The sequence below is a fragment of the Kitasatospora sp. NPDC023118 genome, from assembly GCF_055560875.1.
Map to the genome: position 1 here is coordinate 1 of NZ_JBVHHW010000010.1, position 228,205 is coordinate 228,205.

The following is a 228,205-nucleotide window of genomic DNA, read 5'->3' on the forward strand; positions in this document are numbered from 1 at the left end:
CGCTGTTGAGTTCTCAAGGAACGGACGCTTCCTTCGGACCGCCTTCCAGCGGGCCCTCCGGGCGCTTCGTTCTTTCGTGTTTCCAGCTTATCAGACGTTTTCCGCTCCGTTTTCCGGAGTTTCATTCATCGGATTCGCTTTCCGCTTTGTCGCCCCGGTCTCCCGCGGCGACTCCGGAACTGTACGGGGACAGACCCGCCACATGCAAATCGTCCCGCCCTGCTGTCGCAGGACGGGACGATCCGCAGATGGAACACCGTCAGGCGCGGCCCATCTCCTCGGCGATGGCCGCCGCGAAGGCGTCGATGTCGGCCTCCGTGGTGTCGAAAGCACACATCCAGCGGACCTCGCCGGTGTGCTCGTTCCAGAAGTAGAAGCGGTAACGCTTCTGCAGCCGCTCGCTCACCTCGCGCGGGAGGATCGCGAACACCGCGTTCGCCTGCACCGGGCGAACGATCTCGACGCCGTCGATCTTCCGGACCGCCGCCTCCAGTCGGCTGGCCATCGCGTTGGCGTGACCGGCATTGCGCAGGTAGAGGTCGCCGGAGAGCAGCGCCTCGAACTGGACGGAGAGGAAGCGCATCTTCGAGGCGAGCTGCATCGAGGTCTTGCGCAGGTACTTGATGTTGCGCACCCGCTCCGGGTTGAGCACCACCACGACCTCGCCGAGCAGCAGGCCGTTCTTCGTCCCGCCGAAGGAGACCACGTCCACGCCCACGTCCGTGGTGAAGGCGCGCATCGGCAGGCCGAGCGAGGCGGCCGCGTTGGCCAGGCGGGAGCCGTCGACGTGGACGAGCATGCCCAGCTGGTGGGCGTGCTCGGTGATCGCGCGGATCTCGTCGGCGGTGTAGAGGGTGCCGAGCTCGGTGCTCTGGGTGATGGAGACCGCGAGCGGCTGGGCGCGGTGCTCGTCACCGAAGCCCCAGGCCTGCTGGTCGAGCAGCTCGGGGGTGAGCTTGCCGTCCGGGGTGGAGACGAGGTGCAGCTTGATGCCGCCCATCTTCTCCGGGGCGCCGCCCTCGTCCACGTGGATGTGGGCGGTCTCGGCGCAGACCACGGCGCCCCAGCGCGGCAGCAGCGCCTGGAGGGCGACCACGTTGGCACCGGTGCCGTTGAAGACGGGGTACGCCTCGGCCTTCTCGCCGAAGTGGCGGCGGAACACGTCCTGCAGGTGAGCCGTGTAGTCGTCCTCGCCGTAGGCGACCTGGTGGCCGCCGTTGGCGAGGGCGATCGCGGCGAGGATCTCGGGGTGCACGCCGGCGTAGTTGTCGCTGGCGAAGCCGCGGACGGCGGGGTCGTGTCGCCGTACCGCGTCCGTACTGGTGAGCTCGGTCATCGGGCTGTCAGCCACAGGTGCTGTCCGTTCAGTTCTGCTGCGGGGCGGTCCCAGAGGTCCGCCAGGTGTCCGGCGAGGTCGGCGGTGTCGGTGAAGCCGGCGAACTTCGCCTCCGGCTTCTCGGCCCGCATCTCAGGACTGACCAACGCCTTGATCACCAGGATGGCAGCCGCTGCGGTGGGCTCGCCGTCCGGGGAGGTGGTCTCCTTCTTGAAGGAGTCGGCCATGGCGAGGGTCCAGGCCTCGGTGGCGGCCTTGGCGGCCGCGTAGGCGGCGCCGCCCGCGGTGGGCTTGTGCGCGGCCGCGGCGGAGATCATCGCGTAGCGGCCGGCCGGGCTGCGGACCAGCGCGGGCTGGAAGGCCAGCGAGGTGTGCTGGAGGGTGCGCACGACGGTGTCGTGCAGGAAGTCCCAGTCGTCCAGGCGGGTGTCGAAGAAGGTCTTGCTGCCGCGCCAGCCGCCGACCAGGTGGAACAGACCGTCCACGTGGCCGTGCTCGGCCTCCAGGTGGTCGGCCCAGTCGTGGACCTCCTGCGGGTCGAGCAGGTCGATCACCTGGCCGCTGACCTTGGCTCCGCGCACCGCGATGCGGGTGGCGTCGAGCGCGGACTCCAGGCGCTGGGCGTCGATGTCCGCACCGATCACGGTGGCGCCGTCGGCGGCGAGGCGGCGCAGCACCGCCTGGCCGGCCGGGCCGCTGGCCCCGGCGACGGCGATGACCTTGCCGGCCAGCTTGGTGTCGGGGGTGGTGGTCACGCGGCAACTCCCTGGATACCTGCGCCGGTGATGCCGGCGGTGGCGGCGATGACGCCGCCGAGCTTCTTGGACAGGGCCTCGTAGAACATGCTCAGCGGGAACTCGTCCGGGAGCACGGCGTCGCACAGCGCCTTGTTGAGGGCCTTGCCGTCGATGATGTCGAGCGGCAGCGCCTCCGGGCCCTTGGCCCAGGTGGAGGCCGGGTGCGGGGTGAGGTAGCGGGAGACCAGCTGGTAGGCGGCGATCCAGTGGGCCGGCTTGGGCCGGTCGATGCCGTCGCGGTACAGGGTCTCGATCTCGCCGCAGAGCGCGTTGGTGACCTGCTGGGCGCGGTCCCAGTCGATGCTGAGGCGGTTGTCGCGCCAGCGCAGCGCGTCGTGCTTGTGCAGGTACGCGAAGAGCAGCTGGCCGCCGAGGCCGTCGTAGTTGCGCACGCGGTCGCCGCTGACCGGGAAGCGGAACAGGCGGTCGAACAGGATCGCGTACTGGACGTCGCGGGCGTGCGGGTTGCCCTCGGTCTCCAGCTTCACCGCCTCCTTGAAGGTGGTGAGGTCACAGCGGAGCTCCTCCAGGCCGTACATCCAGAACGGGCTGCGCTGCTTGATCATGAAGGGGTCGAACGGCAGGTCGCCGTGGCTGTGGGTGCGGTCGTGGACGAGGTCCCACAGGACGAAGGTCTCCTGCGCGCGATGCTGGTCCTCGAGCAGGCCCTCGGCGTCGGCGGGGATCTCCAGGCCGAGCTGCTGGACGGCACTGGTGGAGACGGCGCGGAAGCGGGCGGCCTCGCGGTCGCAGAAGATGCCGCCCCAGGTGAAACGTTCCGGCGCCTTGCGGACGGCGACCGTCTCGGGGAAGAGGACGGCGGAGTTGGTGTCGTAACCGGCCGTGAAGTCCGTGAAGGTGATCGGCACGAACATCGGGTTGTCGAAGCGGGTGCGCTCCAGCTCGGCCAGCCAGTCGGGCCACACGACCTGCAGCAGGACGGCTTCCAGGTTGCGGTTCGGGTTGCCGTTCTGGGTGTACATCGGGAAGACGACCAGGTGTTCCAGGCCGTCCTCGCGCTGGTCGGCGGGCTGGAAGGCGAGCAGCGAGTCCAGGAAGTCGGGCTCCCGGTAGCCGGTGTCGGCCCACTTGGCGAGGTCGGCGTCGACGGCGGCCAGGTAGGCGGCGTCGTGCGGGAACTTCGGGGCGAGCTCCTCGACGGCGGCCCGGACGGTGGCCACCAGGGGGTCGACGGTGTGCCGCTGGACGGAGGACAGGTCGATCGAGCCGTCCTTCGACTGCAGCGGGCGCAGCGTCTCGACGGCCTCCTTCAGGCGCAGCCACGCCGGGTGGGCGGCGAGGGTCGAGACCGGGGCGTCGGCCGCCGCAGCGAGCCTTGGCGAAAGATTCTGCATCGTGGACTCACTTCGACAGGAGTTATTTCAACGGGGACACCATAAGTACGAAAGGTTCTTCCGTTCAAGGGGGTCAAGACGGGCAAAGCTCCGGCGCGCCCCCGCTGTGGCCCGAAAACCTGCGCCGGGACGCGGCTTGTCCGGCATGTGGACGGTGATCTGGATGTCCTGGACAGATGCGCTGCTCTGATGCGAACCTCCCGGCATGTTCCCGGCGGTGATCACGGTGGCCGAACGCCACGACGGCCCGTTCCGGCTGCCCTCCTGTCGGCAGACCGGCTGTTGCTGCTGCCGCACGCACGGTCGCTGCGGTCGTGGTCGCTGCCGCTGTTGATCCACCTGTCGACCCGGCTGTCGCACCAGCTGTCGGCTCAGCCGCGTTGTTGACCCAGCCGCGTCGCTGATCCGCTCACCCTGTCGACCCGTCCGCGCTGTCGACCCGTCCGCGGAGACGGGCCCGTAGGCCGACCATGCCGCGGGTGTTCCGGCGCTGCCACCGGGGAAGTGACCCGCCGGGGCGCGGCACGCCCGGCCCGGGTCGCGCCGCCGTCCCCTCCGCCTACTCCCGTCCTGCCCGGTCCTGCCCCCTCCTTCCACTGGAGTGCTGCCATGAACCTCCGCAAGCCGTCCGCCGTACTGCCCCTCGCCGCTTTGGTGGTCGCCGCCGCGCTGACCGCGTGCGCGCCGCAGGACGCCAAGTCCGACGGGGCCGCCGCCTCGGGTGCGGCCGGCACCGCGGCGGGCTGCGCGCCGGGGGCGCTGGCGACGCGTACGGCCGGGAAGCTGACCGTCGGCACCGACAAGCCGGCCTACGACCCGTGGTTCTCCGAGGACAAGCCGGAGAACGGCAAGGGCTTCGAGTCAGCGGTGGCGTACGCCGTGGCGGACAAGCTGGGCTACCCGAAGGACAAGGTCAGCTGGGTGGTCGCGCCGTTCGGCAAGGCGACCGCGCCGAGCGCCAAGGACTTCGACTTCGACATCAACCAGGTGTCCATCAGCGACGAACGCAAGCAGGCGGTGGACTTCTCCTCCGGCTACTACGACGTGCGCCAGGCCGTCATCGCGCTGAAGAACTCCAAGGCGGCGAACGCGAAGAGCATCGCGGACCTGAAGGGCGCCAAGCTGGGCGCACAGGTCGGCACCACCAGCCTGGACACCATCACCAACACCATCAAGCCGAGCAGCCAGCCGGCCGTGTTCGACTCCAACGACCTGGCGAAGGCCGCGCTGAAGAACGGTCAGGTCGAGGCGCTGGTGGTGGACCTGCCGACGGCCTTCTACATCACCGGCGCCGAGGTGCCGGAGGCTCAGGTGGTCGGGCAGTTCGAGACGGCCTCGCAGGCTGAGCAGTTCGGCCTGGTGCTGGACAAGGGTTCCAGGCTGACCGCCTGCGTGTCCCAGGCGGTGGACGCGCTGCGGGCGGACGGGACGCTGGCGAAGCTGGAGAAGCAGTGGCTGTCGGACGCCGTCTCGGCACCGGTGCTCAAGTGAGTGGGAACGCCGGGCCGGCCGGACCGGTCAGCGTCACCGCGGCCCCGGCGGCGGACGACGCGTACCGGCCGTCACAGCGGCGGCTGGCGCACGAGGCGTACCGGCGCGGACGGGCCCGGCGCTCGGCGCTGATCGCCACCGCCTCGACCCTGCTGACGGCGGTCGCGCTGTACCTGCTGATCGTCAACTCCCCAGGCTGGGAGGTGACTCGGCGGACCTTCTTCAACCTGGACTACGCGCGGCAGGCGCTACCGGAGGTGCTGAAGGGGCTGCGGCTCAACCTGGAGCTGATGCTCGGCTGCGGGGTGCTGATCCTGGTGTTCGGCCTGCTGCTGGCGGTACTGCGGACGCTGCGCGGGCCGGTGTTCCTGCCGGTGCGGCTGCTGGCCACCGCGTACGTGGACTTCTTCCTCGGGCTGCCGATGATCATCTGCCTGCTGGTGATGATCACCGGGGTGCCGGCGCTGCGGCTCACCGGGGTGACCACCGATCCGCTGCTGCTCGGCGGGGCTGCGCTGGTGCTGACGTACTCGGCGTACGTCTCGGAGGTGTTCCGCTCGGGCATCGAGTCGGTGCACCCGAGCCAGCGGGCGGCGGCGCGGTCGCTGGGGCTGACCAACGCCCAGGCGATGCGGTACGTCGTGCTGCCGCAGGCGGTACGGCGGGTGGTGCCGCCGCTGCTCAACAACCTGGTCAGCCTGCAGAAGGACACCGGGCTGGTCTCGATCGGCGGCGCGATCGACGCGGTGTACGCGGCGAAGATCATCGCGGCGCACTCGTTCAACTTCACGCCGTACCTGGTGGCGGGGCTGGTGTTCATCGTGCTGACCATTCCGCTGACCCGGTTCGCCGACTGGCTGACCACCCGGATGAACCGTCGGCAGTTGCAGGGAGGTTCGGTATGAGTGGCGCTGAGGTGCTCCGGCTGGAGTCGGTGCGCAAGACCTTCGGCGGCCAGGTGGTGCTGCGCGATGTGGACCTGGCCGTGCCCGAACACTCGGTGACGGCGTTGATCGGGGCGTCCGGCTCCGGGAAGTCGACGCTGATGCGGTGCGTCAACCTGCTGGAGGGGATCGACGACGGGGCGGTCTTCCTGGACGGCGAGGAGATCACCGACCCGCGCGCGGACGAGGACGCCGTACGGCGCCGGATCGGAGTGGTGTTCCAGTCGTACAACCTGTTCCCGCACATGACGGTGCTGGAGAACATCACGCTCGCACCGCGCCGGGTGCACCGGGTCGGACGGGCGGAGGCCGAGGCGAGGGCGCTGGAGCTGCTGGACCGGCTCGGGCTGGCGGCGAAGGCGAAGGAGTACCCGGACCGGCTCTCCGGCGGACAGCAGCAACGGGTCGCCATCGTGCGGGCGCTGGCGGCCGGGCCCCGGCTGCTGCTGCTCGACGAGATCTCCGCGGCGCTCGACCCGGTGCTGGTCGGTGAGGTGCTGTCGGTGGTGCGGGACCTCAAGGAGCAGGGGATGACGATGGTCCTCTCCACCCATGAGATGGGCTTCGCACGGGAGGTCGCCGACCAGGTCTGCTTCCTGGACGGCGGGGTGGTGCTCGAACAGGGGCCGCCGGAGCAGGTGTTCGGCGATCCGCGGGAGGAGCGGACCCGGCAGTTCCTCAGCCGGGTGGTCGCCTCGGGGCGGCTTCAGGGCTGAGCTGCCCGGCGGCCCCGGTGGAACGGGACGGGACGGGTCGGGTGCGGCGCAGCGGGGTGCGTGGGGAGGGCCGCACCACGGTGGGCACCACAGTGCGCCCCCGAACGCGCCCTGGTCGCGCCGGGGGCGGAGCGGTGATCGTGGACGGGACGACCGTCGCTGCGGACGGGTGTCGGCGGGCGGATGACAGCGAACAGCTGACGGACAACGGATGACGACTAACAGATTTCGTTAGCTGTCATCTGTCAGCTGTCATCTGTTCGCCGTCCGCTGTTCGCCGCCCGCCGCCCCGGGAGGCTGCCGTTGCACGGACCCACCCTGGTCAACTGGCTCCTCGCCCTGCTCACCGCCACCGCCGGCGGCTACTGCCTGACCCGCCTTCGACACTCCCCCTGCGCCCCGGTCGGCGCCCCCGGCCCGGGCCCCGCCCGCCGGCTGCTCGCCCGGGAGTCCGACGCCGCCGAGGCACTGATGGGGCTCGGCATGGCGGCGATGGCCGTCACGGGCGCCACCGTCCCGGCCGGCGTCTGGGCCGGCCTGTTCGGCCTCCCCGCCGCCGTCTTCCTGCTCGCCGCCCTGTACGCCCCCACCGGCCGGGCACACCGGCTGCACCACGCGGTCGGCGCGCTCGCCATGACGTACATGGCCCTGGCGATGACCGCCTCCGCCGGCGGACACCACCACCACGCCGCCACTCTCGGCGCGCCACTGCTGACCGGCGCCCTGCTGCTCTACTTCGGCGGGTACTCCCTCTGGGCCGGCGCCCGGCTGCTGCGCACCCCCGCCGGCACCCTCACCCTCGGCACCGCCGGCCTGCCGCAGGCCTGCCGACTCACCATGGGCATCGGCATGTTCGCCATGCTCCTGACCATGTGACGCCCGCCCCGACACCCGCGAGACGCCCTTCCCGCCCGACCCGGACACCGCCCAAGCGCCGCACCCACGCGTGGCGTTGGTCACTGGCCGGCCGAAAGCCGTTCCACCGGGCGTCGCCAGCGCATAGGTTGGCGGGGAGCGCATTGTCGCGTTCCCTGCGCACTCGGGGAGCCCTTGGGATGACCACCCTGATCGGCCTGCTGCTGCTCGGACTGCTGCTCTCGACCGTCGCGCCCCGCCGGCTGGCCCGGGCCCGCTGGGTGGAGCGCGAACCCGTGCTGGCGCTGCTGGTGTGGCAGTGCCTGGTGGTGGCCGTGCTGCTGTGCTGCGCACTAGGTCTGGTCCTCGCCGCCTCCGCCGCCATGCCCGAGCTGCGCGCCCTGGTGTTCGCAGGCGCCCCGCACGGCGTGGAGGCCGCGTACGGCCTGCAGGACGCCGAGGGCTGGGGCCGGCTTTGCGCCGTGGTGCTGGCGGCCGGCGCCCTGCAGACGGTGCTGGCGCTCACCCGCGAAGCCCGTACGGCCAAGGCGCTGCGCGACCGTCGACACGCCCAACTGACGACCCGCGCACCGGAGTTGCCCGAGGCGATCGCAGCCGCCCGGAGCCGTCGGGAGCGACTGGTGGTGTTGGAGAACGTTCGCCCCGAAGCCTGGTCGCTGCCCGGACCGGACTCCCGCCTGGTGGTCACCACCGGCGCCCTCCAGCAGCTCACCGACCGGGAGCTGGCGGCCGTGCTGAGCCATGAGCGCGGCCACGTCCGGGCCCGGCACCACCTGCTCCAGCAGTTCGCCCAGGCGCTCGCCTCCGGCTTCCCCGGCGTCGGCGTGTTCAGCGCCTTCCGGGACCAGGTGGCGGAGCTGATCGAGCTGGCGGCCGACGACCGCGCCGCGCGACGTCACGGCCGGCACACCACCGCCCTCGCGCTGGCCGAACTCAACCTGGACCGCGGGGTGTTCGGCTCCTGCCCGCCCGGCCTGGCGCAGTCCCCGAAGCGGGTCGACCGGCTGCTCGCGGGCCGCCCGCGGCTGTCCGTCCCGCACCGGCTGCGGCTCACCCTGTTCGCCCTCGCCGCGCCCGCCGCGGCCGTCCTGCTGGCCGTCGCCCCCGGGCTCAACTCCCTGCTCCGATCGATGGGTTGACGCCGAGTCAGCTTGCCGAGGGTTCCACACCCAACGAGCCTCCCCCGGGGTCAGCCGCGGCAGGCTCCCCACAGACCGGCCCGAGCGGCCCGCCGAGGGTCAGTCCGAGCACCTCGCGGTGGAGCGGCCTGGCCTGCTCGTAGCGCTCCCGTCCGGCCTCGGTCAGGGTCAGCATGATGGCCCGCCGGTCGCTCTCGCACATGGCCCGGGTGACCAGTCCACTCTTCTCCAGCCGGGCGATCAGCCGGGACAACGCGCTCTGGCTCAGATGGACGGTGGGCGCCAGCTCGGCCACCCGCAGCGCGTGGCGACCCTCCGCCTCACACCCCTCCACCAGGCGTTCCAGCACCTCGAACTCACTCATGCCCAGCCCGTACTTGTCGCCCAGCTCGCGGTCGAGCAGGCAGGCGGTGGCGGCATGGCGGGCCAGCAGCTCGCGCCATTCCGCGACGAGGCCGGCCTCCGCCGGCGAATCGAGCACTCGGGGGTCGAGTTCAGCCACGCCGCCACCCTAGCACGCGCATCGGAAACTTATGCGTTCACATCTTATTCACTTGCATTGAATGCATGTGCATGTACTGTCCTCCTCATGACCACCGAGACCGTCACGTCACCCGACGCCCCGTCAACCAGCGGGCTGAACTGGACACCCCGCCTCTGGGGCACCCTGATCGTGCTCTGCGCCGCCATGTTCCTGGACGCCCTGGACGTCTCGATGGTGGGCGTCGCCCTCCCCTCCATCGGCTCCGAGCTCCACCTCTCGACCTCCACCCTGCAGTGGGTGGTCTCCGGCTACGTGCTCGGCTACGGCGGCCTGCTGCTGCTCGGCGGACGCGCCGCCGACCTGCTCGGCCGGCGCCGGGTCTTCCTGGTCGCCCTGTCCGCCTTCGCCGCCGCCTCGCTGGTCGGCGGCCTGGTCGACGACGGCGGCCTGCTGATCGCGGCCCGCTTCCTCAAGGGCGTCAGCGCCGCCTTCACCGCCCCGGCCGGCCTCTCGATCATCACCACGACCTTCGCCGAGGGCCCGGCCCGCAACCGGGCGCTGTCCATCTACACCACCTGCGGGGCCAGCGGCTTCTCCCTCGGCCTGGTGCTGAGCGGCCTGCTCACCTCGGTCGGCTGGCGCTGGACCTTCCTGATGCCCGTCCCGGTCGCGCTGCTCGCCCTGGCGTTCGCCGTCCGCCTGCTTCCCCGCCAGACCGAGGAGCCCGCCAAGGGCGGCTACGACGTGCTCGGCGCGATCACCGGCACCACGACCGTCCTGCTGCTGGTGTTCACCGTCACCGAGGCCCAGGGCGCCGGCTGGCTGAGCCTGCGCACCCTCGGCTCGATGGCTGTGGTGATCGCGCTGGCCGCCGTCTTCCTGCTGATCGAGAGCCGTACCGCCCACCCGCTGGTCCGGCTGGGCATCTTCCGCAACGGCTCCGTCGCCCGGGCCAACGTGGTCGCCTTCGCGATGACCGGCGCGTACGGCGGCTTCCAGTTCGTCGTGACCCTCTACCTGCAGCACCTGCTCGGCTGGTCGGCCCTGCAGATGGCCCTGGGACTGCTGCCGGCCGGCGCGTTCATCGCGCTCTCGGCGCCGTTCATGGGCCCGATCGTGGACCGCTTCGGCACCGGCCGGCTACTGCCGATCGGCCTGCTGGCTCTTGTCGCCGCCTTCGCCCTGTTCCTGCGCCTGGACGAGCACAGCTCCTACCCGGTCCTGGTGCTGCCCTCGATGCTGCTGCTCGGCGTGGGTTTCGCGCTCGCCTTCCCCTCGGTGAACATCGCCGCCACCAACGGCGTGGCCGACGAGGAGCAGGGCCTGGCCTCGGGCCTGGTGAACACCGCGATCCAGGTCGGCACCGCCGTGGTGCTGGCCGGGGCGACCGCGATGATCACGGCAGGCAGCGCGGGCGGCGACAGCCCGCAGGCCCAGCTGGACGGCTACCGGCCGGCGCTCGTCTTCGTCACCGCGGTCGCGCTGGTCGGCCTGCTGGTCGCCGCGGTGGGCGCCCTGGTGGACCGGCGCCGGACAACTCCCGTGTCGGTTCCGGATTATGATTATCCGCCTGTCGGGCCGACCACGGCCCGGACCGGAGTCCTGACCGAGCACTGACCCGCACTGGCCCTCGCCCACGACCGACCCCTGGTCGTCGGCTGCTGGCGCCGGCTCCACCAAACCCCCGTGCTGGTGGAGCCGGCCGTCTTCGTACCCGGCCGCGCGGGCAGCACCCGTCGGGGCACGGGTTCCACGGCGCGGCTGCCGGCTCCGCAAGTATATTGACTGGGAGCCAACGAACGTTCGGAGCAGACACGATGGCACCTCGCGGGGATTCGGTCAATGAGGAGATGCGGCAACGCTCCCGCCGACGCATCATGCGGGCCACCGTCGAGCTGGTCGACCAGCGCGGTTACGCGGGCACCACGCTGACCGACATCGCCGAGCGGGCCGGGCTCGCCCGCGGCCTGCTCTCGTACTACTTCGACGGCAAACGGCTGCTGATGCAGTCCGCGACGCACCGGATGATGCACCAGGCGCTGTCCGGCGCACTGGCCGAACTGCCGCCGGACGCCTCGCCCGAGGCCCGGCTGGCCCGCGCCATCGACGCCGTCCTCGCGCTGGCACTGGACCACCCGCGGGTGATGCGCTCGCACCTGGCACTGATCCTCGACCCGGACACCGGCGCCTTCGTCCAGGACCCGGAGCAGCAGCAGCTCGGCGCCATCCTCCAGGGCCTGCTGCACGACTGGGGCGCGCCGGACCCGGCGGCCGAGCACGCGGTGCTGCGCAGCGCGCTGATGGGCGGCTGCATCGGCGTGCTGCTGCCGGGCGCGGAGATCCCGCTGGCACCGATCCGGGCCGACCTGTTCCGCCGCTACGACCTGCCCTGGGAGCTGGGCTGCCCGCCGCAGGCGCTGCCGCCGGAACGCGAACGGCCGCCGGCCCGCGGCTGACGGCGGGTGGGCGGCTGGGCGGTCACTCGGCTTGCGACCTGCTGCGGTGGGGCCTGAGCGGCCCCGCCGGGCAGGAACTCAGCGTTCCTTCAGGATCGAGGCCAGCAGGTCTATGGTGCGCTCGGGCGTGAGGCTGTCCACGCAGAGCCGTTCCATGACCTGGATGTAGGCGTCGACGTCGTCCCGCTTGTCCAGGTAGAGCGCGCTGGTGAGCTGCTCCAGGTAGACCACGTCCGCGAGGTCCTGCTCCGGGAAGCGCAGGATGGTGAACGCGCCGGACTCACCGGCGTGCGCGCCGAAGCGGAACGGCATGACCTGGATCACCACGTTGGCCTGCTCGGCGACGTCGATCAGGTACTGCACCTGACCGCGCATCACCTTGGGCCCGCCGACCGGCCGGCGCAGCGCCGCCTCGTCGATCACCGCCCACAGGCGCGGGTTGGCGCCCTCGGTCAGCAGCTTCTGGCGGCGCAGACGGAGGCTGACCCGCCGCTCGACCTCCTCCTCGCTGATGACCGGCCGACTCTGGCCGAAAACCGCCCGTGCGTACTCCTCGGACTGCAGCAGTCCGGGGATGAACTGCACCTCGTAGGTGCGGATCAGCTGGGCGGCCTCCTCCAGTCCCACGTAGGTCTGGAACCAGCCCGGCAGCACGTCGTTGAAGCTGTGCCACCAGCCGGACTTGTTGGCCTCGCGGACCAGCCCGAGCAGGGCCTCCCGCTCCAGGCCGTCATCCACGCCGTACAGGCTGAGCAGGTCGGCGACGTCGCGCTCCTTGAAGCTGACGCGGCCGAGCTCCATGCGGCTGATCTTGGACTCGGAGGCGCGGATCGCGTAGCCCGCGTCCTCACGGGTGATGCCGCGCGCCTCGCGCAAGCGGCGCAGTTGGGAGCCGAGGAGGATCCGGCGGACCATCGAGCCGCCGCCCGGCTGAACTGTGGTCATGCGGTCGAAACCTCCACCTAGAGCAAACAGCGCACAGTCTGCCATCAGTTGAGCGCTCACGGTGCCGATACTGACGGATGTTCCTATCAGTTCTGCACTCCGCACACCAGGATGCACGTGCATCCGGCGCTTGCATATGCCAATAGTGCGACTGCACGTGAATCGACTCTTGCATCTGCAGTGAGCGCACACCACCATGGTGCACGTGCACCTGCACATCCCTGGCAATCCCGCGGGCTCCGCGTCGACCCCACGCGCGACTCCGTGCACCGACCCGGCGGCGCCCCCCCGCGCCATCGGGCGTTCGAGTGCGCGCGCGCCTGGTCGAGGGGGCGGCCGAGCGGCCGAGCGAGTCGGAGGTGACCGGCATGACCCCGGCGGGTCCAGCCGTGTCCGCCCCGTTATGGGAGGAGCTCTTCATGAGCACCGGTACGGCTTTGGCGGTTGACCCCCATGTGGTCACCTGTACGCTCGCTCCTCGCTTCGAAGCCGTGAGAACCGCGCGCGACTTCGCCCGGACCGCTCTTCAGCGCTGGGGCCTGATGGAGCTGTTCGACGATGTCGCGCTGGTGGCCTCGGAACTCGTGACCAACGCGCTCCGGCATGCGATCGGCACACGGCCCGACCCGTCGGGCGGCTGCCCGGGCGAGTACGACTTTCCCATACAGCCGACCAAGGAGGGACGGCTGCCGATCCGAATAAGCCTGGTGCACCGCGCACCCCAGGTGGTCTGCGCGGTGAGCGATCCGAGCAGCATCGGACCGATCGCCCGGGAGGCGGACTTCGTCGCCGAATCCGGCCGGGGGCTGCACCTGGTGGAGTCGTTCAGCCGCTCCTGGGGCTGGCACCCGCTGGGCAGCGGCAAGGTGGTCTGGGCCATGTTCGAGGCGGAGCCGGCCCACGGCGGCGGACTCGACGGACGTGTCGAAATCGGTGGACGGCACCGGCGCTCGGCCTAGCGCCGTGCGGCGCGCGGCCGGCTTGGGGACGACCCGGGAGAGCCACACCCGGGACCCTTCCGCCAGCCCCTCAGACCCTTCGACGCCGGACCGCCTCCGGCACCGGCACCCCGCGCCGGGCACTCCGACCCGTGCGCTACGCGCCCGGCCCTGCGCGCCACAGGACCCGGCCCGCGCGCTGGAGACCCCGGCCCGCGCGTTACAGGCCCCGGCCAGGCACGACCCGGCCCGGCCCCACCCGCGGGAACGCCCGCGGAGAAAAGACAAAGGCCGTCGTGGTGTCAGCACCCACGACGGCCCCCCGATGGTGAAGCGGCGACCGGTCAGACCGCCAGGTGGTCGAACTCCCCGTCCTTGGCCCCCAGCAGCAGGGCGGCGATCTCGGCCCGGGTGTAGATGAGCGCCGGACCGTCCGGGAAGCGCGAGTTGCGCATCGCCACGTCGCCGCCGGGCAGGGCCGCGAACTCGACGCAGTTGCCCTGGGAGTTGCTGTGCCGGCTCTTCTGCCAGACCACCCCCTTGAGGTCGGCGGCGGCCATCCCGTTGTAGGTGTGGTTCGAGCCGTGCGTGTCCTGCGAGTCGTGCATAGAAGTCTCCCGAAGAGCTCCGGAGTTGTCGTCCAGCGCGGCGCCCCGGCACCGTCGAACGAACGGACCGGCCCCGTACCGGTCCGGCACAACGCCTCACTTGACGCGATGATAGCCGCAGTGCACGTGCATCAGCACGGGACATTGCAGGTGCACGAGGCCTTTTGCCGGCGGCCTCGAACTCTTCACGGACCCTTCTCCTGACGGTACGTAAACGGACATAGCCAACTGAATCGACGAGCTTTCGATAACCGGCCGTGAGCAGCCCCCCGCTGAATGTTGATCTTCGAATGCCGGGAGTCGCGCCGCCGTGACGCTCCGTCAGGCCACCCTCCGACTGTGAGACATCTCACGCGCCACAGGTGCAACGCGACGCCCCACGGGACACGTCGAGGCAACCACGGGCATCCACGCAGGGGTTGGGCGAGGAATGTCCGGATTGTAGGTAAACCGCCCGGACCGGGACGGCGGAGACACGACCTTCGCACCGTGACCACCCGAAACCCGTACGGCAGCCGACTGCAGGCCTGGCGGGCCGATGTCCTACGATCTCCGGCATGAGCACCGCAGCCATCCCGGGCGCGCCACTGCCCGTCCGCACTCCAGGCTCCCGTGCGCGGGGGCGCCACCGCCGTCCCGAGCGCCCCGAGATCCGCACCGGCTCGCCGGCCCTGGTGCTCGCCGTACCCGCGACCGCCGGGCCCGAGTCCCGCTCGGTCGTCGAGGAACTGCTCTCGATCGTCCGTAGCGAGCACGCCGGCGTCCAGGCCGCGGTCGGCTACCTCCCGACCGGCGGCGCCGAGGGCGAGGCCGGGGACGACCGCACCGTCGCCGAGCTGCTGGCCGAGGCCGCCGAGGCCGGCCTGGCGGCGCCGGTCGTGGTGCCGCTGGTGCCCGGGCCGCACGACTTCCTGACCGGGCTTCACGCCCTCGCCGCCGAGTACGGCGCGACCGTCACCGACACGTTGGGCCCGCACCCGCTGCTGGCCGAGGCCGTGCACGTGCGGCTGTCCGAGGCCGGGCTGGCCAGGGCCGACCGGGCCCGGCTGTTCGCCATCGCGACCGCCGCGGACGGCGTGGTCCTGACCACCGTCGGCGGCGAGGACGCGGCCGCCGCGGCCGGCATCACCGGCGTGCTGCTGGCCGCCCGACTGGCCGTCCCGGTCGTCGCCGCGGCGCTCGACGTCCCCGGCTCGGTGGCCGACGCCGTCAACCACCTCAAGGAGACCGGCTCCCAGCGCCCGGCGCTGGCCCCGCTGGTGATCGGGCCCGAGGCCGACTCGGAGCTGCTCGCCACGGCCGCCGAGGAGACCGGCTGCCCGTCGGCCGCGCCGCTCGGCGCCTACCCGACCGTCGGCCAGCTGATCGCCTCCACCTACCTGGCTGCGCTGCCGACGCCGACGCCGGAGGAGCTGGCCCGGGCCGAAGCGGAGGCCGCGGCCGCCGCCGGGGCCGAGGAGGGCTCCCGCGGCGCCCACGCGGCCGCCCAGGGGCCCGTGGAGGCCTAGCGGACGGCCTGCGACCGCCGTCCCGCATTCCCGCGTCCGAGGGCCCGGAACGACTGTGTTCCGGGCCCTTCGGCTTGCGCCGGCCCGCCCTGCGGCTCGCCCTTTCCGCCGCTCCTCCACCCACCCTCGTCCGCCTCCGGCTCGCCCTGCACCTTGTCCAGGTACGGGAATTACAGGAGTTACGGGAGTTTTGGGAGTTACAGGAGAGATGGAGCGCAATGTCCGTTCTGTCACTTTTTGAAGGGAAATGCCGGGCGTGCATTCCGGCGCTCGACTCGTGACCACTCCCCCGGCGCGACCGCCGCGCCGCTGCGCGCCTCTACACTCCGTCACCCCACTTCTGAAGCGGAGACAATTGCGGGAATCCACAGCCGCATTGCCGAAAAACGATCATTTACGATCATGATTCGTGTCCAATTCGGCAGTTTCCACTAAACCGTGATGCGCGTCACAGATATTTGCAGTTTGAACTTAAGTCTGCTTAACGTGCTCCCCGTTCGTGACCACACGGACCCAGTTCATCCGCAACGCCGAGTCCTGCCGTCGGATGTCCTGGCAGCGCGAAAACGCACCACGGCAGGAGCGGGGGAACCACAGGTAAGTCGCCCCGGGCCGCTCCTCGGAACGGTCCAGGGCTAGGGGTGAAGCCGCGTCCACAGCGCGGCCGGGCAACTCCAGCCCGAATCCGACAGCTCACCTCGCAGGCGTGGGAGAGGACCGCGTCTTCATGCTGCCCACCAACGGCACCCGCCTGTCCGGCCGTACCCGTCGCGTGATCGCCGCCATCGGCGTCGCGGGCGTCGGTCTCACCATCCCGTGCCTCACCACCGGCACCGCCAACGCCGCCCCCGTCGCCACCTGGGACAAGGTCGCCCAGTGCGAGAGCAGCGGCAACTGGAGCATCAACACCGGCAACGGCTTCTACGGCGGCCTGCAGTTCACCTCCAGCACCTGGGCCGCCTTCGGCGGTACCGCGTACGCCCCGCAGGCCAACCAGGCCACCAAGGACCAGCAGATCGCCATCGCCGAGAAGGTCCTCGCCTCGCAGGGCCCGGGCGCCTGGCCCGTTTGCTCGGTCCAGGCCGGCCTGACCAAGGGCGGCGCCCCGGCCGCCGTCGACACCTCCGCCGGCACGGCCGCCAAGCCCGCGCAGAACCAGGCCCCGGCCGCGGCGCCCGCCAAGCCGGCCGCGCCCGCCCAGGAGCAGGCGCAGTCCTCCACCAGCTCCGCTAAGAGTGACTGGGCGCAGAAGCGCCAGGCCCAGGCCGGGAGCGGCGACTACACCGTCGTCGAGGGCGACTGGCTCTCCTCGATCGCCGAGAAGAACAACGTCCAGGGCGGCTGGCAGCACCTGTACGACCTCAACCGCGCCACCCTGACCGAGGGCCCGGACACCATCTACCCGGGCCAGCACCTGACCTTCGGTGACGGCGACAAGGCCCAGGCCGACAAGTCCTCCTCGTCCACCTCCGGCTCCGACTTCGGCTGGTTCAACCGCTCCCAGAAGGCCGGCCAGGCCGCGAACGGCGGTGCCGTGAACGCCAAGCCGACCGCTCAGACCCAGGCCTCGAAGCCGGCTGCCAAGCCGGCTGCCCAGGCCGCCACCGGCAGCCTGGCCGCCGCGGTGTCCTTCGCCGAGTCCAAGGTCGGCCAGGCCTACGTCTACGGCGGCACCGGCAACGGCGGCTGGGACTGCTCCGGCCTGACCCAGGCCGCGCTGCGCGCCGCGGGCATCAACATCCCGCGCGTCGCCGCCGACCAGGCCGCCGCCAGCACCCACGTCTCGCTGGACAGCCTGCAGCCGGGCGACCTGCTGTTCTGGTCGAACAACGGCCAGAACTCCGGCGTGTACCACGTCGCGATCTACATCGGCGGCGGCAAGTACGTCGAGGCGGCCAACCCGAGCTCGGGCGTGCGCGAGCAGACCATCGCCAACTGGGCCCCGGACTTCGCCGGCCGGGTCTGAACAACGACCCACGGGCCCACACGCCCACAACCCACGGGCCCACAGCTGACGGACAACAGATAACAGCTGACAGGTAACAGATTTCAGATAACAGATTTCAACATCTGTCAGCCGTCATCCGAACGCTGACCACCCGCCACCCCCAGGGAGAGTCTGGTCGCTCCTCCCCGGGGGTTCCGGCGTATTCGCATGGTGAAACCCCGCCCCGACCGACATACTCCTGCTCTGCACCCGAGGAGGAGTCACCATGGCCCAGGTCACCATCACGCTCGACGCGAACCTCGCGATAGACGCGATGTTGCTCTCCGGCACCAAAAGCCCGCAGGACGCGGTCGAACTGATCCTGCGTGACTACCTGGCCCGCGGCCGCCGCACCGAGACCCGGACCGGCGACGCGGCCGACGGCCACCGGCTCACCGCCGACCGCCCCGCCGTCCAGGATGGCTGACCGAACAGCACGGTCGAGCAACCGCACGCCGACGGGCCCCGGAGAGCAACCGCCCTCCGGGGCCCGTCAGTTGAGTACCGCCATCCGGTACCGGGGGTCAGCGCGAGCAGGCCCCGGTGGACCCGCGCATCACCAGCTCCGGCTGGAACATGAACTCCCCGCGCTGGGCGGCGTTCCCGCCGACCTCCTCCAGCAGCGCGTCCACCGCCGCCGTGGCCATCGCCTCGACCGGCTGGCGGATCGTAGTCAACGGCGGCTCGGTGAAGGCGATCAGCGGCGAGTCGTCGAAGCCGACCACCGACACGTCCTGCGGCACCGACAGCCCGCGCTGCCGCACAGCCCGGATCGCCCCGAGCGCCATCATGTCGCTCCCGCAGACGATCGCCGTGCAGCCCTTGTCGAGCAGCGCACCGGCCGCCGCGTGCCCGCCCTCCACGCTGAACAGCGTGTGGTGGACGAGCTCCTCCGCCTCCTCCTGGCTGCGCCCGAGCACCTCGCGCATCGCGGCCGTGAAGCCCTCGATCTTGCGCAGCACCGGCACGTACCGCCGCTGCCCGACCGCCAGCCCGATCCGCTCGTGCCCGAGTTCGGCCAGGTGCTGGACGGCCATCCACATCGCGGCCCGGTCGTCCGGCGAGATGAACGGCGCGTCGATCCGCTCGCTGTAGCCGTTGATCAGCACGAACGGCACTCTACGCCCGGCCAGCCGGGCGTAGCGGTCGTGGTCGGCGGTGCTGTCGGCGTGCAGCCCGGAGACGAAGACGATGCCCGCCACGCCCCGGTCGACCAGCATCTCGACCAGTTCGTCCTCGGTGGACCCGCCCGGCGTCTGGGTGCACAGCACCGGGGTGTAGCCGTGCCGGCTGAGCACCTGCTCGATCACCTGCGCCAGCGCGGGGAAGATCGGATTGCTCAGCTCCGGCGTGATCAGCCCGATCAGCCCGGCGCTGCGCTGGCGCAGCCGGGTCGGCCGCTCGTAGCCGAGCACGTCGAGCGCCGCCAGCACGGTCTGCCGGGTCGCGGCGGAGACGTTCGCCTTGCCGTTGAGTACGCGGGAGACGGTGGCTTCGCTGACCCCCGCCTGCGCCGCGATGTCTGAGAGTCGCGCCGTAGTCACGGGCCCAGAGCCTATTGCACCCACGTCAGACCGCCCACCAACCGGTGCTGTCCGGAGCGAGCATCGTCTCGCCGCCGTCCACCACGAGTTCGGTCGAGCCGAGCAGCAGTCGACCGGGCGCCGCTATCCGCACCGGCTCGCCGGTGGTGTTCACGGTGCAGACGAAGGAGCCGCGGCGGAAGGCCAGGGTGCCCTCGGGGGCGTCCAGCCACTCGACCTCGGTACCGGCGCCCAGGTCGGGCTGCGCACGGCGGACGGCCAGCGCGCTGCGGTACAGCTCCAGGGTGGAGGTCGGGTCGCCGGTCTGCGCCTCGACGCTGAGCGCGGCCCACTCGGCCGGCTGCGGCAGCCAGGACGGCCCGCCCGCCACCGGTCCGAAGCCGTACGGGGCCTCGGTGCCGGACCACGGGATCGGGACGCGGCAGCCGTCGCGGTAGCCGTCCTGGCCGGCCTGACGGAAGAAGGACGGGTCCTGGCGGACCTCGTCCGGCAGGTCGGTGACGTCCGGCAGGCCGAGCTCCTCGCCCTGGTACACGTAGGCGGAGCCGGGCAGCGCGAGCATCAGCAGGGTGGCGGCGCGGGCCCTGCGCAGACCCAGCGAACGGTCGCCGGGGGTGCGGATCTGGGTGCCCAGGCCCGGCTCGTTGGCGAAGCGGGTGGCGTGCCGGGTGACGTCGTGGTTGGACAGCACCCAGGTGGTGGGGGCGTCGACCGGGCGCATCGAGTCGAGCGACAGGTCGATCACCTCGCGCAGCGCGGTGGCGTCCCAATCGGTGCCCAGGTACTGGAAGTTGAAGGCCTGGTGCAGCTCGTCGGGGCGGACGTAGTTGGCGGTGCGCTGGACGGTCGGGGTCCAGGCCTCGGCGACGCCGATCCGCTGGCCCGGGTACTCGTCGAGGATCTTGCGCCAGCTGCGGTAGATCTCGTGCACGCCGTCCTGGTCGAAGAACGGCATGACGTCGTTGCCGAGCAGCTTGAGCTGGTCGGCGCCGCCGAGGTCGGGCAGTCCGGGGGCCTTGACCAGGCCGTGGGCGACGTCGATGCGGAAGCCGTCCACGCCCATGTCGAGCCAGAACCGCAGGATCGAGCGGAACTCGTCGGCGACGGCCGGGTTCTCCCAGTTGAAGTCGGGCTGCTCGGGGGCGAACAGGTGCAGGTACCAGTCGCCGGGGGTGCCGTCCGGGTTCTCGGTGCGGGTCCAGGCCGGGCCGCCGAAGATGGACTCCCAGTCGTTGGGCGGCAGTTCGCCGTTCTCGCCCTTGCCGGGGCGGAAGTGGTAGCGGTCGCGCAGCGGGGACGCGGGGCCCTCACGCAGGGCGCGCTGGAACCACTCGTGCTGGTCCGAGGAGTGGTTGGGCACGAGGTCGACGATGATCCGCAGCCCCAGCCCGTGGGCGTCCCGGATCAGAGCGTCGGCGTCCAGCAGGGTGCCGAACATCGGGTCCACCGCACGGTAGTCGGCGACGTCGTAGCCCGCGTCCGCCTGCGGCGAGGCGTAGAACGGGGAGAGCCAGACGGCGTCCACGCCGAGGTCGCGCAGGTACGGCAGGCGGCTGCGGATGCCCGGCAGGTCGCCCATGCCGTCGCCGTTGGAGTCGGCGAAGCTGCGCGGGTACACCTGGTAGATGACCGCGTCCCGCCACCAGCCTCTGGACGCGCTGACGTTCGCCTCGTGAGCGGTGTCGGCGGCAGGCCGGGAGGTGTCGGCCAGGTTCTGGGTCATGGACGGTATCCCTTGGGGACTAGAGGAGCGGGGAGCGCTGTGTCTTCGAGGAACGCAAGGGCCTCGCGAAGTGCTGGGACTTCGTGGAGCGTTACGACTTGGAGGCGCCGGCGGTCAGGCCGGTGACCAGGTGACGCTGCACCAGGTAGAAGAAGGCCGCGGACGGGATCGCGATCAGCACGGCGGTCGCGGCCATCAGGTTCCACTGGGCGTCGTGCTCGCTGACGAAGCTCTGCAGGCCGACGGCCAGCGTGTACTTGTCGGAGCTGAGCATGAAGGTGGAGGCGAAGGGCACCTCGGCCCAGTAGGTGAGGAAGGAGTAGAAGGCGGCGACCGCCAGGCCCGGGCGGGCGAGCGGCAGCACCAGCCGCCAGAAGGTGCCGAACGGGCTGAGCCCGTCGACCCGGCCGGCCTCGTCGATCTCCACCGGGATGGTGTCGAAGTAGCCCTTCAGCAGCCAGGCGCAGTACGGCACGGTGGTGGTCGAGTAGACCAGGATCAGGCCGGTGTAGCTGTCCAGCAGGCCGAGTTCGGAGAGCATCGTGTACATCGGCACGATCAGCACCGCGATCGGGAACATCTGGGTGACCAGCAGCGACCACATCAGCGGCTTGTGCCCGGGGAACTTCATCCGGGACACGGCGTAGCCGGTGGTGGCGGCGAGCATGACGCCGAACACGGTGGTGACGCCGGAGACCAGCAGGGCGTTGCCGAACCAGGTGAAGAAGTCGGTGTCGCCCAGCACGTGCTGGTAGTTCGACAGCGTGAGCTTGCCGAAGATCTGGCCGGGGTGGAGGTAGTCGGTCTTGTCCGGTCCGAGCGAGACGAAGAGGATCCAGCCGACCGGGAACAGCGCGATCAGGCTGGCCAGGATCAGGACGCCGTGGGACAGCGCCTTGGACAGCGGGCTGCTCTCGCCGCGCGGCCGGAACTTCGCGGGCCGGGCGGCCGGGGCCGCGGTCGCCGCGGCGGCGGGGCGTTCGGTGGTGGTGCTCATCGGGGTTACCTGCCTTCGTGGGTCAACTGGGTCCGGGGCCTCAGCCGTTGGCCTGCTCGTTGCGGGCGAGCCAGCGCCGGTAGAAGGCGGTGAAGACGATCAGGATGGACAGCAGGATCACGCCGTAGGCGGCGGACTGCGCGTAGTCCCGGGGGATCTGGCCGAAGCCGAGTCGGTAGGCCCAGGTGACCAGCAGCTGGGCGTCGGGGGCGCCGGAGCCGAAGAGCAGGAAGATGACGTTGAACTGGTTGAAGGTCCAGATCACGCCGAGCAGCACGACGGTGGAGGAGACGGTGCGCAGCCCGGGCAGGGTGATGTGGCGGAACTGCTGCCAGCGGGTGGCACCGTCCATCTCGGAGGCCTCGTACAGCTCGGCCGGGATCGACTGCAGGCCGCCGAGCAGCGAGATCATCATGAACGGCACGCCGGCCCAGGTGTTGACCAGGATCGCGGCCGCCTTCTGCGCCCACGGGTCGGTGAGCCAGCCGGGCTCGGGCAGGTGCAGGGCGGAGAGCATGGTGTTGACGACGCCGCCGTCGGAGAGCATCAGGCGCCAGGAGAAGACGGTGACGAAGGTCGGCACGGCCCACGGGAGGATGAGCAGCATCCGGTAGGCGGCGCGCCCGCGCAGCTTCTTGTTGAGCAGGACGGCGAGGCCGAGGCCGAGGGTGTAGTGCAGGCAGACGCAGATGACCGTCCAGGCGATGGTCCACACGAAGTGGGACCAGAACCGGTCGTACGAGCCGGGACCCCAGAGGATGTCGGCGTAGTTGTGGAAGCCGATGTACTGGTAGCTGGCCGGGATCTCGTTGACGCCGATCTTGCGGGCGACATTGAGGCTGTTGGCGTCGGTGAGGGTCAGCCAGATGCCCTGGACGAGCGGGTAGAACACCAGGACGCCGAGCACCAGCACGACCGGGGCGATCATCGCGTAGGCGTACCAGTGCTTGGCGTAGGAGCGCTTGAGGCGTTCCAGCAGGCCCGGACGCTGATCGCGCTCCCGGCTGCCCTTGCCGGTGGCGCCCTGCACGGCGACTGACATCGTTCACACCTTCTCGGGGGGATTCTCGGGGGAGCCGACGGCCCGGCCTGCCGTACGGTCGGCAGGCCGGGCGCGGGGACTACTTGGCGAAGCCCGGCAGGAGCTTGGCGTAGTCGGTGGCGACGGTGTTCAGCGCGTCCTGGGTGCTGGTGCCCTGGAGGGACTTGCCCAGGTTCTCGCCGAGCGAGGCGAACAGCGAGCTGTACTCGGGCAGTTCGGGGCGCGGCTTGGCGCTGCTCAGGATGCCCTGGAAGCCGGCGATGCCCGGGTCGGCCTTGACGTCGGCGGTGAAGGCGTCGGAGCGGGTCGGCAGGGTGGAGTTCTTCTGCGCGATGAAGGCCTCGCTCTCGGCCGAGGTCATGAAGGCGGCGAACTTCTCGGCGGCGGCCTTGTGCGCCTTGTCGGCACCGGCGTAGACGGCGATGTTGTGGCCGCCGGTGGGGGCGCCGGCCTTGCCACTGGAGCCGGCCGGGACGGCGGCGATGCCGAGGTTGTTCTTGTCGGCGAAGGCGGAGCCCTTGTAGATGTTGGTGATCTCCCAGGGGCCCTGGATGATCGCCGCGACCTTGCCGCTGTTGAAGGCGTCCATCATGTGCGCGTAGGCGTCGGTGGTGACGTCGGCCTTGGCCATGCCCGGCGCGGTGAACATCGACTTGTAGGTCTCGACGGCCTTGACGGCCTCCGGCGAGGCGACGGTGACCTTCTTGCCGGCGGCGTCGACGGTGTCGGTGCCCTCGCCGAACAGGAACGGCATCGCGTAGTAGCCGTCCGCGGCCTTCAGCCAGAAGCCGTCCACGCCGGCCTTGTCCTTGACGGCGGCGGCGTCGGTCTTGAGCTCGTCCCAGGTCTTCGGCGCCTCGGTGATGCCGGCCTTGGCGAACAGCTCCTTGTTGTAGAGCAGGCCCAGGGTGTCGGTCACCAGCGGCACGCCGTACAGCTTGCCCTCGTACTTGGCCTGCTGGATCAGGCTGGGCTGGAAGGTGGAGGTGTCGGCGGCGGCCGGGGTGCCGTCCAGCGGCTCCAGGAAGCCGGCCTTGGCGAAGGCGGCGGTCCAGCCGACCTCGGAGCGGAACACGTCCGGCGCGCCCTTGGCCCCCATGGCGGTCTGCAGCTTGTTCTGCGCCTGGTCGAACGGCACGTTGACGAAGTTGACCTTGATGTTCGGGTTGGCGGCCTCGAACTTCTTGGCCAGCTCCTGGTAGTTCGGAGCCTCGTTGGTGGCGTTGGAGGTGTCCCAGTACGTGATGGTGACGGGGCCGTCGGCCTTGCCGTCCGAACCGGAGCCGCCACTGCTGCCACAGGCAGCCATCGAGACCGCGAGGGCCACAACGAGGGCAGAGGCCGCGATGCCACGCCGCATGAGAACTCCTTGGGAGGGTGGGGGTGCCCGAGATGTTCGGAGACAGGCGCATAATGGCTGCCTCGTGCCGACCGCACCTTTGCTGCCGTCGGGCTCGGGAAGGAAGTTAACAGCGGCGCAAGAGGGACGGAAAGTCCTTGCAGCAAGTTTCTGCAAGAAACGCCGATCGTTACATCCACGTGTCCTGGACGTGGCCGCACGGTAGTTGACAGCGCGGAGCAATGTCCGCCTTCGTCCGTTTCACCCCGCTACGGCCTGGCCGACGGGACCACCGTCCGTGGCCGAAGGGCGCTTGCAGCAGACTGGACGCATGCGCATCAGAGCCGTCACCGAGGACGAACTGCCACTGCTGAGCGAGCTGGAACGCGCCGCCGGAGCCCCCTTCGCCGCGATCGGGATGCCGGAGGTCGCCGAGGACGAGCCCCCGGCCCCGGAGGAGCTGGCGCACTACCTGGAACACGGCGTCGCCCTGGTCGCGCAGGCCCCCGACGGGACGATCGCCGGCTACCTGCTGGCCGAGCCGGTGGACGGCGCCCTGCACATCGAACAGGTGTCGGTCCACCCCGACCACGCCCGCCGGGGCATCGGCCGGGCCCTGATCGACCACCTCGCCGGGCACGAGGGCGCCGACACCCCCGCGCTCACCCTGACCACCTTCGCGGACGTCCCCTGGAACGCCCCCTACTACGCCCGCTGCGGCTTCCGCCCACTGGCCGACGCGGAGCTGACCCCGGGCCTGCGCGAGATCCGCCGCAAGGAGGCCGAGCACGGCCTGGACCGCTGGCCCCGGCTCAGCATGCGCCGGGACCTGAGCCGCGGCCGGAACGCCTAGTTGGTCCTCAGCCGCAGCACCGTGGTCGAGCGGAACTCCTCCCCCGGCCGCAGCACGGTGCTCGGGAAGGCCGGGTGGTGCGGGGAGTCCGGGAAGTGCTGGGTCTCCAGCGCGATCCCGGCGAACGGCCCGTACGGGACCCCGCTCGCGCCGGTGACCGCGCCCTGGAACTTGTTCGCCGTGTAGACCTGGATGCCCGGCTCGGTGGTCAGCACCTCCAAGGTGCGGCCGCTGACCGGGTCCTCCAGCAGCGCGGCCCGCGCCGGGCTGCCGTCCGCCGGCCGGGCCCGCAGCACCCAGTTGTGGTCGTAGCCGCCGGGCCCGGCCAGCTGCGGGTGCTCGTCGTGCACCGACTTGCCGATCGGCGTGGCCACGGTGAAGTCGAAGGGCGTGCCGGCCACCGGCTCGGTCCGCCCGTACGGGATCTGCCGCTCGTCGGCCGGGGTGTACTCGTCGGCGTCCAGGGTGAGCAGGTGGCCCAGGACGTCGCCGTTGCCCTCACCCGCGAGGTTGACGTAGGCGTGGTTGGTCAGGTTGACGACCGTCGGCTTGCTGGTCACCGCGTGGTACGCGATCACCAGCTCGCCGCCCCCCTCCGGGGTGCTGGACAGGGTGTAGGAGACGGTGACGTCCAGCGCGCCCGGGAAGCCCTGGTCGCCGTCTCGGCTGTGCAGCCGTAGCCGCACCCCGCCCTCGATCGGCTCGGCCGCCCACATCCGCTGGGCGAAGCCGTCCGGCCCGCCGTGGATGGTGAGCCCGCCGCCGGTCGGCGCGAGCGGGTGCTCCTCGCCGTCGATGGTGACCTCGGAGCGGTCGATCCGGTTGGCGTACCGGCCCACCACCGCGCCGTAGTGCCGGGCCGGGCCCAGGATCTGCGCCAACTGATCGGTGGACAGCAGCAGTTGGGCGCTGCGGCCGCTGCGGTCCGGCGCGCTCAGGGTGTGCAGGGTGGCGCCGAGGGTGAGCACGCTCGCCTCGTACGGGCCGGCGGAGAGCGTCCAGCGCTGGATCGCGGCGCCCGCACCCGAGGGGTCGAGGGGTTCATGCCGCACGCCGGTGGCCTCGCTCGCCATGCCTGCTCCTCACTGGCGACGGCGCCGCCGCCTCCGCCCGGTTCCGGGTCCGTCCATCCGTCAGGAGGCGCTGCCGCGGCCCCCGTGGTGTCCGTCAGCCTAGCGAGGACGGCGGCAGCAGAAGCGCTCCCACGCCTCCGCGCGCCGCCCGGGCGCCACCCGTCCGCCGCCCTCGCCCGGGCCTCCGTTACTCCCCCTGCTCCTCGCGCGGCTGGGCCTGCATCCCGAGCGCCGAGGCGAGACCGTCCGGCCCGCTGCCCGCCTTGCGGTAGACCGCGGCCAGCCGCCGGTTGACCAGGCTCAGCTGCACCCCCAGCTCGTCGGCGATCCGCTGCGGCGGCACGCCCCGCGCGGCGCGCTTGGCGACCTCCCACTCGGGCCCGCTGAGCGTCTCCCGGAAGTCGCGCTTCTCCAGCCGGTTGGGCCGCAGGCCGTAGTTGGCCAGCTCCCGCCGGGCCTGGTCGACCAGCTTCTCCGCCGAGCAGTGCTGGGCCAGCTCGATGCCCTGGTACAGGTACTCCTGGGCGTCCTCCAGCCGGCCGACCCGGCGCAGCGCGGCGCCCAGGTCGACCATCGCGACGGCGTGCTCGTACCCGGCCGGGGACTGCCCGAGGTACTCGACGGCCTGCTCCAGCAGCTCGACCGCCTGCTCTCCGTTCTCGACCTGTGCCTGCAGCCGCAGCGCGCCGCCGATCGCCGAGGCGGTGCCGAAGGCGCGCGCGTCCCGGACGGCCTTCTGGGCGTAGCCGCGGGCGCGCTCGGGCTCGTCGTCCGCGATCGCGATGGCCAGGTGCCCGGCCCAGGGCGCCCAGACGGTGTTGCGCCAGCCGCGGATCTCCAGCTGGGCGCCGGCCTCGGTGAGCGCGGCGGCCGCGCCCGCGTGGCGCTTCATGGCGATCAGCAGCTTGCCGTACAGCGAGGCCGCGTCCGGCAGCACCATGGCGGTGGCGTGGTACGGCGGGTGGAAGCCGAACTCGTTGGCCAGCGTCCAGGCCTCGTCGACCCGGCCGCGGGCGATCAGGGTGTCCACCAGCACGCCCACCGCGTCCCAGGCCAGCGGCAGCTTCTGACCGATCCGCTCGGAGATGCGGTACGCCCGGCGCAGGAAGTCCTCGGCCTCGGCGAGCAGGCCGCGGCGGAAGCGGGCCAGACCCATCAGGAAGTACGCGAAGCCCCGGTGGGCGCCGCTCCAACCGGCCACCTCGAACTGGATGATGGCGTCCGCGAACAGCCGCTCGGCCTGGGCGATGCGGTCGTTGTAGATGTAGGTGAGTCCGAGCATCGAGGGAAGCTCGAAGCCCCAGGTGGTGTCGGTCCAGCCGAGGCCCTTGGGCAGCCGACCGCCGTCGAGGACCTCGTCGGCGAGCGCGAGCGCGTCGGCGGAGGGCTCGCCGCGCAGGGTCAGGTCCCAGGCGCGCATGGCGAGCACCGCCCGGTCGGCGGCCTCGCGGCCGGGCAGGCTCCGGCACATCTCGCCCAACCGGGCGGAGCGACCGGGGCCGTCCTCCTCGGACTTGCGGAACGCGTGCCACATGAACGAGGCGGCCTGGAGCCGCTGCCGCCCGGCCGGCTCGACGGTCTGCTCGGCCTCCTCCTGGCAGACCAGCGCGGCCTGGCCCAGCTCGCCGCTGTGGGCGAGCACCTCGGAGAGCCGGAAGGTGGCGTCCACCCGCAGTTCGGAGCGCAGCGGCCCCTCGTCGGGGTCGAGGGCGAGCTTGAGCTGGTTGACGGTGGCGCCAGGGTCGGTGAGCAGTGCGGAGCAGCCGAGTTCGTACAGCACCTCGGCCTTGATGTCGTCGGCGGGCGGCTCGTTGAGCGCGCGGTGCAGGCAGCGCTGGGCGGCCTCGGGGGCACCGATCAGCTGGTGTTCGACGGCCGCGCGGCGCAGCTTCTTGACGATCCGGTCGTCGCCCTCGCCGGAGTGGGTCTCGACCAGGTGACGGGAGGCGGCGAGCAGGCCGAGTCCGGCGTTCTCGATCTCGGCGGCGGCGATCCCGTGCATGCCGAGGCGGGTGGCCTCCGGCATGGTGTTGTAGATGGAACTGCCGATCAGCGGGTGGACGAACTCCAGGTTCCCGTTGGGGGCCTGGGTGAGCACGCGCTGCTTGCGCAGCTGCTTGATGGAGTCGCGGGCGCCCTCGGTGCTCTGGGTGGAGATCCGGGTGGCGAGGTCGATCCGGATGTCGGTGCCCAGCATGGCGCAGGCCCAGGCAAAGCGCAGGGTGCTGGCGCCGAGCCGGTCCAGCCAGCTCTTGAGGGTCATCCCGGTGGCGTCGACGGCGAGTTCGCGCAGCTGCCGGGAGTTCTCCTCGACCGGTTCGAGTTCCTGCTCACGGACCTGGTCGAGCAGGCGACCGGCCTCGAAGGGGTTGCCGTTGACGACGTTCCAGAACTCGTAGCAGAAGGCGTCCTCGGCCCTGTCGCCGAGTTCGGCGCGGATCATGTCGGTGACGGAGCTCAGGGTGAGCCGGTTGAGCTCGTGCTTGCGGGCCTTGAGTCCGAGGATGTCCCGGCGCAGGTCCTGGGTCTCGTTGGGCCAGTCGTTCTCGTCCTCGCGGAAGGCGAAGACGAGCAGTACGGGCAGTTCGCCGGAACGGACGGCGAACTTGGCGAGCCAGGAGAGGGATTCGGCGTCGGACCAGTGCAGGTCGTCGACGATCATCACCATCGGCGCGCGGCGCGGTGCGAGCTGGGTCAGCACGTAGTCGAGGCCGTCGCGCACGCCCTGCGGGTCGAGGCGGCGGGCTCCCGCCTTGGGCTGCTTGAGGCCCATGGCCGGTCCGACGACCTCCTCCCAGGTGCCCATGACCTGGTGGAACTCGTCCGCGCTCAGATCGCTGAGCACGGGCTGGAGCAGCTGGCGCAGCACGTGGTACGGCTCCTTGAACTGCCGTTCGCCGCCTCGGGCGAACAGCACGCAGGCGCCCTCGCGGAGCTTGGCGATCCGTCGGACCTCGTGCAGCAGACTGGTCTTGCCGATGCCGGGGCGGCCGGAGAAGGTGAGCAGGTCACCGATCTCGGTGCCGCCCGCGGCGAACTCGCGGCAGAGTCGGTCGATGGCCGCCTCCACCGAGCGCACTTCGGCGTCACGGTCGCGCAGCCTGATCCGGGGTGCGGCGCTGTTGCCGTCCCCGCCGGAACCGGTTCCCGTCCGAAGTTCGTTGCCCTGCTCGGTCACCGTCGCGCCTCCGCCTCACCCGCCAACGGCGCGGCTCGGCCACTGTCCGTGGGAGCCGCTCCATCACTGTTCGTGGAGCCGAGGTTAGCGCCGCTCGCGGCTCGCTGTGCGGCATTCGCGCAGGCTGGGGCGGACGGTGAGGGTTCGGGCGGCTTGCCAAGGGCAATTGCCCTATATCTCTAACGTCCGATCATTATATCAGATACCCTACGGCCCGCGAGGCGCAGATGATCTTGCATAGCGCCCCTCACCGCTCGCGCTCCGCCGCGTCAACTCCCCCACGGTCAATGATCGAACCACAAGCGCCCGCCCTCCGCTGCACCGGGAGTCCGATGTCTGACGACACCTCACTTCAGATTCCGTTCCCGTACCGCCGCAGCCCGCACGGCCCGTACGCCACCAAGCTGCACCGCGACTGGCTGATCCGCCACCCACTGCTGCCCGACGCCGACCATCCCGGCTACGCGCACTGGGAGGTGGTCGACCTCGCCGCGCTCGGCTACCCGGACGCCGGGCCGGACGAACTCGCCCTGGCGGCGGACCTGATGGGCTTCTACTTCCTCTTCGACGACCAGTTCGACGGCCCGCTCGGCCGCCGCCCCACCGAGGTCGCCCCGATCTGCGAACGCCTGATCGCCGTCCTGCACGGCGCCCGCCCCGACCCGGACTCCGCGGTCGAGACCGCCTTCGCCGATCTGTGGAGCCGTAGCGCGCGCGGCATGCCCGCCCGCTGGCAGGCCCGCGCGGCTTACAACTGGGAGTACTACTTCGCCAGTCACCCGGCCGAGGCGGCGGGCCGGATCTCCGCCCGGCCGCCGGACCGGGACGGCTACCTCGAACTCAGACGCGGCACCGCGGCGATGGAGACCATCTTCGACATGGTCGAGCGGCTCGGCCAGTTCGAGGTCCCCGCCGCCGTCCTGCACCACCCGGTCCTGCGTCAACTCCGCCAGCTGGCGGCCGACATACCCTCGCTCAGCAACGACGTGCGCTCCTTCCCGCTGGAGGCGCCGCGCGGGGACGTCAACAACCTGGTCATGATCGTCCAGCGCGAGCGCCACTGCTCGGCCGAGGAGGCCTGCTCGGCGGTCATGGCGGAGGCGCAGCTGATGGTCGACCGCTGCGCCGAGCTGCACGAGCGACTGGCGGACGTCTACCGGGAGTTGGGCCTGTCCCGGATAGAGTGCGCGATCGCCCGGCAGTACGCGGACGGGCTGCTCACCTGGCTGGCCGGCTACCTGAGCTGGGAGGCCCGCACCGGCCGGTACCACGCGGTCTGAAGCTCGTCGGGGGCGTGCGCGCCGTCGAACGCGCCCTCCGCGCGCCCGGGCCGGGAACGTCCTGATCGCGCACCGTCCGTACGAGCCCTCGTACGGACGGTAGCCGCACCGCGTGCTCGGCGGCTATCGTGCTCGACGGCGGGCGCCCCCGGCTGGGCGCCGGCCCGACTGCGTGTCCGCACCCTCCCGCCGGACCGCCCGCTGACCGGGTGGTCCGGCGCGCCGCCTACGGCCCGATCGGCGCCGGGCGGCGCCCGACGTCGCGAGGAGACACAGAGCATGACGGTCTACCAGCCCCCCGGCGCGCCCGGCAGCATCGTCGCCTACCGCTCCCGGTACGAGCACTGGATCAACGGCGGATGGACGCCCCCGGCGCGCGGCGAGTACTTCGGCGACCCGACCCCGGTCACCGGCGAGGTGTTCACCGAGGTGGCCCGCGGCACCGCCGAGGACATCGAGGCCGCCCTCGACGCGGCCCACGCCGCCGCCCCGGACTGGGGCCGCACCTCCGCCGCCGAGCGGGCGCAGGTGCTGCTGCGGATCGCCGACCGGATGGAGGCCAACCTCGAGCAGCTGGCCGTCGCGGAGAGCTGGGAGAACGGCAAGCCGGTGCGCGAGACGCTGGCCGCCGACCTCCCGCTCGCCGTCGACCACCTGCGCTACTTCGCCGGTGCACTGCGGGCCCAGGAGGGCGGCCTCTCCCAGCTGGACGAGGACACCGTGGCGTACCACTTCCACGAGCCGCTGGGCGTGGTCGGCCAGATCATCCCGTGGAACTTCCCGATCCTGATGGCGATCTGGAAGCTGGCCCCGGCGCTGGCGGCCGGCAACGCGGTGGTGCTCAAGCCCGCCGAGCAGACCCCGGCCTCGGTGCTGCTGCTGGCCGAGCTGACCGCCGACCTGCTGCCGCCCGGCGTGGTCAACATCGTCACCGGCTTCGGCGAGGAGGCGGGCGCCCCGCTCGCCGCCAGCAAGCGGGTGCGCAAGCTCGCCTTCACCGGCGAGACCAGCACCGGCCGGCTGATCTCCCGCTCCGCCGCCGACAACCTGATCCCGGTCACCCTGGAGCTCGGCGGCAAGAGCCCCAACCTGTTCTTCGCGGACGTCGCCGCCGCCGACGACGCCTTCTACGACAAGGCCGTCGAGGGCTTCGCGATGTTCGCCCTCAACCAGGGCGAGGTCTGCACCTGCCCCAGCCGCGCGCTGATCGAAGCCTCGGTCTACGAGCGGCTGCTCGGCGACGGCCTGGCGCGGGTGCGCGCGATGCGCCAGGGCAACCCGCTGGACACCGACACCCAGATCGGCGCGCAGGCCAGCGCCGAACAGCTGAAGAAGATCCTCTCGTACTTCGAGATCGGCCAGGCCGAGGGCGCCAAGGTCCTGGTCGGCGGCGAGCGCGCCGACCTCGGCGGCTCGCTGGCCGGCGGGTACTACGTGACGCCGACGGTCTTCGAGGGCGTCAACAGCATGCGGGTCTTCCAGGAGGAGATCTTCGGCCCGGTCGTCTCGGTCACCCGCTTCGACGGCTTCGACGAGGCCGTGGCGCTCGCCAACGACACCCAGTACGGGCTCGGCGCGGGCGTGTGGACGCGCGACATCAACACCGCCCACCGGGCCGGACGCGCCATCCAGGCGGGCCGGGTGTGGACGAACTGCTACCACGCCTACCCCGCGCACGCGGCCTTCGGCGGCTACAAGAACTCCGGCATCGGCCGGGAGAACCACAAGGCGCTGCTGGAGCACTACCAGCAGACCAAGAACCTGCTGGTCAGCTACTCCCCCGACGCGGTCGGCTTCTTCTAGGCCGGGCCCGTCGGGCAAGAGTGGAGCGGGAGTCCCGGACCGGGCCTCCCGCTCCACCGCCACTCCCCGCGGCGGGCTTGTCGGGGCAAATCGCCTGTTTCAGGATTTAAGCACATGAATCCGCCGATTTTGCCGACGCGCCGCCGACATGCCCGGACACCCCGCGAGAACGCCGTAGACAGGACTCCCCAGTCCGCTCGTTCCCGTTGGGAGTCCCGGCAGATGACCATCGCCCCCGCCAAGCTCACCGACCCCGCCGTCCGCGCCTTCGTCACCGCGGTCAACGCGGGCGACCGCGACGCCTTCTTCGCCCTGCTCACCCCGGACGCGACCATGTCCGACGACGGCTCGGAGCGCAGTCTCGCGGACTGGGCCGACCGGGAGATCTTCGGCCCGAACGGCCGGATGGACGTCCAGAGCGAGTCCACCGGCGGCCACGCGCTGATCGCCGAGTTCACCAACGACACCTGGGGCGTGATGCGCACCGCCTGGCGCTTCACGGTCGAGGGCGGGAAGATCAGCCGCTTCGACACCGGCCAGGCGTAGCCGACCGCCTCAGGACAGGCCCAGGCACCCCCGCACCGCGCGGATCAGGTTGCGCGAACGGACGTCCCCGGTGACACCCGGCTGCATGCCGTTGGTGACGTACCCGAAGCCCAGCCCGAGGTCCGGGTCGGCGAAGCCCAGCGAGCCGCCCCGGCCCGGGTGGCCGAAGCTCGCCGGGGAGGCCATCGGCGCGGTCGGGCCGTGCCGCCAGAAGCCGAGGCCGAAGGTGGAGTTGACGATCAGCACCCGGTCCGGGCCGTTCACCACCGGCCCGACCGCGCGGGCCAGCACCTCCGGGCCGAGCAGCGGCGGCAGGAGCGCGCCTGAGCCGTCCGGACGGTCCGCCGCGCCGATCAGCGCCGCGTAGAACCGGGCCAGCGAACGGGCGGTGCCGATGCCGCCCGCGCCGGGGATCTCGGCGGCCTGCACCGCCGGGTCGTTCATGTTCACCCCGGGGAGCACCGAGGCGAAGGAGCGGGCGGTCAGCGAGGTCGGGTCCTGGTAGGCGTCCCGGACGGACTGCTTGGGCCGCAGCCGCAGCCCGCTCGGGCCGGTCCGGGCCGCTTCCGGGGCGGGCAGGTCGACCAGCTTGCCGACCCGGGGCGCGGCGCCGGCCGGCAGCCCGATCCACAGGTCCAGTCCGAGCGGCCGGGCGATCTCCTCGGCGAAGTACTGTCCGATCGTCCGACCGCTCACCCGCCGCACCACCTCCCCGACCAGCCAGCCGAAGGTGTACGGGTGGTAGCCGTGCGCGGTGCCCGGCTCCCAGGCCGGCGCCTGCGCCGCGACGGCGGCGACCGCGCGCTCCCAGGTCAGCACGTCCTCCAGGCGCAGCGGCACGTCCAGCGCGGGCACCCCGACCTGGTGCGACAGCAGCCAGCGCACCGGCGCCTCGCCCTTGCCGGCCGCCGCGAACTCCGGCCAGTACGAGGCCGTCGGCGCGTCCAGGTCGAGCAGGCCCCGCTCGGCCAGCAGCAGCGCGGTGGTCGCGGTCAGGCCCTTGGTGACCGAGCGCAGCACCTGGGCGGTGTCCGCCGTCCACGGCGCCGCGGGCGCGGGCCGCCCGCCGACCTCGGGCCGGGCGTCGCCGCCCCACAGGTCGACCACCTTGCGGCCGCGCAGGTACAGCGCGAAGGCCGCGCCGAGCTCGCCGTACTCGGCGAAGTTCCGCGCGAAGGCCGCCCGTACGGACTCGAACCCCTCGGCCGTCTCGCCCCAGATCTCCACCACCGCGCGCCGCCCTCAGTCTGTCCGGATTCAGCCCGTCCGGATCCGCCCGTTCGATCGATCCCGCGTTCGAAGCGGGCCCCGGAACCCTAACCTGTCGGACATGACCAACCCTGCCGAAGAGCTACTGGACGTCGTCGACGAGCACGACCGGATCATCGGGACCGCGCTGCGCGGGGAGGTGTACCGGCGGGGGCTCATCCACCGCTGCGTCTTCATCCTGGTCCGCGACCCGGCCGGCCGGATCTTCGTCCACCGCCGCACCGACACCAAGCTGTTCGCCCCCGGCGCGTACGACATGTTCGTCGGCGGCGTGGTCGGCTCCGGCGAGACCTACGCCGAGGCCGCCGTCCGCGAGGCCGAGGAGGAGCTCGGCGTCCACGGCATCACGCCGCGCCCGCTGTTCAAGTTCCTCTTCCGGGAGCCCGACGGCGGCAGGCTCTCCTGGTGGTGCGACATGTACGAGGCCGAGTGGGACGGCCCGGTCTCCCCGCAGGTGTCCGAGGTCGCCTGGCACGCCTGGCTCACTCCCGACGAGCTGGCCGAGCGCCTCACCCGCGACACCTTCGTCACCGACGGCCGCGAGGCCTACCGCCGCTACCTGGAGCTCCGTGCCGCCCAGGGCCTGCCCGGCGGATCTTTGCCGGACAGGCCCTGAGGGGCGTCTTGCGACCGCCGGATAGGGTGACGCGCATGGCCTCCCGTACGCCGTCACCGACGGCCGACCGCGCAGCACGGACCGCCGCCGCACCCGGCCGGGGGGCGGCGGGTGAGCGGCCACGCCGCCGGCTGAGCGTGGACGAGCGGCGCGAGCAGCTGATCGCGGTGGCACTGGAGCTGTTCAGCCGGCGCCCGCCGGAGGAGGTGTCGATCGACGACATCGCCGCCGCCGCGGGCGCCTCCCGGCCGCTGGTGTACCACTACTTCCCCGGCAAGCAGGCGCTGTACGAGGCCTCGCTGCGACGGGCCGGGCGGGAGCTGTCGGCGCGCTTCGAGGAGCCCATGGAGGGGCCACTGTCGGAGCGGCTGTACCGGGTGATGGGCCGCTACCTCGACTTCGTGCAGAGCCACGGGCCCGGCTTCGCCGCGCTGCTGCGGGGCGGCTCGGTGGCGGCCAGTGCGGGCACCTCCGCAGTGATCGACGAGGTCCGCCGGGCCGCGCACGACCAGATCCTGGCCCACCTGGCGATCCCCGCGCCGAGCCCCGGGCTGCGGTTGACCGTCCGGGCCTGGATCGCCAACGCCGAGATCACCTCGCTGGAGTGGTTGGCCGAGCGCTCGGTGCCGCTGGAGGAGCTGCAACTGCACCTGGTGCAGGAGTTCGTCGCCTCGCTGACCCTCACCGCGGCCCGGGAGCCGGCCCTCGCCTCCGAACTGGCCTCCTTCTTCGCCGACGAGCGCCCCGACGGGCCGAGCGGCCGCCTGGTCCAGGACCTCGCCGGGCTGTTCGCCGTCCCCGGCTTCCTCGACGCGGTCACCGCTCTGGCCACCGGAGCGCCGGCCACTGCGGCTCCGGCCTCCGCAGGTCAGACTCCCGCAGGCCCGGCCTCCGCGGCTCCGGTCTCCGCGCCGGTGGACGAACCGTCCGCGCAGGCCACGGCGGGCTCCGCCGGCGCCGCCGACGAATGATCCATCGGGTGATCCTGCGGTTCGGCGACGACGGTGGGCTCTGATAGGAATGAGCAGGGATCTGACGGCACGCCGCCCGAGCGGGCCCGATCCCACCCGAAACCACCGACGGCAGACGGAGCAGAGCGGGGGGCTCACCAGTTGACCCAGGACGTCCAGTTCAGCGCGGAGGCCAACCCCTTCGCGGCAGCCGAGCAGGTCTGCTCGACCCTCGGCATGCTCACCGACGCCCTCTTCGACGAGCACACCTCGCGCCACCCGGCGGCCTCGCTGAGCGCCCTGCGGTCGGCCGGGCACCCCGCCGCGGAGACGCTGTTCGGCCTGCCGCTGGCGCCCAACGGGCCGGTGCACGCGGCCCTCGACCGGCTCGGCACGGTGATCACCGCCGGGACGGCCCGCCCGGGCACCGGCGCCCCGGTCGCGGACCGGGTGACGACCGCGCTGCACAACCGCTACGGCGGCGGTGCGGTGCGCGGCGCCATCGCCGACCGGGGTACCACCTCGGCCGCGCTGTTCCAGCTGCCGGTCACCGGTGAGTTCGCCGATGCCAAACTGCGCCCGCCGTTCGCCCCGGCGCTGGCCGCGCTGGCGGCCGGGCAGCAGACCCGGCAGCCGGTCGAACTGGCCACGGGCGCGGGCGCCGAGGTCCGTCTGGTCGTCCCGCCGGGCTTCCATCCGCTGACCTCCCCCGGCGGGCCCGCCGGGGTCTCCGCCCGTACGGTGCCCGCGCTGTCGGACGGCGGCGACGGTACCGACCGAGCCACCGCGGCGGCGGCCGCCGAGCTGACCGGGCACCTGGCCGAGGTGGCCGAGGAACTGTTCAGCGCCACCGGACCGGAGCCGCGCCGCGACTTCGCGGTGATCTCCGCGACCCTGAGCGACCTGATCCAGAACGCGGGCGTCCGCTACGCGGGCCTGTGCGCGCTGGAACTGGACGGACGTGCCTCGGACGCGGCCCTGGTCGTCTCGCTGGCCCGGCACCCGCTGCCGATCACCGCGCTCGCCACCGAACTGGCCACCGTACGGCGGCACGCCGAGGTGTGGACGGTGCTCCTGCCGGCCGGACCGGCCGCCGTCCTGGTCGAGGGGCGAACCGTCCCGGTGCCCGGACCGCTGGCCGCCGACGGGCAGCGGCGCTGGGTGGTCACCTCGGTCGTCGAGGCCTTCGTCCCGCTGCCGGACGGCGGGACGGTGCTGTGCGCCCAGCTGTCCACGGCGCGGCCGGAGGACTGGGAGCTGTACACGGAGGCGTTCGCGGAACTGCTGAAGAGCATCCAGTTCGGCTGGGACGGCAAGCTGGTCGGGACGGCTGCCGCGCCCGCTCCGGTCGCCCCGGCCGTGCCGGCGTCCCCGCCCGCCGTTCCGGTGGCTCCGCCGACTGCCGCGCCCACGGCGGAGCAGTCGACGGAGGAGTCGGCGGAGAAGCCGGCGGAGAAGCCGGTGCACCTGCGCGGCACTCCGGTGCGCATTCCGCCCACGGACTTCAACCCCTTCGCCCCGGTGGCGGAGGAGCCGACGGCCGAGGTCGCGGCCACGGCCACGGCCGCTGCGGTGGACGACGAGCGGCCGAAGGGCACGCCGGTGATGATCCCGCCGCCGGACTTCGACCCCTTCGGCATGATGGGCTTCTCCAACGAACCCACGGCGGAGCCGGCCGCGCAGCCGGGTGGGGGTGCCGCGGCTCCCGACCCGTTCGGCACCACGATCGCCTCCGAGCAGAAGGCCGACCCGTTCGGCACCACCGTCGCCGCGCAGGGCCCGGCCGTCCCGCCGCCGCCCCCGGCCCCGCCGACCATCCCGGCCCAGGCCGAGCCGGCGGGGGACACCCCGGCGGCGGACGAGGCGTCGGGTCCGCGCAAGGGCACCCCGGTGATGATCCCGCCGCCGGACTTCGACCCCTTCGGCATGATGGGCTTCTCCAACGAACCCACGGCGGAGCCGGAGGCGGAAGCGGAGGCCGACGCGGCGCCGGAGCACCGGCCGTTCGGCTGACGGGCGGGCGGGCCGCGGGCAGCGGGCGGCGACGGACAACGGCCGACAGCTAACAGATGTCAGATTTCGTTCGCTGAAAGCTGTTAGCTGTCAGCTGTTAGTGGTCAGCCTTACTTGCTCCCGCTCCCGCCCCCGGTTTCGTTCCCGCCGCCGCTCCCGGCCCGCCGCGCCTCGATCAGCGCCGCCACCCCGTCCAGCATCCGCGCCAGCCCGAACGCGAACAGCGCGTCCAGGCTCATGTCGATCTCCGGCCCCCGGTTCAGCGCGTCGAACATCGGGAAGCGCTCCGGATCGGACATCAGCCGGTCGTGGTCCTCGCCGGCCAGCTGGTCCATCCACTCGTCCGCGGACATCCCGCTGTCCTGCTCGGCCTGCGCCTCCCGCTCGAAGTGGATGGCCAGCCCGCAGGTGAAGGCCGCCAGCGAGACGGAGGCCTGGGCCATCTCCTCCCAGCTCAACCCCAGCCCGGCCAGTGCGGCCATCGACCGCTCGGTGTGCAGCGCCGCGTCCGGCGCGAGCACCGGCCGGGTGAAGGACATCGTGGACGCCAGCCACGGGTGCCGCCGATAGATCCGCCACTGCAGCCGCGCGACCTCCTCCAGCCCCGCGCGCCAACCCGGTGCCGGTGAGTCGGGCAGCGGCTGCTCCCCGAAGACCGTGTCCATCATCAGCCGCAACAGCTCGTCCTTGCCGGGCACATGGCGGTAGAGCGACATGGTCGCGACGCCCAGCCCGTGGGCGACCCTGCGCATCGACAGCGCCGTGAGCCCCTCCTCGTCGGCCACCCGCACCGCCATCGCGACGACCCGCTCCCGGGTCAGGTCCCGCTCCCCACCCCGAGCCCGCCGAGCCCCCGACGCACCCGCACCGCCCGGCGCCACACCCGACGGCCCACCCGAAGCCCGCCCGGCCTCCCGAACCTCCGCAGGAGCCGCAGGTGCGGCAGGTGCGGCAGGTGCGGCAGGTGCGGCAGCCACAGGAGCCACCACCACCGTCCCCACCCCCGGAACGGCTCGGACCAGCCCCTCCTCCCGCAGCCGGTTGAGCACCTTGGTCGCGGTGGCCATGGCCACCCCCCACTCCCGGGTGATCCGCCGAGTGGACGGTACCCGGGCCCCGGGCTTCAACTCCCCCGCCGCGATCCTCCGCCGCAGCTCGGCCGCGATCCGCTCCGAGGGCGTCCCGCTCTCCACCACAACCACCACCGCCCGCTCGACCACCGCACCAGTGCACCGCGGTCGCACACGCTAGCAGCCGACCACCGGCACCCCACGGAGCCCAACCGACACGGGCCTCCTGCCAGTTGACGGTCACTGCGGACAACGGCCGCCCCCGGGTGCCCGGTTCGCCTCATCCGCCCCGCCGCGCCAGGTGCACCACATCCGGCGCACCCCGGCTGACCGGGATCTCATGCGTGGCGACGTCCGAGAAGCCCGCCGCCCGCAGCGCCTCCTCGAAGGCCACGGAGGGCTTCGCACTCCACACCGCCAGCACCCCGCCGGGCTGCAGCCGGCGCCACAGCGCCGCGAGCCCGTCCGCACCGTACAGCCCGTTGTTGGAGTCGGTGACGGTCCAGTCCGGGCCGTTGTCGATGTCCAGGCACAGCGCGTGGTAGCGCTCGCCGTCGGCCGCCGCGAGGTACTCCAGCAGGTCGGTGTGGAGCACCGCGACCCGCTCGTCCTCCAGCGCACCGCCGGAGAGGGCACCGAGCGGGCCGTTGCGGTGCCAGTCGATGATCGCGTCCTCCCGCTCGACGATCGTGATCCGCCCCCAGCGCGGCTCGGCCACCGCGTACGCGAGCGAGAACCCGACCCCGAGCCCGCCGATCAGCACCGTCGGCCCGGCGGGCCCGTCGCCGGCAAGGCCGCCCGCACGCTCCCCCGCCCCGCACGCACGGTCCAGCTCGTCCAGCGCCGCCTGGACCAGCAGCCGCTCGGAGCGCCCGTCGACGGTATCCATCAGGAAGCAGCCGTTGGCGATGATCTCGTAGTGCCGTCCGCGCTGCCGCAGCACCACCTCACCGAACGGCCCCTCCCGTCGGTCGAGCGTGACGACGGCCTCGTGGCCGTCCCGTTCGGGCGGTGCGGTGGTCATGCGTCCTCCTCGACGTACTCGTCAACAGGACCGTACCGGTGCGGACGATCACCCGCCCGACAATTGACCGAGCCCGTCCGACGAGCCCGTCCGACGAGCGGGCCCGGCGAACGAGTCCGCCGACCCCCGGCCCCACCGAGCGGTGAAGCCCGCGATGCCGACCCCGCGGAGCCGACCTTGCGAAGCCGACCCCGCGGAGCCGACCTTTCGAAGCCGCGTAAGTCGCGTCCGCGCAGCCGACCCCGCACAGCCGCACCCGTCAGGTCGTGAGCAGCACCCCCGCGTACGACACGCCCGCGACGACCACCCAGGACCCGAGCCCGAGCAGCGCGATCCGCCCGCCCGTGCGCGCCATGGTCGGCAGGTGCACCGCACTGCCGAGGCCGAACAGCGCGGCGGCCAGCAGCAGTTCCTGCGCGTCCCCGGCCAGGTCGAGCGTCCGCTCGGGCAGCACCCCGGTGGTGCGCAGCACGATCATCGCGAGGAACCCGGCCACGAACAGCGGCATGATCGGCGGCCGGCTGCCGCTCTTCTCCCCGCCCGTCGCGGCGGCCCCGCGCACGTTCCGCCGCACCACCACGGCCACGCCCGCGACCAGCGGCGCCAGCAGCACCACCCGCATCAGCTTGACCAGCACGGCCTCGCGCAGCGCCGCCGTCCCGCCGGTCTGCGCGGTGGCGACCACCTGCCCGACGTCGTGCACGCTCGCGCCGACCCAGCGGCCGAACTCCACCTCGCCGAGCCCCAGCGGGTGCTGGAGCAGCGGCAGCACGGCGATCGCCAGCGTCCCGCACAGGGTGACCAGCGCGACGGAGGAGGCGACGTCCTCCTCCTCGCTGCCGGCCGCCTGGCTGACCGCGCCGATCGCCGAGGCCCCGCAGATCGAGTACCCGGTGGCGACCAGCAGCGGTTGGTCCCCGGGCAGCCCGAGTTTGCGGCCGAGCCACATCGTGCCGGCGAAGGTGGCCGCGACCACCGTGAGCACCATGGCGACGGTGGCCCAGCCGAGGCCGAGCACGTCGTCCAGGCTGAGCTTGAGCCCGAGCAGCACGATCCCGAGCCGCATCAGCCGCTTCCCGGCCATGGACAGCCCCGGCCGGGCGACTCCGCGCACCACCGGGCGCAGCCCGGGCAGGTGGGCCGCCGCCATGCCGAGCACGACGGCGGCGGTGAGCTTGGGCACGGCCGGGACGACCGCGTGGACGCCCAGGGCGGCGGCCACGCCGGCGGCGGCGAGCAGCAGGCCGGGGGCGTCGCCGCCGAGCGGGGGGAGTGAACGGGTGCGGGTGGCCCGCTCCCGGAGGGTGAGTGCCACGCCGCCGCTCACCGCTCCTGGTCGGCGGGAAGCCGGTAGACCCGCCGGATGCTGGTGCCGAGCCGCGAGATGTCCGCGCCGTACACGTGGATGGAGATCGCCGTGCTGCTACAGGAGTTGCGCACCAGGTGGATGTCGCCGGGCGGGGCGAAGGCAGCGACGGTCCCGGCCGGGCCCGCCACGTGCTCGGTCTCGACCAGCCGGGCACTGCGCCCGTCGGAGACCAGCCGGTAACGGATCTCGCTCTCCTGGCCCTGGTGGACACCGGCCACGCACCACGAGACGTGGTCGTGGATCGGGGTCTGCTGTCCGGGCAGCCAGACCAGGGCGACGACGGAGAAGCCGCCGTCCTCCTCGGCGTGCACGACGTGCTGGCGGTAGCGCTGCGGGTCGCCCTCGCGCTGGGCGGGGGTGAGCAGCGCGTCCGGCCCGTCGGGGTCGGCGAGCAGATGCGGGGCGAGGCGCTCACCGACCAGGTAGGCGGTGAGTTCCGGGGGCAGTCCGCGGTCCACGACGGCGCGGATCTCACTGATCAGCGCGGTCATCCGCTCGGTGAGCCGGTCAGTGCCGACCGTGGATGGGGGTGTCATGTCAGCAGGTTCGGACCTACTGACCTATCACGTCCAACGAGGTCTTGTAAGCGATACCCCCACTAGTGCTTATGGGTCAGCATCCGACCCGGCTCGCCGCCGCCTGCCGGAGGTGGTCCAGCACCAGTCCGGTGGCCGGTATCCGCCGGTGCTCGCTCAGCACGTACGCGCTCACCTGCCGGCGCAGGTGGGGTTCGACGGCCCTCCCGGTGACCTTGCGGTGGCACATGAAGGAGAGCACCAGGGCGGGCATCAGCGCGATCCCGACCCCGGCGGCGACCAGGCTCTGCACCGCGAGGTTGTCGTCGGTGGAGAACACGATGTCGGGCGCGAAGCCCTCCTCGGCGCAGACGTGCAGCAGGTTGGCCCGACAGCGCGGACAGCCGGCGATCCAGCGCTCGCCGTCCAGGTCGGCGAGCCGTACGGCGTGCCGGCGGCCGAGCGGGTGCCCGACCGGCAGCAGCACGGTGAGCAGGTCCTCCATCAGCGGGATCTCGTCCAGGCCGTCCGGCACGTCGGTCGCCGCGCCCGGGTAGCGGAAGGCCAGCGCGATGTCGCACTCGCCGCGCAGCAGCCGCTGGACGGAGTCCGGCGGCTCGGCCTCCAGCAGCTCGACCCGCACGCCGGGGTGTTCGGCGAGCAGTCGGGCCATCGCCTCGGGTATCAGGGTGGCGTTGGCGCTGGGGAAGGCGCAGACCCGGACCCGTCCGGCGCGCAGCCGGGCGAGCGCGGCGAGCTGCTGCTGGGCGGCGGAGAGGCTACCGAGGATCAGTTCGGCGTGCCGGGAGAGCGCCTCGCCGGCCTCGGTGAGCCGCAGGCCGCGCCCGGCGCGGGTGAACAGCGGTACGCCGACGCTGCGTTCGAGGGCCTTCATCTGCTGGGTGATGGCGGGCTGGGTGTAGCCGAGTTCCCGGGCCGCGGCCGAGTAGGAACCGGCCCGGACCACCTCGTGGAACGTCCTGATGTGCCGCGAGTCGAACACCGGCTCCATGGCCCCTCCGCCCGGTCGTCTTCGCCCTTCCCCGCAATCATAAGAGGAATTTGGAGGCAGCGACCCTGCCCCCATCCACACCTATGGTTCAGTCCCGAACCAAGCTTCCCACTGCCCCAGCCCCACTGCCCCGAACTCACTGCACCGAACTCACTGCACCGAACTCACTGCACCGAGGGCGGCAACCCCATCGCGACCCCGGCCTTCGCCACCGGAGCCCCGCCGCGCACGCTCGGGCTGCGCCGGCTGCGCCGCTCGACGAAGCGGGCGAGCCAGGACAGCAGCAGGCACATGCCGATGTAGATCGGCGCGATCACGATCACCACCGGGATGAACGGCAGGTCGTAGTCCAGGTTGGTGGCGATCAGCTTGCCCGCGTGCAGGAACTCCTCGTAGGTGATCAGGAACCCCAGCGAGGTGTCCTTGAGCGCGACCACCAGCTGGCTGATGATGACCGGCAGCATCGCCCGGTTGGCCTGCGGTACCAGCACGTACACCATCACCTGGGTCTTGCGCATGCCCAGCGCGTACGCCGCCTCCCGCTGCCCCTTGGGCACCGCGAGCACGCCGGCCCGGAACACCTCGGCCAGCACCGAGCCGTTGTAGAGCACCAGCCCGGCCACCAGCGCCCACAGCGGCTGCACCTTGAGGGCGACGAAGACGAAGAAGATCATCACCAGCAGCGGCATGGCCCGGAAGAACTCCACCACCAGCGTGGCGAACCAGCGCACCACCCGGTGGTCGGACAGCCGCCCGGCCGCGAACAGCGCGCCGAAGGGCAGCGCGAACAGTGCCGTCCAGCCGAAGGCCCGCAGGGTGTTGCCCAGCCCGCGCAGCAGCAGGTCCTGCACGCCCCGGTACTCGAAGGGCTCCCACTTGGCGTAGGTGAACTGGTGGGTTTGGAACAGCATGTAAACGACCCAGCCGATCAGCGCCGCGATCAGCAGCAGCGCGATCCCGCCGTACAGCCGGTGCCGGGCCAGCGCCTTCGGGCCGGGGATGTCGTACAGCGCCGAGGATTCAACGGTCATCGGGACACCGCCACTCGTCGTTCCAACAGGTTGAAGACGGCGCTGACGGCGAGGGTGATGATCAGGTAGCCGACGGCGATCCAGACGAAGGTCCAGACGATGCTGTAGCCCAGCTCGTTGATGGTCCGGTAGGTGCCCAGCAGTTCGGTGACGCTGAAGGAGCCGGCGATCGCCGAGTTCTTGACCAGCGCGATCATCACACTGCCGATCGGCCCCACCACCGAGCGGTACGCCTGCGGCAGCACCACCAGGCCCATCGTCTGCCCGAAGCTCAGGCCCAGGCTGCGGGCCGCCTCGCCCTGCCCGGACGGCACGGTGTTGACGCCCGAGCGCATCGCCTCGCAGACGAAGGCCGAGGTGTAACAGCCGAGCGCCAGCACCGCGAAGGTGTAGAAGGGCAGGGCGATGTTGAACCGGGGCAGGCCCAGCACCACGATGAAGAACAGCAGGGTCAGCGGTGTGTTGCGCAGCAGGGTCACCCACACCGTCCCGAACACCCGCAGCGGCCGCACCGGCGAGACCCGGAAGCCCGCGATCAGCACGCCCAGCACCAGCGACAGCGCGGCGCTCACCGCGAACAGCGAGAGCGTGCCGAGGAAGCCGTCCCAGTAGGTCGACCAGTTGTCGGTCAGCGTTTTCACGGCGCGGCCCTCTCAGTACCGGTCGATCGGCGGCGGGGTGGGCGCGGGCTCCCCGGACAGGCCGAGGGTCGCGTCGAAGGCCTTCGTCCAGTCGCCGTTCTGCTCGTGGTACGCCAGCGCGTCGTTCAGCGCGCCGCGCAGCACGGTGTCGTTCTTCGGAGTCCCGATCCCGTACGGCTCGGTCGAGAACAGCGGACCGACCACCTTGAGCTCGTCCGGCGCCTTGGCCGCGTAGCCCAGCAGGATCGCGTTGTCGGTGGTGACGGCGTCGACCTGGCCGGTGATCAGGTTGTCGACGCAGGCCGAGTAGGTGTCGTAGCCGATCAGGTGTGCCTTGGGGTACTGCGACCGGATGCGCTGGTACGGAGTCGAGCCGGCCGCCGAGCAGACCTTCTTGCCGTCGAGGTCCTGCGGCCCGTGGATGCTGTCGTCGTTCTTGCGCACCAGCAGCGACTGCCCGGCGAGGAAGTACGGCCCGGCGAATCCGACCAGCTTCTTCCGGTTGTCGTTGATGGTGTACGTGCCGACGTAGTAGTCCACCTGGCCGTTCTGCAGCGCGGTCTCACGGTTGGCCGAGGCGATGGTCTTGAACTGGATCTTGTCCGGCCCGAAGCCCAGCGAGGCGCCGACCATCTTGGCGATCTCGATGTCGAAGCCGGAGTACACGCCGGTGGCCGGGTTCTTCTGGCCCAGGTAGGGCTGGTCCTCCTTAGCGCCGACCACCAGGTGGCCCCGGGCGCGGGCGGCGTCCAGGGTCGGCGAGCCGGTGATCGAGGAGGCGTCCTGCACCTGGTAGCTGGGCAGCGCGCTGGGCTGGGGGCCCTTGGGCGGCGGGGTGCCCGCCTCGCCGCAGCCGGCCGCCAGGGCGGTGAGCAGCAGGGCGGCGGCGAGCAGGCGGCGGCGCGCCCGCACGATGGGCGTCGTCTTACGGGTCACGGCGCCGCCTCAGTGCTTCAGGATCTTGGACAGGAAGTCCCGGGCGCGCTCGCTCTCGGGGGCGCTGAAGAACTCCTCCGGGGCGCGGTCCTCGACGATCCGTCCGTCGGCCATGAACACCACCCGGTTCGCCGAGGCCCGGGCGAAGCCCATCTCGTGGGTGACCACGACCATCGTCATGCCCTCGCTGGCGAGCTGGCGCATGACGTCCAGCACCTCGTTGATCATCTCGGGGTCGAGCGCCGAGGTCGGCTCGTCGAACAGCAGCGCCTTGGGGTCCATCGCCAGCGCCCGGGCGATTGCCACCCGCTGCTGCTGGCCGCCGGAGAGCTGGGCCGGGTACTTGTCGGCGTGCGCCACGAGGCCGACCCGCTCCAGCAGCGAGCGGGACTTGGCGTCCGCCTCGGCCTTGGGCCGGCCGCGGACCTTGATCTGGGCGAGCGAGACGTTCTGCAGCACGGTCTTGTGCGCGAACAGGTTGAAGGACTGGAACACCATGCCGACCTCGGCACGCAGCTTGGCCAGGCCCTTGCCCTCCTCGGGCAGCGGCTGGCCGTCGATCACGATGGTGCCGCGCTCGATCGACTCCAGCCGGTTGATCGCCCGGCAGAGCGTGGACTTGCCGGAGCCGGAGGGGCCGATCACCACGACGACCTCGCCGCGGCCGACCGTCAGCTCGATGTCCTGGAGCACGTGCAGGTCCCCGAAGTGCTTGTTGACCCCGCGCAGCTCGATCAGCGGGGTGAAGGCCGAGGAGCCGGTCGGGACCGGCCCGGGAGCGGTGGTCACCGGCCGCGCCGTCCCTTCATCAGCCAGCCCAGCACGGCGCCGGCGACCAGCGTGGCCAGCAGCGTGATCCAGAGCGGCGCGGTGACGGTGAACACCCAGAACTGGATCTTGACCTTGTCGAGGTTGGCGAACAGGAACCACACCGCCAGGATCACGATGACAACGATCCCGATGTACCGCGTGGGGATCCCGCCGATCTCGCTGCGCTGGGGGCGGGACGAGCCGTCTGAAATCTTGGTCACCGGAGCAGTCTGCTGGCCGGGGCGGCGACTTGCCCGGTTACGCGCCCTTACGGGCAAGGGAGTAACCCGCACGGGGCAATCCGACCCCGTGCGGGTTTACCGATCTACGTCTTCTGGAGCGCGTCGAACTCCCCCGGCCGCTACCGCTCGTCCCGCCAGGAGCGCCACAGCGCCGCGTACGGGCCGCCTGCCGCGACCAGGTCCGGGTGACTGCCGTACTCGCTGATCCGCCCGCCCTCGACCACGGCGATCACGTCCGCGTCGTGCGCGGTGTGCAGCCGGTGGGCGATGGCGATGACCGTCCGGCCCTCCAGCACCCGGGAGAGTGAGCGCTCCAGGTGCCGGGCGGCACGCGGGTCCAGCAGCGAGGTGGCCTCGTCCAGCACCAGGGTGTGCGGGTCGGCCAGCACCAGCCGGGCCAGGGCCAGTTGCTGGGCCTGCGGCGGGGTCAGCGAGGTGCCGCCGGAGCCGACCTCGGTGTCCAGCCCCTCCGGCAGGGCGTCCACCCAGGCCCCGGCGTCCACGGCGTCCAGCGCGGCCCGCAGTTCGGTGTCGTCCGCCTCGGGCGCGGCCAGCCGCAGGTTGTCCCGCAGGGTGCCGACGAACACGTGGTGCTCCTGGTTCACCAACGCGACCTCCGCGCGGACGCGCTCGGCCGGCATCTTGGACAGCGCGGCCCCGCCGAGGGTGACGCTGCCCCGGCCGGGCGCGTAGATGCCGGCCAGCAGCCGCCCGAGGGTGGACTTGCCCGCCCCGGACGGGCCGACCAGCGCGACCCGGGTGCCCGGGGCGACGTCCAGGCTGATCCCGTGCAGGACGTCGGCGCCCTCACGGTAGCCGAAGCGGACGTCCCGGGCCTCGACCCGGCGGCCGTCCGGACTCACCGACTCGTCGCCCTGGTGCTCCGGCACCTCGTGCACACCGACCAGCCGGGCCAGCGAAGCCTGCCCGATCTGCAGTTCGTCGTACCAGCGCAGGATCAGGTCCACCGGGCCGATGAGCATCTGCGCGTACAGCACGCCGGTGGTCAACTGGCCGACGGTCAGCCAGCCCTTGAGAGTGAACAGCCCGCCTACCATCAGGGTGGCCAGCACCGCCGAGGTGTAGACCGCGTCGATGGTCGGGAACCAGACCGAGCGCAGCCACAGGGTGTACCGCTCCCAGGCCAGCCACTGGCGCAGCTTGCGGTCGGTCAGCCGGACCCGCTGCTCGCCCAGCCGCAGCGCCTCCACCGTCCGCCCGGCGTCCACCGTTTCGGCCAGCACGTTGCTCACCGCGGCGTACCCGGCCGACTCGTTGCGGTAGGACTGCGGCGCGCGCCGGAAGTACCAGCGGGAGCTGACCAGCAGCAGCGGCAAGCCGACCAGCGAGGTCAGCGCGAGCAGCGGCGAGGTGACCAGCAGGGCGCCGAGCACCAGCAGCAACGACACGACGGCGACGGCGAGTTCGGGCACCGCCTCGCGCACCGACTTGTCCAGCCGGTCGATGTCGGTGGTGCCCCGGGAGACCAGGTCCCCGGTGCCGGCCCGCTCCAGCACACCGGTGGGCAGCGCGACCGAGCGGACCAGGAAGTCCTCCCGCAGGTCGGCCAGCACCCGTTCACCGAGGACGGCGCCACGCATCCGCGACCAGCCGGTGAACGCGGACTGCACCATCAGGGCCAGCAGGTACCAGCCGACCGCCACCGCGATGGTGGCCCCGGCCGTGCCGGTGGTCAGCGACTCGACCAGGCTGCCGAGCACCCAGGGCCCGACCAGCCCGGCCAGGGTGGCCACCGAGTGCAGCGCCACCACCCCGGCGAACCCGCCCCGGTGCCGCCCCGCGAGCAGCCGCAGGTATCCGCGCACGGCGGCCGGGGAGCCGACCGGCAGGGTGGTGGCCGGCCCCTGCTCCTGATGGACGGGGGGCTTCATGACGTACTCCTCGCGTGCGGTACCGGACAGTTGACGCGGGCGGTCTCACCGACTCCGTGACTCGCTTGCTCGTCTCCGGGCGCTTCCGGTCCGGTGCCGACGCTCTTCGCTCCGGCACTCCCTCCTCCGTCGGTCGCTGGTCGTTCCTCGCTCTCGGCACCGGCGCGCCCTTCGACTCGGGGCGGGACCGGGGCACTCTCCTCGTCCCGGGTGACCACGGCCCGGTACGCCGGCTCGGTGCGCATCAGCTCGCGGTGCCGCCCTGCCACGACCGCCCGGCCGCCCTGCAGCAGCACCACCCGATCGGCCTGGTCGAGCAGCAGCGGGCTGGTCGCGAACACCACGGTGGTGCGCCCCGCCCGGGTGTCCCGCAGCCCGGTGGCGATCCGGGACTCGGTGTGGGCGTCCACCGCGCTGGTGGGCTCGTCCAGCACCAGGACCGGCGGGTCCGCCAGCAGTGCGCGGGCCAGGGCCAGCCGCTGGCGCTGCCCGCCGGAGAGCGAGCGTCCCCGCTCGGTGACGAGGGCGCGCATCGGGTCGCCCCCGCAGTCCGGCGAGCCGTCCGCCAGTGCCTCCAGCACGTCCTCGCAGCGGGCCGCGACCAGCGCCTCGGCCACCGGGACCCGGCCCGAGGACGGGATGTCCAACAGCTCGGCGAGGGTGCCGGAGAGCAGCACCGGCTCCTTGTCGTGGACCAGCACCGCCGCCCGGGCCTCGGACAGCGGCACCGCGTCCAGCTCCGTGCCGCCGAGCCGGACGGAGGGCAGCGCCTCCTCGGCCTCGGCCGACGGCTCCTCCCCCTCGGCCGTCGGGACGTGCCCGCCGAGCCGCTCGGCGAGCGCCCCGGCGAAGTCCGGGTCCCCGCAGACCACCACGGTCAGCTCACCGGCCCGGGCGGTCAGCCCGGTCGCCGGGTCGTACAGGTCGGCCTTGCCGGGCCGGGTCAGCGCGGCCCCGGCCGCTGCACTGGTCCGGTTGAGCGAGAGCACCCGCACGGCCCGCCCGGCGGAGACCCGGGCGACGCTCCAGGCGTGCGCCGCCTCACCAAGGATCCGCAGCGGCTCGGCCAGGAAGGCGGTCGCGCCGTACACCGCGATCAGGGTGCCGACGGCGAGCTCGCCGGAGGCCGCCAGCCGGGCGCCGTACCATGTCACCCCGACCACGAACAGGCCCGGCAGCAGGATCTGTTGGGCCTGCATCAGCGACCAGACCCGGGCCGAGCGCACCGCGGCCGACCGGACCTTCTGGGAGGCCACCCGGTACCGCTCCAGGAACAGCTCCTCGCCGCCGATGCCGCGCAGCACCCGCAGCCCGGCCACCGTGTCGGCGGCCAGCTCGGCGGCCTTGCCGCCGAGCTCGCGCTGCTTCTCGTAGCGCCGCTCGAACGGCCCGATCAGCGGCCAGACCGAGGCGGCCAGCACCGGGACGCCGAGCAGCACCCCGATCCCGAGCACCGGTTCGACCACCAGCACCGCCGAGCTGACGGCCAGCCAGACGATCACCGCGGCCCGGACCCGGGCGACCAGCTCGACGTACCAGCCGATCCGCTCGACGTCCCCGCTGCCGACCGCGACCACCTCGCCGGTGGCGATCCGGCGGGACAGCCCGGCCCCCAGGCGGGAGGCCTGCCCGGCGACCAACTGCCGCACCTGGCAGGCGGCGTGGATCCAGTTCCAGACCGCCTGCCGGTGCAGCAGCACGGCGCCGAGCGCGGCGGCCGCGGACAGCAGCAGCCCGAGCGCGCCGGCCCGCCAGAGCCCGGCGGCGTCGCCGTCCACGGCGGCCTGCACGCCGCGCCCGAGCGCTATCGGCATCGCGGCCTGGGCGCTCATCCCCAGCAGCGCCCAGCAGGTGGCGAGCACCTGCCCGCGCCGCTGGGCGCGCTGCAGCCAGCGCAGGAAGGCCAGGGGTGAGGAGAGGTCGGGACTGCCGGGATCGGCCAGCGGCAGAGGGGTGAGCAGCATGACACTCCGATGCGGAAGGTGCGGAAGGCGCGGAGGTGCGGGGGCGCGAGGGTGCGGGCGCGTGCGGAGGGCCGCGAGGGCGCACAGGCACGGACCCGACGGAACGGGCGAAGGGCGCGCGGCGCAGCGGCGCGGCGACGTCCACACGTCCGGGGAGAGGCCGGACGGACAAGGGTTGGGCACGAAGGGCCCGGATCTCAGGAGGTCATGTCAGTGAGCCTGCCAAGCCCGATGTGATCCACGCAACAGGTTTTTCGTCGCGCCCGATCTCGGTGCCCCGCCCCCAGGCCCGTCGAGGACCCACTGGCGTCCCGCTGACAGCCCGCTGACAGCCCGGCACCGGCGCGGCCGCCGCCCGTCGCTGACGGCCCGGGCGCACGCCACGCCGTCGTAAAGCTTCGCCAAGGATTCGCCCGACCGGCGGGAACAATCGCCTCGGGGCGCCAGTTGCCCCCACTGGAACCAGCAACCACCAGGAGAGGGCACCCCTTCCCGTGAGCAACATCCCCAGCGTCACCCTGAACGACGGCGCTTCCATCCCCCAGCTCGGCTTCGGCGTGTGGCAGGTCCCGGACGACGAGGCCACCGCCGCCGTCCGCACCGCGATCGAGGCGGGCTACCGCTCCATCGACACCGCGGCGATCTACGAGAACGAGGCCGGCACCGGCGCGGCGATCGCCGAGGCCCTGGCGGGCGGCGTCGCCCGCGAGGACCTCTACATCACCACCAAGCTGTGGAACTCGGGCACCCGGGACTGGTCCGGCGAGCAGGGCCGGGACGCGGTGCTGCGCGAGTTCGACGCCTCGCTGGCCAAGCTCGGCCTCGACTACATCGACCTGTACCTGATCCACTGGCCGCGCCCGATGCACGGCAGCTACCTGAACGTCTGGAAGGCCCTGGAGCAGCTGAAGGCGGACGGGCGGGCCAAGTCGATCGGCGTCTCCAACTTCGGCGCCGAGCAGCTGACCCGGGTACTGGACGAGGCCTCGGTCGTCCCGGTGCTGAACCAGGTCGAGCTGCACCCGTACTTCCCGCAGGAGGAGCTGCGCGCCTTCCACGCCCAGCACGGCATCGCTACCGAGGCGTGGAGCCCGCTGGGCCAGGGCGGCGAGCTGCTGGCCGAGCCGGCGCTGGTGAAGATCGCCGAGAAGCACGGCCGTACGGTCGCACAGGTGGTGCTCCGCTGGCACCTGCAGAACGGCGTGATCGCCATCCCGAAGTCGGTCACCCCGTCCCGCATCCGCGAGAACCTGGACGTCACCGGCTTCGAGCTGGACGCCGAGGACCTCACGGCGATCGCCGCCGTCGCCACCGGCAAGCGGATCGGCCCGGACCCGCAGGGGTTCGACTGGAACTGACGCCCGACGCGGGGGCGCCGGCCGCCACGCGGTGCCGCGTCCCCGCCAGGGAGAACACTGGCCGACGGCCAGTCATATCGAAGTACCGCCCATCCCGATCAGAGAGGGGCGGTACTTCGGTGTGCCCGGATTCACCGGCGGCCGCAGATCTCAGATGCCTTGGCGAATCGTTTTGGCTGGGCTTACACAGGCTTTGCCTAGAGCCTGGCGGCCTTGGCGATGAGCGCGAGCGCGGCCTCGTGCTCCTCCTCCTCCAGCGGCGCAAGCAGCAGCCGCTGAACCTCGGCCACTCCGGCGGCCGAGCGGTGCAGCAGGTCCTGACCCGCCGGCGAGAGCGACAGCAGGTTGCGGCGGCCGTCCGAGGGGTCGCGCCGACGCTGCACCAGACCGCGGCGCACCAGCCGGCTGACCATCTCGGCCATCGTGGCCTTGTCCAGCGAGGCCAGCTCGCCGACCGTGCGCTGGTCCGCGCCCGGCTCCAGCTCCAGCGCGTCCAGCACGGCGTACTGCGGGGCCGTCAGCTCCGCGCCGACGTGCTCCGACCAGAGCTTGGTGTGCACCTGCTGGCCGACCCTGATCAGGTAGCCGATCGCCCGCTGGGCGTCCAGTATCGGCCGCGCGTCCGAGAACACGGCGACCGCGGCGGGCTCCAGCCTGGCTATCTTGGCCATCACCCGGACGACCTCGACCTGCTCGTCCGGGGTGAGCGGCTCGAACAGCACCCGCTGCACGCGGACCACACCACCGGTGGCCTCGCGCACCGCCTGGGCGCCGCTCTGCGAGAGCGCGAGCAGCTTGCGCCTGCCGTCGGCCGGGTCACGCCTTCGCAGCACGAGGCCGCGGCGGACCAGCCGCGCGACCATCTCCGCCATCGTGGCCTTGTCGAGCGAGGCACGCTCGCCGACCGTGCGCTGGTCCGCGCCCGGTTCGAGGGCGAGCACCAGCAGGACCGCGAACTGCGGAGCCGTGAGATCGGCTCCGACGTGCTCGGACCACAGCCGGGTGTGAACCTGCTGCGCAACGCGAATGAGGTGTCCGGGCGACTGCTGCAGTCGCGCCGACACGCGGGTTGTCGGGATCTCCCCCAGCACCATGTATCCGTCCCGATGTCACACCCGGTGTGTGTGGGACACCCGGGTGGGGCAGTAACGGCGAGTGGGCGTCCAGCTATGAGGGAGGGCGCTCCAGCCGTGCAGCCGGTGGCTGCTGGCGGACACTATACAAACGGCGGGCCCTTGCTGGCAGGCAGGGGCGGATAGTAGACGCAGGTTCGGCAACATTGGCATATTTACGCGCCGCCAAGCCCTTGCGGTAACCCGTTCTCAGCAGAAAGCCGACCGGTCGGTCCTTACCGACCGTCACCTGCGCCTCTCCACCCTGGCCGCGCCCCCTACCCGCCGGTAGGGTGTGGGCACCCTCTCCGGGGGCACTCCCCCGGAGGCACCCCGAGAGAGACGAGAGCGCGCATGACCGAGCAGAGCACCGCCACCCGGGTCGCCGTCGTCACCGGCGCCGCCCGCGGCCTGGGCGCCGCCACCGCCGTCCGGCTGGCCGTCGGCGCCGATGTCTCGGACGCCGAGCAGGTCCAGGCGGCCGTCGACCGCGTGGTCGCCGAGCTCGGCGCCCCGGTCGTGCTGGTCAACAACGCGGGCGTGCTCCGCGACAACCTCCTCTTCAAGATGTCCGAGTCCGACTGGGACACGGTCATGAACGTCCACCTGCGCGGCGCCTTCCTGATGACCCGCGCGGTGCAGAAGCACATGGTCGACGCCGGTTTCGGGCGCATCGTCAACCTGTCCTCCTCGTCGGCCCAGGGCAACCGCGGCCAGGCCAACTACTCCGCCGCCAAGGCCGGACTCCAAGGCTTCACCAAGACTTTGGCCATTGAGCTGGGCAAGTTCGGCATCACCGCCAACGCGGTCGCCCCCGGCTTTATCGCCACTGACATGACAGCAGCCACCGCGGCCCGGGTCGGCATGGACTTCGAAGACTTCAAGCGGGCCGCGGCCGCTCAGATCCCGGTCCAGCGGGTCGGCGAGCCCGAGGATGTCGCCCACACCATCTCGTTCCTCGCCAGCGAGGGCGCCGGCTTCGTCTCCGGACAGGTGATCTACGTGGCGGGCGGCCCCCTCGACTGAGCACGGAACCTACACAGGGTTACCACGGGGTGGGAGGCCGGGCGGACCGGCCTCCCGCCCCGTTTTCTTTACCGGGGCTTTTGGAGAATCATTCGAAGACCACACTGGTTTTCGATCCCGAAATACTGGAAATCACTCCCCGGGCCACCTCGCGGACGACCCAATTGTCGATTTCGCGGGAAGATGACAATTCCCTCCGAAATAGCCCCGGTCGGATGGGTAAGGTCACCCCGTGCAATCCAGAAGTATCGCCGCCCGCATTCCGCGACAGGAGTCGGAACGCCGCACCGCCGACCACCGGGAACTCCGGAGTCCCGACCGCGCCCCCGAGGGGGTGGCCCCCCGTCGCGACGAGCTCGGCTGGCCCCCGATAAGCCGCCGCCGGGCCGCCCTGCTCGCCGCCACCTGCGGCGTCTACCTGCTGGTGCTGGCCGGAGTCCTGCTCAACACCGACCTGGTCGACCTCGACTGGTCGGTCCGCCTGCTCCGCCCCTACGACCGGTGGCCCAGCCTGGAGCCGCTGCTCGCCACCTGGGTGGTCGCCGGGCAGCGCGGGCCCAGCGCCATCGCCGCCTTCGTCTGGCTCACCTGGCGCGCCCACCGCCTCGGGCGGCTGCGCCCGCTGCTGGTGATGGGCGTCGCTCTGCTGCTGCTCAACATCACGGTCGGCGCGGTCAAGATCGTCACCGGTCGGCTCGGGCCGCACTACGCCCAGTACGTCGGCTCGCCCGAGCTCTTCTCCGGTGGCACCATCTTCCCCTCCGGGCACACCGCCAACGCCGTGGTCACCTGGGGCGTGCTCGCCTACCTCGCGGTCCGCTGGCGGCGCATCGGCGCGCTGATCGCCGCCGCCACCGCCTGCTCGATCGGCCTGACCACGGTCTACCTGGGCACCCACTGGGTCAGCGACGTACTGGCCGGCTGGGCCGCCGGGCTGCTGGTGCTGCTCTCACTGCCGCTGCTGGAACCGCTGGTCGCCACCGCCGAACAACGCCTCCACCGCCGGTTCACCCGCTGACCCCGACGGCTGCCCCGGCCTGCACACACCCGAACCCCGCACGCCCGGCCCACCGGCGGCGCTACCCCTCCCAGCTGCGCTCGACCACACCGTCCCGCACCGCGAGGTTGAGCCGCCCCTCCCGGTACTCCATGGTGATCATCTGCCCGGGCTCCAGTACGCGGACCGAGGCCCAGCCGTGCCGCCGGGCCAACTCCCGGGCGCGCTCGATCCGCAGCCCCGCGTACCCCTCGGCGTCCTCCCCCATCGCGCCCGCCCCCGCGCTGTCCGACCCCGTCACCACGCCTCCCCCGGCTCGCCCGCTCGGACGTACGCTGGAATCGTAGCCCCCACCCGCGCGGCCCGGAGGTGACGGCCATGCGCACCACGACCCCACGACGGTGGCGCAGCGGAACCGAGCCGTCCACCGCCCGCAGCGACCTCAAGCTCCGCTACCTGCTCTCGCTCACCTTCACCCCGCTGTTCGCGTTGAGCACCGTGGGCTTCGCCGTCTGGGCGGCCGTCTCCCCCGTCAACGGCGCTCCCAGCCGGGGCACCCTCACCGGATTCGCCGTCGCCCTCGGCCTGCTCACCCTGTTCGCCGCCGTCGATCTCGTGGTGGTCATCCGGCGCCGCCGGACCGAGCTCTGACGCGGTGTCTCCCACGGAGTGGGCAGCCGGCCCGGCCGACTGCCCACTCCCGGCACGGGGACGGGCCGTCAGCGGTTGCCGACCGCCTGCTTCACCAGCGTCCGCCCGAAGTCCCACATCAGGCCGTTCCCCCGGTGCGCCTCGTCCATGATCTCGGTGAAGGCGTCCACGAACCGGTCCACGTCCCGGTCGGTGATGATCAGCGGCGGGATCAGCTTGATCACTTCCAGGTGGTCTCCGGACACCTGGGTCAGGATCCGGTGCCGCCGCAGCAGCGGGACGACCACCATCTGCGCGAACAGCCCCTTGCGCGCAGCCTGCAGGGCGGTCCACCCGGTGCGCAGCTTCAGCGACTTGGGCCGGCCGAACTCGATGCCGATCATCAGCCCGCGGCCGCGCACCTCGGCGAGCAGCTCGTACTTGTCGACCAGCGCGACCAGCCGCTCGCGGAACCGGTCGCCGACCTGCCGGGCGTTCTCCACCACCTTCTCGTCGCGCATCACCGCCAGGGTCGCCAGCCCCGCCGCCATCGCCTGGGCGTTGGACCCGAAGCTGGCCGAGTGCACCAGCACCCGGTCCATCGAGGAGTACACCTTCTCGAAGATCCAGCTCTTGCCGAGCGTCGCCCCGACCGGCACGTACCCGCCGGAGAGCGCCTTGGCGACGCACACCAGGTCGGGCAGCACGCCTTCCTCGCTCTGGTAGGCGAAGAACTCGCCGGTGCGGCCGATCCCGGTCTGCACCTCGTCGCAGATCAGCAGCGCCCTGTGCTCGTGCAGCAGCGCCTGGGCGGCGCGCAGCCAGCCGGGCGGCGGCGCCTGGACGCCCTTGCCCTGGATCGGCTCGACGATCAGCGCCGCGACGTCGCCGCGCTTCAACTCCTTGGCCAGCGCGCCGATGTCGCCGAGCGGGATGGCGGTGTCCGGCAGCAGCGGGTCGAAGCCCTTGCGGAAGCCGCTCTCGCCGTTGACCGAGAGCGAGCCGGTGGTCAGCCCGTGGAAGGCGTGGTCGGCGTAGAGGATCCGCTTGCGCCCGGTGGCGTACCGGGCGAACTTGAGCGCGGTCTCCACCGCCTCGGTGCCGCTGTTGCCGAAGAACACCCGGTCCAGCCCCGGCGCGTACGACAGCAGCCGCTCGGCCAGCAGTCCGGGCAGCGGCGAGCAGTCGAAGCGGACCAGGTCCGGCAGGTCCAGGTCCATCACCTGCTGGATCGCCGAGCGCACCACCGGGTGGTGGCGGCCGAGCGCGAAGATGCCGAAGCCGGCCAGCATGTCGAGGTACTCGTTGCCCTCGGCGTCGTAGAAGTACTGGCCTTCGGCGCGCTCGTAGTACTTGTCGAAGCCGATGGTGTGGAGCATCCGCGGCAGCTGCGGGTTGAGGTACCGGCTGTGCAACTCGTAGCGCTCACCGCCGCGTTCGGCGACGAGGGCGGCGAGGTCGAAGGCGGGGCGGTCTGGGTCAACCGGCATGGCGCGGATTCGCTCCTCGGGTCGGTAGCAGGTTCTTGGCGAAGACAGCGGTCTGGGCCGCGACCCCGGTGCCGGTCAGGCCGGTCTCCTCCAGGATCTCCCCGCGCGCCGCGTGGCCGAGGAACTCCTGCGGCAGGCCCAGCACCCGCACCGGGACGTCCACGTCGGCGTCGCGCAGCGCCTGGGAGACGACCGAACCGACGCCGCCGATCCGGCCGTTGTCCTCGACGGTGACCACCAGCCGGTGGACGGCGGCGAGTTCGGGCAGCGCAGGATCCACCGGCTTGACCCAGCGCGGGTCGACCACGGTCGCGGTGAAGCCCTCAGCGAGCAGCAGCCGGGCGGCGTCCAGGCAGGCCGAGGCGGTGGTGCCGACGGCGACCAGCAGGATCTCCGGCAGCGCGCCGGTGCGCAGCAGCACGTCCATCCCGCCGATCCGGTCGATCGCCGCGACGGCGGGCCCGACGTTCCCCTTGGGGAAGCGCACCACGGTGGGGGCGTCCTCGACCGCGACGGCCTCGCGCAGCTGAGCCCGCAGCTGGTCGGCGTCGCGCGGCGCGGCCAGCCGCAGTCCGGGGACGACCTGGAGGATCGACATGTCCCACATGCCGTTGTGCGAGGCACCGTCCGGCCCGGTCACCCCGGAGCGGTCGAGCACGAAGGTGACGCCCAGCCGGTGGAGGGCGACGTCCATCAGCACCTGGTCGAAGGCCCGGTTGAGGAAGGTCGAGTACACCGCGACCACCGGGTGCAGCCCGCCGGTGGCCAGGCCCGCCGCGCTGGTGACGGCGTGCTGCTCGGCGATCCCGACGTCGAAGGTCCGGTCCGGGTAGGCCTTGGCGAACGGTCCCAGCCCGACCGGCTGGAGCATCGCGGCGGTGATCGCCACCAGCTCGGGCCGCTCGGCGCCGAGCTCGACCAGTTCCGCGCCGAACACGGAGGTCCAGGAGACCCCGGCGCTGGGCGAGATCGGCAAGCAGGTGTACGGGTCGATCGGGTTGACGGCGTGAAAGCGGTCGGCCTCGTCCCGCTCGGCCGGCAGGTAGCCACGCCCCTTGACGGTCAGGCAGTGCACGATGACCGGGCCGCCGAAGTTGCGGGCCTGGCGCAGCGCCTGTTCGACCGCGCCCAGATCATGGCCGTCGATCGGCCCGAGGTACTTGAGCCCGAGGTCCTCGAACATGCCCTGCGGCGCGAAGGCGTCCTTGAACCCCTTCTTGGCGCCGTGCAGCGCGTCGAAGATCGGCTGGCCGACCAGCGGGGTGCGCTGCAGCGCCTCCTTGCCGAGGGCGAGGAAGCGCTCGTAGCCCTGGGCGGTGCGCAGGGTGGCCAGGTGGTTGGCCAGGCCGCCGATGGTCCTGGCGTAGGAGCGCTCGTTGTCGTTGACGACGATGACCAGCGGCCGGTCGCGCGCCTCGGCGATGTTGTTGAGCGCCTCCCAGGCGAGCCCGCCGGTGAGCGCGCCGTCGCCGATCACCGCGACGGTGTGCCGGTCGTGCTGGCCGAGCAGCTGGGCGGCCTTGGCCAGCCCGTCGGCGTAGGAGAGCGCGGTGGAGGCGTGCGAGTTCTCGACCAGGTCGTGTTCGGACTCGGCACGCGACGGGTAGCCGGACAGCCCGCCCTTCGTCCGCAGTTTCGAGAAGTCCTGGCGGCCGGTGAGCAGCTTGTGGACGTAGCTCTGGTGCCCGGTGTCGAAGACGATCCGGTCGTACGGCGAGTCGAAGACCCGATGCAGCGCGATGGTCAGCTCCACCACGCCGAGGTTGGGCCCGAGGTGGCCGCCGGTGCGGGTGACGGCGTCGATCAGGAAGTCGCGGATCTCGTCGGCGAGCAGCGGGAGTTCGGACGCGGGCAGCTTGCGCAGCTCGGCCGGGGATGTGACGCGGGAGAGCAGTGACACGGGTACACCTCACGACTCGATGCGGTGCGGTGGTGACTCCGCCCGCGGGGCGGGGCCGGCCCGGGCGCCGCGGCCCGGGCCGGACTGAGCACGACCGGGCTCAGTGCCCGCGGTTGGCGCTGACGGTCTCGGTGATGGCGCGCAGCGACTGCTGGAGGGAGCCCATGGTCGCGAGGACGGCGGTCGGCTCGTAGCCGCAGTGGGCCATGCAGTTCTCGCAGCGCGGGTCCTTGCCGCGGCCGTACTTGCTCCAGTCGGTCTTCTCGACCAGCTCGCGGTAGGTCGGCACGTAGCCGTCGGCCATCAGGTAGCAGGGCCGCTGCCAGCCGAACAGCGAGTAGTTGGGGATTCCCCAGGGGGTGCACTCGAAGTCGGCCTTGCCCTCCAGGAAGTCCAGGAAGAGCGGGCTGTGGTTGAGCCGCCAGCGCTGGCGGTTGCCGCCGGCGAAGGCCTTGCGGAACAGCTCGCGGGTCTGCTCGACGCCGAGGAAGTGCTCCTGGTCGGGGGCCTTCTCGTAGGCGTAGGCCGGGGAGATCATCATCTCGTCCACCTTCAACTCGTCGTTGAGGTAGTCGAGTACGTCGATGACCGTCTGCGCGGTGTCGGTGTTGAAGAAGGTGCTGTTGGTGGTGACCCGGAAACCGCGCCGCTTGGCCTCCTTGATCGCGGCCACCGCCTCGTCGAAGGTGCCCTCCTTGGCCACCGACTCGTCGTGCCGCTCGCGCAGGCCGTCGATGTGCACGGCGAAGGTGAAGTACGGCGAGGGCTTGAACTTGTCAATCTTCTTGCGCAACAGCAGCGCGTTGGTGCAGAGGAAGACATACTTGCGGTGCTCGACCAGTTGTCGGACGATCTCGTCGATCTGCGGGTGCATCAGCGGCTCGCCGCCGGCGATCGAGACCATCGGGGCACCCGACTCCAGGACCGCGCCGACCGCCTGCGCGACGGGCATCCGCTGCTTGAGGACGCCCGCCGGGTGCTGGATCTTGCCGCAGCCCTCGCAGGCCAGGTTGCACGCGAACAGCGGTTCCAGCTCGACGATCAGCGGGAACTTGTCCCGGCGCTTGAGCAGCTTCTGCTGCAGCAGGTAGGTGCCGACCCGCACGGTCTGGCGCAACGGCATGGCCATGGCTAGCTCGCCTCCTGGGGGAGCGTCGAGGATGTGGGGTGGTTCAGGTCTGCGGAGCCGGTCCCGGGCTCCTGTCGGTACCAGTCGACCAGGGCGGGTACCGTCGCCCGCAGGGTCCGCCAGGCGCGCACCCCGGCCGGCAGGGTGCCGGGCCGCAGCAGCTCGTGCTCGGGGGTGTCCACCACCACCCGCAGGACGGCGACGGGCAGCGCCGGGCGCACCTCCCGCAGCGCGGACAGGACGGCGGCGGCCTCCATGTCGACGGCGAGCGCGCCCTGCAAGTGCAGCGCTCGCCGCTCGATGCCGCGCACCACGTGGTCGGCAGTGTGGTGCACCCCGGTGTGCACGGTCAGCCCGTGCTCCTTGAGCGCCCGGGCCAGCTCCGGCCCGGAGTCGACCGGGTACAGGTGGCCCTCGGCATCGCGCACGCCGTCGGCGGCCACCACCTCGCCCGACGCCACGCCCGGGCCGACGGCGGCGCCGAATCCGGCGACCACGACGGCGCCGTAGCCGCCCGGGGCGGAGCTGAGCACCCGTCGGACGGCCAGCCCGGCGCGCCGCCGGCCGACCCCGGTGCGCACCAGCACCGGGGGGCCGCCGGCGGCGCCGCGCCAGTCACCGCCGCGCAGGGCCCAGACCTCGGGGCCCAGTGCGCAGAGCACCAGCAGGGGGGCGGTGGTCACCGCGCCGCCCCGATCGCCGGGGTACCGCTCGGCTTCGCCATGCCGGGAGCGCCGTTGAAGTAGCGGCCGAGCGCGGTGACCGGGAAGACCAGCCGGTACAGGTGGTAGTTGATGGAGAAGTCCCACGGAAACCCGGTGCCGGTGAACTGCGGTTCGTCCCAGGTGCCCTCGGGCAGCTGGGTGCGCACCAGCCAGTCCACGCCGCGCTCCACCGACGGGTTGGCCCGGCCGTCCGGGCCCTCACCGGCCGCGAGCAGCGCCATCAGCGCCCACGCGGTCTGCGAGGCGGTGGAGTCGCCCCGCCCGGCCCAGCGCTCCGGGTCGTCGTAGGAACGCATGTCCTCGCCCCAGCCGCCGTCGGCGTTCTGCCGGTCCTCCAGCCAGCGCACCGCCCGGCGGATCGCCGGGTGCTCGTCCGGGACGCCGGCCGCGACCAGGGCGGGCAGCACCGAGCCGGTGCCATAGATGTAGTTGGTGCCCCAGCGGCCGAACCAGGAGCCGTCCGCCTCCTGGTTGCGCAGCAGCCACTCGATGCCGCGCCGAGTCCGCGGGTCCCGGGCCCGGCCGGTCTCGGCGAGCATCTCCACCACGTGGGCGGTGACGTCGGCGGACGGCGGGTCGACCACCTCGCCGAAGTCGCAGAACGGCAGCTTGTTGGGCAGCAGGCTGGTGTTGTCGACGTCGAAGGCGCCCCAGGCGCCGTTCTTGGACTGCATGCCGAGGTTCCAGAGCACGCCCCGGTCCACCGCCGCGTCGACCTTGGCCTGGTCGGGGTGGGCGACCCGGCGCAGCGCGAGCACCACCTCGGCGGTGTCGTCGATGTCGGGGTAGGTGTCGTTCTCGAACTCGAAGGCCCAGCCGCCGGCCGGCAGCCCGGGCCGCTGGACGGACCAGTCGCCGCGCTTGCTGATCTCCTCGCCGAGCATCCAGTCGACGGCGGAGACCAGCGCCGGGTGATCGGCCGGCACCCCGGCGTCGACCAGCGCGATGGTGGCCAGGCAGGTGTCCCAGACCGGGGACTGGCAGGCCTCCATCCAGCGCATGCCGTCCTCGGTGTGCACGGTGAAGCGGTCGAAGGAGGAGAGCCCGGCCTTCATCACCGGGTGCTCCAGCTCGTAGCCCTCCAGGTGCAGGGCGATCAGCGAGTAGACGGCCGGGGGCTGGATGCCGCCCCAGCAGCCGTCCGCCTCCTGCCGCTCGACGATCCAGCGGCAGGCCTGGGAGACGGCGAGCCGGCGCAGCGGCCGGAAGGCCCGGCGGTGGTAGGCGTGCAGCGCCTTGTCGAGGCGCTCGAACAGACCGTCCCAGCTGGTGGCGGGGGCGAGCGGCCGCTCGGGGTAGGGGTGGTCCGGGTCGGTGTGCAGTTCGGTGAGCTGGAAGGGGGCCGGACGGACCGGGCGGTGGGCCGAGACGACGGTCAACGGGACGATGGTCTGGCGGGCCCAGCAGCCGAAGGCGTAGATGTTCAGCGGCAGCCACTTGGGCAGGAAGATGATCTCCGGCGGCATCTCCGGCAGCCGTTCCCAGGGCCACCAGCCGAAGAGCGCGAGCCAGATCCGGGTGAACACCCGGGCGGCCGCGATGCCCCCGGCGGAGCGGACGTAGCGCGCGGCGGCCAGCATGTGCGGGGCGTTCGGGTCGTCGCCGGCGAGCTTGAGGGCGACGTACGCCTCGACGGTGGTGGACAGCTCGGGCGGCCCGCCGTGGAAGGTGGCCCAGGTGCCGTCCTCCCGCTGCTGGGAGCGGATCCACTCGGCGGTGGCCCGGGTCTGCTCCTCGGTCCTGATGCCCAGGAACTGGCGGAGCAGTAAGTCCTCCGCGTCCATGGTGACGTTGGTCTCCAGGTCGCCCTTCCACCAGCCCTCGGCGGACTGCAGCGAGAGCAGGTGGGTGGTCGCGCGCGCTAGGGCCTCGCGCGCGTCGGCGGGCCGGAGTTCCGCCTCACCGGCCGGCCGGAGCTGGTCGGTGTCCTCGGGCTGCCACCGCCCCGCACCCAGCAGGGTCGGGGGGCGGTCGCCCACCGCGACCGGCTCGGAATCGTACTCAGGGTCGAGCCGGCCGTCCGCGGTTGCTGTCAACGTAACGTCACCTCTCTCGTACCACCACGAATTCGGCGAGTGCGACGAAGTGCTCGCGCACCGCGTCGGACATGGGCACCTCGTCCAGGGCGGCGAGGGCAGTCGTGTGCTGGCGGCGGGCCTCCTCCTGGGTCCAGGCCCGGCCGCCGGCCTCCTCGATCAGCGCGGCCCGGGCGGCGAGCTCGGGCTCGCTCTCCAGGCCCCGGCCCTTCGGGTCCGCCAGCTCCTCGGCCAGCCGGCGCGAGGCCCGGCCGCCCTCGGCCAGTGCGGCGGCGACCGGCAGGGACTTCTTGCGCTGGCGCAGGTCGCCCCAGTGCGGCTTGCCGGTGACCTCGGTGGCGCCCCAGATGCCGAGCAGGTCGTCCACCGCCTGGAAGGCCAGGCCCAGGTGGTGGCCGTAGCGCTGGAGCGCGTCGGACACCTTGTCGTCGGCCCCGGCCAGCACCGCGCCGATCGCCGAGGCGGCGGCCAGCAGCGCCGCCGTCTTGCCGCCCTCCATCTCCAGGCACTCGGCGACGGTGACGCTGTCGCGCTGCTCGAAGGCGACGTCCATGGCCTGGCCGTCGATCAGCCGGCGGGTCGCGGTGGTGAGCAGCCGGACGGCACGCGTGGCGTCGGCGGAGCTCGTGCCTCCGGTCGCCGCGGCGTCGAGCAGCACCTCCGTGCCGAGCGTGGCCAGGGCGTCGCCGACCAGGATCGCCTGGGCCGGTCCGAAGACCGTCCAGGCGGTGGCCCGGTGCCGCCGGGTCTCGTCACCGTCCATCAGATCATCATGAAGGAGGGAGAAGTTGTGCACCAGTTCAACGGCGACCCCACCGGGCACACCCACCTCGGGCGCCGCACCGGTGGCCTGGGCGGAGAGCAGCGCCAGCGCCGGACGCACCGCCTTGCCGCCGTCCCCCTCCACCGGGACGCCGTCCCGGTCGATCCAGCCGAAGTGGTAGGCCGCGACGGTGTCCATCGGTGCGGCCAAACGGGCGACGGCAGCCCGGAGCGGCGGGGTACAGAGCGTTCGGCTGCGGGCGAGCAGCTCCGGCACCGAGACCGGTTCGGCGTGCGCCGTGCCTCCGACGGCGAAGCCGGTGCGTGACTCCACGTGCGTTCCCTCTCCCTCGTGGTGCCGGACCGCACGGGGCGGCCGGGTGCTGTCGGTGCGGCTGGTGTCGATGGTGGTACCGAAGCGAACGGTGTCGGTGCGGCCGATCGGGCCGATGCGGCCGACAGTACGCCCGTCGGCTCTGGCGGGCTCTCCGGCCGAGGGGCCCGCCGTCACCTGGGCCACCTCCCGTCGCCCCGGTCCACCGGCACCCGGACGCCGGCCGCGGCGAGCGCGGCGTCGGCGGCGGCGTGGCCGCTGCGCACGGCACCCTCCATGGTCGCGGGCCAGCCGGTGGCCGTCCACGAACCGGCCAGCAGCAGGCCGGGGACGGCCGTCGCGGCCGACGGGCGCAGCGCGGCGGTGCCCGGGGCGCCGTCGAAGGTGGCGGTGCGCTCCCGGGTGACGAAGAAGTCCAGCACCTCGGCCCCGGCGGCGGCCGGCAGCAGCCGGGCCAGCTCGGGCAGGTAGCGGCGGCGCAGTTCGGCCACCGGCAGGTCGATCTCGTCCTGGACGGCGGACTGCGAGAGCGCCAGGTACTGGGCGCCCGGGTGGGCTCGGCCGATCGAGGTGCCGGCCAGGCCGGAGTGGGAGGTGCGGTCGAAGACCCACTGGACCGGGGAGTCGAGCGCGGCGAAGAAGGGCCGGCGCAGCACCTTGCGGTCGTAGACCACGTGCACGTTGAGGATCGGCGCGGTACCGAAGTCGGCCAGCCGCTGGGTCACGGCGCCCGGGGGCAGCAGGGCGGCCGCGCTGTCCTGGGCGCCGGCCAGCACGACGGTGTCGGCGGCGAGCAGTTCCCCGCCGTCCAGCCGGACGGCGTGCTGGGGCGCGGCCGGCTTGAGTTCCGCGACCCGGGCGCGCAGCAGCACCTTCACGCCGGCGCGTTCCAGTTCGGCGAGCGCCAGGTCGTGGTGGATCGCGCCGAGCGGGACGGCGGCGATGCCGATGTCGGCGGCGCCCGGGTCGGAGAGCAGACCGGTCTTGAACACCTTGGCGGCGAGCGCCAGCGACACCTGGTCGGCCCGGGCGTTCAGGGTGGCGACGCCGACCAGGTCCCACAGCGCGGCCGTGGTGGCGGTGTTCTGCCCGTTGCGGCGCAGCCAGTCACCGAAGGAGAGCCGGTCCAGCGCCGGGTCGTCGAGGTCCAGGCCCTTGAGGGCGAGCGCGCCGCGGACCACCCGGGCTCGGTCGGCCGGCGACAGGTGCGGGTAGCGGGCGAGGCTGCCGGCCAAGTGCAGCGGGACGGGCAGGCCGGCCCGGCGCAGTCGGCCGAGGGTGCGCACCGGGGCGGTGTCGGGGCCGGTGGCGGAGAGCACCGGGACGTCCAGGCGGTCCTGCAGGTGGGTCATCCGGGTGGCGCCGAGGCGCTCCAGCAGGCCGCGGTAGGCGGTGCAGCAGCGCAGGTAGACGTGCTGGCCGTTGTCGACGGTCAGCTCGCCGCGCTGGAAGGAGAAGGCCAGCCCGCCGAGCCGGGGCCGCCCCTCCGCGAGGGTGACCTCGTGGCCGGCCTCGGCCAGCCGCAGTGCGGCGGTGATCCCGGCCAGGCCGCCACCGACCACGACGGCGGCCGGGCGCGCGGCATCGGCTCGCCCGGTCATCGGACCTCCCCCTCGAAGTCGCTGGACCGCGCGGCGGCGGTCGCTGTGGCCGGCACGCTGGCGGTCGGCGCTGCCGTGGTCCACACGGTCGTGGTCAGCACGGCTTTACCCGGTGATTCCCCGCTGACACAGCGTGACAGAACTGTGGCGAGAATCAAGAACGCCCCCCGGCGAGCCCGGAAAGCGCCACGTACGCTTTCTCCCAGCCCGGCAGCGAGACCCGGCCGCGCAGCACCGACTCCGGGTCGGCGGCGATCCGGCCGAGCAGCCGGTGGTAGATCCCCGCCATCGCGGCGGTGCAGGCGCGACTGCGGCGGTCGAGCATCGGCAGCAGCCGCAGGCCCTCCTCGAAGGCGGCCTGGGCGCGGGCGGCCTCGAAGGCCACCAGGCCGGTGAAGTCGGCGCCGACCGGCGGCTTGGGCAGCGCGAAGCCCTGCTCGCAGCCGAACCGGACCAGGTCCTCGCCGGGCAGGTAGGTGCGGCCGTTCAGGGCGTCCTCGCGCAGGTCGCGCAGGATGTTGGTGAGCTGCAGGGCCAGCCCCAGGGTGTCCGCGTACCGCGCCCCGCGCTCGGGGTCGTCGCAGCCGTACACGCCCAGCGAGAGCCGGCCGATCGCGCCGGCCACGCAGCGGCAGTAGACCTTCAGCTCCTCGTAGGTCTGGTACTCGGCGCCCTTGAGGTCCATCTCGACGCCGTCGATCAGTTCGTCGAATCCGCCGAGCGGGATCGGGAAGCGCCGGGCCGCGTCGGCCAGGGCCACCTTGATCGGGTCGGTGTCGTCCTCGGCGACCACCCCGGTGCGGACCTCGTCCACCAGTTCCCGGGTGCGCAGCAGCGCCTCGGCCTTGCGGTCGTCCGGGAGGTCGCCGTCGCCGATGTCGTCCACCCGGCGGGCCAGGGCGTACAGGGCCGACATGGCCAGCCGCTTGGGCTCGGGCAACAGCCGGATGCCGTAGCTGAAGTTGCGCGCCTGCATGCCGGTGACTGCCTCGCAGTACCGGTACGCCGCCATGACCTGGGCCGACGCCAGTGGTGATGCCGCCACTCGGGCGTTCACCTTCCCTTCGCGAAAATGGCCGCCGCCTTCGCTGCGAGGCGGCGCTTGTCCGGCTTCGCCTGCTGGGCGAGTACGTCGTACCCGGCGTCCTCGACGGCCGCCAGGGCCGCGTAGCCGCCGGCGGTGAATCCCGCCAGGAGCAGTCGAAGCCTCCCCCGAACCGTACCTACCAATGGTGCGCCGCGGTCGAGCAGGGTGCGGGCCCGTTCGGCCTCGAAGGCGATCAGCTCCCGCACCGCTCCGCTCGCGCTGGGGGCGGCGAGATCGGCCTCGGTGACGCCGAAGCGCTCCAGGTCCTCGGTGGGGAGGTAGATCCGGCCGCGGGAGAGGTCCTCGGCGACGTCCTGCAGGTGCTCGACCACCTGGAGGCCGCTGCAGATGGCGTCCGACAGCGCGAGCCGCTCGGGGGTGGAGGCGCCCGCGATGGCCAGCACCAGGCGGCCCACCGGGTCGGCGGAGAGGGTGCAGTAGCCGATCAGGTCGTCGTAGGTGGCGTAGCGGGCGGTGGTCTGGTCCACCCGGTTGGCCTCGATCAGACGGCGGAACGGCTCGGGGGTCAGGGCGCGCCGGTCGACCAGCGGGACCAGCGCCTGCATCAGCGGGTGGCGGGGCCGGTCGGCGCCGCCGGGGCGCAGGGCGGTCTCGAAGACCCGGTCGAGGTCGTGCTCCAGTCCGTCGAGCAGGGCGAGCCGGAAGGCGACCTCCGCCGGGCTCGGCGGACCGGGCTGATCCGAACGGGTGACGGGGGGCCGCTGCTCGATCCCGAGCAGGGTGGCGGTGGCGGCCGGGTCGGCCAGGTCCCCGTCGCCGGCGTCGTCGACCAGCCGGGCAAAGCCGTAGACCCTCATCAGGTCGTCCCGCCAGGCCGCGGGCACGAAGAACGGGGCGACCGGGAAGTTCTCCGCACCCGCCTTCTCCAGGGTCTGTCCCTCGGAGGGGTTCACCGGCGTATCTCTGGGCTGGGCCGAAGCCGACACTGCAGTCACTCCCCCGTTCTACACCGCTGGGTATCACCGGTCCGACTCGGACACGCGTCCGAGCGCGGGCGTCACGCACGACACAGCACCCCCGCGCCTACAGCCTGACACCACGGGCCGCGCCCGAGAAGAGCGCCCCGCCCGCGCACGGGGGCGCTCACCCCCGCGGCGGCGGGCCACCCGAGGTACCGGTGGCCGCATGCCGAAGGGCCGGCTCCGGAGCATTCCGGGGCCGACCCTTTCACAGCCGGAGGTTCTGCCCGACCGCGGGTTACGGGCGCTCGCCGCGCTCGTAGCGGCCGACGACCTCCTCGGTCGGGCCGTCCATGACCAGCTCGCCGGCCTCGATCCAGATGGTCCGCTCGCAGACCTCGCGGATCGAGTTGTTGTCGTGGCTGACCAGGAAGACCGTACCGGCGGACCCGCGCAGCTCGTCGATGCGCTTCTTGCTGCGCTGCTGGAAGGCCTGGTCACCGGTGGCCAGTGCCTCGTCGATCAGCAGCACGTCGTGGGTCTTGGCGGCGGCGATCGAGAAGCGCAGCCGGGCGCCCATGCCGGAGGAGTAGGTGCGCATCGGCAGGGAGATGAAGTCGCCCTTGTCGTTGATCCCGGAGAAGTCGACGATGTCCTGGTAGCGCGCCCGCACGTCGGCCGGGGACATCCCCATCGCCAGGCAGCCCAGGACGACGTTGCGCTCACCGGTGAGCTCGTTCATCAGGGCCGCGTTGACGCCCAGCAGCGAGGGCTGGCCGTTGGTGTAGATGCCGCCCTTCTCGGTCGGCAGCAGGCCCGCGATGGCGGCCAGCATGGTCGACTTGCCGGAGCCGTTGGAGCCGATCAGGCCGACCGCCTCGCCCTTGTACGCGGTGAAGCTGATGCCCTTGACCGCGTGCACCTCGCGCACGCCGGCGGCGCGCTTGCGGCTGACGATGCGGCTCAGCGCCGACGTGGCGCTGCCCTTGCCGGAGCCGGCCCCGTGCACCCGGTAGACGATGTGCACGTCGTCGACGACGACGGTGGGCTCGCGGGCGACCTTCGTGTCCGCCACGGTGTCGCGCTTGCTCAGATCGGTGTCAGCCACGGCCGTACTCCTCCTCGGCCTTCCAGAAGAAGACGTATCCGATGACGAACATCCCGACCGCCCAGGCGATGCCGTACGTCCACTGGTGCGGCGGCAGCGACTGGTGCACGGGCTGGTGCTTGTTGTAGATGATCGGCGCGAACGCGTGCCGGAGCAGGTCCATGTAGACCGAGGCCGGGTTGATGTTGCAGATCACCTGGATGTAGTGCGGCCAGCTGTGGACCCGGTCCTGGATGCTGAACATCACGCCGGACAGGAACATCCAGGCCCGCATCACGAACGGGATCAGCTGGGAGATGTCACTGGTCTTGGCGCCGATCCGGGCGAAGATCAGCGAGACGCCGGTGTTGAACATCGTCTGCAGCAGCAGCGCCGGGATGATCAGCAGCCAGGTCTTGCCCGGGGCGATGCCGGCCCCCAGCACGGTGATGACCAGCACCACCATCGAGATCAGCAGCTGCTGGAGCTGGATCACGGTGAAGGCGATCGGCAGGCTGGCGCGCGGGAAGTGCAGCGCGCGGATCAGGCCGAGGTTGTCGGAGATCGCCCGGGTGCCAGACTGCACCGCGTTCTGGGTGAACTGGAAGACGAAGACGCCGATGCAGAGCCAGGCGATGTAGGTGCCTTCGGGGAAGCCGTCCTTGCTCTTCAGGATCACGCCGAAGACCAGGTAGAAGACACCGCAGTTGAGCAGCGGGGTCACGACCTGCCACAGCTGGCCCAGCTTGGCGTCCGTGTACTGGGCCACCAGGCGGGCGGTGGCGAAGGCCCAGATGAAGTGGCGCCGGGCCCAGAGCTGCTTGGTGTAGGCGAACAGGCCGGGGCGGGCGCCGCTCACCGACAGACCGTACTTGTCCGCAAGCTGCTTGGGGGTCAGGCCCGCGTCCGCCCCCCTCGGGGCTGAGAGGCTGACGGGTTCACTCACTGTCGACACATTCGTCCTTCACGCGGGATCGGTCGGGGCGGCCGGTCGGCGGGGGTCCGCCGGCCTTGCGCCGATGGGGATCCACTGGGATCACGGGGGGATTCCGGCCGGTGTGTGGTCACCGGCCGTGGCGATCGATCACCTGATCCAATCAGATGATCGGAGGTCGTCCCATCCTGGTCAGTCGCCAGACGGTACGCCATCGCATGGGCTTGCGCGGACCGCAGGGTTCACGCAGGCCCGCCCGGAATCCGCCCAGCCAGGCCTTCAATCCCTCGGCGGAGGGGCGTCGGGCCAGGGTCAGCAGAAACCAGGTTCCCAGATAGAGAGGCACCAACGGGGCCGGAAGGTTCCGCCTCGCGAGCCAGACCCTGTTACGGGCCACGTTGTGGAAGTAGGCGGCGTGCCGGGCCGGCGAGGTCGCCGGGTGGTGCAGCACCACGTCCGCCCGGTAGTCGATGGCCCAGCCGGCGTCCAGCGCGCGCCACGCGAGGTCGGTCTCCTCGTGGGCGTAGAAGAACTCGGCGGGCAGCTGCCCGGCCTGCTCGAACACCTTGCAGCGCACGGCGCTCGCACCGCCCAGGAAGGTGGTCACCCGGGAGGAGCGCATCGGGTCGCTGGCGCGCAGCCGGGGGACGTGCCGACGCTGGGTGACGCCGGTGTCGGGGTCCTCGATCCGGAAGGACACGATGCCCAGCTCCGGGTCGGCGGTGAACGCCTCGCGCAGCAGCCGGGCCGAGTCGGTGCGCGGCAGCAGCCCGTCGTCGTCCAGGAAGAGGACGGCGTCCACGTCCCGGCCATCCGGCCCGAACAGCTCGATGCCGACGTTGCGACCGCCCGGGATGCCGAGGTTCTCCGGCAGCTCGACGGTGCGCACGCCCTCCGGCAGCGGGGGCAGCTCGACGCCCTGGCCGACCACGGCGAGCTCGACGGCCGGGCCCTCCTGGGCGTGGACGGACTCGATCAGGGCGTTGAGCTCGGCGGGCCGGTTGCCCATGGTGATGATGACGACACCGAGGCGGAAGCTCTCCGCGGTGATGGAAGTGGTCATGCGCCCGCCCCGCTCCACTCGGCGAGGGCGTGGGCCCACGCGCGGCCTTCGATCACGAACTCGCTCCGCCCGGTCATCGCAGCCTGCTCGACAGGACGATGCTCAGCAGGTGCAGCACGGTCTGCAGCATGGCGATGGCCGCCAGCACCACGACCGCGACCCGGGTGAAGACCAGCCCGCCGTGCACGGCGTCGGCGACCCCGGCCGCCAGGATGAACAGCGAGGCCTCGACCGCGCCGACCAGGCGGTGGAACTTCAGGAAGGAGGCCGCTCGGCGCGCCTTGGCCACCGAGGAGGAGCGCGGCACCGAGGCGCTGTCCTCGACGGCCGTCATGCCGCTGCGGGCCCGGGCTACGTCCACCAGGTCCGTCTCGGACTTGATCAGGATGGCGCCGAGCGCGGCCAGCGTGCCCAGGAACGCCCACTCCCAGTGGGAGCCGTGGCCCTCACGGTGCAGCAGGTCGGTGGCGCGCAGGCCGAGGCCGGTCAGCAGGGCCGCCTCGGACATGTAGTGGCCGACCCGGTCCAGGTAGACACCGGTGAGCGAGGTCTGCCGGCGCCAGCGGGCCACCTCGCCGTCCACGCAGTCCAGCAGCAGGTAGACCTGGATCAGCAGCGCGCCCAGGATCGCGCCGGCGATACCCGGGACGACCAGCGCGGCACCGGCCAGGATGCCGGTGAACATCATCAGGTACGTCAGGCCGTTGGGCGTGATCGCCGTCATGGTGGACAGCACGCGGGTGATCCGCAGCGAGATCTTCCGCATGTACAGGCGCCCGGCCCAGTGCTCGGCGCTGCGGCGCTGGAGCATGCCCTCCGGGTGGATCACCGCGCGCAGTTCCTCGATCGAGGGCCGGCGGGTCAGGTCCACCGGGGGCCGCGCGCCCGCGGTGGAGGGGTCAGCTGTTGACGGCTTGGACATAGTCGGCGTACGCGTCCCTGATTGCGGAAGGGGAGAGGTCGAGATGTTCCAGAATGGTGTAGCGGCCCGGGCGGGTGTTTGGAGCGTAGTGCACCGCCTCGGTGAACTCCGCATCGCTGAAACCCATTTGAGCGGCGGTCACCGGCAGTCCGTGGCGCGCCAGGCGCTCCACGATCAGACCGGTCAGCTCGCGCTCGCCCCGCAGGAAGCTGGCGAACGCGGCGCCGAGGCCCACCTGTTCGCCGTGCTGGGCGGAACGCTTGGGGTACAGCACGTCCAGGGCATGCGAGATCTCGTGGCAGGCGCCCGAGGAGGGCCGGGTGCTGCCCGCGATGTTCATCGCGATGCCGGACAGTACCAGGGCTTCCGCGAGGGCCGTCAGGAGGTCCTGGTCCTGAGTGCTTCCCGGGTGCCGCAGCAGGTTCTCGCCCGCCGAGCGGGCCATCGCCACGGCCAGTCCGTCCACCGGTTCACCGGTGACGGCGTGCGACAACTCCCAGTCCGCGCAGGCCGAGATGTTAGAGACGACGTCCCCGATGCCGGCCGCCACGAAGCGTCGCGGGGCCTGCCGGATCACGTCCAGGTCGACGATGATGCCGATCGGGCTGGGTACCCCGTAGGAGCCCCGGCCGGCGTCGTTGTCGAGGGTGGAGACCGGCGAGCAGATGCCGTCGTGCGCGAGGTTGGTGGCGACCGCGACCACCGGCAGGCCGACCCGGGCGGCGGCGTACTTGGCGGCGTCGATGATCTTGCCGCCACCGAGGCCGACGACCGCGTCGTAGTGCTTGCCGCGCATCTCCTCGGCGAAGCGGACCGCGCTGTCGAGGCTGCCGTCGTCCACGTTGTACCAGTCGGCGCCGGGCAGGGCCGACTCCAGGCGCTCGCGCATCGCGGCGCCGGAGCCGTTGCTGATCGCCACCGCGATCCGGCCCGAGGCCGACAGCCGCTGGTCCGCGAGGATGCCGCCGAGCGCGTCCAGCGCGCCCGGGCGGATCTCCGCGAACAGCGGCGACGGAACCAGTCGGGTCAGTACTGGCACGCGATCTCCCGGGCCTTCGCCAGGTCGTCGTGGTTGTCGACCTCGACCCAGGACACCTCGCCGATCGGCTGCACGTCGATTCGCAGGCCCCGGTCGACCATCTCCTGGTAGCCGTCCTCGTAGTACAGCTGCGGGTCGCGCTCGTAGGTGGCGCGCAGCGCGTCGGTCAGGTCGGCCGCCGCGGCGGGGTTGATCACGGTGACGCCGATGTACTCGCCGGTCGCCTCGTCCGGGTCCATCAGCTTGGTGATGCGGCGCATGCCGGCGGCCGGGTCGACGACGACCTTCATCTCCTCGTCGGCGAGCTTCTTCACCGTGTCGAGGGCGAGCAGGATGCCGGGGGCCCGGCCGTCCTCGACGAGGCGCTGGTTGCCCTCCAGCATGGTGCGCTGGACGGAGGCCGGGTGGACGGTGTCGCCGTTGGCCAGCAGCAGGCCCTCGGAGAACAGCTCGCGGGCGCACCAGAGCGAGTAGGCGTTGTTCCACTCCTCGGCCTTGTCGTTCTCGACCAGGTGGAGCCTGACCCCGTACTTGCTCTCCAGGGCGTCCTTGCGGTCGTACACCGCCTCCTTGCGGTAGCCGACGACGATCGCCGCGTCACGCAGTCCGACCTCGGCGAAGTTACCCAGGGTGAGGTCCAGGACGGTCCGCTCCCCGTCGACCGGCACCAGTGCCTTGGGCAGGGTGTCGGTGTACGGGCGCAGCCGGCGGCCGGCGCCGGCTGCCAGAACGAGGCCGATCATGCGGGGTCTCCTGATCCGTCGTGCGTCGTGCTGCGCGCGCGGGATGTGCCAACGGGTCGGCGGCGCTCGGGTGCGCCGGGCCGGTGTTCGACCCAGCCGGGCGGTGGCGCGCCGGTACCGGCACAGATCCGGGCAGCGTGTCGTATGTGATGGTAGGCGACCGGGGCGATCCACCCGAACGCGCCCGGTGGCGGTGTGGTGACGGCAGGGTGACCGAGCCGTGATCGAACGGCCTCCGAACGCGTTCCGAACGGTTCTGCGAATGAAATGACCCTTCCGGGGGCGTCCTGGACCCTTCTTTGCCCGGATCGGGACACCCGCGGGTCATGATCCGCCCGGTTGTGCGTGGGACCCGTCCGGACCGCCACCCATACGGCAGACTGGAGCCCGACGCCGGCGCCGGTGCCCCCGCTGTGTCCGCTGCACTCCACCCGATGCACCCGACGCACCCGATGCTTCCGTTGCTCCCGCCCCCGAAAGAGGCCTCATGCCCCAGAGTCTGCCGACCGAACCCACACACTTCGACGCCGAGATCGACACCGGTCTCAACGTGGAGACAGACGTGCCGGTCGACCCACAGGGCCTGTCCGCCGCCGCCGCGGGTACCGAGATCCTGCTGGAACTGGTCGACGACGAGGGCGTCACGATCGGCACCGCCGAGAAGCTCTGGGCGCACCAGCAGCCGGGCCGGCTGCACCGGGCCTTCTCGGTGTTCCTCTTCGACCGCCAGGGCCGGCTGCTGCTGCAGCGCCGGGCCCTCGGCAAGTACCACTCCCCCGGCGTCTGGTCGAACACCTGCTGCGGGCACCCGTACCCGGACGAGCCGCCCTTCGTGGCCGCCGCCCGGCGCACCGCCGAGGAGCTGGGCGTCGCACCGGCGCTGCTCTGCGAGGCGGGGACGGTCCGCTACGACCTGCCGGACGAGGCCTCCGGGCTGATCGAGCGGGAGTGGAACCACCTGTTCGTGGGCCTGGTCACCGCTCCGGTCGAACCCAACCCGGACGAGGTGGACGACTTCGCCTTCGTGACCGCGCAGGAGCTGCGGGAGCTGCGGGCCGAGCGGCCGTTCTCGGTGTGGTTCGAGACGGTCTTCGAGGCGGCGCTGCCGGGGATCCGGGAGATCGCCGGGCGGGACTGGTAGGACCGTCGGTCCGGTCCGGTCCGGGCGGGCGGGCCGGTCAGTGCTCGGGCTCCGGGGGGACGGGCAGCGAAGCCCAGATGACCTTGCCGCCCTCCCCCGTGCGTTCGACGTCACACACCCCGCCGGCCTGCAGGGTCACGCTCTTCACCAGCAGCAGGCCACGCCCGCCGGTGCGGCCGGTGTCGCTCTCCAGGGCCTTCGGCCGGTACGGATCGCCGTCCTCCACGGACACCCGCACCCAGCCCCGGCGCACCGACAGCTCGGTCGTCACCTCGGGTGACAGCTCGGCCGCGTGCGTCACCGCGTTGCTGACCAGCTCGGAGACGATCAGCAGCAGGTCGTCCACCAGCTCCTGGTAGCGGACCCCGGCCATGCCCTGGGCCAGCAGGCAGTCCCGTACCGCGTGCCGGGTGCGCGGCACGGAGGCCTCGACGGCGGGCACCCGGAAGCGCCAGACGCCCTCGGTGGTGGGGCCGCCCGCGCCCTTCCGGTCGGGGTTCCCGTGGGGTTTCCGGAGGGGCTTCCCGTGGAGTTTCGGCTCGGGGCTCGCGGGTCGGCCTGGCTGGCCCCGTTGGTCGGGCTGCTCGGACTGCTCGGGTCGATGGGGCAGCCCGGGTTTCTCGGGCCGATAGGGCTGCTCGGGCTGCTCGGATTGGTCGGGCTGCTCGGGCTGCTCGGGCCGGTTCACCGCGCGGCCGGCGTCGGTGCGCGCGCCGTCCTGGCCGCCGCGTCTCGGTTCGGCCTCCGCCGTTCCGCTGATCTGCTCCACGTCCAGCCGCCCTTCGTCCGCGACCCGGGAATCAGGCGATCCGCTCATGGCGCCCTCGGTCCACAGAGGCTAGGAGAGCGGTCGTCGCGGCCGCGGCACCGTCGACAACTTGCCCGTGTCGGATCGGTTCCGACCCGTGGCGATCGCTCGCGATACCGAAACCGACCGTTTGCTTCGCGCTCGCCACCGCTTCGGCCAGGGTTCGAGCGCCCTGGCGAGCCGTCCCAGCCAGTCCGGCCAGGCCTCGCATCCCCATGGGCCGCGCGGCCGGACGGAGCTCCCGTCGCCGGACCGAGGAAACGCAGGTGAGAAGCACTCCAGAACCCTGGTAATGTTCTCTCTGCCGCCGAGGGGGCGAGAGAAAAAACCCCCGGAGCACACACCCCGTCCGGGTGGCGGAATGGCAGACGCGCTAGCTTGAGGTGCTAGTGCCCTTTATCGGGCGTGGGGGTTCAAGTCCCCCCTCGGACACAGCCGAATTCCCCGTGGGATCCGAAAGGAACCCGCGGGGAATTTCCTTTTTCCCGGTTCGACTTCCCCGACTCGGCCGTCGATCCACTGCGTCGGCAGTGTGGCGTCGATCTCTCCACGGGGACCGCCCTGTCCGGAAACCGGACACGAGATGGCAACGATCGGGCGGTTTGAGCTTCCTCTGAGGTATTCGCCCCATTTCGAACCATAGGCTTCAGGGGTTTGTCCGGAATACCGACTCAAAACCGTAAAAGCTCCGACACCACCCGATGAACCCCGAGCGAGAGGACCGATACGTTGAGTGAGCATGAATCCTCGACGGCATCACATCAGAACTACCGTCGATCGCTCGGCACGATCAGCCTGACCGCCGTCGGGCTGGGGTCGATCATCGGATCCGGCTGGTTGTTCGGCGCCGAGCGGGCGGCCAAGCTGGCCGGCCCCGCCTCGATCCTGGCCTGGGTGATCGGCGCCGCCGTGGCGCTGACCATCGCCCTCACCTACAGCGAGCTGGGCTCGATGTTCCCCAAGGCCGGCGGCATGGTCCGGTACGGCCAGTACTCGCACGGCTCGCTGGCCGGGTACCTGGCGGCCTGGGCCAACTGGATCGCCATCGTCTCGGTCATCCCGGGTGAGGCCACCGCCTCCGTGCAGTACATGAGCTCCTGGCACTTCGGCTGGGCCAAGGGCCTGTACGACGGCAAGGAGCTCACCGTCAGCGGTGTGGCGCTCGCCAGTGTGCTGCTGATCGTGTACTTCGTCCTCAACTGGTTCGCGATCACGCTGTTCGCCAAGACCAACACGGCGATCACCGTCTTCAAGGTCGTCGTGCCGACGGTGACCGCCGGTGCGCTGCTCTTCGCGCACTTCGACACCGCCCACTTCAGCAACCCCGGCGGCTTCGCGCCGAACGGCTGGAGCGCGGTCTTCACTGCCGTCGCGGTCTCCGGCATCGTCTGGGCCTTCAACGGCTTCCAGTCGCCGCTCAACCTCGCCGGTGAGGCCCGCAACCCGGGCAAGTCGCTGCCGAAGGCCGTCATCGGCTCGATCCTGATCGCCCTGGTCATCTACGTCGCGCTGCAGATCGCCTTCATCGGCGCCATCCCGAGCGGTGACCTGTCCAAGGGCTGGAGCAGCCTCGCGTACACCTCGCCGCTGGCCGACCTGGCGATCGCCTGGGGCATGAACTGGCTCGCGATCCTGCTGTACGCGGACGCCTTCATCTCTCCCTCCGGCACGGGCATGATCTACGCCGCCACCACCTCGCGCATGATCCACGGTGTGCAGGAGAACGGCCACCTGCCGAAGGTCTTCGGCAAGGTCGACGCCAAGACCGGCATCCCGCGGCCGGCGCTGCTGCTGAATCTCGTGGTCGCCTTCCTGTTCCTCGCTGTCTTCCGCGGCTGGGGCTCGCTGGCCGAGATCGTCTCGGTGGCCACCGTGATCTCGTACATCACCGGCCCGGTCGCCGTGATGGCGCTGCGCCGCCTCGCCCCGGACCTGAAGCGGCCGGTCCGGCTGCGGGCCATGCCGGTGATCGCGCCGATCGCGATGGTCTTCGGTTCGCTGGTCCTGTACTGGGCCCGCTGGCCGCTCACCGGCAAGGTCATCCTGCTGATGGCCGCCGGTCTGCCGATCTGGGCCTGGTACGAGCTGCGCAAGCCGTTCGTCGAGCTGAAGCCGCACCTGAAGGCGGGCGCCTGGATGGTGGCCTACCTGTTCGTGATGGCCGGGATCTCCTGGGCCGGCAGCACCGACTTCGGCGGTCAGGGCTACCTGCCCGAGGGCTGGGACCTGCTGATCGTGGCCGCGATCGGTCTGGCGTTCTACTACTGGGGCGTCGCCAGCGCCTGGAACAACCCCTCGCTGGACGAGGTGCGCCGGGAGCTGGCAGCCGAGGAGGCCGCGGCGTCGGCCGACGCTGCCGGGGCTGCGGAGCCTTCGCGGGTCTGAGTGCTCAACTGAAACCGAAGGGCCGGTCGGGTTTTCCGACCGGCCCTTCGGGGTTTGTACGGGGCAGGGGTGGGGCGGCGGGGTGCGGCTGACAAGGTTCAGATGACAGAGTCTGACATCTGTTATCTGAACTCTGTTATCTGAATTCTGATTGCCGTCATCCGTCACCTGTCAGCTGTCACCTGTCGACTGCTGTTCGCCGGCTGCCGCCTGACAGCTGTCAGCCGTTCGCGGTCAGCCCCGGCGGGCGCGGCGGATGGCGGAGGTGACGACCGGCGGGAGCAGGTCCCGGGCGGCGCGCTTGGCGACGTTGGCCGGGCGGCGCGCCTCGGCGGCGCGGGCGCGGCGGGCGGCGAGGTCGAGCGCGGCCTCGTCCTGAGAGATCCGGATCGCCTGACGGCCCTCCTCCGCCCAGCGCGTGGCGGCCGCGGAGGCCAGTCGCTTCTGGTGGCGCGAGGGACGGAACGGCCGGATGCCCTCGGAACCGCCGGTCATCCGCAGCAGCTGCTGCCTGTTCAGAGTCTCGGCGCTCAGGTGACAGCCCGCCGCGAGGTCCACCCGGTCGAGCAGCTCGCGCTGGAACGGCTCCGGGTCGCCCCAGGTGCCGTAGAACTTGCACTCGGTGAGCATGATCGGCTTGAGGCCGTGGTTGAACACCGCCTCCCAGGTCGCGGCGGCGACGCCGGGGGTGTGCTGGGCGCGGTAGTCGTCCAGCACCACGACGCCCTGTGGCTGGAGCGCGATCCGCGCCACCTGGAGGTCGCCCACCACGTGTTCGTAGAGGTGCGAGGCGTCTATGTGGATGAAGCGGAACGCCCCGGCCGGGATCCGCCCGCCCGCGAGCACGGAGGTCGGAGCCTGGATGATCTCCGGCAGCTCGTCGTGGAAGGACAGGTAGTTGGACTCGAAGGCCGAACGGGTCAGGGTCTTCCGGTAGGAGACGGCCATCTCCTCGGAGTTCTCGCCGTCGGGCGCGTCCGAGTCGAAGAGGTCACAGACGGTGAACGTCTCGCCTGGCTGGAGGTGCTCGCCGATCACGATGGCGCTGCGGCCCAGGTAGGCGCCCATCTCCAGCAGGTCGCCGGTGACGCCCTTCTTCTCCTGCCGCCCCAAGAACCAGTCGAAGGAGTGCCGGTCGTGATCCCAGAACCACCCCGGAACGTCGTCCAACACGGCCGGCTCGACGGGCTGCTGCGACTCGCCCTTCAATGCTGTGTCGGTCACGGGATGCTCCTTAGCGGTACGGATGACCTGCGGATTCTGAGCCTCGCCTCGGCGCGGTGGCGGCCCTCCCGGCCACGGGGACGCGCCGGATCGCCGGCCGTGCGCGAGTCGACCCTCCACCGACAGTAGGCCCCACCACGGAGTTCGCTGCAATCTACAGCGGCTCTCCGGGCGCTGAGGAGACCTTGACCGCATCAATTGCCGAACCTGTCGCATCGCGGCCGGAGACGATCGCGGCCGGGCGACTGGCGTACATCCATTCTGTGCCACCGACTGTGCCGTGTCACCAGTCCAAGGAATGATCTTCGTCGCGGTTTCCGCACCTACGGTGGTGGCGGGCGGCCCGACCAGAGGGCCCGGAAGCGAGGAGCGGATCGACATGACGGCAGTGCAGCAGGACCAGACTGACAGTCAGAATTCCGTTTTCGCGGCAGAGTTGATCGCGATGATGGCCGAGGACAGCGCCCACGCCCGGCTGGCGAACAGTCCGGACCTGGCCGAACAGGCCGTCTGGCGGCGGCTCACCGCCCGGCACGGCGACCGGCTCGCGGAGATGATGGCCGAGCGCGGCTGGCCGACCGAGCAGCGCGTCGGCGCCGAGGCGGCCCGGGCGGCCTGGCTGGTGGCGCAGCACGCTGACCGTCAACTCGACGTCCAGCGACGGGCGGTGGCGTTGATGACGGAGGCCGTGGCGAGCGGCGCGGCGAGCGCCCGGGACCTGGCGTTCCTGCAGGACCGGCTGGCCGTCAACGAGGGGCGCGAGCAGCGCTACGGCACCCAGATCGGCGCGGTAGCCGACGGCCGTCCGGTGCCGTGGCCGTGCGAGGACCCGGAGCGGCTGGACGAGCGCCGCGCGGAGGTCGGGATCGAACCGTTCGACGAGTACACCGCGCGGTTCGCCCCGAGGTAACCGCCCGGCCCACCCGACCGGATTGGCTCTTGCGCGCGGCCGCTCGGCCGCCTTGACTGACCTTTGACCAGCACTGTTGGTCAAGCGGCCGACCAGCTGAGAGGACGATCTGTGCAGGAGTACGCGGAGTACGGCGACCAGTACATCGACGGCGCCTGGCGGCCCTCCGGGGACTCCGGGTCGATCGCCGTACTGGACCCGGCCACCGAGCGGGTGATCGCCACCGTGCCGGCGGGCGGGGCGGCCGACGTCGACGCCGCGGTGGCGGCGGCCCGCCGGGCGGCCCGGGGGTGGGCTGCCACCACCCGCGAGGAGCGACTCACGCTGCTGACCCGGCTGCGGGACGGGATCGCCGCCGCCCAGGGGGAGATCACCTCGACCGTGGTCGCCGAGTTGGGCGCCCCGGTCGGCTTCGCCGGGGCCGTGCACGCCGGGCTGCCGCTGGCCGTGGCCACCTCCTACCTGACCCTGCTCGCGGAGCACCCCTTCGAGGAGCGGATCGGCAACTCGGTGGTGCTCGCCGAGCCGGCCGGGGTGGTCGCGGCGATCACGCCGTGGAACTACCCGCTGCACCAGATCGTGGCCAAGGTCGTCCCGGCGCTGGCGGCCGGCTGCCCCGTGGTCCTCAAGCCGGCCGAGGACACCCCGCTGGTGGCCCGGCTGTTCGCCCGCCTGGTGCACGAAGTCGGTTTCCCGGCCGGCGTGTTCAACCTGGTCACCGGTACCGGCGCGGTGGCAGGTGCGGCGCTCGCGGCGCACCCGGAGGTCGACGTGGTGTCGTTCACCGGGTCCACCGCGGTCGGCCGGCAGGTCGCCGAGACGGCCGGGCGCGGTCTGAAGCGGGTCGCCCTGGAGCTGGGCGGCAAGTCCGCCAACGTGGTGCTGCCGGGCGCCGACCTGGTCCGCGCGGTCAACGTGAACGTCGCCAACGTCTTCGCCAACTCGGGCCAGACCTGCAGCGCCTGGACCCGGCTGCTGGTGCACCAGGACCAATACGAGGAGGCGGTCGCGATCGCGGCCAAGGCCGCCGAGAAGTACGTCCCGGGCGACCCGACCGACCCGCAGACCCGGATCGGCCCGCTGGTCAACGCCAGGCAGCTGGACCGGGTGCGCGGCTACCTGGACAACGCGGTGGCCGAGGGCGCCCGGGTGGTGGCCGGCGGCCCGGAGCCGCTGCCCGAGCTGCCGGCCGGCTTCTACGTCCGCCCCACCGTACTCGCCGACGTCACCCCGGAGATGACGGTGGCCCAGGAGGAGATCTTCGGCCCGGTGCTGTCGATCCTCCCCTACCGGGACGAGGACCACGCCGCCGAGATCGCCAACGGCACGGTCTACGGCCTGGCGGGCGGCGTCTGGGCCGCGGACACCGACACCGCCGCCGCCTTCGCCCGCCGCCTCGACACCGGCCAGGTCGACCTGAACGGCGGCCGGTTCAACCCGATGGCGCCGTTCGGCGGTTACAAGAGCTCCGGCCTCGGCCGTGAACTGGGCCGGCACGGGCTGGAGGAGTTCCTGCAGTACAAGTCGCTGCAGTACTGACCGGGTTGGACCGGAGCGACACCGACCGGGTGGGACCGGCACCGCACCGAGCGGACTGGGCCGGGGCTGCCGAACCGGGATTCGGCAGCCCCGGGTCGGGTCAGACCAGGTCGACGCCCGGGTAGAGCGGGAACGGCGCGAGCAGGTCGGCGGCGCGCTTGGCGACGCCGTCCCGCAGGGACTCGTCGAGAACGTAATTCGCCTTGGACGGACTGCCGTTGGCCCCAGTGACGGGGGCGGTGGCGCGTAGCACGGTGTCGATCAGGGCGGCGATCTCGTCCATCTCGGCGACGCCCAGGCCGCGGGTGGTCAGGGCCGGGGTGCCCAGGCGCACGCCCGAGGTGTACCAGGCGCCGTTCGGGTCCAGCGGCACGGAGTTGCGGTTGGTGACGATGCCCGACTCCAGCAGCGCCGCCTCGGCCTGACGGCCCGTCAGGCCATGGCCGGAGACGTCGGCGAGCACCAGGTGGTTGTCGGTGCCGCCGGTGACCAGCTTGCCGCCGCGGCGCAGCAGGCCCTCGGCGAGTGCCTGGGCGTTGTCGACCACGGCGCGGGCGTAGGCCCGGAACTCGGGACGGCGGGCCTCGGCGAGGGCGACGGCCTTGGCGGCCATGACGTGCGAGAGCGGGCCGCCGAGCACCAACGGGCAGCCGCGGTCGACGTGTTCGGCCAGCTCGGCGGTGCTGAGCACCATGCCGCCGCGCGGGCCGCGCAGGGACTTGTGGGTGGTCGTGGTGACGATGTGGGCGTGCGGCACCGGGTCGTGGTCGCCGGTGAGCACCTTGCCCGCGACCAGGCCGGCGAAGTGCGCCATGTCGACCATCAGGGTCGCGCCGACCTCGTCCGCGATCTCGCGCATCTTGCGGAAGTTCACCAGCCGCGGGTAGGCCGAGTAGCCGGCCACCAGGATCAGCGGGCGGAACTCGCGGGCGGTCTCGCGCAGCGCGTCGTAGTCGATCAGGCCGGTGGCCGGGTCGGTGCCGTAGCTGCGCTGCTCGAACATCTTGCCCGAGATGTTGGGCCGGAAGCCGTGGGTGAGGTGGCCGCCGGTGTCCAGGGACATGCCGAGCATGCGCTGGTTTCCGAACTCCTGGCGCAGCTCGGCCCAGTCCTGCTCGGTGAGGTCGTTGACGTTGCGCACCTTGGCCCGCTCCAGGGCCGGGCTCTCGACCCGCTGGGAGAGGACGGCCCAGAAGGCGGTGAGGTTGGCGTCGATGCCGGAGTGCGGCTGGACGTAGGCGTGTTCGGCGCCGAACAGCTCACGGGCGTGCTCGGCGGCGATGGCCTCGACGGCGTCGACGTTGCGGCAACCGGCGTAGAAGCGGCGGCCGACGGTGCCCTCGGCGTACTTGTCGCTGAGCCAGTTGCCCATGGCGAGCAGGACGGCCGGGGAGGCGTAGTTCTCGCTGGCGATCAGCTTGAGCGAGGCGCGCTGGTCCGCCAGCTCCTGGCCGATGGCGGCGGCGATCCGCGGTTCGACGCCGGCCACGACGTCCAGGGCGCTGCGGAAGGCGGTGTCGGCCGCGGGGGCGGCGGCGGTGTGGGGTGTCTGCTCGGGCTGGGCCATGGCGGTCTCCTGGCGGGGATGCGGGCGGCCCAGGCGCTCGGCAACTCGACGTGCGGATCCACGTCGACGTGAGGATTCACGGGACCGCTTCCCGATGGTTTATTCCACCCGTACGCGCCAGTCGCGGTCCGCCGGGATCGTATCAACAGCGCGGGGACTGGGGCGGAGCCTCTCAGAATGCGGTACGGCCGGTCCACTTCGGGCCGCATTTGTCCGTTCTTCGGTTCATTCTTCTGTAACGCCCGTGTTGCGGTGAAATGAAGCCGCCGCAATTCCCGAAACGGTCCGGAAGGGATTCCTCCGGTGTGCCTTCCGACAGCCGCCTCCGGCCGAAAGGTGATCGGCTTGGACTCGGCGCTGGTCCGGCGATTCGACCCCGGCTTGCCGAGATTCCCGGCCCGGACCGGGAGCTGCCGGCGGCGGTGCACCGAGTCGGCCTTCAGGACTGGTCGGCGGGCTCGCGGTCGACGGCCAGGCCGGTGAGGCACCAGGGGCGCAGCCGGAACGGGCCTGCGCGAGGGGTTGGCACGATCAGGGGCGGGGCGGTCATGATCGAAGCATGCCAGGTTCGAGCAGAAAGGACTAGCACTGTGGCCGACATCGATCACGCGGCAGTCGATGAGGAGCTCGTCGCGGCGGCCCGGGCGGTGGCCGAGCGGTACTCGCGGGGCGACAACCACAGCGTCGCGGCGGCCGGGCGCAATGCCGACGGGCGGATCGTCACGGCCGTGAACGTCTACCACTTCACCGGCGGCCCGTGCGCGGAGCTGGTGCTCATCGGGGCGGCGGCCGGGCAGGGGGCGTACGACCTGACCACGGTGGTGGCGGTCGCCGACCAGGGGCGCGGGGTCGTGCCGCCGTGCGGGCGCTGCCGTCAGGTGCTGCTGGACTACTTCCCCACGGCGGGGGTCATCATCGAGCGGGACGGGCGACTACACACCCTGCCGGTGCTGGAGCTGCTGCCGGAGGCGTACATCTGGGCCGACCACCGGGACGACCGAGCGGGGGTGACTGGGCCGGTGACTGGGCCGGTGACTGAGCGGGGGTGACTGGGCTGGGGGGCGATGCGCCGCCTTCGCCCGCCGTTCTCCTGCGCGAGGTTCGGCTGCGCGAGGTTCGGCTGCGCGAGGTTCGGCTGCGCGAGCGCGGCTCAAGGCGTTAGCGTGCTGGCGACGTGACATCGCCTGCACGCGGCCCTGGAGCTGCGGAAATCGCCACCGAAGGGGGCACATTGTCGGACGACCTGCTCATCGCGAAGATCAATCACGGCTTCGACCACCTCGACGCCGACGGGGACGGTCTGCTCACCGAGCGGGACCACGTGCTGATGGGCCACTCGGTGGCCCGCTCTCTCGGCCACCAGGAGGGCTCGGAGGCCGAGGCCGTCATCGTCCGCGCCTACCTGACGATCTGGCACGACCTGCACCTCGCCGGAAAGCCCACCGGGACGGAGGCGATCACGCGCGAGCAGTTCATCGCCTCGACCGGCGCACTCGCCGACGACCCGGAGGCCGCCCGGGAGATCCTGGGCGCGCTCGCCGAGGCCTTCCTCGCCGTGGCCGACGCCGACCGCAGCGAGACAGTGGACGCCGGCGAGTTCTTCGTCTTCCAGCGCGGCCACTTCGCCGGGCTCTGCCGGGACGACGCCGACGAGGCCTTCCGCCACCTCGACCTCGACGGGGACGGAACGCTGTCGGCGGCCGAGTTCACCAGCGCGATCATCGAGTTCTGGACCAGCCGTGACCCGGAGGCCCCGGGGAACTGGTGGACGGGGAAGCCGCCGTACGCGTTCTGACCCGTTCCACCCCCGTGCCACCCCCGTGCCGACCTGCGGATGCCGACCGAGCCCCGGCCCGCCAGTCGGCCGGCCCGGGGCGGTCGGCATCGCGCGCAGCGAGCGGACCTGTAACTTTCCTACAGTGGTGGGTGATTGGCTTCGCGGGCTGATGGGAGGCCGAGGCGGCACCGGTCAACGAGGCCGAGCCCGCCGTCCACGTCCTCCGGCCCGCGGAGTCGGAGTTCGGCGAGCGCGATCCGGAGCTGCCCGCAGTGAGCGTGTCGGCCTGGGCACAGCGTCCACGTTCTCCTCGCCCTGACGGGTCGCGGTTCGGGGCGGGTCGCCCCGGTCAGCCGGCCGGGACGATCCGCTCGACGATGGTGTCGATCAGCGCGGGGAGACCATCGGTGCCCAACACCTCGGGCAGGGTGAGGTGTTCGAGGATCAGGCCGGTCATGGCGAGGTAGAGGACGACGACGGTCTCGCGGCCGCCGGGGATGCCCTCGTCCAGGTGGTAGGCGATGTTGGCCTCCAGTTCGTCCCGGATGGTACCGGTGAGCTGGGCCCGCAGCTCGGGGCGACGGGTCGCCTCCAGGCGCATTTCGAGCATGGCGAGGTAGCCGGCCCGGTCGGCGGCGATGCGGCGGATCAGGTCGTGCATCAGGGCCGTGACCAGCGCGCGGTCGCGGGGGGCGCGCAGCAGCTCGGCGAGGATCGCCGGGTCGGGGGTGAGCCGCTGGTGGATGTGCCGGGCGGTCTGGTGGAGCAGGTGGTCCCGGTTGGCGAAGTAGTTGGAGGCCGTGCCGTTGGGGACACCGGCCTGGACGTCGACCGCACGGAAGGTGAGACCGCGGGCGCCCTCTCGGGCGAGGACCTCGATGGCGGCGTCGGCGAGGGCGGCGCGACGGGCGGGGTTCTGGACCATGGGCCGATTCTCTCTCCTGCGCCTTCGGGCGCCTTCAGGGGTTCGGGCTGGGGCTCGGGCAACCCTTGCAACCACTACGATCGAAGTACTATAACTGGAGTGGTTGAGGGGGTGGGCCGAACCGGCCCGCGCCGCCAACCGATCCCGTTCCTCGATCCCAAGGACCTGTATGCGCAAGCTCAGCTACTTCATCGGCGCCACCATCGACGGCTTCATCGCGGCCCCGGACGGCAGCTACGACTTCTTCTTCCCGTTCGTCACCGAGGACTACGCCCCGACGCTGTTCGCCGAGTACCCCGAAACCGTCGCCACCCCCGGCCGTACGGCGGTCGGCATCGCGGAAGCGCCCAACAAGCTCTTCGACACCGTGCTCCAGGGGCGCGGCAGCTACGACGCCGGGCTGGCCATCGGACTCACCAGCCCGTACGCCCACCTGCGGCAGATCGTCTTCTCCCGCACGCTGGAGTCGAGTCCGGACCCGGCGGTGGAGGTCACCACCGAGGACCCGCTGAGCGTCGTCCGCCGGCTCAAGCGGGAGGACGGCCTCGGTATCTGGCTCTGCGGGGGCGCCGACCTGGCCGGTCAGCTGCTGCCCGAGATCGACGAGCTGATCATCAAGCAGTACCCGGTGGTGGTCGGGTCGGGCATCCCGATGTTCCGCGCGGGCTTCGAGCCGCGCGCCTTCACGCTCACCGACAGCCGGATCTTCGAGCGCGGGAACGTCATCCTCACCTACGCGCGGACGTCGCCTTCGCCGGACGCCCCGGCCGCCGGCTGACGCTCACCACCAGGCAGACGCCGACCACCACGATCGCCCCGCCCGCCAGGGTCGGGCCGGTCAGCGGCTCGGCCAGCACCAGCCAGCCCAGCAGTACGGCGACCACCGGGTTCACGTACGCGTAGGTGGCGACCAGGGTCAGCGGGGCCGAGCGCAGCAGCCAGGCGTACGCGGTGAAGGCCAGCAGCGAACCGAACAGCACCAGGTAGACGAGGGCCAGCCAGGACCGGCCGGAGACGGCCGCAAGGTCGAATCCGCGCTGCTCACCGCGGACCAGTCCGATCAGCAGATTGCAGAAGCCGCCGGCCAGCATCTGGTACGCGCTCGCGGCGAGCACGTTGCCCGGCATCGGGATTTTCTTGCTCGCGAACGAGCCGGTGGCCCAGGTCAGCGTGGCGCAGATGATCAGGATCACGCCCAGCGGCTCGACGGACCCGCCGATCGCGGGGGCGGACAGCACGCCGAGGCCGACCAGGCCGAGCAGCACCCCGGCGAGCTCGGCCCGCTTCGGGCGCTCGCCACCGCCGAAGGCCGTCAGCACCACCATCCACAGCGGGACGGCGGCCACCAGCAGGGCAGCCAGGCCGGAGGGGACGGAGGTCTCGCCCAGCACCACCAGGCCGTTGCCTCCGGTCAGCAGCAGCACGCCGACCAGAGCGGCGGAGGCCAGCTGGCGTCCGCCCACCCGCAGACCGGCCGGGCCTTGGCGGACCAGCAGGTAGCCGACCAGCAGCAGGCCGGCGGTGAGGAAGCGGGCGGCGGCGGAGAGGAAGGAGGGCATCGTCTCCACAGCGATCCGGATCGCCAGGTAGGTCGAGCCCCAGACGACGTAGACCACTCCGAGGGCCAGCCACACGGCGCCGCCGAGGCGGGCGGTCCGCTTGGCGGCGGGGGTGTCGGGGACGGTGGGGGCTATGGGGGCGGTGGAGCTTGCGGGGGTGGCGGGGGTGCTGCCGGGGGTGGTTGCCGGTTGGGAGGAGGCGGGCGGTGTCATGTATGTCCCCCTTGGACGCTGCTGGCCGAACATCCGATATGACAGCGCATGGGGAGCCCGCTGCGCCAGTGGGTATCACGAATCGGGCAACAAGACGTACCGTGGGCGCTCCCTCAGCAAGGAGGTCGAACCCGTGTCCGCGCCCGAGGAGGCCCCGCCGGTTGTGGAGGCCCTGCCGTTCTTCGTGTACGGCACGCTGCGCAGCGGCGGCCGCAACCACGCCGCCCACCTGGCCGGGCGCTGTGCCGAGATCCGTCCGGCGGTGCTGGACGGCGCGGCGCTGCACGCGGGCCCGGGGTTCCCGTACGCGGTGCCCGACCCGACGCCGGGGCGGCGGATCGTGGGCGAGCTGATCACCGTGCGGCCGGGCGCGTATGCCGGGACGCTCGCCGCGCTGGACGAGTTGGAGGAGTGCCGGACGGATGGGACGGGACTGTACGTACGGCGGCGGCTGGCGGTGCGGACGGCGGCGGGCGAGCTGCGGGAGGCCTGGGTGTACCTCGCCGGGCCGGCCGCCGAAGCGCGGCTGCGGGGACGGCCGGCGCTGATCGCTTCGGGGGACTGGGCGGACAGGCGAGGGGGCGGGGGCCGGCTGACGGCTGACGGCTGACGGCTGACGGCTGACGGCTGACGGCTGACAACTTTCAGCGGACAGCTTTCAGCGTTCGAAATCTGAAATCTGTTAGCTGAAATCTGTTCGCCGCCAGCCGTCACCCCCCGGCCGTGACCTCGCCGCAGAGCGGCCGCAAACGGCCAGGTAGGCTGCCCCGGCTGGTGAGATCCACTACGCACTGGCCCGCCGAACGACGAGGAGCCACCCGGTGCCCGAGCTGCCCCATCCGATCACCGTCGTCGGGATCGGGGCCGACGGCTGGCCCGGTCTCGCCGCCACCTCCCGCGCCGCGCTGCAGTCCGCCGAGGTGGTCATCGGCGGCCCCCGGCAGCTGGAGCTGCTCCCCCACGATGCGGTCACCGCCGAGCGCGTCCCCTGGCCGTCCCCTCTGCGCCCGGCCGTCCCCGGACTGCTCGCCGCCCACGCCGACCGCCGCGTCGCCGTCCTGGCCAGCGGCGACCCGATGTTCTACGGCATCGGACGCACCCTCGCCGAGACCGTCGGAGCCGAGCGGCTGCGCGTGCTGCCGCACCCCTCCTCCGTCTCCTACGCCTGCGCCCGGCTCGGCTGGCCGCTGGAGGCCACCGAGGTGATCAGCCTGGTCGGCCGCCCACTGGACACCCTCGCGCTCGCCCTCCACCCCGGCCACCGCCTGCTGGTGCTCAGCGCCGACGCCGCCACCCCGGCCGCCGTCGCCGCGCTGCTCACCGAACGCGGATACGGCACCGCCCGCCTGCACGTCCTCGAACAGCTCGGCTCCTCCGCCGAGCGCCGGCTCGACGGCCCCGCCGACGGCTGGCCGCACCCGGCTGGCGACCCGCTGAACGTCATCGCGGTCGAACTCGGCGACGGCCCCCGCAGCTCCCTCGTCCCCGGCCTGCCCGACGCCTCGTACGAGAGCGACGGCCAGCTCACCAAGCGGCACGTGCGCGCCGCCACCCTCGCCACGCTCGCCCCGTCCCCCGGCGAACTGCTCTGGGACGTCGGCGGCGGCTCCGGCTCGATCGCCGTCGAGTGGCTGCGCGCCCACCGCGACTGCCAGGCCGTCAGCATCGAACGCGATGCCGTCCGGGCCGAGCGCATCGCCCGCAACGCCGCCGCGCTGGGCGTCCCCCGGCTACGCGTGGTGACCGGCCCTGCCCCGGCCGCGCTCGCCGAACTCCCCACCCCCGACGCCGTGTTCATCGGCGGCGGCCTCACCGCGCCCGGCCTGCTGGACAGTTGCTGGGCCGCGCTTCGCCCCGGCGGCCGGCTGGTCGCCAACACCGTGACCCTGGAGTCCGAGGCGCTGCTCACCGAGTGGTACCGGCGCCACGGCGGGGAACTCGTCAAACTCGCCGTCGCCCACGCCGTCCCGGTGGGCGGCTTCACCGGGTGGCGGCAGGCCATGCCGGTCACCCAGTGGTCCGCCGTCAAGCCCAACCCCCCTCAGGAGGACGCCTCGTGACCGTCTACTTCATCGGAGCCGGCCCGGGCGCCGCCGACCTGATCACCCTGCGCGGCCAGCGCATCCTGGCCCGTGCCGAGGTCTGCCTCTACGCCGGCAGCCTGGTCCCGCGCGAGCTGCTGGACGAGTGCCCGCCCGGTGCCCGGCTGATCGACACCGCACAGCTCAACCTGGACCAGATCATCGCCGAGCTGATCGCCGCGCACCAGGCCGGCCAGGACGTGGCCCGGCTGCACTCCGGCGACCCGTCCGTCTTCTCTGCCGTCGCCGAGCAGATGCGCCGCCTGGACGCAGCCGGCGTCCCGTACGAGGTGGTCCCCGGCGTGCCCGCCTTCGCCGCCGCCGCGGCCGCGCTGAAGCGGGAGCTGACCGTGCCGACCGTCGGCCAGACCGTGATCCTCACCCGGATCGCCAAGCGCGCAACCCCCATGCCCGAGGGTGAGGACCTCGCCACCCTGGGCCGCAGTGGCGCCCTGCTGGTGCTGCACCTGGCCGCCGGGTACGTGGACGACGTGGTCGAGCAGTTGCTCCCCCACTACGGCGCCGACTGCCCGACCGCGGTGGTCGCGATGGCCAGCCGCCCCGACGAGCTGGTGCTGCGCGGCACGCTCGCCGACATCGCCGAGCAGGTCAAGGCGGCGGGCGTGGTCCGCACCGCCGTCATCCTCGTCGGCCGGACGCTCGCCGCCGAGCAGTTCCGCGACAGCCACCTCTACTCGGCGGACCGCGAGCGCCCGCACGAGCCCTGCGGCGCATGACCCGGCACGTCCTGATCCTCGGCGGGACCACCGAGGGGCGTGCGCTGGCCGCCGCCCTCGTCCCGTCCTCGCGCAGGGTCACCAGCTCACTGGCCGGCCGGATCGCCCAACCCCGGCTGCCCGCCGGGGAGGTGCGGATCGGCGGCTTCGGCGGCCCGGACGGGCTGGCCGCCTGGCTGCGCGCCGAGGGGGTGGACGCCGTGGTCGACGCCACCCACCCCTTCGCCGCCGGGATCTCGGGCAACGCCGCCCTCGCGGCGGCCGCCACCGGCGTGCCGCTGCTGGTGCTGCGCCGCCCCAGCTTCACGCCAGTCGACGGCGACCGCTGGCACCCCGTCCGCTCGCTCGCGGCGGCCGCCGAACTGCTGCCGGGCCTGGGGCGGCGCGTCTTCCTCACCAGCGGCCGCCAGGGCATCGGCGCCTTCGCCCACCTCGACGGGATCCACTTCCTCGCCCGCTCGGTGGACCCGCCCGAGCCCCCGCTGCCACCCTCGCTCGAAGTCCTGCTGGACCGCGGCCCGTTCACCCTCGACGGCGATCGGGCGCTGCTGCGCGAGCACCGCATCGACGTACTGGTCACCAAGGACAGCGGCGGCGCCGCGACCGCGCCCAAACTCACCGCCGCACGCGAACTCGGCCTGCCCGTGGTCGTGGTGGAACGTCCGCCGGTGCCGGAGGGCGTACCACTCGCCCAGGACGTCGAGGGGGCGCTGCACTGGCTGGAACAGCTCGACTCCGGCTCGGCGCCCAAGTCGGTGTCCAGCCGGTGACATTGCCGGGTGGCCCGACCGGCCGCCCGGCACGATGGCCCGATGACCGATGACCAGCGCGCCACCACCCTGCGTACCGCCGACGAACGGGCCACCCTGACGAACTTCCTGGACCACCAGCGCGGGGGCATGGTGACGACACGTCAGATGTCGCGGAAGGTCTCGATCTGGGCGCCGATCGAGTTGAGGCGCTCGGCGAGGTCCTCGTAACCGCGGTTGATGACGTAGACGTTGCGCAGGACGGAGGTGCCCTGGGCGGCGAGCATCGCCAGCAGGATGACCACGGCCGGGCGCAGCGCGGGCGGGCACATCATCTCGGCGGCGCGCCAGCGGGTGGGACCCTGGACCAGCACGCGGTGCGGGTCCAGGAGCTTGACGTCCGCGCCGAGTCGGGTCAGCTCGGTGAGGTAGATCGCGCGGTTGTCGTAGACCCAGTCGTGGATCATCGTGGTGCCGTGCGCGGCCGCGGCGATGGCGGCGAAGAACGGCACGTTGTCGATGTTGATGCCGGGGAACGGCATCGGGTGGATGGTGTCGATCGGCGCGGTCAGCTTGGACGGGCGCACGGTGAGGTCGACCAGGCGGGTGTGGCCGTTGTGGGCCGGGTACTCGGGGGTCCGGTCGTAGTCGAGGCCCATGCCCTCCAGCACCGCGAGCTCGATCTCCAGGAACTCGATCGGTACCCGGCGGATCGTCAGCTCGGAGGAGGTGACCACGGCGGCGGCGAGCAGGCTCATCGCCTCCACCGGGTCCTCGGCCGGGGTGTAGTCGACGTCGCAGGTGATCTGCGGGACACCGTGGACGGTGAGGGTGGTGGTGCCGATGCCCTCGATCCTGACGCCCAGCTTCTCCAGGAAGAAGCAGAGGTCCTGGACCATGTAGTTGGGCGAGGCGTTGCGGATGACGCTCACGCCGTCGTGCCGCGCGGCGGCCAGCAGGGCGTTCTCGGTGACGGTGTCCCCGCGCTCGGTCAGCACGATCGGGCGGTCCAGCGGGACGCCGGGCTCGACCGAGGCGTGGTAGGCGCCGCCGGTGGTGGCGACCTCCAGGCCGAAGCGGCGCAGCGCGGTCAGGTGCGGCTGGACGGTGCGGGTGCCGAGGTCGCAGCCGCCCGCGTACGGGATGGCGAAGCGCTCGGCGCGGTGCATCAGCGGGCCGAGGAACATCAGCACGCTGCGGGTGCGGCGGGCGGCCTCGACATCCATCGCGGCGAGGTCGAGCTCGGCCGGCGGGGTGAGTTCGAGGTCGCGGCCCTCGTTGATCCAGCGGCTCTTGACGCCGATGCTGGTGAGCACTTCGAGGATGCGGTAGACCTCTTCGATCCGGGCGACGCTGCGGATCGTGGTGCGGCCGGTGGTCAGCAGCGAGGCGCAGAGGATCGCCACGCAGGCGTTCTTGCTGCTGCGGACGTCGATCGCGCCGGAGAGCCGGGTGCCGCCGGTGACCCGCAGGTGCATCGGGCCGGAGTAGCCGAGGGAGACGATCTCGCTGTTGAGGGCATCGCCGATGCGGGCGATCATCTCAAGGCTGACGTTCTGCTTGCCCTGTTCGATGCGGTTGACCGCGCTCTGGCTGGTGCCGAGTGCCTCTCCGAGCTGCGCCTGGGACCAGCCGCGGTGCTGGCGCGCGGTACGGATGAGGGTGCCGATACGGGTGAGGTAGTCGCCTGTCACTCGGCAGACCATATCTCATGGTTGAGATCGCGACAGAATCAAGGCCGGGCATGACGCCGCTTTTGTCCGTTTATCTCCCCGCATGAGTGTCAGATCTTCACATCACCGCGCAATATTGCTGAGCTTCTGCTGCACCGGCGCTGCGCTCAACTCGACGCCGTTCAGGGCCCGAACGGTTCCGCCCGGCCGACGATGGTGCCCGCGCGGTCGATGCAGATGACGTCCACCGCGACCGGTGAGCCCCGCAGCACGTCCAGCGCCGTCACCCGGGCCGCCTCGGCGACCAGGTCCCCGAGCGGCACCCCCGCCGCCCGGCACAGCTGCACCGCCTCCAGCCCGGTGTTGGCCGCCGCCACCGCCTCGGCCAGCGCCTCGTCCGCCCCACCTCGCCAGGCCAGTTCGGCCAGGTAGCCCTTGTCCACCTGGGAGCGCGCCGAGTGCAGGTCCAGGTGGCCGTAGGCGAGCTTGGACAGCTTGGCGAAGCCGCCCGCGATGGTCAGCCGGGGCACCGGGTGGCGCTTGAGGTACTTGAGGACGGCCCCGGCGAAGTCGCCCATGTCGAGCAGCGCGTCCTCGGGCAGTCCGTGCACCGCGACGGCGACCTTCTCCGAGGTCGACCCGGTGCAGCCCGCCACGTGCGTGCGCCCGGCCGCCCGGGCCACGTCCACGCCGCGCCGGATCGAGTCGATCCAGGCCGAGCAGGAGTAGGGGACGACGATCCCGGTGGTACCGAGGATGGACAGGCCGCCGAGGATGCCCAGGCGCGGGTTCCAGGTCGAGCGGGCGATCTCCTCACCGTGGTCGACGGAGACCTCGACCACCACGTCCCCGCTGCCGCCGTGTGCCGCCGCCACCTCGGCCACGGCGTCCCGAATCATCTGCCGGGGCACCGGGTTGATCGCGGGCTCGCCGACCGGCAGCGGCAGGCCCGCCTTGGTGACCGTCCCGACCCCGGGACCGGCCCGGAACACCACTGCGGCGCCGGGTTCGCCGGCCCGTACGGTCGCGCGGATCAGCGCACCGTGGGTGACGTCGGGGTCGTCGCCGGCGTCCTTGACCACCCCGGCCATGGCGCTGACCGGCCGGCCGTCGGAGGTCTCCAGTTCCTCGGCGGCGAGGGCGAAGGCGGGCTGCTGGCCCTTGGGGAGGGTGATGGTCACCGGGTCCGGGAACTCGCCGGTGAGCAGCGCGGTGTAGGCAGCCTTGGTGGCGGCGGTGGCACAGGCGCCCGTCGTCCAGCCGTGCCGCAGGCCGCTGCTCTTCAGCTGGCCGGCCCGGCCTCCCGCCCCGGCTCCCGCTACGGCCACCTGCGCCCCACTTCCGAACTTCCGAACGTCCGAGCGTCGGACCGCGCTCGCGCGCCGTCCCGCTTGTCCCGGCGGCCGCACCGGCCGTCGCCGCCGATTTTCCCCCATCCGTCCGGCGCCGCCCCGACCGGGGTGGCGGTCCGCACCCGGACCGGGCCACCGCGCGCGAGCTGCGCAGCAGGCGACGCCCCCCGTTCCCGAGAAGTTCTCCGCACGGGCCTAACACCCTGCGCCTACCCGTGGGTAATCTGGCGGTCTGCCAGAAGTGCGGGTTCATGACACTCAAGTCCGGTAGACGGGGCGCTCGCCCGGCCGGGCCGTCAGTATGTGGGGGTTTTTGTGGCAGGGATGAGACGTCGTACGTTCCTCACGGGTACGTCGGTGGCCGCCGCCTGGTCGGCCCTGTCTCTGGGCGGCGCCCAGTTCGCCTCGGCCGCGGCGCGCGATCAGGCGCTGGCGACCACGGCCGCGCGGGCGGTCAAGGTCACCGGCACCACCCTGGAGCAGGTGGCCACGCCGGTCGGCACCGGCTCCTACAAGCGGCTGACGGCCGGACCGGGCTGGCCGCTGATGGTGCGCGGGGACCTCGCGGCGCCGGGCGCCGGGCGGGACGACCGCCGCACCGGGCTGGCCAGCTTCGTCCAGTTCAGCGACCTGCACCTGGTGGACACCGAGTCCCCGGTGCGATTCGAGTACCTGGCCAAGTTCAACGACAGCGCCTACCGGCCGCAGGAGACCCTGAACGCCCGCGGGGTGTCGGCCCTCGTCGAGCGGGTCAACTCGCTCGACGGCGGGCCCTACACCGGGATGCCGTTCAGCATGGTGATGGCCACCGGGGACAACACCGACAATCACGAGCTGGCCGAACTCGACTGGTACCTCACGGTCATGGGCGGTGGACGACTGGCCCAGAACACCGGCGACCTCAGCCGCTACGAGGGCGTCCAGAACTCCGGCAACTCGGCCTACTGGAACCCCGAACTCGCCTACAGCGACGGCTACAAGGCGAAGGGCTTCCCGCAGATACCCGGCTTCCTCGCCGCCGCCGGCCGGCCCTTCGACGCACCGGGCCTGCGCACCCCCTGGTACACCACGGTCGGCAACCACGACGACAGCATCGAGGGCTCGCTGCCCGACTTCGGGCTGCTGAACGACCTCTACACCGGCGAGTACAAGCTGGAGGGCTGCGACGACGCGACCGCGGCCCAGCTGATGGACTCGCTGCGCCGCGACCCGGCGGGCGCCGTGCTGTTGCTCGCCAAGCTGCTCGCCAGCGGCGAGGCGGTGCGCCGGGTGACCCCGGACGAGCGCCGACACCCGTTCACGCTCAAGGAGTTCGCCAAGGCCCACCTCAACCCGGCCGTCACCGGCGCGGGTCCGTACGGGCACGGCTTCACCTCGGACATGGTGAGCAGCGGCAAGCTCTACTACACCTTCCGGATCTCGGAGAAGGTGGTCGGCATCAGCCTGGACACCACCAACCAGGCCGGATTCGCCGACGGCTCCCTGGGCACCGCGCAACTGCGCTGGCTGGAGCAGCAGTTGAAGGCGCACAGCGGGCACTGGTACGACCCCAACGGGAACCGGGTGACGGGCGGCAGCACCGACGACGTGATCCTGGTCTTCAGCCACCACACCAGCGGCTCGATGGGCAACCTGCTGCCGGACCCGCGCAACATCTTCGAGAAGCGGCACGACGGCAACGAGCTGGTCGCCCTGCTGCAGCGCTACCCGAACGTGGTCGCGTGGGTGAACGGGCACACCCACATGAACAAGATCACGGCGCACGGCCACCCGCTGCCGGAGCGGGCGTTCTGGGAGATCAACACCGCTTCGCACATCGACTACCCGCAGCACGGGCGCATCATCGAGATCGCGGACAACGGGGACGGCACGCTCTCCCTGTTCACCACGCTGATCGAGTCCTCCGCGCCGTACGGGACGGACTTCGGCAGCACCTCGGACGCCAACCTCGCGGCACTGTACCGCGAGCTGTCGTACAACGACCCCAACGGGAGGGTCTCGGCGCTGCTGGGTTCCGGGGAGGACCACAACACCGAGTTGTTGATCACCAAGCCGACTCGGTGACACACCCGGCAGCAACAGCTGACAGCTGACAACTGACAGGTAAAGGCGAACAGAAAACAGATGACAGCTAACAGATGACGAAATCTGTTAGCTGTCATCCGTCAGTCGTGCGTAGCAGGCGGCGGGCGCCGTCAGCGGCCCACCGTCACGCCTCCGGGTACCGCCGAGGCGTCCAGACGACCTCCACGCCGCCGCCCCGCTCGACCGCCTGGGTCTGCGAGGAGCCGATCAGCAGGATCGTCCGCATGTCGACCAGCGCCGGGTCCAGCTCACCCAACCGCACGATCCGGATCCGCTCGGTCGGCCCACCGACGTCGCGCGCCATCACCACCGGGGTCTCCGGCGCGCGGTACTCCAGCAGCAGGTCCCGGGCCAGGCCGACCTGGGTGGTGCGGGACTTCGAGCCCGGGTTGTACAGCGCGAGCACCAGGTCCGCCTCGGCGGCGGCGCGCAGCCGCTTCGCCACCGCGTCCCAGGGCTTGAGCCGGTCCGACAGCGAGACCGTCGCGTAGTCGTGCCCCAGCGGGGCCCCCGCCCGGGAGGCCGCCGCGTGCGCGGCGGTCATCCCGGGGAGCACCCGTACCGGCACGTCCCGGTACGCCTCCTCGCAGGCGACCTCCAGCACCGCGGTGGCCATCGCGAAGACGCCCGGGTCGCCCGAGGAGACCACCGCGACCCGGTGCCCGCGCCGGGCGAGCTCCAGGGCGAACTCGGCTCGCTCCGACTCCACCTTGTTGTCCGAGCCGTGCCGCCGCTGCCCCGGCCGCTCCGGCACCCGATCCAGGTAGGTGGTGTAGCCGACCAGGTCGGTGGCCTCGGCCAGCGCACCGCGCGCCTCGGGGGTGAGCCAGAGCGGCCCGGCCGGCCCGGTGCCGACCACGGTCACACTGCCCATACCGTCCGACAGCCGCACGGTCGGCTCCAGCGGCGCGACCTTGCTCGGCAGCACCGCCACCGAGAAGTACGGGACGGTCTCGCCGTCGACCTCCGCGAGCGGCGCGACGCGCTCCCCGGCCATGAAGGCGCGCTCGACGTACTGGGCGTCCTCGAGTCGCCCGGCCCGCTCCAGCGCCCGCCGGACGGTCGGGAAGGTGCGCCCCAGCTTCATGATCACGGCGGAGTCGGCGGCGGCGATCCGCGCCGTCAGCTCCTCCTCGGGCAGCGTGCCCGGGATGACGGTGAGCGTCTCCTCGGCCTCGGTCAGCGGCTGACCGAGCCGGGCCGCCGCCGCGCTGACCGAGGTCACGCCGGGCACCACCTCGGTCGGGTAGCGGTGTGCGAGCCGCTTGTGCATGTGCTGGTACGAGCCGTAGAACAGCGGGTCGCCCTCGGCGAGGACCACCACGTCGCGCCCGGCGTCCAGGTGGGCGGCCAGCCGGGCGGCGGCCTCCTCGTAGAACTCGTCCAGCGCGCCCCGGTAGCCGCCCGGGTGGTCGGTGGTCTCCACGGTGAGCGGGTAAACCAGCTTCTCCTCGATCTGACCACCCGTCAGGTACCGTTCGGCGATCGAGCGCGCGATGGAGCGGCCGTGCCGGGCGCTGTGGTACGCCACCACGTCGGCCTTGCCGATGAGCTCGGCGGCGCGGACGGTCACCAGCGAAGGGTCCCCCGGGCCGAGGCCGACGCCGTACAGTCGACCGGCGACGATCTGATGCTGCGTCACTCTTCTTCGCTCGCAATCGCGTTGACGGCCGCTGCCGCGATCGCGCTGCCGCCGCGTCGACCACGCACCACCAGGTGCTCCAGGCCGGACGGGTGCTCGGCGAGGGCCTGCTTGGACTCGGCGGCGCCGATGAAGCCGACCGGGACGCCGATCACCGCGGCCGGGCGGGGCGCGCCCGCCTCGATCATCTCCAGCAGCCGGAACAGCGAGGTCGGCGCGTTGCCGACGGCGACCACCGCGCCCTCCAGCCGGGGCAGCCACAGCTCCATGGCGGCCGCGCTGCGGGTGTTGCCCATCTTCCGGGCGAGTTCGGGCACCGACGGGTCGGTGAGGGTGCAGACCACCTCGTTGTCGGCGGGCAGCCGCTTGCGGGTGACGCCGCTGGCGACCATGTTGACGTCGCAGAGGATAGGCGCACCGGCGTGCAGCGCCGCGCGCGCCGAGGCGACCACGCCGGGCGAGTACACCAGGTCCTCGACCAGGTCGACCATTCCGCAGGCGTGGATCATCCGCACCGCGACCTGGGAGACGTCCGCCGGGAGGGCGGCCAGATCGGCCTCCGCGCGGATGGTGGCAAAGGACTGGCGGTAGATGGACGCGCCGTCCTTCTCGTACTCGATCAATTCGTGGTCCTCCTGGCCTCTGCAACCGCCTCGGCCATCTCCTCGTTCCTCACGTCCGCGGGAGCGCCCGCGGACGTGGCCGGCCCGTTCACCGTCACCCGGTAGCCGTGCCCCGTGGCGAGCACGTCCACCCACCGCCCGGCCGGATGGCCGCAGCGCCGTTCACAGCCCGACCAGTGCACGGGCAGTCCGCCGGTCCCCGCCTCCAACGCCCGCGCGGCGTCCGCCCGGACGTCGGCCAGTGACTTGGCGCAGCCCGGCAGCCCGGTGCAGGCGGTGGCCCGCTCCCAGGCCGAGCCGGGCGCGGTACGGAAGCCTGCGGCTTCCAGCGCGGGCAGCCGGTCGGCCGGGGCGCCGGGCAGCACCGCGCCGCGCCAGGGTGTCAGCCGCAGCTCGCCGGCGGAGGCGGCGACCAGCGCGCGCCACTGCGCGGCGCTCGCCCGCCCGAAGCGCATGCCCACCGAGAGCCCGCCGGGCAGCGCGCCGACGACGGGCGCCGCGCCGGTGGCGGAGGGCAGCGGCAGCGTGCCGACGGGCAGCAACTCGGGCACCTCGCGCAGGTGCCAGGCCTTGCGGCCGCTGGTGCGCAGCGCGTCCAGGAAGGTGCGGGCGGCGTCCAGGACGGCCGTCACCTCCTGCCCGGGCTCGACCGGGTGTCCGGCGGCGGCGCGCCCGAGGCGCAGCACGGCGGGCCCGTCCGAAGCTGCGATCAATGTCACATCGGCGTCGAGCGCGGCAACGTCGCCCCGCCCGTCGTCCAGCGCGAACAGGAACTTGCCGGAGAGTGCGGCCGCCCAGTCGCTCGCGCACAGCCGCGCGTCCAGTTCCCGTACCCAGGCCTGCACATCGGCCGAGTCGGCCGGGCCCAGCCCCGCCAGTGGCGAGGCGACGATGTTGCGCACCCGCTCGTGGGTGTCCGAGGGCAGCAGGCCGACGGCGCGCAGCCGGTCGGCGAGTTCGGCGCCGCAGTCCGAGGCCAGGCCGCGGAGTTGGACGTTTCCGCGCGAGGTGGTCTCCAACTCGCCGTCGCCCAGGGCCTCGGAGGCCTCGGCCAGGGCCAGCGCCTGACGACCCGTCAGCAGACCGCCGGGCAGGCGGACCCGGGCGAGGGCGCCGTCGTCGGCCTGGTGCAGACGAAGTGCCCCGGGGCAGGCGTCGGCGCGCCCCCGGTCGGGCACGGCGGCGCCCGGCGCGGTGGCGTCGGGTGTCGGTGGCATGGCGGCGAGCATACAGATGATCCGATCGGTTGCCTCCGTCCGCTGCATCACACTCGGCGTCACCCGGAGGCACACCCGGCGTCACCCCGCAGCGCTGCCGGCTCACGCCCCGCCCTCGCGCCCGATCGCGTGCCGGGTCGTTCCCAGCCGCCGCGCCCGCCCGAACGCCGCCCCCGCGCCGGACGTGGCGGAGCTCGCCCTCCCCCAGGTCAGCCGCACCCCGTACGATGCTGCCGGGCGGTCCCAGCGGACCGTCCGCACGCCAGCGACGGCGCAGGGGAGGAAACCGGTGCAAGCCCGGTGCGGTCCCGCCACTGTGACCGCGGCTCACCGGGAGACCGGTCGGCCGCGGGAGCCAGGAACTCCCGCCGTCCTCCACCGGCCCGGGGCGCGGACCCCGAGGAAGGCAGAAATGCACCCCCGCTGTCGCATGCCCGCGCCCGCGTCCCCGGCCACCACCGCGGCCACCCTGGCCACCACGGCCACCCTGGCCACCGACGAGGCCGGGAGGGCCTTCGCATGATCCTGCTGCTGTCGACGTCCGACACCGACCTGCTCAGTGCCCGCGCTTCGAACGGCCCCGTCCCGTACCGACTCGGCAACCCGGCCCGGCTGTCCCCCGAGGACCTGCCCGCGCTGCTGGAGGACACCGAGCTCGTGGTGGTCCGCCTGCTCGGCGGGCGGCGCGCCTGGCAGGAGGGCCTGGACGCGCTGCTGGCCGGCCCCCGTCCGGTGGTCGTGCTGACCGGTGAACAGGCCCCCGACGCCCAGCTGATGGAGCTGTCCACCGTTCCGGCCGGCATCGCCGCCGAGGCGCACGCCTACCTCGCCCACGGCGGCGCGGCCAACCTGGCCGAGCTGGGCGCCTTCCTCTCCGACACCGTGCTGCTGACCGGCCACGGCTTCGCCCCGCCCGCCTCCGCCCCGGCCTGGGGCCCGCTGGAGCGCGAGGCACCCAGCAACAGTGACCGCAGTAACGAAGGCCCGACGGTGGCGGTGCTCTACTACCGCGCCCACCACATGAGCGGCAACACCGCCTTCGTGGAGACGCTCTGCCAGGCGATCGAGGACCGGGGCGCCCGGGCCAGGGCCTACTACTGCGCCTCGCTGCGCGGTGCCGAGCCCGAACTGCTGGCCGCGCTCGGCGAGGCCGACGCGATCGTCACCACCGTGCTGGCCGCCGGCGGCACCCGCCCGGCCGATGCCCAGGCCGGCGGCGACGAGGAGGCCTGGGACGCCGGCGCACTCGCCGCCCTGGACCGCCCGATCCTGCAGGCGCTCTGCCTCACCTGGTCGCGCGCCCAGTGGGAGGCCAGTGACGACGGCCTCTCCCCGCTGGACACCGCCACCCAGGTCGCGGTGCCGGAGTTCGACGGCCGCCTGATCACCGTCCCGTTCTCCTTCAAGGAGCTGGACGAGGACGGCCTGACCGTCTATGCCGCCGACCCGGAGCGCGCCGCCCGCGTCGCCGGCACCGCCGTCCGGCACGCCCTGCTGCGCCACACCCCGGCCGCCGAGCGCCGCCTCGCGCTGGTGCTGTCCGCCTACCCGACCAAGCACGCCCGGGTCGGCAACGCCGTCGGCCTGGACACCCCGGCCAGCGCGGTCCGCCTGCTGGACCGGCTGCGTGCGGAGGGCATGGACCTCGGGGACGACCTCCCCGGCTTCAACACCGACGCCGCCCCGCCCCGAGCCGAAGGGCCCGCCGGTGCCGAGAAGGTGGGCCCCTCCTGCCCGAGGGCGGGCAAGGAGGGCGAGCGAGGGAGCGACGGAGGAGCGAGGGAGCGACGACCGTCGGCGCCGGATGACGAGGGCCCGGACGCCAGCGGGCGAGTCACAGCCGGCCACGAGGGCGACGCGCTGATCCACGCCCTGATCGCCGCCGGCGGCTACGACCAGGACTGGCTGACCGAGGACCAGCTGGCCCGCAACCCGGTCCGCATCCCCGCCGCCGACTACCGCCGCTGGTACGCCACGCTCCCCCAGGCCCTGCGCGAGCAGGTCGAGGAGCACTGGGGCCCGGCCCCCGGCGAGTTGTACGTCGACCGCTCGCAGAACCCGGACGGCGACATCGTGCTGGCCGCGATCCGCTCCGGCAACCTGCTGGTGCTGATCCAGCCGCCGCGCGGCTTCGGCGAGAACCCGGTCGCCATCTACCACGACCCCGACCTGCCGCCGAGCCACCACTACCTGGCCGCCTACCGCTGGATCGAGGCCGCGCAGGAGGACGGCGGCTTCGGTGCCCACGCCGTCATCCACCTCGGCAAGCACGGCAACCTGGAGTGGCTGCCCGGCAAGACCGCCGCGCTGTCCGCCGAGTGCGGCCCGGACGCCGTCCTCGGCGACCTGCCGCTGATCTACCCCTTCCTGGTCAACGACCCGGGCGAGGGCACCCAGGCCAAGCGCCGCGCCCACGCCACCCTGGTCGACCACCTGGTGCCGCCGATGGCCCGCGCCGACTCCTACGGCGACATCGCCCGGCTGGAGCAGCTGCTCGACGAGCACTCCAACATCGCCGCGATGGACCCGGCCAAGCTGCCCGCGATCCGCGCCCAGATCTGGACCCTGATCCAGGCCGCCAAGCTGGACCACGACCTCGGCCTCGACGAGCGCCCCGAGGACGACGGCTTCGACGACTTCCTGCTGCACGTCGACGGCTGGCTCTGCGAGGTCAAGGACGCCCAGATCCGCGACGGTCTGCACGTCCTCGGCCAGGCCCCGGCCGGCACCGACCGGGTCAACATCGTGCTCGCCATCCTGCGCGCCCGGCAGATCTGGGGCGGCGTCAGCGCGCTGCCCGGCCTGCGCGAGGCGCTCGGCCTGGACGAGGCCGCGCTCACCCTCGGTGCCACCGACGCGGCCGAGGCGCAGGCCCGCGCCCTGGTCGAGGCGATGGAGGCGCAGGACTGGGCGCCCGAGGCGGTGGAGAAGGTCGCCGCCGGGCTGCCGGAGGCCGTCCGCGAGGTGCTGACCTTCGCCGCCACCCAGGTGGTGCCGCGCCTGGCCGCAACCACCGACGAGCTGGACGCCGTACTGCACGCGCTCCAGGGCGGCTTCGTTCCGGCCGGGCCGTCCGGCTCGCCGCTGCGCGGCCTGGTCAACGTGCTGCCGACCGGCCGCAACTTCTACTCCGTCGATCCGAAGGCCGTCCCCAGCAAGCTCGCCTGGGAGACCGGCCAGGCGCTCGCCGCCTCGCTGATCGAGCGCTACCGGGCCGACAACGACGGCGCCTACCCGCCCTCGGTCGGGCTCTCGCTCTGGGGCACCAGCGCGATGCGAACCGCCGGTGACGACATCGCCGAGGCCTTCGCGCTGCTCGGCGTCCGACCGGTCTGGGACGACGCCTCGCGCCGGGTCACCGGCCTGGAGCCGATCCCGCTGGACGAGCTGGGCCGCCCGCGCATCGACGTCACGCTGCGCATCTCCGGCTTCTTCCGGGACGCCTTCCCGCACGTGGTCGCCCTGCTGGACGACGCGGTGCGCCTGGCCGCCGCCCAGCAGGAGGCCGACTCGGACAACTTCGTCCGGGCCCACGTGCAGGCCGACCTCGCGGTGCACGGCGACGAGCGCAAGGCCACCGTCCGCGTCTTCGGCTCCCGCCCGGGCACCTACGGCGCGGGCCTGCTCCAGCTGATCGACAGCCGGGACTGGCGCACCGACGCCGACCTGGCCGAGGTGTACACGGTCTGGGGCGGCTACGCGTACGGCCGCGGGCTGGACGGGCGCCCGGCGCGCGAGGAGATGGAGACCGCGTACAAGCGGATCACCGTCGCCGCGAAGAACACCGACACCCGCGAGCACGACATCGCCGACTCGGACGACTACTTCCAGTACCACGGCGGCATGGTGGCCACCGTCCGCGCCCTCACCGGCAAGGCACCGACCGCCTACATCGGCGACTCGACCCGCCCGGAGACGGTCCGCACCCGCACCCTGACCGAGGAGGCCGCCCGCGTCTTCCGCGCCCGGGTGGTCAACCCGCGCTGGATCGAGGCGATGCGCCGCCACGGCTACAAGGGCGCCTTCGAGATGGCCGCGACGGTCGACTACCTGTTCGGCTACGACGCCACGACGGGCGTGGTCGCGGACTGGATGTACGAGAAGCTGACCCAGGAGTACGTCCTCGACCCGGTCAACCGGGAGTTCCTGGCCGACGCCAACCCGTGGGCGCTGCACGGGATCAGCGAGCGCCTGTTGGAGGCGGCCAGCCGCGGGCTGTGGGAGCGGCCCGACCCGGAGCTGATCCAGCAGTTGCAGGCCGCGTTCCTGGAGACCGAGGGTGACCTGGAGGGCGACGAGGGCTGATCTGCCGAGTGGTATGAAGCCACCGTGTTCGAAACGTGGTGTTCCCGTCATCCATTCGGGTGACGGGGCCACTGGTGGCGTTCGGCGCCCAAGCGGACAATACGGGGCATGTCGCGCCGCATCGCTCACGCACGCCAAATCCTGAGCACAACCGCCGCCCCGATCGCCGACTCGGCCCGCGATTCGGCCGCAGCCTCGGTCGGCTATTCGGCAGCCCCGGCCGCCGACTCGACTGCCGACTCGACTGCCGATTCGACCGCTGGGGAACGGGCGCCGCTCGCGCCGCAGCGGTACCGGGCGCGGTTCGGGGCGCTGGCGGCCGGGGCGGTGCCGGTGCTGGCGTTCCCGGCGCCGGGGCAGGCCTGGCTCGCGTGGGTCGCGCTGGTTCCCGGGCTGCTGCTGATGCAGCGGGCCCCGTCGGGGCGGGAGGCGTCGGTGCGCGGCTGGTGGTTCGGGGCGGGGTTCATCCTGACCGCGATGTACTGGCTGGTGCCGTCCATCGGACCCGGGCTGCCGGTGCTCGCGGTGCTGTTCGGGGCGCTGCAGGGCGCGGTCGGGTACGCGGTGCACCGGCTGCTGCACCCGGCGCTGACCACGCGTCGGGCGCTGCTGGCGCTGCTGGTCGTCCCGGCGGTCTGGGTGACCACCGAATACGCGCGGTCCTGGCCCGCGCTCGGCGGGCCCTGGGCGTTGCTCGGCGCCACCCAGTGGCAGCACCCGGCGATCCTCGGGCTGGCCTCGGCGGGCGGGATCTGGCTGGTCAGCGCGGCGGTTGCGGCGGTGAACACCGCGGTGCTGATCGTGCTGACCGCGGTGCACCGGCAGCCGCGGGCGGTCGCGGCGCTGACCGCCGTGTTGCTGCTGGCCGCGGGTCCGCTGCTGTTCGCGCTGGGCCGGGCGCCGGTCCGCACCGGCACGGTGACGGTGGCGCTGGTCCAGCCGGGCATCGTGGAGGACCCGCAGGCCCGGTTCGACGCGAGCGCCCGGGCCACCGCCGCACTGGTCGGGCAGCCACTGGACCTGGTGGTGTGGGGCGAGAGCAGCACCACCGCCGACCTGGACCACAACCCGGTCACCCTGGACGGGCTGCGCCGGCTCGCGGCGACCACCGGCGCCGAGATCATGGCCGGGGAGGACGCCCGCAAGGCCGACGGGCGGATCTCCAAAGACGCGGTGCTGGTCTCCCCGGCGGGTGTGGTGGACCGCTACCGCAAGATCCGTCTGGTCCCCTTCGGCGAGTACATCCCGTTGCGCCCGGCGCTCGGCTGGATCGCCGGGGTCAGCCGGGCGGCGGGCGAGAACCGGGCGCCCGGCAGCGCCTTCCACGTGCTGCCGGCCATCGACCGGGCGGGCGGGCCGCTGCCGGTCGGCGCGCTGATCTGCTTCGAGTCGGCGTTCCCGGACATGGCCCGGACGGCGGCGCGGGACGGCGCCCGGGTGCTGGTCTACCAGTCCTCGACCTCGACCTTCCAGCACACCTGGGCGCCCGAGCAGCACGTGGCGCTGGCGGCGATCCGGGCCGCCGAGACCGGGCGTCCGGCCGTGCAGGCCTCGCTGACCGGGGTCTCGGCCGCCTTCGACGCCCAGGGCCGGGAGCTGGCCCGGCTCGGCACCGACCGCACCGGGGCGCTGACCGTACGGCTGCCGCTCACCGCGCCGGGGACGCTGACCTGGTACGACCGGGTCGGCGACGTGGTGCCGATGGGCGCGCTGCTGGTCGCGGCGGGGGCGGCGCTGGGCGGGTGGCGCTCGCGGGCCTCGCGGCGCTCGGCTCAGCTCCCCGCCGTCTAGTACCCGCTGTTTAGTGCCCGCCGCTCAGCTGCCCGCCGGAGCGGTGTAGACGCCGAACGCGGCGCCCTGGGCGTCGCGCAGCACGGCGATCCGCCGGCCGCCCGGCATCGAGTAGGTCGGCATCAGCACCTGCGCGCCGAGGTCGATCGCCCGCTCGACCGTGTTGTCGACGTCGGCGACTGAGAAGTACGGCAGCCAGTGCGGCGGCACCTCGGGCGGGAAGTTCTCGCCCATCACCAGCATGCCGCCGAAGTCCTGGCCGTCCAGGCCCCACTGGGTGTAGTGCTCGGACGGGGCGACGGACCAGGCGAAGACCGCCGGGTAGAAGGCTCTCGCGCCGGCCGGGTCGCGGGTGAGCAGTTCCACCCAGCCGAGCGAACCGGGCTCGTTGAAGACGTCGGCGCCCGGGAAGGCGCGGGCCTGCCAGAGGATGAAGGCCGCGCCGGACCGGTCGGCGGCCACCGCGAAGACGCCGAGGTCGAACACGTCGCTGGGCGCCTTGAGGACGCGGCCGCCCTCGGCCTCGATCCTCGCCGCGGTGGCGGCGGCGTCGGCGACCGCGAAGGCCACCGTCCAGGCGATCGGCTGCTGCGGCGCGTACCGCGGGGTGATGGCGGCGGCCGAGGCCTCACCCAGGAACATCTGGGTGTAGCCGCCTGCGTCGGGGCGGACGTCGCCGTCGGGGCGCCAGCCGAACAGCTCGCGGTAGAAGGCCGTGGCGGCGCCCGGGTCGGAGGTGCCCAGCTCGACCCAGCACGGGGCGTTGGTGGTGACGGAGGTCTGCTTCATGGCTCTTGCTCTCCGGCTGCTCTGGCTGATTGCTCGTCAAGTGATGATTGGATCAGGAGACTTCGAGGACGACCTTGCCGCGGGAGTGCCCGGACTCGACCGCGGCGACCGCCGCGGCGGCACGGGCGAGCGGATATCGGCCGGTGACCTGGGGGTCCAGGTCACCGGCGGCGACGAGTGCGGCCAGGGCGGCGAGGGTCTCGGAGGTGGTGGAGCGGGCGACATAGCGGCCGCCGAGTTCGGCGGCGACGACCGGATCGGCGGTGCTGACCAGTTCGGTGCGATCGCCGATCACCGCGGCCACGGCCTTCAGGGCATCACCGCCGACCAGGTCGAGGACGCCGTCGACGCCGTCGGGGGCCGCCGCGGCGATCCGCTCGACGACGCCGTCGCCGTAGCGGACCTGGGTGGCGCCGAGGGACTCCACGTACTCGCGGTTGGTGTCGCTCGCGGTGCCGAGTACGGTCAGGCCCTGGCTGCGGGCGATCTGGGCGGCGGCACTGCCGACCCCGCCGGCGATGCCGAGGATCAGCAAGGTCCGCCCGGCACCGAGGGCGAGTTGGCGCACGGCGTCGTCGGCGGTGGCGACCGAGACGCAGAGCGTCGCGGCCCGGTCGAAGTCGACGGCCTCGGGCTTGAGGGCGCTCAACTCGGCGCGCAGCAGGGTCTGTTCGGCGAAGGCTCCGGCGGCGGCGAGGCCGAACACCTCGTCGCCCGGGGTGAACCCGGTGACCCCGGGGCCGACCTGCTGCACCACGCCGGAGGCTTCCTGGCCCATCACGGCGGGGAGTTGGCGCTCGCGGCCGAGGAAGCCCCGGCGGACCTTCCAGTCCACCGGGTTCACCCCGGCGGCGTGGACTGTGATCGCCAGTTGGCCGGGGCCGGCCTCCAGCGTGGGACGGTCGAGGAACTCCTGTGTCTCCGGTCCGCCGTAGTCGACGAAGCCGAACGCCTTGGCCATCGGTGATCCCACTCCTCGGGTAGCGGCCTGCGGCCCCTTGCTCCCCCACCCCAGCATGCGGGGCGCGGCGGGGTGGGGGCGGGCGCTGGTGGGCCGAACGGGGGTGGGCAGAGGGTGGCAGGGGTGGGCGGAGGGGCGGCGGAGGAGGACGGAGAGGGCGAACAAAAGGCAGTCGACAGATAACAGATTTCGAAATCTGTTATCTGTCGACTGTTAGTTGTCAGTCGTTCTCTGTCAGATGTTCAGATGTCAGGCCCGCACGGCCCGCGCCACCGGAATCCAGAGCTCTGCCTCGGCGTCGCCCGTCCCCGGGACGAGGCGGGTCTTCAGGACCTCCGGGCCCGGCCGGGCCTCGTACGGGTTGGACGGGAACCACTGGCTGGCCACGTCCCCCCACATCTCCTGCAGCGCCTGCGGGAATGCCCCCTTGTTGGTGAACACCGCCCACGTCCCGGCCGGGACGTGCAGGACCTCCAGGTCGTCCGGGACTACGGCGTCCTCGCGCGCCACCACCGCGTGCCAGTAGTCGAGCTCGGAGCCCTCCTCGCGGTTGGGCGAGAAGTCGTCGGTCACCGAGACGATACCGAGCGGGTCCTTGCCGGTCAGGGCCGTGATCCGCTCGACGGTCTCCGCGCCGAGCCCCTTGATGAACTCGGCGATGTGCGGGTTGACACCCAGGTAGATCAGGGGCACCCGGGCCTTCCGACCGACGATCCGGAAGTCCGGCTTCTCGACGATCCGGTATTCCATGCTGCTGCTTCCCTCCACGATGAGTCGGAAGGACATCCGGGCCTGGGAGGTGAGCACCGCACCGTCGCGCCGGGCCTCCCCCGGCCCGACCCCGTGCATCGACCGGAACGCCCGGGCGAACGCCTCGCCCGAGGTGTATCCGTACCGGACCGCGATGTCGAGCAACGTCCGCTCACCGTCGAGCACTTCGGCCCCGGCGACGGTCAGCCGCCGGCGTCGGACGTACTCCGACAGCGGCATCCCGGCGAGCATCGAGAACAGCCGCCGGAAGTGGTACTCCGACGTCATCGCGATCCGCGCCAGTTCGGCCACGTCGATCTCACCGGCCAGGTTCCGGTCGATCCGTTCCATCGCCCGGTTCAGGTGCTCCAGCACACCGACCCCGTCCTTCCCTTGTCGATCACTACCGTAGGAAGGACCTACCTTGCCGCACCCGACAATCGGTGCCCGCTGCGGTAGGGCACCGATTGCCGGGCGACCGGCGCGAACCCGGGGTCAGACCAGGCCCTGGGCCAGCATCGCGTCCGCGACCAGCTCGAAGCCGGCGATGTTCGCGCCCACCACGTAGTCGCCGGGGTGGCCGTAGCGCTCGGCGGTCGTGAAGCAGGAGTCGTGGATGTGCTTCATGATCCCGGCCAGCCGCTCCTCGGTGCGCTCGAAGCTCCAGGAGTCGCGCGAGGCGTTCTGCTGCATCTCCAGCGCACTGGTCGCGACGCCGCCCGCGTTCGCCGCCTTGCCCGGGCCGAAGGCCACCCCGGCCTCCTGGAACACCCGCACCGCCTCGGGGGTGGTGGGCATGTTGGCGCCCTCGGCGACCGCGAGCACCCCGCTCCGCACCAGGGCGAGCGCGTCCGCCTCGGTCAGCTCGTTCTGGGTGGCGCAAGGCAGCGCGACGTCGCAGGGCACGCTCCACACGCCCGGGCCCTCGACGAACCGCACGTGGCTGCCGCGCAGTTCGGCGTACTCGGCCACCCGGCCGCGCCGGACCTCCTTGACCTCCTTGAGCAGGTCGAGGTCGATGCCCTTCTCGTCCACCACGTAGCCGGAGGAGTCGGAGCAGGTGAGCACCGTCGCGCCGAGCTGCTGCGCCTTCTCGATCGCGTACAGGGCCACGTTGCCGGAGCCGGAGACGGCCACCCGGCGCCCGTCCAGGCTCCCGCCCCGGCTGTGCAGCATCTCGGCGGTGAACAGCACGCAGCCGTAGCCGGTGGCCTCGGTGCGGACCTGCGCCCCGCCCCAGCCGAGGCCCTTGCCGGTGAGCACGCCGGCCTCGTAGCGGTTGGTGATCCGCTTGTACTGGCCGAACAGGTAGCCGATCTCGCGGCCGCCGACGCCGATGTCACCGGCCGGGACGTCGGTGTGCTCGCCGAGGTGACGGTGCAACTCGGTCATGAAGGACTGACAGAACCGCATGATCTCGGCGTCCGAGCGGCCCTTGGGGTCGAAGTCGGAGCCGCCCTTGCCGCCGCCGATCGCCAGTCCGGTGAGCGCGTTCTTGAAGATCTGCTCGAAGCCGAGGAACTTGACGATGCCGAGGTTCACCGAGGGGTGGAAGCGCAGCCCGCCCTTGTACGGGCCGAGGGCGCTGCTGAACTCCACCCGGAAGCCGCGGTTGACGTGGATGGCGCCGGAGTCGTCGGTCCACGGCACCCGGAACATCAGCTGCCGCTCGGGCTCGCAGATCCGCTCGATGATCCGGGCGTCGAGGAGTTCGGGGCGGTGGGCGAGCACCGGGGCCAGGGTCTCCAGTACCTCGTGGACGGCCTGGTGGAACTCCGCCTCGCCCTTGTTGCGGCGGACCACGTCCGCGTAGAGGGTCTCGATCGCGCGCTGTTCGGCGTCGAACCGGGGCTGGGAGGCGGGGGTGGAGGTGGTGGCGCGGCTCGTGGGCATCTGATCAGGACCTTCCGTGGTCGTCGGTGGTCGTGCGCGAGGCGTTCCCGTGCCCAGGAAACGGGACGAAGTCTCGCAGTGTCCACACCTCGACTTCCATCTCATCCACATGCTGGAACGCCTGACGGGAACAGGCAGGGTGGGTGTGGTGTTGTCCGCCTCCGTAGTCGGGTCGGTCACCGGCAGTACTCAGTTGTTCAAATTGGAACAGCAGAGTACGGTCGACATCCGATCCGCCCGGATCCATCCGGAGCCGGAGCGATCCAACCCGGTCCACCCCCGATCGACGGAGGCCCATCCATGCCTCAGCCCGGCGCCGCCACGGTGCGCTCGCGCGTGCGCATCCCGCTGACCTTCCCCGACGGCTACCGCGCCGAGGCGGAGGTCTTCACCTTCCACGGCCTCGCCGACGGCGCCGAGCACCTGGCGCTCGCCCTCGGCACGGTCCCGGACGGCGGGACGCCGCTGGTGCGGCTGCACTCCGAGTGCCTGACCGGCGACGTCTTCGGCTCGGACCGCTGCGACTGCGGCCCGCAGCTGCGCGAGTCGGCGGAACGGATCAGCGAGGCCGGCGGCTACCTGCTCTACCTGCGTCAGGAGGGCCGGGGCATCGGGCTGTACAACAAGCTCGACGCGTACGCCCTGCAGGACTCCGGGATGGACACCTACGACGCCAACACCGCGCTCGGCCTGCCCGAGGACGGCCGGGACTACACCGCGGCCGCCCAGATGCTCGGCACGCTCGGCGCCGCCGGCATCGACCTGCTGAGCAACAACCCGGACAAGGCCGCCCAGCTGGCCGAGCTCGGGATCACCGTCCGTCACCGGGTGCCGACCGGCGTCCACCTGTCGGCGAGCAACGTCCGGTACCTGAAGGCGAAGGTGGAGCGGACCGGACACTCGATCGAGCTCTCCCGGCTCGTGGGCTGACGGCGGGCGGCTGGCAACTGGCAGCTGAGAGCCGCCCTCACCCCGCCCCCGCGCGCCCCCGTACCGTCCGCAGCACCCGTACGCCGCCACCGGCAGCACCACCGGCAGGGCGGCCCAGAAGGCCCCGTGCCCCCACACCCCCGCGACCGCGCCGAACAGCCCCTCGAACACCGGTATCCGCAGCGCCTCGACCGGCCCCAGCGCGCCGGGCCAGGCGCCTAGGAACAGCGTGCCGAGGATCCAGCAGACGAACAGGACCCGCGCGGTGGCCGGCGTCCCGAGCGTGGTCAGCAGCGACACCGCCAGCAGCAGGATGACGAACCCGACCTGGTACCCCGCGCCGGTCTGCCCCGTCCCCCAGGAGTCCGGCGTCCGGTGCACCCCGGTGGCCGCGAGCCGCACCTCGACCGCCGCCCACAGCAGCAGAACCAGCACCCTGGTGCTCCCGAGCGCGAACCGCAGCCGGTCCCGCGTTCCCGCACCGCCCGCACCGCCCGCACCGCCCGCACCCCAGCGCCCGGCCGCCGGAACGGCCCGCATCGGGTGCCCGGCGGCCCGCGCGGGCCGCCTGTCGAGGTCCCGCCAGGACTCCCGGACCCGCCGCCGGGCCTGCTGGGCGGGCTTCAGCAGCCGGTTCGCCGCCCGCTCGATCAGCACGAAGGCCACCACGATCGCCACCACCGCCGCGATCCCGGCCCAACTCCCCATCCCGCCCTCGAACATGACCACCCGGTCGGCCACCGGCTGCGGCGCCTCCACGGCCGTCATCGGCGGACCGAGCCGCAGGTAGCCGATCGCGAAGGCCCCCGCGCCGGTCAGCAGCGCGGTACCGAAGCCGACCCGCGCCGGGAAGAGGGCGAGCACCGCGGCGGCGACGAAGGCCGCGCCCAGTTTGCCGGCCACCTGCTCGGCAACGTGCCGACCCGCCAGGTGCAGCCGCCCGCCGAACAGGTCCGGCGAGAGGTCCAGCTTCTGCCCGGCCTCGACCGGGTAGCGCAGCACCGCCCCCGCCCACAGCAGCAGCCCGAGCCCGATCACCAGCAGCGCGACCGCCCCCGCCCGGCGCGGCAGCATGGTGCGGGCGTACGGCCACCAGAGCCGCAGCCGGGCCGACCAGTCCACCGGTGGCCGACGACGCCGGCCCTGCCACAGCCGGGCCACCCGCCCCTGGCGCGGTGCGCCGGCCTCCGGTTCGGGCCGATCGGCCCGTCCGCGGCAGCTCCCCCGGTCCGGGGCCGCCTCCCGGTGCCGCCCCGCGTCGGTCCCCGTCGGCCGGACCGGCGTCCTCCGTTGCGCCCATGGCTGGCGCTCCCCTCCCCGCGCCCCGGGGCCGGTGCGGGGCCGTGACCACGGGCGCACCGCTGCCGGGTGGTGATCTTGACGCGTCATCATCCCGCATACCGGGCACGGGTGTCGGGTGCTTCCGGAACGCTTCCCGGAACTGTTTCCGCACCGCGACCGGACCCGCACGGCACCGGTACCACGGCCTGGCTCAGCGCTCCCCGACGGGGCGCCCCTTCGGCTCCTCGACGATCCGGCGGGCGATCTCGGCCGGCCGCACCGGGCGGCCGAAGTGCCAGCCCTGCGCCCAGTCGCAGCCCATGGTGCGCAGCCGCTCGGCGTCCTTGCGGGTCTCCACGCCCTCGGCCGTGACGGTCAGTCCGAGGGCGTGCGCCATCGACACCAGGCCGCTGACGATCCGCCACCCGGTGGCGCCGTCCTTCGCCGGGTCGTGCAGGTCGCCGACGAAGGACCCGGCGATCTTCAGCCCGGAGACCGGCAGGTCACGCAGGTAGGCGAGGTTGGACCAGCCGGTGCCGAAGTCGTCCACGGCCAGCGAGACGCCGAGGTCGACCAGGCCGTGCAGGGTGCGCAGCGCCTCGTCCTCGGGGCCGACCACGGTCGACTCGGTGATCTCCAGCTGCAGCCGGGCCGGGTCCAGGCCGGTGCTGTCCAGGATCCGCCCGAGGTCGGTGACCAGTGCGGCGCTGCGCGCCTGCCGCACCGCGAGGTTGACGTTCAGCTGGGGGGCGGCGTCGCCGTACTGCTTGATCCAGTCGGCGGCCTGGCCGCAGGCCTGTTCCAGCACCCAGCGGCCGAGCGGCATGATCAGCCCGGTCTCCTCGGCGGTGGTGACGAACTCGTCCGGGCCGAGCACGCCGAGCTGCGGGTGCCGCCAGCGCACCAGCGCCTCGACGGCGGCCATCCGGCCGTCGGCGAGCTTGTACAGCGGCTGGTAGTCGATGAAGAACTCGCCGCGGTCCAGGGCGGCCGGCATCCGCACCGACACCGCGTAGCGGCTGACCGCGCGGGCGTTCTCCTTGGGGTCGAACAGCGTCCAGCGGCCGCGGCCGGCCTCCTTGGCGCGGTAGAGCGTGAGGTCGGCGGCCCGGACGGCGGCGCCGGGGGTGGTGGTGGACACCCGCCGCTCCAGCACGCCGACGCTGGCGCCGACGGCGAGCTTGTGGTCGCCGATCAGCACCGGCCCGGCCAACGCCTTGAGCACGGTCTTGGCGGCGGCCACCGCCTCCTGCTCGCCGCGGCAGTTCTCCAGCAGGACGACGAACTCGTCGCCGCCGAGCCGGGCCACCAGGTGGCCGAGCGGGGTGAGGGCGGCCTTCAGCCGGGCGGCTACGGCGGACAGCAGCTGGTCGCCCATGTCGTGGCCGAGGCTGTCGTTGACCACCTTGAAGCCGTCGAGGTCGACGTAGCAGAGGCCGAACCGGGCGCCCGGCTCCGGCTCCTCGAACAGCTTCTCCAGCCGTTCGAAGAAGGCGGCGCGGTTGGGCAGGCCGGTCAGCGGGTCGTGGGTGGCCTGGTGACGCAGCCGCTCCTGGAGGCGGTAGCGGTCGGTGATGTCCTCGAGCATCGCGACCTGGTACTGCGGGACGCCGTCGTCGTCGCGGATCAGCGAGACGGTCAGGTGGGTCCAGACCACCTCCCCGTCCTGGCGGTAGTACGGCTTGTCGAACTGGAAGTACTCCCGCTTGCCGCTGATCAGCTCCTCGTAGGCCTCCCAGACGCCCGGGGTGTCCTCGGGGTGGACGAGGTCGCCGACCCGGCGGCCGATCATGTCGGCCGGGCCGGCGCCGAACAGCTCCTGCAGGGCCTTGTTGACCGCCAGGATGTTGCCGTCGGTGTCGCCGATGCCGATGCCGATAGCGGCGCTCTCGAACAGGGCGCGGAACCGGGCCTCGGAGGCGCGCAGCGCACGCTCGGCCTCCTTGCGGGCGGCGTCGGCGGCGGTGCGGATGGCCTCCTGCTCGCGCAGGGTGCGCTCGCGCAGGGCGTTGGCCCAGCCGGCCGCGAAGGCGCCGGTCAGCGCGGGGCCGCGGTCGTCACCGATCGGCTGGGCCTGGAGCAGTTCGACCGTGCGGGCGAGCAGGACCGGGTCGGTGAAGTGCGCGTCGACCAGTTCGGCGCCCGCCTGGGCGGCCAGCCGGGGCTCGAAGGGCTCCTCCACCTGGGCGCGGTGCAGCAGCGCGGCGGTGCGCGCGACCAGGCGGCCGAGCAGAGCCGGGTGGACGGCGATGCCGTGGTCGGCGGAGAGCAGCCGGCCCCAGTCCTCGTGGAACCGCTCGGCGCTGCCGTTCACCGGGGTGGTGCCGCTCATCCGAGGGCTCCGGTTCTGCGGAGCGTCGTGTTCGAAGGCCGGACCGTCGTACGCACGGCGGGAGGCCCGGCGGCCGCCGCACGGGGCGTACGGCCGTCGGCTGCTCTCCCGTCGCGACGGCTCAAGGGCGGAACCCCACGCCCGCCACCCCGGCGATCCGCTCGGGGTGCTCGCCGACCGTGTCCGGCTGGTCCGGGCGCCACTGCGGCAGGTGGACCACGCCCGGCTCGACCAGTTCGAAGCCGGCGAACATCGCGGTGACCTGCTCGCGGGTGCGCATGGTCAGCGGGGTCGGGGTCATCCGGTAGAGCTTCTGGTGGTCCTCGGCCTGGTCCGGCCGGGCCTCCAGGGAGGCGTGCGAGAGGACCAGCGCGCTGCCGGAGGGGAGCGCGTCGCGGATCACGCCGACCAGCTTCCAGGGGTCCTCGTCGTCGCTGACGAAGTGGGCGACGGCCACCAGCAGCACGCCCACCGGCTCACCGGCGGACAGCAGTTCGGTCACCTCGGGGCGGGCCATCAGGTCCTCGACGTCGCGCAGGTCGGCCTGGACCACGGCGCTGCGCGGGTCGTCCTGCATCAGCAGGCGGCTGTGCGCGACGGCGACCGGGTCGCGGTCCGCGTAGACGACCTCGGCCTCGGGCCGGATCGCGCGGGCGATCTCGTGCACCGCGCCGAAGGTGGGGATGCCGGAGCCGATGTCCAGGAAGCGGGTGACGCCGCGCTCGGCGAGGAAGGTCACGGCGCGGCGCAGGAAGGCCCGGTTGGAGCGCATGATCTGCGGCAGCTCGGGCCACATGGACATCGCCTTGCGGGCCATCTCCCGGTCGACCTCGAAGTTGTGCGAGCCCCCCAGGTAGTAGTCGTAGACCCGCGCGGCGTTCGGTTTGTCCAGGTCCATGTCCTCCGGTACCCAGCTCGGTCGCCGCATGCCTGTGACTCCTTCACTCCGGTTCCGGGGGTGCAGCGCCTGGGGATGCTGCCGTGACTGATGAGACTACAAGCACGGAAGATCCTCCCCCGCACCCCGAACGGCTGCAAGCGGAATGCACTCCTCCCCGCGAAGTGTCCCTTTGTCGAGCGTTTACCCGTCGTTCGAGGCCGTTGCGGGGTGCCCGGGCACACGGGATTCGCGGGGCGGGCGCCAACTCGGCGGCGGTCCACCGGCGTTCCGCCGTGCCGCGGCACGAGCCCGGCTAGGGTGGGGCGCGTGGATCCCAACCACTACCGTTTCCAGGGCGTGTGGCGGCTCGCGGCACCGGCCTCGGCGGTGTACGCGGCGCTGGAGGACGTCCAGGGCTACCCGCTGTGGTGGCCGGAGATCCGCGAGGTCCGGCAGACCGGCGAGGACGCCGGGGACGTGGTGGTGCGCGCGCTGCTGCCGTACCGGCTGGTGATCCACCTGGAGGCGACCCTGCGAGACCCGGGCACCGGGGTGCTGGAGGCGGCGATGCGGGGCGACCTCGACGGGTGGTCGCGGTTCACGGTCACGCCGGACCGGCCGAGCGGGCCGGACGGGCCCGGCAGCGCGGGGTGCCGGGTGCTGTTCGAGGAGGACACCCGGCCCGGCAAGCTCCTGCTGCGGCGCCTCGCCCTGCCGCTGCACCCGCTGTTCCGGGCCAACCACGCGGTCATGATGCGCCGGGGGCGGCGGGGGCTCGCGGCGTACTTGGCGGATGGCGGTCCCGGCGGGGCGGGCACCGGTCCGGGCGGCTCCGGCGAGCTGGGTGCCGGCACGGAGGGGGCGGCGAACAGATGACAGACGACAGATTTCAGCGAACAGATAACAGATTTCGAAATCCGTCATCTGTTCGCCGTTCACCCAAGCCCACCTTCACCTTCGACACCCCCTTCGACCGCACCGGCACCGGCAGCAGCAAGTGGGCCCGGGCCGAGGCCCCCGGGGTGATCCCGCTGGGCCTGGCCGACATGGACCTGCCCGGCCCGCCCGCGATCGCCGAGGCCCTGGAGCGGCGCGCCCGCCACCGCGCGTACGGCTACACGGTCTGCGACCCGGCCGGGCGGAGCCTGGTCGCCGACTGGTACCGCGCCCGGCACGGCGTGGCGGTGGACCCGGACTGGGTCCTGCTGCTCCCCTGCGGTCCGCGCACCGCGCTGCGCCTCCTGCTGGACACCCTCCGCCCGCAGGCGTCCGTCCTCCTCCCCACCCCCGAGTGGGCCGGCTTCGCCCAGCTCTGCCGTGCAGCGGGGATCGCCTGCCGCGAGCTGCCGCTGCCCCTCGGGCCGGACGGCTACCACCTCCCCGACGGCCCGCTCCCCTCCCCAACGGCCGCCGTCCTGCTGAGCAGCCCGCACAACCCCTCCGCCCGGGTCTGGCCCGCCGCCGAGCTGCGTACCCTCGCCGATCGGGCGGCCGAGGCGGACGCGCTGCTCATCTCGGACGAGGTGCACGGCGACCTCACCCACCCCGGGCGCACCCACCCCGTCGCCGTCACCACCGTCGACCCGGCCCTCCGGCACCGCGTGGTCACCCTGAACTCCGTCGGCAAGACCTTCAACTGCTCCGGCATTCCCAGCAGCTTCGCCCTCGTCCCCGACCCCGCCCTGCGCTCCCGCTTCACCGACACCCTGGCCGGCTACGGCCTCTGGGAGGGCGGCCTGCTGGAGCAGACCGTGCAGCACGCCGCGCTGCGCGAGGGCGGCCCGTGGCTGGACGCCCTGCTCGCCCACCTCGCCGCCGCCCGCACCCGGCTCACCGAGCGACTCGGCCCCGCCGTCCGCTCGGCGCCGCAGGCTTCCTACCTGCTCTGGCTGGACGCCGCCGCCCTCGGCCTGCCGCCCGGGGCCGCCCGCCGGGCGCTGCTGGAGCGCTGCGCCCTGGAGGCCTCCGACGGCGCCGACTTCGGCCCCGGCGGCGCGGGCTCGCTGCGACTGAACTACGCCCTGCCGAGCCCGGTGCTGGACGCCGTCCTGGCCCGGCTGGACCGCCTGTGACCCGGGCATGTGCCCATGCCAAGGGCGGCCCCACGCCCCGCGCACAGCCCGCCCCGAACCCCCGCATTCACCCGATTGCCACGTCCCCGATCTGCGGAAACGGACATTCACGCGATATTTGCGGAGCAGCCCCGCATGCTCCGTAGCAGACTGGGCAGGGTAGACCGGGCCGCAATCGTGATCCCGAGGATGGTGAGTCCGGTGATACCGATGTCCCGTACCACTCCGCCCGACCGGCAGAGCGCACCCACACCCCCGCCGGGGGTGACCCCGTTGACCGAATCGGGGGCGCGCAGCCATGTGTCGGGCGTCTGTTTCAAGATCGGACCGCCCCGCCTGGTGGGTGTGGAGGTCGAGTGGTTCGTCCACGACGACCGATGTCCCACCCGGCCCGTTCGGCCCGAACTGCTCCACGCCGCACTGGAGTCACTGCCCCTCGGCGGACCGGACGGCGCCTCGCTCCCCTCCGGTTCGCGCCTCACGCTCGAGCCCGGCGGACAGGTCGAGCTCAGCTCCCCGCCCGCCACCGGCCTCGTGGCCTGCGTCGACGACACCCGACGCGATCTGACCGCCCTGCGGGCCGCCTTCGCGGCGCAGGGCCTGCGCCTCACCGGTACCGGGACGGACCCGCTGGCCCGCCCCCGGCGGATGGTGCTGGACCACCCGCGCTACCTCGCGATGGAGCGCTTCTTCGACTCGGCCGGCCCGTGGGGCCGGATCATGATGACCGGTACCGCGTCGGTGCAGGTGTGCCTGGACGCCGGTGACGCGGACGGCCCGCACACGGTGGAACGGCGCTGGCAGCTGGTCCACCAGCTGGGCCCGGTGCTGGTCGCCGCCTTCGCCAACTCCCCGCTGCTGGACGGCAGGCCGACCGGCCACCGGTCCACCCGGCAGACCGTCTGGTCCCGGATGGACCCGAGCCGCACCCTCGCCCCCGGGCCGGACCACGGCGACCCGCGCGAGGCCTGGGCGCAGTACGTGCTGGACGCCGAGGTCCTGTGCGTGCAACGGCCGGAGGGCATGCCGTGGACGGCCTCGCCCGGACTGACCTTCCGGGACTGGATCCGCGGCGCGGGCGAACGTCCGCCCACGCTCGCCGACTTGGACTACCACTGCACCACGCTGTTCCCGCCGGTGCGCCCGCGCGGCCACCTGGAGCTGCGGATGATCGACGCCCAGCCCGGTGACGGCTGGGTGGTGCCCGCCGCTCTGGTCACCGCGCTGCTGGACGACCCGGTGGCCGCCGACGCCGTGCTCGCCGCGCTGGAGCCGCTGGACTCCTTCGACCGGCGGGAGGGGGCGACCGGCCCGCGCCCGCCCCGCAGCGAGGCCTGGCGCCGCGCCGCCACGCTGGCCGTCGCCGACCCGGAGCTGCGCCGCGCCGCCCTCACCTGCTTCGCCGCCGCCGACGCCGCGCTGGGCCGCCTGCCCGGCGCCGGTCGGCTGCGCACCGCCGTGGCCGAGTTCGCCGAGCGCTACCCCGCGCGCGGCCGCTGCCCGGCCGACGACCAGCTGGACGCCCTGCGCTCCGGCACCCGACGCACTCCGCCGGAGGAGGCACCATGACCGACGTCCGACCGCCCGCCGACCCGGGGACGGGCACCGAGGCGCTGCGCGAGAGCATCGCCGCCGAGCTGCTGGCCGCCCGTGACCGGACCGCCGCGCTGACCGACTGCGTCGAGGACGCCGATCTCACCGCCCAGCACTCGCCGTTGATGTCCCCGCTGGTCTGGGACCTCGCGCACATCGGCAACCAGGAGGAGCTCTGGCTGCTGCGCAACGTCGGCGGCCGGGACCCGATGCACCCCGAGATCGACCCGCTGTACGACGCCTTCCAGCACCCCCGCGCCGAGCGCCCCAGCCTGCCGCTGCTGCCGCCCGCCGAGGCCCGCGCCTACGCCCACGAGGTGCGCGGCCGGGTGCTGGACCTGCTGGCGGCCAGCCCGCTGGAGGGCGCGCCGCTGCTGGACGCCGGGTTCGCCTTCGGGATGATCGCCCAGCACGAGCAGCAGCACGACGAGACGATGCTGATCACCCACCAGCTCCGCAAGGGCGAACCCGCCCTGGCCGCTCCCCCGCCGCCGCCCGCGCCCGCCGACGCGGCCACCCTGCCCGCCGAAGTCCTGATCCCGGCAGGCCCGTTCACCATGGGCACGGACACCGAGCCGTGGGCGCTGGACAACGAGCGCCCGACGCACGCCGTCGACCTGCCGGCCTACTTCCTGGACACCACCCCGGTCACCAACGCCGCCTACCAGCGCTTCATCGCGGACGGCGGCTACGACGACCCGCGCTGGTGGACCCCGGAGGGCTGGGAGCACCGCCGCCGGGCCGAGCTGACCGCCCCGCTGTTCTGGAAGCGCCAGGACGGCCAGTGGCTTCGCCGCCGCTTCGGCACGGTCGAGCCCGTCCCGCCGAACGAGCCGGTGCTGCACGTCAGTTGGTACGAGGCGGACGCCTACGCCCGGTGGGCCGGGCGGCGCCTGCCGACCGAGGCCGAGTGGGAGAAGGCGGCCCGGCACGACCCGGCCACCGGCCGCTCCCGCCGCTACCCCTGGGGCGACGGCCCGCCCGGCCCCGAGCACGCCAACCTCGGCCAGCGCCATCTGCGCCCGGCCGCGGCGGGCAGCTACCCCCAAGGCCAGTCACCCTACGGCGTACGGCAGTTGATGGGCGACGTGTGGGAGTGGACGGCCAGCGACTTCCGCCCCTACCCGGGGTTCCGAGCCTGGCCGTACCAGGAGTACTCCGAGGTCTTCTTCGGTCCCGAGTACAAGGTGCTGCGCGGCGGCTGCTTCGCGGTGGCGCCGGTCGCCTGCCGCGGCACCTTCCGCAACTGGGACTACCCGGTCCGGCGGCAGATCTTCTCCGGCTTCCGCACCGCCCGCAGCCCGGAGGAGGCCTGATGTGTCGCCACCTCGCCTACCTGGGCGAACCGTTGGCACCGCAGGAGCTGCTGGTGCACCCGCCGTACGCGCTGTACCGGCAGTCCTGGGCGCCGCGGACCCAGCGGCACGGCACGGTCAACGTGGACGGCTTCGGCCTCGGCTGGTACGCGGACGGCGACGAACTGCCCGCGCGCTACCGCCGGGCCGGGCCGATCTGGGCGGACGCGACCTTCGCCGACCTCGCCCGGGTGATCCGCACCCGGGCGCTGCTGGCGGCCGTCCGCTCCGCCACCGAGGGCTGCGCGGCGGGCGAGAGCGCGGCCGCGCCGTTCTCCGCCGGGCGCTGGCTGTTCAGCCACAACGGCGCGGTGACCGGCTGGCCCGGCAAGCTGGACGCGCTCGCCGCCCTGCTCCCGCCGGCCGAGCTGCTGGAGCTGGAGGCACGCACCGACTCGGCCCTGCTGTGGGCCCTCACCCTGCACCGGCTGCGCCGGGGCGCGGACCCGGGCGAGGCACTGGCGGGCACCGTCGCGGACGTCGCCGCGCACACCACCGGGCGGCTCAACCTGCTGCTCACCGACGGCACCGCGATCGCCGCGACCACCTGGGGAGACACCCTGCACCACCGCACCCTGCCGGGACTCGGCACGGTGGTGGCCTCCGAGCCGTACGACGACGACCCGGGGTGGACGCCCGTCCCGGACGGCTCCCTGCTGCTGGCCGACGCCCGGGGCGTCACCGTCCGGCAGCTCCCCAGCCACTACTGACCCTCTACTCTCCCTTCATCTTCTGAACAGAGGAACCACCCTGTCATGGACACCTTCGATCTCACCCGACTGCTGCCCGCCGACCACTTCAGCACCGCGCTGCGCCAGGACGTGCAGCACGGCCTGACCTCCGAACCCAAGTGGCTGCCGCCCAAGTGGTTCTACGACGCGCGGGGCAGCGAGCTGTTCGAGGAGATCACCCGGCTGCCCGAGTACTACCCGACCCGCGCCGAGCGGGCCATCCTGACCGCCCGGGCCGGCGAGATCGCCGCCGCGACCGGGGCCCACACCCTGGTCGAGCTGGGCTCCGGCTCCTCCGAGAAGACCCGGCTGCTGCTGGACGCGCTGCGTGCGCTCGGCACCCTGGAGACCTACGTCCCGGTGGACGTCAGCGAGAGCGCGCTGACCCTGGCCGGCGCCGCGCTCGCCGCCGAGTACCCCGGCCTGGCCGTGCACGGCGTGCTGGCCGACTTCACCGCCCGGCTCGGCCTGCCCCCGGACGGCGGCCCCCGCCTCGTCGCCTTCCTCGGCGGCACCCTCGGCAACCTGCTGCCGCAGGAGCGGGCCGCCTTCCTGCGCCGCCTGCGCGCGGCCCTCGACCCGGGCGACTTCCTGCTGCTCGGCACCGACCTGGTCAAGGACCCGGCGGTGCTGGTCGCCGCCTACGACGACAGCGCCGGGGTGACCGCCGAGTTCAACCGCAACGTGCTCAACGTGCTCAACCGCGAGCTGGGCGCCGACTTCGACCCGGACGCCTTCGAGCACGTCGCCCTCTGGGACGCCGAGCAGGAGTGGATCGAGATGCGGCTGCGCTCGCTTCGCTCGCAGACCGTGAAGATCCCGGCGCTGGACCTGCCGGTGCACTTCGACCGGGGCGAGGAACTGCGCACCGAGGTGTCGGCCAAGTTCCGCCGGGAGCGGGTGGCCGGGGAGCTGGCGGCGGCCGGGCTGCGGCTGAGCCACTGGTGGACGGACCCGGAGGGCCGGTTCGGCCTGTCGCTCTCGGCCCCGGCCTGAGCTGCCGTACCGACGCCCAGGGCGGGAACGCCCAATTTGCTTGTTCACCTTACGAATTCTCGAAGCGCACCTTGAGGATCCCGGTGTACAAGACTTAAACGAAGAGGGGTTACGATCGCGGCTACCGAGCTCAGTGTTGAGTACCAGGAGTCAAGATCGTGAGCGTCACCCAGAAGCCCTCCGGGGCGGTCGAGGCCCCCGCGCCCGGCCGCCTCGGCTTCGTCGTCTTCATCACCGCTGCCGCGGCCCTCGGCGGCTTCCTGTTCGGCTACGACAGCTCCGTGATCAACGGCGCCGTCTCCGGTATCCAGGGCAAGTTCGGTGTCGGCAGCGGCGAGACCGGCCTGATCGTCTCCTCGGCGCTGCTGGGCTCGGCGGTCGGCGCCGCGCTGGCGGGCCGGTTCGCCGACCGCTACGGCCGCATCAAGGTCATGAAGGCGGGCGCGCTGCTGTTCGCGGTCAGCGCCGTCGGCTCGATGCTGCCCTTCTCCCCCTGGGACCTCGCCCTGTGGCGCGTCCTCGGCGGCGCGGCCATCGGCATCGCCTCGGTGATCGCCCCGACCTACATCGCCGAGGTCGCACCGACCAAGTACCGGGGCCGGCTGGCCTCCTTCCAGCAGGCCGCGATCGTGCTCGGCATCGCGATATCCCAGCTGGTCAACTGGGTGCTGGCGGACGCCGCCGGCGGTGACACCCGCGGCCACCTGCTCGGCCTGGAGGCCTGGCAGTGGATGCTGGGCATCTGCGTGATCCCGGCCGCGGTCTACTTCGTGCTCTCCTCGATGATCCCCGAGTCCCCGCGCTACCTGATCCAGGCCGAGCGTCTGGACGACGCCCGCAAGGTGCTGGCCCAGGTCGAGGGCGAGGGCATCGACACCGACGCCCGGATCGCCGAGATCCAGGCGCTGATCGCCTCCGACCACCGCCCGCGCTTCCGCGACCTGCTCGGCGGCCGTTTCGGCCTGCTCCCGATCGTCTGGGTCGGCATCGGCCTGTCGGTCTTCCAGCAGCTGGTCGGCATCAACGTGATCTTCTACTACTCGTCGATCCTGTGGCAGTCGGTCGGCATCGACCAGAGCAACTCGCTGCTGATCAGCTTCATCGGCTCGGTCATCAACATCCTCGGCACCGTGATCGCGATCCTGCTGGTCGACCGGATCGGTCGCAAGCCGCTCGCCCTGATCGGCTCGGCCGGCATGGCCGTCACCCTCGCCGCGGCCGGCTGGGCGTTCTCCTCCGCCACCGGCTCCGGCGACAACGTCTCGCTGCCCGACCTCCAGGGCACCGTCGCGCTGATCTCCGCCAACGCCTTCGTGCTGTTCTTCGCGATGTCCTGGGGTGTGGTCGTCTGGGTGATGCTCGGCGAGATGTTCCCGAACCGGGTCCGCGCCGCCGCGCTCTCCGTCGCCGCCTCCGCGCAGTGGATCGCCAACTGGGCGATCACCGTCTCGTTCCCGTCCCTGTCGCGCTGGAACCTGTCGGCGACCTACCTGGTGTACGCGGCCTTCGCGGCGCTGTCGATCGTCTTCGTGGCCAAGTGCATGAAGGAGACCAAGGGCGTCCGACTGGAGGACATGGGCTGATCAGCCTTCCATGGGCTGGTCGGACAATCCGGCCCCCGGCCCCCGCACCCTAGCGCGATCGGCGCGGGTGCGGGGGCCGAATCGTTCACTCTCTGCGGCAGTCCGAGCACCTCCGGTACTCCTGTGCGGCAGGAGGGATGTGTCCTTGATCTTCAACCGGCTTCGCACCCGCAGAACCGCCACCGCCCCGAGCGGCGGCTGTCCGTACGCCCACGCCCACAACCACGTCGGTGCACCGGGCGCGTTCCCGCAACCCGTCCCGGCGTCCGGACCACAGACGCCCGGACCGCAGACGCCCGGACCGCAGGCGTCCGGACCGCAGGCGTCCGGACCGCAGACGTCCGTACCGCACCCACCGGACCCGCAACTGCCGCCCGCGCCACCGCCGTTCACCGACCCGGACCAGGCCGCCGAGTTCATCCGCCAGTTCCACCGCGAGCAGCCCGCCGCCGGTGATCCGGAGCCGCGGCTGCGCGCCGTCCTGGACGAGATCGACCGCACCGGCAGCTACCCTCACACCCCCGCCGAACTCGCCTACGGCGCCAAGCTCGCCTGGCGCAACGCCGCCCGCTGCATCGGCCGGCTGTACTGGCGCAGCCTGGTGGTCCGCGACCTGCGCCACCTCTCCTCGGCCGACGACATCGCCGCCGGGTGCTTCGAGCACCTGCGGACGGCCGGCAACGGCGGACGGATCCGCCCGGTGATCTCGGTGTTCGCCCCCGACCGTCCGGGCCGACCGGCCGCCCGCATCCTCAACCAGCAGCTGGTCCGCTACGCCGGGCACCGGGTCGACGGCGCCCTGGTCGGCGACCCGGCGGGCGCCGTGCTCGCCGCCCGGGCCCGCGACCTCGGCTGGAAGTGCGCCGAGGAGCGCTTCGACGTGCTGCCGCTGATCATCCAGGAACGCCCGGGCGAGCGCCCCGTCTGGTACGAGCTGCCGGACGACACCACCCTGGAGGTGCCGCTCAGCCACCCCGGGTACGCGTGGTTCGCCGAACTCGGGCTGCGCTGGTACGCGGTGCCCGCGATCAGCGACATGACCCTGGAGATCGGCGGCGTGCGCTACCCCACCGCGCCGTTCAACGGCTGGTACATGGGCACCGAGATCGGCGCCCGCAACCTCGCCGACGCCGACCGCTACGACATGCTCGGCACCGTCGCCGAGCGGCTGGGCCTGGACACCTCCAGCGACCGCACGCTCTGGCGCGACCGCGCGCTGATCGAGCTCAACATCGCCGTGCTGCACTCCTTCCAGGAGGCCGGGGTGACGATCGCCGACCACCACACCGAGTCGGAGCGCTTCCTCAAGCACGTCGCCCAGGAGAAGCGGCTCGGCCGCCCGACCCCGGCGGACTGGAGCTGGATCGTGCCCCCGGTCTCCGGCGCGCTGACGCCGGTCTACCACCGGTACTACGACCCGGTGGACCCGGAGCAGCGGCCGGCCTTCACGGCCCGCGAGCCCTGGTAGGACCGGCCCGGCCCCGGCGCTGCGAACACGCGCCGGGGCTGCGAACGCGCGTCGGGGCTACGAACACGCGCCGGGGCTACGAACACGCGCCGGGGCTACGACCTCGCGGCGAACCGCTCGAAGCGCAGCACGAGTCCGTCCAGCATCGCCTCCAGGCCGGTCTCGAAGGCGCCCTCGTCCACCGTCCCCCGGTGCCCGGCCAGCCGGTGTGCCTCGCCGAGGTGCGGGTAGTCGGCCGCGTCGTAGACCCCGGCGTCCGCCGGGAAGCCGGCCGCGAAGGAGGCGAGCGCGGAGCCGGTGACGAAGTAGCGCATCAGCGCGCCGATCCGGGTGGCCTGGCCGCGCGGCCACCCGGACTCGACCAGGTGCCCGAAGACGGCGTCGGCCAGGCGCAGCGCGTTGGGCCGCCGCCCCGGGCCCTGGGCGAGCACCGGGACGATGTTGGGGTGGGCGGCCAGCGCGGCGCGGTAGGAGCGGGCCCAGTGGCGCAGCGCCTCGGGCCAGGGGGCCGTCGGCCTCGCCGGCCCGGTCGGGGGGCCGGGGTCCGCGCCGCCACTGAACATCGACAGGTCGACCTCGCCGATGACGCTGTCCACCACCGCGTCGAGCAGTTCGTCCTTGGTGCCGAAGTGGTTGTAGAGCGAGGGCCCGCTGACCGACAGCTCGGTGGCCAGGCGGCGGGTGGAGAGGGCGTCCAGCCCCTCCTCGTCGATCAGCCGCAGGGCGGCGGCGACGATGCGCTCGCGGCTGAGCAGCGGGGTGCGCGGACGGGCCATCGCGGTGACTTCCTCCGATTCCTCCGGCCGGCTCCCCCCGGTCGGGTGGGTGGGGGACCGATTCTGGCAGGTGCCTCTTTCCAGCGCGGGCCGCCCGGGGCTACAGTCCACCCGTAAAACTTGCAGCGCTAGTTTATCGGCCCGAAGCGTCCACCGGGCCCGAGTCGGGAGCCGCCGTGAACCTGGAGTTGACCGAGGAGCAGAGCGCCGTCCGGGACCTCGCCGCCGCCTTCACCGACCGCGAGATCGTGCCGTACGCCGCCGAGTGGGACCGCGTCGAGTCCGTGGACCGGGCGATCATCGGCAAGCTGGCCGAGCTGGGCTTCCTCGGCCTCACCATCCCCGAGGAGTACGGCGGGAGCGGCGGCGACCACCTCGCGTACTGCCTGGTGCTGGAGGAGCTCGGGCGCGGCGACTCGGCCGTGCGCGGGATCGTCTCGGTCTCGCTCGGCCTGGTCGGCAAGTCGATCAACAGCTACGGCACCGAGGAGCAGAAGCGGCACTGGCTGCCCCGGCTCACCTCCGGCGAGTCGCTCGGCTGCTTCGCGCTCACCGAGCCCGGCACCGGCTCGGACGCGGCCAATCTGACCACCCGGGCCGTCCGGGACGGCGACGACTGGCTGATCAGCGGCGCCAAGATGTTCATCACCAACGGCACCTGGGCCGACGTCGCGCTGGTCTTCGCCCGCACCGGCGGCGGCGAGCCCGAGCAGCGGGGCCACCGGGGCATCACCGCCTTCCTGGTCCCCACCGACCTGCCCGGCTTCGGCCGCACCACGATCCACGGCAAGCTCGGCCTGCGCGGCCAGGCCACCGCCGAACTCGCCCTGGACGACGTCCGGGTGCCCGACAGCGCCCGGCTCGGCGAGGTCGGCAAAGGCTTCACGGTGGCGATGGCGGCGCTGGCCAAGGGCCGGATGTCGGTCGCGGCCGGCTGCGTCGGCATCGCCCGCGCCTGCCTGGAGTCCGCCGTGCGCTACGCGGGCGAGCGCGAACAGTTCGGCCGGCCGATCGCCTCGCACCAGCTCGTCCAGGAACTGCTGGCCGGCATCGCGGTGGACGTCGAGGCCGCCCGGCTGCTCACCTGGAAGGTCGCCGACCACATCGAACGCGGCCTGCCCTTCGCCACCGAGTCCTCGATCGCCAAGCTCCACGCGAGCGAGGCCGCCGTCCGGGCCGCGAACAACGCGCTCCAGGTGTTCGGCGGCTACGGCTTCATCGACGAGTACCCGGTCGGCAAGTACCTGCGCGACGCGCGGGTGATGACCCTCTACGAGGGCACCAGCCAGATCCACCAACTGCTCATCGGGCGTGCCCTGACCGGCGTCAACGCCTTCTGACCCTCCTCCCCCGATAAGGAGCACGACGTGCGTCCCGTCTACTTCGCCGCCGCCCGCCGCACACCCATCGGCCGGCTGCGCGGAGCGCTCGCCACGGTCCGCCCGGACGACCTCTCGGCCACCGTGCTGCGCGCCCTGCTCGCCGACGTCCCCGCGCTCGACCCGGCCCGGATCGACGACGTCTACTGGGGCGCCGCCAACCAGGCCGGCGAGGACAACCGCAACGCCGCCCGGATGGCCGTCCTACTGGCCGGCCTGCCGGAGAGCGTCCCCGGAGCCACCGTCAACCGGCTCTGCGCCTCCGGCCTGGAGGCCGTCACCCTCGCCGCCCGGGCCATCGGCTCCGGCGAGGCCGACGTGGTGCTGGCCGGCGGCTGCGAGTCGATGACCCGCGCCCCCTTCGTCCTGCCCCGCCCCGACGAGGCGCTGCCGCACCGGATCGAGACCTACGACACCCGGCTCGGCTGGCGGCTCACCAACCCGCGGATGGCCGAGCTGCACGGCGTGCTCAGCATGGGCGAGACCGCCGAGGAGGTCGCCCTCCGGTACGGCATCGGCCGGGAGCGCCAGGACGCCTTCGCACTGCGCAGCCACCAGCGGGCCGCCGCCGCCCGCAAGGACGGGCACTTCGACGCCGAGCTGATCCCGGTCGAGCGGCCCGACGGGGTGACGGTCGGCCAGGACGAGGGCATCCGCGAGGACACCAGCCTGGAGAAGCTCGCCAAGCTCAAGCCGGCCTTCCGCCCGGGCGGCACCGTCACGGCCGGCAACGCCTCGCCGATGAACGACGGCGCGGCCGGGCTGGTCCTGGTCAGCGAGGAGGCGCTGCGCGACCTCGGGCTGCAGCCGCTCGGCCGGTACGTGGCCGGGGCCTCGGCCGGGGTGCACCCCGACGTCATGGGCATCGGACCGGTGCCCGCGACGCGGAGGGTGCTCGGACGGGCCGGCTGGACCCTCGCCGACCTGGACACCGCCGAGCTCAACGAGGCCTTCGCCGCCCAGGCGCTGGCCTCCGCCGACGGCATCGGGTTCAGCCCGGAGCAGGCCGACGAGGTGGTCAACCCGAGCGGCGGGGCGATCGCCCTCGGCCACCCGCTGGGCGGCTCGGGCGCCCGCATCCTGACCACCCTGCTGCACCGGATGCACCGCACCGGCGCCCGGCGCGGCCTGGCCACGATGTGCGTGGGCGTGGGTCAGGGTACGGCCGTGCTGGTCGAGAACGTCTGAGGGAGTTTCCAGTGATCGGAGGAACTGACATGGCCCGTTTCACGGGGAAGGTCGCCGTGGTGACCGGCGCGGCGCAGGGCATCGGCGCGGCCACCGCCCGCCGGCTGGCGGAGGAGGGCGCGGCGGTCGCCGTGGTCGACCTGACCGCCGAGCGGGCGGCCGGGACGGTCGCCGAGATCACCGCCAAGGGCGGCACCGCCCGGGCGTACGGCTGCGACGTGGCCGACTACGACTCCGTCGACGCGGTGTTCGCGCAGGTCGCGGAGGAACTCGGCGGGCTGCACATCCTGGTGAACAACGCCGGGATCACCCGGGACAACCTGTTCTTCAAGATGCCCAAGTCCGACTGGGACGCGGTGCTGACGGTCAACCTGACCAGCGCGTACAACTGCAGCCACGTGGCGCAGAAGTACATGGTGGCGCAGAAGTACGGGAAGATCGTCTCGCTCAGCTCGCGCTCCGCGCTCGGCAACCGGGGCCAGGCCAACTACGCGGCCGCCAAGGCCGGCATCCAGGGGCTCACCGCGACCCTGGCGATCGAGCTCGGGCCGTTCAACGTCAACGTCAACGCCGTCGCCCCCGGCTACATCGCCACCGCGATGACGGCGGCCACCGCCGAGCGGGTCGGCGCCACCGCCGAGGACCACCAGAGCGAGGTGGCCGCCCGCACGCCGCTGCGCCGGGTGGGGCAGCCGGAGGAGATCGCGTCGGTGGTCGCCTTCCTGGCCAGCGAGGACGCCTCGTACGTGAGCGGGCAGACGCTGTACGTCAACGGTGGGGCCCGGTGACCTGACGGAGGCTTACCCGAGGCCGGTCAACTTGGTAAACTTGGCCAACTCGGTGAAAAGTGTGAAATCGGTAAGACTTGACTGACGATTAGTCAGTCGGCCGTCCCAGATGCGGGGTTACCTTTTCCTGGGACGGCCTTTACCTTTTCGCGTGGCCGAGCATGACCATGCCGTTGATGGGACGACCCCACTAAATGACTATGGCATGATCATGCGGCAGTCGATGGGATGGCCGGACCGACCCGACCGGACCAAGGTCGGGCCCTGCGTCCCCCTCAAGGAGTCCCATGGGCAGCCCCGCTACCCTCCGCCGCGCCCTGGCTCTGCTCGCCGTGGGGGCCACCGCCCTCACCGCCGGCACCATCGCCGTACCGGCCGTCGGCACGGCGACCGCCGCCCCCGCGCACGACCTTGCGGGCGTCCACGTCCGCCCGGCCTCCTTCGGCCACCACAACGCCCAGGCGCGCGTCGCCCCGCTGAGCACCACCCAGTGCGTCAGCCAGATCGGCATCCACTGCTACTCGCCGCTGCAGTACCGCACCGCGTACAACCTGAACCCGCTGTACAAGGAGGGCGTGACCGGCAAGGGCCGCACGATCGTCATCGTCGACTCCTTCGGCTCGCCGACCATCCAGCACGACCTGGAGGTCTTCGACAAGCAGTGGGGCATCCCGGACACCCAGGTCGAGGTGCAGAAGTGGGGCAACGTCCCCGTCTTCGACCCGAAGAACCCCGACCACACCGGCTGGGCCGGCGAGACCACCCTGGACGTCGAGTACGCCCACGCGATCGCCCCCGACGCGCACATCATCCTGGTCGAGACCGGCGTCGCGGAGACCGAGGGCACCACCGGCCTGCCCGAGATGATGGACGCCGAGAAGGCCCTCATCAAGCAGGGCCGCGGCGATGTCATCTCGCAGAGCTTCGGCGCCACCGAGAACACCTTCCCGGGCTACGACAAGGGCGACTTCAAGTCGCTGACGGACCTGCGCTACGCCTTCAAGGCCGCCGCCGACCGCAACGTCACCGTGCTCGCCGCCTCCGGCGACAACGGCGCGACCGACTCGCAGCTCAACGGCACCGACCTGTACCCGTACAAGGTCAACTCCTGGCCGTCCTCGGACCCGCTGGTCACCTCCGTCGGCGGCACCCAGCTCACCCTGGACGACAACGGCAACCGCGCCGCGGCCGACAAGGTGTGGCACGACAAGTCCGGCGCCGGCGGCGGTGGCGTCTCCGGCATCTTCGAGCGCCCGTGGTACCAGGCCGGCGTCGCGAACGTCACCGGCAACCACCGTGGCACGCCCGACATCAGCATGAGCGCGGCCGTGGACGGCGCCGCCTGGACCTACGAGTCCTACGACCCGACCGCGGTCGGGTGGCACCTCACCGGCGGCACCAGCGAGGCCACCCCGCTGTTCTCGGGTGTCGTCGCCCTCGCCGACCAGCTGGCCGGCCACCGCCTCGGCCAGCTCAACTGGCGCATGTACGGCATGAGCATGCTCCCGAACCGGTGGAGCGGCATCGTCGACGTCAAGGACGGCGACAACGGCTGGAACGGCGTCACCGGCTACAACGCCACCGAGGGCTACGACCTCGCGAGCGGCCTCGGCACCATCGACGGCGCCAAGTTCGTCCACGCGCTCGCGGGCGACGTGCAGGGCGACGACGACCAGCAGTAAGTAGTGGTCGGTCGTGGTCGGTGCGTGACCACTGACGACCGGCTTCTGACGGCTGACAAGCAACAGCGAACGGATAACAGATTTCGAAATCTGTTATCCGTTCGCTGTTTTCTGTCTTCTGTTTTCTGTCTTCTGTCAGGTGGAGGCCGGTAGTTGCCGATCGTCAGCCGCCGACCGTCGGCTGCCGGCCCGACAACCGCCAGGCGGCAGCCGACCGGGCGTCAGGCCTGCTCGGCCGGGGCCGGGCTGGCGGCCAGCTGGGCGAGGTAGCGCTCGGCGGCGCGGAGCTTGCGGCCGTCGCGGCCGGGGAGGTGGGCGCGCAGCTCGATGATCTCCGGGGCGATGCGGATGGCCTCCGTACGGTCGGTGATCGAGCGCCAGCAGGCCTCGGCGTTGGTGGCCGCCTGCTGGGTCTCCGGGTGGTTCGCGCCCTGGGAGCGGAGCAGCGTCAGGGCGACCTCGCGGTAGATGTCGGCCGCCTCGGCCGTTCGGCCCGCGAGCCGGCACACGTGCGCGCGCACCTGCCGCACCTGGAGGACGGGCTCGGAGACGGCGCCGTGTTCGGCGATCGCCTCCAGTTCGAGCGCGAAGGCGAGGTCGGTGGCGGCGGCGTGGTCCCCGGCGTCGGCGCTGCGGACGATCCGTCCGATGACCTCGCGGTAGTCCGCGCGGGGCGCGTTGGCGGCCGGGGGCCCTGCGACGGCCTCGGCCGGGGTCTCGGCCGCCGTCTCGGCCGGGGTCTCGGCCAGTGCAGGCGGCTGATCGGCGGGCGCCTCCTCGGCCGGGACCCGATCCTGCGGCACCTCGCCCGTCGGCGCGGCTTCGACCGGCGTGGCTTCGACCGGTACGGCGTCGACCGGTACGGCGTCCCGGGGCTCCTCCGCGACCTCGACGGTTTCAGCGGCCTCGGCAACCGGCTCAACCGGCTCGGCGACCTCCTCAGCCCCCGGAACGGCCGCAGCCACCTCGCCAGCCTCGTCCACGGGCTCCAGCTCCAGCTCCAGCTCCGGCTGCGGCTGCGGCTTGCGCAGCGTCACGCCCGCCGGCCGCACGATCTCCGCCGCCGACGCATCGGCCGGGACGGGCTTGTGCAGGCTCACGCTCGACGCCTCGTCAGGCTGCTCGCCCGCCTTCACCAGGCTGACCGGCTTGGCCGGTCGCGGCGGCGTGGGCGGCACGCCCGGCTTGATCAGGCTCACCAGGCCGTCCACCGGCGGAACCGGCACCGACCGCTCGGCCACCGCGCCGTCCGCCCCGGCCTGACGCGGCAGCGGCGGCACCGGGGGCAGCGGACGCTCCGCCGCGACCGCGTCCGACACCGCGACGCCGTCCATCACCGGCATGGCGTCCGCCGCCGGACCCGCATCCGTCATCGGCACGGCGTCCATCACCGGCAGCACCTCGGCCACCGGAACCTCGCCGCGGCGGGCGGTGTTGCGGAAGACCGGGCGGTCCGGGACGTGCGTGGCCAGGATGACCACGTCCGGCCGCAGCACCGAGTACACCTGCTGCCGCAGTTGCTCGGGCGCGAGCACGTCGCCCGCGCCGGGGCGGCCGCCGTGCAGCGCCTCGATCAGGGCACGGGTGAAGGTGCCGATCTGCTCCGGGTCCGGGCTGACGACCGCCCACAGCGGGATGCCCTCGCTGAGCGGCGAGACGGTGCCCTGGAGGTACGGCCAGGCGTTCTGGTCGGCGCTCAGGTCGGCGATGACCAGGGTCTGCCACTCGGCCGGACGGTGGCTCAGCTCCGCGGCGATGGCCTGCCAGGGCAGCCCGTCCTGCCTGGAGTCGCGCAGGGTCAGCTGGAGCTGGCCGCCGCGCTTGTCGGCGACCACGTGCCCGCCCAGGTGCACCAGCAGCGGCCCGGGGTGCCGGGAGGCGGCGCGCAGGTGGGCGAGGACGGTGTGCGGGTCGCTTGCGCCGGGGAGGTGGACGGCGTCCACCGCGTCCGCGGCGAGCAGCACCTGCGGCGAGACGGCGGCCAGCATCGCGGACAGCACCGGCGCCTGGGCCGGTCCGCCCCGGCCCCAGGTGCGGCGGCCGGAGTTGCCGTACCCGCCCTCGATCACCAGGATCCGGCCGCGCGGCGCCGTGCCCAGCCCGCCCGGCCCGCCCGTACCGGCGGACGCACCGCCCGGGACGGTGAACGGCGGCGGCGTGGTCGAGGCCGGCGCGCCCGCGGCGGGCAGGCCGGTGAGGGTCCATCCGGTGGGCGCGACCGGCGGCGCGGGTGGCACCGAAGCGGGCGTGGCCGGCGCGGCCGCGGCAGGGGGCGCCGGGTGCGCTGCCGGGGGCGCGGGCGGCGGCTCGTACAGCGCGGCGGGCCCAGGCGGGTGTTCCTCGGCGGGCAGGCGGGCAGGCGGCGGCGGTACGGCGTCCCAGGGGCCCGAGTCCGCGGCTGGCTCGGGACCTCCGGAAACAGGTGTCGTCTCCGCCATCTTCTGGTCACCGCCCCGCCCCGCCGCTGCCGCGGCGTCTGATGCCCTTGCCTGCGTGGTGCCTGCCACCACCTTCCGTGCGCGCCACCCTACGAGATCCCGGCACACCCGTTCCAGGCCGGGTACCGATCGGCGCGCTACACGGCTCGCAGCGCCCGCTATCCTGCCGCCATGACCGGCTCCGGTGCGCCCCTGCTCTTCCTCGACGTCGACGGACCGCTCATTCCCTTCGGCGCCCCGCCCCCGGGGGGCTACCCCACCTACCCAGGCCCGGATCCGTCCGGGAACCCGCTGGTGGCCCGGGTCGACCCGGCGCTCGGGCGGCGATTGCTGGCCCTGCCCTGCGAACTGGTGTGGGCCACCACCTGGCTGGACGATGCCAACGACTGCCTCTCGCCCCGGCTGGGCCTGCCGCAACTGCCCGTCGTGGACTGGCCGGTGGCGGACGACGAGGACGGCGGGGACGACGAATCCGGCGGGACCGGCGGGAGCGGCGGGAGCGGCGGGAACGGCGGACCGCACTGGAAGACCCGCCCGCTGGTCGCCGTGGCGGCCGGACGCCCGTTCGCCTGGGTGGACGACGAGATCACCCCCGCCGACCACCGCTGGGTCGAGGCCCACTCCCCCGCACCCGTCCTGCTGCACCGCGTCGATCCCCAAATCGGGCTCACCGACGCCGACTTCAACACCCTCGACACCTGGCTGCGCACGGTGGCCCGACCGGCTACCCGAGGGCAACGAAGGCTGGGGGCGTAGCCGTGTACCTGCCTGAGCACGACGTGTCGCGGGTTCAGCACTGGGTGATGAACGCGTTCGTCGCCGAGCGCTTCCATCACGGCCGGATCCTGCTGACTGGCGATGCCGCGCACGCGGTCCCCATCGTCGGCGGCCTGGGCATGAACACCGGGATCGCCGATGCGCACAACCTGTGCTGGAAGCTGGCGGACGTCCTCCGTGGGTGGGCCGAACCTAGTCTGTTGGAAAGCTACGAGACGGAGCGGCAACCCGTCGCCCGCCGGACTCTCCACCGAGCGGTGGCGAACACCCGACTTCTCCTCCACGCGCAGAACCGGCGGCGAGAGCAGCGCCGACTCGGCGAAGCAGCGCCGGCCCACGTCGAACTTCCCTGGTCGGAGCGGCACTTCGCTCAACTCGGTCTCGTGCTCGGCGTCACCTACCGCTCAAACGCACTGGGAGCAACAATCCACCGCACCACGGCCGTTGCACATCGAGCCCTTCCCAGCGAGCACACCGACCTCTGCGGCCTCCGCCCACACGGAGCACTACTCATCCGACCCGACGGCCACATCGGCGCCCGCTCGCGCGACTGCCCGTCGAGCGACGCCGCCCTCCGCCAGGCCCTCACCACGATCACCCGCTAGACACCCTCCGACAGTTCAGCGCCCCATGGCGCGACAGTGCTCACGGAATCGTGGACCCTGGAAGGAGCTGAGCTCCTCAGGAGCCGGCCAGCAGGTCACGCAGCAGGGCGACCGTGTCGGCGTCCAGGTCGCGGCCGGTGCGGCGGCTCAGGGCGTCCAGGCGGTTGACGGCGCGCAGGAGTTGGTCCCGGGCACCGGCCGAGGCGTAGGCGTAGAAGAGGTCCCGGTGCAGCAGTTCGACGTCCGGGGCGACGGCGAGGCCGCGGAAGACGGCGGCCTCGGCGCTTCGGTGGTCGCCGTACTGGAGGCGGCGGGCGGCGAGTTCGTGGGCGGTGTCGACGATGGCGGCGATCATGTCCTGGCGCTCGGCCTCGGCCCATCCGTAGGAGGCGGGCGGGGCCTCGGCGAACGGGGCGCCGCGGACCAGGGCCAGGGCGTGGGCGAGGGCGGCGTCGGCGGTGGCGCTGGTGCTGCGCATGCCGCGCCGGTAGAGGCTGCGGAACTCGTCCCAGTCGCAAGTGACGGCCGGGGCGAAGGCGTAGCCGTCGGTGGCCTCGGTGGACAGGTAGGCACGGCCCTCGCCGGAGGCGCCGAACCAGGCGGCCAGGTCGGCGATTTTGGCCGGGAGCGGGCTCTTGGCGTCGGCGGCGGTGGGGTGCGGGTCCAGGTGCGCGGCGCCGGGGTGCAGGTCGTGGTCGAGCGCGTGGCGGTCGGAGCCGGGGCGCAGCGCGAGGTAGACGGCGAGCTCGGTCAGCCGGGACAGCGCGCCGGGTTCGACGGTGCCGAAGGTGCCGGCCACGTCGATCGGGCCGAGCAGGCGGATCCGGGGGGCGTTGCGCGGGGTGTGCGCCTCCGGGGAGCGGAGGATGGCGAGCAGGTCGTCGCTGTCGCTGCGGCCGGGGGTGCTCCGGGCGACCGGCGCGACCGCGGCCGGTCCGGGCTTCACCTCCGGCTCCACCCGCTCCTCGGTGTCGGCCGCGCGCTCCGCGACGGAGCCGGGCTCCGGCCGGGACGGCACGCGCGGGTCGACGCCGGTGGGCGCGGGCGCGCTCTGGTGCGTCGGGGCGGGCTCGGCAGGCGCCGGGGCAGGCACGGCGGGCGTCCGAGCGGGCGCGGGGACGGGCACGGCGGCCGACTGCGGCGCCACGGGTTGGACGGGCTGGACGGGCAGGACGACCACCGGGGGGTCGGCCGGCATCACCTCGGCAGCCTCGGCCGTATCCACCGGAGCGTCCGTGGAATCGACCGGCTCGCCCGGCAGCCGCAGGTCGCGGGTGGTCTCATCGGCGGCCTGCCCGGCCCCGGCGGCGCCCTGCTCGGTCTCCGTGGCGGTCTTTCCGGTCTCGGCCGCCGCCTGCCGCCCCTGCCCGTTGACGGCGAACCTCGCCGGGCCGGCCGGTGTGGGGACGGGGACCGGAGCGGGGGCGGGCGTCGCCGGGTCGGTGCCCGCGAACGGGCTGACGCCGGTGCCGATGACCCGGGTCAGCAGCCGGGGCCCGGCGGTCGTGTCCGCGCCCTCCCCGGCCGCCCCGGCCTCCCCGGCCTCCGCCGCCGGAGCGCCGACGACGGCCAGCGCCGGTACGACGGGCGGCAGTTCGGCGGTGTCCGCGTCGTCGTCCGGATCCGGGTCGAGGCCGGGACCGTCCAGGGTCCAGGCGGGCGCCGGGTGCTGGGTGGCGTCGTCGGCGGCCCGGAGGAGTTCGGCGATCTGGTCGTACTGCTGTCCGTCGAGCCGCTGGAGTTCGACGGTCAGGTGCAGGCCGGGGATGGCGGCCTGGCCGGTGGCGGGCAGGGTCCAGCGGGCGACCGGGCCGGTGCCGCGCTCGGGGGCGAGGGTGATGACGGCGACGCAGGTGCGCGGACGGGCGTCCAGCAGACGGCCGAGCTCGGCGGGGGTACCGCCGCCGGGCTGCTGGGCGCAGAGCACGATCTCGGGCACCCAGGACTCGTCCGCCTGCCCCCGGCTGCGGGCCTCGCGCGGGCTGGAGGCCTCGGCGGCCATCAGGGTGGCACGGGCCTTGGCGGTGCGCGGGCCGAGGGCGGCCAGCGCGGCCTCCAGGGTGGGGTGGCGGTGGACGCGCTCGGCGGCCGGGCCGCTGATCGGCACCTCCTCGGCGAGGTCCACCAGGTGCAGGTGGAGCCGGTCGGCCAGCGGGCTGTGGGCCAGTTCGATGGCCAGGGTGCGCAGGACGTCGCGGCCGTCGTCGGGGTGTCCGGAGAGGTGGAGCAGCCGAACGGCCTCCAGGTCGGCGAGGACCACCGAGCCGTCGGGCGAGGTGCCGAGGGTGACCAGCGCCGGGTAGGGCGCGGCGGTCTTGCGGGCCTGGGCCGCGCTCAGCAGGTCGCCGGACTCCTCGCTGCACCACCAGACGTTGGCGGCGTGCGCGGCGCGGAACGGCGCGATCGGCGTGGCCGGTCCGGACAGGTGCAGCTCGATGGTGTGGCCGGGGGTGATCCGGGCCGCGACGATGGCCGGCAGCCGCTTGCCGCCGCGCACGGTGTTGCGGGCCAGGGTGCGCAGGGCGCGGTCCAGCAGTTCGAGCCCGGCCTGGTCCTGCCGGACGATCAGCTCGTTCTCGAACGCGGCGGCCTCGGCGGCGGGCATCGCGATGCGGTGCAGGGGGCGGCGGGCGCGCAGCTGGGTGCCGCGCTTGTAGGCGACGGTGCCGACCATCATGGCGGCGAGCAGGACGCCGACGGTGGAGGCGGCCAGGGCGACGGTGTAGTCGCCCTCAGACGCCGGGTCGGCGTGCGCGGCGGGGGCGGGCACGGGTGTGTGGGCGGGCGCGGGCGTCTGGGCGGCCGGGGCGGCCTGCGACGCACCCGGCGTGGGCGCAGCCGGCGTCGGGGCGGCCTGCTCGGGAGCGGGCGCGGGCGTCTGCTCCGGCGCCGGAGCGGGCGCGGGCGCGGGCGTCTGGGCGGCCGGGGCGTCCGTCCCCGGCACCGTGAGCACCATCCCCGGCACCAGTACGTCCGGGTCGGTCAACCGTTCCCCGTCCGGCGCCTGCACCCCCTTGTTGGCCTCGAAGAGCTTCGGCCAGGCCTCGCCGTCCCCCAACTCCCGCTGGGCGATGGCCGACAGGCTGTCCCCGGCCTGGACGGTCACCGTCTTCTGCCCGCCCGCGCCCGGCTCCGCCCCGGGCTGCGGCGACTGCGCGGGAGCCTGGGCCTGCGCCTGACCGGCAGCCGGAGCGGGGGCCTGAGCCGGGGCCTGCGCGGGCGCCTTCGCCTCGTCCGCCTTGGCGTCCGGCGGCATCAGCAGCTCCCAGCCGGGCTGGATCGGCCGGTCCGCGTCGAAGCGGACGCCCGAATCGTCCATCACCCGGCCGTCGTTGAGCCTGGCGATCTCCACCCACCGTTCACCGGAGCCCAGTTGGCGCTCCGCGATGGACCACAGGCTGTCCGCCGGCCGGCTGTCCCGGACGGTGTACGTGGGGTGCTGCTCGGCAGCCGGGCTCAGCGCGGGCGCGGACTGGGCCGCGGGCAGCGCGGCCCGCTGCGCACCGGGGGTCAGCTGCGCCTGGGCGACCGGGTGGTGGGCCAGCTCCGGCACCGCGGCGAAGGCCGAACCGGCCACCGGCAGCAGCGCGAGCACCGAGCCGACCAGCCCGGCCGCGAGCCGCTGGCTCCAGCCGAAGGCCGGGATCCGCCGGGCGATCCGGCCGCGCAGCTGGGCCGGGATCTCCAACAGGACGGAGAGCGCGAAGCACGCCCAGGCCAGCCACCCGACCACCACCAGCAGCCAGAGGAACAGCCGCCCGTCGTCCGGGCTGGTGAGCGCCTCGCCCACACCGCCCGGGGCGACCTCCCCCATCGAGGCGACCGCGTGGGTGCCGTACAGCAGCAGCGCGGGGACGCCGAACAGCAGGGCGAGCAGGGTGAGCAGCGCGGCGAGCGCGGTGAGCAGCGCGCCGCCGCGGCCGCGTCCGGCCCGGTGCGCGCTTCGACTCCGACCCCTCGCGGTTCGATCCCGGTCGTTCCCCGGCCCGGTCCCGGTCCGGCCGGTACGGGCCGGGGCAGTTCGGGCCTGGTCCTTGGCACGTGGCGCGGCCATCAGTCGGTCTCCGCTTTCTCGACTCCGTGGACGAGGGTCGCACTGCCCTTGCCCGTTACCTTCCGCTGCCCGAGGGCACCCAGCAGGACCGGCCGGTAGTCGGCCCGCACCGTGACGGTGACGACCTTGCCGTCACCGGAGAACTCGACGCCGTCGGCGTGCAGCCCGTACAGCCCGAGGTAGGCGTCGGCGGCCTGCTTGACGTAGTCCTGCCGGACCTTGAAGCCCTTGCCCTGCAGCACGGCCGCCTGGTCGAGCTGCTGGCCTCCGACACGCGCGGCCTCCTGGGCGTACGCGTCGGTACGCTCGGCGACCCGCAGTCGGCCGCCGGCGTCGATCACCAGGGCGATGACGAGCACCAGGTAGGCCGCGCAGATCGCCACGAAGAGGGCGACCGCGCCCCGGTCCGACCGGCGAAGGCCCCGGTGAACCCGGCGGTCACGGCAAACCCGGCAAACCCGGCAAACCCGGTGAAGCCGTCGACGCCGCAGGCCGCTCAGCACTCGCACCCCCTCCCGCCGATCCGCACGATGTCTCCCCACCGGCCCCCACCGGGCGCCACTCGGTGCCGTTGCGTCATCCCCCGAGCGCTCTCCGCTTGCGTCTCCCCCGCACGGGCCGTCCCCAATCCCCCGATCGCCCGTCACGGCCCGCGCCGCCGTCATGTGCCGCGGTAGCGGTCCACCACGGAGGTGAACTCCCCGACGAGGTGCTTCGTCACGGGCACGCCGGAGGGTCCGCCGAGCAGGTCGGCGAGTTCGACGTCGCAGACCACGGTGACCTTGACGGTGGCGACCGGGCCGTCCGGCAGCTCCAACTCGCCCGGGTCCAGCCGGACGTCGTCGTTCCGGCAGGAGACGCCCTGCTGGCGCAGCGTTTCGAGGGCGGAGTCCTTGGCCGGCTTGTCCATCCCGGTGACGCTGCGCTGCAGCGAGGCCGTCCGGGCTCCGGCACGGGCGGCGGCCTCGACCGTGCCGGCCGCGGTCTGCACCCTTCCGGCGGCGATCGCCAGCAGGACCAGCCCGACCACACCCGGCACCACGATCACCGCCTCGATCGCGATCCCGCCCCGGTCCCGCCGTCGCGGGCGCCACCGCGGCCCCCGCCGCCCGGCGCCATCGCGCGCCGTCACGGCACGAGTGCTCACTTCGCCACCACCGGCGGAACGAAGCGCTCGCGCGGCGCCTCGGCGTACTGCCGGATGCCGGGCCCCGTGAGCCCGGGTATCAGCAGCGGGGGCGTCAGCTCCACGGTGACCTTGATCCTCTCGGACGTGCTGCCGTCCGTGACCACCTCGTACCCGTGGACGCCCTGCCGGTCCAGGAAGTCCCGGGCCTGCCGCCGGGCGGCCTCGTCCTTCACCTCGTCCGTCCTGTTCCCCTGCACCCGCCCGGCGTCCACGCCCTCGCGGGCGGCACTGAGCGCGACCTGGCGGTCGTACCACCACAGCGAGGCCTGGACGACGAGCAGAACGAGCAGCAGGACGACCGGGAAGACGATGGCGAGGCTGATGCTCATCGACCCCCGGTCGCCGCGGCGGCGAGGCATGCGGATCACTTGGAGGCGCCGCCCGCGCCGCCGGGCATGTTCGGATCCTGGTCGACCTTGGTGACCACCTTGTCCTTCAGCAGGTACAGAGCGGTCGCGACGGCGCCCGCGACGAACACCAACGCGATGATGGCGAGGGCGAGTTCGATGCTGATGGCGCCGCGGTCGCCGCGCGCGCGGGCGGCGCGCAGCCGGCCCAGCCGGAGCGTGAACAGCAGCAGGGCGAACTGCACGGGCAGCAGGACGGGCCGCAGCACCCGGCCGGCCAGCTGGGCGAGTCGTACGGACATCGGGGGTCTCCCAGAGTGTGGTGTGGTGTCAGATACTCACAGACTGACGTCAGTTGAGCATCTGGTGGAGCGCGGGAAAGACGATCAGAACGGTCATCAGCAGGGTCAGGGCAGCCCCGGGCGCGACCATCCGTTCGCTGTCGGCGTTCGCGCGGGCGAGGTCCTCGGCCAGCAGCTCGCCGCGCAGGCCCTTGGCGCGGGCCCGCAGGGTGTCGTACACGGCCGCGCCGTCGGTGCCGGACAGCCGCATGATGTCGGCCACGTCCTGGAGCGGGCTGAGTCCCAACTCCCCGGCCAGCGCGTCGAGTCCGGCCCAGGGCGGGAGGCGGTCGGTGGCGGCGCGCTCCAGCGCGTCGCGGATCCGCCGGAACACCGCGCCCTGTCCGACCGAGGCGGCGCGGCGCAGTGCCTCGGCGGGGCCGCAGTCGGCGGCCCGCTCCAGGGCGACGAGTTCCAGGTAGGCGGCGATGCCGTGCAGGTACTCGGTGCGCGCCTCCTTGGCCTCGCCGCGCACGATCGCGTCCGGGACGAAGAACAGCAGCCCGGCCAGCAGCGGTCCGGCGACCAGCGGCAGGGCGAAGGGCAGGCCGACGTCCATCAGCGCGGCCATCGCGCCCAGGTAGGCGGGCAGCATCAGCCCGAGCACGGCGAACAGCAGCTTGTGCACCATGAACCGGGCCGGGGAGCGGCCGATCAGGGCGAGTTCGCGGCGTGGGACCGAAACCCCGCGCAGGGTGAGCGAGCGCTCGCCGATCCGGTCGTACCAGGGCGGCCGCTCGTCCGGGTCCTGCGGCCGGTCGGCCGGGGCGCGGTGCAGCCGGTCCAGTGCCTGGCGCAGGTCCGGTGGCGCGGGCCGCAGTTCGGCGATCAGCAGGGCGATGCCGCCGGCCGCGGCGGCGCCGGCCAGCACGGACCAGGGGGAGATCACCGGACCTCCCCGAGCTGCTCGGCGGGCTCCGGCCCGGGCCCGGCCTTGCTGCGCCCGCCCTTGCCGCGCCGGTCCGGCGTGAGCAGCCGGGGCACCGGCGGGTGCGAGGCCAGCGCGCGCATCCAGGCGATGATCGCGACGAACAGGGCGGCGACCACGGCGAGCACGACCTGCCCGAGGAAGGTCCCGTACGGGCGGGTGTACTCGGTGTTGAAGGAGCCGACCGTGACGACCAGCATGATGATGCCGACCAGCCAGCGGACGGTGGTGCGGTGCTTGGCCCGGTCGGCCTCGATGGTGCGGCGCTGGCGGACCTCCTCGCGCACCGAGTCGGCCATGTCGGAGAGCGTCCGGGCCAGGCCCGGGCCGCTGTCCCCGGCCCGCAGCACGAGGGCGGCGAGCACCTTGTCGGCGGTGGCGTCGGCCAGGCTGTCGGCGAAGGCCCGCAGTGCCTCCTCGGGCCGCCAGCGGGCCTGCAGCCTGGCGGCCAGCTCGCCGATCTCGTCCTCCAGGGCGGCGGGGGCGGTGCGGCGGCTGGTGACGATGGCCTGGTTGAGGCCGACGCCGAGCAGCAGCACGTCGGCGATCCGCTGGGTCCACTCGGACAGCGCCTCCAGGCGTTCGATCCGGTGGGTGTCCGGGCGGGTGGTGTCGAACAGCCAGGGCAGGCCGAAGACGGCCAGCGGCACCAGCAGCGCGGTCAGCGGGATGCGGGTGAACAGCCAGGCCAGCGGGGCGCCGACGAGCGCCAGCGGCAGTTGGATCCGGCGCAGCCGCACCATCCGCAGGGAGGCCGCGCCGGGGGCGCCGTACCAGAAGATGTGGGCCCGACCGGCCAGCGGGTTGTCCGGGCGGTCCGGCTCGTCCTCGTCGGCGGGCTCGCTGCCGCGGGCCCAGGCCGCCAGGGCGACCAGGCCGCCCGCGACCGCCAGCCCGCACAGGGCGAACAGCAGCATCACCGCGCGCCACCTCCGATCCGCAACTGCAGCGGGGTGGCCCAACTCCCGTACCGCGAGTCGAGCAGCGAGGCGTCGAAGCCGGCCCGGCGCAGGTCGTCCAGGCACTGCGGCGGGGTGTGCGGGACGGCGCGCGGCTCGCCGAGGTCCGGCCGGGGGCCGAAGACGGTGTTCAGCGCGGGCCGACCGCTCTCGCCGAGGCCGGTGACCTCCAGGACGTGGGAGACGAAGCGGTGCCGGCGGCCGCCGACGGCGGTCTCGTCGACCATGGTGACGTGCACGATGAGGTCCAGGGCGTTGGCGGTGAGCCGGTAGGCGAGGGCGTCGGTCATGTGCGAGCCGTACTCCAGGCAGAGTTCGGCGATCCGGTCGACCACCATGTGCGGGCCGCGGGCGTGCAGGGTGCACATCGAGCCGCCCTCGCCGTTGGTCATGACCCGCAGCATCGGGACGACCTCGCCGGAGCGGACCTCGCCGACGATGATCCGGGAGAGGGTCATCCGCAGCGCGGCGGGGATGAGGTCGCCGATCGTCAACTCACCGGCCAGGCGGCCCTCGACGCGTTCGCCGTTGCCCTCGCGGGCCTCCATCGGGACGACCTGGCGCAGGTGGCCGAGGGTGTGCAGCCAGAGCTCGAACTCCGACTCGAGGGTGCCGATCCGCTCGTCCGGCGGGATCTCGGCGGCCATCGCGCGCAGCAGGCTGGTCTTGCCGACGCCCTGGGTGCCGGTGATCATCACGTTCTTCCGGGCCCGGATCGCGGCGGCCAGGAAGGCGGCCAAGGTGGCGTCCAGGGTGCCGAGTTCGACCATCTCGGGCAGCGTCGCCGAGGCCACCCGATGGCGTCGGATCGCCACGTACGGGCGGGGCGTCACCTCGGTGAGCGCCTGCAGACGCATACCGCCCTCCAGACGCAGGGCGAGGGTCGGGCTGGCGGTGGACAGGCTGCGCTCGCCGCCGCCGTGCTGGCGGGCCAAGTCCTGGAGCAGTTCGACGAGTTCGGCGTCACTGTCGGCCACCGGCGGGACCTGGCGCAGGGGTTGGTGCACCTTGGAGACCCAGACGTCGTCGCAGCCGTTGATCAGGATGTTCTCGATCTCCGGGTCGTCCAGGTAGGGCTGGAGCCGGCCGGCCCGGAACAGCAGGTCGAAGACGGCCTCGGCGAGGGCGCGGTCCTGCTCCCGGGTCGGCGGGATGCCGTGGGTCTGCGCGTAGGCGTCGGACCAGCGGGCGACCGCCTCCTCGATCAGCGCGCGGCCGCGCTGACGGCGGGTGGCGCGGTCCGGCTCGGCGCCGGAGCCGGCGGTCAACCGGGAAATCTGCTGGTGCAGTTCGGCCGCGACCTGGCGCTTGAGCTCGCGGGCGACCTGCGGGTCGACGGCCGGCCGGGTGGCGGCGGCACGCAGGTCCAGCGAGGGCAGCTGGGAGGGTACGGCGGTGGGCCCGGCGCCGCCGCCGGGGGCCGGAGCGACGGGTTGGGGCGCGACCGGGCCGGGCTGGTACGCCTGTGCGGGCTGCGGCGGCGCGGGCGTGGGCGCAGGCGTGGGCGTGGGCGTGGGCGCAGGCGCAGGCGCAGGCGCGGGCGTCGACCAGGGCAGGGCGGCCGGGTCGGCCGTCGGGCGCTGATGCAGGGGGCTACCGCGCACGGAGCACCTCCCCGGGGGTGTGCGGGTACGGGTGCCCATCGATCCGACTGTCCGTCACCATGGGTTGCTGGAGCGGGTACTGCCCGTCTTCATCGGCCGGTCCCGGAGACTGGACGTACGCCTGGACGTGCGCCGGGAACGGCGCCGGCGCGGCCGGCTGCGGCGCCAGGGCGGCCAGCGGCGCGACCGGGCCGGTGGTGATCACCGGCGGGGTGTACGAGGGCTGCTCGCCCTCGCCCGGCCCGTAGGCCGGCTCCCCGTACGGCGTCCGGCCGTACGACGGATCCGCGTACGACGGCTGGCCGTACGGCTGCTGGCCGTACGAAGCCGGGGCGGACACCGGAGCCATCGGCGACATCGGGGACACCGGCGGCACCGGCGGCACCGGCGCCACCACGGGCTCCGGTACCGGCGCCGGGGCGGGCACCGGTACGGCGGGCGCGGCCGGCGCGGCCGGGTTCGGCGCCGCGAGCTGGGCGGGCGTGGGCGTCGGCGCGGTCGTCGGCGCGAGCCGCTGCCGCCGCCGGCGGATCAGCAGCTGCACCTCGTCGGCGGCCGAACGGGCCGTGCGCATCAGCTCCGAGCGGATGAAGCGCCGGTCGGTGGTGTCCCCGCCGTCGGAGAGCACCCGCGCGGTACGGGCGGCGTGCGGCAGCACCCCGAGCACCGGCAGGCCGAGCTCGCGGGACACCTCCGCCCTCGGGTACGGCCCCTCGGCGACCAGCAGCAGCCCGAGCGCGTCCGCCCCGGTCCCGCCGGCGGCCAGGTCCTCGGCGAGGGCGGCGAGCCGGGGGCGGGCCGCGCTCAGCCCGCGCAGTGTGGTGCGGACCGTCGCCGCCACCACGTCCGCGCGGCGGGCCAGCACCGCGCTCGTCCCGGTGGCGCCGGAGCGGCCGAGGTCCACGATGACGTCGTAGCCCTGCTGCTCGATGCCGTGCAGCAGCTCGGCGAGCGGCTCCCAGGTGTAGGCGAGGCCGGACGCCTGGGCCGGGTCGGTCAGGCCGGGCAGCAGCAGCCGCTCGGCATTGCCCTCGGGTGAGAGGTCGATCAGCTGCTCCCAGATGGTCTGGGCGAGCAGCCCGCGGCGGTCGGCGACGGCGAGGTTGCGCAGCCCGTACACCGCCTCGACCCGGCCCTCCAGGGCGCCCGCGAGCACCGCGCCGCCGTCCGGGTCGGCCTCGACCAGCAGGATCCGCCGACCGGGCGGCAGCGGCCAGGCCAGCAGCAGCGCCAGGGCGGTCGTGGTCGCGCCGGGCGCGCCCGGACCGCCGACCACCGCGATCACCGCCATCAGGCGCCGCCCGTTCCGGCCGGGGCACCCGTTCCGGCCGGGGTCGCGGGCGCGGTGGCCGCGCCGGAGGAGGGTGCGCCGGAGGATGGTGCGCCGGTGGGGGCCGCCGAGGAGGCGCCCGAGGGGGCGGCCGCAGCCCCGGTGCCGCTCGGGACGGCGCGCGGCGCCAGCAGCACCTGGATCCGCCCGCCGGCCACCCACTGCGCGAGCCGCGGCCCGTCCGCCGAGCCGACCGCCACGTCGATCACCTGGCTGCCGTCGGTGTCCACCCGGCCGACCGTGATGACCGTCGCGGGCAGCGAGTCGGCCCGGCCGTTGTCCGGGGTGTTGACCACGACGATCTGCACCCCGGGCTGGAGCCGGCTGGCGGGCAGCTGGCTGCGCTTGGCCGACACCCCGACCACGATCTGCCCCGGCTGCACCGACAGTCCCTGCGCCAGGTCGGAACCGGTCAGCATGGCCCCGCGCTTGAGGTCGGTGGCGGCCCGCATGCCGACCGCCCTGACCCGGTCCTGGGCGGACACCGGCCGCAGCGCCGGATCGCCCGCGATCCGGGCCACCACCAGGTCGTCCTCGGTGATCACCTGTCCCCAGGGCACGTCCCGGGCCAGCGCCAGCACCGCGACCCGCTGCCCGGTGCTGTTGTAGAGGGCGGCGCCGCCCAGCCCGCCGGCCGCGATCAGCGCGACCGCCATCGCCAGCACCGCCGGGCGCCGCCGCCGGGCCCGCATGGTCCGCCCGGGCGCGTGCGGCACCGCCCGCCCCCGGCCCGCGCCGCGGCCCTGCTGCTCCTGGCCCGGCTGCTCCGGTACCGCCACGGACACCGCGGCACCTGCTGGTGTGCCGGATCCCGGCGTCGCGAATGTACGGTTCTCCACCGGGTTCCGCCCTTCCCTCGTTCGCTTCCGGATCGCTCGTCAGTGCTCGAATCGCGCTGGTGGCACGGTCAGTTGAGGACCTGCACCTCGGCGACCCTGACCGTGAAGGGTTCGCTGTCCTGCTTGAGCCCGTCGATCGTGTAGGTCGCCGGCTGCGGCCCCTTGACGACCACGTCGGCCGCCCAGTGCGTCGTCACCGTGGCGCCGAAGACGCCGTTCTGCCTGGTACCCGAGCCGACCTTGAACGCGTAGCCGCAGTCCGGGGACTTGGCGGCGCCGTACTTGGGGTCGTACGGCGTCCCGGCCGTCACGCACTCCGTGGTCCCGCCGTCGCCGAAGTCCCAGGTGGTGCCCGTCAGTCGGGCCGTGACGGTGACCGAGACGCCCCCGGACTCGGCGTACCCCTGCTTGGGCGGCGTGGCGTTCTGGGCCCAGAGCCAGACCGGCGCGTTGACCACCGCCGTCCCGTCGGGTGCGACCCGGCCCACCGGCGCCGGGAGTCTGACCTGGTCGAAGGCCTCCTGCTTGAGCTGTGCCAGGGTCTTCGGCGGCTGCCCGTTCGGCCCGTTGGGCACGAATTCGATCTGGGCGCCGTCCTGGCCGCCGTTCGTCTGCGGGCAGACCTTCGAGTAGAGCGAGCCCTCCGAGGCCTTGTGCCCCTTCCACGCGTCGTCGCTCTCGGGGAGCTGCTGGTCCAGCGGACGGAAGTAGCACCCCTGGTCGCTGTTGAACCAGCCCCACTGCGGGTCGTGGCACGCCCACTGCACGTCGTGGTAGCTGCACACCTGCGGACCGGTGTCCAACCCGCCGCCACTGCTCCCGCCGGGGTTCGACGCTCCGGGCGCGGGCGTGTTTCCGCCGGAATTGGCGTGAGCGCAGATCACGCTCGGGAAACACTGTTCGGCCCCGCCGCTCGGCGGTTCGTCCGCCGTCGCTGTCACCACCGAGGACAGCAGCAACCCGGCGGACAACGACGCGACGACCGCGAACCGCCCGGCCGGTTTCCGCGCGTTCAGCATGTCCGGTCCACCTCCCGTGTGAACTCGTAGATCAGCCAATGTGCTTGGAACCTGCGCAGGGACGCGGTCGCGACGTACCGGTTCAAGCGCTGCCCGGGATCCTTCACGGCCCCGGTGACGGCATCGACGCGGTGCCAGCTGGACAGATCGACGCAGTCCTCGATCACCGCCGTCTGCGGATCGGCTTTCAGATCGATCGACTTGACCACCGCCGAATTGCGCGGCGTTCCGGTCATCACCACTTTGGCGTCGTGCAGTTGGCGGAGACCGACGAGGGTGTCCGACAGGGCGCGCCCGGAGGAGTACCGCTGCAGCGAGAAACCGTCCGAATCCGCACGCCCGAAAGCCTCGGCCTGCGCCTGCCACCAGTCCTGATAGGTGTTCAACGCCAGCCGGGCCATGGCCCCTTCCGGACCGTCGGTCGGCGCGATCGAGGTGTTTACCGAACCACCCGAAGGGGTTAACGGGTTCACTCCCGCAACAGTGGGAGCGGGCGACCCGAGACGATCGACGGAACCGTCGGCACCACCGCTCGCACAAGCACCGAGCAGCAACACCAGAACCGCCCCACCGACCACAACCGCCCCAGGGCGCAACACATTTCCGCGCTGCCGCATCGCCCACCTCGTCGCGACCGAGCCGATCCGTGATCCACGGCCGCCAGGAGAATTCCGCCGTCCCACGGGTGTTTCCGCTGGGGATCGATTCTTCGCCAACCCACCCCATCACGGCAACACCTCAGGCCCCCTGACCTTACGCGGAAGGCGGTTCCGTCGGGGCACTTTCCCGCCACAGAACGGCCAACAGTTCTTCGGAAAGCGACAATCCGGCCAATGCGCCCCGAACCGCGGCCCGATTGCGCATCAACAGGCGTCCGCCGTGCGGCGGAACGAGCAGACGTGCGACCGGCGCACCCGAACTACCGGCCGACTCCCCCCCGTCCAGCAACCCGGCGACGGCGGGCTGGAGGTCCAGCGGGGCGACGGCCGCGGGGGCACCCGGGACGCCGTGGCGCAGGACGGTGGTGAGCGCCCGGCTGAACGAGCCCTCGCCGCCCGGCAGTACGGCGTCCCGGCCGCGTCTGCCCGGGGTGTAGCGGCCGATCCGGCCCCACAGCGGGACCCGGGAGTAGCTGAGCAGTTCACCCGCGCTGTCCTCTCCGCCGCGCTCCAGCGCCGCCCAGGTGTCCCGGTCGGCCACCGCGTCGACCAGCAGCAGCGCCTCCTCGTGGTCACCGTGCACCATCGCGCTGACCACCCAGTCCCAGGCCAGGCCGCGCCGGTAGGCGTTGGCGGCGGTGCTGCCGCCGGTGACCAGGGCGAGCCGGCGCCCGCGCGGGTCGGCGACCAGTTGGCCGACCAGGCAGACCACCAGCCAGCGACCCGGGTGCTGGGCCGCGTCCCGGACGGCGGTGAGCATCGCGTTGGCGTCCGCGTCCGGCGCCGTACCGAGGACCCGGCAGCCGGCCGCGCCGGTGTCGAAGCACATCCCGGGCAGCACCTCGGCCAGCAGCCGAGCCCCCTCCGGCGCGCGCGCCGAACCGCCGTACGCCCGGTCCGGCCCGCCGTCCGCCCCGATCACCACCAGATCGACCCCGCCGGCCATCCGTCCGCCCCCTCCTCCACCATTCCTCCACCCGCCGGGCAGGCTACCGCTCCGGGCGGCCGCCGACGGGGCTCCCGGCCCGTCCGCTCAGGGACCATGGGCCCTATCGACGCGCGTACCGACCGGAGGACGATCGGACGCATGGAGCGTGAGGACCGTGTGGAGACCCTGAGCGAGGCCGAGTGCCTGCGGCTGCTCAGCACCGTGCCCGTCGGGCGCGTGGTGTACACCGAGCACGCGCTGCCGGCCGTCCTGCCGGTCTCCTTCGAGGTCCTGGACGGGCGACTGGTGCTCGCCGTGCGCCGGGGAAGTGCCACCGCGCGCGGGGTTGACGGCACGGTGGTGGCCTTCCAGGCGGACCTGCTGGACCCGGTCACCCGCACCGGATGGAGCGTGCTGGTGCACGGGCGGGCCGACGCGGTGAGCGACCCCGAGCAGGTGCGGCGGGTGCTGCGCTCCGGGCTGCGGCCGTGGGTGGGGGACCCGGAGCCGCTGTTCATCGCGTTGGTGCCGGAGCTGGTCAGCGGGCGGCGACTGTTCCCGACCGGGCAGGGCTCGCGGGAGCCGGGCCCGCTGGGGCGAACGGTGCTACGGCCCTGAGCCCCCCTCGCCTTCCTCTCGTCGTCGGTGCTCTCGCCGTCGGCTCCTGACAGAAACCGGCGGGTAGGCATACGCTTCCGGCGTCCTGACCCCTTGCCGGGCCCGTCCCTCTCCAGGAGCGCACCGTGACGACCTTCGCCTCCCTCGCCGAACTGACCGCCGCCGTGGGCACCGAACTGGGCACCAGCGAGTGGCACACCATCGACCAGCGGCAGATCGACCTGTTCGCCGAGGCGACCGGGGACCACCAGTGGATCCACGTGGACCCGGAGCGGGCGAAGGAGAGCCAGTTCGGCTCGACCATCGCACACGGCTACCTGACCCAGTCGATGATCCCGGTGCTGGCCAAGGAGTGCTACGGCGTCGAGGGCGTGCGAATGGCGCTGAACTACGGCTCGGACAAGGTGCGCTTCCCGGCCCCGGTGCCGGTGGGTACGGCGATCCGGGCCACCGCCGAGCTGATCTCGGCCACCGAGGTGCCGGGCGGGGTCCAGGCGGTGGTCCGGTTCACCATCACGAGTGAGCGCAGCGCCAAGCCGCACTGCGTCGCGGAGGCGATCACCCGCTTCTACGCGTAGCGCCGGCGCGGTACCGCGACCCGCGTCGAGTACGCCGATTGGACCGTGCGGGACTCTCCACCAGGTCCGGACGGCCCACGGCGCGTAGTCTCCGACGAGATGGTTGTCGTACCGCAGTGGCCTCATCTGCCCCTTGGGTGCGCGCCCCGGCATGCCCGGTAGCCGTGACCGTCCCTGGAGGAGCCGTGCCCCGCCCCGTCCCGTGGTTCTCCCGCCTCGCCGGTCTGACTTCACAGCTCGCCCCGTCGTCCGCCGGGCCGGCCGCCGACCGCGCCGTCCCGGGCCTGGCCGGACTCCCCCGCGCGGCCTGGCACCGGGTCCGGACCGACGCCTTCGGGGCCGAGCCCCGGGGCGAGCGGCTGGCCCGGATCCGCCGCTCGCCCCAGTTCGTCGACGGAGCCTTCCGCAACCCGGTGCCGACCCGCCGCCTGGTGTACGAGCGGAGCCCGCTGGAGATCACCCGCGCCCAGCTGGCCGGGGACAAAACCCGCCGGTCGCCGACCGCCGCCGTGCCGGTGCACCGGCTGCTGCCGGCCGACCTGGCCACGCCACCGGAGTCCGGGCTGCGGCTCACCTGGCTCGGGCACGCCACGGTGCTCGCCGAGATCGGCGGGCGGCGCGTCCTGATCGACCCGGTCTGGGGCGAGCGCTGCTCCCCGTTCGCCTGGACCGGGCCCAAGCGGATGCACCCGGTGCCGCTGCCGCTGTCCGAACTCGGGCCGGTGGACGTGGTGGTGGTCTCACACGACCACTACGACCACCTCGACATGGCCACCGTGCGGGCCCTGATCGGCAGCGGCGTGGTGTTCGCCGTGCCGCTGGGGGTCGGGGCGCACCTGGAGCACTGGGGGGTGCCGGCGGCGCGGATCGTCGAGCTGGACTGGTGGGAGTCGGCCGAGGTCGCCGGGCTGACCCTGACCGCCACGCCGGCCCGGCACTACTGCAGCCGCGGGCCGCGCACCAGCACGCTGTTCCTGTGGGCGTCCTGGGTGGTCGCGGGCGGCGGGCACCGGATCTTCCACAGCGGGGACACCGGCTACTTCCCTGGCTTCGCGGAGATCGGGCGCCGGCTCGGGCCGTTCGACGCGACGATGATGCAGGTCGGCGCGTACAGCGAGTTCTGGCCCGAGGTGCACATGACCCCCGAGGAGGGCGTCCGGGCGCACCTGGATCTGGGCGGCGAGCTGCTGCTGCCGATCCACTGGTGCACCTTCAACCTGGCGACCCACCCGTGGGAGGAACCCGCCGAGCGCGTCGTCATCGCCGCCCAGACCCTCGGCGCCCACCTCGTGGTGCCCCGCCCCGGCAAGCCCTTCGAACCCGCCGACCCGCCGGCGCTGCGGCTCTGGTGGCGCGCGGTGGCGGCGGCCCCGCGCGGGATCGAGCCGCTGGTCACCGCCGAGGCGCAGACGGAGGGGCGGACAGCGGCACGGACAGAGGTGCGCGAACCGGCAACAGATTTCAGCGAACAGATTTCAAACTCTGTCATCTGAAATCTGTTCGCTGACAGCCGTAGCCTGTCACCCGTCACTCGTTACCCGTCGCAGGCCACCCGTCACCTGTCACCCCGCGAGCACATCCCGCAGCCCCCGGGCCTCCTTCGCCACCCGCCCCGACCCGCCGCTCTCCGCCACCGCCAGTGCGCCAGCCACCGTCCGGCCGGCGAGGTCAGCGCCTCAGCGGCCCCCAGCACCTCCGGGTCCGTGCCGGGCCCGACCCGCAGCAGGGCCGCAAGCGTACGCGTGTGCGGATCGCGTCATGCGGAGCACACTCGGTGACGGGCCTGACAGCCCGTCGGGACCACCATGGAATGAAACACGTTCTATCCCTCGAAAGCGTTACCCCGGTCACACCGCCACACGGTTGGCATCTGCCACTATGGGCCGGTGACCGACCTGACCGAACAGCAGATCCCGGCCGAGCAGGCGCCCCGCCCGGCCGCCCCGTTCGCCGAACTGCTGGAGATCGAGCAGCTGGATGAGAACACGTTCCGGGGGCACTGCCATGCCGGGGCCCCGATGCGCGCCTTCGGCGGCCACGTCGCCGCCCAGGCCCTCGCCGCCGCCGGGCGCACCTGCGACGGACAGCGCGCGGTGCACTCGCTGCACAGCTACTTCCTGCTGCCCGGAAACCCGACCCGGCCGATAGACTACGAGGTCGAGCGGCTGCGCGAGGGCGTCACCTACGCCACCCGCCGGGTCCGCGCGGTGCAGGACCGGAACGAGATCTTCAGCCTCACCGCCTCCTTCAAGCGCCCCGAGCCGACCGGCGAGCGCCACCGCGAGATGCCGCCGGTGCCCGCCCCGGAGACCCTGCCCGACGCCTTCTCACAATGGGACGAGGAGCTGCGCGCCGCGATCAAGGCCTCCGACGGCTTCCGCGACCTCGAACTGCGCTTCGTCCCGGCGGACGCCCCGGGCGTGCCGCCCACCGTCCCGGGGATGCCGCAGCAGTTCGTCTGGGTGCGCATCGCCACCCCCTTCCCGGTCGACGACCCGCTGCTGCACACCTGCGCGCTCACCTACCTGTCGGACCTCACTCTGGCGTCCACCGCCGGGCTGCACGAGCAGCCCAGCTTCTTCCAGCGCACCGAGCCGCCCCGGCTGCTGATGGCCTCGCTGGACCACGCGATGTGGTTCCACCGCCCGTTCCGGGCCGACGAATGGCTGCTGTTCGCCCAGCGCAGCCCGTCCGCCTCGGACGGCCGGGGCCTGTCGCTCGGTGAGTTCTACGACCGGGACGGCCGACTGGTCGCCTCGGCCGTCCAGGAAGCGCTGATCCGCAGGCTGCCCTAGCCGGCGCAGGCCCCCGGACACCGCGGTGGCCACCGGGCGAACGTAAGGGGGCCGGTCGGCGTCATACTCCTGAGCGGCCCCGGCCCGTATCATGGTGCGGGTGACCAAGGTTGACCTGTCACCACGGCCGGTGGAGGCGATGTCTCCGCGTCAGCTCGAACGCCGCGAAAGCCTGATCGCGGCCGCGCTCGCCCTGGTGAACGAGATCGGCGTCGAGCGGCTGCAGATGAAGCAGGTCTGCGAGCGGTCCGGAGTCGCCCTGGGGACGGCGTACCGCTACTTCTCCTCGAAGGACCACCTCCTGGCGGCGGCGATCGCCGAGTGGCACCGCCTGCTGCTGGCCGACCTGGTGGCCGAGCTGCGCGGACCCCGCGCCGGGCTGGGAGCCACCGACCGGGCGGTCCGGTTCGTCCGGGGCGGGATGCGGGCCTACCAGCGGCAACCCGAGCTGGCCCGCCTGCGGGTGGCCGTCGCCGCCTCCACCGACCCCTTCGCCAGCGAGGCCCTGCAGGGGATGGCCCGTGCCGACAGCGCGGCCCTGCAGGCGGTGACGGCCGAGGTTCCGGCAGCGGCCAGCGACCTGGTGCGGCACATCGTCGCGCACGCCTGGCAGGGGGAGCTGACCGCCTGGGTGACCGGCCGCACCACCCTAGGGGACGCCCGGCGGCGGCTGGAGGACGTGGTGCGGCTGGTGCTGAACCCGTACGAGACCCACTACCCGGCCCCGTACGAGGTCCAGTCCACCGGCTGAGCCTCAGGCACGCGGGCTCAGAGCACCGCAGGCTCAGACCACCGTCACCGGGTGCGCCACCACCGCACCGAACAGGTAGCCCTCCCGGTTGAACGGCGCCCGCTCCGGCTGACCGCCGCCGAGGCGGTCCGTCGCGCGGGCGCGCAGCTCGTACGGGCCGGGTCGCTCGGGGCGCCAGTCGACGCTCCAGCGCGTCCAGTTGTCGGCGAGCGGCTCCTCGCGCAGCTCGGCGGGCCGCCAGGTCCGGCCGCCGTCGGTGCTCACCTCGACCCGGTCCACCGGGGCGGCGCCGGACCAGGACCGCCCGTGCAGCCGGTGCTCGCGCCCGGCCTCCAGCACCGCGCCGACGGCCAGTTCGAAGGCCGACTTGACCACCTGGGTGCTGAGCGGAGCGCCGCCGCCGGGCGGGTAGTCCGGGCCGAACATCCGGTAGAAGTCGGTGTTCCACGGCGACTGGAGCGGGTGGTCGGCCACCTCGATGCTGCCGACCCACTTGATCGAGGCGATGCCCACCCAGCCGGGCACCACCAGCCGGGCCGGCGCGCCGTGGTCGGGGGTCAGCGGCTCGTCGTTCATCTCGTAGGCGAGCAGCACGTCGTCCAGCGCCTTGGCGACCGGCAGCGGGCGGCGCACCGGGCCGTAGTTCTCGCCACCGACCACGTAGTCCGGGTCCAGGCCGACCGGCAGCAGGTCCACCGCGTCGTCGGTCAGCCCGGCCGCCCGCAGCACCTCGGCCAGCCGGACCCCGCGCCAGCTCGCCGAGCCGACGCCGCCAAGCGTCCACGGCGTGCCGGGCACGCTCTGGTGCTGCTGGCTGCGGTAGTAACTGCGCCCGTTGCCGGCGCACTCGATCAGCGCGTCGATCCTGGTCGACGGCAGCGCCCGCAGGTCCTCCAGGCCGAACTCGACCGCCCGACCGGCCGTCGGGGCGCCGCGCAGGCCGCTGCCGAACAGCCTCAGCCTCCAGCCGTCCGGGTCGATCAGCGGGGTGCCGGTGTGGTTGCGGACGAAGAACCGTTCCGTCGGCACATGGCGGCCGATCGCGGCCTTGCCGTCGGCGTCGCGCAGCGCGTCCCAGCGCATCTCGGCGTTGGTGTCGCGCGGGACGAACCACTCGGCAGGAAGCGGTTTGACGATTCCGGACACGGGCCTGGGCACCTCCTCGGCGGCCGCCCGGCCCGGGGCGAACACCGGCGCGGCCAACACGGGCACGGCGAGCGCCCCGGCGGCGGAGCGCGGCGGCATCCGGACGACACTGTCCGGACGGCGCTCCTTCCCTCAGCGTAGGCGCTCCAGCGCGTTACGTAACCACGGCGACTTGATCCTCCGATCGAACGGCCGCCCTGGTTCTCCACTTTCTCCACTTGACCTTCTCACCAGTGTGAACTCCTAGCGTTCCCGTTGTCGGAGCAATCCCGCGGTCCCGCCCGCCCCACCGAGGAGGCCGTCATGCCGTCCACCACCACGCCGTTCGCCCCGCTCGCCCGGATCGTCCAGGGCTCCGGCCCCGGCCTGCTGCTCGCCCACGGCGCCGCCGGCAGCGCCCGGGACAACTGGGGCCCGCTGCTGCCCGACCTCGCCGCGCACCGCACCGTCGTCGCCCCCGACTACCCCGGCTCCGGCGACAGCCCGTACGAGCCCGGCGAGCCCACCCTCGACGAGCTCGCCGAGCGGCTGGTCGCCGCCGCCGACGAGGAGGGCCTGTCCACCTTCGACCTGGCCGGCTTCTCGCTGGGCGCGGCCGTCGCGGTCCGGATCGCCACCCGTCACCCCGGGCGGGTCCGCTCGCTGCTGCTGCTCGCGGGCGTGGCCGGCGGCTCGGCGCGGCTGAGCGTGCTCTCGGAGCTGATGGTCGACCTCGCGGACCGGCCGGCCGACCTCGCCCGGCTGATGCTCACCGTCGTCTTCGGCAACAGCTGGGTGGACGCACTGCCCTCCGAGCAGCGCGCGGAGCTGGAGGAGGCGCTCAAGTCCCCGCTGCCTGCGGGCTTCCGGCAGCAGTTCCGGCTCGCCGCCCGGGTCGACGTGCGCGAGGAACTGGCCGCGATCGCCGTCCCGACGACCGTCGTCGGCACCGCCGAGGACATGCTCGTCCAGCCCTCCCAGCACCGCCTGCTGGCCTCGGGCATCCCCGGCGCCCGCTCCGTCGAACTCCCCGGCGGGCACCTGCCGACGATCGACGCGCTGCCCCAACTGCGCGACGTGATGCTGGAGTTCGTGAAGGCCTGAGACGGGCGGGAACACCCCGGCCACCGGCCGAGTTCTCCGATCATGCGCATCGGAGAACTCGCCCGCCTGACCGGGGTGTCCACCCGCCTGCTCCGCTACTACGAGGAGCAGGGCCTGCTCCAGCCCGCCCGCACCACGGCCGGCTACCGGGAGTACGGCGAGGAGGACACCGTACGGGTGTGGCAGATCCGCAGCCTGCTCGCGGCCGGGCTGTCCACCCGGGTCATCGCCGAACTGCTGCCCTGTGCCACCGGCCCGATGCCCGTGCTGGAGGCCTGCCCGAACCTGGTCGCCACCCTGCGCGGCGAACTCGCCGACCTGGACGCCCGGATCGACGACCTCACCCGCAGCCGCCAGGCGCTCTCCCGCTACCTCGCCGCCACGCACCAGCCGAGCGAGAAGCAGGCGGCCTGACGCCCCCTTCGACGACCTGACGGGACGTAGGACCCCACCGGGATCCACCAAGGCGTGAAGGTCGCCGCGACGATGCGACGGCGGTTGCCGCCCCGCTGACCGACTCCGCGAGGACCCGGCCGCCGAACCCTCCCGCCTCCACCGCACCCACGGCCTCCGCGACGCCGTCGGCGAGGCCCTCACCGAACGCGGACGACCCCGCTGACCAGCACACACGCCCCCCCCCGCCGGCCCGGTGGGGCGTATGCGGCCAACCGACGCCCAACCCCCGTCCGGACTTCACCCGCGCGTACCGACCGTTCACACCGCCCTGAGAGCCTTCCTGTCATGAACGCCAGCCCTCAGGCGCCCTACCAGGAACCGCGCTTCCCTCTCCCCCAGCGCCACCGCCGCCTCCTCGCCTGCACCGCCGTCCTCGCCTCCGTCGCCCTCGGCACCCTCGGCGTCGGCGCCACGGTCGAAACCCTCCAACACGGCCCCCTCGCCGCCACCACCACCGCCAGCAAGTAGCCGGCCCCACCCAGCACCGCCGTCCACCCCGGACGCGGTGCTTTCGCGTCCCCGCCCCCGGAAGGTTCGACGCCCTACGGGCAGTCGCCACCGACCGCCGGGGCACCTCGACGGCGGACTCCCCTGGCCCGCTGCTTCCCGGGCCACCGACTCGGCGCGGCCTGGCCGACTTCCTATGGTTCATCTTGGCCGGGGCGGCGAGCGCGTAGCGCGAGAAGTAGGCCCGGTCGACCTCCCGTGCGAGCGTCGCGTCCTCGCAGGCCGCACATGTGCACGAGGGAGGAGCACCGACGGCGGCCGCCTCACACTGCTCTGAGCGCCGCTCCCGCCTGCACGGGCGGGCGGTGCCGACTTCTTCTACGCCCGCTGCTCCGCGCGTGCCGCCGCCGGGGGTGGGGTGGCCGGTCGGGAGTGGCGGCCGGTGCCGGGGGTGGGGTGGAGGTCGGGGGCCGGGGCGTAGCGGGCGGCCGGGGGGCGGAGGAGCCAGGTGGTGCGGGGGGTGGGGGTGATGAGGCCGAGGCGGTGGAGGAGGTCGAGGGCGTCGCGGCGGAGGGCGGTGCGGTCGGCGCGGTAGTGGGTGGGGAGGCCGTACTCGTCGGTGATGTCGCCGAGGACGCCGTCTATCAGGGCGTCCGCGATCGGGACGTCGCCCTCGGCGGTCTCACCAGGCAGCGGGCGGACCTCCTCGACCAGGCGCTCGACCAACAGCAGGGCGGCCTGGGCGAGGGTGCCCGTACCGGGGAGGGCGAGGTCGGTGAGTTCGGCGGCCGGGTCGAGCAGGGCGACTCCTTCGGCCCGCAGCTCGGTCTCCAGGCCGAGGAATTCGGCGAGCGCGGCCGGGCCGCTGAGCCGGTGCTCGTGCAGCCAGCTGCGCCGGTCCTCGGGGAGGTCGGCGGCGAGGACGGCGGGCGTCTCGGCGAGGAGACGGCGGACGGCGGTGGCGGGCTCGGCCTCGGCGGCGCGGCGGATGAGGTCGGCGGCGTCGTCGGCGAGGGCGGGCGGACCGGCCGGGACGGCGCGGGCGAGTTCGCGGTCGACGGTCAGCACGAAGGCGGAGTCGGCCGGGTCGGAGGGCAGTTCGCCGAGCACCTGCCAGGTGGCGAGCGCGGCGAGCGCCATCGCGAGGTCGGCGGGCGCGGCGGCGAGTTCGGGCGCGGCGGCGCGCATCGCGTCGAGCAGCCGCCCGTACGGGAGTTGCTGGGGGGCGTCGACCAGCAGCGCGAGGGCAAGCGCGAGTTGGGCGTAGCCGGCCGGGGTGAACGGAGCGCCGGTGGTGGGGTGTTCGAGGCGGCGGGCGGCGCCGGGGCCGAGGCCAGCCTTGCAGAGCCGGGCGTGCCAGGGGCCGACGACCAGGCGGTAACCGAGCAGGGTGTCGAAGCGTTCGGTGAGCCAGTCGCGGTGACGGCGGATCAGCGGAAAGCCGTCGGCGTGCGGGCCGGAGGCGGTGACCAGCGGGTGGGCGAGCAGCAGCCGGGCGGCGATGCGGCGTTCGGCGTCCGGGAGCTCCGCACCGGAACGATCCCGCGAGCCGGAGGTCGCGCCCGGGAGCGCCCGGAGCCGCTCCGGCTTGCGGTGCCTGCCGGGCCTGCCTGGCTTGGCGCCTGACCGGACGACGGGCAGTGCGGCCTCGTCGCGCCGGGCGCGGCGCAGGCCGCCGTCGGTCCGGGCCTCACGCGCGCGCGGGACGGTGGCGCCGTGGGCGGTCGGGCCGTGCCACCAGCTGACGCTGGGGTCGGCGGGCTCGGCGGGGGCGCCGAGGTGGCGGGCGGGGTAGAGACCGAAGGAGGCGGTACACAGGTCATCCGCGGTGCCGGGGGTGGCGGCGGCGAACCAGTGGGCGAGCCGCAGCAGTCCCGGGTCGGGCGAGAGGACCTCCCCGGTCGCCTGCGGGCCGTCAGCACCGCCCTCGGGGGCGGGCTCAGGTAGCGCGTCAGCATCGGCGGGATCGCAGTCCGGCCCGGAGGCCGGCGAGGCGTCCGGCGAAGAGCCCGGCAAGGCGTCCGGCGAAGAGCCCTGCGAGGAGTCCGGCAAGGAGCCCCGCGGGGAGCCGGCTTCGCGTACGGCGAGGACGGCGTCGGCGGTTCCCCGTCCTGCCCCGCCCGTGCGTCCGTCCGGCCCGCCGACGGCCACCCGGGTGGCGCCGACCGCGTACTCCTGCTGCTCCATGTCGGGATCCAGACTAGACGGTGACCGGGTCACCCGGTGGCAGCAACCGCCCTCCTGGGGAACTCTCCGCAAGAGCCCTCGAAGCGGCCGCGAGCCCTCCGCCACCCGGCCGTCCCGTCATCCGCCGCACCCGGCTCGGGTTACGCACCGGTAACCTGCTCTTTCCCGGCCCGGTCGGCTCCCTTAGGGTCGGTGGATCCCCGCCCGAGCGAGTCCGGAGGCAGCAGCCGCATGAGTATCCGTACGACCACCCGCGCCACCGGCCTCGGCGGGCGCCTGCGTTCGGCCACCGGCCTGCTCGGCGGCTTCGCGGCCACCTCCGCGGCGCACCTGGGCTCGATCCTGTCCGGTGCCTCGATGGTGCAGAACGCCACCAAGCCCGCCCTGATGCCGCTGCTGGCCGCGCACAGTGTGACGGCGGCCACGACAGCCGGGCGGCAGGCGCCGAAGCTGCTGGCGCCGGCGCTGCTGGCGAGCGCGGGCGGGGACGTGCTGCTGCAGCTGAAGAACGACCCCGCGTTCCTGGCCGGCATGGGCTCCTTCGCCGCCGCGCACGTCTGTTACGTGACGATGTTCGTCCAGCGCGGGGCGCTCACCGACCGCCGTCGCACACTGGTGGTCGCGGCCGCGTACGCGACGGCCTGGGTGGGCCTGGTCAGTCAGCTCTGGCCGGACCTCGGGGAGCTGAAGGTCCCGGTGGCCGGCTACAGCCTGCTGCTCACCTCGACGGCCGTCACCTCGGCCGGGCTGGGCTGGCGGACCGGGTTGGGCGGGGCGCTGTTCCTGCTGTCCGACACGCTGATCGCCACCCAGCTGGCGAAGTGGCGCGAGCTGCCGGGGCATCAGTTCTGGATCATGGCGACGTACGTCCTGGCCCAGTACCTGCTGGCCAGCGGCATCCTCCAGCACGAGGAGCGGCAGGAGCGGGCGGCCGTCTGACGCACCACCGCGCCGCCGGTCCCGTCAGGGTCCGGCGGCGCGACGCGTCGACGCGAAGGAGAAGGGGCCATCAGGCACCGCGCCTCCGGAGCAGCCAGAAGCCGCCGACACCGCCCACGACCAGCGCCAGACCGCCGGCCAGCTCCGCCGGGTTGCCCGCGACCGAACCGCCGAGGCCGGAATTCACCGCGCCGTTCGGGGCGACCTGCTGGCTGCCGACACCGGACTGGCCGAGCGAGCCGGCCCACTCCCCCGCGGCCTTGCCCCAGTCTCCGAGGCCCTTGTCAGGGCTGATGCCCGCCGCGGTGGTGACCGTGACGCTGGTCGAGAAGGCGCTGCCGTTCGGACAGGTGCCGTCGACCTTGCTGTCCCCCTGGTGCTGAGAGGCCAGCCGGGCGGAGCCGGTGTGCTTGCCGTCCGCGCCCAGGGTGAGCGTCGCGGGGCCACCCTCGAAGGCGGCGGAGTGCGCGGTGACGGTCTTGGCGTCGGGCTTGTCCGACTTCTCGCAGGAGACCGTGACCGTCACGGTCTGGCCCGGTGCGGCCCGGGACGGGCTGACCGAGGCCGCACCGTCCCTGGCTGAGGCGAGGGGGGCCGTCAGACCGGTCAGCAGCGTCGCGCCGATCAGGGCGGCGGCGGCCGTACGCATGGGGCGCATGCCGGAACCTCCGGGATTCTCGGGCGCAGCCAGGGACTCCCATGTCCACGTGGTCTTTCAACTGCACCCGGTCATTCACCGACGGTAGGCAGGCACCTCGCGCCCGGCCACCGCTCTGGACCATTCGAGCGACGGCCCGTCACCCAGCGTGATTCTCGTGACTCAGAGGTCCAGGTCGACCACGACCGGGGCGTGGTCCGAGGTGCCCTTGCCCTTGCGGGCCTCGCGGTCGACGTAGCTGTCGGTGACGGCGTCGACGAAGGGCTTGTTGGCGTAGGTGAGGTCGATCCGCATGCCCCGGTTCTTCGGGAAGGCCAGCTGGCGGTAGTCCCAGTAGGTGTAGGGGCGGTCGTACTTGAGCGGGCGCGGCAGCACGTCGTGCAGGCCGATCCCGTCGAGCGCCTCCAGCGCGGCGCGCTCGGCGGGGGTGACGTGGGTGAGGCCCTCGAAGGCGGCGACGTCGTAGACGTCCTCGTCGGTGGGAGCGATGTTGAAGTCCCCGAGGACGGCGAAGGGGCGCGGGCCGGCCGCGTCCTCGACGGCGGCCTTGCGCAGCGCCTCCAGCCACTCCATCTTGTAGTGGTAGTGCGCGTGGCCGACCTCCCGGCCGTTGGGCACGTAGACCGACCAGACCCGGACCGGGCCGCAGGTGGCCGCGATGGCGCGCGGCTCGACGTCGGGCAGCAGGGCGCCGTCGGCGAGGAAGCCGGGCTGGTCGGGCAGCCCGCGCACGACGTCCTCCAGGCCGAGCCGGGAGACGATGGCGACGCCGTTCCACCGGCCGGTGCCGTGCGCGGCCGTCTCGTAGCCGAGCTCACGGACCTCGTCGTACGGGAAGGCGTCGGCCGCGCACTTGAGCTCCTGGAGGCAGAGCACGTCGGGCTTGGCGCTCTCCAGCCACTCCAGGAGCTTGGGCAGCCGCGCGGTGACGGAGTTGATGTTCCAGGTGGCGATGCGGACGGTCACGGCGGGCGGCCTTCCCGGTGGTTCGGTCGGTACGGACGGGGGCGGGCCCCCGAGGGAGGCCCACCCCGAACATACCGCCCGCCGCTGACAGGCCGATCCGATCAGCCCGCGGGTCGGACCACCGCGGCCGAGCCGCCGCCGCGCCGCACCGGTTCGGCGGCGGCCACCCAGCGGCCGTCCGGCAGCCGCTCCACGCCGGTGGCGGCTCCGATCTCGGCCACGGACGTGAACTGGTGCCCGAGGCCCTCCAGCTCGGACCGCTCGGGCAGTGCCAGGAAGCCGGGCTCGGCCTGGGTGGCGACGGTGTTGCGCTGGCTGGCGCGCGGTGCGGCGATGGCCTGCTCCAGGCTCAGGCCGCGGTCGAGGCGCCCGAGCAGCACCTGCAGGGTGGTGGTGATGATGGTCGCGCCGCCCGGGCTGCCGGTGGCCAGCAGCGGCTCGCCGTCGCGCAGCACGATGGTCGGGGACATCGAGGAGCGCGGCCGCTTGCCCGGGCCGGGCAGGTTGGGGTCGGGGACGCCCGCGGTGAGCGGGGCGAAGTCGAAGTCGGTCAGCTCGTTGTTCAGCAGGAAGCCCCGGCCGGGGACGGTCATGCCGCTGCCGCCGGTCTGCTCGATGGTGAGGGTGTACGAGACGATGTCGCCCCAGCGGTCGGCGACCGTCAGGTGGGTGGTGTTGGGGCCCTCGTACGGCTCGGCGACGGCCTGGCCGGTGTCGGCGCAGTCGGCCGGGTGGCGCGGGTCGCCGGGGGCGAGCGGGCTGGTGAGGGCGTGGTCGGGGCTGATCAGGCAGGCCCGGGAGGCGGCGTAGCGCTCGGAGAGCAGTTGCTTGGTCGGGACGTCGCTGAAGGCCGGGTCGCCGACCCAGCGGTTGCGGTCGGCGAAGGCGATCCGGGAGGCGTCCAGGAAGTGGTGGTAGTACTGCGTGCTGCTGTAGGTCGAGAGGTCGCCGTCCTCCAGGATGTGGAGCGCCTCGCCGACGGTGGTGCCGCCGGAGCTGGAGGGGGCTATCGAGTAGACGTCGTAGTCACGGTACGCGACGTGGGTGGGCGCCTGGCTGCGGACCTGGTAGGCGGACAGGTCGGCGGTGTCGACCTTCCCGGGACGGGCGTTGCGGCCCGAGGCCGGGTCGACCGGCGGGTGCTGCACGGTGTTGACGATGTCCTTGGCCAACTCGCCCTGGTAGAAGGCCTTCACGCCATCCTTGGCGAGCAGCCGGTAGGTGGCGGCGAGGTCGGGGTTCCGCAGGACGGTGCCGACCTCGGGGGGCTTGCCGCCGGGCAGGTAGAGCTTGGCGGTGGCCGGGAAGTCCTTGAAGCGGTCGTAGTTGTCGGCCGTCTGGCCACGGAAGGTGTCGTCGACGACGAAGCCGTTCTCAGCGATCCGCTCGGCGGGTTCGAGGTTCTGGGCGAGCGAGCGGGTGCCCCACTGGCGCAGGGCGGAATCCCAGGTGGCGGGGGTGCCGGGGACACCGACGGACAGGCCGCTGGTGACGGCGTCGGCGAAGGCGAGCGGTTTGCCGTCCTCCAGGAACAGCCCGCTGTCGGCCGTGCGGCCGGCCACCTCGCGGCCGTCGATGGTGTGCACCCGGCCGGTGGCGTGGTCGTAGTAGACGAAGTACCCGCCACCGCCGACCCCGGACGAGTACGGCTCGGTCACCCCGAGCGCCGCCGCGGCCGCGACCGCCGCGTCCACCGCGTTCCCGCCCTTGCGCAGCACCTCGATCCCGGCCGCGGTGGCGTCGGCGTCCACACTGGCCACCGCTCCGCCCCACCCCACCGCCTCGGGCGCCTTCGTCGGCGGCGCCGCGGCCCCGGCCGGCCCAGTGGTGGCCCACACCAGGGCGGTGGCGAGCAGCAGCGATGGCGCGAGACGGGTCAGAGCCCTCATCCGAGTCCTCCTGGGTCGACGTCAACTCATCAGTTGTTCCATAGGAGGAGTGATCCGACAACCACACCGCATCACTGTCGATGGGCAGTTGACCCGGCGACGGACGGCAAGACGGCGGGGGCGCCGCGACCGGCAGAACGCCAGGAAACAGCGAAGAGCTGACAGATTTCAGCGAACAGAAGACGAAATCTGTTCGCTGAAATCTGTCAGCTGAAAGTTGTCCGCCGCCAGGGCTCCGCCCGGGGCCCACGGCCGAACCCGCAGCCAGCGCCCCGCCGCCCCACCCCGAGGCGCCCCGCCCCTACAGCTACAGCGTGCTGCGCTCCACCCGCCGCCGCTTGATGGTGCGGAAGCGGCGGGCGACCTGACGGGCCAGGTCGGCGGCGCCGACGAGCCCGGCCTCGTTGCCGAGCGCGGCATGGACGATGGTGGCCTCGGGGCGGAAGCCGCGGCCGGTGAGGGTGCGGCGGAAGGTGTCGCGGGCCGGCCCGATGAGGAGGTCCCCGGCCTCGGAGACGCCACCACCGATGACGAAGCGGCCCGGGTCCAGGGCGGCGGCCAGGTTGGCGATGCCCACGCCCAGCCAGGTGCCGACCTCGTAGAGCAGCTCGGTCGCGGTCGGGTCGCCGTCCTGGGCGGCCTCCGTGACCAACGGCCCGGTGATGCCCTCGACCGTGCCGCCCGCCCGTGCGAGCAGCGGCTGCACCACCGGGGACTCCTCGGCGACCAGCTCACGGGCGTCCCGTACCAGCGCGTTGCCGGAGGAGTACTGCTCCCAGCAGCCCCGGTTGCCGCACGGGCAGCGGTGGCCGCCGGGCACCACCTGCATGTGCCCGAACTCGCCCGCCAGGCCGTACTTGCCCCGGTCGACGTAGCCGTCCCGGACGACCGCGCCGCCGATGCCGGTGCCCAGGGTGAGCATCACCATGTGGTCCTCGCCGCGCCCCGCGCCGAAGCGCCACTCGGCCCAGGCGGCCGCGTTGGCGTCGTTCTCCACGATCACCGGGAAGCGAAGCCGCTCGCTGAGCACCTGCTGGAGCGGCTCGTTGCGCCAGTTGAGGTGCGGGGCGAAGAGCACCCGGGAGCGGTCGGCGTCGACCCAGCCGGCCGCGCCGATGCCGACCGCGTGGACGTCGTGCCGGTCGGCGAGCTCCAGCACCAGCTCGACGATGACGTCCTCGACGACCTTGGGGCTCTTGCTCTTGTGGGGGGTGTCGGTGCGCAGCTTCTCCAGCACCTTGCCCTCCCCGTCGACGACTCCCGCGACGACCTTGGTGCCGCCGATGTCGACGCCGATGGTGGGCAGCCGCAGTACCCCCGCGGGCAGGGCGCGGCGCCGGCGCTCGGCGCGCGGGCCGAGGCCGAGCAGGGTGGGCAGGACGGCCGGCCGGGTGCTGCCTTGGGGGCTGGTCACGGCTGCGGACGCTCCTCACGGGAATCTCGGGGATCACTGGAATCACGGGGATCACGGGGATCTGGGTCGACGCGGGGCTCGGCGGAACCCGGACGGGCCAGCTCGTGCGAGAGCTCGGCGAGGTCGGAGCCGCCCGCCATCTCGGTGGTGAGCTGCTCCAGGCCGATCTCGGCACGTGGGTGGCTGCCGGCCATCCGCCCCCGCTTGAGCAGGGTGAAGTGGTCCCCGACCAGGTAGGCGTGGTGCGGGTTGTGGGTGATCAGAACGACGCCGAGCCCGGCGTCGCGGGCCGCGGTGACGTACTTGAGCACCACCCCGGACTGCTTGACGCCGAGTGCCGCGGTCGGCTCGTCCAGGATGAGCACCTTGGCGCCGAAGTGCACGGCACGGGCGATCGCCACGCACTGGCGCTGGCCCCCGGAGAGGGTGCCGATCGGCCGGTCGACGTCGTGCAGGTCGATGCCCATCCTGGCGAGCGCCTCGCGAGTGGTGGCCCGCATGCCGTCGGCGTCCAGCCGCAGGCCGCCCCAGCGGCGCATGCCCCGCTCGGAGCCGAGGAAGAAGTTGCGCCAGACGGGCATCAGCGGGACGACCGCGAGGTCCTGGTAGACGGTGGCGATGCCGCGGTCCAGGGCCTGGCGCGGGGAGTCGAGGCGGACCTCCTCACCGCCGACGGTGTAGCGGCCCTCGTCGTGCTGGTGCAGCCCGGCGATGATCTTGATCAGGGTGGACTTGCCGGCCCCGTTGTCGCCCAGCACGCAGCTGATCTCGCCGGTCCGCAGGGTCAGCGAGACGTCCTGCAGCGCCCGGACCGTCCCGTAGGTCTTGCCGACGCCTTCCAGAGACAGCAGCTCAGTACTCATCGCGGCCCCCGTTCCGCCCGGCGCTTGACGTAGGCGTTGAGCAGCGCGGCCAGCAGCAGCATCGCGCCGAGGAAGAACTTGAACCAGTCCGGGTTCCACTGGGCGTAGATGATCCCCTTGCTGGCCATCCCGAAGATCAGCGCGCCGAGCGCGGAGCCGACCACCGAGCCGTAGCCACCGGTGATCAGGCAGCCGCCGATGACCGCCGCGACGATGTAGATCAGCTCGTTGCCGACGCCCTCGCCGGACTGCACGGTGTCGAAGGAGAACAGCAGGTGCTGCCCGAGCACCCAGGCGCCGAAGCCGACGCCCAGGTAGAGCACCGTCTTGGTCCGGGCCACCGGCACGCCGACCGCGCGGGCGGCGGCCGCGTCGCCGCCGACGGCGAAGATCCAGTTGCCGAAGCGGGTGCGCAGCAGCACCCAGCTGCCGACCGCGAGCAGGCCGAGCCACCACCAGACGGTCGCCTTGACGGTCAGTCCGCCGACGGTGACCTCGGAGGCGAACAGCCAGCGGCAGGACTCGAAGCCCTGCATGTCCGCGATCGACTCGGTGGAGACCGTCCCGGAGATCGCCTTGGTGACGCCCAGGTTGGCGCCGGTCAGCATCAGGAAGGTGCCCAGGGTGACGATGAAGCTGGGCAGCTTGGTACGGCCGAGCATCCAGCCGTTGAACCAGCCGATCGCCAGCGTGGTCGCCAGCGAGACCAGGACGCCGACCCAGGTGACCGCGGTGAACTGGTACGAGACCATCGAGGAGGTCAGCGCGGCGGTGGTGACCAGGACGCCGGCCGACAGGTCGAACTCGCCGCCGATCATCAGCAGCGAGACCGGTACGGCCATGATCCCGATGGTGGACGCCGCGTAGAGCACGGTGCCGAGCGAGGAGACCCGCAGGAAGGGCTCGGCGGTGGTGGCGAAGACCGCGAACACCGCGACGGCGGCGATCAGCGAGCCGAGCTCCGGGCGGGCGAGGAGCCGTCGCAAGGCCGCCGGGCGGTCCTGGAGCAGGCCGTCCCGGGCGAGGAGGTCGGGGGTGCTCACCTGGTCCCCCTCGCGACGTACTCGGCGAGCGCGTCGGCGTTGTCCTTGGTCAGGATCTGCGGGCCGGTCGCGACGGGCTTGCCGCCGCCGAGCATGTCCAGGTTGGACTTGTACAGCCAGAGCAGGTCGACGCCCTCGTAGCCCTGGAGGTAGGGCTGCTGGTCGACGGCGAAGCCGACGCTGCCGGACTTGAGGCCGGCCACCACCTGCTGGCCGAGGTCGAAGGTGTCCAGCTCGACGTTCCGGTGGGTGTCCTGGACGGCCTGCAGCCCGGTGGCGGCCATCGGGCCGGAGAGGGTGAGCACGGTGTCGATGCCCGGGTCGGACTGCAGCTTGGCGGAGATCGCGGCGCGGGCGTCGGGCATGTCGACGCCGTTGACGTAGAGCACCTGGAAGGTGGCGCCGGCCTTGGACTGGGCCCCGGAGCAACGCTGCTCCTGGCCGACGTTGCCCTGCTCGTGGATCACGCAGAGCACGTTCTTGCGGCCGCGGGAGGCCAGCTCCGCGCCGGCCGCCTGGCCGGCCGTGGTCTCGTCCTGACCGATGTGGGTGAGCGCGCCGAACTTGGCGGAGAACTCCTGGCCGGAGTTGATGGTGATCACGGGGATGCCGGCCGCCTTGGCCTTGCCGAGGACGTCGGCCATGGCGTCGCCCTTGGCGAGGGTGACCAGCAGGCCGTCGACCTTCTGGTCGATGGCGGCCTGGACGAGCTGGACCTGGTTCTGGGTCTGCGCGTCGTTGGAGTACAGGAAGGTGATGTTGTCCTTGGCGGCGGCCTGCTCGGCGCCCTTGCGCACGCTGTCCCAGAAGGCGTCGCCGGCACCGGCGTGGGTCACCATGGCGACCTTCCAGCGCGGGGTGGTGACGGCGCTGCCGCCGGCGGCCGCGGCCTTGGCGCGGGCCTCCTCGGCGCGCCTGCCTCCGGTACTGCTGCAGCCGGCCGCCGTGACCGCGAGGGCCAGGACGGCGCACACGGGCCAGAAGCGGCGGGACGGGCGAAAGCGGGTTGTGCTCATCCCCATAGTCTCTCTGGCCCGGCGGCGCGCGATCACACCGCCTCGCCCGGCGGCGCGTACGGCGCGGGAGGTAAGGTGCCCCGGGGGACCTTCCTGGTAGTTCGCTGAACATCTGGTCCGGACCACGGCCGTCCGGGTGGCAGACTAGGCGCCGATCCGAAGCTGGGGCATCACCGCAACGTGATGTTCCTCTCAGGTTCCGCACAGATTCGGATGGCAACCGATCATCGGTTCTCAGCCGTCTGATGCCATTGACGCGCGTCCGGGCGAGTGGGGCCCGGGCGGCGAGCGACCCGGATACGAGAACTTGATGGAACTGACAGGTACGCCATTCTTCATCCTCACCGTCATTCTTGTGCCGGTCTCCATCACAGTGGCGTTGCTGTTCTGGGGGAAGGTGCGCGGCCCCCATCCGGTGCGGGTCCTCTCCCGGATCGTCATGATCATGTTCTGTCAGGTCACGGCCGTGCTGATGGTCTTCGTGATGGTCAACAACGCCAACCTGATCTACGGCAACTGGGACGACCTGCTCGGCACCGGTGACCACGTCCGCGCGGTGCCCTCGGTGCCGCCGGCGGACCCGGCCGGGGGCAACGCCCAGAACGGCCAGTCCGGCGACGCCGGCAAGCAGCCCCCGAAGGTGCTGCAGAAGTTCGGCGGCGTGAACGACCCGGCGGTGCCCGGCGACGTCCAGAAGACCGAGCTCAAGGGCCAGGTCTCCGGCGTCGACGGCGAGGTGCTGGTCTGGCTGCCGCCGCAGTACAACGACCCGGCGTTCAAGGACAAGAAGTTCCCGGTGGTCGAGCTGATCCCGGGCTACCCCGGCTCCTCCTCCACCTGGTACGGCACCCTCAAGGTGTCCGAGCAGCTCAAGCCGCTGATGCAGCAGGGCAAGGTCGCGCCGTTCATCCTGGTCTCGCCGCGCACGCTGCTGCTGGGCAGCCACCAGGACGCGGGCTGCACCGACATCCCCGGCAAGATCAACGCCGACGCCTGGATCACCCGCGACGTCCCGCAGATGGTGATGGACAACTTCCGCGCCGACTCGTCCGCGGACCGCTGGGCGATCGCCGGCTACTCGGCCGGCGCCCACTGCGCCGCCAAGCTCTCGCTGGCCCACCCGAACCGCTACCGCGCCGCCATCGCGATGTCCGGCTACAACGACCCCGCGAGCGAGCCGGACTCGCTGGTCGGCAAGGACGCGAAGCTGCGCGAGGCCAACAACCCGGTCAACATCCTCAAGACCGCCCAGCAGCCGCCGAAGGTCGCCCTGCTGGTCAGCGGCGCCAAGGGCGACGGCTACGAGGACGGCCAGGCGATCGCCGCCGCGGCCAAGGAGCCGACCAAGGTCCAGGTCGAGGAGAGCACCGGCCCGCACACCACCGACATGTGGAAGCGGATGGTCCCCAGCGCCTTCGAGTGGCTGACCACGATCATCCCGGCGCAGTAACCGACCGTCAGCACGACCGGGGGCCCGCCGCGAACGTTCGCGGCGGGCCCCCGGCGTCCTCCCGGGCCAGGTGCCGTCAGGCCAGCTCCAGCGCCAGGTAGAAGTCCACCCGGTCCTCCAGCCGGGAGAGGTCCCGCCCGGTCAACTCCTCGATCCGGCCGATCCGGTAGCGCAGGGTGTTGACGTGGACGTGCAGCTGCCCGGCGCAGCGGGTCCAGGAGCCGTCCGAGCGCAGGAAGGCCTCCAGGGTGCGCACCAGATCCGCCTGGTGCTCGATGTCGTACGCGATCACCTTGTCCAGCAGCCGGCTGCGGAAGGCGCGGCGGACCTCGTCCGGGACGGCGGCCAGCAGCAGCACGTGCGAGGCCAGCTCCTCGGGGCCGGCCACGCAGACCCGGCCGACCCGGGCGGCGGCGATCCGGCGGGCGTGCCGGGCCTCCTCCAGGGCGCCGCGCAGGCCGCCGGCCCCGGAGGCGGGGGCGGAGACGCCGAGGGTGATCCGTCCCTCCGAGCCGAGTCCGGCCTCCAGCGGGGCGAGCAGGTCGCGCAGGGTGTCGGCGGGCACCGGGCTGTCCAGGGCGGGCAGCACCACCACGGCGCCGTTGCCCGAGCCGGCGACCAGCGCGCGGTCGGTGGTGCCGCCGAGCGCCTCCTCCAGGACGGCCCGCACCATGCCCTCGGGCAGGCCGGTGCCCTCGGCGCTGAGCACCAGCCAGGAGTCGTCCTGGGGCTGTGACTTGGGCTCGGGGCTCTCGTAGCGGGCGGCCATCGCCGAGGAGGCGTGCAGGGTGCGGCTGATCTCCGCCGGGTCGGCGTCGCGGCGCAGCAGGGCGAGCAGTTCGTCGGCCAGGCGGCGGCGCAGCCTGCGGCCCTCGTCCCGGCGGTGGCGTTCGGCGGCGACCAGCCGGGCCAGGTTGTCGGCGAGCTGCTGGCGCTTGGTGGTCCACTCGGTGACGTCGCCGGCGACCGCGAGCAGCCAGTCGGCGAGCGGCGCCTCGTGCTCGGCGGAGGCCGCGGCGGGCAGCAGCGAGTAGGAGCCGCCGGCCAGTCGGGCCCGGTGCGGGGGGCGGCGGCGCTGGCGCTGGGCGGCGAGGTGGGCGCGGACCAGCTGGTCGCGGTCCTCGGCGGTGAGCCGGTCGGCGGGGCCGGCGATCACCGCGCCGGTCGGGGTGAGCACCCAGCAGTCCAGGTCGAGGTCGCCGCCGAGCAGGTCCAGCACGGCGTCCAGCCCGCCGCCGCCGGCCGCCGAGACCAGCAGCCGGTGCCGGTCGACCAGGGCGGCGAGGTCGGCGGCGCGGTCGGCGGAGACCTGACGGCCGATGAACTCGGTGACGGTGCCGAAGGCGATGTCGTCGGGGACGGCCAGCAGCGGCATCCGGTGCCGGCGGCAGGCCTCGACCAGGTCCTCGGGCACCGGGCCGACCTCGGCCTCGCCGGCCGCCAGGGCGACCGCGCCGCCGGCCGCGATGGTCCGGACGAAGCGCTCGGAGTCGGCCGGGCCGGCGCGCCAGAGCATCCCGGTGAGCACCAGCTCGCCGCCGTGCAGGTAGCGGCCGGGGTCGTGCAGGTCCGTGGTCATCACACCGCTGACCTGCCGGTCCAGCTCCTCCTCGGCCGCGAGCAGGCGCAGTCGCGGGGCGCCGGGGGCGAGCAGGTCACGGACACGCATCCGCGGACTCCTTACGGGGGGCTGGACCAGAAGGCTGGAACAGGGGCTGGAACAGGGGCTGGAACGAGGGCTGGAACGAGGGCTGGAACGGGGATCAGGGGGCCTGATCGAGGGGAAGCGGTGGTCGGACATCCGGTCCGGGGGTGACAGTGTGCCCGAACACGTGTGCTCGGTGTTACGTACCAGCGGGCCGTCGGGTCACGGGCCCGTAGCCCGTCCGTCACGGCCGGATTACGGTCGTAGGTAGCACTCGGCGAACACCTGGGCTGCGGGATTGTCTCCTTAGAGGAACGTACAGGATGCCGGGCGGGACCACAGCCGGGGCTTCATGCCATCGGTGACTGCCAGTGGCCCCCGTCACAGGAGTTCACTGGGCGACACGCCACCGGACACCCGGTCGGCGAAGACTTGAGGAGACACCCGCATGGAGTTCCTTCGGCCCGCCACCTGGGACGAGGCTCTCGCGGCGAAGGCTGAGTACCCGACCGCGCTGCCCATCGCGGGTGGCACGGACGTCATGGTCGAGCTGAACTTCGACGTGCACCGGCCATCCGCGATTCTCGACCTGAACCGCGTCACCGAGCTCACCGAATGGACGAACGACGGCAGCGTCGTCCGGCTCGGCGCCTCCGTCCCGTACGCCCGGATCATCGCGGAGCTGTCCGGGCCGCTGCCCGGGCTCGCGCTGGCGGCCCACACCGTCGGCTCCCCGCAGATCCGCAACCGCGGCGGCGTCGGCGGCAACCTGGGCGCGGCCTCCCCGGCCGGCGACTCCCACCCGGCGCTGCTGGCGGCCGGGCGGGACGTGTTCGTCGAGGCGGTCTCGGTGCGCGGCACCCGGATGATCCCGATCGACGAGTTCTACGTCGGAGTCAAGCGCAACTGCCTGGAGGCGGACGAGCTGATCCGGGCCGTGCACATCCCGGTCGCGGACGGCCCGCAGCAGTTCTCGAAGATCGGCACCCGCAACGCCATGGTGATCGCGGTCTGCGCGTTCGGCTTCGCCCTGCACCCCAAGGACGGAACCGTCGGCACCGGTATCGGTTCGGCTGCCCCCACGCCGCGCCGCGCCGTCGAGGCCGAGGAGTACCTGCAGGGCGTGCTCGCCGAGCGCGGGCTCTGGCAGTCCGGTGAGCTGCTGGGCACCGAGGTGATCCAGCGCTTCGGCGAGCTGGTGAAGGCCGCCGCCTCACCCATCGACGACGTCCGGGGCACCGCCGACTACCGGCGGCACGCGCTGGCCGTGATGGCCCGCCGCACCCTCACGTGGTGTTGGAACGACTACAGCAAGCAGATCAGGAGCGCGGCATGAGAGTCACGTTCACCGCCAACGGCAAGCCGGTCGAGGCCGACGACGTGTGGGAGGGCGAGAGCCTGCTCTACGTGCTGCGCGAGCGCGTCGGCCTGCCGGGCTCGAAGAACGCCTGCGAGCAGGGCGAGTGCGGCTCGTGCACCGTCTACCTGGACGGCGTGCCGGTCTGCTCCTGCCTGGTCGCGGCCGGCCAGGTGCAGGACCGCGAGGTGCGCACGGTCGAGGGCCTGGCCGAGGAGGACGGCGAACTGGGCCTGGTCCAGCAGGCGTTCATCGACGCCGGCGCGGTCCAGTGCGGCTTCTGCACCCCGGGCCTGCTGGTGCAGACCGACGCGCTGCTGGAGCGCGACGCCCAGCCGAGCGACAACGACATCCGCGAGGCGCTGTCGGGCAACCTGTGCCGCTGCACCGGCTACGAGAAGATCATGGACGCGGTGCGGCTCGCCTCCGCCCGCAAGTGCGCCGGTGAGGGGGCTGGTTCGGCATGACTGCCCGTACCATCCAGGGTCAGAAGAACCTGCAGAACATCAACCAGGCGTCCAAGGACGGCATCGGCGGCTCGCCGCTGCGCCCGGACGGCAACCTGAAGGTCAAGGGCGAGTTCGCGTACTCGTCGGACATGTGGCACGAGGACATGCTGTGGGGTATGGCGCTGCGCTCGCCGCACCCCCGGGCGAACATCCTCTCGGTGGACATCTCCGAGGCGCTCAAGGTACCCGGCGTCTACGCGGTGCTGACCCACGAGGACATCCCCGGCTCCAAGTACTACGGCCTGGAGATCCAGGACCAGCCGGTCCTGGCCATCGACAAGATCCGGTACCACGGCGAGGCGATCGCGCTGGTCGCCGCCGACCACCCGGAGACGGCCCGCCGCGCGGTGAAGAAGATCAAGGTCGAGTACGAGGTGCTCACCCCGATCGTCACCGAGGAGCAGTGCCTGGACCCGGAGACCCACGGGTACGTGCACGAGCCGCACGAGTACAAGTCGCACGCGTACGGCAACATCTGCCACGAGCAGAAGCTGGTCTCCGGCCTCGGCGTGACCGACGAGGTGCGGGCGATGGCGGACGTCATCGTCAGCGGCGACTACGAGGTCGGCATGCAGGACCAGGCCTTCCTCGGCCCCGAGTCCGGCCTCGCGGTGCCCGCCGAGGACGGCGGCATCGACCTCTACATCGCCACCCAGTGGCTGCACGTGGACCGCGAGCAGATGGCCCCGGTGCTGGACCTCCCGGAGGAGAAGGTCCGGCTCACCCTGGCCGGCGTCGGCGGCGCCTTCGGCGGCCGCGAGGACATCTCGATGCAGATCCACGCCTGCCTGCTGGCCCAGCACACCGACAAGCCCGTCAAGATCGTCTACTCCCGGGACGAGTCCTTCTACGGCCACGTCCACCGCCACCCGGCGCGGATGCACTACGAGCACGGCGCGACCCGGGACGGCAAGCTGGTCTTCGCCGACTGCCGGATCGTGCTGGACGGCGGCGCGTACGCCTCCGCCTCCCCCGCCGTGGTCGGCAACGCGGCCTCGCTCGGACACGGCCCGTACGTGATCCCGAACGTCAAGATGCACGCCATCGCGCTCTACAGCAACAACCCGTCCTGCGGGGCGATGCGCGGCTTCGGCGCGGTGCAGGCGGCGTTCGGCTACGAGTCGCAGATGGACAAGCTGGCGGCCGAACTCGGCATGGACCCGGTGGAGCTGCGGCAGCTGAACGCGATGTCGGAGGGCGACTTCATGCCCACCGGCCAGCAGATCGACTCGCCCGCGCCGGTGGCCGAACTGCTGCGCCGCGCCAAGGAGATGCCGCTGCCGCCGCCGCTGGACACCGCGCACCTGGACGTCCGCGCGCTGCCCGGCGCGCTGTCCAACACCTCGCACGGCGAGGGCATCGTGCGCGGCGTCGGCTACTCGGTCGGCATCAAGAACGTCGGCTTCTCCGAGGGCTTCGACGACTACTCCACCGCCCGGGTGCGCCTGGAGGTGATCGGCGGCGAGCCGGTCGCCATGGTGCACACCGCGATGGCCGAGGTCGGCCAGGGCGGCGTCACCGTGCACGCCCAGATCGCCCGCACCGAGCTGGGCGTCGAGCAGGTCACCATCCACCCGGCCAACACCGAGGTGGGGTCGGCCGGTTCGACCTCCGCGTCGCGCCAGACCTACATGACCGGCGGCGCGGTGAAGCTGGCCGCCGAGGCCGTCCGGCGGGAGCTGGTCGAGAAGGGCCGCCGGCGCTACGGCTGGACCCACAAGGACATCACGCTGGCCGGCGGCAAGGTCATCTCGGAGAGCGCCGGTGTGCTGGTCTCCATGGTGGACCTGCTCGGCGACGAGGCCATCGACCTCACCCGCGAGCACCACCACCGGCCCACCCAGGCCTTCGACAAGGAGACCGGCCAGGGCTTCGGCCACGTCCAGTACACCTTCTGCGCCAACCGCGCGGTGGTGGACGTGGACGTGGAGCTGGGCCTGGTCAAGGTGGTCGAGCTGACCGCCGTCCAGGACGTCGGCAAGGCGCTCAACCCGCTCTCCGTGGTCGGCCAGATCCAGGGCGGCTGCACCCAGGCGCTCGGGCTCGCGGTGATGGAGGAGATCATCGTCCGGGACGGCAAGGTGCGCAACGCCTCCTTCACCGACTACCTGATCCCCACCATCCTGGACACTCCGCCGATCCCGGTGGACGTCCTCGAACTTCCCGACCCGCACGCCCCGTACGGGCTGCGCGGCGTCGGCGAGGCGCCGACCGTGTCGGCGACGCCCTCGATCGTGGCGGCCATCCGCAACGCCACGGGCCTGGCGCTCAACCGGATCCCGGTCCGGCCCGAGCACCTGACCACCGAACAGCCCAGCTGATCCCGGCAGTTCGACCTCCGGAAGCACGACCTCCGGAGGGCTCCGGAACCCTCCGGACGTACGGACCTCCCCGGGGCGGTGACGCGTCTTCCCCACCGCCCCGGGGGCCTCCCCCACCCGCTGCCCTGCCCACGCCGGGGTTTCGCAGTGGTGCGCACCACCCTCATCTGCGCCGCTGGCACTCCCCGACGAGTGCCCCCCCACAGTGAGTCGATACCGTCCCCCTGTGCCAACTTCGTTGACTGGCAGTCAGGTCGGCTCGCCCACCCCAACCCCCTTTGACACTTGGGAGTGGACATGACCAGGATCCCCACGGAGCCCGGCACCACCGAAGCAGACAGACCCACCGAGGACGAGACCCACCCCTCGTCCCCGGCACCACGCCCGAACGGCGCGCTCGACGCGTACTTCAAGATCTCGGCCCGCGGCTCGACCCTCGCCAACGAACTGCGCGGCGGTCTGACCACGTTCATGGCGATGGCGTACATCATCCTGCTCAACCCGCTGATCCTCAGCGGCGCGGACGTCAACGGCGTCAAGCTCGACCACGCCGCGCTGACCACCGCCACCGCGCTCGCGGCCGCCGTCACCACCCTCCTGATGGGCCTGGTCGGCAACGTGCCGCTGGCCCTGGCGGCAGGGCTCTCCGTCTCGGGTGCGGTCTCCGCGCTCGTCGTCCCCCACACCACCTGGTCGCAGGCCATGGGCCTGTGCGTGATCTACGGCCTGCTGATCGTGCTGCTGGTGGTCTCCGGACTGCGCGAGAAGATCATGAACGGCATCCCGCTGCCGCTCAAGCACGCGATCACCATCGGCATCGGCCTGTTCGTCACGATCATCGGCCTCTACAAGGCCGGCTTCATGCACACCGGCGGCCCCACCCCGCTCTCGCTCGGCCCGGCCGGCGAGCTGACCGGCTGGCCGGTGCTGATCTTCTGCGTCACCCTGCTGGCCATCTTCGTACTGATGGCGCGCGGCATCCGGGGCGCGATCCTGATCGGCATCGCCGGCGGCACCGTGCTCGCGATGATCGTCAACAAGGTCGCCCACGTGCCGGCCTCGGCCTGGAAGAACTCCGTCCCGGTGTGGCCCGGCAGCCCGGTCTCCGCGCCCGACTTCAGCCTGTTCGGCCACGTCGACCTGTTCGGTGCCTTCGGCGGCCACGGCCTGGGCGCGATCAGCGCCTCGGTCGCGGTGTTCACCCTCGTCCTGGCCGGCTTCTTCGACGCGATGGCCACCATCATCGGCGTCGGCACCGAGGCCGGACTGGCCGACAAGCAGGGCCGGATGCCCGGTCTGTCCAAGGCGCTGTTCATCGACGGCGCCGGCGGCGCGGTCGGCGGCCTGGCGGGCGCGTCCGGCCAGACCGTCTTCGTCGAATCCGCGACCGGAGTCGGTGACGGCGCCCGGACCGGCCTCGCCTCCACCGTCACCGGCGGACTGTTCGCCCTGATGCTGTTCTTCTCGCCGCTGGCCGGCATCGTCCCGGTCGAGGTCGCCTCCGCCGCCCTGGTGGTGATCGGCTCGATGATGATGAGCCAGGCCCGGCACATCGACTGGTCCGACCGCGAGGTCGCCATCCCGGCCTTCCTGACCTGCGTGCTGATGCCGTTCACGTACAGCATCACCGCGGGCGTCGCGGCCGGCGTCATCTCGTACTCGGTCATCAAGGCCGGCCAGGGCAAGTGGCGCGAGCCCGGGCTGCTGATGTGGATCCTCACCGCGGTCTTCGTGCTCTACTTCGCGCTCGCTCCGATCAAGTCCTTGCTGGGCGTGCACTAGGCACCCCTGTGCGCACCAGCGCCGCCGTACGGGATCGTTTCCCGTACGGCGGCTCTCCCGCTACTGTCGAAACCGTGTAAGGAGCCTCAGACATGCAGGACATCGCCGAGCAGCTGCAGGCCTGGCACGCGTCCGGGCGCTCCTTCGCCGTGGCCACCGTGGTCGGCGTCTCCGGCAGCGCCCCGCGCGACCCCGGGGCGGCACTGGCCGTGGACGCGGCCGGGGAGGCGGTCGGCAGCGTCTCCGGCGGGTGCGTCGAGGGCGCGGTGTACGAGCTGTGCCAGGCCGCCATCGAGAGCGGCGAGCCGGTGCTGGAGCGCTTCGGCTACAGCGACGAGGACGCCTTCGCGGTCGGGCTGACCTGCGGCGGGATCCTCGACGTGTTCGTCCAGCCGGTCGTGCCCGGAGCGGACCCCGGAACGGACGCGGGCCTCGCGTTCATCGCCGCCGGGACCCCGGTCGCGCTCGCCCGGGTGATCGCCGGACCGGCCGGACTGCTCGGCGCCACCCTCGCGGTCACCGCCGACGGCGCCTGCGGGGCGCTCTCGGTGGGGCCGTCCACCGTCGGCGCGCTGGAGCGGGCGCTCATCGCCGAGACCCGGGCGATGCTGGACGCCGGACGGACCGGCCGGATCGTGCTCGGCCTGGACGGACGGCCCTGCGACGAGCACGAACAGGGGACCGTCACCTGCTTCGTCGAGTCCTACGTGCCCGCGCCCCGCATGCTGGTCTTCGGCGCGATCGACTTCGCCGCCGCCGTGGTGCGGATCGGCAAGTTCCTCGGCTACCACGTCACGGTCTGCGACGCCCGGCCCGTCTTCGCCACCACGCGCCGCTTCCCCGAGGCGGACGAGGTGGTGGTCGACTGGCCGCACCGCTACCTCGACTCCCAGCTCGGCCGGATCGACGGGCGCACCGTACTGTGCGTGCTCACCCACGACGCCAAGTTCGACATCCCGCTGCTGGAGCGCGCCCTGCGGCTGCCGGTCGGCTACGTCGGCGCGATGGGCTCGCGCCGCACCCACCGCGACCGGGAGGCCAAGCTGCGCGAGGCCGGGCTGACGGACGCCGAGCTCGCCCGGCTGCGCTCCCCCATCGGCCTCGACCTGGGCTCCCGCACCCCCGAGGAGACGGCGGTCTCGGTCGCCGCCGAGATCATCGCCCACCGGCGCGGCGGCAGCTGCCTGCCGCTGAGCGCCGGGAACGGACCGATCCACCACGACGTGGCGGCCGCTCCCGAGGACGCCGGGACGCCCCGGACGCACGCCGCCTGATCGTCACTCCGCGTGACCGCCGGGCGGCGGCACGCTGGAGGTGCGGACTCGCCGACGAGCTCCTGGAGGGCCTGTAGCGGCTCAACCGCTGAGCCCCGCTGCCATACCCGAGCCCGGCTTCGCGTCAGCGGTGTCGAGCCCGGGCGTGAGCGTGAGCAGGCCCACGACGAGGGCGAAGGACCACAGGGCGGTTGTCATCTCCATGGGCCTCGATCGTAGGGGAGGCCGGTTCTGCGGATGACGGCGGCTGATGGCTGCCGACGGGAGCGGACGACGGAAGGCCTCCCGGTGCCGCTCGGGGAGCGGGACCGGGAGGCCTTTCGGGTCAGCGGGACGGCCGGGTCGGCGGACAGTTCCGGGGTCCGTCGGCCCGACGCCGTCGCGATGGCTGGGCCTGCCGCCGCGGACCGCTGGGATCGGGGGGTGCCGGGGACTACTGCACCTGGCAGCCGCGCTGTCAGTTCCAGCCGACGAAGGTGTGGCGCAGCTGCACGTCGAAGGTGCAGGAGTAGCTGTTGGTGGCGGAGGCCACCGACCAGCCGGCGTTCCACGGCTCGCGGTTGAAGCCCTGGGTCACGGTGGTGGCCGCGGTGATGATCTGACCGTCGGCGGTGTCCCAGTCGGAGGTGGTGTACAGACCGGTCATCCGGATGTTGCAGCAGTCGTACATCTCGTTCGCGCTGGTGATCCGGCGGTGGCCAGTGGCGGTGGTGCCCGCCGCCAGGGCCTTGGCGGCGGCGGTGCGGGCGGTCGGGGCGGCGGCCGGGACGTAGGTCACCGGGCCCTCCTGCGGCTTGCAGTCCGAGCCGATCGTCACCGTCTGCCGGACCACATGCCCGCGGGCGGGACGGGCAGCGAACCGGTGAGCGTCACACCGTCGCAGGTTTGGGTGCTCGGCGCATCGGCGGCGGGTGCCGCGACGGCCCCCGGGGCCATCGCCATGAGCAGACCGGCCGCACCGAGCGCTACCGAAACCAGACGCTTCTTCACAGTCCCTGCTTCCCCTCGTGAGTTACCTGCCGGTAAGCCTAGGGTGGCCGGTCGCCGGGTCCGAGAGGGTTGGCAGGAAGCTGCGACTCCTGATGTCGCCGGGGCTGCCGGGACTGCCGGGGCCCCTGCGGCGGCAGGGGCCCCGGAGCGGTTTCAGGTCACGTTCAGACGGGCGGCCAGGCGCAGCAGGCCGGGGCTGAGGCGGGAGAGCAGGCGGGCGGCCTTGGCCTCGGGGGTGACCGGGACGACGGACTTGCCGGTGCGCACGGCGCCGACGATGGCGGCGGCCACCTTCTCCGGCGGGAAGCCGCGGCGGGCGTAGAGCCTGGCGGCGCGGGCCTGCTTGGCGGACTGCTCGGCGGCGGTGGTCGCGGAGAAGGTGGAGGTGCGGGTGATGTTGGTGTTGACGATGCCGGGGCAGATGGTGGAGACGCCGATGCCGTGGCCGACGAACTCGGCGCGCAGGCAGTCCGAGAGCATGAACACCGCGGCCTTGCTGGTGGCGTACGCGGTGAGCGCCTTGGCGGGCAGGTAGGCGGCGGCCGAGGAGACGTTGACGATGTGGCCGCCCTGGCCGCGGTCGGCCATCAGGGTGCCGAAGGCCCGGCAGCCGTGGATCACGCCCCAGAGGTTGACGTCCAGGACGCGCTGCCACTCCTTCTCGGTGGTCTGCAGGAAAGTCCCGGAGTGGCCGATGCCCGCGTTGTTGACCATCACGTCGGGCACCCCGTGCTCGGCGGCAACGGTCTGCGCGAAGGCGTCCATCGCGGCGCCGTCCGAGACGTCCACCCGGTAGGCGTGCGCCGTCGGGCCGATCAGCGAGGCGAGTTCGGCGGTGCGCTCGGCGGCCGCGAGGTCGAGGTCGCAGACCACCACCCGGGCGCCGTCCTCCGCGAACGCCAGCGCGGTGGCCCGGCCGATGCCGCTGCCGCCACCGGTGACGACCACCAACCGGCCGTCGCCCTCGGCGGTTCGGGCGTCGCCCGCGCTCCCGGTCTCGATTCGGGCGGTGAACTCGCGGACCATGCCGGCCACGGTGGCTCCCTTCTCCAGCAGCGCCGACCAGTGGCCGGCGTGCAGCGTGCGTCGGGTCAGCTCGGGCACCCAGCGCTCCAGGCCCTCGGAGAGGTAGGTGCCGACGTAGCGGTCCCGGGTGAGGGTGATCAACTGGACCGGCACCTGGGTCGGCCGCTCACGCGGACTGCCCATCGTGGGGCGGAAGTTGGCGCGGTACAGCTCGATGCCGCGGACCGCGTCACGGCGCAGCGTGGGCTGCGGGTGGTCGGCGCGCGGGGTGACGTGCTCCAGGTCGCGCAGCACTCGCGGCCAGGCCCGGGCCAGGCCGAGGCGCCAGACGGCGGGGGCGAGGAAGGGCAGGTGGAAGGCGGTGATGTACCAGGAGTGCAGGCCCTGGTGGAGCAGCTGCTTGAGGTGGCGCGGGGTGGGGCGGCGCAACCGGTGGCGCAGCCAGTAGCCCATGTGGTCCAGGGACGGGCCGGACATGGTGGTGTACGAGGCGATCCGGCGCTCGGCGCCGGGGGCGGTCACGGCCTCCCAGGACTGGATCGAGCCCCAGTCGTGGGCGAGCAGGTGCACCGGGCGGTCCGGACTGACCGCGTCGGCGACGGCGAACAGGTCGTCGGCGAGCTGCTCCAGGCGGTAGCCGTCCCGGTCCGCGGGGACGGCCGACTCGCCGGCGCCGCGCACGTCGTAGCGGACCACGTGGTGGTCGCGGGCGAGGTCGGCGGCGATGTCGTCCCAGACGGCGTGGGTGTCCGGGTAGCCGTGCACCAGGAGGACGGTGGGGGCGTCCGGGTCGCCCTGCTCGAAGACGGCGAGCGGGAGGCCGCCGGAGTGGACGGTCCGGCGGCGGATCGGGGTCGTCGGAGTCGTCGGGGTCGTCATCGGGTGGCCTCCAGGGCGGTCGGCTCGTCGGTGGCGGTCGGCTGGGCGGCGGCCGGGTCGGCGGCGGCCGGCTCGGCTGTGGCGGTCGGCTCGTCGGTGGCGGTCCAGCGGCGGACGTGCGGGAGGTCGTCGTCGAGCCAGTAGGCGTCGTCCTCGGTGACCACCAGCAGTTCCTCGAACTTGATGCCCACGCCGCGGAAGCCGATGTGCGGCTCGACCGCCCACAGGCCCGGGGTGGGCACGTGCCGGGACGAGCGGCCGTCCGCCCACAGCGGTGAACGGCCGTGCAGGCGCTCGGAGATGAGCTCGCGGCCGAGGGTCTGCAGGGTGCGCACGCCGAAGCCGAAGACGTTCACCCCGGCCGGGCCGCGCACGGTGGTGCGGGTGACCTGGTGGCCGATCACCCGCCCCGGGTAGACCTGGTGGCGGTTGTCGTAGCCGTGCGCGGCGATCTGCGCGTCCACGGCCGCGTACACCTCGTTGAGCGGCTTGCGGGCGCGCACCTCCGCGAGGATCAGCTCGCGGTAGACCTTGAGGTCGGCGGCCAGACGGTCCCACACCTTGTTCTCGCCGACCTTGCCGCCGTAGCCGATGTCGGCGGTGTAGCCGTCCACGACGGGCGCGCAGTCCAGCACGTACGGCATGCCCTCCTCAAGGCGGCGGTTGCCTGCGAAGAACTGCAGCGGGGTGTGGAAGTGCCGGAAGGCCGTACGGTCGCCGAACCAGGCGAAGGGGACGTGGAAGAAGTCCTGCACCCCTGCGGCGACCAGGCGGCGGCGCAGTTCGGCGGTGGCCTGCCGCTCGGTGACACCCGGTTCGATCCAGGCGGCGACCTGTTCGGCGCAGTGGTACGCGAGTTGCTGGGTCTCGCGGAAGCGGTCGAGGTCGCGCTCGGTGTAGCGGAACGTCGGGATCGCATTCGCCATCGGGGACATCGGAGGCTCCTTTCAGACGTCGAGCACGAGGGTCTCGCCCTCGGCGGCCCGGGAGACGCAGGGCAGCAGGGCGCCGGCGGCGCGCTGCTCGGGGGTGAGGCGGCGGTCCCGGTGGTCGGGCGTGCCGGACCGCAGGCGGACCTCGCAGGTGCCGCAGAAGCCCTGGTGGCAGGAGTACGGGAGGTCCGGGCGGGCCTCGCGCAGCACGTCCAGGGCGGAGCGGTCGGCGGGGACCTCCAGGGTCGGACCGTCGGTGCCGAGCCGGACGGCGAAGGGCTTGCCGTTGGTGATCGGGGCGGCACCGAAGCGCTCGAAGTGCAGGGCGGAGGCCGGGGACTCGTCCAGGGCCCCCTGGACGGCGGCGAGCATCGGGGCCGGGCCGCAGCAGTAGACGGCGGCGCCGCGCGGGGCGTGGGCGAGCAGTTCGGCGCCGGTGGGGACGCCACCGTGCTCGTCGTCGGTGCGCAGCACCACGCGGTGCGGGTCGAGGGCGCGCAGCTCGTCCGCGTACGGGAGCGTGTCGGCGCTGCGGCCGACGTGGACGAGCCGCCAGTCCAGGCCGTGGCGCTGGGCCTCGCGGGCCATCGGCAGCAGCGGGGTGATACCGATGCCGCCGGCGAGCAGCAGGACGGTGGGCTCGGCGCAGAAGGCGAAGCCGTTGCGCGGGCTGCGGGCGGTGAGGCGGGCGCCTGGGAGCAGGGTGTCGTGGATCTCGACGGACCCGCCGCCGCCCTCGGGCAGCTTCCGGACGGCGATCCGGTAGCTGCGGCGGTCGGCCGGGTCGCCGCTGAGCGAGTAGTGGCGCTCGCGGCCGGAGGGCAGGGCGAGGCGCAGGTGGGCGCCGGGCTGCCAGGGCGGCAGCTGGCCACCGGAGGGGTCGGCGAGGCTCAACTCGATGACGTCGGCGGCGAGTTCGCGACGGGCGGCGACCACCAGCTGGAGCGGCGGGATGGGTCGGCTGAGCGGGCGGCGGGGGCTGCGCCGCAGCAGGGGGCCACCGAGGGCCGGGGAGTAGCGGTCGCCGAAGGCGGTGAGGAAGCGGATGAAAGCATCGGCGCGGGGGCGGCCGTAGAGGTCGGGGGGCGGGGTGAGCAGGTCCATCCGGGCGGGTCCTTGGGAGAGGCGGGGGGACGGATTTCAGCTGACAGATAACGTCAGCTGTTTGCTGTTATCTGTTATCTGTCAGCTGACATCTGAAAGCTGAAATCCGTCGACTGAAAGTTGTCGACTGAAACCTGTCAGCGCCCGGCGGCGGCGCGCGCTGCCGGCGAGACGGCGAGGTAGCCCAGCGCCTGGCTGGAGGAACCCTCCTGGGTCGGGTGGTAGCCCGGTCGCAGGTAGCGCAGCCCGGAGCGGATCGACCGGACCGGGTCCGGCAGCAGTCCGCGCTTGGCGATCCGCCCCGCCTCCCGCCAGGTGGGCTTGAGGCGCCCCTTCAGTGTCGGGTCGGCGGCCAGCAGGAAGCGGGCGCCGCGCACCCAGAGGTGGACCAGCAGCGGCCCGGACACCGCCATCCCGCGCACCCGGCGCAGGTAGCCCGGGTCCAGGTGGACCATCAGGTCGAAGGCGACGCTGCGGTGCTCGACCTCCTCGGCGCCGTGCCAGCGCAGCAGGTCGAGCATCGTCGGGTCGGCCTTGGCCCGGTCCAGGCCCGGGGAGTTGAGGGCCCAGTTGCCGAGGAAGGCGGTGAAGTGCTCGATCGCCGCGATGAAGGCGACCCGCTCGATGACGTTCTCCCGCTGCCGTGTCGGCGTCAGGCCCGGCTTGTCGCCCAGGATGCGCTGGAACAGCCAGGCGATCTGCCGCACGTACGGGCGCGGGTCGAGCCCCTGGCCGAGCAGGTGGTCCAGCACCTCCTGGTGCGCCTCGGCGTGGATGGCCTCCTGCCCGATGAACCCGAGCACCTCCTCGCGCAGCTGGTCGTCCCGGATGAGCGGCAGCGCCTCCTTGAACACCTTGACGAACCAGCGCTCACCCTCGGGCAGCAGCAGGTGCAGCACGTTGATGACGTGGGTGGCCATCGGCTCGTCCGGGATCCAGTGCAGCGGCAGTCGGGCCCAGTCGAAGCGGACGTCCCGGGGCTCCAGGACGAGGCTGTCGTGCACGCGCACGGCGGGGGCGGCGAGGGCGGGGACGGGGGTGGATCGGGGCATGGCAGGCCCTCCTGACCTGGGAGCGGCGGCTCGGCTCAGGGAAACGTACTCGCCGGTAGCGGCGGCGACAAGGGATTCGGCACCCCTTATCGACATTGAGTCTAATAAGTGATGTGCACCGGAGGGCGCCTTCGGAAACACTCCGTCGGGAAGCAGACGGGAAGCAGACGGGCCCCGCCGGACGCGATGCGTCCGACGGGGCCCGTCGAGCGGGGCCGGGCGAAGCCGGGCAGCCCCCGACGACCTGGGCTCAGACCGCCATCGCCAACATCAGCGGCGCCGCCTGGGCCGCCAGCAGTTCGGCGGCGGCCTTCAGCTTGTGAATGTTGCCCACCGGCATCGAGGTGGCCAGGCAGCCGACCGTGCTGCCCGCCGTGATCGGCACCGCCGCGCACACCGTGCCGAGCGCGTACTCCTGGATGTCCAGCACCGGCACCGTCGCGGGCTGCCGCTCCAGCCGGTGCATCAGCTGGTCGGCGTCGGTGACCGTACGGGAGGTGAGCCGGGCAACCGGGTGCCGGGAGAGGTGGTCGCGCCGCCCGTCCACGTCCAGCTGGCTGAGCAGGCACTTGCCGATCGCGCTGGCGTGCGCGGTGGCACGGAAGTCCACCCACTCCTGCACGGCCGGCGCGTAGTCGGCCGCCGAAACCGCCTCGACCGACAACTCCCCGTCGTGGTAACGGCCGAAATACACCGCAGCGCCCAACTCGTCCCGGAGTTCAGCGAGTTTGCGGTTCAGCCGGGCCTTGACGAGCTGCTCCCGGTTGCGCTGGCCGAGCAGGGCGAAGGTGCCGCCGAGCACCCAACCGCCGTCCTGGCACTGGAGGTAGCCCTCGATCTCCAGGAGCTCCGCGAGCCGCCGGACGGTCGGCAGGCCGAGCGAGGTCTCCCGCGCGAGGGCGACCAGGGTCGCGCCGTCGGGGTGCCGGTCGACGGCCTCCAGCAGTCTGAGGGCGTGCTGCAGGGAGGTGAACGGGCCCGGCAGTCCCTGGTCCAGCGCGGCGTGACGACCCGGGGCTGGTGTCGACATGTCGTCCCCTTCCGATGTCCCCCCACGGAGCGACCGCGGGCAGCCTCCAGCCTAGCCATCAGGTGGCCTCGGCAACTGCTGTCCGTGAATATCGGTGAACATTCCGTGGAGCAGCTGCCGGTCGGCTGGTACAAGGGGGCCCCGCCGGTACAAGGGGGGCCCGCTGGTACGAGCGGCCCCACTCGTACCAGTGGGCCCCACCCGCACACGGGACCCTGCGAGACGACGACAGCCGCGCGACGCCCGACGGGCCCCTCCCCCACTGCCCAGGGGGAGTGGCCCGTCGTCCGGCTGCCGGGGTGCGGGCCCCGGCGGCCGGTGAGGGTGCGGAAGGGTCGGTCGGTCAGGCAGTCAGTCCCTGGCCCCGAGTCGGGCTCAGCTCTCGTCGCCGGCGCGCAGCTTGGCGACGGCGGCCTCGAGCCGGGCGCCGTACTCCTCGTCTGCGGCGTGGAAGTGGGCCAGGTTCTTCTCCACCACGTCCTCCCGCGTCACCTGTGCCAGGAAGCCCGCGATGTTGTTGATCAGGCGGGTCTTCTCGCCCTCCGACATCAGCCGGTACAGCTCGCCGGCCTGGAAGAAGTCGTCGTCCTTGGTGTGGGCCGGCGTGGTGTAGGTGCCGGTGTAGCCGTCCACCTTGACCGGCGCGGCGAGCGCGCTGTCACTCTGGACCGGGCCGTCGTACGAGTTGGGCTCGTAGTTCTTGCCGCGGCCGGCGCTGTTGACGGCCATGGAGCCGTCCCGCCCGTAGTTGTTGGCCTCGGTGGCGCGCGGGGCGTTCACCGGCAGCAGGGTGTGGTTGACCCCGAGGCGGTAGCGCTGGGCATCGGCGTAGGCGAACAGGCGGCCCTGGAGCATCTTGTCCGGGGAGGGGCCGATGCCGGGCACGAAGTTGTTCGGCGAGAACGCGGACTGCTCGACCTCGGCGAAGACGTTCTCCGGGTTCTTGTTGAGCACCAGGCGGCCGACCTTGACCAGCGGGTAGTCGGCGTGCGGCCACACCTTGGTGAGGTCGAAGGGGTTGAAGCGGTAGTCCGCGGCCTCGGCGACCGGCATCAGCTGGACGTAGAGGGTCCAGGACGGGAACACCCCGCGCTCGATGGCCTGGTGCAGGTCGCGCTGGTGCGAGTCGGCGTCGGCGCCGAGCACCTCGGCGGCCTGGTCGCCGTCCAGGCTGCGGATGCCCTGGTTGGTCTTGAAGTGGTACTTCACCCAGTAGGCCTCGCCCTCGGCGTTGACCCACTGGTAGGTGTGCGAGCCGTAGCCGTTCATGTGACGGTAGGACGCGGGGATGCCGCGGTCACCGAACAGCCAGGTGATCTGGTGGGTCGAGGCCGGCGAGTGGGCCCAGAAGTCCCAGACGTTGTCCGCCTCCTGCACGCCGGTGTACGGGTCGCGCTTCTGCGAGTGGATGAAGTCGGGGAACTTGATCGGGTCCTTGATGAAGAACACCGGGGTGTTGTTGCCGACGAGGTCGTAGTTGCCGTCCTCGGTGTAGAACTTCACCGCGAAGCCGCGCGGGTCGCGCACCGCGTCGCTGGCGCCCAGGTTGCCGGCCACGGTCGAGAAGCGCAGGAAGACCTCGGTGCGCTTGCCGACCTCGGACAGGAACGCCGCCCGGGTGTACTGCGACACCTCGTCGGTGACCTCGAAGTAGCCGTACGCGCCGGAGCCGCGGGCGTGCACGACGCGCTCCGGGATGCGCTCGCGGTTGAACCGGGCCAGCTTCTCCAGCAGGTGCTGGTCCTGGATCAGCAGCGGGCCGTACTCGCCGGCCGAGGCCGAGTTCTGGTTGTCGGCGACCGGGGCGCCGGACTCCGTGGTCAGGATCTTGGACATGGAGGGTCCTTCAGGTGTCGATAAGGCGGTGCGTGGAGAGGTGGGCGGGCGCGCGGGGCTCAGACGCCGAGCAGGCGCCAGAGCGCCGAGCGGCGGCGGGCCGAGTGCTCGCCGTCGGGGCCGTCGGCCGGCTGGAGGCCGGCCGCCGCGGCGGTGGCCGCGGCCGGGTCCGCCAGCGGGCGGGCGGCGGCCAGCGCGGCGGCCTCCTCGCCGGACAGGCCGGCGGCGGCGAGCGCGGCGGCGGCCTCGGCGGCCGGGACGGCGTTGAACCAGCGCAGCGCGAGGGCCGCGCGGCCGGCCTCGGTGAGGCGGCCGGTGAGCCGGAGGCGGGCGAGCCCGCCGTCCGGGTAGACGTTGATCCGCACGTGGGTCACCGGGCGGCCCACGTCGAGCCGGAAGCGGTGCCGGGTGTCGGGCTGCAGGCGGGTGCGGGGCAGGATCTCGAACCACTCGCCGTCCGCCGGGTCCTGTCCGGTCGAGGCGTCGAAGCCGATCAGGTCGGCCCAGCCGGGGGCATTGGCGACGAAGTGGGTGGTGTCCACCTCGGCGGCCAGGACCTCACCGCCCCCGGCCAGGGCGATCTGCACCCAGTCGTTGGCCTTGTCGCGCCGACGCCGGGTCTCCCAGCCCTCGCCCATGACGGAGGCGCGACCGGGAGCGTTCAGGTTGTGCGGGGAGGAGAAGTAGCGGTCGGAGGCCGCCTCGGCGACGCCGCCGTACTCCTGGGCGGCCAGGTCGAAGGTGAGGCCGTCCAGTTCGCGCGGGTCGGGCAGCACCTCGCCGTGCACCCGGAGCCGGGCGACGCCGCCGTCCGGGAAGATGTTCAGCCGCACGTGGGTGTAGCGGGTGTCGTCCTGGACGGCGAACTCGTGGGCGGTGTCCCCCTGGAGCGGGGTGCGCGGCACGATGACGGTCCACTCGGCGTCCTGCAGTTCCTCGGGCGAGGGGTGCCCGGGTACGGAGGCGGCCTCGACCGAGGCGCTCTCCGGGTAGTTGCCGGTGAAGTGGGCGGTGTCGACGATCAGGCCGCGGATCACGCCGCCGACGCCGAGCCGGACGATCGCCCAGTCGTGGTCCTGGTCGGTGGGGTGCGGCTGGTCGGCGGAGACGCCGCGGCGGCGCTTGGACTCCCAGCCGTCCATGATCTGGCCCTTGTGACCGAAGGTGTGCGGGCGGAACTCGGCGGGCTTGGCGACCAGCAGGTTCTCCGCGTCCGCGAAGGTGTCCTCATTGGTGGCGACGACGCCCGCGCCGAGCAGCCGGGAGGCCAGGTTGACCAGCTCGGTGAAGGGAGCGCTCGGGGTGTCGGCAGTGGTCACTGACTCTCCTCGGAAAGACGGTGTGGGTTCAGGCAGTGTCGGTTCAAGAAGCGGTGTCGGAAAGGGAGCTGGCCGGCCGGGTGAGTTGACGACCGCAGGGCTCGGCGCCGGTGTCCACCGCGCGGCCGCGCAGCCAGGTGGTGCGGACGACACCGGTCAACGTCCGTCCCGCGTACGGGGTCACCGGGTTGCGGTGGTGCAACTCCCCCGGGTGGACGGCGAATTCAGCGTTGGGATCGAAGGCGACCAGGTCGGCGTCGCAGCCCACCGCGATGGCGCCCTTGGTGCCGGTGAGGCCGACCAGCTCGGCCGGTCCGGCGGACATCCAGCGCACCACGTCGGCCAGGGTGTGGCCGCGTCGCCGGGCCTCGGTCCAGACGGCCGACAGGCCCAGCTGCAGCGAGGCGATGCCACCCCAGGCGGCCGCGAAGTCGCCGCTGCCGCCGTACTCCGGCAGCAGTTTGAGGTCGGGGGTGGACGGCGAGTGGTCGGAGACGACGGCGATGAACTCACCGCGTCCCAGGGCCTCCCAGAGCGCGTCCCGGTTGGCCTCGTCGCGGATCGGCGGGCAGCACTTGAAGGCGGTGTCGCCGTCCGGCACCTGCTCGGCCGCGAGGGTCAGGTAGTGCGGGCAGGTCTCGGCGGTGACCCGTACGCCGTCCTCGCGGGCCCGGCGCAGCAGCGGCAGCACGGCCGCCGAGGAGACGTGCAGGATGTGCACCCGGGCGCCGGTGCGCCGGGCGGTTTCGAGCAGGTGGGCAACGGCCGCGGTCTCCGCGTCGGCGGGGCGGGAGGCGAGGAAGTCCCGGTAGTGGGCGCCGGGTTGCTGCGGCGCGGCGGCCAGCACGCCGGGGTCCTCGGCGTGGATGATCGCCAGGGCCCCGATCCGGGCCTGTTCGGCCAGCGCGGCCTCCAGATCGGCGCCCTCGACGTGCGGGAACTCGTCGACGCCGGAGGGGGCGAGGAAGCTCTTGAAGCCGAACACGCCTTCCCGGTACAGGGGTTCGAGGTCCGGGACGTTGCCGGGGACGGCGCCGCCCCAGAAGCCGAGGTCGACCCAGGCCTGGCCCTCGGCGGTCTTCCGCTTGGCGGCCAGCCCCTCCACCGTGGTGGTGGGCGGGATCGAGTTGAGCGGCATGTCGATGATCGTGGTGACGCCGCCGGCCGCGGCAGCCCGGGTGGCGGTGGCGAAGCCCTCCCACTCGGTCCGGCCGGGCTCGTTCACGTGCACGTGGGTGTCGACCAGGCCGGGCAGCAGGGCCGTGTCGCCGAGATCGACGAGCTGGCTGTCGCCGACCGTGAGCGAGCCGTACGCGGCGACCTGCTCGATCTTCCCGTCCCGGATCAGCACGTCCGCGGGGCGCTCACCGTCGGGCAGCACCGCCCGACGGGAGCGGATCACCGTCGGCTGGCTGAAAGGCATGGGGGACCTCCGAAACCTGGGAGTTGGGGTGGTGGAACACGGGTGGAGGCGAAGGATTGCCGGGAGCCTAGGCCTGCCTTCAACAAAACGTCAATGGAGGAACGTACGAGGGCTCAGCCCGGCAGCAGCTCCTCGGCCAGCCGCTCCCCCGCGACCTCGGCCAGCTCACCGGCCCTGGTCATACTGTCCCCCGGTTGCTCGGCCAGGTCGGTGAGGGCGATCGCGGCGGTGAAGCCGGCCGCGCGCCACTCGGGCTCGGAGAGCTCCAACCGGCCCGCCACAGCGGCCACCCGAACCCCCGCCCGGGCAGCCGCTGCGGCGACTCCGGCGGGGGCCTTGCCATGGAGCGTCTGCGCGTCCAGGCAGCCCTCGCCGGTGACGACAAGGCGTGCCCCACGCACGGCCTCGTCGAAACCCAGCAGTTCGAGCAGCAGCTCGATGCCGGGTCGCATGGTGGCGCCGAGCAGGGCGAGGGCGGCGAAGCCCACCCCGCCCGCGGCCCCGGCGCCCGGGGCCTCCCGCACGTCGCGCCCGGTGACCGCGGCGACCTGGTCGGCGAAGCGGGTCAGGCCCTCCTCCAGGACCACCAGGTCGTCCCCGTCGGCGCCCTTCTGCGGGCCGTAGACGGCGGTCGCGCCGCGCGGGCCGAGCAGCGGGTTGTCCACGTCGCAGGCGACCACGATCTCGACGCCGGTCAGCAGCTCGGCCAGGCGGCCGACGTCGATCCGGTCGAGCTTGCGCAACGCGGCCCCGCCGGGCGGCAGTTCGGCGCCGTCGGCGTCCTGCAGGCACACCCCGAGCGCCTGCACCATGCCGGCGCCGCCGTCGGTGCAGGCGCTGCCGCCGAGGCCCAGCACGATCCGCTTGGCGCCCATCGCGACCGCCCGGCCGATCAGCTGGCCGACCCCGTAGGAGCCGGCCGCGAGCGGGGCGGTGCGGCCGCCGGGCAGCCGGGCGAGGCCGGAGGCCTGGGCCAGCTCGACCACGGCGGTGTCGCCGCGGACGGCCAGCGCGGCGTCCACCGGCAGGCCGGTCGGGCCGGCCACCTTGGCCGCGACACGGGTGAAGCCGGCCGCGAGCGCGGCGGCCAGGGTGCCCTCGCCGCCGTCGGCGACGGGCAGCTCGCGCACCTCGGTGCCGGGCGCGGCGCGCCGGATGCCGGCGGCGATCCGGGCGGCGACCTCGGCACCCTCCAGGGTGCCCTTGAACTTGTCCGGAGCTACGACCACATGGCCCTGGTGGGGGGTGGGGGGCATCGCGTGGTCCTCACTTCCGTACGGGGTCTGGCGGTGGTTCGACAAGCATGGGTCCGATGGCCTCGGGGATGCGAGACCCTCCCGGGTGGTGCGGCCCCCTCCCCGCCGTTCTCCCCCAGCCTTCGGCCGGGAGGTACCCCCACTCGTCCCGCTTCCGACGTACGAGGGGCTCCCCTCGGCGGGGAGGGGGCCAGGCGACGCGCGAGGCACGACCGAAGTGCCCCCGGGGAGGGTGCGCGCGTCACCGGTTGGATCGACCGGCGGGCGGGTGGATGAGCCCCGGCCCGCACGCCGGTCGGGTCTGGCCTCCTGGCGGCGCGGGCACGACCGGATCAGGTACACGCCGCCAGGAGGAGCTTGTTCGGGCCGAAGGCCCTGGTCGGGGTTACTTGACCTCGCGGCCGGAGAGCCGCTCGACGCCGCGCAGCAGCGCCGAGTGGTCCAGCGAACCGTCGCCGTTGGCCCGGGCGGAGGCGACCAGCTGGGCCACCACGGCGCCGACCGGCAGCGCGGCGCCCACGGCCCGGGCGGCGTCGGTGACGATGCCCATGTCCTTGTGGTGCAGGTCGATCCGGAAGCCGGGGGCGAACTCGCGGTTGAGCATGTTCGCCTTCTTGCGGTTGAGCACGGTCGAGCCGGCCAGGCCGCCGCCGAGCACGTCCAGCGCGGCGGCGAGGTCGACACCGGCGTTCTCCAGGAACACCACGGCCTCGGCGAGCACCTGGATGTTGACCGCGACGATCAGCTGGTTGGCGGCCTTGACGGTCTGGCCGGCGCCGTCGGGGCCGACGTGGATCACCGTGGTGCCCAGCGCGTCGAACAGCGGCTTGGCCTCGGCGAAGTCCGCGGCCTCGCCGCCGACCATGATCGACAGCACTGCCTCGATCGCGCCGGCCTCGCCACCGGAGACCGGGGCGTCCAGCGTGCGCACGCCCTTCTCCCGGGCGGCCTTGCCGACCTTGATGGAGGTCTGCGGGGTGATCGAGGACATGTCGATCACCAGGGTGCCGGCCTTGACGTTCTCCAGGACACCGCCCTCGCCGAGGATGACCGCCTCGACGTGCGGGTCGGCCGGGACCATGGTGATGACGACCTCGGCATCCTTCACCGCGTCCGCGATGCTGGCGGCACCCTGGCCACCGGCCGCGATGACGGCGTCGATCGAGGCCTGGGAGAGGTCGAAGCCGGTCACCTGATGGCCGGCCTTGACCAGGTTGACGGCCATGGGCTTGCCCATGATGCCGAGGCCGACGAAGGCAATCTTGCGGGAGGCGCTCATCGCGTCGAGTTCCTTACGTGTGCGGGGTGGGTGGTGGCTTGCCGGGCGGACGGACGGGACGTGGGCACGCCCCCGGACCGCGCCGCCGGACCGCGCCGCCGGATTGCGCGGGCGGGCCGCGCTAGCGGGCGGGGCGCAGCTCGCGCGGCAGCCAGCCGAAGCTGTCGGCGCTGACGCCGGTGGAGGGGCGGTACTCCAGGCCGATCGAGCCGCTGTAGCCGGCGGCGCTGAGCCGGGCGAACAGGTCCTCGAAGTCCAGCTCGCCGGTGCCGGGCTCGTTGCGGCCCGGGTTGTCGGCGATCTGCACGTGGCCGATCCGGTCGGCGTAGGTGTCGATGACCGCCGCCAGGTCCTCGCCGTTCTTGGCCAGGTGGTAGAGGTCGCAGAGGAACTTCGCGTTCCCCAGGCCGGTGGCGGCGTTGACCCTGTCGACCACCTCGACCGCGGCGGCGGCGGAGACCAGCGGGTAGTCCGGCGACTCGGCCTTGTTGAGGGCCTCGACCAGCAGGATCGCGCCGATCTCGTGCGCGGCCCTGGCGGCGATGACCAGGTTCTCCAGCGCGAGCGCGTCCTGCTCGGCCGGCTCGACGCCCTCGACCCGGTTGCCGTACAGCGCATTGAGCGCGGTGGCACCGAGCGAGGCGGCGAGCTCCGCCGCGACCGGGACGTTGGCGCGGAACCGCTCCTTCTCGGACGGGACCGAGACGGTGCCCCGGACGCCCTGGCTCAGGTCGTCCAGGAAGTTGAGGCCGGTGAGCCGGACCCCCGCGTCACTGAACGCCTTGCGCAGCGCGTCCAGTTCGGCCCGGGAGGGGCTGTGCTCCGTGCCGAACGGCCACCAGAGCTCGGCGGCCGTGAAGCCGGCCGCGGCAGCCGCCGCGGGGCGCTCCAGCAGCGGGAGTTCGCTGAACAGGATCGACAGGTTGACCGTGAAGCCGTGCTTGGCAGCCGCCGTCACGTCCATCACCTCTCACTCTCTTCCTTCATCCGCAACTTCCACGATCCGGAAGAGGGATTCTGTGTGGTGGAAGCATCTCCGGCTCACCGAGTGGGTGTCAAGGGCGTCGCAACATTTTGTTGAAGCGACTGGACGGCGCCCGCCGCCCGGGCCCGCGGCTGTTCGATCACCCAGCCCCTGCCCGCCGCCACCCCCGCTCGATACAGTGAGCACGTGCGATTGATGGTGGAGTTCACGACAGAACCGTTCGAACTGGACACGTTCCCCGAGCACGCCGCGGCGGCCCGCAAGGTCGTCGACGAGGCCGGCCTGGACGTGTCGGTCGGCCCCTTCGGGACCGGCGCCGAGGGCGAGGCCGACCAGGTCCTCGCCGCGGTGACCCGACTGCTCCGGGAGACCCTGGACGCCGGGGCGACCCGGATCTCGGTCCAGGTCAGCGTGCTGGGCGAGGAGGGCGGTACGCCGTGACCGAGCACGCGGAACACCCGCTCGCCGCGGCGGTCAAGCCGCTGCTGGACGCGGTCGGCGCGACGCCCGTCCCGCTGGACGAGGCGAAGGGCGAGGACGTCGTCCTGGAGTGGGAGGGCGCCCCGGCCCTGGCCGTCCGGCTGCCGCACCTGAGCAGCGCGCTGGACCGGCTGCTGGCCGAGATGGCCCGCCAGTTCGACGGCCGACCGCTGGCGGAGCTCGACCGCTGGGAGAAGCAGCGGGTCGTCGCCCTCCTGGAGGAGCGCGGCGCCTTCACCGTCCGCCACGGGGTCGAGACGGTCGCCTCGGCGCTCGGCGTCAGCCGCTTCACCGTGTACAACTACCTCAACCGCCAGGACGGCACGAAGTCCTCCTGAACGGCCCGCGAAGCGAGTGACCCCGCCGCCGGGGAAAGTGTGGATCGACCCAGGGCGGGGCACACTTGGCGAATCACACACGAAAGGGCCCGGCATCGCGGGCCGGTTCAAAACGTAACCACCAACCGTTCAACAAACTGTTGACGGCCGGGTGGGGTCGATCTAGCTTTTCCGGGTGGCACCACTCTTCAGGAGGTCCACTCGTGACCAACCACCCCCACGCCCTTGACGCCCTGGCCGCGGCCGATGCCGCGGAGCTGGAAGGGATCCTGCTGGAGGTATGCTCCAGCCCCGGTTGGGCCGCCGCGATCGCGGCGGCCAAGCCCTGGTCCAGCCGCGAGGCCCTGCTCGCCGCCAACGCGGCGGCGATGGCCGGACTGACCGACGCCGACCTGCGCGACGCGATGGCCGGACACGCCCGGATCGGACAGCCCAGGACGGGCGACGCCACCTCCGAACGCGAGCAGGCCGGCATCCAGGGCGTGGATCAGGCGATCCTCGACGAACTGCACGAGGCCAACGCCGCCTACGAGGCGAAGTTCGGCCACGTGTTCCTGATCTGCGCGACCGGCCGCACCGCGGCCACCATGCTCGCCGCCCTGCGCGAGCGCCACCCCAACGACCCCGCCACCGAGGCGGAGATCGTCCGGGGCGAACTGCGCAAGATCAACGACATCCGACTCAACCGCCTCCTCGACGAGTCCTGACGCATCGTCAAGAATGCTTCGTGGACGGGCGCATGCCGTCCGGATGTCCCATCTCCACCAGAGAACCGGCGCACCACCACCTCTGCCATCAGTAAGGTCACCTCACCCATGACTGGCATCTCCACCCACGTGCTCGACACCAGCCTCGGCCGCCCGGCCGAGGGCGTCCCGGTCGAGCTCGCACTGCACACCGAGGGTGGCTGGCAGGTGCTCGGCACCTCCGCCACGGACTCCGACGGCCGGGTCAAGGACCTGCCGGCCGTGGAGGCGGGCTCGGTCGTCCGGCTGCTCTTCGACACCGGCGCCCACTACGCGCAGCTGTCGACGGAGCCGCCGTTCTTCCCCGAGGTCTCGATCGTCTTCACGGTCGCGCCCGCGCAGCACCACTACCACGTGCCGCTGCTGCTGAACCCGTTCGGATACTCGGTCTACCGCGGAAGCTAGTAGACCGACCTGGAAGCTTAGGAGCCTGTCATGGCCCACGTGCTCGGTCAGAACCAGTACGGCAAGGCGGAGAACCGCATCGTCCGGGTCTACCGCGACTCCACCCGCCACGAGATCAAGGACCTGAACGTCTCGGTCTCCCTCCAGGGCGAGTTCGAGGACGTCCATCTCACCGGGTCCAACGCCAACTGCCTTCCCACCGACACCACCAAGAACACCGTCTACGCCTTCGCCAAGGAGTACGGCATCGAGTCGGCCGAGGCGTTCGGCATCCTGCTGGCCCGGCACTTCGTCGACAACACCGAGCGCGGCGTCGTGCACAGCGCCCGGATCCGGATCGAGGAGTACGCCTGGGACCGGATCAAGACGCCGGACAGCTCGGCCCGCTTCATCGGCTCGGAGGAGGTCGGCCACTCCTTCGTCCGCAGCGGCCAGGAGACCCGCACCACCGAGGTCGTCTACGACGGCGAGAAGGTCCAGGTCATCTCCGGCCTCAAGGACCTCATCGTCATGAACTCCACCAACTCGGAGTTCTGGGGCTACATCAAGGACAAGTACACCACCCTGCAGGAGGCGTACGACCGCATCCTCGCCACCCAGGTCACCGCCCGCTGGAAGTACGGCTACAGCGGCCGGGACGGCGAGGCCCAGCCCAACTGGAACCGCTCCTACACCCACGTGAAGCGGCACCTGCTGGAGGCGTTCGCCGAGACCTACTCCTACTCGCTGCAGCAGACCCTGCACGCGATGGGCACCCGGGTCCTCAACAACCGCGCCGAGGTGGACGAGGTACGCCTCGAACTGCCCAACAAGCACCACTTCCTCGTCGACCTGGAGCCCTTCGGCCTCAAGAACGAGAACGAGGTCTACTACGCCGCGGACCGCATGTACGGCCTGATCGAGGGCACCGTGCACCGCGAGGGCGTCGTGCCGGTCATCCCGGTCGTCTGACCTCCCCCGCCCCAACCGCATGGACTCCGCCCGGAGTCGCCGCACCCTCCGGCCCCCACGGGCCGGTCGAGTCCGGGCGGACAGCACCACCGGCACCATCCGCACCACCTGTTTCTCCACCCCCACCAACCGGAGTTCGTGTTCGCCTCGCGGCGGCCGGCCCGGGGCACTGGAGAAGCGCTCCGAGGGATCCTTGCTCCGCCGTCCCGCCCTCGGGGGGTCTCCAGCGCCACGGGCGCGCCGGGAGCCACGGGCACAAGAGGGGCTCGACATGGCACCCAGCAACACCAGCAGTTCAGACGGCGGTTCCACCCCAGCAAGAACCCCAGACCCGGACGGCACGCCACACCGTCTCCCCGGCACGCCGTCCGGGTCCGCCACCCATCCCGTGGACGAGGTGCTGCCCCCGGTGAAGCTGTTCTCCACCGGGCTCCAGCACGTCGCCGCGATGTACACGGGGGTCGTCGCACCCCCGCTCATCGTCGGCGCCGGCGTCGGACTCTCCGCCGCCGACCTCGCCCTGCTCATCTCGGCCAGCCTGTTCACCGCCGGCCTGGCCACCCTGCTCCAGACCCTCGGCGTCTGGAAGATCGGCGCGCGACTGCCGTTCGTGAACGGCGTCTCGTTCGCGGGCGTCGCGCCCATGATCGCCATCGCCAATGGCTCTATCGAAAGAACAGGGGGACCGAAGGACGCCCTCCCGGTGATCTTCGGAGCGGTGATCGTCGCGGGGGCCCTGTGCTTCCTCGCGGCGCCGTACTTCTGCAAGCTCATCCGGTTCTTCCCCCCGGTCGTCCAGGGCACCGTGATCACCCTCATCGGGGTGTCCCTGCTCCCGGTCGCGGTGAACTGGGCGCGCGGCGGCTCGCCGAGCGCCCCCGGGTACGGCTCCATGCGGGCCATCGGCCTCGCCGCGATCACCCTCGCCGCGGTGGTGCTCTGCAACCGGCTGCTGCGCGGCTTCTGGCAGCAGCTGTCCCTGCTCATCGGTCTGGCGTTCGGCACCCTGATCGCCTTCCCGCTGGGGCTGGCCGACTTCAGCGCGGTCCAGGACGCGAAGGTCTTCGCCCTCCCCTCCCCGTTCCACTTCGGCGCGCCGATGTTCGACGGAGCCGCGATCGCCTCGCTCTGCATTGTCATGGTGGTCTCGATGACCGAATCCACCGCCGACATGCTCGCGCTCGGCAAGATCGTCGACCGCGAGGCCGACGAAGCCACGCTGGCCGCCGGCCTGCGGGCCGACGGACTGGCCACCGCGCTCAGCCCCGTCTTCAACGGCTTCGCCGCCAGCGCCTTCGCCCAGAACATCGGGCTGGTGGCGCTGACGAAGATCCGCAGCCGCTTCGTGGTCGCGGCCGGCGGAGGCATCCTGATCCTGCTGGGGCTCTTCCCCGTGCTCGGCTCGGTCGTCTCCCTGGTTCCGCAGCCCGTCCTCGGCGGCGCCGGGATCGTGCTCTTCGGCACGGTCGCGGCGAGCGGGATCCGCACCCTCGCGGAGGCCGGCATGGAGTCCAGCTCCAACACCATCCTGGTGTCGGTCTCGCTCGGGGTCGGCATCATCCCGATCGCCGTGCCGACCTTCTACGACTCCTTCCCGGAGGCCGTCCGGACCCTGATGCACTCGGGGATCTCGGCCGGCTGCGTGATGGCCGTCCTGCTCAACCTGCTGTTCCACCACGTCGGAGCCGCCCCCCGGACCAGATCCGGCCAGACCTCCGGCGCGACGGTGCCGACGGCGACACCGTCCTGACCGGTCCGGGCAGGGGCGCGTACCACTAGGTGCGCGCCCCTCCTGGCCCTCCCCCATAGGAGTGAAACCATGGCAGTCCAGCCCCCGCCCGCCGACCAGCGGATCGTGATCGAGAACGTCGCGATCGCCACCGTCGACGCCGCTGACACCGAGTACGCCCGAGGCCACGTGGTCATCCTCGGCAACACGATCGAGTCCGTCGGAAACGGCCCCGCCCCGGCATGGCTGGACAACGTGGTGCGCCGGATCAACGGCGAGGGCCACCTGCTCACCCCGGGCCTGGTCAACACCCACCACCACTTCTACCAGTGGATCACCCGCGGCCTCGCCCAGGACAACATCCTGTTCGACTGGCTGGTCGCCCTCTACCCGACCTGGGCGCGGATCGACGAGAAGCTCGTGCACGCCGCCAGCCAGGGCTCGGCCGCCGCCCTGCTCAAGTCCGGCTGCACCACCGCCTCGGACCACCACTATGTCTTCCCCAAGGACGGCGGCGACGTCCTCGGCGCCTCCATCGAGGCCGTCCAGGAGCTCGGCATGCGCTTCACCGCGCTGCGCGGCTCGATGGACCGCAGCAAGAAGGACGGCGGGCTGCCGCCGGACCACGCGGTCGAGGAGCTGGACGACATCCTGGCCGCTTCCGAGGCCGCCGTGGACCGCTACCACGACGCCGCCTTCGGCTCGATGCTGCACATCGCGCTGGCGCCGTGCTCGCCGTTCTCGGTCTCCACCGACCTGCTGCGCCAGTCCGCCGAACTCGCCCGCCGCAAGGGCGTACGGCTGCACACCCACGGCTCGGAGACGGCCGAGGAGGAGCAGTTCTGCAAGGAGCTGTTCGGCATGGGGCCGACCGACTACTTCGAGTCGGTGGGCTGGCTCGGCGAGGACGTCTGGATGGCGCACTGCGTCCACATGAACGACTCCGACATCGCCAAGTTCGCCGAGACCGGCACCGGCGTCGCGCACTGCCCCTCCTCCAACGCCCGCCTGGCCGCCGGGATCGCCCGGGTGCCCGACATGCTCAAGGCCGGCGTGCCGGTCGGGCTCGGTGTGGACGGCACCGCCTCCAACGAGTCCGGCGAGCTGGGTACGGAGCTGCGCAACGCGCTGCTGATCAACCGGCTGCACGGCTACCCGACCGCCCTCACCGGGCGCCAGGCGCTGCGGCTGGGCACCATGGGCGGGGCCCGGGTGCTCGGGCGCCAGGACGAGATCGGCTCGATCGAGGTCGGCAAGCTCGCCGACCTGGCGCTGTGGAAGATCGACGGGATCATGCACTCCTCGATCGCCGACCCGGTCGCGGCCCTCACCTTCGGCGCGCTGCCGCCGCTGGCGGTGCTGTTCGTCAACGGCAACGCCGTGGTCGAGAAGGGCGAGCTGACCACCGTCAACGAGGACCGGATCGCCCACGCCTGCGCCCGCGCGGCCAAGGAGCTCGCCTCCCGGCCGCTCTGACGGGACGGGGTCCTGCTTCTCTGCCCACCCCCTGTACTCCGGGCCGCCCAGGGACGGTGCGTGACCCGGACTCCGCGCGTCTCCGGGCGACGGACAGCTGGCAGCTGACGGATTTCGTTATCTGTTATCTGTTATCTGTTCGCTGCCGTCGGTGCGCGGACCGCAGCCCCGGACCCACGGCGAGGGTCCGGGGCTGCGGCGTGCCCGGGGAACCGGCCCCCACCCGGCCGAGCGCCGTACGGCCGGGACCAGCGCGAATCCGGCGAGAGCGAAGAGGAGGCGAGCACGAGCGCCGCGCCGTCGAGGACGGCTGGCCGCTGCGGCGGGCCGCCGAACGCCTCCAGGCCTCACCGACCACGGCCAGACGCTGGCCGGCCGAGGGGCGCCGGGCGGACGGCAGACAACGGCGAACAGCCGACGGATAACAGATAACAGATGACGAAAGTTGTCATCTGCAATCTGTCATCCGTCGGCTGCCAGTCAGGCCCTCAATGTCAGGCCGTACGCCCCAGCGTCGCCAGGTAGGCGCGCCAGCCGCCGTGGTGGGTGATCTCGCGGTGCACGCCACGCTCCAGCTCGCCCCGGGCGAGCAGCATGGACAGGCACGCCGAGCCGTCCTCCAGCTTGATCACGCCCAGCTCCAGCTCGCGCGGCTCCCCGGGCAGGATGACGTCCCGCAGGCGCTCCAGGCTGATGTCGTACAGCTCTCCCTCGATCGCGGTGTCCACCGCCGGATCGGCCAGCAGTCCCGGGCAGACGTCCGTCCCGCCGCTGTGGTCGATGGAGAAGAAGCGGTAGCCGGGGGCGGTGCGGGCCGGGCCGATCAGGGCGTCGGCGACCTTGGCGTGGAACGGTCCGCCGACCATCGCCTGACCGTTGAAGAAGATGCGCGCCATGGATGGACTCCTCACAGATTCAAAGACCGTGACAAAAAGGACCGTTCCGCACGGCGACAAGAGGACAGGTGGATTTCGTCGCCGTACGGAACGGAGCAAATGGGCGGCGGAACTGCTACAGCCCGGCAGGCGGCAGCGGCGGCGCCGGCGGATAGATTGGTGCTCAGCCCAGCAGGGGAAGCGCGGGGAGGGTCAGGAAGTCCGCGAACTCCTCGGCCAGGGAGACCTGTTCGAAGAGCTGGGCGGCCTCGCGCCAGCGGCCGGCGGCGTAGGCCTCGGCACCCAGCTCGGTGCGGAGTTCAGCCAGCTCCGCGGCGACCAGGGTGCGGACCAGCTCGGCGGTGGCCTTCTCGCCGGTGTCGGACAGCACGACCCCGTTGTGGATCCACTGCCAGATCTGCGAGCGGGAGATCTCGGCAGTGGCGGCGTCCTCCATCATGTTGAAGATGCCGACCGCGCCGAGCCCGCGCAGCCATGCCTCGATGTAGCGGATGCCGACCTGGACGGCGTTGTGCAGCCCGGCGTGGGTGCAGGTGCCACCGGCGCCCGCGATGTCGAGCAGTTCGGCGGCGCTGACCGGCTCGGACGGCCCCGGGTTGTCCTTCTGGTTGGGGCGCTCGCCGAGCACCGCGTCGAAGGAGGCGCGGGCAACCGGCACCAGGTCCGGGTGGGCGACCCAGGAGCCGTCGAAGCCGTTGCCGGCCTCGCGGTCCTTGTCCGCCTTGACCTTTTCCAGCGCGGCGGCGTTGACCTCCGGGTCCTTGCGGCTGGGGATGAACGCGGCCATGCCGCCGATCGCGTGGGCTCCGCGCTTGTGGCAGGTCTGCACCAGCAGCCGGGTGTACGCGGCCATGAACGGCGAAGCCATGGTGACGCTATTGCGGTCCGGCAGGATGTAGTGCTCGCCCGCGTCCCGGAAGTTCTTGACGATCGAGAACAGGTAGTCCCAGCGCCCGGCGTTGAGGCCGGCCGCGTGGTCGCGCAGCTCGTAGAGGATCTCGTCCATCTCGAAGGCGGCGGTGATGGTCTCGATCAGCACGGTGGCGCGGACGGTGCCGTACGGGAGGCCGAGTTCGGCCTGGGCGTGGGTGAACACGTCGTTCCACAGCCGGGCTTCGAGGTGGCTCTCGGTCTTCGGCAGGTAGAAGTACGGGCCGGAGTTGGGGTCCTCGGCGCCCTTGGCGAGCAGCCGGGCGGCGTTGTGGAAGAAGTACAGGCCGAAGTCGACGAACGCGCCGGCCACCGGGACGCCGTCGACCAGCAGGTGGTTCTCGTCCAGGTGCCAGCCGCGCGGGCGGACCACGACGGTGGCGAGTTCGGCGGCGGGCTTGAGGGTGTAGGCCTTGCCGGCGGCGCTGGTGAAGTCGATCCGCCCCTCGAAGGCGTCGATCAGGTTGACCTGGCCGCTGACCACGTTCTCCCAGGTCGGAGAGGTGGCGTCCTCGAAGTCGGCGAGCCAGATCTTCGCCCCGGAGTTGAGCGCGTTGATGACCATCTTGCGGTCGGTGGGGCCGGTGATCTCGACCCGGCGGTCCTGGAGGGCGCGCGGAGCCTCGGCGACCTTCCAGTCGCCGGCCCGGACGTCGGCGGTCTCCGGGAGGAAGTCCAGCGTGCCGGTGCGGGCGATCTCGGCGCGGCGGGCCTTCCGCCTGGCCAGGAGCTCCTGCCGGCGTCCCTCGAAGGCGCGATGGAGGCCGACGACGAAGGCGACCGCCTCCGGAGTGAGCACCTCCTCCGCCCGGTGGACGCGCGGACCGGCGACAGTGACGACCGGAGCGGCGGGGGAGGCGCCGACGGGCCCCTGATCTGCAGCCATGAGCAGGACACTCCTAAGACGGTTGAGCCTGGCGAAGGGAGCTCCGGTGGGAGCTCCCTTGGGAACTTCCTCGATCGTTACCCGCCTGTCGGCGAGTTCGATTCTGTAAGGTGGAGACTAGTTTCCGCGATACAGAATTTCAACGGTTTGTTGAAGAGGTCGCCGGGACTCTACTCCTCCCCGACAGCGAAGGGAACGCCGGTGGTTGCGACCCCCGACACAGCATCGACGACAGGCGCCGACCGCGCGAGCGGCGGCGTGCAGTCCGTCGAACGCGCCTTCCAACTCCTGGAGGCGCTGGCCGACTCCGGCGGCGTGGCCACCCTCAGCGAACTCTCCACCAGCTCCGGCCTCCCGATGCCGACCATCCACCGACTGGTTCGTACCCTCGTCCAGCAGGGCTATGTCCGCCAGGACACCACGCGCCGCTACACCCTCGGCCCCCGACTGATCCGCCTCGGCGAGACGGCCGGCCGCCTGCTCGGCAGCTGGGCCCGCCCCTACCTGGCCGAGCTCATGGAGGCCACCGGCGAGACCGCCAACCTGGCGGTACTGGAGGGCGGCGAGGTGGTGTACGTCGGACAGGTGCAGTCGCGGCGCTCGATGCGGATGTTCACCGAGGTCGGACGGCGGGTGCAGCCGCACTGCACCGGCGTCGGCAAGGCGCTGCTCGCCCAGCTCCCCGAGGACGAGGCGCGCGCGATCCTGGGCCCCAACCCGCTGCCGGCACACACCGAGTACACCGTCACCGACCCGCAGGAGCTGATGGACCAGCTCGCCGAGGCGCGCGAGCGCGGCTACGTGGTCGACGACCAGGAGCAGGAGATCGGCGTCCGCTGCATCGCGCTCGCGGTCCCCGGCGCGCCCACGCCCACCGCGCTCTCGGTGTCCGGCCCGGAGGCCCGGATCCGGGCGCTTGAGGAGCAGGCCGGCGCCTCCTCTCTGGTGCCGGTGATGCGCCAGATCGCGACCCGGCTGGGGCAGGTCCTCGCGCCCTGACGTCACGTCAATCCTGGTGCCGAGTGCGGGAGGTGGGTCCCCCGCCGCCCGCTCGCGACATCCCCCGTTCGACGGACGGGCGGGCGGGTTGCGCCGTGTCGGCGGCCGCCGCTGCGCCACCCTGGTGCGGACGCGGCCCGCGACGGCGCGGGCGGCCGCAGCGCGAGGAAACGATGAGCGGTGGTGGAGCGCGGGCAGGGCAGGCATACGGGACTTCGGGGCGGATCCGGCGGCGCGGCCGACCGGGCCGCCGGGTTCACAGCTGTCACGGCGGCGGGTTGCGCGCTCGCGATGCTGACCGCCGGACCGTCCTGGGCCCTGCGGCCCGATACCCGGCCCGTGCCCCGGCCGGACCTGGAGGTCGCGCCGCTGAGCCCGGCCGCCGTGCCGTCCGTCTCCGACCTGGAGGTGATCCGGCTCGTCCCGGAGGCCGCCCCGCCCGGCGGCACCACCACGATCCACGCCTTCGTCGCGAACCGCGGCCCCGACACCACGGCCTCGCCGTTCGCCGTGATCGTCGCCCTGCCGGACGGCGTGACACCGGAGGGCCCGCACCTCCCCGCGAACTGCGAGGAACTGGGGGGCGGCCAGCGGGTGCGCTGCGTCTTCGGGCCCGGGCTGAAGGAGGGGCGCAGCGCGACCGCGCTCGTCCCGGTGCGGCTCTCCCCCGACCTGCCGACGGGCACGCTGACCGGCGGGTCGGTCGCGGTGCACAGCCCGGACGACCGGGACGAACGCAACAACCGGCAGCCGTTCGACCTCACGGTGGTCGAGACGGCTGCCGGTTCCTGAGAGCGGCTGGTTCCGGGGGTACGTGCGCCGTGCGCCACGTGCGCTACGTACGCGCGTGCTACGTGCGGTCAGCTGCAGATGCGATCAGCGGTAGACGCGCACGTAGTCGGCGGAGAAGGTGATCGGGGTGTTGCCCTGCGGCGCGGGGTGGTACTTGCCCGCGCACACCGAGAGGTTGAGGATCAGGTACGCCGACCAGTTGGCGCCGACGCCCTTGCCATCCGAGAACACCTTGACGCCGTTGACGTACCAGTCGACCGAGTTGGCGCCGTAGTAGGTGCCGATGGTCACCCACTGGTCCTTCGCGACGGCGTTCGCGTCGGTGTAGTAGTCGGGGTTGCCGGGGTTGACGTGGTTGGTCAGCTCCAGCAGGTTCGGGTTGTCGGGGTGGTACTCGAAGGAGTCGATCTCCCCGTTGCCGTTCTTCCACGTCCACAGGGCCGGCCAGGCGCCGGTGCCGGAGGGCAGCTTGACCCGGGTCTCGGCGTAGTCACCGGTCTTGACCTGGAAGCCCTCGGCGGAGCCCTCGGTGGTCAGGAAGCCGGTGTTCCAGGACTGCTGGCCGTTCTCCAGGGTGGGCCCGCCGGGGGCGGCGGTGAAGGTGGCGACTCCGTTCGCGACGGTGACGTTGTTCTTGTTCAGCCAGTCGAGCTTGTTGTCGTCCGGGTTGTGGTTGCCGTACTTGTACGAGGTGCTCTTGTCGCCGACCCAGCGCTGACCCCAGTTGATCGGGCCGTTGAACTCGTCGGACCAGGTCAGCGACTTGCCGGCGATCGGGGAGGACGGCGCCGGGGTGCTCGGGCTCGCGGTGGCGCTCGGGGTGCCGGTCGGCGACGGCGCGGTCGTCGGGGACGGGGTGGCCGTCGGCGACGGCGCGGTCGTCGGGGACGGGGTGGCCGTCGGCGACGGCTTGGTCGTCGGGGACGGGGCGGTGGTCGGGGACGGGGCGGTGGTCGGGGACGGGGCGGTGGTCGGCGACGGCGTGGCCGTCGGCGACGGGGCGGTGGTCGGCGACGGCGTGGCCGTCGGCGACGGGGCGGTGGTCGGCGACGGCGTGCTCGTCGGGGACGGCGTGCTCGTCGGCGACGGGGTCGGCGTCGACGTACCGGCGGCGGAGACCACCAGCTGCTGCGAGGGCAGGTTGTGCCAGGTGTTTCCGAAGTCCTGCCAGAAGCCGAACTGGGTGTACGTCCCGGCGGGCAGGGTGCGCGCGCCGCTGGTGAAGTTGACCCCGCTCGGGCAGATCTGCAGGTTGGTGGCGTTGCCGGGGAAATCGAGGTTGGTGCCGCGGGCGTCGCGCACTCCGACGCCGACGGTCTTGACGACGAAGCAGGAGGAGGAGTGCAGGCCGAGCGAGGCAGTGGTGGCCTTGCCCGCGACCATGGTGGCGGGGGCGAGCCGGTCCTGGGTGACGGTCGGGCCGGTGGCCGCCTGGGCGCCGGAGACGGGCGGCAGTCCGAGCAGGCCGGCACCGCTGATGGCGAGCGCCCCGGTGGCGGCAAGGGCGGCGTCGCGGCCGCGGTGGGACGGACGGGCGTGGCGCGGCGCGCGGCGGCGGGCAGGCTGGTGCATGGGAGTCCTCTGCGACGCCTGCGAGGTGAGCTGTCGGATTCGGGCTGCAGTTGCCCGGCCGCCTGTGGAGCGGCTTCACCCCTAGCCGCGGCCCGCGTGCGAGAGCGCAGGGCCGGGCGCTGACCTTGGTTCCCCCGCTCCCGTCCGCTGTGGTGCTCGGTTGCCCGCCGGCGGGTGGACAGGACTCGGCGTCCCGGCGGCGGGGTCCGCGAGGGCGGACGACCGTTGCAGGCTAGGCAGGCCGTCCGTAAACGGACAACTCCGTCGGGCCGGTTGTCGCACAGCTCACAGTGGCGTCGATCAACGACGCTGCGTGGTAGCTGAGTTGATCAACAGCGCCGATCAAGCATGGCGATCGAGAGCGCCGATCGAGTCGATCGAGTGCGGCGATCAGCCGGAGTAGATCTCGCCGTTGCCGAAGCAGGTGCGGCGTGCGACGCCCAGGTGCCGGTCACAGACCGCGACGGGTGACGCGGTGGCGGACCGTACCGTGGCGTGGGGCCGCCCAAGTCGGCCCGGTCGGATAAATTGGAGCCCTGACATTTTCCGCCGTGCACAAGTGCCCGAGCCGATCCGCACGACCGCACGACCTGCACTGTCTGTACGACCTGCACGCCCCGCACGGTCCGCCCCACGCTCCCGAAAAGAGGTCCCGCCCCACCATGACCGCGTCCCTGCCCGCCTTCGCCGGCCGTACCTACGTCTTCCGGGCCGACAACGGCGCGGCCTTCCGCAACACCTACTCGGCCGACGGCAAGCGGCTGCGCTGGGAGGGCCTCGGCGAGTCGGCAGGCCAGTGGGAGGACGTGCTGCTGCATGTCGCCGAGGTCGCGCCGGAGATCTACTTCGTCAGCTGGACGGAGCAGAGCGGGATCACCGTCAGCCACGTCATGGACCTCAACAAGCTGACCGTGCGGGCCTTCTGGACCTTCGAGGGCGAGGGCGGCCGGGTCGGGCAGCTGCACGCGGGGACGCTGGAGCGGGTGGCCTGAGCCAGGCTGAGCGTGAACTGAACCCCCGGGCTGGTGGCTCCGGGGGTTCAGTTCACGCTCAGCTTCTCGGACCGTTCGGCGTCAGACGGCCTGGTTCGGCACCTTGAGGTGGTCGGACAACCACTCCAGCGAGGACGGCAGCAGCGCGCTCCAGGTCTCGAAGTTGTGACCGCCGTTCTCCAGCATGCTGTAGGAGACCTTCATCGGGCTGTGCACCGCGTCGATGAAGGCCTCGGTGTCCTGCCGGTAGTTGCCGTCGCCCTTCTTGGTGCCGGCCAGCAGCACGGAGACCTTCGGCTGGGGCATGTTCTTCAGCCGCCACATCAGGTTGGCCTCGTCTCGGCGCTGCTTGCTGCCGCCGAAGAGGTCGCCGGTGGTCGGGTCGTCGGCGGCGTCGTAGTAGGCGGACAGGGCGACGGCGGTCGGGAAGACGTCCGGGTGGCGCATAGCCAGCTTGAGTGCGCAGTAGCCGCCGGTCGAGTTGCCCATGAAGGCCCAGGCCTGCGGGTCGGTCGACACCCGGAAGCTCGCCTGGATCGCCGAGGGGACGTCCTTGCTGAAGTAGGTGTCGGACTGGGCGCCGTTCGGGATGTCCTCGCACTCGGTGTCCTGCGGCAGGGCGGGCGAGGGGCGCATCAGGACCATGACGGTCGGCTGCATCCGGCCCTCCTGCAGCAGCTTGAGCGCGGCACCCGGGTAGTTGAACCGGGTGATCAGGTTCTCGGCGATCCCGGGGAAGCCGGTGCTGACGATCACGGCCGGGAACTGCTTCTGCGCGTACTCGGGCTGGAAGTACTGGGGCGGCAGGTAGACGTAGCCCTCGGTGGACAGCCGGCTGACCTTGCCGTCGATCCGGATCTTGCGGATCTCACCGGACTGGCTGGGCTCGCGGCCCAGCGCTCCCCCGCCCTGCACCGAGGCGTGGCCGATGGTCTCGACCATGAGGCGGCCGGCGGCGTCCGCCTTGTTGTGGATCACCACCGGGCCGGTGCTACCGGTGCCCAGCAGGTCGCCCCAGCTGCTGTAGAAGGCGAAGTAGTTGTTCGCCACCAGACCGAGCGCGGCGAGCACGGCGAGTTGGGTGGCGAGCAGCGCTCCGATCCGACCGAACACCGCCTGCCAGGACTTCTTGGCGAGTCTGGGCCACAGCCAGACCGTGCAGGCCATCATCACGACGGCGATCAATATGGCCAGCGCCAGCACCTTGTGGCTCGTCAGACCCATGTCCTACTTGCTCCCACGCCTCGAACTCCCCGCCCCCCTCCGATCAGGACATCCGAGGAGGTCACCCCGGTTCCCCCGCCGGGGCGCGCGATCACCAACCCTAGCGGGAGCTTGGAGAAAACTGAGCACTGCCCGACAGTCAGCGGGGAGCGGGCAGGGAGCCGACTGAGAGCCGTCGGAGAACAGATGACAGCGTTCAGATTTCAGATGACAGAGAACAGATGACAGATTTCGAAATCTGTCATCTGAACGCCGAATCCCGTCGGCCGCCAGCCACCCTCGCTACTCCCCGCCCACCCGCGCCCAGAGCCCCAACCCCGCCGTGAGCTCCCGCATGCAGCGGGCGCCGAGGTCCTGCGGGGAGCCCGGGCCGGTGACAGGGGCGTCCGAGGAGGCCCACTGCTCCAGGGCCACCCGGATCGCCGCCGTCGCCGCGGCGGCGGCCAGCCGGAGCTCCAGCGGGTCGGTGCCGACCGGGCAGCGGTCGGCCAGGACCGTCCGCAGCCGCTCCTCCGAGCCCGCGTGGACCCGCTGCCAGGTGCCGTCCAACCGCGGGTCGCGCAGCAGACTGCGGGTCCAGTGCATCGCCTCGACCGCCGCGTCGTCGGCCGGGGTCAGCGACGCGACCGCCGAGCGCTCCAGCACCTCGCGCAGCGGCAGGTCCGCCGAGCTCTCCGCCAGCAGGTCCACCCAGCGCTGCCCGCCAGCCGCCAGCAGCGGCGCGACGGCGTCCTCCTTGACCGAGAAGTAGCGGTAGAAGGTGCGCAGCGAGATGCCCGCGGCGAGGGCGATCTCCTCCGCGGTGGTCGCCTCGGCCCCCTGCTCGGCGAAGAGCTCGGCGGCGGTGCGGGCGATCTCCAGCCGGGTGGCATCACGGCGGCGCTGAGTCAGGGAGGGGCGTCCGGTCACAAGGGCCAGCGTACGCAGTCGATCATTCAGATGGCACATCGCGCCGAAAAGTCACATCGAGACTTGTTGGCACGTCATGCCACATGGGCGTACCGTGTCGTTCGAGGTCGAGAGACCACGAACGAACGGAGTACCACCATGGATCGCTTCAGCGGACGGAACGTCCTGATCACCGGCGGCGGCTCTGGCATCGGCCAGGCGACCGCGCACCGGATCCTCGCCGAGGGCGGGAAGGTCGTCGCCGTCGACGTCAACGAGGACGGCCTGAAGAAGACCCTGGACCGCGCGACCGCCGACGGCACCGCGGACCGCCTGACCATCCAGGTGCTGGACATCTCGGACGAGGCCGCGGTCGTATCCGGCGTGGCCGAGGCGATCGCGGCGCTCGGCGGCCTGGACGTGTTGGTCAACGCGGCCGGCATCCTCCGCTCCTCGCACACCCACGAGACCACCCTGGAGTTCTGGAACAAGCTCCTCGCGGTGAACCTGACCGGCACCTTCCTGGTGACCCGCGAGGCGCTCCCCGCACTGCTCGCGACCGACAAGGGCGTGGTGGTCAACTTCAGCTCCACCTCCGCGAGCTTCGCCCACCCCTACATGGCCGCGTACGCCGCGACCAAGGGCGGCATCCAGTCCTTCACCCACGCGATCGCCTCGGAGTACTCGAAGCAGGGCCTGCGCGCGGTCTGCGTCGCGCCGGGCAGCATCGACAGCGGCATGACCAACAACCCCGGCCTGCCCGCCGACGCCGACTTCAGCCTGCTCGCCAAGCTCTCCCCCGCCATCGGCCAGGGCTTCGCGGGTCCGGAGACGGTGGCCGGCGTGATCGCCATGCTGGCCTCCGACGACGGCGCCTTCGTCACCGGCACCGAGCTGCGGATCGACGGCGGCACCCACATGTGACCCGCCGGCCCGGCGGACGACACGACGGGGCCTGTGCCTTCCCCCATACGGCACAGGCCCGTCGCGCGTACGCGGGCCGGTCAGGCCAGCGGCTTCGCCATCAGCAGTTCGTTGCCGCGGAGCGCGGCGCGGCGCAGCACCCGGCCGGGACGTCGACGGCCGCTGCAGGGACGTACGGCGCCTCCGTCAGCCTCCGTCAGCCGGTGCGGGCCGGGCGTGACCGCCGGGCGGCAGCGCGCCCTGCCGGGCGTCGCGGTGGGCGGCGAGGGCGTTGCCCACCGCGGCGACGGCGGCCCCGACCAGCAGGAGGGCCACCGTCAGCAGGAAGCACGCCCCCGCGACCCGGCGGTAGCCACCGTGCCGGGCGGGGTCGAGGAAGGGGTACGGATACCAGTCGACGGCGTGGCCGCGGTCAGCGCGTACACCAGGTAGACCAGCGGGAACGCCAGCCAGCTGAGCACCACCGTTGGGCGGATGCGCTGGACGGGCGGGTCGATCAGCCAGTCGGCGAGCACCACGAGCGGCATCGCGCGGTGGACCACGTCGTCCACCCACGGGATCACCAGCGGCGCGGGGTACTTCGCCAGCAGCGTGCCGTAGGCCAGGCCGGTGATCGCCAGGTAGAGCACCGTCGCCCCGCGCACCGTGTCCGGCACGGGCCGACGGCCGGTCAGTGCGGCCCAGCCGCCATAGCCCAGGACTGCCATCCCGGCGAGGTTGCTGAGGTTGGTGAAGTAGCTGAAGAAGTTCACCACCCCGGCGACGTCGGTCGCCGCGTGGTAGCCCGAGAAGCAGAGCGCGACGGCGAGGAAGGTCGCGACAGCGAGCCGGGCGGGAGCGAGCCACGAGTGCATCGTCAGGACCGCCTCTCTGGGGCGTGGTCCGGCAGGGCTTACTCGGATTCAAACCCCGCCGAGCGGACTCGGCCACAGGAGGGAGCGCTGCGCGGGCCTCGGACGGTCTCGGAGGGCCCCAGACGATCTCAAGGGGTGCGCCAGGCGGCGGCCAGGGCCGCGGCCGGGTTGGCGACCAGCAACCGCCCGGGCAACTCGGGACCGAAACCGCGGGCCAGCCGCGGGGCCAGGTCGGTGAGCAGCCGGGCGGGGCCGCCGACCTCGCGGGCCGTCCGGGTGGTGGTGTCGGCGCCGAGCAGCAGCCGGTCGGCGTGGCCCGCCTCGACCAGGTCGGCGATCACGTCGAAGGCCTGGAGGTCGGCGGGGTGGCCGATCCGGGAGGGGCTGTCCAGGGCGAGGAACACGCCCTCTGCGGCCAGGCTGCGGTGCAGCGTCCGGTCGGTGAAGCGGGTGAGGTGGCCGAGGATGATCCGGTCGGGGCGGACTCCGTACCGTCCGTGGAGCTGGCGCAGGACGCCGTGCGGGTCGCCGTCGGGTTCGAGGTGGACGGCGATCGGGGCACCGGTGGCGTGGTGTGCCTCGGCGGCGGCGGCCATCGTCCGACGGGTGTGCCCGGTGCGGGGGCCCGCGTCGTCGGCGATCTTGATCAGGCCGGGCCGGACGCCCTCGGGCGCGCCGGGGAGTCCGGTGGTGAGCTCGGTGACGAAGCGCTCGGCGAGGTCGGCGTACGGGGCGGTGCGGTCGCTCACGTCGTCGCCGGAGGCGGGGAAGCGGCCCTGGGGGTAGTGGGCCGTCTGGTGTGCGCCGGTGGCGGCGACGATGTGGACGCCGGTCGTGCGGGACAGCCCGGCGAGGGCGTCCGCGCCCCGGCCCATGCCCCACGGGGTCCACTGGACGAGGGTGCGGCCGCCGGCGGCGACGTAGGCGCGCAGGACGTCCTCGGCGGCGGCCGGGTCGTCCAGCTCCTGGCCGGGGAACCGGGGGCTGCGGATGAACAGGTGGTCGTGGGCGTCGGTGACGCCCAGCTCGGCGGGGTCGAGGTCGCCCAGGACGGTCCGGACCGTGCGGGTGGTGGCGGCTGGGGTGGTCATCGCCGGCCCTCTGTGCCCTCCGCGTCCGCTGCGGGGGCGTCGGCCGGGGCGTCGGTCGCCGCGAAGGTGGCGGTGACGACCCGGAGGCCCGCCAGGGTCTTGGGGACGCCGACGTAGGGGGCCAGGTGCACCAGGACCTCGGTGATCTCCTCCCTCGTCATCCCGATCCGCAGGCTGTTGCGCACGTGGTCGGCGAGCTGCGGCTCGACGCCGCCGAGGGCGGTGAGCGCGGCCAGGTTGGCGATCTGGCGGTCGCGCAGGGCGAGGCCGGGGCGCTGGTAGGTGCCGCCGAAGAGGCTGGTGACGATCCAGTCGGGGAAGCCGGGGGCGAGGCCGTCCAGACCGCCGAGGGTGGCGGCCGCGACCGGGCCGGCGAGCTGGGCCAGCAGGGCGTAGCCGGCTTCGCGGTCGAGCGGGGCGGGCGTGAGGTCAGCGGGCGTGAGGTCAGCGGGCGCGAGCTCGGCGGGGGTCGTGGCAGTGGGGGTCATGGCGACGGCCTGGGCGGCCGTCGGGGCGGTGGGCATGGCGGTGGGCATGGCGGTGGTGGTTCCTTTCACCAGTGCCGGCCGGTCGGCAGCCGGTCGAGTTCGGGTCGGGACAGATGCAGCACCTGGTAGTGGGTGCCGGGCTCGTCCTCGGGGGACGGGCCGTGCCAGAGGGCGAACCGGAGCAGCTCCCAGCGGCTCGGGTCCACGGCGACGGCGGCGGTGTGCAGGGCGGGGTGGGCGGGCAGTTCGGCGAGGGCCCGCTCGACGACCTCGGCCGGGTCGGCGGTCTCCGGGAGTCGTACGGTCGCGCGGGTGGCACTGGTCGGGGCGACGGTACGGGAGCCCTCGGCGAGTCCCGCGCCGAGCCAGTGGTGGACGGCGGGGCGGCCAAAGTCGGCACTCAGGCCGCGGAAGCCAGGGCCCCACAGGAAGCTGTTCATGCCCTCGGCGGTGTGCCAGAGGTAGAACGGCGCGTACTGGTTGACCGGCGAGCCGTCCCGGCCGCGCTCGCGGACCAGGTAGGCCTTGAGGCCGAGGCCGGGGTGGGCGTCGAGCAGGTGGCCCTTGTCGGCGACGCGTTTGCGGATGACGCCCATGTCGTAGTCGGCGGGGAGGGTGATCTCGTACTGCATGGCGTGCACGGCGGGGCTCCTCGGGGTGGTCTTCGGGCGGACCTCGGGCGATGCGGCTTCGGCTTGTGCGGCCGATTCGTCGTGGCCGTCCGGTGTCAGGCGCGGCGGTGCGCACCGAGCAGGCCGAGGGCACCTCGGGTGGCCTGCTCGAAGGGCTCGGCGCTGTTCGAGGCGCGGGCCAGTACGTAGCCGCCCTGGACGACGGCGACCACGGCGGCGGCGGTGTCCGCCGGGTCGAGGCCGGGGGCGAATTCGCCGTTCGCCTGGCCCTCGGCGACCAGGTCGGCGATCCGGCCGCGCAGCCAGTCGAAGGTCTCCTCGACCGGGGCGCGCAGCTGCGGGTCGGCGATGACGTCCGGGTCCTGCGCCATCCGGCCGATCCGGCAGCCGCGCAGCACCTCGCGGTCCCGGTGCAGGTAGGCGGCGATGCGGTCGTAGGCGCTGCCGGGGGCGGCGAGGTCCGCGTCGGCGATGCCGCGCATCTGCTCGGCGCTGCGGCGTAGGGCGGCGGCGGCGAGGTCGGGCTTGCCGGCGAAGTGGTGGTACATGCTGCCCTGGCCGACCCCGGAACGCTGCTGGATGGCCTTGGGGCTGGTGCCGACGTAGCCGCGCTCCCAGAGGAGGGCCTGGGTGCTCTCGATGAGGCGTTCCTGAGTGCTCATGTGGATCACTGTACATACCAGTAGGTACAGAAGGCCAGGGGTCTCCCGCTCGGGACTCCGAATGCCGGAGATGATCGAGGGCCGTGCGCCGCCCCCCGGCGGCCACGGCCCCTCGACCGTTCGTCATCCCCCGTACCGGCGACGGGCATTCCGCCGCGGCCGGTGGCGCGCGTCACGTCACGCACCGTGGCGGACGTCTCCCCGGGTAGGGGCAGGCCGGGGCGGACTGCCGGGTCTCTGTCACGCCAAGGGCGGTGTGGCGGACCGCAGTTCGCGGCGGCTCGGGGCGAGGGCTTGATCGGCCGCTGACGGCTGGCAAGATGTCCGGCATGAGCTACCTCGCCTCGGATGACCGCTATGCCTCGATGACCTACCGGAAGGCCGGCCGCAGCGGTGTGCAGCTGCCCGCCGTCTCGCTCGGACTCTGGCACAACTTCGGAGACGCCCAGCCGCTGGAGGTGCAGCGGGCGGTGCTGCGCCGGGCCTTCGACCGGGGCGTCACCCACTTCGACCTGGCGAACAACTACGGCCCGCCGTACGGCAGCGCGGAGCGCAACTTCGGCTACCTGTTCGCCCAGGACTTCCGGCCGTACCGGGACGAGATGTTCATCGCGACCAAGGCCGGCTGGGACATGTGGCCCGGCCCGTACGGCAACGGCGGCAGCCGCAAGTACCTGCTGGCCAGCCTGGACCAGTCGCTGGGGCGGATGGGGCTGGACTACGTCGACGTCTTCTACTCGCACCGCTACGACCCGGACACCCCGATCGAGGAGACGATGGGGGCACTGGACAGCGCGGTGCGCTCGGGCAAGGCGCTGTACGCGGCGATCTCCAACTACCCGGCGGAGCAGCACCGGGAGGCGGTGGCGATCCTGCGCGAGCTGGGGACGCCGGTGCTGATGAACCAGTCGGCGTACTCGATCCTCAACCGGTACGTGGAGGAGGCCGGCGTGCTGGACGCGGTGGGTGACACCCAGACCAGCCTGATCGCCTACTCGCCGCTCGCCCAGGGGCTGTTGACCGACCGCTACCTCTCCGGCGAGGTGCCGGCCGGGTCCCGGATGTCGGTCGGGAAGTTCCTGACCGAGGAGGCACTGACCGGGCCGAAGCTGGAGCAGCTGCGGGCCCTGAACAAGGTCGCCGAGGGGCGCGGGCAGACCCTGGCGCAGCTGGCGCTGTGCTGGGTGCTGCGGGACCCGCGGGTGGTCTCGGTGATCATCGGGGCGAGCAGCGTGGCCCAGTTGGACCAGAACCTCGACGCACTGGCCGGCGGGCCGCTGACGGAGGCGGAGCTGGTGGAGATCGACCGGCTGAGCCGCTGAGGCGGACGGCGGCGGGCGGCCGACAGATAACAGCTGACAGATTTCGAAGTCTGTCAGCTGTTATCTGTTTGCTGTCAGCTGTCAGCTGCAATCCGTCGACTGCCCGGCGCCGCCCACGGACCGGATCAGCCGGCCGGGGTGTACTTGTAGCCGACCCGACGGACCGTCACGATCGTGTCCCGATAGGCCGTTCCGAGCTTTCGGCGCAGCCGGGCGACATGCACGTCGACCGTGCGTCCGTCCCCGACGTGGCCGTAGCCCCAGACCGCCGAGACCAGGTGGTCCCGGGTGTGCACTCGCTGCGGGTGCTCGGTGAGGTGGGCCAGCAGCTCGAACTCCAGGTAGGTGAGGTCGAGCAGCCGCCCGTCGACGTAGGCGTTGCGCCGCTCGGTGTCGACGGTGATCCCGCGCCCGGCCGAACGGACCGGCCGGCCGGCATTCGAGACGCCGCCCGGGACAGCGGGCCCGGAGCCCCCCGAGGGCGGAGCCACCGGGCTCTCGGCCGGCACCAGAACCAGGTACCCGACCATCGGGTGGCCCGCCGCACCACCGGCCTGCGGCCCGTACTGGGCGAGCAGCCCCTGCGGCAGCACACCCTGCGGCAGGGCGGCGACGACGGTCGCCCCCTCCGGCAGCGCGGCCAGCAGCGAGGCGGGCGCCGGCGGGACGACCGCCCCGGGCTGCGGTCCGGCGGCGGGAGCGGCCGAGGGAACGGAGGCGACAGGCGGAACCGACGGCACCGGCGAGACGGAGGGAACGGATCGGACCGCGCGCAGGTGCGGGGTCGCGGTGGGCAGGGTCAGGGTGGCCGTGGAGGAAGAAGACATGGTGTGCCGCTCATTTCGCGCGTGACGGACGGGGTGGAGTCGTCTGCGCGTCGACCGGGCGTACTGCCGTTGCTGGACCGGACCGAACCGGGTTCAGCGGGCGGAGAGCCGGGACGCGCTGGGCGAGCCCGGACACGTCTGATCGAACAGGTGCGGCTGCCGGGACGGCCAGAACGGCTCAAGGTCGAGGCGAGCCTGTCGGCTGTCCACGGCGCGACGCGCGCGCCCGTTCCACCGTCCGGTCCACGGCCCCTCGCACATCGCGGGAGCCGGCCCGGTCGGACGGGGACGGCCGGCGACGCCGGGGGCAGGGCTGGGGCAGACGATGTTCACTGGTTTCTCCGCGGGGCGGGGCCGGTTGGTCGGCCGCGGGCACACCGGAGGGGCGGTCCGCTACGGCCTGGTCGACGGGGGTCGGTGGTGCGTCGGGCGGCGGCCGGGTGGGCCGGAGCCGCCGGGGGACGTACCGGGGCGGGGTGAGGCCGTCAGCGACAACAGGCGCTGCAGATCAGCGCGTGGTCGATGTAACGGCGGACGGTGAGCACCGGCATGACGGGTCCGGGCACGGCGGTGGTGCGTCGCTGACCGACAGTCATCCCTGTTGCCCTCCCCCTTCGTTCTGCCCGACGACGCACCGCTGCCGGTGCGCGCCGACGATGCCGCGTCGGATCGTCGAAGGCCTGGTCGCCGGTCGGCAACACCCGTGCGAACGAGGCGTTTCCGACCTTCCCGACTTCCCGACGGCATGGCCGGCGCGGCCTTCGTCCACAGAGCCTTCCACGCCCGAGCCGGTCCAGGCAACCTTCAGCGCGTCGAACGTCCGGGATGCGGACGGTCGAATGAGACGACGGGCGAACTAAGGAGCCTTGACCAGCGGTGTTTGGCGGCCGGTCAGGCCCTGCCGGTCAGGCTCCGGATGTCGGGCCACGGACGGTCAGGCCGGGGCTGTCAGGCCCGGGCGGGAGCCCGGCGACGGAGGGCGGCGGCATGCTCGACCAGGGCGACCAGCAGTTCCTTCCCGTCTTCCCGCAACCGCGCGTCGCACAGCAGCACCGGGACCTCCGGGTCAAGGTCAAGGGCGTCCCGGACCTCGTCGGGGGCGAACCGCTCGGTGCCCTCGAAGCAGTTGACCGCGACGACGAACGGGATGCCGCGCTGCTCGAAGAAGTCGACCGAGGGGAAGCAGTCGGCCAGCCGCCGGGTGTCGGCGAGCACCACGGCGCCGAGCGCGCCGCGCGCCAACTCGTCCCAGACGAACCAGAACCGGTCCTGCCCGGGGGTGCCGAACAGGTAGAGCGCGAGGCCGGGCCGCAGGTCGATCCGGCCGAAGTCCATGGCCACCGTGGTGGTGCGCTTCTCCTCGACGCCCGAGGTGTCGTCCACCGGGCGGCCCAGCTCGCTGAGCTCCTCCTCGGTGCGCAGTGGCCGGATCTCGCTGACCGCGCCGACCAGGGTGGTCTTGCCCGCGCCGAACCCGCCCGCGACCAGGATCTTCACCGCCACGGCCGGACCGCCGCGCCACCGCGGGTCGTTGGCGTTCCCGCGCGGCGCCGAGGACGGGCCCGCAGGGGTGTGGTCAGAGCGCACGGAGTCCATTGATCACGTCTCGCAGCAGGCGCTCGTCCGGCAGCTCGGCGAGCGGAACGGGTCGGGTGACGCTGATCAGGTCGGCGTCGTAGAGGTCGCCGAGCAGGACGCGCACGACGCTGACCGGCAGGTCGGTGTAGGAGCCGAGCTCGGCGACGGACAGCGGATCGTGGCGGCACCAGGCCAGCAGGGTCTGGTGCTCCGGGTCGAGGACGTGCGCGGGCACGGCCCCCGCGTCCGGCCCGGGGTCCTTGGCGGTGATCAGCGAGATGAGGTCGAACAGACCCTCCTCGACCGGCCGGGTGCGGCCCCGGGTCATCGAATAGAGCCGCACCACGGGGCCGGCCTCGTCGTCGAACCAGCGGTCGTCGGCCGGGGCGCGCGGCCGGAACAGGTCGACCTCGGGTCCGCCCGGGGTCGCCTGCTCCTCGTCGGTGGGCTCGGCCGAGTCCACCGGCACCTGGGGGCCGTCGAGTGCCTCCGGCCCGTCGAGCGCCTCCGGCCCGTCGAGCGCCTCCGGCCCGTCGAGCGCCTCGGGGCCGTCAGGCACCCCGGGGCGCTCCGGACCGTCCGCCTTCGGATCCGCCATCGGACCCCTCAGCTCCTCGGCGCGGCGGCTTCGGTGCGCGGCTCGGCGGCCATGTGCTCGCCGACCCGCTTGACCAGCAGGGCCATCTCGTAGGCGATCTGGCCGATGTCCGCCTCGGCCTCGCTCAGCACCGCCAGGCAACTGCCGTCGCCGGCGGCCGTGATGAACAGGAAGGCCTCGTCCAGCTCGACCATGGTCTGCCGGACCCCGCCGACCTTGAAGTGCCCGCCGGTGCCCTTGGCCAGGCTGTGGAACCCGGCCGCGACGGCGGCGAGGTGCTCGGCGTCCTCCCGGTCGAGGTCGCGGGAGGCGCCGGTGGCCAGGCCGTCGCTGGAGAGGATCACCGCGTGCCGCAGGGCCGCGACGCGCCCCACCAGGTCGTCCAGGAGCCAGTTGAGGTCGCCGGACGGCTGCGTCGAAGTGGTCATGAATCAGTTCCTTCCGCTGGAGCGGGTGGTGCAGGCGATGCGGGTGATACGGGTGATACGGGTGAGGCGGGTGATGCCGGTACTGCGGATGCTTCGGGCGCCTTGGGTACCGCGGGTGCCACTGGTGATACGGGCGAGGCGGGCGCCGGGTTCCGCCGCACCGGCTGCCGGGCCGGCACCCGGCGGGCGAGCGGCGCCCGGCCGGCGTCCTCGGGGGTGGGCGCGGGCAGCGCCGCCGGGGCGGGTGCCGGGCTGATCGCCCGTCGGGACAGGTCCGGCGGCTGCCAGGCGGGTACGGCCGTGGGCCGGGTGCCTGACGCGGTGGAACGATCCTGCACGCTGCGGTCCCGGACGGCGCGGTCCTGGGCGGTGCGGTCCCGGGCGGTGCGATCGGTCGGTCCGGTGGCGCCGCGCCCACGGGTGAAGCCGCGCTGGAACGACGCGAAGGTGGCCCGGGCCTCCTCGGGCGAGCGCTCCCGCGACTCCCGGAGCTCCCGGACGTCACCCGACGCGCCGGCCGACCCGGCCTCCCGAGCCGCGCGGTCCTCAGGCGCGGCCTCGGAGCGAAGCCGCTCCTTCGCCTGCTCCTTGAGCTGCGGCGCGAGGTTCGCCTGCCGGACCCTTCGCGGCAGACCGCCCGGCGTCCGCTGCGCGGCGGCCACCGGGGCAGCGGCCACCGGCACGGCGTCCACCGGCACGGCATCCGCCGAAACAGCATCCGCCGGCACGGCCGTCGGAGAGTCGGCAACCGTCGGCACATCCTCGGCCCCCGCCACGTCCCGCCGGTGCCGCCCCGTCCCCGGAGCGCCCTCGACGTCCGGCGCCGGCGCGGGCACCAGCACCGGCCCGACCTTGGTCCGCGCCGCCCGGCGCGGCAGCCCGTTGGCCGTACGCCCCGCCTCGGGCACCGACGGACGCGGCCCGCCGCTCACCCGGTGCCGCCCGCCCGCAGCGGCCGGAGGCTCAGCGGCGGCCGCCGAGGCGTCGCCCGGCACCGCGACCAGGTCGCGTTGCCCGCGCCGCCCCGCCGCCGTCCGTCCCGTCGCCGTCCGTCCCGTCGCCGCCCGCTTCGGCGCACGGACGGCTGCGGCTCCGGCGGCTCCCTGGGCGGGCGGCTCCGGCAGCCCGTCCGGTGCCTCCGCCAGCAGCTCGCGCGGGATCAGCACCACCGCTGTGGTCCCCCCGTAGGGCGAGGGCCGCAGGTGGACCCGGATGCCGTGCCGCCGGGCGAGCCGGCTGACCACGAACAGTCCCAGCCGGTCGGTGTCGGCGAGGTCGAACTCCTGCTCCACGGCGAGGCGTTCGTTGATCTCGGCGAGCAGCTGCTCGCTCAGTCCGAGTCCGCGGTCGTCGATCTCCAGCGCGAAGCCGTGCGCCACCACCTCGCCCTGGACGGTGACTTGGGTGGCCGGCGGGGAGAACACCGCTGCGTTCTCGACGAGTTCGGCGATCAGGTGGGTCACGTCGGCGACGGCGCTGCCGAGCAGGCCGGTACCGGGGAAGGGCCGGACGATCACCCGGGCGTAGTCCTCGACCTCGCCGACCGCCGCGCGCACCACGTCCACCATCCGGACCGGCTTGCGCCAGGCGCGCCCGGGCGAGCCGCCGGCCAGGATGATCAGGCCTTCGGCGTGCCGGCGCATGCGGGTGGTGAGGTGGTCGACCTTGAAGAGGTCCTCCAGCTCCGCCGGGTCCTCGGTGCGGCGTTCCATGGTGTCGAGCAGGGTGAGCTGCCGGTGCAGCAGTACCTGGCTGCGCCGGGCCAGGTTGACGAACACCGCCGAGACACCGCGCCGCAGTTCGGCCTGTTCCACGGCGGCTTCCACGGCGGCCCGCTGGACCGCGTTGATGGCCTGGCCGACCTGCCCGATCTCGGCCTGGCCGAAGTGCAGTTCGGGCGCCTCGACGCCCACGTCCACCGGTTCGCCGCGGCGCAGCCGCAGCATGACGGACGGCAGTCGGGTGGTCGCCAGTTCGTTGGCGGCGTTGCGCAGGCCGATCAGCTCGCGGGCGAGGCCCCGGCCGATCCGGAAGGAGATCAGGATGGTCAGGACGACGGCGACCAGGCCGATCGCACCGGCGATGCCGCCGCTCCAGAGCGCCGCGATCGCGGTGGACCGCCCGCGCTCGTCCAGGCCCGCGGCGATCCGGGAGTTGATCGAGGCGAGGTCGCCGAGCGAACGGTCGGCGGTCTCCCGCCAGTTGTCGCCGTTGAGCGCCCAGGCCACCCGGTCGGGGCCGCCGGCGCCGACGAAGTCCGCCTCGGCGCGGGCCAGCGCTCCCCAGGCCTCGCCTCCGCGCAGGGCGATGTAGTCGGACTGGTCGGCGGGTTCGAGTTCGGCGATGTAGACGGTGAACAGCGCCTGCTGGTTGTGCAGGGCGTCCAGCGCGACCTGGTACTGCTCGGCGGTGGGCTTGGCGGGGCCGGCGCGCAGGCCCTCCATGGCCGCGTCCTCCTGCGAGAGGTACTCGCGGGCACGCACCAGCTCGATCAGGATGGTTCCCTGGCGCGGGAGTTGGCCGCTCTGCCGGGCAACGTAGGCGGACCGGAAGCCGAACACCGGCCGGACCAGGTCGCTGTACTGCCCGAGCGCGAACTCCCAGTTGAGCGCGAGGCGGCCGATCTGGGCGCGCAGAGGGGCGATCTGGTCGGCGGCGGCGATGATCTGCACCAGGCGGGCCCGCTGGGCGGCGGAGAGTTCGCCGTGGGCGCCGTCCTTCTTCTGTCGCAGTACGGTGAGGCTGCGGTCGGTGGCGGCCGCGGCGTGCTCGAAGGCGTCCCGGGCGACCGGCGAGTTCGGGTCGGCCAGTCGCTGGACGGCGGCCCGGCGCTCGTTCTGCAGGTCGCTCGCGTACTGATCGATCGCGGCGCCGTAGTCCTTGTACGTACGGCTGATCGCCAGCTGGTTCCAGGCGTCCCCGGTGGTGGCGAGCGTCGCGTACACCCACAGGGCGGCGAGCGCGACGATGGGCACCAGGAGCAGCGCGATGATCTTCGCGCGGATCGAGCTGCTGCGCAGACGCATGGAGTCCTCGGTCGGGAAGTGCCAGGCGCGGACGGGGAGCGGGGAAGCGGTGTGGGGGATGCGGAGGGTTCGGCGGGCTCGGGCGGGTTCGGCGGGCGTGCGAAGTGGGGCTCGGACGGACTTTGCGGAGGTATGGGAAGGAAGCTGCGGAGGGCTCCCGGCCACGGGTCTGCGAGACTCTACTACGCCGTGACCACACGTTCGAGGGTCGAACCACTCCGCTTCCCCACCTTGCCCAGGACACGTCAGGAGCCGCCCGCGCTCGCGTCCGTCCCGCACCCGTCCCGTACCCGGATCCCGGACGGATCCGACCCGGATCGCACCCGGATCGCACCCGGATCGTCCACCGACACCCCGAATGCCCAGGTCACACCGTGCGCGCAGCAACTCCCCGAATCCTCCCCCTCACCTCCCCGACCACAACACCATCCGAGCAGACCCGTGCCGATCTCGTCGCGTCACCGCCACAACCCTGGGCAGTGACAGGACGATCCGATAGTTTCGCTCCACCCCCGCGACCGGGCGCCGCCACCCCGACGCCCGTCTGCCGGGACCGACAGACAGCGCCGCGAGACGCGAACTGGGGAGGACTGTGCGCGAGTTCACCACGCCCGCCCCGCCCGGGCGCGAGGCCACCGGAGGACTCACCGACTCCCTGTACGACACCGCCGAACGCACGCCCGAGCTGATCCAGCTGTCCTGGCGGACCAGCGACGGGCGGTGGCAGGACGTCACCGCGCGGGAGTTCCGGGACCAGGTGCTCGCTCTCGCGAAGGGCCTGCTGACCCGCGGCGTGCGCTACGGCGACCGGGTCGCCCTGATGTCCCGCACCCGCTACGAGTGGACGCTGTTCGACTACGCACTCTGGTCGATCGGCGCGATCACCGTCCCGGTCTACCCCACCGCCGCGCCCGAGCAGGTGCGCTGGATCCTCGCCGAGACCCAGGCGGTGGCCTGCCTGGTCGAGGACGAGGACGCCGCGATGACCGTCGGCGCGGTCTGCGACGCGCTGCCCGACCTGACCGGCATCTGGCAGCTCGACCGCGACTGCGTCGCCGCGATCACCGAGGACGGCCTGGACGTACCCGACGCGCTGGTGCACCGCCAGCGGCTCGGCGTCGCCGCCGCCAACATCGCCACCGTCGTCTACACCTCGGGCACCACCGGCCGGCCCAAGGGCTGCCTGATCACCCACGGCAACCTCGCCGCCGAGGCCGACGCGCTGCTCGACGGCTGGGGAGACGTCTTCCGCGACACCGGCGGCGGCCAGCCCGCGACCCTGCTGTTCCTGCCGCTCGCGCACGTCTACGGGCGGGCCGTGCAGATCGCGGCGGTCCGCGGCGGCTTCCGGATCGGCCACATCCCCGAGGTGTCCACCGACGCGCTGCTGCCCGCCCTGGAGACCTTCCGGCCGACCTTTCTGCACGCCGTGCCGTACGTCTTCGAGAAGATCTTCCAGCAGGCCAGGCGCGCCGCCGAGGAGGGCGGGCGGGGCGAACTCTTCGAGCAGGCCCGGCAGGTGGCCGTCGACTGGGCGGCCGCCCGGGAGCAGAAGGCCTTCGGCCGCGGCCCCGGCCCGGGCGCCGCGCTGCGGCTGCGCCACCTCGCCTACGAGCGGACCGTCTACCCCAAGCTGCGCGCCGTGCTCGGCGGCCGGGTGCGCAGCGTGATGTGCGGCGGGTCCTCGCTGCGGCGCGAGTTGGGCCTGTTCTTCACCGGCGCCGGGCTCCAACTGTACGAGGGCTACGGGCTGACCGAGACCACCGCCGCGATCACCGCGAACCCGGCCGGACGGCAGAAGCTCGGCACGGTCGGCCGGCCGGTGCCCGGCGCCTCGGTGGCGATCGCCGACGACGGCGAGGTGTGGGTGCGCGGCGGCTCGGTGTTCGGCGGCTACCTCAACCACCCGCAGTGCACGGCGGAATCGCTGGTGGACGGCTGGTTCGCCACCGGCGACCTGGGCCGGCTGGACGGGGACGGCTACCTCACCATCACCGGGCGCAAGAAGGACTTGATCGTCACCAGCAGCGGAAAGAACCTCGCCCCGACCGCGCTGGAGGAGCGGGTCGAGGCGCACCCGCTGGTCTCCCAGTGCCTGGTGGTGGGCGACGACCGCCCGTACGTGGCCGCGCTGATCACGCTCGACCCGGCCGCACTGGCGCACTGGTTGAAGACCCACGGGCGGGAGCAACTGGACCCGTGGACGGCGCTCGCGGACGAGCAGTTGCACGTCGAGATCCAGCGCGCGGTGGCGGCGGCGAACACGGCGGTCTCGCGGGCCGAGTCGATCCGCGCCTTCCGGCTGCTGCCACGGGAGTTCAGCCTGGAACAGGGGCTCCTCACGCCCTCGCTCAAGCTGCGGCGGGCGGCGATCGCGGAGCACTACGCGGAGGACATCGAGGAGTTGTACCTCGCCTGAACCGGGCTGGCCCGCATCGTCACTGACGCACCGTCTTGTCCGTTATGAGACAAGGGCGTTCTCGGTTGCGGTTCACCGGCCGTTCCCTTGACGGGCCGATTGGTCCAGTCCATTGTTGCTCTTCGGTCCGCGTGCGGCGCACCGGTACAGCCCGCTCCCGCCCCTCCGGGAGCGCCCCCGCTCCACGGCTCCGAGCTCTACGGTCACGAGCTCGACCGCCCCGAGTTCCACGATCCTGATTCCGCTCACGCCCTCCCCACGGGCGTGCCCCCACACGCTGGAGTCCTCACGTGTCGATGTCCACGCGCCTGTCCGCGCTGGCCGCCTCCGTCGCGCTGCTCGCCGGCTTCGCCCTACCGGCGGCCTCCGCCGACACCGGCGGTTCCGCCGGGCCGACCGTCAACCTGGCCACCAACCCCGGCTTCGAGCTGCCCTCCCCCGACCTCGCGGACTGGGGCAGCATCCCCGGCTGGAGCTGCACCGGCGGCCCGGCCGAGGCGGCCGTCACCACCACCGCCCCGCACTCCGGGAACTCCGCGCTCACCGTCACCCCGGCGGACGCCGACTCCACCGGCGAATGTGCGCAGACCGTTGCCGTCCAACCCGGCACCACGTATACCGCGTCGGCCTGGGTGCGCGGCAAGTTCGTCTACTTGGGTGCCACGGGCACCGGCCGGGACGTCGCCCCCGCCTGGACCGAGACCACCGACGGCGGCTGGCAGCAGCTGGCCACCCGCTTCACCACTGGTCCGAGCGCCCGCAGCATCCGGCTGTACGTGCACGGCTGGTACCAGCAGGGGCCGTTCTCGGTGGACGACCTGCGGGTCGACGGCCCGGCGCCCGCCTCGGCGGTGGCGCGGGGCTCGATCCCGACCAGCGACAAGGTCGTCTTCTTCACCGTGGACGACGGCTGGCAGCGCACCCCCGAGGCGGAGCGGTTCATCACCGACCACCACCTGCCGATCACCGCCTTCCCGCTGCCGATGCCGGCCGGCACCGACCCGGACTTCTTCAAGCGGGTCACCGCCGTACCCGGCTCCTCGATCCAGGACCACAGCGTCTCGCACTCCGACCTCAGCAAGCTGCCGCTGGAGCAGCAGCAGGTCGAGATCTGCGACGCCCGCGACGCGATGACCCGCCTGTTCAGCACCGCGCCCGTGGTGTTCCGTCCGCCGTCCTTCGCCTGGAACTCCGACACCCTGCAGGCCGCGGCCAATTGCGGCATCCGCACCGTGCTGACCGCCGACGCCGACTTCAGCTGGGGCGCCTCCGGCATCTGGCACCCGGGCCCGCTGCAGCCGGGTGACGTCCTGCTGATGCACTGGACCGACACCCTCGCCACCGACCTGACGCGCGCCCTCGCCGCCGCGGACGCCGCCGGGCTGAAGCCGGCGGGGTTGGTGGACTACCTGCGCTGACATAGCGTCGGGCCGCGGGCCGGCGAGCTGCCGGGTCCCGGGGTTCCCGGGCCGACAGATGACGGATGACAGCAGACAGATTTCAGATGATGAAATCTGTCTGCTGTCATCCGTCCGACGTCCGCCGCTCGCCGTCACCCGTTCGCCGCACCCGCTCGCGCCGAGGTCGACGAGGCGGTCCATGGTGGCGTCCGCTTCCCTCCGGGTGGCGATCTTGCTCGTTGACAGGACGTCCGCGCATGGCTCTAATGGAGGGCGTGCAGCGCGGCGTCGGCCACAGAGCAGTGGGCCGGCCGACAGCCGAGCCAGCACCTGATACCCCAAGGGGACGATGCGCGATGAGTACTTTCTCCGCTGCCCTGATCTGACGTAGGCGGTCACCGCGGTGTCCGCCCGTTCTCACGTGGTACCGCATGTGGCCGCGACTCCCCCGAATTCTCCGGAGACTCCACCACACACGTATGCCCAATTCCTCCAATCCCGCCAATTCCTTCAATCTGAGCGTCATCGACGAGTTCCGCGCCAACGGCGGCCGGGTCGGCGGCCCCTTCGAGGGCGGCGACCTGCTGTTGCTGACCACCACCGGGGCCCACACCGGGCGGCCGCACACCGTCCCGCTCGGGTACGTCCGGGCCGAGGGGCTGCTGCTGGTCGTCGCCTCGGCGGCCGGGGCGCCGGAGCACCCGCAGTGGTACCGCAATCTGCTGGCCCACCCGGTGGTCCGGGTCGAGCTCGGCACCAACGCCTTCGACGCGATCGCCGTACCCACCGAAGGCGCCCACCGGGAGCGGCTGTTCGCCGCAGTCGTCCGGTCGGCACCCGGGTACGGCGACTACCAGGCGCACACCGAGCGCGAGTTGCCGGTGGTCGTCCTGGAACGACCCGGGGCCCCGACCGATGCCCCCCGCGAGGTGCACAGCCTCGCCGACAAGCTGTTGGAAGCGCACACCTGGTTGCGCGCGCAGCTACGTCACGTCCGGGACGAGGCGCGGGCCCACTCCCCCGGCCGCCCGGCCGGGCTCGGCCTGCAACTGCGGCAGCACTGCCTGGCGTTCTGCCAGGGGCTGACGCACCACCACACCGGTGAGGACGCCGCGATCTTCCCGGCTCTCGCCCGCAGCCACCCGGAGCTCTCCGAGGTGCTGGAGCGGCTCGGCGAGCAGCACCGGGAGATCAAGCGGATCAAGGAGCAGCTGGTGGCGCTGCTGGACGGGATCACGGTCGCCGAGCCAGAGCTGCTCCGAGCCGAGCTGGACCGGATGTCGGCCGAGCTGGAGGCGCACCTCGACTACGAGGAGGCCGAGCTGCTGCCCGCCCTCGCCGGGATCCCCTTCCCGCCGGTCCGGTCCGCCCCGGCCGGCGGCTGACGCGGCGGTGCCGCCGTCCCCTCCCGAGCTGTGGGGAGGGGACGGTGGCACCGGTGTTGCGTCGCGCACCTGACGGAGCGCTGGAGCCGGGGCCTCAGGACTGGCTGAAGACCGGCAGGTAGCCGTTGGCCTGGCCGGCCGCGTTCGGGTGGTAGCTCTCGTCGATCGGCAGCGTGGTGCTGTGCAGCCAAGTGTCCAGCGACCCGCAGATCTCGTGCCCGGAGAAGATGTCGCGCACGTCACCGAAGGTGAAGCCGGCATTGGCGACCCGCTTGGCGATGACGCCGTCCAGCGTGTCGGCGGCCTCGTTGATGGCGGCGCGCTTGGTGTCACCGATGCCGAAGATGCAGGAGCCGTCGAGCTGGTACAGGTGCGGGTAGTCCATCACCACGACGTGGGCGTTCGGCGCCTTGGCGTGGATCGCGGAGTAGACCTGGTCCAGCTGGCCGGGCAGGGTGTTGACGGCGTAGTTCTCGCCCGTCCTGACGGCGTTCAGGCAGTCACTGTCGCTCCCCAGCACACAGGTCTGCATGATGCTGGAGAACCCCGCGTCGTTGCCGCCGATCGTGAGGCTGACCAGCGTGGTGCCGGAGTCCAGGGCGGAGATCTGGCTGTTGAGGACGTCGCCGGTTCTGGCGCCCGAACAGGCCACGAAGGAGAAGGAGGACGGGGAGTTCGCGTTGGTCCACAGGTAGGCGTAGGCGTTGGTGCTGCGCTTGCAGCTACCGCTGTCGCTCAGGTAGCTGCCGGCGCCGACACCGGCCGAGTAGGAGTCGCCGAGCGCCACGTAGTTGACACCGGCCGCGCTGGCGGAGGACGCCGTGAAGAGCGTCGTCAGCGTGAGGAGAGCGGCTACAGCGGCGACGGACAGGGCGCGAAAAGGGCGGAGCATTGCACCTCCTGGTGATGGCGTGGGTCATCGATCGGATGCCGGGCGGCAGCCGAGCACCGGACGACGGGACCGGTGTTCCGCTGGAGCGCCTGGCGGAACGTCACGGCCGTACGGCTCAGGAGCGGCTGAAGACCGGCAGGTAGCCGCCGGACTGGCCGGCCGAGTTCGGGTGGTAGCTCTCGTCGATCGGCAGCGTGGTGCTGTGCAGCCAGGTGCTCAGCGAGCCGCAGATCTCGTGGTCGGTGAAGATGCTCCGCACGTCGCCGAAGGTGAAGCCCGCGTTGGCGACCCGCTTGGCGATGACGCCGTCCAGCGTGTCGGCGGCGCCGTTGATGGCGGCGCGCTTGGTGTCACCGATGCCGAAGATGCAGGAGCCGCCCACCTTGTACAGGTGCGGGTAGCCCATCACCACGACGTGGGCGTTCGGCGCCTTGGCGTGGATGGCGGAGTAGACCTGGTCCAGCTGGCCGGGCAGGGTGTTGACGGCGTAGCCCTTGGCCGTGTTGACGGCGTTCAGGCAGTCGCTGTCGGAGCCCAGCACACAGGTCTTCATGGTGTCGGCGAAGCCCGCGTCGTTGCCGCCGATCGTGAGACTGACGAGCGTGGTGCCGGAGTTCACGGCGGAGATCTGGCTGTTGAGGACGTCGCCGGTTCTCGCCCCCGAACAGGCCACGAAGCTGAAGGATGACGGCTTGTGCGCGTTCTTCCACAGGTAGGCGTAGGCGTTGGTGCTGCGCTTGCAGCTACCGCTGTCGCTCAGGTAACTGCCGGCACCGACACCGGCCGAGTAGGAGTCCCCCAGGGCGACGTAGTTCACACCGGCCGCGCTGGCGGAAGTCGCCGCGAGGAGCGTCGTCATGGAGAGGAGAGCCGCTATCGCGGCCACGGACAGAGCACGAGCAGGGCGGAGCATCGCACCTCCTGATATGACGTGGGTCACAGGAAGGGATACCAGGCAGTAGCCAAACGCGGAAGCGCTCATGCCAAGGACATTGACGGTCCGTCTGATAGCGTGGGAGTGAACCGCCGCGAATGGAGCGTGAGTTCACGCTGGTGGGCGCGGGTATACGTCGATGCGCGTCGGTCATCGCGTGTGGATGAGAAATTCCGGGGAAGTCAGCGC

General features: G+C 72.7%; 198 protein-coding genes, 1 tRNA gene and 4 riboswitches. Of the genes, 83 read left to right on the forward strand and 116 right to left on the reverse strand.

Annotation, left to right across the window (positions count from 1 at the left end; genetic code table 11):
- Positions 1-259: 259 nt before the first annotated feature.
- The 3 genes from ACZ3UD_RS14795 to ACZ3UD_RS14805 are packed head-to-tail and all read right to left on the reverse strand — an operon-like array spanning position 260 to position 3,488.
- Positions 260-1,336, reverse strand: coding sequence for a threonine aldolase family protein (locus ACZ3UD_RS14795; protein WP_465586973.1), 1,077 nt, complete (start codon positions 1,334-1,336; stop codon positions 260-262).
- Positions 1,333-2,091 (reverse strand): SDR family NAD(P)-dependent oxidoreductase, encoded by a 759-nt coding sequence (locus ACZ3UD_RS14800; protein ID WP_465586346.1) that lies wholly within the window; start codon positions 2,089-2,091, stop codon positions 1,333-1,335. The genes ACZ3UD_RS14795 and ACZ3UD_RS14800 overlap by 4 nt, the downstream gene beginning before the upstream one ends.
- On the reverse strand, positions 2,088-3,488 hold the full coding sequence (locus tag ACZ3UD_RS14805) for a DUF6421 family protein (protein ID WP_465586349.1): 1,401 nt from the start codon (positions 3,486-3,488) through the stop codon (positions 2,088-2,090). The genes ACZ3UD_RS14800 and ACZ3UD_RS14805 overlap by 4 nt, the downstream gene beginning before the upstream one ends.
- Before the next feature lie 609 nt (positions 3,489-4,097).
- Between ACZ3UD_RS14805 and ACZ3UD_RS14810 the strand changes: the two genes are divergently transcribed.
- The 5 genes from ACZ3UD_RS14810 (at position 4,098) to ACZ3UD_RS14830 (ending at position 8,654) form a co-directional block, all read left to right on the forward strand.
- A complete protein-coding gene (locus ACZ3UD_RS14810) occupies positions 4,098-4,979 on the forward strand; it encodes an ABC transporter substrate-binding protein (RefSeq protein ID WP_465586352.1) in 882 nt (293 codons plus the stop codon).
- On the forward strand, positions 4,976-5,884 hold the full coding sequence (locus ACZ3UD_RS14815; RefSeq protein ID WP_465586355.1) for an amino acid ABC transporter permease: 909 nt from the start codon (positions 4,976-4,978) through the stop codon (positions 5,882-5,884). Before ACZ3UD_RS14810 ends, ACZ3UD_RS14815 begins: the two co-directional genes overlap by 4 nt.
- Complete coding sequence (locus tag ACZ3UD_RS14820; RefSeq protein WP_465586358.1) at positions 5,881-6,639, forward strand: amino acid ABC transporter ATP-binding protein; 759 nt, start codon at positions 5,881-5,883, stop codon at positions 6,637-6,639. Before ACZ3UD_RS14815 ends, ACZ3UD_RS14820 begins: the two co-directional genes overlap by 4 nt.
- A gap of 303 nt (positions 6,640-6,942) precedes the next feature.
- A complete protein-coding gene (locus tag ACZ3UD_RS14825; protein ID WP_465586361.1) occupies positions 6,943-7,515 on the forward strand; it encodes a DUF5134 domain-containing protein in 573 nt (190 codons plus the stop codon).
- A 179-nt stretch (positions 7,516-7,694) separates the two neighbouring features.
- Positions 7,695-8,654 (forward strand): M56 family metallopeptidase, encoded by a 960-nt coding sequence (locus tag ACZ3UD_RS14830; RefSeq protein WP_465586362.1) that lies wholly within the window; start codon positions 7,695-7,697, stop codon positions 8,652-8,654.
- A gap of 7 nt (positions 8,655-8,661) precedes the next feature.
- On the opposite strand, the gene ACZ3UD_RS14835 is transcribed toward ACZ3UD_RS14830, so the two are convergent.
- Positions 8,662-9,156 (reverse strand): MarR family transcriptional regulator, encoded by a 495-nt coding sequence (locus tag ACZ3UD_RS14835; protein WP_465586365.1) that lies wholly within the window; start codon positions 9,154-9,156, stop codon positions 8,662-8,664.
- A gap of 87 nt (positions 9,157-9,243) precedes the next feature.
- On the opposite strand from ACZ3UD_RS14835, the gene ACZ3UD_RS14840 reads away from it, so the two are divergent.
- Positions 9,244-10,755, forward strand: a complete 1,512-nt coding sequence (locus ACZ3UD_RS14840) for an MFS transporter (protein WP_465586368.1) — start codon at positions 9,244-9,246, stop codon at positions 10,753-10,755.
- A gap of 233 nt (positions 10,756-10,988) precedes the next feature.
- Positions 10,989-11,594 carry a TetR/AcrR family transcriptional regulator gene (locus ACZ3UD_RS14845; RefSeq protein WP_387615245.1) on the forward strand — a complete coding sequence of 202 codons (606 nt, stop codon included), beginning with the start codon at positions 10,989-10,991 and terminating at the stop codon, positions 11,592-11,594.
- Between the two features lie 78 nt (positions 11,595-11,672).
- On the opposite strand, the gene ACZ3UD_RS14850 is transcribed toward ACZ3UD_RS14845, so the two are convergent.
- Complete coding sequence (locus ACZ3UD_RS14850; protein WP_355676238.1) at positions 11,673-12,539, reverse strand: helix-turn-helix domain-containing protein; 867 nt, start codon at positions 12,537-12,539, stop codon at positions 11,673-11,675.
- Between the two features lie 419 nt (positions 12,540-12,958).
- Here ACZ3UD_RS14850 and ACZ3UD_RS14855 point away from each other — a divergent pair, with 419 nt between their 5' ends.
- Positions 12,959-13,498, forward strand: coding sequence for an ATP-binding protein (locus ACZ3UD_RS14855; protein WP_465586372.1), 540 nt, complete (start codon positions 12,959-12,961; stop codon positions 13,496-13,498).
- Positions 13,499-13,821: 323 nt separating this feature from the next.
- Here the strand turns inward: ACZ3UD_RS14855 and ACZ3UD_RS14860 are convergent, their stop codons facing one another.
- Positions 13,822-14,085 carry a DUF397 domain-containing protein gene (locus ACZ3UD_RS14860; RefSeq protein WP_270141945.1) on the reverse strand — a complete coding sequence of 88 codons (264 nt, stop codon included), beginning with the start codon at positions 14,083-14,085 and terminating at the stop codon, positions 13,822-13,824.
- A gap of 557 nt (positions 14,086-14,642) precedes the next feature.
- Between ACZ3UD_RS14860 and ACZ3UD_RS14865 the strand changes: the two genes are divergently transcribed.
- From ACZ3UD_RS14865 to ACZ3UD_RS14875, 3 genes are all read left to right on the forward strand, one after another.
- Positions 14,643-15,593, forward strand: coding sequence for a sirohydrochlorin chelatase family protein (locus tag ACZ3UD_RS14865; RefSeq protein WP_465586376.1), 951 nt, complete (start codon positions 14,643-14,645; stop codon positions 15,591-15,593).
- Positions 15,594-16,142: 549 nt separating this feature from the next.
- Positions 16,143-16,313, forward strand: a riboswitch (cyclic di-AMP (ydaO/yuaA leader).
- Entirely contained in the window at positions 16,300-17,559 is a 1,260-nt protein-coding gene (locus ACZ3UD_RS14870; RefSeq protein ID WP_465586379.1) for a transglycosylase family protein, read from the forward strand. (Overlaps the previous riboswitch by 14 nt.)
- A 247-nt stretch (positions 17,560-17,806) precedes the next feature.
- Positions 17,807-18,007, forward strand: coding sequence for a hypothetical protein (locus ACZ3UD_RS14875; RefSeq protein ID WP_465586382.1), 201 nt, complete (start codon positions 17,807-17,809; stop codon positions 18,005-18,007).
- Positions 18,008-18,104: 97 nt separating this feature from the next.
- On the opposite strand, the gene ACZ3UD_RS14880 is transcribed toward ACZ3UD_RS14875, so the two are convergent.
- The 5 genes from ACZ3UD_RS14880 to ACZ3UD_RS14900 all read right to left on the reverse strand — a co-directional run bounded on the left by ACZ3UD_RS14880 (position 18,105) and on the right by ACZ3UD_RS14900 (position 24,246).
- Positions 18,105-19,124, reverse strand: a complete 1,020-nt coding sequence (locus tag ACZ3UD_RS14880; protein WP_465586385.1) for a LacI family DNA-binding transcriptional regulator — start codon at positions 19,122-19,124, stop codon at positions 18,105-18,107.
- A 25-nt stretch (positions 19,125-19,149) separates the two neighbouring features.
- On the reverse strand, positions 19,150-20,847 hold the full coding sequence (locus tag ACZ3UD_RS14885) for a glycoside hydrolase family 13 protein (RefSeq protein WP_465586388.1): 1,698 nt from the start codon (positions 20,845-20,847) through the stop codon (positions 19,150-19,152).
- A gap of 91 nt (positions 20,848-20,938) precedes the next feature.
- Positions 20,939-21,844 (reverse strand): sugar ABC transporter permease, encoded by a 906-nt coding sequence (locus ACZ3UD_RS14890; protein WP_465586391.1) that lies wholly within the window; start codon positions 21,842-21,844, stop codon positions 20,939-20,941.
- Positions 21,845-21,884: 40 nt separating this feature from the next.
- The gene (locus tag ACZ3UD_RS14895; protein WP_465586394.1) at positions 21,885-22,886 is read right to left on the reverse strand and encodes a carbohydrate ABC transporter permease; all 1,002 of its coding nucleotides are present in this window, start codon (positions 22,884-22,886) and stop codon (positions 21,885-21,887) included.
- A 79-nt stretch (positions 22,887-22,965) separates the two neighbouring features.
- Positions 22,966-24,246, reverse strand: a complete 1,281-nt coding sequence (locus tag ACZ3UD_RS14900) for an extracellular solute-binding protein (protein ID WP_465586397.1) — start codon at positions 24,244-24,246, stop codon at positions 22,966-22,968.
- A 310-nt stretch (positions 24,247-24,556) separates the two neighbouring features.
- Between ACZ3UD_RS14900 and ACZ3UD_RS14905 the strand changes: the two genes are divergently transcribed.
- Positions 24,557-25,078, forward strand: coding sequence for a GNAT family N-acetyltransferase (locus tag ACZ3UD_RS14905; RefSeq protein WP_465586400.1), 522 nt, complete (start codon positions 24,557-24,559; stop codon positions 25,076-25,078).
- Here ACZ3UD_RS14905 and ACZ3UD_RS14910 read toward each other — a convergent pair.
- Positions 25,075-26,151, reverse strand: coding sequence for an aldose epimerase family protein (locus ACZ3UD_RS14910; RefSeq protein WP_465586403.1), 1,077 nt, complete (start codon positions 26,149-26,151; stop codon positions 25,075-25,077). The genes ACZ3UD_RS14905 and ACZ3UD_RS14910 overlap by 4 nt on opposite strands.
- Positions 26,152-26,338: 187 nt before the next feature.
- The gene (locus ACZ3UD_RS14915; RefSeq protein WP_465586406.1) at positions 26,339-29,329 is read right to left on the reverse strand and encodes an ATP-binding protein; all 2,991 of its coding nucleotides are present in this window, start codon (positions 29,327-29,329) and stop codon (positions 26,339-26,341) included.
- Between the two features lie 332 nt (positions 29,330-29,661).
- Between ACZ3UD_RS14915 and ACZ3UD_RS14920 the strand changes: the two genes are divergently transcribed.
- The 3 genes from ACZ3UD_RS14920 (at position 29,662) to ACZ3UD_RS14930 (ending at position 32,958) form a co-directional block, all read left to right on the forward strand.
- A complete protein-coding gene (locus ACZ3UD_RS14920; protein ID WP_465586409.1) occupies positions 29,662-30,609 on the forward strand; it encodes a terpene synthase family protein in 948 nt (315 codons plus the stop codon).
- Positions 30,610-30,888: 279 nt separating this feature from the next.
- Positions 30,889-32,412 (forward strand): acetaldehyde dehydrogenase ExaC, encoded by a 1,524-nt coding sequence (gene exaC / locus ACZ3UD_RS14925; RefSeq protein ID WP_465586412.1) that lies wholly within the window; start codon positions 30,889-30,891, stop codon positions 32,410-32,412.
- A gap of 222 nt (positions 32,413-32,634) precedes the next feature.
- A complete protein-coding gene (locus tag ACZ3UD_RS14930) occupies positions 32,635-32,958 on the forward strand; it encodes a nuclear transport factor 2 family protein (RefSeq protein ID WP_465586415.1) in 324 nt (107 codons plus the stop codon).
- 9 nt (positions 32,959-32,967) lie between these two features.
- On the opposite strand, the gene ACZ3UD_RS14935 is transcribed toward ACZ3UD_RS14930, so the two are convergent.
- The gene (locus ACZ3UD_RS14935) at positions 32,968-34,188 is read right to left on the reverse strand and encodes a serine hydrolase domain-containing protein (protein WP_465586417.1); all 1,221 of its coding nucleotides are present in this window, start codon (positions 34,186-34,188) and stop codon (positions 32,968-32,970) included.
- 100 nt (positions 34,189-34,288) lie between these two features.
- On the opposite strand from ACZ3UD_RS14935, the gene ACZ3UD_RS14940 reads away from it, so the two are divergent.
- The 3 genes from ACZ3UD_RS14940 to ACZ3UD_RS14950 all read left to right on the forward strand — a co-directional run bounded on the left by ACZ3UD_RS14940 (position 34,289) and on the right by ACZ3UD_RS14950 (position 37,806).
- Positions 34,289-34,843: an NUDIX hydrolase gene (locus ACZ3UD_RS14940; protein ID WP_465586419.1), complete on the forward strand. Its 555-nt coding sequence runs from the start codon at positions 34,289-34,291 to the stop codon at positions 34,841-34,843.
- Positions 34,844-34,878: 35 nt separating this feature from the next.
- Positions 34,879-35,814: a TetR/AcrR family transcriptional regulator gene (locus ACZ3UD_RS14945; RefSeq protein WP_465586422.1), complete on the forward strand. Its 936-nt coding sequence runs from the start codon at positions 34,879-34,881 to the stop codon at positions 35,812-35,814.
- A gap of 141 nt (positions 35,815-35,955) precedes the next feature.
- The gene (locus ACZ3UD_RS14950) at positions 35,956-37,806 is read left to right on the forward strand and encodes a hypothetical protein (RefSeq protein ID WP_465586425.1); all 1,851 of its coding nucleotides are present in this window, start codon (positions 35,956-35,958) and stop codon (positions 37,804-37,806) included.
- Positions 37,807-37,916: 110 nt separating this feature from the next.
- Here the strand turns inward: ACZ3UD_RS14950 and ACZ3UD_RS14955 are convergent, their stop codons facing one another.
- From ACZ3UD_RS14955 to ACZ3UD_RS15010, 12 genes are all read right to left on the reverse strand, one after another.
- Positions 37,917-39,026, reverse strand: a complete 1,110-nt coding sequence (locus ACZ3UD_RS14955; RefSeq protein WP_465586428.1) for a TetR/AcrR family transcriptional regulator C-terminal domain-containing protein — start codon at positions 39,024-39,026, stop codon at positions 37,917-37,919.
- A 130-nt stretch (positions 39,027-39,156) separates the two neighbouring features.
- Positions 39,157-39,900 (reverse strand): spermidine synthase family protein, encoded by a 744-nt coding sequence (locus ACZ3UD_RS14960; RefSeq protein WP_465586431.1) that lies wholly within the window; start codon positions 39,898-39,900, stop codon positions 39,157-39,159.
- Between the two features lie 259 nt (positions 39,901-40,159).
- Complete coding sequence (locus ACZ3UD_RS14965) at positions 40,160-41,215, reverse strand: YeiH family protein (RefSeq protein WP_465586434.1); 1,056 nt, start codon at positions 41,213-41,215, stop codon at positions 40,160-40,162.
- Positions 41,216-41,223: 8 nt separating this feature from the next.
- On the reverse strand, positions 41,224-41,805 hold the full coding sequence (locus ACZ3UD_RS14970) for a cysteine dioxygenase family protein (protein ID WP_465586437.1): 582 nt from the start codon (positions 41,803-41,805) through the stop codon (positions 41,224-41,226).
- A gap of 76 nt (positions 41,806-41,881) precedes the next feature.
- The gene (locus ACZ3UD_RS14975; protein ID WP_380612888.1) at positions 41,882-42,787 is read right to left on the reverse strand and encodes a LysR family transcriptional regulator; all 906 of its coding nucleotides are present in this window, start codon (positions 42,785-42,787) and stop codon (positions 41,882-41,884) included.
- Positions 42,788-42,960: 173 nt separating this feature from the next.
- Entirely contained in the window at positions 42,961-43,827 is an 867-nt protein-coding gene (locus ACZ3UD_RS14980) for an amino acid ABC transporter permease (RefSeq protein WP_465586439.1), read from the reverse strand.
- Positions 43,824-44,468 carry an amino acid ABC transporter permease gene (locus ACZ3UD_RS14985; RefSeq protein ID WP_465586442.1) on the reverse strand — a complete coding sequence of 215 codons (645 nt, stop codon included), beginning with the start codon at positions 44,466-44,468 and terminating at the stop codon, positions 43,824-43,826. Before ACZ3UD_RS14985 ends, ACZ3UD_RS14980 begins: the two co-directional genes overlap by 4 nt.
- Before the next feature lie 12 nt (positions 44,469-44,480).
- On the reverse strand, positions 44,481-45,404 hold the full coding sequence (locus ACZ3UD_RS14990) for a glutamate ABC transporter substrate-binding protein (RefSeq protein WP_465586445.1): 924 nt from the start codon (positions 45,402-45,404) through the stop codon (positions 44,481-44,483).
- Positions 45,405-45,413: 9 nt separating this feature from the next.
- Positions 45,414-46,142: an amino acid ABC transporter ATP-binding protein gene (locus tag ACZ3UD_RS14995; RefSeq protein WP_465586977.1), complete on the reverse strand. Its 729-nt coding sequence runs from the start codon at positions 46,140-46,142 to the stop codon at positions 45,414-45,416.
- Positions 46,143-46,189: 47 nt separating this feature from the next.
- Positions 46,190-46,435 carry a lipopolysaccharide assembly protein LapA domain-containing protein gene (locus ACZ3UD_RS15000; protein WP_465586448.1) on the reverse strand — a complete coding sequence of 82 codons (246 nt, stop codon included), beginning with the start codon at positions 46,433-46,435 and terminating at the stop codon, positions 46,190-46,192.
- A gap of 140 nt (positions 46,436-46,575) precedes the next feature.
- Entirely contained in the window at positions 46,576-48,348 is a 1,773-nt protein-coding gene (locus ACZ3UD_RS15005; RefSeq protein ID WP_465586450.1) for an ABC transporter ATP-binding protein, read from the reverse strand.
- Complete coding sequence (locus ACZ3UD_RS15010; RefSeq protein ID WP_465586453.1) at positions 48,345-50,312, reverse strand: ABC transporter transmembrane domain-containing protein; 1,968 nt, start codon at positions 50,310-50,312, stop codon at positions 48,345-48,347. Before ACZ3UD_RS15010 ends, ACZ3UD_RS15005 begins: the two co-directional genes overlap by 4 nt.
- A gap of 494 nt (positions 50,313-50,806) precedes the next feature.
- Here ACZ3UD_RS15010 and ACZ3UD_RS15015 point away from each other — a divergent pair, with 494 nt between their 5' ends.
- Complete coding sequence (locus ACZ3UD_RS15015; protein WP_465586456.1) at positions 50,807-51,670, forward strand: aldo/keto reductase; 864 nt, start codon at positions 50,807-50,809, stop codon at positions 51,668-51,670.
- A 197-nt stretch (positions 51,671-51,867) separates the two neighbouring features.
- Here the strand turns inward: ACZ3UD_RS15015 and ACZ3UD_RS15020 are convergent, their stop codons facing one another.
- Positions 51,868-52,734, reverse strand: a complete 867-nt coding sequence (locus ACZ3UD_RS15020) for a MarR family winged helix-turn-helix transcriptional regulator (RefSeq protein WP_465586459.1) — start codon at positions 52,732-52,734, stop codon at positions 51,868-51,870.
- 402 nt (positions 52,735-53,136) lie between these two features.
- Between ACZ3UD_RS15020 and ACZ3UD_RS15025 the strand changes: the two genes are divergently transcribed.
- Positions 53,137-53,808 (forward strand): SDR family oxidoreductase, encoded by a 672-nt coding sequence (locus tag ACZ3UD_RS15025; RefSeq protein WP_465586462.1) that lies wholly within the window; start codon positions 53,137-53,139, stop codon positions 53,806-53,808.
- 232 nt (positions 53,809-54,040) lie between these two features.
- Complete coding sequence (locus tag ACZ3UD_RS15030; protein WP_465586465.1) at positions 54,041-54,826, forward strand: phosphatase PAP2 family protein; 786 nt, start codon at positions 54,041-54,043, stop codon at positions 54,824-54,826.
- A 61-nt stretch (positions 54,827-54,887) separates the two neighbouring features.
- Here ACZ3UD_RS15030 and ACZ3UD_RS15035 read toward each other — a convergent pair whose 3' ends face one another.
- Positions 54,888-55,106: an I78 family peptidase inhibitor gene (locus tag ACZ3UD_RS15035; RefSeq protein ID WP_380612839.1), complete on the reverse strand. Its 219-nt coding sequence runs from the start codon at positions 55,104-55,106 to the stop codon at positions 54,888-54,890.
- 77 nt (positions 55,107-55,183) lie between these two features.
- Here ACZ3UD_RS15035 and ACZ3UD_RS15040 point away from each other — a divergent pair, with 77 nt between their 5' ends.
- Positions 55,184-55,456: a DUF6343 family protein gene (locus ACZ3UD_RS15040; RefSeq protein WP_465586468.1), complete on the forward strand. Its 273-nt coding sequence runs from the start codon at positions 55,184-55,186 to the stop codon at positions 55,454-55,456.
- Between the two features lie 68 nt (positions 55,457-55,524).
- On the opposite strand, the gene ACZ3UD_RS15045 is transcribed toward ACZ3UD_RS15040, so the two are convergent.
- The 15 genes from ACZ3UD_RS15045 to ACZ3UD_RS15115 all read right to left on the reverse strand — a co-directional run bounded on the left by ACZ3UD_RS15045 (position 55,525) and on the right by ACZ3UD_RS15115 (position 73,207).
- Entirely contained in the window at positions 55,525-56,925 is a 1,401-nt protein-coding gene (locus ACZ3UD_RS15045; protein ID WP_465586471.1) for an aspartate aminotransferase family protein, read from the reverse strand.
- On the reverse strand, positions 56,915-58,825 hold the full coding sequence (dxs, locus tag ACZ3UD_RS15050; protein ID WP_465586474.1) for a 1-deoxy-D-xylulose-5-phosphate synthase: 1,911 nt from the start codon (positions 58,823-58,825) through the stop codon (positions 56,915-56,917). The genes ACZ3UD_RS15045 and dxs overlap by 11 nt, the downstream gene beginning before the upstream one ends.
- A 100-nt stretch (positions 58,826-58,925) precedes the next feature.
- Positions 58,926-59,954 (reverse strand): adenosyl-hopene transferase HpnH, encoded by a 1,029-nt coding sequence (gene hpnH / locus ACZ3UD_RS15055; RefSeq protein WP_465586476.1) that lies wholly within the window; start codon positions 59,952-59,954, stop codon positions 58,926-58,928.
- A 2-nt stretch (positions 59,955-59,956) separates the two neighbouring features.
- Positions 59,957-60,637, reverse strand: coding sequence for a 5'-methylthioadenosine/S-adenosylhomocysteine nucleosidase family protein (locus tag ACZ3UD_RS15060; protein WP_465586478.1), 681 nt, complete (start codon positions 60,635-60,637; stop codon positions 59,957-59,959).
- Positions 60,634-62,715 carry a squalene--hopene cyclase gene (shc, locus tag ACZ3UD_RS15065; protein ID WP_465586481.1) on the reverse strand — a complete coding sequence of 694 codons (2,082 nt, stop codon included), beginning with the start codon at positions 62,713-62,715 and terminating at the stop codon, positions 60,634-60,636. Before shc ends, ACZ3UD_RS15060 begins: the two co-directional genes overlap by 4 nt.
- A gap of 7 nt (positions 62,716-62,722) precedes the next feature.
- Complete coding sequence (locus tag ACZ3UD_RS15070; RefSeq protein ID WP_465586484.1) at positions 62,723-63,811, reverse strand: polyprenyl synthetase family protein; 1,089 nt, start codon at positions 63,809-63,811, stop codon at positions 62,723-62,725.
- A gap of 173 nt (positions 63,812-63,984) precedes the next feature.
- On the reverse strand, positions 63,985-65,412 hold the full coding sequence (gene hpnE, locus ACZ3UD_RS15075) for a hydroxysqualene dehydroxylase HpnE (RefSeq protein ID WP_465586486.1): 1,428 nt from the start codon (positions 65,410-65,412) through the stop codon (positions 63,985-63,987).
- 154 nt (positions 65,413-65,566) lie between these two features.
- On the reverse strand, positions 65,567-66,424 hold the full coding sequence (hpnD, locus tag ACZ3UD_RS15080) for a presqualene diphosphate synthase HpnD (RefSeq protein WP_465586980.1): 858 nt from the start codon (positions 66,422-66,424) through the stop codon (positions 65,567-65,569).
- Between the two features lie 41 nt (positions 66,425-66,465).
- Positions 66,466-67,413 (reverse strand): squalene synthase HpnC, encoded by a 948-nt coding sequence (gene hpnC / locus ACZ3UD_RS15085; protein ID WP_465586488.1) that lies wholly within the window; start codon positions 67,411-67,413, stop codon positions 66,466-66,468.
- A gap of 304 nt (positions 67,414-67,717) precedes the next feature.
- Positions 67,718-68,527 (reverse strand): ABC transporter ATP-binding protein, encoded by an 810-nt coding sequence (locus ACZ3UD_RS15090; RefSeq protein WP_465586491.1) that lies wholly within the window; start codon positions 68,525-68,527, stop codon positions 67,718-67,720.
- Positions 68,520-69,461: an ABC transporter permease gene (locus tag ACZ3UD_RS15095; RefSeq protein WP_465586494.1), complete on the reverse strand. Its 942-nt coding sequence runs from the start codon at positions 69,459-69,461 to the stop codon at positions 68,520-68,522. Before ACZ3UD_RS15095 ends, ACZ3UD_RS15090 begins: the two co-directional genes overlap by 8 nt.
- Positions 69,462-69,603: 142 nt before the next feature.
- Complete coding sequence (locus tag ACZ3UD_RS15100) at positions 69,604-70,503, reverse strand: glycosyltransferase family 2 protein (protein ID WP_465586497.1); 900 nt, start codon at positions 70,501-70,503, stop codon at positions 69,604-69,606.
- A 73-nt stretch (positions 70,504-70,576) separates the two neighbouring features.
- Positions 70,577-71,314, reverse strand: coding sequence for a CDP-alcohol phosphatidyltransferase family protein (locus ACZ3UD_RS15105; RefSeq protein WP_465586983.1), 738 nt, complete (start codon positions 71,312-71,314; stop codon positions 70,577-70,579).
- Positions 71,315-71,402: 88 nt separating this feature from the next.
- Complete coding sequence (locus tag ACZ3UD_RS15110) at positions 71,403-72,464, reverse strand: iron-containing alcohol dehydrogenase family protein (RefSeq protein WP_465586500.1); 1,062 nt, start codon at positions 72,462-72,464, stop codon at positions 71,403-71,405.
- Positions 72,452-73,207: a phosphocholine cytidylyltransferase family protein gene (locus tag ACZ3UD_RS15115; protein WP_465586503.1), complete on the reverse strand. Its 756-nt coding sequence runs from the start codon at positions 73,205-73,207 to the stop codon at positions 72,452-72,454. Before ACZ3UD_RS15115 ends, ACZ3UD_RS15110 begins: the two co-directional genes overlap by 13 nt.
- A gap of 487 nt (positions 73,208-73,694) precedes the next feature.
- Between ACZ3UD_RS15115 and idi the strand changes: the two genes are divergently transcribed.
- Positions 73,695-74,348 carry an isopentenyl-diphosphate Delta-isomerase gene (gene idi / locus ACZ3UD_RS15120; RefSeq protein ID WP_465586507.1) on the forward strand — a complete coding sequence of 218 codons (654 nt, stop codon included), beginning with the start codon at positions 73,695-73,697 and terminating at the stop codon, positions 74,346-74,348.
- A gap of 37 nt (positions 74,349-74,385) precedes the next feature.
- Here idi and ACZ3UD_RS15125 read toward each other — a convergent pair whose 3' ends face one another.
- A complete protein-coding gene (locus ACZ3UD_RS15125) occupies positions 74,386-74,790 on the reverse strand; it encodes an ATP-binding protein (RefSeq protein WP_465586986.1) in 405 nt (134 codons plus the stop codon).
- A 713-nt stretch (positions 74,791-75,503) separates the two neighbouring features.
- On the opposite strand from ACZ3UD_RS15125, the gene ACZ3UD_RS15130 reads away from it, so the two are divergent.
- Both ACZ3UD_RS15130 and ACZ3UD_RS15135 read left to right on the forward strand, forming a co-directional pair.
- Positions 75,504-75,588 (forward strand) — tRNA-Leu (locus ACZ3UD_RS15130).
- A 297-nt stretch (positions 75,589-75,885) separates the two neighbouring features.
- Positions 75,886-77,541 (forward strand): APC family permease, encoded by a 1,656-nt coding sequence (locus ACZ3UD_RS15135; protein ID WP_465586510.1) that lies wholly within the window; start codon positions 75,886-75,888, stop codon positions 77,539-77,541.
- A 234-nt stretch (positions 77,542-77,775) separates the two neighbouring features.
- Here the strand turns inward: ACZ3UD_RS15135 and ACZ3UD_RS15140 are convergent, their stop codons facing one another.
- Positions 77,776-78,765 carry a class I SAM-dependent methyltransferase gene (locus tag ACZ3UD_RS15140; protein WP_465586512.1) on the reverse strand — a complete coding sequence of 330 codons (990 nt, stop codon included), beginning with the start codon at positions 78,763-78,765 and terminating at the stop codon, positions 77,776-77,778.
- Between the two features lie 379 nt (positions 78,766-79,144).
- Between ACZ3UD_RS15140 and ACZ3UD_RS15145 the strand changes: the two genes are divergently transcribed.
- Both ACZ3UD_RS15145 and ACZ3UD_RS15150 read left to right on the forward strand, forming a co-directional pair.
- Entirely contained in the window at positions 79,145-79,675 is a 531-nt protein-coding gene (locus tag ACZ3UD_RS15145; protein ID WP_465586514.1) for a DUF6624 domain-containing protein, read from the forward strand.
- Between the two features lie 111 nt (positions 79,676-79,786).
- On the forward strand, positions 79,787-81,214 hold the full coding sequence (locus tag ACZ3UD_RS15150; RefSeq protein ID WP_465586516.1) for an aldehyde dehydrogenase family protein: 1,428 nt from the start codon (positions 79,787-79,789) through the stop codon (positions 81,212-81,214).
- A gap of 100 nt (positions 81,215-81,314) precedes the next feature.
- Here ACZ3UD_RS15150 and ACZ3UD_RS15155 read toward each other — a convergent pair whose 3' ends face one another.
- On the reverse strand, positions 81,315-82,781 hold the full coding sequence (locus ACZ3UD_RS15155) for a glycine hydroxymethyltransferase (RefSeq protein WP_465586518.1): 1,467 nt from the start codon (positions 82,779-82,781) through the stop codon (positions 81,315-81,317).
- Positions 82,782-82,801: 20 nt separating this feature from the next.
- Positions 82,802-82,916: riboswitch (ZMP/ZTP riboswitch) on the reverse strand.
- 455 nt (positions 82,917-83,371) lie between these two features.
- Between ACZ3UD_RS15155 and ACZ3UD_RS15160 the strand changes: the two genes are divergently transcribed.
- Positions 83,372-83,830 carry a cytidine deaminase family protein gene (locus tag ACZ3UD_RS15160; protein ID WP_465586520.1) on the forward strand — a complete coding sequence of 153 codons (459 nt, stop codon included), beginning with the start codon at positions 83,372-83,374 and terminating at the stop codon, positions 83,828-83,830.
- 182 nt (positions 83,831-84,012) lie between these two features.
- Positions 84,013-84,576: an EF-hand domain-containing protein gene (locus ACZ3UD_RS15165; protein ID WP_465586522.1), complete on the forward strand. Its 564-nt coding sequence runs from the start codon at positions 84,013-84,015 to the stop codon at positions 84,574-84,576.
- Between the two features lie 331 nt (positions 84,577-84,907).
- Here the strand turns inward: ACZ3UD_RS15165 and ACZ3UD_RS15170 are convergent, their stop codons facing one another.
- The gene (locus ACZ3UD_RS15170; protein WP_465586525.1) at positions 84,908-85,483 is read right to left on the reverse strand and encodes a TetR/AcrR family transcriptional regulator; all 576 of its coding nucleotides are present in this window, start codon (positions 85,481-85,483) and stop codon (positions 84,908-84,910) included.
- A gap of 169 nt (positions 85,484-85,652) precedes the next feature.
- Here ACZ3UD_RS15170 and ACZ3UD_RS15175 point away from each other — a divergent pair, with 169 nt between their 5' ends.
- Positions 85,653-86,261: a dihydrofolate reductase family protein gene (locus ACZ3UD_RS15175; RefSeq protein ID WP_465586528.1), complete on the forward strand. Its 609-nt coding sequence runs from the start codon at positions 85,653-85,655 to the stop codon at positions 86,259-86,261.
- Here ACZ3UD_RS15175 and ACZ3UD_RS15180 read toward each other — a convergent pair.
- Positions 86,212-87,255 (reverse strand): EamA family transporter, encoded by a 1,044-nt coding sequence (locus ACZ3UD_RS15180; RefSeq protein ID WP_465586530.1) that lies wholly within the window; start codon positions 87,253-87,255, stop codon positions 86,212-86,214. The genes ACZ3UD_RS15175 and ACZ3UD_RS15180 overlap by 50 nt on opposite strands.
- A gap of 133 nt (positions 87,256-87,388) precedes the next feature.
- Between ACZ3UD_RS15180 and ACZ3UD_RS15185 the strand changes: the two genes are divergently transcribed.
- The 4 genes from ACZ3UD_RS15185 (at position 87,389) to ACZ3UD_RS15200 (ending at position 90,843) form a co-directional block, all read left to right on the forward strand.
- The gene (locus ACZ3UD_RS15185; protein WP_465586532.1) at positions 87,389-87,865 is read left to right on the forward strand and encodes a gamma-glutamylcyclotransferase family protein; all 477 of its coding nucleotides are present in this window, start codon (positions 87,389-87,391) and stop codon (positions 87,863-87,865) included.
- A 211-nt stretch (positions 87,866-88,076) separates the two neighbouring features.
- Complete coding sequence (gene cbiE, locus ACZ3UD_RS15190; RefSeq protein ID WP_465586535.1) at positions 88,077-89,315, forward strand: precorrin-6y C5,15-methyltransferase (decarboxylating) subunit CbiE; 1,239 nt, start codon at positions 88,077-88,079, stop codon at positions 89,313-89,315.
- A complete protein-coding gene (cobM, locus tag ACZ3UD_RS15195; protein WP_465586538.1) occupies positions 89,312-90,073 on the forward strand; it encodes a precorrin-4 C(11)-methyltransferase in 762 nt (253 codons plus the stop codon). Before cbiE ends, cobM begins: the two co-directional genes overlap by 4 nt.
- On the forward strand, positions 90,070-90,843 hold the full coding sequence (locus ACZ3UD_RS15200) for a cobalt-precorrin-6A reductase (RefSeq protein WP_465586541.1): 774 nt from the start codon (positions 90,070-90,072) through the stop codon (positions 90,841-90,843). Before cobM ends, ACZ3UD_RS15200 begins: the two co-directional genes overlap by 4 nt.
- Before the next feature lie 143 nt (positions 90,844-90,986).
- On the opposite strand, the gene ACZ3UD_RS15205 is transcribed toward ACZ3UD_RS15200, so the two are convergent.
- Both ACZ3UD_RS15205 and ACZ3UD_RS15210 read right to left on the reverse strand, forming a co-directional pair.
- Complete coding sequence (locus ACZ3UD_RS15205) at positions 90,987-92,516, reverse strand: UDP-N-acetylglucosamine 1-carboxyvinyltransferase (RefSeq protein ID WP_465586544.1); 1,530 nt, start codon at positions 92,514-92,516, stop codon at positions 90,987-90,989.
- 161 nt (positions 92,517-92,677) lie between these two features.
- A complete protein-coding gene (locus ACZ3UD_RS15210; protein WP_465586547.1) occupies positions 92,678-93,823 on the reverse strand; it encodes a cobalt-precorrin-5B (C(1))-methyltransferase in 1,146 nt (381 codons plus the stop codon).
- A 348-nt stretch (positions 93,824-94,171) separates the two neighbouring features.
- Here ACZ3UD_RS15210 and ACZ3UD_RS15215 point away from each other — a divergent pair, with 348 nt between their 5' ends.
- Complete coding sequence (locus ACZ3UD_RS15215; protein WP_465586549.1) at positions 94,172-95,911, forward strand: TIGR03767 family metallophosphoesterase; 1,740 nt, start codon at positions 94,172-94,174, stop codon at positions 95,909-95,911.
- Between the two features lie 145 nt (positions 95,912-96,056).
- Here ACZ3UD_RS15215 and ACZ3UD_RS15220 read toward each other — a convergent pair whose 3' ends face one another.
- From ACZ3UD_RS15220 to ACZ3UD_RS15230, 3 genes are read right to left on the reverse strand one after another with little or no spacing between them, the layout of a single operon-like run.
- Entirely contained in the window at positions 96,057-97,574 is a 1,518-nt protein-coding gene (locus ACZ3UD_RS15220) for a precorrin-2 C(20)-methyltransferase (protein ID WP_465586551.1), read from the reverse strand.
- Positions 97,571-98,197 carry a precorrin-8X methylmutase gene (locus ACZ3UD_RS15225; RefSeq protein ID WP_465586553.1) on the reverse strand — a complete coding sequence of 209 codons (627 nt, stop codon included), beginning with the start codon at positions 98,195-98,197 and terminating at the stop codon, positions 97,571-97,573. Before ACZ3UD_RS15225 ends, ACZ3UD_RS15220 begins: the two co-directional genes overlap by 4 nt.
- On the reverse strand, positions 98,194-99,414 hold the full coding sequence (locus ACZ3UD_RS15230; RefSeq protein ID WP_465586556.1) for a hypothetical protein: 1,221 nt from the start codon (positions 99,412-99,414) through the stop codon (positions 98,194-98,196). Before ACZ3UD_RS15230 ends, ACZ3UD_RS15225 begins: the two co-directional genes overlap by 4 nt.
- A gap of 279 nt (positions 99,415-99,693) precedes the next feature.
- Positions 99,694-99,779: riboswitch (cobalamin riboswitch) on the forward strand.
- A gap of 154 nt (positions 99,780-99,933) precedes the next feature.
- On the opposite strand from ACZ3UD_RS15230, the gene cobN reads away from it, so the two are divergent.
- Positions 99,934-103,719, forward strand: a complete 3,786-nt coding sequence (cobN, locus tag ACZ3UD_RS15235; protein WP_465586558.1) for a cobaltochelatase subunit CobN — start codon at positions 99,934-99,936, stop codon at positions 103,717-103,719.
- Positions 103,720-103,827: 108 nt separating this feature from the next.
- The gene (gene lnt, locus ACZ3UD_RS15240; RefSeq protein WP_465586561.1) at positions 103,828-105,510 is read left to right on the forward strand and encodes an apolipoprotein N-acyltransferase; all 1,683 of its coding nucleotides are present in this window, start codon (positions 103,828-103,830) and stop codon (positions 105,508-105,510) included.
- 24 nt (positions 105,511-105,534) lie between these two features.
- Here lnt and ACZ3UD_RS15245 read toward each other — a convergent pair whose 3' ends face one another.
- The 4 genes from ACZ3UD_RS15245 to gdhA all read right to left on the reverse strand — a co-directional run bounded on the left by ACZ3UD_RS15245 (position 105,535) and on the right by gdhA (position 109,903).
- Positions 105,535-106,299: a VOC family protein gene (locus tag ACZ3UD_RS15245; RefSeq protein ID WP_465586563.1), complete on the reverse strand. Its 765-nt coding sequence runs from the start codon at positions 106,297-106,299 to the stop codon at positions 105,535-105,537.
- A gap of 52 nt (positions 106,300-106,351) precedes the next feature.
- Positions 106,352-107,260, reverse strand: a complete 909-nt coding sequence (locus ACZ3UD_RS15250; protein WP_465586566.1) for an NADP-dependent oxidoreductase — start codon at positions 107,258-107,260, stop codon at positions 106,352-106,354.
- Positions 107,261-107,509: 249 nt separating this feature from the next.
- The gene (locus ACZ3UD_RS15255; protein WP_465586568.1) at positions 107,510-108,385 is read right to left on the reverse strand and encodes an AraC family transcriptional regulator; all 876 of its coding nucleotides are present in this window, start codon (positions 108,383-108,385) and stop codon (positions 107,510-107,512) included.
- Positions 108,386-108,505: 120 nt separating this feature from the next.
- Positions 108,506-109,903, reverse strand: a complete 1,398-nt coding sequence (gdhA, locus tag ACZ3UD_RS15260) for an NADP-specific glutamate dehydrogenase (protein ID WP_465586571.1) — start codon at positions 109,901-109,903, stop codon at positions 108,506-108,508.
- Between the two features lie 300 nt (positions 109,904-110,203).
- On the opposite strand from gdhA, the gene ACZ3UD_RS15265 reads away from it, so the two are divergent.
- On the forward strand, positions 110,204-110,833 hold the full coding sequence (locus tag ACZ3UD_RS15265) for a GTP cyclohydrolase II (protein ID WP_465586574.1): 630 nt from the start codon (positions 110,204-110,206) through the stop codon (positions 110,831-110,833).
- Between the two features lie 229 nt (positions 110,834-111,062).
- A complete protein-coding gene (locus ACZ3UD_RS15270; protein ID WP_465586577.1) occupies positions 111,063-111,623 on the forward strand; it encodes a hypothetical protein in 561 nt (186 codons plus the stop codon).
- Between the two features lie 702 nt (positions 111,624-112,325).
- Here the strand turns inward: ACZ3UD_RS15270 and ACZ3UD_RS15275 are convergent.
- Together ACZ3UD_RS15275 and ACZ3UD_RS15280 are read right to left on the reverse strand one after the other, a co-directional pair.
- Complete coding sequence (locus ACZ3UD_RS15275; RefSeq protein ID WP_465586579.1) at positions 112,326-114,446, reverse strand: putative bifunctional diguanylate cyclase/phosphodiesterase; 2,121 nt, start codon at positions 114,444-114,446, stop codon at positions 112,326-112,328.
- A 121-nt stretch (positions 114,447-114,567) separates the two neighbouring features.
- Positions 114,568-115,374 (reverse strand): SAM-dependent methyltransferase, encoded by an 807-nt coding sequence (locus tag ACZ3UD_RS15280; protein WP_465586582.1) that lies wholly within the window; start codon positions 115,372-115,374, stop codon positions 114,568-114,570.
- Between the two features lie 279 nt (positions 115,375-115,653).
- Between ACZ3UD_RS15280 and ACZ3UD_RS15285 the strand changes: the two genes are divergently transcribed.
- From ACZ3UD_RS15285 to ACZ3UD_RS15320, 8 genes are all read left to right on the forward strand, one after another.
- Positions 115,654-116,202 (forward strand): SRPBCC family protein, encoded by a 549-nt coding sequence (locus ACZ3UD_RS15285; RefSeq protein WP_465586585.1) that lies wholly within the window; start codon positions 115,654-115,656, stop codon positions 116,200-116,202.
- Positions 116,199-117,398, forward strand: coding sequence for a MalY/PatB family protein (locus tag ACZ3UD_RS15290; RefSeq protein WP_465586588.1), 1,200 nt, complete (start codon positions 116,199-116,201; stop codon positions 117,396-117,398). The genes ACZ3UD_RS15285 and ACZ3UD_RS15290 overlap by 4 nt, the downstream gene beginning before the upstream one ends.
- 210 nt (positions 117,399-117,608) lie before the next feature.
- Complete coding sequence (gene egtA / locus ACZ3UD_RS15295; protein ID WP_465586591.1) at positions 117,609-118,967, forward strand: ergothioneine biosynthesis glutamate--cysteine ligase EgtA; 1,359 nt, start codon at positions 117,609-117,611, stop codon at positions 118,965-118,967.
- Positions 118,964-120,307, forward strand: a complete 1,344-nt coding sequence (gene egtB / locus ACZ3UD_RS15300) for an ergothioneine biosynthesis protein EgtB (RefSeq protein WP_465586594.1) — start codon at positions 118,964-118,966, stop codon at positions 120,305-120,307. Before egtA ends, egtB begins: the two co-directional genes overlap by 4 nt.
- Positions 120,307-121,056, forward strand: a complete 750-nt coding sequence (gene egtC, locus ACZ3UD_RS15305) for an ergothioneine biosynthesis protein EgtC (protein WP_465586597.1) — start codon at positions 120,307-120,309, stop codon at positions 121,054-121,056. Before egtB ends, egtC begins: the two co-directional genes overlap by 1 nt.
- Before the next feature lie 45 nt (positions 121,057-121,101).
- Entirely contained in the window at positions 121,102-122,073 is a 972-nt protein-coding gene (gene egtD, locus ACZ3UD_RS15310) for an L-histidine N(alpha)-methyltransferase (protein ID WP_465586600.1), read from the forward strand.
- 158 nt (positions 122,074-122,231) lie between these two features.
- Positions 122,232-123,656: a sugar porter family MFS transporter gene (locus ACZ3UD_RS15315; RefSeq protein WP_465586603.1), complete on the forward strand. Its 1,425-nt coding sequence runs from the start codon at positions 122,232-122,234 to the stop codon at positions 123,654-123,656.
- 367 nt (positions 123,657-124,023) lie between these two features.
- The gene (locus ACZ3UD_RS15320) at positions 124,024-125,124 is read left to right on the forward strand and encodes a nitric oxide synthase oxygenase (protein ID WP_465586989.1); all 1,101 of its coding nucleotides are present in this window, start codon (positions 124,024-124,026) and stop codon (positions 125,122-125,124) included.
- Positions 125,125-125,219: 95 nt separating this feature from the next.
- Here the strand turns inward: ACZ3UD_RS15320 and ACZ3UD_RS15325 are convergent, their stop codons facing one another.
- On the reverse strand, positions 125,220-125,900 hold the full coding sequence (locus ACZ3UD_RS15325) for a TetR/AcrR family transcriptional regulator (protein ID WP_465586605.1): 681 nt from the start codon (positions 125,898-125,900) through the stop codon (positions 125,220-125,222).
- Positions 125,901-126,076: 176 nt separating this feature from the next.
- Here ACZ3UD_RS15325 and ACZ3UD_RS15330 point away from each other — a divergent pair, with 176 nt between their 5' ends.
- From ACZ3UD_RS15330 to ACZ3UD_RS15345, 4 genes are all read left to right on the forward strand, one after another.
- A complete protein-coding gene (locus ACZ3UD_RS15330; protein ID WP_465586609.1) occupies positions 126,077-127,240 on the forward strand; it encodes an acyl-CoA dehydrogenase family protein in 1,164 nt (387 codons plus the stop codon).
- A 27-nt stretch (positions 127,241-127,267) separates the two neighbouring features.
- Positions 127,268-128,467 carry a thiolase family protein gene (locus ACZ3UD_RS15335; protein ID WP_465586612.1) on the forward strand — a complete coding sequence of 400 codons (1,200 nt, stop codon included), beginning with the start codon at positions 127,268-127,270 and terminating at the stop codon, positions 128,465-128,467.
- A 29-nt stretch (positions 128,468-128,496) separates the two neighbouring features.
- The gene (gene fabG, locus ACZ3UD_RS15340; protein ID WP_465586615.1) at positions 128,497-129,255 is read left to right on the forward strand and encodes a 3-oxoacyl-ACP reductase FabG; all 759 of its coding nucleotides are present in this window, start codon (positions 128,497-128,499) and stop codon (positions 129,253-129,255) included.
- 287 nt (positions 129,256-129,542) lie between these two features.
- Positions 129,543-130,937, forward strand: a complete 1,395-nt coding sequence (locus ACZ3UD_RS15345; protein ID WP_465586618.1) for a S53 family peptidase — start codon at positions 129,543-129,545, stop codon at positions 130,935-130,937.
- Between the two features lie 221 nt (positions 130,938-131,158).
- Here the strand turns inward: ACZ3UD_RS15345 and ACZ3UD_RS15350 are convergent, their stop codons facing one another.
- On the reverse strand, positions 131,159-133,174 hold the full coding sequence (locus tag ACZ3UD_RS15350) for a hypothetical protein (protein ID WP_465586621.1): 2,016 nt from the start codon (positions 133,172-133,174) through the stop codon (positions 131,159-131,161).
- A gap of 372 nt (positions 133,175-133,546) precedes the next feature.
- On the opposite strand from ACZ3UD_RS15350, the gene ACZ3UD_RS15355 reads away from it, so the two are divergent.
- Positions 133,547-134,131 (forward strand): HAD domain-containing protein, encoded by a 585-nt coding sequence (locus tag ACZ3UD_RS15355; RefSeq protein ID WP_465586624.1) that lies wholly within the window; start codon positions 133,547-133,549, stop codon positions 134,129-134,131.
- A gap of 2 nt (positions 134,132-134,133) precedes the next feature.
- On the forward strand, positions 134,134-134,757 hold the full coding sequence (locus ACZ3UD_RS15360) for an FAD-dependent monooxygenase (protein WP_465586626.1): 624 nt from the start codon (positions 134,134-134,136) through the stop codon (positions 134,755-134,757).
- Positions 134,758-134,833: 76 nt separating this feature from the next.
- Here ACZ3UD_RS15360 and ACZ3UD_RS15365 read toward each other — a convergent pair whose 3' ends face one another.
- The 13 genes from ACZ3UD_RS15365 to ACZ3UD_RS15425 all read right to left on the reverse strand — a co-directional run bounded on the left by ACZ3UD_RS15365 (position 134,834) and on the right by ACZ3UD_RS15425 (position 148,972).
- Positions 134,834-138,811 carry a LysM peptidoglycan-binding domain-containing protein gene (locus ACZ3UD_RS15365; RefSeq protein ID WP_465586628.1) on the reverse strand — a complete coding sequence of 1,326 codons (3,978 nt, stop codon included), beginning with the start codon at positions 138,809-138,811 and terminating at the stop codon, positions 134,834-134,836.
- A complete protein-coding gene (locus tag ACZ3UD_RS15370; protein ID WP_393024585.1) occupies positions 138,811-139,194 on the reverse strand; it encodes a hypothetical protein in 384 nt (127 codons plus the stop codon). The genes ACZ3UD_RS15365 and ACZ3UD_RS15370 overlap by 1 nt, the downstream gene beginning before the upstream one ends.
- A 278-nt stretch (positions 139,195-139,472) precedes the next feature.
- Entirely contained in the window at positions 139,473-139,958 is a 486-nt protein-coding gene (locus tag ACZ3UD_RS15375; protein WP_465586633.1) for a pilus assembly protein, read from the reverse strand.
- Positions 139,955-140,329 (reverse strand): TadE/TadG family type IV pilus assembly protein, encoded by a 375-nt coding sequence (locus ACZ3UD_RS15380; protein ID WP_465586636.1) that lies wholly within the window; start codon positions 140,327-140,329, stop codon positions 139,955-139,957. The genes ACZ3UD_RS15375 and ACZ3UD_RS15380 overlap by 4 nt, the downstream gene beginning before the upstream one ends.
- Before the next feature lie 35 nt (positions 140,330-140,364).
- A complete protein-coding gene (locus tag ACZ3UD_RS15385; protein ID WP_465586639.1) occupies positions 140,365-140,649 on the reverse strand; it encodes a hypothetical protein in 285 nt (94 codons plus the stop codon).
- Between the two features lie 49 nt (positions 140,650-140,698).
- Positions 140,699-141,577, reverse strand: a complete 879-nt coding sequence (locus tag ACZ3UD_RS15390; protein WP_465586642.1) for a hypothetical protein — start codon at positions 141,575-141,577, stop codon at positions 140,699-140,701.
- Positions 141,574-142,533 (reverse strand): type II secretion system F family protein, encoded by a 960-nt coding sequence (locus ACZ3UD_RS15395; protein ID WP_465586644.1) that lies wholly within the window; start codon positions 142,531-142,533, stop codon positions 141,574-141,576. The genes ACZ3UD_RS15390 and ACZ3UD_RS15395 overlap by 4 nt, the downstream gene beginning before the upstream one ends.
- Complete coding sequence (locus tag ACZ3UD_RS15400) at positions 142,533-144,179, reverse strand: CpaF family protein (protein ID WP_465586648.1); 1,647 nt, start codon at positions 144,177-144,179, stop codon at positions 142,533-142,535. The genes ACZ3UD_RS15395 and ACZ3UD_RS15400 overlap by 1 nt, the downstream gene beginning before the upstream one ends.
- Positions 144,169-145,470: a CpaE-like family protein gene (locus ACZ3UD_RS15405; RefSeq protein ID WP_465586650.1), complete on the reverse strand. Its 1,302-nt coding sequence runs from the start codon at positions 145,468-145,470 to the stop codon at positions 144,169-144,171. Before ACZ3UD_RS15405 ends, ACZ3UD_RS15400 begins: the two co-directional genes overlap by 11 nt.
- On the reverse strand, positions 145,470-146,294 hold the full coding sequence (locus tag ACZ3UD_RS15410; RefSeq protein ID WP_465586653.1) for an SAF domain-containing protein: 825 nt from the start codon (positions 146,292-146,294) through the stop codon (positions 145,470-145,472). Before ACZ3UD_RS15410 ends, ACZ3UD_RS15405 begins: the two co-directional genes overlap by 1 nt.
- A gap of 122 nt (positions 146,295-146,416) precedes the next feature.
- A complete protein-coding gene (locus tag ACZ3UD_RS15415; RefSeq protein ID WP_465586656.1) occupies positions 146,417-147,367 on the reverse strand; it encodes a hypothetical protein in 951 nt (316 codons plus the stop codon).
- On the reverse strand, positions 147,361-147,840 hold the full coding sequence (locus ACZ3UD_RS15420; RefSeq protein WP_465586659.1) for a hypothetical protein: 480 nt from the start codon (positions 147,838-147,840) through the stop codon (positions 147,361-147,363). The genes ACZ3UD_RS15415 and ACZ3UD_RS15420 overlap by 7 nt, the downstream gene beginning before the upstream one ends.
- Positions 147,841-148,120: 280 nt before the next feature.
- Positions 148,121-148,972: a hypothetical protein gene (locus ACZ3UD_RS15425; protein WP_465586662.1), complete on the reverse strand. Its 852-nt coding sequence runs from the start codon at positions 148,970-148,972 to the stop codon at positions 148,121-148,123.
- Between the two features lie 141 nt (positions 148,973-149,113).
- Between ACZ3UD_RS15425 and ACZ3UD_RS15430 the strand changes: the two genes are divergently transcribed.
- The 5 genes from ACZ3UD_RS15430 to ACZ3UD_RS15450 all read left to right on the forward strand — a co-directional run bounded on the left by ACZ3UD_RS15430 (position 149,114) and on the right by ACZ3UD_RS15450 (position 153,696).
- Complete coding sequence (locus tag ACZ3UD_RS15430) at positions 149,114-149,572, forward strand: pyridoxamine 5'-phosphate oxidase family protein (RefSeq protein WP_465586665.1); 459 nt, start codon at positions 149,114-149,116, stop codon at positions 149,570-149,572.
- A 125-nt stretch (positions 149,573-149,697) separates the two neighbouring features.
- Positions 149,698-150,150, forward strand: coding sequence for a MaoC family dehydratase (locus ACZ3UD_RS15435; protein WP_380614796.1), 453 nt, complete (start codon positions 149,698-149,700; stop codon positions 150,148-150,150).
- A gap of 284 nt (positions 150,151-150,434) precedes the next feature.
- Positions 150,435-151,643, forward strand: a complete 1,209-nt coding sequence (locus tag ACZ3UD_RS15440; protein ID WP_465586991.1) for an MBL fold metallo-hydrolase — start codon at positions 150,435-150,437, stop codon at positions 151,641-151,643.
- 393 nt (positions 151,644-152,036) lie between these two features.
- Complete coding sequence (locus tag ACZ3UD_RS15445; protein WP_465586668.1) at positions 152,037-152,945, forward strand: acyl-CoA thioesterase; 909 nt, start codon at positions 152,037-152,039, stop codon at positions 152,943-152,945.
- Between the two features lie 100 nt (positions 152,946-153,045).
- Positions 153,046-153,696, forward strand: coding sequence for a TetR/AcrR family transcriptional regulator (locus tag ACZ3UD_RS15450; protein ID WP_387615530.1), 651 nt, complete (start codon positions 153,046-153,048; stop codon positions 153,694-153,696).
- 33 nt (positions 153,697-153,729) lie between these two features.
- Here the strand turns inward: ACZ3UD_RS15450 and ACZ3UD_RS15455 are convergent, their stop codons facing one another.
- Positions 153,730-154,941, reverse strand: coding sequence for a sulfite oxidase (locus ACZ3UD_RS15455; RefSeq protein ID WP_465586671.1), 1,212 nt, complete (start codon positions 154,939-154,941; stop codon positions 153,730-153,732).
- A 204-nt stretch (positions 154,942-155,145) separates the two neighbouring features.
- On the opposite strand from ACZ3UD_RS15455, the gene ACZ3UD_RS15460 reads away from it, so the two are divergent.
- From ACZ3UD_RS15460 to ACZ3UD_RS15470, 3 genes are all read left to right on the forward strand, one after another.
- Positions 155,146-155,925 (forward strand): alpha/beta fold hydrolase, encoded by a 780-nt coding sequence (locus tag ACZ3UD_RS15460; protein WP_465586673.1) that lies wholly within the window; start codon positions 155,146-155,148, stop codon positions 155,923-155,925.
- A gap of 42 nt (positions 155,926-155,967) precedes the next feature.
- Positions 155,968-156,339 (forward strand): MerR family transcriptional regulator, encoded by a 372-nt coding sequence (locus ACZ3UD_RS15465; RefSeq protein WP_465586676.1) that lies wholly within the window; start codon positions 155,968-155,970, stop codon positions 156,337-156,339.
- A 327-nt stretch (positions 156,340-156,666) separates the two neighbouring features.
- The gene (locus ACZ3UD_RS15470) at positions 156,667-156,849 is read left to right on the forward strand and encodes a hypothetical protein (RefSeq protein WP_465586680.1); all 183 of its coding nucleotides are present in this window, start codon (positions 156,667-156,669) and stop codon (positions 156,847-156,849) included.
- Between the two features lie 357 nt (positions 156,850-157,206).
- Here ACZ3UD_RS15470 and ACZ3UD_RS15475 read toward each other — a convergent pair whose 3' ends face one another.
- Complete coding sequence (locus tag ACZ3UD_RS15475; RefSeq protein ID WP_465586683.1) at positions 157,207-159,015, reverse strand: DUF2398 family protein; 1,809 nt, start codon at positions 159,013-159,015, stop codon at positions 157,207-157,209.
- Positions 159,016-159,246: 231 nt separating this feature from the next.
- On the opposite strand from ACZ3UD_RS15475, the gene ACZ3UD_RS15480 reads away from it, so the two are divergent.
- The gene (locus ACZ3UD_RS15480; RefSeq protein ID WP_465586686.1) at positions 159,247-159,954 is read left to right on the forward strand and encodes a lysoplasmalogenase; all 708 of its coding nucleotides are present in this window, start codon (positions 159,247-159,249) and stop codon (positions 159,952-159,954) included.
- Between the two features lie 70 nt (positions 159,955-160,024).
- Here the strand turns inward: ACZ3UD_RS15480 and ACZ3UD_RS15485 are convergent, their stop codons facing one another.
- The 7 genes from ACZ3UD_RS15485 to ACZ3UD_RS15515 form a co-directional block, all read right to left on the reverse strand.
- Positions 160,025-160,612: a hypothetical protein gene (locus ACZ3UD_RS15485; protein WP_465586688.1), complete on the reverse strand. Its 588-nt coding sequence runs from the start codon at positions 160,610-160,612 to the stop codon at positions 160,025-160,027.
- A 162-nt stretch (positions 160,613-160,774) separates the two neighbouring features.
- Positions 160,775-161,578, reverse strand: coding sequence for an exodeoxyribonuclease III (locus tag ACZ3UD_RS15490; protein WP_465586691.1), 804 nt, complete (start codon positions 161,576-161,578; stop codon positions 160,775-160,777).
- Between the two features lie 101 nt (positions 161,579-161,679).
- Entirely contained in the window at positions 161,680-163,467 is a 1,788-nt protein-coding gene (gene ggt, locus ACZ3UD_RS15495) for a gamma-glutamyltransferase (RefSeq protein WP_465586694.1), read from the reverse strand.
- Between the two features lie 307 nt (positions 163,468-163,774).
- Positions 163,775-164,881, reverse strand: a complete 1,107-nt coding sequence (locus tag ACZ3UD_RS15500) for an ROK family glucokinase (RefSeq protein ID WP_465586696.1) — start codon at positions 164,879-164,881, stop codon at positions 163,775-163,777.
- Positions 164,878-165,744 (reverse strand): ATP-binding cassette domain-containing protein, encoded by an 867-nt coding sequence (locus ACZ3UD_RS15505; protein WP_465586699.1) that lies wholly within the window; start codon positions 165,742-165,744, stop codon positions 164,878-164,880. The genes ACZ3UD_RS15500 and ACZ3UD_RS15505 overlap by 4 nt, the downstream gene beginning before the upstream one ends.
- A complete protein-coding gene (locus tag ACZ3UD_RS15510) occupies positions 165,741-166,787 on the reverse strand; it encodes an ABC transporter permease (RefSeq protein WP_465586702.1) in 1,047 nt (348 codons plus the stop codon). The genes ACZ3UD_RS15505 and ACZ3UD_RS15510 overlap by 4 nt, the downstream gene beginning before the upstream one ends.
- Positions 166,784-167,803 (reverse strand): substrate-binding domain-containing protein, encoded by a 1,020-nt coding sequence (locus ACZ3UD_RS15515; RefSeq protein WP_465586705.1) that lies wholly within the window; start codon positions 167,801-167,803, stop codon positions 166,784-166,786. Before ACZ3UD_RS15515 ends, ACZ3UD_RS15510 begins: the two co-directional genes overlap by 4 nt.
- Positions 167,804-168,113: 310 nt before the next feature.
- Between ACZ3UD_RS15515 and ACZ3UD_RS15520 the strand changes: the two genes are divergently transcribed.
- Positions 168,114-169,253 carry an alpha/beta hydrolase gene (locus ACZ3UD_RS15520; RefSeq protein ID WP_465586707.1) on the forward strand — a complete coding sequence of 380 codons (1,140 nt, stop codon included), beginning with the start codon at positions 168,114-168,116 and terminating at the stop codon, positions 169,251-169,253.
- A 76-nt stretch (positions 169,254-169,329) separates the two neighbouring features.
- Here ACZ3UD_RS15520 and ACZ3UD_RS15525 read toward each other — a convergent pair whose 3' ends face one another.
- Positions 169,330-170,922: a PucR family transcriptional regulator gene (locus ACZ3UD_RS15525; protein WP_465586710.1), complete on the reverse strand. Its 1,593-nt coding sequence runs from the start codon at positions 170,920-170,922 to the stop codon at positions 169,330-169,332.
- 424 nt (positions 170,923-171,346) lie between these two features.
- Here ACZ3UD_RS15525 and ACZ3UD_RS15530 point away from each other — a divergent pair, with 424 nt between their 5' ends.
- From ACZ3UD_RS15530 to ACZ3UD_RS15550, 5 genes are all read left to right on the forward strand, one after another.
- On the forward strand, positions 171,347-172,234 hold the full coding sequence (locus ACZ3UD_RS15530; protein WP_465586712.1) for an FAD binding domain-containing protein: 888 nt from the start codon (positions 171,347-171,349) through the stop codon (positions 172,232-172,234).
- Positions 172,231-172,722 carry a (2Fe-2S)-binding protein gene (locus tag ACZ3UD_RS15535; RefSeq protein ID WP_393024483.1) on the forward strand — a complete coding sequence of 164 codons (492 nt, stop codon included), beginning with the start codon at positions 172,231-172,233 and terminating at the stop codon, positions 172,720-172,722. Before ACZ3UD_RS15530 ends, ACZ3UD_RS15535 begins: the two co-directional genes overlap by 4 nt.
- Positions 172,719-175,085 (forward strand): xanthine dehydrogenase subunit D, encoded by a 2,367-nt coding sequence (gene pucD / locus ACZ3UD_RS15540; protein ID WP_465586716.1) that lies wholly within the window; start codon positions 172,719-172,721, stop codon positions 175,083-175,085. The genes ACZ3UD_RS15535 and pucD overlap by 4 nt, the downstream gene beginning before the upstream one ends.
- A 297-nt stretch (positions 175,086-175,382) precedes the next feature.
- Positions 175,383-176,867, forward strand: a complete 1,485-nt coding sequence (locus tag ACZ3UD_RS15545) for an NCS2 family permease (RefSeq protein ID WP_465586719.1) — start codon at positions 175,383-175,385, stop codon at positions 176,865-176,867.
- Between the two features lie 92 nt (positions 176,868-176,959).
- Positions 176,960-178,141, forward strand: a complete 1,182-nt coding sequence (locus tag ACZ3UD_RS15550; RefSeq protein ID WP_465586721.1) for an XdhC family protein — start codon at positions 176,960-176,962, stop codon at positions 178,139-178,141.
- 81 nt (positions 178,142-178,222) lie between these two features.
- On the opposite strand, the gene ACZ3UD_RS15555 is transcribed toward ACZ3UD_RS15550, so the two are convergent.
- The 14 genes from ACZ3UD_RS15555 to ACZ3UD_RS15620 form a co-directional block, all read right to left on the reverse strand.
- On the reverse strand, positions 178,223-178,345 hold the full coding sequence (locus ACZ3UD_RS15555) for a hypothetical protein (RefSeq protein ID WP_465586724.1): 123 nt from the start codon (positions 178,343-178,345) through the stop codon (positions 178,223-178,225).
- Positions 178,346-178,598: 253 nt separating this feature from the next.
- On the reverse strand, positions 178,599-178,919 hold the full coding sequence (locus tag ACZ3UD_RS15560; protein ID WP_465586726.1) for a hypothetical protein: 321 nt from the start codon (positions 178,917-178,919) through the stop codon (positions 178,599-178,601).
- A gap of 35 nt (positions 178,920-178,954) precedes the next feature.
- Positions 178,955-179,131, reverse strand: a complete 177-nt coding sequence (locus ACZ3UD_RS15565; RefSeq protein ID WP_465586729.1) for a hypothetical protein — start codon at positions 179,129-179,131, stop codon at positions 178,955-178,957.
- 153 nt (positions 179,132-179,284) lie between these two features.
- On the reverse strand, positions 179,285-181,036 hold the full coding sequence (locus ACZ3UD_RS15570; RefSeq protein ID WP_465586732.1) for an SDR family oxidoreductase: 1,752 nt from the start codon (positions 181,034-181,036) through the stop codon (positions 179,285-179,287).
- Positions 181,033-181,971, reverse strand: a complete 939-nt coding sequence (locus tag ACZ3UD_RS15575; RefSeq protein WP_465586735.1) for a M24 family metallopeptidase — start codon at positions 181,969-181,971, stop codon at positions 181,033-181,035. The genes ACZ3UD_RS15570 and ACZ3UD_RS15575 overlap by 4 nt, the downstream gene beginning before the upstream one ends.
- Positions 181,972-181,983: 12 nt before the next feature.
- The gene (locus ACZ3UD_RS15580) at positions 181,984-183,072 is read right to left on the reverse strand and encodes a PDR/VanB family oxidoreductase (RefSeq protein WP_465586739.1); all 1,089 of its coding nucleotides are present in this window, start codon (positions 183,070-183,072) and stop codon (positions 181,984-181,986) included.
- A gap of 137 nt (positions 183,073-183,209) precedes the next feature.
- Positions 183,210-184,124, reverse strand: coding sequence for a metal-dependent hydrolase (locus ACZ3UD_RS15585; protein ID WP_465586742.1), 915 nt, complete (start codon positions 184,122-184,124; stop codon positions 183,210-183,212).
- A 250-nt stretch (positions 184,125-184,374) separates the two neighbouring features.
- Positions 184,375-185,154 (reverse strand): IclR family transcriptional regulator, encoded by a 780-nt coding sequence (locus tag ACZ3UD_RS15590; RefSeq protein ID WP_465586745.1) that lies wholly within the window; start codon positions 185,152-185,154, stop codon positions 184,375-184,377.
- Positions 185,155-185,529: 375 nt separating this feature from the next.
- The gene (locus ACZ3UD_RS15595; protein WP_465586748.1) at positions 185,530-186,990 is read right to left on the reverse strand and encodes a catalase; all 1,461 of its coding nucleotides are present in this window, start codon (positions 186,988-186,990) and stop codon (positions 185,530-185,532) included.
- Between the two features lie 59 nt (positions 186,991-187,049).
- On the reverse strand, positions 187,050-188,309 hold the full coding sequence (gene alc / locus ACZ3UD_RS15600) for an allantoicase (protein WP_465586750.1): 1,260 nt from the start codon (positions 188,307-188,309) through the stop codon (positions 187,050-187,052).
- Between the two features lie 43 nt (positions 188,310-188,352).
- Positions 188,353-189,732 carry an allantoinase AllB gene (allB, locus tag ACZ3UD_RS15605; protein ID WP_465586753.1) on the reverse strand — a complete coding sequence of 460 codons (1,380 nt, stop codon included), beginning with the start codon at positions 189,730-189,732 and terminating at the stop codon, positions 188,353-188,355.
- Between the two features lie 113 nt (positions 189,733-189,845).
- The gene (locus tag ACZ3UD_RS15610) at positions 189,846-190,988 is read right to left on the reverse strand and encodes a glycerate kinase (protein ID WP_465586755.1); all 1,143 of its coding nucleotides are present in this window, start codon (positions 190,986-190,988) and stop codon (positions 189,846-189,848) included.
- Positions 190,989-191,373: 385 nt separating this feature from the next.
- The gene (locus ACZ3UD_RS15615) at positions 191,374-192,267 is read right to left on the reverse strand and encodes a 2-hydroxy-3-oxopropionate reductase (RefSeq protein WP_465586758.1); all 894 of its coding nucleotides are present in this window, start codon (positions 192,265-192,267) and stop codon (positions 191,374-191,376) included.
- A gap of 121 nt (positions 192,268-192,388) precedes the next feature.
- Entirely contained in the window at positions 192,389-193,231 is an 843-nt protein-coding gene (locus tag ACZ3UD_RS15620) for a TIM barrel protein (RefSeq protein WP_465586994.1), read from the reverse strand.
- Between the two features lie 216 nt (positions 193,232-193,447).
- Between ACZ3UD_RS15620 and ACZ3UD_RS15625 the strand changes: the two genes are divergently transcribed.
- The 7 genes from ACZ3UD_RS15625 (at position 193,448) to ACZ3UD_RS15655 (ending at position 199,377) form a co-directional block, all read left to right on the forward strand.
- Positions 193,448-193,693 carry a thiamine-binding protein gene (locus ACZ3UD_RS15625; protein ID WP_380609669.1) on the forward strand — a complete coding sequence of 82 codons (246 nt, stop codon included), beginning with the start codon at positions 193,448-193,450 and terminating at the stop codon, positions 193,691-193,693.
- Positions 193,690-194,070, forward strand: coding sequence for a helix-turn-helix domain-containing protein (locus ACZ3UD_RS15630; protein ID WP_465586760.1), 381 nt, complete (start codon positions 193,690-193,692; stop codon positions 194,068-194,070). Before ACZ3UD_RS15625 ends, ACZ3UD_RS15630 begins: the two co-directional genes overlap by 4 nt.
- Before the next feature lie 203 nt (positions 194,071-194,273).
- Complete coding sequence (gene uraD, locus ACZ3UD_RS15635) at positions 194,274-194,777, forward strand: 2-oxo-4-hydroxy-4-carboxy-5-ureidoimidazoline decarboxylase (protein ID WP_465586763.1); 504 nt, start codon at positions 194,274-194,276, stop codon at positions 194,775-194,777.
- A 108-nt stretch (positions 194,778-194,885) separates the two neighbouring features.
- A complete protein-coding gene (gene uraH, locus ACZ3UD_RS15640) occupies positions 194,886-195,221 on the forward strand; it encodes a hydroxyisourate hydrolase (RefSeq protein ID WP_393024432.1) in 336 nt (111 codons plus the stop codon).
- Positions 195,222-195,251: 30 nt separating this feature from the next.
- Positions 195,252-196,172, forward strand: a complete 921-nt coding sequence (gene pucL / locus ACZ3UD_RS15645) for a factor-independent urate hydroxylase (protein WP_465586766.1) — start codon at positions 195,252-195,254, stop codon at positions 196,170-196,172.
- A 271-nt stretch (positions 196,173-196,443) separates the two neighbouring features.
- A complete protein-coding gene (locus ACZ3UD_RS15650) occupies positions 196,444-197,922 on the forward strand; it encodes a nucleobase:cation symporter-2 family protein (RefSeq protein WP_465586768.1) in 1,479 nt (492 codons plus the stop codon).
- Positions 197,923-197,991: 69 nt separating this feature from the next.
- Positions 197,992-199,377 carry an 8-oxoguanine deaminase gene (locus tag ACZ3UD_RS15655; RefSeq protein ID WP_465586771.1) on the forward strand — a complete coding sequence of 462 codons (1,386 nt, stop codon included), beginning with the start codon at positions 197,992-197,994 and terminating at the stop codon, positions 199,375-199,377.
- A 494-nt stretch (positions 199,378-199,871) separates the two neighbouring features.
- Here ACZ3UD_RS15655 and ACZ3UD_RS15660 read toward each other — a convergent pair whose 3' ends face one another.
- Both ACZ3UD_RS15660 and aceB read right to left on the reverse strand, forming a co-directional pair.
- Positions 199,872-200,273 (reverse strand): allophanate hydrolase-related protein, encoded by a 402-nt coding sequence (locus ACZ3UD_RS15660; RefSeq protein ID WP_465586773.1) that lies wholly within the window; start codon positions 200,271-200,273, stop codon positions 199,872-199,874.
- Between the two features lie 163 nt (positions 200,274-200,436).
- Positions 200,437-202,089: a malate synthase A gene (gene aceB, locus ACZ3UD_RS15665; protein WP_465586776.1), complete on the reverse strand. Its 1,653-nt coding sequence runs from the start codon at positions 202,087-202,089 to the stop codon at positions 200,437-200,439.
- A gap of 201 nt (positions 202,090-202,290) precedes the next feature.
- Between aceB and ACZ3UD_RS15670 the strand changes: the two genes are divergently transcribed.
- Entirely contained in the window at positions 202,291-203,088 is a 798-nt protein-coding gene (locus ACZ3UD_RS15670) for an IclR family transcriptional regulator (RefSeq protein ID WP_465586779.1), read from the forward strand.
- A gap of 339 nt (positions 203,089-203,427) precedes the next feature.
- Positions 203,428-203,880, forward strand: coding sequence for a hypothetical protein (locus ACZ3UD_RS15675; protein ID WP_465586781.1), 453 nt, complete (start codon positions 203,428-203,430; stop codon positions 203,878-203,880).
- 84 nt (positions 203,881-203,964) lie between these two features.
- On the opposite strand, the gene ACZ3UD_RS15680 is transcribed toward ACZ3UD_RS15675, so the two are convergent.
- A complete protein-coding gene (locus ACZ3UD_RS15680) occupies positions 203,965-205,452 on the reverse strand; it encodes a glycoside hydrolase family 16 protein (RefSeq protein ID WP_465586784.1) in 1,488 nt (495 codons plus the stop codon).
- Positions 205,453-205,617: riboswitch (cyclic di-AMP (ydaO/yuaA leader) on the reverse strand.
- Between the two features lie 497 nt (positions 205,618-206,114).
- Between ACZ3UD_RS15680 and ACZ3UD_RS15685 the strand changes: the two genes are divergently transcribed.
- On the forward strand, positions 206,115-206,444 hold the full coding sequence (locus ACZ3UD_RS15685) for a MoaF-related domain-containing protein (RefSeq protein WP_387626166.1): 330 nt from the start codon (positions 206,115-206,117) through the stop codon (positions 206,442-206,444).
- An 81-nt stretch (positions 206,445-206,525) separates the two neighbouring features.
- Here the strand turns inward: ACZ3UD_RS15685 and ACZ3UD_RS15690 are convergent, their stop codons facing one another.
- On the reverse strand, positions 206,526-207,668 hold the full coding sequence (locus ACZ3UD_RS15690; RefSeq protein ID WP_465586787.1) for an alpha/beta hydrolase: 1,143 nt from the start codon (positions 207,666-207,668) through the stop codon (positions 206,526-206,528).
- Between the two features lie 282 nt (positions 207,669-207,950).
- On the reverse strand, positions 207,951-208,616 hold the full coding sequence (locus ACZ3UD_RS15695) for a TetR family transcriptional regulator (protein ID WP_465586789.1): 666 nt from the start codon (positions 208,614-208,616) through the stop codon (positions 207,951-207,953).
- A 99-nt stretch (positions 208,617-208,715) separates the two neighbouring features.
- Between ACZ3UD_RS15695 and ACZ3UD_RS15700 the strand changes: the two genes are divergently transcribed.
- Positions 208,716-209,480, forward strand: a complete 765-nt coding sequence (locus ACZ3UD_RS15700) for an SDR family NAD(P)-dependent oxidoreductase (protein WP_465586791.1) — start codon at positions 208,716-208,718, stop codon at positions 209,478-209,480.
- A 186-nt stretch (positions 209,481-209,666) separates the two neighbouring features.
- Here ACZ3UD_RS15700 and ACZ3UD_RS15705 read toward each other — a convergent pair whose 3' ends face one another.
- The 6 genes from ACZ3UD_RS15705 to ACZ3UD_RS15730 all read right to left on the reverse strand — a co-directional run bounded on the left by ACZ3UD_RS15705 (position 209,667) and on the right by ACZ3UD_RS15730 (position 213,207).
- A complete protein-coding gene (locus ACZ3UD_RS15705) occupies positions 209,667-209,795 on the reverse strand; it encodes a hypothetical protein (RefSeq protein ID WP_465586794.1) in 129 nt (42 codons plus the stop codon).
- Positions 209,796-209,797: 2 nt separating this feature from the next.
- Positions 209,798-210,334: a Pr6Pr family membrane protein gene (locus ACZ3UD_RS15710; RefSeq protein ID WP_465586796.1), complete on the reverse strand. Its 537-nt coding sequence runs from the start codon at positions 210,332-210,334 to the stop codon at positions 209,798-209,800.
- A gap of 128 nt (positions 210,335-210,462) precedes the next feature.
- Positions 210,463-211,425, reverse strand: a complete 963-nt coding sequence (locus ACZ3UD_RS15715) for a phosphotriesterase family protein (RefSeq protein ID WP_465586799.1) — start codon at positions 211,423-211,425, stop codon at positions 210,463-210,465.
- Positions 211,422-211,961: a carboxymuconolactone decarboxylase family protein gene (locus tag ACZ3UD_RS15720; protein ID WP_465586802.1), complete on the reverse strand. Its 540-nt coding sequence runs from the start codon at positions 211,959-211,961 to the stop codon at positions 211,422-211,424. Before ACZ3UD_RS15720 ends, ACZ3UD_RS15715 begins: the two co-directional genes overlap by 4 nt.
- A gap of 17 nt (positions 211,962-211,978) precedes the next feature.
- The gene (locus ACZ3UD_RS15725) at positions 211,979-212,554 is read right to left on the reverse strand and encodes a DUF4865 family protein (RefSeq protein WP_465586805.1); all 576 of its coding nucleotides are present in this window, start codon (positions 212,552-212,554) and stop codon (positions 211,979-211,981) included.
- An 86-nt stretch (positions 212,555-212,640) separates the two neighbouring features.
- Positions 212,641-213,207 (reverse strand): TetR/AcrR family transcriptional regulator, encoded by a 567-nt coding sequence (locus ACZ3UD_RS15730; protein ID WP_465586808.1) that lies wholly within the window; start codon positions 213,205-213,207, stop codon positions 212,641-212,643.
- A 329-nt stretch (positions 213,208-213,536) separates the two neighbouring features.
- Here ACZ3UD_RS15730 and ACZ3UD_RS15735 point away from each other — a divergent pair, with 329 nt between their 5' ends.
- Positions 213,537-214,529: an aldo/keto reductase gene (locus ACZ3UD_RS15735; RefSeq protein WP_465586811.1), complete on the forward strand. Its 993-nt coding sequence runs from the start codon at positions 213,537-213,539 to the stop codon at positions 214,527-214,529.
- Positions 214,530-214,654: 125 nt separating this feature from the next.
- Here the strand turns inward: ACZ3UD_RS15735 and ACZ3UD_RS15740 are convergent, their stop codons facing one another.
- The 5 genes from ACZ3UD_RS15740 to ACZ3UD_RS15760 form a co-directional block, all read right to left on the reverse strand.
- Entirely contained in the window at positions 214,655-215,356 is a 702-nt protein-coding gene (locus tag ACZ3UD_RS15740) for a winged helix-turn-helix domain-containing protein (protein WP_465586813.1), read from the reverse strand.
- Between the two features lie 948 nt (positions 215,357-216,304).
- Positions 216,305-216,952, reverse strand: coding sequence for a GTP-binding protein (locus ACZ3UD_RS15745; RefSeq protein ID WP_465586816.1), 648 nt, complete (start codon positions 216,950-216,952; stop codon positions 216,305-216,307).
- A complete protein-coding gene (locus ACZ3UD_RS15750; protein ID WP_465586997.1) occupies positions 216,933-217,337 on the reverse strand; it encodes a DUF742 domain-containing protein in 405 nt (134 codons plus the stop codon). Before ACZ3UD_RS15750 ends, ACZ3UD_RS15745 begins: the two co-directional genes overlap by 20 nt.
- Before the next feature lie 203 nt (positions 217,338-217,540).
- Positions 217,541-217,960: a roadblock/LC7 domain-containing protein gene (locus ACZ3UD_RS15755; protein WP_393024371.1), complete on the reverse strand. Its 420-nt coding sequence runs from the start codon at positions 217,958-217,960 to the stop codon at positions 217,541-217,543.
- On the reverse strand, positions 217,957-220,986 hold the full coding sequence (locus ACZ3UD_RS15760) for a sensor histidine kinase (RefSeq protein WP_465586819.1): 3,030 nt from the start codon (positions 220,984-220,986) through the stop codon (positions 217,957-217,959). Before ACZ3UD_RS15760 ends, ACZ3UD_RS15755 begins: the two co-directional genes overlap by 4 nt.
- A 592-nt stretch (positions 220,987-221,578) precedes the next feature.
- Between ACZ3UD_RS15760 and ACZ3UD_RS15765 the strand changes: the two genes are divergently transcribed.
- From ACZ3UD_RS15765 to ACZ3UD_RS15775, 3 genes are all read left to right on the forward strand, one after another.
- Positions 221,579-223,405, forward strand: a complete 1,827-nt coding sequence (locus ACZ3UD_RS15765) for an AMP-dependent synthetase/ligase (RefSeq protein ID WP_465586821.1) — start codon at positions 221,579-221,581, stop codon at positions 223,403-223,405.
- 296 nt (positions 223,406-223,701) lie between these two features.
- Positions 223,702-224,823 (forward strand): polysaccharide deacetylase family protein, encoded by a 1,122-nt coding sequence (locus ACZ3UD_RS15770; RefSeq protein ID WP_465586999.1) that lies wholly within the window; start codon positions 223,702-223,704, stop codon positions 224,821-224,823.
- 461 nt (positions 224,824-225,284) lie between these two features.
- Positions 225,285-226,190 carry a nitroreductase/quinone reductase family protein gene (locus ACZ3UD_RS15775; RefSeq protein WP_465586824.1) on the forward strand — a complete coding sequence of 302 codons (906 nt, stop codon included), beginning with the start codon at positions 225,285-225,287 and terminating at the stop codon, positions 226,188-226,190.
- A 94-nt stretch (positions 226,191-226,284) separates the two neighbouring features.
- Here the strand turns inward: ACZ3UD_RS15775 and ACZ3UD_RS15780 are convergent, their stop codons facing one another.
- Both ACZ3UD_RS15780 and ACZ3UD_RS15785 read right to left on the reverse strand, forming a co-directional pair.
- The gene (locus ACZ3UD_RS15780) at positions 226,285-227,082 is read right to left on the reverse strand and encodes an SGNH/GDSL hydrolase family protein (protein WP_465586826.1); all 798 of its coding nucleotides are present in this window, start codon (positions 227,080-227,082) and stop codon (positions 226,285-226,287) included.
- A 115-nt stretch (positions 227,083-227,197) separates the two neighbouring features.
- Positions 227,198-227,995 carry an SGNH/GDSL hydrolase family protein gene (locus ACZ3UD_RS15785; RefSeq protein ID WP_465586829.1) on the reverse strand — a complete coding sequence of 266 codons (798 nt, stop codon included), beginning with the start codon at positions 227,993-227,995 and terminating at the stop codon, positions 227,198-227,200.
- Positions 227,996-228,205 lie beyond the last annotated feature (210 nt).

Excerpts from the sequence above, each read along its gene's own strand:
- ACZ3UD_RS14850 (WP_355676238.1), bottom strand. The coding sequence starts at position 12,539 with ATGACCACAGTTCAGCCGGGCGGCGGCTCGATGGTCCGCCGGATCCTC.
- ACZ3UD_RS15685 (WP_387626166.1), top strand. The coding sequence starts at position 206,115 with ATGACCGCGTCCCTGCCCGCCTTCGCCGGCCGTACCTACGTCTTCCGG.
- ACZ3UD_RS15650 (WP_465586768.1), top strand. The coding sequence starts at position 196,444 with ATGGCACCCAGCAACACCAGCAGTTCAGACGGCGGTTCCACCCCAGCA.
- ACZ3UD_RS15525 (WP_465586710.1), bottom strand. The coding sequence starts at position 170,922 with ATGCGTGTCCGTGACCTGCTCGCCCCCGGCGCCCCGCGACTGCGCCTG.
- pucL (WP_465586766.1), top strand. The coding sequence starts at position 195,252 with ATGGCCCACGTGCTCGGTCAGAACCAGTACGGCAAGGCGGAGAACCGC.
- ACZ3UD_RS15655 (WP_465586771.1), top strand. The coding sequence starts at position 197,992 with ATGGCAGTCCAGCCCCCGCCCGCCGACCAGCGGATCGTGATCGAGAAC.
- egtA (WP_465586591.1), top strand. The coding sequence starts at position 117,609 with ATGTCCCGTACCACTCCGCCCGACCGGCAGAGCGCACCCACACCCCCG.
- ACZ3UD_RS15615 (WP_465586758.1), bottom strand. The coding sequence starts at position 192,267 with ATGAGCGCCTCCCGCAAGATTGCCTTCGTCGGCCTCGGCATCATGGGC.
- ACZ3UD_RS15700 (WP_465586791.1), top strand. The coding sequence starts at position 208,716 with ATGGATCGCTTCAGCGGACGGAACGTCCTGATCACCGGCGGCGGCTCT.
- ACZ3UD_RS15425 (WP_465586662.1), bottom strand. The coding sequence starts at position 148,972 with ATGGCCGGCGGGGTCGATCTGGTGGTGATCGGGGCGGACGGCGGGCCG.
- ACZ3UD_RS15430 (WP_465586665.1), top strand. The coding sequence starts at position 149,114 with ATGGAGCGTGAGGACCGTGTGGAGACCCTGAGCGAGGCCGAGTGCCTG.
- ACZ3UD_RS15625 (WP_380609669.1), top strand. The coding sequence starts at position 193,448 with ATGGTGGAGTTCACGACAGAACCGTTCGAACTGGACACGTTCCCCGAG.
- ACZ3UD_RS15040 (WP_465586468.1), top strand. The coding sequence starts at position 55,184 with ATGCGCACCACGACCCCACGACGGTGGCGCAGCGGAACCGAGCCGTCC.
- ACZ3UD_RS14930 (WP_465586415.1), top strand. The coding sequence starts at position 32,635 with ATGACCATCGCCCCCGCCAAGCTCACCGACCCCGCCGTCCGCGCCTTC.
- ACZ3UD_RS15585 (WP_465586742.1), bottom strand. The coding sequence starts at position 184,124 with ATGCCCCGATCCACCCCCGTCCCCGCCCTCGCCGCCCCCGCCGTGCGC.
- ACZ3UD_RS14980 (WP_465586439.1), bottom strand. The coding sequence starts at position 43,827 with ATGACCGTTGAATCCTCGGCGCTGTACGACATCCCCGGCCCGAAGGCG.
- allB (WP_465586753.1), bottom strand. The coding sequence starts at position 189,732 with ATGCCTTTCAGCCAGCCGACGGTGATCCGCTCCCGTCGGGCGGTGCTG.
- ACZ3UD_RS15720 (WP_465586802.1), bottom strand. The coding sequence starts at position 211,961 with ATGCCCACCGCCATGCCCACCGCCCCGACGGCCGCCCAGGCCGTCGCC.
- ACZ3UD_RS14795 (WP_465586973.1), bottom strand. The coding sequence starts at position 1,336 with ATGACCGAGCTCACCAGTACGGACGCGGTACGGCGACACGACCCCGCC.
- egtC (WP_465586597.1), top strand. The coding sequence starts at position 120,307 with ATGTGTCGCCACCTCGCCTACCTGGGCGAACCGTTGGCACCGCAGGAG.
- ACZ3UD_RS15365 (WP_465586628.1), bottom strand. The coding sequence starts at position 138,811 with ATGGCCGCGCCACGTGCCAAGGACCAGGCCCGAACTGCCCCGGCCCGT.
- ACZ3UD_RS15405 (WP_465586650.1), bottom strand. The coding sequence starts at position 145,470 with ATGGCGGTGATCGCGGTGGTCGGCGGTCCGGGCGCGCCCGGCGCGACC.
- ACZ3UD_RS15345 (WP_465586618.1), top strand. The coding sequence starts at position 129,543 with ATGGGCAGCCCCGCTACCCTCCGCCGCGCCCTGGCTCTGCTCGCCGTG.
- ACZ3UD_RS14845 (WP_387615245.1), top strand. The coding sequence starts at position 10,989 with ATGCGGCAACGCTCCCGCCGACGCATCATGCGGGCCACCGTCGAGCTG.
- ACZ3UD_RS15515 (WP_465586705.1), bottom strand. The coding sequence starts at position 167,803 with ATGAGCACAACCCGCTTTCGCCCGTCCCGCCGCTTCTGGCCCGTGTGC.
- ACZ3UD_RS15380 (WP_465586636.1), bottom strand. The coding sequence starts at position 140,329 with ATGAGCATCAGCCTCGCCATCGTCTTCCCGGTCGTCCTGCTGCTCGTT.
- hpnH (WP_465586476.1), bottom strand. The coding sequence starts at position 59,954 with ATGGCCATGCCGTTGCGCCAGACCGTGCGGGTCGGCACCTACCTGCTG.
- ACZ3UD_RS14970 (WP_465586437.1), bottom strand. The coding sequence starts at position 41,805 with ATGACACCCCCATCCACGGTCGGCACTGACCGGCTCACCGAGCGGATG.
- ACZ3UD_RS15745 (WP_465586816.1), bottom strand. The coding sequence starts at position 216,952 with ATGGACTCCGTGCGCTCTGACCACACCCCTGCGGGCCCGTCCTCGGCG.
- ACZ3UD_RS14860 (WP_270141945.1), bottom strand. The coding sequence starts at position 14,085 with ATGCACGACTCGCAGGACACGCACGGCTCGAACCACACCTACAACGGG.
- ACZ3UD_RS14805 (WP_465586349.1), bottom strand. The coding sequence starts at position 3,488 with ATGCAGAATCTTTCGCCAAGGCTCGCTGCGGCGGCCGACGCCCCGGTC.
- lnt (WP_465586561.1), top strand. The coding sequence starts at position 103,828 with ATGTCGCGCCGCATCGCTCACGCACGCCAAATCCTGAGCACAACCGCC.
- ACZ3UD_RS15555 (WP_465586724.1), bottom strand. The coding sequence starts at position 178,345 with ATGGAGATGACAACCGCCCTGTGGTCCTTCGCCCTCGTCGTGGGCCTG.
- ACZ3UD_RS15460 (WP_465586673.1), top strand. The coding sequence starts at position 155,146 with ATGCCGTCCACCACCACGCCGTTCGCCCCGCTCGCCCGGATCGTCCAG.
- ACZ3UD_RS15230 (WP_465586556.1), bottom strand. The coding sequence starts at position 99,414 with ATGCCACCGACACCCGACGCCACCGCGCCGGGCGCCGCCGTGCCCGAC.
- ACZ3UD_RS15265 (WP_465586574.1), top strand. The coding sequence starts at position 110,204 with ATGCCTCAGCCCGGCGCCGCCACGGTGCGCTCGCGCGTGCGCATCCCG.
- ACZ3UD_RS15755 (WP_393024371.1), bottom strand. The coding sequence starts at position 217,960 with ATGACCACTTCGACGCAGCCGTCCGGCGACCTCAACTGGCTCCTGGAC.
- ACZ3UD_RS15245 (WP_465586563.1), bottom strand. The coding sequence starts at position 106,299 with ATGAAGCAGACCTCCGTCACCACCAACGCCCCGTGCTGGGTCGAGCTG.
- egtD (WP_465586600.1), top strand. The coding sequence starts at position 121,102 with ATGGACACCTTCGATCTCACCCGACTGCTGCCCGCCGACCACTTCAGC.
- ACZ3UD_RS15480 (WP_465586686.1), top strand. The coding sequence starts at position 159,247 with ATGAGTATCCGTACGACCACCCGCGCCACCGGCCTCGGCGGGCGCCTG.
- ACZ3UD_RS15590 (WP_465586745.1), bottom strand. The coding sequence starts at position 185,154 with ATGTCGACACCAGCCCCGGGTCGTCACGCCGCGCTGGACCAGGGACTG.
- ACZ3UD_RS15280 (WP_465586582.1), bottom strand. The coding sequence starts at position 115,374 with ATGCGGCGACCGAGCTGGGTACCGGAGGACATGGACCTGGACAAACCG.
- ACZ3UD_RS14895 (WP_465586394.1), bottom strand. The coding sequence starts at position 22,886 with ATGTCAGTCGCCGTGCAGGGCGCCACCGGCAAGGGCAGCCGGGAGCGC.
- ACZ3UD_RS15455 (WP_465586671.1), bottom strand. The coding sequence starts at position 154,941 with ATGCCGCCGCGCTCCGCCGCCGGGGCGCTCGCCGTGCCCGTGTTGGCC.
- ACZ3UD_RS14890 (WP_465586391.1), bottom strand. The coding sequence starts at position 21,844 with ATGAGCACCACCACCGAACGCCCCGCCGCCGCGGCGACCGCGGCCCCG.
- ACZ3UD_RS15290 (WP_465586588.1), top strand. The coding sequence starts at position 116,199 with ATGACAGACGACAGATTTCAGCGAACAGATAACAGATTTCGAAATCCG.
- ACZ3UD_RS15100 (WP_465586497.1), bottom strand. The coding sequence starts at position 70,503 with ATGACCACTTCCATCACCGCGGAGAGCTTCCGCCTCGGTGTCGTCATC.
- ACZ3UD_RS14875 (WP_465586382.1), top strand. The coding sequence starts at position 17,807 with ATGGCCCAGGTCACCATCACGCTCGACGCGAACCTCGCGATAGACGCG.
- ACZ3UD_RS15145 (WP_465586514.1), top strand. The coding sequence starts at position 79,145 with ATGACGGCAGTGCAGCAGGACCAGACTGACAGTCAGAATTCCGTTTTC.
- ACZ3UD_RS15610 (WP_465586755.1), bottom strand. The coding sequence starts at position 190,988 with ATGCCCCCCACCCCCCACCAGGGCCATGTGGTCGTAGCTCCGGACAAG.
- ACZ3UD_RS15520 (WP_465586707.1), top strand. The coding sequence starts at position 168,114 with ATGGAACTGACAGGTACGCCATTCTTCATCCTCACCGTCATTCTTGTG.
- ACZ3UD_RS15045 (WP_465586471.1), bottom strand. The coding sequence starts at position 56,925 with ATGCCGGTTGACCCAGACCGCCCCGCCTTCGACCTCGCCGCCCTCGTC.
- ACZ3UD_RS15505 (WP_465586699.1), bottom strand. The coding sequence starts at position 165,744 with ATGAGTACTGAGCTGCTGTCTCTGGAAGGCGTCGGCAAGACCTACGGG.
- ACZ3UD_RS14865 (WP_465586376.1), top strand. The coding sequence starts at position 14,643 with ATGAGCACCGCAGCCATCCCGGGCGCGCCACTGCCCGTCCGCACTCCA.
- ACZ3UD_RS15355 (WP_465586624.1), top strand. The coding sequence starts at position 133,547 with ATGACCGGCTCCGGTGCGCCCCTGCTCTTCCTCGACGTCGACGGACCG.
- ACZ3UD_RS15620 (WP_465586994.1), bottom strand. The coding sequence starts at position 193,231 with ATGGACGTGACGGCGGCTGCCAAGCACGGCTTCACGGTCAACCTGTCG.
- ACZ3UD_RS14940 (WP_465586419.1), top strand. The coding sequence starts at position 34,289 with ATGACCAACCCTGCCGAAGAGCTACTGGACGTCGTCGACGAGCACGAC.
- ACZ3UD_RS15385 (WP_465586639.1), bottom strand. The coding sequence starts at position 140,649 with ATGTCCGTACGACTCGCCCAGCTGGCCGGCCGGGTGCTGCGGCCCGTC.
- ACZ3UD_RS15485 (WP_465586688.1), bottom strand. The coding sequence starts at position 160,612 with ATGCGCCCCATGCGTACGGCCGCCGCCGCCCTGATCGGCGCGACGCTG.
- ACZ3UD_RS15005 (WP_465586450.1), bottom strand. The coding sequence starts at position 48,348 with ATGAAGCCCCCCGTCCATCAGGAGCAGGGGCCGGCCACCACCCTGCCG.
- ACZ3UD_RS14960 (WP_465586431.1), bottom strand. The coding sequence starts at position 39,900 with ATGACCACCGCACCGCCCGAACGGGACGGCCACGAGGCCGTCGTCACG.
- ACZ3UD_RS15475 (WP_465586683.1), bottom strand. The coding sequence starts at position 159,015 with ATGGAGCAGCAGGAGTACGCGGTCGGCGCCACCCGGGTGGCCGTCGGC.
- ACZ3UD_RS15395 (WP_465586644.1), bottom strand. The coding sequence starts at position 142,533 with ATGCTGCTGTTCGCCCTGTGCGGGCTGGCGGTCGCGGGCGGCCTGGTC.
- pucD (WP_465586716.1), top strand. The coding sequence starts at position 172,719 with ATGACTGCCCGTACCATCCAGGGTCAGAAGAACCTGCAGAACATCAAC.
- fabG (WP_465586615.1), top strand. The coding sequence starts at position 128,497 with ATGGCCCGTTTCACGGGGAAGGTCGCCGTGGTGACCGGCGCGGCGCAG.
- ACZ3UD_RS15735 (WP_465586811.1), top strand. The coding sequence starts at position 213,537 with ATGAGCTACCTCGCCTCGGATGACCGCTATGCCTCGATGACCTACCGG.
- egtB (WP_465586594.1), top strand. The coding sequence starts at position 118,964 with ATGACCGACGTCCGACCGCCCGCCGACCCGGGGACGGGCACCGAGGCG.
- ACZ3UD_RS15580 (WP_465586739.1), bottom strand. The coding sequence starts at position 183,072 with ATGGACCTGCTCACCCCGCCCCCCGACCTCTACGGCCGCCCCCGCGCC.
- ACZ3UD_RS15530 (WP_465586712.1), top strand. The coding sequence starts at position 171,347 with ATGGAGTTCCTTCGGCCCGCCACCTGGGACGAGGCTCTCGCGGCGAAG.
- ACZ3UD_RS14810 (WP_465586352.1), top strand. The coding sequence starts at position 4,098 with ATGAACCTCCGCAAGCCGTCCGCCGTACTGCCCCTCGCCGCTTTGGTG.
- ACZ3UD_RS14855 (WP_465586372.1), top strand. The coding sequence starts at position 12,959 with ATGAGCACCGGTACGGCTTTGGCGGTTGACCCCCATGTGGTCACCTGT.
- ACZ3UD_RS14945 (WP_465586422.1), top strand. The coding sequence starts at position 34,879 with ATGGCCTCCCGTACGCCGTCACCGACGGCCGACCGCGCAGCACGGACC.
- gdhA (WP_465586571.1), bottom strand. The coding sequence starts at position 109,903 with ATGCCCACGAGCCGCGCCACCACCTCCACCCCCGCCTCCCAGCCCCGG.
- ACZ3UD_RS15690 (WP_465586787.1), bottom strand. The coding sequence starts at position 207,668 with ATGGGTCTGACGAGCCACAAGGTGCTGGCGCTGGCCATATTGATCGCC.
- ACZ3UD_RS14830 (WP_465586362.1), top strand. The coding sequence starts at position 7,695 with ATGACCACCCTGATCGGCCTGCTGCTGCTCGGACTGCTGCTCTCGACC.
- ACZ3UD_RS15760 (WP_465586819.1), bottom strand. The coding sequence starts at position 220,986 with ATGCGTCTGCGCAGCAGCTCGATCCGCGCGAAGATCATCGCGCTGCTC.
- ACZ3UD_RS15545 (WP_465586719.1), top strand. The coding sequence starts at position 175,383 with ATGACCAGGATCCCCACGGAGCCCGGCACCACCGAAGCAGACAGACCC.
- exaC (WP_465586412.1), top strand. The coding sequence starts at position 30,889 with ATGACGGTCTACCAGCCCCCCGGCGCGCCCGGCAGCATCGTCGCCTAC.
- ACZ3UD_RS15730 (WP_465586808.1), bottom strand. The coding sequence starts at position 213,207 with ATGAGCACTCAGGAACGCCTCATCGAGAGCACCCAGGCCCTCCTCTGG.
- ACZ3UD_RS15715 (WP_465586799.1), bottom strand. The coding sequence starts at position 211,425 with ATGACCACCCCAGCCGCCACCACCCGCACGGTCCGGACCGTCCTGGGC.
- ACZ3UD_RS15785 (WP_465586829.1), bottom strand. The coding sequence starts at position 227,995 with ATGCTCCGCCCTGCTCGTGCTCTGTCCGTGGCCGCGATAGCGGCTCTC.
- ACZ3UD_RS14900 (WP_465586397.1), bottom strand. The coding sequence starts at position 24,246 with ATGCGGCGTGGCATCGCGGCCTCTGCCCTCGTTGTGGCCCTCGCGGTC.
- hpnD (WP_465586980.1), bottom strand. The coding sequence starts at position 66,424 with ATGGCGGCGTACCGGTACTGCGAGGCAGTCACCGGCATGCAGGCGCGC.
- ACZ3UD_RS14885 (WP_465586388.1), bottom strand. The coding sequence starts at position 20,847 with ATGACCCAGAACCTGGCCGACACCTCCCGGCCTGCCGCCGACACCGCT.
- ACZ3UD_RS15105 (WP_465586983.1), bottom strand. The coding sequence starts at position 71,314 with ATGCTCCAGCGCCGCAGCGCCGAGCACTGGGCCGGGCGCCTGTACATG.
- ACZ3UD_RS15325 (WP_465586605.1), bottom strand. The coding sequence starts at position 125,900 with ATGGCCCGTCCGCGCACCCCGCTGCTCAGCCGCGAGCGCATCGTCGCC.
- ACZ3UD_RS15115 (WP_465586503.1), bottom strand. The coding sequence starts at position 73,207 with ATGATCGGCCTCGTTCTGGCAGCCGGCGCCGGCCGCCGGCTGCGCCCG.
- cobN (WP_465586558.1), top strand. The coding sequence starts at position 99,934 with ATGATCCTGCTGCTGTCGACGTCCGACACCGACCTGCTCAGTGCCCGC.
- ACZ3UD_RS15175 (WP_465586528.1), top strand. The coding sequence starts at position 85,653 with ATGCGCAAGCTCAGCTACTTCATCGGCGCCACCATCGACGGCTTCATC.
- ACZ3UD_RS15710 (WP_465586796.1), bottom strand. The coding sequence starts at position 210,334 with ATGCACTCGTGGCTCGCTCCCGCCCGGCTCGCTGTCGCGACCTTCCTC.
- ACZ3UD_RS15780 (WP_465586826.1), bottom strand. The coding sequence starts at position 227,082 with ATGCTCCGCCCTTTTCGCGCCCTGTCCGTCGCCGCTGTAGCCGCTCTC.
- ACZ3UD_RS14840 (WP_465586368.1), top strand. The coding sequence starts at position 9,244 with ATGACCACCGAGACCGTCACGTCACCCGACGCCCCGTCAACCAGCGGG.
- ACZ3UD_RS15415 (WP_465586656.1), bottom strand. The coding sequence starts at position 147,367 with ATGCTGAACGCGCGGAAACCGGCCGGGCGGTTCGCGGTCGTCGCGTCG.
- ACZ3UD_RS15215 (WP_465586549.1), top strand. The coding sequence starts at position 94,172 with ATGAGACGTCGTACGTTCCTCACGGGTACGTCGGTGGCCGCCGCCTGG.
- ACZ3UD_RS15170 (WP_465586525.1), bottom strand. The coding sequence starts at position 85,483 with ATGGTCCAGAACCCCGCCCGTCGCGCCGCCCTCGCCGACGCCGCCATC.
- ACZ3UD_RS15200 (WP_465586541.1), top strand. The coding sequence starts at position 90,070 with ATGACCCGGCACGTCCTGATCCTCGGCGGGACCACCGAGGGGCGTGCG.
- ACZ3UD_RS14905 (WP_465586400.1), top strand. The coding sequence starts at position 24,557 with ATGCGCATCAGAGCCGTCACCGAGGACGAACTGCCACTGCTGAGCGAG.
- ACZ3UD_RS15660 (WP_465586773.1), bottom strand. The coding sequence starts at position 200,273 with ATGGCGCGCATCTTCTTCAACGGTCAGGCGATGGTCGGCGGACCGTTC.
- ACZ3UD_RS15695 (WP_465586789.1), bottom strand. The coding sequence starts at position 208,616 with ATGTGCCATCTGAATGATCGACTGCGTACGCTGGCCCTTGTGACCGGA.
- ACZ3UD_RS15575 (WP_465586735.1), bottom strand. The coding sequence starts at position 181,971 with ATGTCCCCGATGGCGAATGCGATCCCGACGTTCCGCTACACCGAGCGC.
- ggt (WP_465586694.1), bottom strand. The coding sequence starts at position 163,467 with ATGAGGGCTCTGACCCGTCTCGCGCCATCGCTGCTGCTCGCCACCGCC.
- aceB (WP_465586776.1), bottom strand. The coding sequence starts at position 202,089 with ATGGCTGCAGATCAGGGGCCCGTCGGCGCCTCCCCCGCCGCTCCGGTC.
- ACZ3UD_RS14820 (WP_465586358.1), top strand. The coding sequence starts at position 5,881 with ATGAGTGGCGCTGAGGTGCTCCGGCTGGAGTCGGTGCGCAAGACCTTC.
- ACZ3UD_RS15570 (WP_465586732.1), bottom strand. The coding sequence starts at position 181,036 with ATGACGACCCCGACGACTCCGACGACCCCGATCCGCCGCCGGACCGTC.
- hpnE (WP_465586486.1), bottom strand. The coding sequence starts at position 65,412 with ATGACCGGGCGAGCCGATGCCGCGCGCCCGGCCGCCGTCGTGGTCGGT.
- ACZ3UD_RS15250 (WP_465586566.1), bottom strand. The coding sequence starts at position 107,260 with ATGGCCAAGGCGTTCGGCTTCGTCGACTACGGCGGACCGGAGACACAG.
- ACZ3UD_RS15680 (WP_465586784.1), bottom strand. The coding sequence starts at position 205,452 with ATGCACCAGCCTGCCCGCCGCCGCGCGCCGCGCCACGCCCGTCCGTCC.
- ACZ3UD_RS14920 (WP_465586409.1), top strand. The coding sequence starts at position 29,662 with ATGTCTGACGACACCTCACTTCAGATTCCGTTCCCGTACCGCCGCAGC.
- ACZ3UD_RS15595 (WP_465586748.1), bottom strand. The coding sequence starts at position 186,990 with ATGTCCAAGATCCTGACCACGGAGTCCGGCGCCCCGGTCGCCGACAAC.
- uraH (WP_393024432.1), top strand. The coding sequence starts at position 194,886 with ATGACTGGCATCTCCACCCACGTGCTCGACACCAGCCTCGGCCGCCCG.
- ACZ3UD_RS15770 (WP_465586999.1), top strand. The coding sequence starts at position 223,702 with ATGTCCACGCGCCTGTCCGCGCTGGCCGCCTCCGTCGCGCTGCTCGCC.
- ACZ3UD_RS14910 (WP_465586403.1), bottom strand. The coding sequence starts at position 26,151 with ATGGCGAGCGAGGCCACCGGCGTGCGGCATGAACCCCTCGACCCCTCG.
- idi (WP_465586507.1), top strand. The coding sequence starts at position 73,695 with ATGCCCCAGAGTCTGCCGACCGAACCCACACACTTCGACGCCGAGATC.
- ACZ3UD_RS15025 (WP_465586462.1), top strand. The coding sequence starts at position 53,137 with ATGACCGAGCAGAGCACCGCCACCCGGGTCGCCGTCGTCACCGGCGCC.
- ACZ3UD_RS15535 (WP_393024483.1), top strand. The coding sequence starts at position 172,231 with ATGAGAGTCACGTTCACCGCCAACGGCAAGCCGGTCGAGGCCGACGAC.
- ACZ3UD_RS15470 (WP_465586680.1), top strand. The coding sequence starts at position 156,667 with ATGAACGCCAGCCCTCAGGCGCCCTACCAGGAACCGCGCTTCCCTCTC.
- ACZ3UD_RS15465 (WP_465586676.1), top strand. The coding sequence starts at position 155,968 with ATGCGCATCGGAGAACTCGCCCGCCTGACCGGGGTGTCCACCCGCCTG.
- ACZ3UD_RS15550 (WP_465586721.1), top strand. The coding sequence starts at position 176,960 with ATGCAGGACATCGCCGAGCAGCTGCAGGCCTGGCACGCGTCCGGGCGC.
- ACZ3UD_RS15775 (WP_465586824.1), top strand. The coding sequence starts at position 225,285 with ATGCCCAATTCCTCCAATCCCGCCAATTCCTTCAATCTGAGCGTCATC.
- ACZ3UD_RS15155 (WP_465586518.1), bottom strand. The coding sequence starts at position 82,781 with ATGGCCCAGCCCGAGCAGACACCCCACACCGCCGCCGCCCCCGCGGCC.
- ACZ3UD_RS15180 (WP_465586530.1), bottom strand. The coding sequence starts at position 87,255 with ATGACACCGCCCGCCTCCTCCCAACCGGCAACCACCCCCGGCAGCACC.
- ACZ3UD_RS15275 (WP_465586579.1), bottom strand. The coding sequence starts at position 114,446 with ATGAGCGGCACCACCCCGGTGAACGGCAGCGCCGAGCGGTTCCACGAG.
- ACZ3UD_RS15010 (WP_465586453.1), bottom strand. The coding sequence starts at position 50,312 with ATGCTGCTCACCCCTCTGCCGCTGGCCGATCCCGGCAGTCCCGACCTC.
- ACZ3UD_RS15740 (WP_465586813.1), bottom strand. The coding sequence starts at position 215,356 with ATGTCTTCTTCCTCCACGGCCACCCTGACCCTGCCCACCGCGACCCCG.